211 protein-coding genes, 5 tRNA genes, 1 pseudogene and 1 riboswitch (1 of these 218 running past the window's edge) are annotated in these 230686 nt (G+C 35.7%); of the genes and pseudogenes, 89 read left to right on the top strand and 128 right to left on the bottom strand.

Going from position 1 to position 230686, the window contains the following annotated elements; genetic code table 11:
- The 22 genes from G9C87_RS04160 to atpB all read right to left on the bottom strand — a co-directional run.
- A protein-coding gene (locus G9C87_RS04160) for a nucleoside permease (protein WP_172278462.1) crosses the window boundary here: on the bottom strand, positions 1–645 show its beginning. Its footprint begins 738 nt before the window's first position; 645 of the gene's 1383 nt are visible here — the first part of the coding sequence; it begins with the start codon at positions 643–645; its stop codon lies beyond the left edge, outside the window.
- A gap of 21 nt (positions 646–666) precedes the next feature.
- Positions 667–1266 (bottom strand): bifunctional nuclease family protein, encoded by a 600-nt coding sequence (locus G9C87_RS04165; RefSeq protein ID WP_172278464.1) that lies wholly within the window; start codon positions 1264–1266, stop codon positions 667–669.
- A gap of 107 nt (positions 1267–1373) precedes the next feature.
- Positions 1374–2321 (bottom strand): electron transfer flavoprotein subunit alpha/FixB family protein, encoded by a 948-nt coding sequence (locus G9C87_RS04170; protein WP_172278466.1) that lies wholly within the window; start codon positions 2319–2321, stop codon positions 1374–1376.
- A gap of 43 nt (positions 2322–2364) precedes the next feature.
- Complete coding sequence (locus G9C87_RS04175; RefSeq protein WP_065394252.1) at positions 2365–3111, bottom strand: electron transfer flavoprotein subunit beta/FixA family protein; 747 nt, start codon at positions 3109–3111, stop codon at positions 2365–2367.
- Between the two features lie 148 nt (positions 3112–3259).
- On the bottom strand, positions 3260–3967 hold the full coding sequence (locus G9C87_RS04180; RefSeq protein WP_172278468.1) for an SDR family oxidoreductase: 708 nt from the start codon (positions 3965–3967) through the stop codon (positions 3260–3262).
- 77 nt (positions 3968–4044) lie between these two features.
- Positions 4045–5061, bottom strand: a complete 1017-nt coding sequence (locus G9C87_RS04185; RefSeq protein ID WP_172278470.1) for a T9SS type A sorting domain-containing protein — start codon at positions 5059–5061, stop codon at positions 4045–4047.
- Positions 5062–5433: 372 nt separating this feature from the next.
- Positions 5434–6357 carry a T9SS type A sorting domain-containing protein gene (locus tag G9C87_RS04190; RefSeq protein ID WP_172278472.1) on the bottom strand — a complete coding sequence of 308 codons (924 nt, stop codon included), beginning with the start codon at positions 6355–6357 and terminating at the stop codon, positions 5434–5436.
- Between the two features lie 309 nt (positions 6358–6666).
- Positions 6667–8046, bottom strand: a complete 1380-nt coding sequence (locus G9C87_RS04195) for a dipeptidase (RefSeq protein WP_172278474.1) — start codon at positions 8044–8046, stop codon at positions 6667–6669.
- 168 nt (positions 8047–8214) lie between these two features.
- Positions 8215–8490, bottom strand: coding sequence for a hypothetical protein (locus G9C87_RS04200; RefSeq protein ID WP_172278476.1), 276 nt, complete (start codon positions 8488–8490; stop codon positions 8215–8217).
- A gap of 139 nt (positions 8491–8629) precedes the next feature.
- Positions 8630–9700 carry a THUMP-like domain-containing protein gene (locus G9C87_RS04205; RefSeq protein ID WP_228456949.1) on the bottom strand — a complete coding sequence of 357 codons (1071 nt, stop codon included), beginning with the start codon at positions 9698–9700 and terminating at the stop codon, positions 8630–8632.
- A gap of 260 nt (positions 9701–9960) precedes the next feature.
- Positions 9961–10401: a DinB family protein gene (locus tag G9C87_RS04210; protein WP_172278480.1), complete on the bottom strand. Its 441-nt coding sequence runs from the start codon at positions 10399–10401 to the stop codon at positions 9961–9963.
- Positions 10398–11564 carry a methylmalonyl-CoA mutase family protein gene (locus tag G9C87_RS04215; RefSeq protein WP_172278482.1) on the bottom strand — a complete coding sequence of 389 codons (1167 nt, stop codon included), beginning with the start codon at positions 11562–11564 and terminating at the stop codon, positions 10398–10400. Before G9C87_RS04215 ends, G9C87_RS04210 begins: the two co-directional genes overlap by 4 nt.
- Positions 11565–11607: 43 nt before the next feature.
- Complete coding sequence (locus G9C87_RS04220) at positions 11608–11961, bottom strand: FtsB family cell division protein (protein WP_172278484.1); 354 nt, start codon at positions 11959–11961, stop codon at positions 11608–11610.
- A gap of 1 nt (position 11962) precedes the next feature.
- On the bottom strand, positions 11963–12577 hold the full coding sequence (gene udk, locus G9C87_RS04225; protein WP_172278486.1) for a uridine kinase: 615 nt from the start codon (positions 12575–12577) through the stop codon (positions 11963–11965).
- 129 nt (positions 12578–12706) lie between these two features.
- A complete protein-coding gene (locus G9C87_RS04230; protein ID WP_172278488.1) occupies positions 12707–13012 on the bottom strand; it encodes an ATP-dependent Clp protease adaptor ClpS in 306 nt (101 codons plus the stop codon).
- 11 nt (positions 13013–13023) lie between these two features.
- Positions 13024–14382: a hemolysin family protein gene (locus tag G9C87_RS04235; protein WP_172278490.1), complete on the bottom strand. Its 1359-nt coding sequence runs from the start codon at positions 14380–14382 to the stop codon at positions 13024–13026.
- A gap of 105 nt (positions 14383–14487) precedes the next feature.
- Positions 14488–15351, bottom strand: coding sequence for an ATP synthase F1 subunit gamma (gene atpG, locus G9C87_RS04240; protein ID WP_172278492.1), 864 nt, complete (start codon positions 15349–15351; stop codon positions 14488–14490).
- 86 nt (positions 15352–15437) lie between these two features.
- The gene (gene atpA / locus G9C87_RS04245; protein WP_172278494.1) at positions 15438–17015 is read right to left on the bottom strand and encodes a F0F1 ATP synthase subunit alpha; all 1578 of its coding nucleotides are present in this window, start codon (positions 17013–17015) and stop codon (positions 15438–15440) included.
- 18 nt (positions 17016–17033) lie between these two features.
- A complete protein-coding gene (gene atpH / locus G9C87_RS04250; RefSeq protein WP_172278496.1) occupies positions 17034–17573 on the bottom strand; it encodes an ATP synthase F1 subunit delta in 540 nt (179 codons plus the stop codon).
- A 2-nt stretch (positions 17574–17575) separates the two neighbouring features.
- Entirely contained in the window at positions 17576–18070 is a 495-nt protein-coding gene (locus G9C87_RS04255) for a F0F1 ATP synthase subunit B (RefSeq protein WP_172278498.1), read from the bottom strand.
- Positions 18071–18176: 106 nt separating this feature from the next.
- Positions 18177–18395, bottom strand: a complete 219-nt coding sequence (locus G9C87_RS04260) for an ATP synthase F0 subunit C (RefSeq protein ID WP_007844726.1) — start codon at positions 18393–18395, stop codon at positions 18177–18179.
- A gap of 47 nt (positions 18396–18442) precedes the next feature.
- On the bottom strand, positions 18443–19570 hold the full coding sequence (gene atpB, locus G9C87_RS04265) for a F0F1 ATP synthase subunit A (protein ID WP_172278500.1): 1128 nt from the start codon (positions 19568–19570) through the stop codon (positions 18443–18445).
- A gap of 460 nt (positions 19571–20030) precedes the next feature.
- On the opposite strand from atpB, the gene ffh reads away from it, so the two are divergent.
- Positions 20031–21392, top strand: a complete 1362-nt coding sequence (ffh, locus tag G9C87_RS04270; protein WP_172278502.1) for a signal recognition particle protein — start codon at positions 20031–20033, stop codon at positions 21390–21392.
- A 66-nt stretch (positions 21393–21458) separates the two neighbouring features.
- On the opposite strand, the gene G9C87_RS04275 is transcribed toward ffh, so the two are convergent.
- The 4 genes from G9C87_RS04275 to G9C87_RS04290 all read right to left on the bottom strand — a co-directional run bounded on the left by G9C87_RS04275 (position 21459) and on the right by G9C87_RS04290 (position 24852).
- Positions 21459–22094: an outer membrane protein gene (locus G9C87_RS04275; RefSeq protein ID WP_172278504.1), complete on the bottom strand. Its 636-nt coding sequence runs from the start codon at positions 22092–22094 to the stop codon at positions 21459–21461.
- A gap of 234 nt (positions 22095–22328) precedes the next feature.
- Positions 22329–22988 (bottom strand): outer membrane beta-barrel protein, encoded by a 660-nt coding sequence (locus G9C87_RS04280; RefSeq protein ID WP_172278506.1) that lies wholly within the window; start codon positions 22986–22988, stop codon positions 22329–22331.
- Between the two features lie 212 nt (positions 22989–23200).
- Positions 23201–23698, bottom strand: coding sequence for a hypothetical protein (locus G9C87_RS04285; protein ID WP_172278508.1), 498 nt, complete (start codon positions 23696–23698; stop codon positions 23201–23203).
- A 194-nt stretch (positions 23699–23892) separates the two neighbouring features.
- Complete coding sequence (locus tag G9C87_RS04290) at positions 23893–24852, bottom strand: PhoH family protein (protein ID WP_172278510.1); 960 nt, start codon at positions 24850–24852, stop codon at positions 23893–23895.
- Positions 24853–25214: 362 nt separating this feature from the next.
- Between G9C87_RS04290 and G9C87_RS04295 the strand changes: the two genes are divergently transcribed.
- The 6 genes from G9C87_RS04295 to rplI all read left to right on the top strand — a co-directional run bounded on the left by G9C87_RS04295 (position 25215) and on the right by rplI (position 30522).
- Positions 25215–26042, top strand: a complete 828-nt coding sequence (locus G9C87_RS04295; protein WP_172278512.1) for an S-adenosyl-l-methionine hydroxide adenosyltransferase family protein — start codon at positions 25215–25217, stop codon at positions 26040–26042.
- 63 nt (positions 26043–26105) lie between these two features.
- Complete coding sequence (locus G9C87_RS04300) at positions 26106–27416, top strand: dihydrolipoamide acetyltransferase family protein (protein ID WP_172278514.1); 1311 nt, start codon at positions 26106–26108, stop codon at positions 27414–27416.
- A 236-nt stretch (positions 27417–27652) separates the two neighbouring features.
- Positions 27653–29011, top strand: a complete 1359-nt coding sequence (locus G9C87_RS04305; RefSeq protein WP_172278516.1) for a chloride channel protein — start codon at positions 27653–27655, stop codon at positions 29009–29011.
- Positions 29012–29155: 144 nt separating this feature from the next.
- Positions 29156–29497 carry a 30S ribosomal protein S6 gene (rpsF, locus tag G9C87_RS04310; RefSeq protein WP_172278518.1) on the top strand — a complete coding sequence of 114 codons (342 nt, stop codon included), beginning with the start codon at positions 29156–29158 and terminating at the stop codon, positions 29495–29497.
- Positions 29498–29527: 30 nt separating this feature from the next.
- Positions 29528–29830, top strand: coding sequence for a 30S ribosomal protein S18 (rpsR, locus tag G9C87_RS04315; protein WP_007844708.1), 303 nt, complete (start codon positions 29528–29530; stop codon positions 29828–29830).
- 182 nt (positions 29831–30012) lie between these two features.
- Positions 30013–30522 (top strand): 50S ribosomal protein L9, encoded by a 510-nt coding sequence (gene rplI / locus G9C87_RS04320; RefSeq protein WP_172278520.1) that lies wholly within the window; start codon positions 30013–30015, stop codon positions 30520–30522.
- Between the two features lie 77 nt (positions 30523–30599).
- Here the strand turns inward: rplI and G9C87_RS04325 are convergent, their stop codons facing one another.
- Positions 30600–31403 carry a helix-turn-helix domain-containing protein gene (locus G9C87_RS04325; protein WP_172278522.1) on the bottom strand — a complete coding sequence of 268 codons (804 nt, stop codon included), beginning with the start codon at positions 31401–31403 and terminating at the stop codon, positions 30600–30602.
- 137 nt (positions 31404–31540) lie between these two features.
- Between G9C87_RS04325 and G9C87_RS04330 the strand changes: the two genes are divergently transcribed.
- From G9C87_RS04330 to G9C87_RS04345, 4 genes are all read left to right on the top strand, one after another.
- Positions 31541–32878: a TolC family protein gene (locus G9C87_RS04330; protein WP_228456950.1), complete on the top strand. Its 1338-nt coding sequence runs from the start codon at positions 31541–31543 to the stop codon at positions 32876–32878.
- Positions 32879–32882: 4 nt separating this feature from the next.
- Complete coding sequence (locus G9C87_RS04335; protein ID WP_172278524.1) at positions 32883–33929, top strand: HlyD family secretion protein; 1047 nt, start codon at positions 32883–32885, stop codon at positions 33927–33929.
- A gap of 109 nt (positions 33930–34038) precedes the next feature.
- The gene (locus G9C87_RS04340; protein ID WP_172278526.1) at positions 34039–35601 is read left to right on the top strand and encodes a hypothetical protein; all 1563 of its coding nucleotides are present in this window, start codon (positions 34039–34041) and stop codon (positions 35599–35601) included.
- A gap of 16 nt (positions 35602–35617) precedes the next feature.
- Positions 35618–37006: an aldehyde dehydrogenase gene (locus G9C87_RS04345; RefSeq protein ID WP_228456951.1), complete on the top strand. Its 1389-nt coding sequence runs from the start codon at positions 35618–35620 to the stop codon at positions 37004–37006.
- Between the two features lie 32 nt (positions 37007–37038).
- Here G9C87_RS04345 and G9C87_RS04350 read toward each other — a convergent pair whose 3' ends face one another.
- Entirely contained in the window at positions 37039–37611 is a 573-nt protein-coding gene (locus G9C87_RS04350; RefSeq protein WP_172278530.1) for a thioredoxin family protein, read from the bottom strand.
- Between the two features lie 79 nt (positions 37612–37690).
- Here G9C87_RS04350 and G9C87_RS04355 point away from each other — a divergent pair, with 79 nt between their 5' ends.
- Genes G9C87_RS04355 through G9C87_RS04365 form a run of 3 tightly spaced genes read left to right on the top strand, consistent with a single transcriptional unit; the run spans position 37691 to position 40172 of the window.
- Complete coding sequence (locus tag G9C87_RS04355; RefSeq protein ID WP_172278532.1) at positions 37691–38575, top strand: lysophospholipid acyltransferase family protein; 885 nt, start codon at positions 37691–37693, stop codon at positions 38573–38575.
- Between the two features lie 6 nt (positions 38576–38581).
- Positions 38582–39568, top strand: coding sequence for a glycosyltransferase family 2 protein (locus tag G9C87_RS04360; RefSeq protein WP_172278534.1), 987 nt, complete (start codon positions 38582–38584; stop codon positions 39566–39568).
- 49 nt (positions 39569–39617) lie between these two features.
- Positions 39618–40172 (top strand): 3'-5' exonuclease, encoded by a 555-nt coding sequence (locus tag G9C87_RS04365; RefSeq protein WP_172278536.1) that lies wholly within the window; start codon positions 39618–39620, stop codon positions 40170–40172.
- Positions 40173–40174: 2 nt separating this feature from the next.
- Here the strand turns inward: G9C87_RS04365 and apaG are convergent, their stop codons facing one another.
- The 7 genes from apaG to glgB form a co-directional block, all read right to left on the bottom strand.
- Positions 40175–40561, bottom strand: coding sequence for a Co2+/Mg2+ efflux protein ApaG (gene apaG, locus G9C87_RS04370; protein WP_194304229.1), 387 nt, complete (start codon positions 40559–40561; stop codon positions 40175–40177).
- Positions 40562–40644: 83 nt separating this feature from the next.
- Positions 40645–41895 carry a 2-oxoglutarate dehydrogenase complex dihydrolipoyllysine-residue succinyltransferase gene (odhB, locus tag G9C87_RS04375; protein WP_172278540.1) on the bottom strand — a complete coding sequence of 417 codons (1251 nt, stop codon included), beginning with the start codon at positions 41893–41895 and terminating at the stop codon, positions 40645–40647.
- Between the two features lie 39 nt (positions 41896–41934).
- Positions 41935–44751 carry a 2-oxoglutarate dehydrogenase E1 component gene (locus tag G9C87_RS04380; RefSeq protein WP_172278542.1) on the bottom strand — a complete coding sequence of 939 codons (2817 nt, stop codon included), beginning with the start codon at positions 44749–44751 and terminating at the stop codon, positions 41935–41937.
- A gap of 123 nt (positions 44752–44874) precedes the next feature.
- Positions 44875–45915: an SRPBCC domain-containing protein gene (locus G9C87_RS04385; RefSeq protein WP_172278544.1), complete on the bottom strand. Its 1041-nt coding sequence runs from the start codon at positions 45913–45915 to the stop codon at positions 44875–44877.
- 69 nt (positions 45916–45984) lie between these two features.
- On the bottom strand, positions 45985–47253 hold the full coding sequence (locus tag G9C87_RS04390; protein WP_172278546.1) for a glucose-1-phosphate adenylyltransferase: 1269 nt from the start codon (positions 47251–47253) through the stop codon (positions 45985–45987).
- Between the two features lie 115 nt (positions 47254–47368).
- The gene (locus G9C87_RS04395) at positions 47369–48775 is read right to left on the bottom strand and encodes a glycogen synthase (RefSeq protein WP_172278548.1); all 1407 of its coding nucleotides are present in this window, start codon (positions 48773–48775) and stop codon (positions 47369–47371) included.
- A gap of 1 nt (position 48776) precedes the next feature.
- The gene (gene glgB, locus G9C87_RS04400; RefSeq protein ID WP_172278550.1) at positions 48777–50726 is read right to left on the bottom strand and encodes a 1,4-alpha-glucan branching protein GlgB; all 1950 of its coding nucleotides are present in this window, start codon (positions 50724–50726) and stop codon (positions 48777–48779) included.
- A 215-nt stretch (positions 50727–50941) separates the two neighbouring features.
- Between glgB and G9C87_RS04405 the strand changes: the two genes are divergently transcribed.
- The 9 genes from G9C87_RS04405 (at position 50942) to G9C87_RS04445 (ending at position 60344) form a co-directional block, all read left to right on the top strand.
- Entirely contained in the window at positions 50942–52063 is a 1122-nt protein-coding gene (locus G9C87_RS04405) for an alpha/beta hydrolase-fold protein (RefSeq protein WP_172279662.1), read from the top strand.
- A 5-nt stretch (positions 52064–52068) separates the two neighbouring features.
- A complete protein-coding gene (locus G9C87_RS04410; RefSeq protein WP_172278552.1) occupies positions 52069–53484 on the top strand; it encodes a M17 family metallopeptidase in 1416 nt (471 codons plus the stop codon).
- 140 nt (positions 53485–53624) lie between these two features.
- Positions 53625–54836: an acetyl-CoA carboxylase biotin carboxylase subunit family protein gene (locus tag G9C87_RS04415; protein WP_172278554.1), complete on the top strand. Its 1212-nt coding sequence runs from the start codon at positions 53625–53627 to the stop codon at positions 54834–54836.
- Positions 54837–54870: 34 nt separating this feature from the next.
- Positions 54871–55584, top strand: a complete 714-nt coding sequence (locus G9C87_RS04420) for an alpha/beta hydrolase-fold protein (RefSeq protein WP_172278556.1) — start codon at positions 54871–54873, stop codon at positions 55582–55584.
- A 53-nt stretch (positions 55585–55637) separates the two neighbouring features.
- Positions 55638–56591, top strand: a complete 954-nt coding sequence (locus tag G9C87_RS04425; RefSeq protein ID WP_172278558.1) for a RimK family alpha-L-glutamate ligase — start codon at positions 55638–55640, stop codon at positions 56589–56591.
- A gap of 35 nt (positions 56592–56626) precedes the next feature.
- Positions 56627–57745 (top strand): carboxylate-amine ligase, encoded by a 1119-nt coding sequence (locus G9C87_RS04430; protein ID WP_172278560.1) that lies wholly within the window; start codon positions 56627–56629, stop codon positions 57743–57745.
- Positions 57746–57776: 31 nt separating this feature from the next.
- Positions 57777–58610, top strand: coding sequence for a type 1 glutamine amidotransferase (locus G9C87_RS04435; RefSeq protein WP_172278562.1), 834 nt, complete (start codon positions 57777–57779; stop codon positions 58608–58610).
- Between the two features lie 75 nt (positions 58611–58685).
- Positions 58686–59870, top strand: a complete 1185-nt coding sequence (locus G9C87_RS04440) for a hypothetical protein (protein ID WP_172278564.1) — start codon at positions 58686–58688, stop codon at positions 59868–59870.
- A gap of 24 nt (positions 59871–59894) precedes the next feature.
- A complete protein-coding gene (locus G9C87_RS04445) occupies positions 59895–60344 on the top strand; it encodes a hypothetical protein (RefSeq protein ID WP_172278565.1) in 450 nt (149 codons plus the stop codon).
- A 42-nt stretch (positions 60345–60386) separates the two neighbouring features.
- Here G9C87_RS04445 and cphA read toward each other — a convergent pair whose 3' ends face one another.
- Positions 60387–63014, bottom strand: coding sequence for a cyanophycin synthetase (cphA, locus tag G9C87_RS04450; RefSeq protein WP_172278567.1), 2628 nt, complete (start codon positions 63012–63014; stop codon positions 60387–60389).
- 199 nt (positions 63015–63213) lie between these two features.
- Between cphA and G9C87_RS04455 the strand changes: the two genes are divergently transcribed.
- The 3 genes from G9C87_RS04455 (at position 63214) to G9C87_RS04465 (ending at position 65402) form a co-directional block, all read left to right on the top strand.
- Positions 63214–64101: a cyanophycinase gene (locus G9C87_RS04455; protein WP_172279675.1), complete on the top strand. Its 888-nt coding sequence runs from the start codon at positions 63214–63216 to the stop codon at positions 64099–64101.
- Between the two features lie 124 nt (positions 64102–64225).
- Complete coding sequence (locus G9C87_RS04460) at positions 64226–65068, top strand: isoaspartyl peptidase/L-asparaginase (RefSeq protein WP_172278569.1); 843 nt, start codon at positions 64226–64228, stop codon at positions 65066–65068.
- A 97-nt stretch (positions 65069–65165) separates the two neighbouring features.
- Positions 65166–65402 (top strand): YtxH domain-containing protein, encoded by a 237-nt coding sequence (locus tag G9C87_RS04465; protein WP_172278571.1) that lies wholly within the window; start codon positions 65166–65168, stop codon positions 65400–65402.
- A gap of 49 nt (positions 65403–65451) precedes the next feature.
- On the opposite strand, the gene G9C87_RS04470 is transcribed toward G9C87_RS04465, so the two are convergent.
- Both G9C87_RS04470 and G9C87_RS04475 read right to left on the bottom strand, forming a co-directional pair.
- The gene (locus G9C87_RS04470) at positions 65452–66252 is read right to left on the bottom strand and encodes a class I SAM-dependent methyltransferase (protein WP_172278573.1); all 801 of its coding nucleotides are present in this window, start codon (positions 66250–66252) and stop codon (positions 65452–65454) included.
- A gap of 60 nt (positions 66253–66312) precedes the next feature.
- Entirely contained in the window at positions 66313–66975 is a 663-nt protein-coding gene (locus G9C87_RS04475; protein WP_172278575.1) for a GNAT family N-acetyltransferase, read from the bottom strand.
- Positions 66976–67134: 159 nt separating this feature from the next.
- On the opposite strand from G9C87_RS04475, the gene G9C87_RS04480 reads away from it, so the two are divergent.
- Positions 67135–68076: a ketopantoate reductase family protein gene (locus G9C87_RS04480; RefSeq protein WP_172278577.1), complete on the top strand. Its 942-nt coding sequence runs from the start codon at positions 67135–67137 to the stop codon at positions 68074–68076.
- Positions 68077–68129: 53 nt separating this feature from the next.
- On the opposite strand, the gene hisS is transcribed toward G9C87_RS04480, so the two are convergent.
- The 4 genes from hisS to G9C87_RS04500 form a co-directional block, all read right to left on the bottom strand.
- Positions 68130–69497 carry a histidine--tRNA ligase gene (hisS, locus tag G9C87_RS04485; protein WP_172278579.1) on the bottom strand — a complete coding sequence of 456 codons (1368 nt, stop codon included), beginning with the start codon at positions 69495–69497 and terminating at the stop codon, positions 68130–68132.
- 92 nt (positions 69498–69589) lie between these two features.
- Positions 69590–70222: an MgtC/SapB family protein gene (locus tag G9C87_RS04490; RefSeq protein ID WP_172278581.1), complete on the bottom strand. Its 633-nt coding sequence runs from the start codon at positions 70220–70222 to the stop codon at positions 69590–69592.
- A gap of 204 nt (positions 70223–70426) precedes the next feature.
- Positions 70427–70882, bottom strand: coding sequence for an HRDC domain-containing protein (locus G9C87_RS04495; RefSeq protein ID WP_228456952.1), 456 nt, complete (start codon positions 70880–70882; stop codon positions 70427–70429).
- A gap of 13 nt (positions 70883–70895) precedes the next feature.
- The gene (locus G9C87_RS04500; RefSeq protein WP_172278583.1) at positions 70896–71231 is read right to left on the bottom strand and encodes a single-stranded DNA-binding protein; all 336 of its coding nucleotides are present in this window, start codon (positions 71229–71231) and stop codon (positions 70896–70898) included.
- Between the two features lie 172 nt (positions 71232–71403).
- Between G9C87_RS04500 and G9C87_RS04505 the strand changes: the two genes are divergently transcribed.
- The 12 genes from G9C87_RS04505 to G9C87_RS04560 all read left to right on the top strand — a co-directional run bounded on the left by G9C87_RS04505 (position 71404) and on the right by G9C87_RS04560 (position 80505).
- A complete protein-coding gene (locus G9C87_RS04505; RefSeq protein WP_172278585.1) occupies positions 71404–72300 on the top strand; it encodes an arginase family protein in 897 nt (298 codons plus the stop codon).
- A gap of 10 nt (positions 72301–72310) precedes the next feature.
- The gene (locus tag G9C87_RS04510) at positions 72311–72907 is read left to right on the top strand and encodes an HPP family protein (RefSeq protein WP_172278587.1); all 597 of its coding nucleotides are present in this window, start codon (positions 72311–72313) and stop codon (positions 72905–72907) included.
- Positions 72908–72911: 4 nt separating this feature from the next.
- A complete protein-coding gene (locus G9C87_RS04515) occupies positions 72912–73256 on the top strand; it encodes a hypothetical protein (RefSeq protein ID WP_172278589.1) in 345 nt (114 codons plus the stop codon).
- A 25-nt stretch (positions 73257–73281) separates the two neighbouring features.
- The gene (locus G9C87_RS04520) at positions 73282–74187 is read left to right on the top strand and encodes a TIGR01777 family oxidoreductase (protein ID WP_172278591.1); all 906 of its coding nucleotides are present in this window, start codon (positions 73282–73284) and stop codon (positions 74185–74187) included.
- A gap of 86 nt (positions 74188–74273) precedes the next feature.
- Positions 74274–76529, top strand: a complete 2256-nt coding sequence (locus tag G9C87_RS04525; RefSeq protein WP_172278593.1) for an ATP-binding cassette domain-containing protein — start codon at positions 74274–74276, stop codon at positions 76527–76529.
- A gap of 119 nt (positions 76530–76648) precedes the next feature.
- Complete coding sequence (locus G9C87_RS04530) at positions 76649–77230, top strand: Crp/Fnr family transcriptional regulator (protein WP_172278595.1); 582 nt, start codon at positions 76649–76651, stop codon at positions 77228–77230.
- A 67-nt stretch (positions 77231–77297) separates the two neighbouring features.
- Entirely contained in the window at positions 77298–77657 is a 360-nt protein-coding gene (locus G9C87_RS04535) for a DUF4406 domain-containing protein (RefSeq protein WP_172278597.1), read from the top strand.
- On the top strand, positions 77644–78225 hold the full coding sequence (gene nudK / locus G9C87_RS04540; RefSeq protein ID WP_172278599.1) for a GDP-mannose pyrophosphatase NudK: 582 nt from the start codon (positions 77644–77646) through the stop codon (positions 78223–78225). The genes G9C87_RS04535 and nudK overlap by 14 nt, the downstream gene beginning before the upstream one ends.
- 133 nt (positions 78226–78358) lie before the next feature.
- Complete coding sequence (locus G9C87_RS04545; protein WP_172278601.1) at positions 78359–78940, top strand: hypothetical protein; 582 nt, start codon at positions 78359–78361, stop codon at positions 78938–78940.
- Positions 78941–79049: 109 nt separating this feature from the next.
- Positions 79050–79436, top strand: a complete 387-nt coding sequence (locus G9C87_RS04550) for a hypothetical protein (RefSeq protein ID WP_172278603.1) — start codon at positions 79050–79052, stop codon at positions 79434–79436.
- A 141-nt stretch (positions 79437–79577) separates the two neighbouring features.
- A complete protein-coding gene (locus tag G9C87_RS04555; RefSeq protein ID WP_172278605.1) occupies positions 79578–79958 on the top strand; it encodes a VOC family protein in 381 nt (126 codons plus the stop codon).
- 13 nt (positions 79959–79971) lie between these two features.
- The gene (locus G9C87_RS04560; protein ID WP_172278607.1) at positions 79972–80505 is read left to right on the top strand and encodes a Crp/Fnr family transcriptional regulator; all 534 of its coding nucleotides are present in this window, start codon (positions 79972–79974) and stop codon (positions 80503–80505) included.
- A gap of 13 nt (positions 80506–80518) precedes the next feature.
- Here the strand turns inward: G9C87_RS04560 and G9C87_RS04565 are convergent, their stop codons facing one another.
- A complete protein-coding gene (locus G9C87_RS04565) occupies positions 80519–80980 on the bottom strand; it encodes an Lrp/AsnC family transcriptional regulator (RefSeq protein ID WP_172278609.1) in 462 nt (153 codons plus the stop codon).
- Positions 80981–81135: 155 nt separating this feature from the next.
- Positions 81136–81322: riboswitch (cobalamin riboswitch) on the top strand.
- Positions 81323–81580: 258 nt separating this feature from the next.
- Here G9C87_RS04565 and metE point away from each other — a divergent pair.
- The 4 genes from metE (at position 81581) to G9C87_RS04580 (ending at position 86355) form a co-directional block, all read left to right on the top strand.
- Entirely contained in the window at positions 81581–83890 is a 2310-nt protein-coding gene (gene metE / locus G9C87_RS04570; RefSeq protein WP_172278611.1) for a 5-methyltetrahydropteroyltriglutamate--homocysteine S-methyltransferase, read from the top strand.
- Positions 83891–83968: 78 nt separating this feature from the next.
- Positions 83969–84094, top strand: a complete 126-nt coding sequence (locus tag G9C87_RS20840) for a hypothetical protein (RefSeq protein WP_262888801.1) — start codon at positions 83969–83971, stop codon at positions 84092–84094.
- A 615-nt stretch (positions 84095–84709) separates the two neighbouring features.
- A complete protein-coding gene (locus G9C87_RS04575) occupies positions 84710–85156 on the top strand; it encodes a KTSC domain-containing protein (protein ID WP_172278613.1) in 447 nt (148 codons plus the stop codon).
- Positions 85157–85374: 218 nt separating this feature from the next.
- Positions 85375–86355 (top strand): hypothetical protein, encoded by a 981-nt coding sequence (locus G9C87_RS04580; protein ID WP_172278615.1) that lies wholly within the window; start codon positions 85375–85377, stop codon positions 86353–86355.
- Between the two features lie 131 nt (positions 86356–86486).
- Here G9C87_RS04580 and G9C87_RS04585 read toward each other — a convergent pair whose 3' ends face one another.
- From G9C87_RS04585 to G9C87_RS04600, 4 genes are all read right to left on the bottom strand, one after another.
- Complete coding sequence (locus tag G9C87_RS04585; protein ID WP_172278617.1) at positions 86487–89672, bottom strand: efflux RND transporter permease subunit; 3186 nt, start codon at positions 89670–89672, stop codon at positions 86487–86489.
- Between the two features lie 7 nt (positions 89673–89679).
- On the bottom strand, positions 89680–90741 hold the full coding sequence (locus G9C87_RS04590; protein WP_172278619.1) for an efflux RND transporter periplasmic adaptor subunit: 1062 nt from the start codon (positions 90739–90741) through the stop codon (positions 89680–89682).
- 9 nt (positions 90742–90750) lie between these two features.
- Positions 90751–92118: a TolC family protein gene (locus tag G9C87_RS04595; RefSeq protein WP_172278621.1), complete on the bottom strand. Its 1368-nt coding sequence runs from the start codon at positions 92116–92118 to the stop codon at positions 90751–90753.
- Between the two features lie 97 nt (positions 92119–92215).
- Positions 92216–92809, bottom strand: coding sequence for a TetR/AcrR family transcriptional regulator (locus G9C87_RS04600; protein ID WP_172278623.1), 594 nt, complete (start codon positions 92807–92809; stop codon positions 92216–92218).
- Positions 92810–92990: 181 nt separating this feature from the next.
- On the opposite strand from G9C87_RS04600, the gene G9C87_RS04605 reads away from it, so the two are divergent.
- Together G9C87_RS04605 and G9C87_RS04610 are read left to right on the top strand one after the other, a co-directional pair.
- Positions 92991–96905, top strand: a complete 3915-nt coding sequence (locus tag G9C87_RS04605; protein WP_172278625.1) for a T9SS type B sorting domain-containing protein — start codon at positions 92991–92993, stop codon at positions 96903–96905.
- Positions 96906–96940: 35 nt separating this feature from the next.
- Complete coding sequence (locus G9C87_RS04610) at positions 96941–98029, top strand: tetratricopeptide repeat protein (protein WP_172278627.1); 1089 nt, start codon at positions 96941–96943, stop codon at positions 98027–98029.
- A gap of 37 nt (positions 98030–98066) precedes the next feature.
- Here G9C87_RS04610 and G9C87_RS04615 read toward each other — a convergent pair whose 3' ends face one another.
- The 7 genes from G9C87_RS04615 to recQ form a co-directional block, all read right to left on the bottom strand.
- Positions 98067–98891: a S1 RNA-binding domain-containing protein gene (locus tag G9C87_RS04615; RefSeq protein WP_172278629.1), complete on the bottom strand. Its 825-nt coding sequence runs from the start codon at positions 98889–98891 to the stop codon at positions 98067–98069.
- A gap of 188 nt (positions 98892–99079) precedes the next feature.
- A complete protein-coding gene (locus G9C87_RS04620) occupies positions 99080–99919 on the bottom strand; it encodes an arylamine N-acetyltransferase family protein (RefSeq protein WP_172278631.1) in 840 nt (279 codons plus the stop codon).
- 31 nt (positions 99920–99950) lie between these two features.
- Positions 99951–100823 (bottom strand): DUF4476 domain-containing protein, encoded by an 873-nt coding sequence (locus tag G9C87_RS04625; protein ID WP_172278633.1) that lies wholly within the window; start codon positions 100821–100823, stop codon positions 99951–99953.
- A gap of 108 nt (positions 100824–100931) precedes the next feature.
- Positions 100932–102335 (bottom strand): dihydrolipoyl dehydrogenase, encoded by a 1404-nt coding sequence (gene lpdA / locus G9C87_RS04630; RefSeq protein ID WP_172278635.1) that lies wholly within the window; start codon positions 102333–102335, stop codon positions 100932–100934.
- Positions 102336–102463: 128 nt separating this feature from the next.
- Positions 102464–102862, bottom strand: coding sequence for a cupin domain-containing protein (locus G9C87_RS04635; protein ID WP_228456953.1), 399 nt, complete (start codon positions 102860–102862; stop codon positions 102464–102466).
- Positions 102863–102910: 48 nt separating this feature from the next.
- Complete coding sequence (locus G9C87_RS04640; protein ID WP_172279681.1) at positions 102911–103996, bottom strand: glycosyltransferase; 1086 nt, start codon at positions 103994–103996, stop codon at positions 102911–102913.
- A gap of 49 nt (positions 103997–104045) precedes the next feature.
- A complete protein-coding gene (gene recQ / locus G9C87_RS04645) occupies positions 104046–106250 on the bottom strand; it encodes a DNA helicase RecQ (protein ID WP_172278637.1) in 2205 nt (734 codons plus the stop codon).
- 161 nt (positions 106251–106411) lie between these two features.
- On the opposite strand from recQ, the gene G9C87_RS04650 reads away from it, so the two are divergent.
- The 5 genes from G9C87_RS04650 (at position 106412) to G9C87_RS04670 (ending at position 113112) form a co-directional block, all read left to right on the top strand.
- On the top strand, positions 106412–107371 hold the full coding sequence (locus G9C87_RS04650) for an SIS domain-containing protein (protein WP_172278639.1): 960 nt from the start codon (positions 106412–106414) through the stop codon (positions 107369–107371).
- 115 nt (positions 107372–107486) lie between these two features.
- The gene (locus G9C87_RS04655; RefSeq protein ID WP_172278641.1) at positions 107487–108182 is read left to right on the top strand and encodes a type 1 glutamine amidotransferase domain-containing protein; all 696 of its coding nucleotides are present in this window, start codon (positions 107487–107489) and stop codon (positions 108180–108182) included.
- Between the two features lie 175 nt (positions 108183–108357).
- Positions 108358–109185 (top strand): twin-arginine translocase subunit TatC, encoded by an 828-nt coding sequence (gene tatC, locus G9C87_RS04660; RefSeq protein WP_172278643.1) that lies wholly within the window; start codon positions 108358–108360, stop codon positions 109183–109185.
- Between the two features lie 276 nt (positions 109186–109461).
- Positions 109462–111093, top strand: coding sequence for a M1 family metallopeptidase (locus tag G9C87_RS04665; protein WP_172278645.1), 1632 nt, complete (start codon positions 109462–109464; stop codon positions 111091–111093).
- 162 nt (positions 111094–111255) lie between these two features.
- Positions 111256–113112, top strand: a complete 1857-nt coding sequence (locus tag G9C87_RS04670; RefSeq protein ID WP_172278647.1) for a PDZ domain-containing protein — start codon at positions 111256–111258, stop codon at positions 113110–113112.
- Between the two features lie 61 nt (positions 113113–113173).
- Here G9C87_RS04670 and G9C87_RS04675 read toward each other — a convergent pair whose 3' ends face one another.
- The 3 genes from G9C87_RS04675 to pepE all read right to left on the bottom strand — a co-directional run bounded on the left by G9C87_RS04675 (position 113174) and on the right by pepE (position 116520).
- Entirely contained in the window at positions 113174–114343 is a 1170-nt protein-coding gene (locus tag G9C87_RS04675; protein ID WP_172278649.1) for a sensor histidine kinase, read from the bottom strand.
- Between the two features lie 7 nt (positions 114344–114350).
- Positions 114351–115724, bottom strand: coding sequence for a D-alanyl-D-alanine carboxypeptidase/D-alanyl-D-alanine-endopeptidase (dacB, locus tag G9C87_RS04680; RefSeq protein ID WP_172278651.1), 1374 nt, complete (start codon positions 115722–115724; stop codon positions 114351–114353).
- A gap of 100 nt (positions 115725–115824) precedes the next feature.
- Entirely contained in the window at positions 115825–116520 is a 696-nt protein-coding gene (gene pepE / locus G9C87_RS04685; protein WP_172278653.1) for a dipeptidase PepE, read from the bottom strand.
- A gap of 192 nt (positions 116521–116712) precedes the next feature.
- Between pepE and G9C87_RS04690 the strand changes: the two genes are divergently transcribed.
- A complete protein-coding gene (locus tag G9C87_RS04690) occupies positions 116713–117264 on the top strand; it encodes a tetratricopeptide repeat protein (protein WP_172278655.1) in 552 nt (183 codons plus the stop codon).
- Between the two features lie 45 nt (positions 117265–117309).
- Here G9C87_RS04690 and G9C87_RS04695 read toward each other — a convergent pair whose 3' ends face one another.
- A complete protein-coding gene (locus tag G9C87_RS04695) occupies positions 117310–117798 on the bottom strand; it encodes a YdeI/OmpD-associated family protein (protein ID WP_172278657.1) in 489 nt (162 codons plus the stop codon).
- 213 nt (positions 117799–118011) lie between these two features.
- On the opposite strand from G9C87_RS04695, the gene fsa reads away from it, so the two are divergent.
- Entirely contained in the window at positions 118012–118665 is a 654-nt protein-coding gene (fsa, locus tag G9C87_RS04700; protein ID WP_172278659.1) for a fructose-6-phosphate aldolase, read from the top strand.
- A 53-nt stretch (positions 118666–118718) separates the two neighbouring features.
- On the opposite strand, the gene G9C87_RS04705 is transcribed toward fsa, so the two are convergent.
- The 3 genes from G9C87_RS04705 to G9C87_RS04715 all read right to left on the bottom strand — a co-directional run bounded on the left by G9C87_RS04705 (position 118719) and on the right by G9C87_RS04715 (position 121883).
- Positions 118719–119606: a GLPGLI family protein gene (locus tag G9C87_RS04705; protein WP_172278661.1), complete on the bottom strand. Its 888-nt coding sequence runs from the start codon at positions 119604–119606 to the stop codon at positions 118719–118721.
- Between the two features lie 62 nt (positions 119607–119668).
- Positions 119669–121516, bottom strand: coding sequence for a M56 family metallopeptidase (locus tag G9C87_RS04710; RefSeq protein WP_172278663.1), 1848 nt, complete (start codon positions 121514–121516; stop codon positions 119669–119671).
- A gap of 1 nt (position 121517) precedes the next feature.
- A complete protein-coding gene (locus G9C87_RS04715) occupies positions 121518–121883 on the bottom strand; it encodes a BlaI/MecI/CopY family transcriptional regulator (protein ID WP_172278665.1) in 366 nt (121 codons plus the stop codon).
- A gap of 331 nt (positions 121884–122214) precedes the next feature.
- On the opposite strand from G9C87_RS04715, the gene G9C87_RS04720 reads away from it, so the two are divergent.
- Positions 122215–122796, top strand: a complete 582-nt coding sequence (locus G9C87_RS04720) for a hypothetical protein (RefSeq protein ID WP_172278667.1) — start codon at positions 122215–122217, stop codon at positions 122794–122796.
- A gap of 72 nt (positions 122797–122868) precedes the next feature.
- Here the strand turns inward: G9C87_RS04720 and G9C87_RS04725 are convergent.
- From G9C87_RS04725 to G9C87_RS04740, 4 genes are all read right to left on the bottom strand, one after another.
- Positions 122869–122941 (bottom strand) — tRNA-Met (locus tag G9C87_RS04725).
- A 38-nt stretch (positions 122942–122979) separates the two neighbouring features.
- Positions 122980–123052, bottom strand: a tRNA-Met gene (locus G9C87_RS04730).
- A 38-nt stretch (positions 123053–123090) separates the two neighbouring features.
- Positions 123091–123163, bottom strand: a tRNA-Met gene (locus tag G9C87_RS04735).
- A gap of 38 nt (positions 123164–123201) precedes the next feature.
- A tRNA-Met gene (locus G9C87_RS04740) sits at positions 123202–123274 on the bottom strand.
- 101 nt (positions 123275–123375) lie between these two features.
- Between G9C87_RS04740 and G9C87_RS04745 the strand changes: the two genes are divergently transcribed.
- The 5 genes from G9C87_RS04745 to G9C87_RS04765 all read left to right on the top strand — a co-directional run bounded on the left by G9C87_RS04745 (position 123376) and on the right by G9C87_RS04765 (position 126647).
- Positions 123376–123987, top strand: a complete 612-nt coding sequence (locus G9C87_RS04745; RefSeq protein WP_172278669.1) for an L-threonylcarbamoyladenylate synthase — start codon at positions 123376–123378, stop codon at positions 123985–123987.
- 163 nt (positions 123988–124150) lie between these two features.
- Positions 124151–124909, top strand: coding sequence for a peroxide stress protein YaaA (gene yaaA / locus G9C87_RS04750; protein ID WP_172278671.1), 759 nt, complete (start codon positions 124151–124153; stop codon positions 124907–124909).
- Positions 124910–125758, top strand: a complete 849-nt coding sequence (prmC, locus tag G9C87_RS04755; RefSeq protein WP_172278673.1) for a peptide chain release factor N(5)-glutamine methyltransferase — start codon at positions 124910–124912, stop codon at positions 125756–125758.
- A 56-nt stretch (positions 125759–125814) separates the two neighbouring features.
- Complete coding sequence (locus tag G9C87_RS04760; protein ID WP_172278675.1) at positions 125815–126201, top strand: 5-carboxymethyl-2-hydroxymuconate Delta-isomerase; 387 nt, start codon at positions 125815–125817, stop codon at positions 126199–126201.
- Positions 126202–126287: 86 nt separating this feature from the next.
- A complete protein-coding gene (locus G9C87_RS04765) occupies positions 126288–126647 on the top strand; it encodes a DUF4180 domain-containing protein (protein WP_172278677.1) in 360 nt (119 codons plus the stop codon).
- Here G9C87_RS04765 and G9C87_RS04770 read toward each other — a convergent pair.
- The 7 genes from G9C87_RS04770 to G9C87_RS04800 form a co-directional block, all read right to left on the bottom strand.
- Complete coding sequence (locus tag G9C87_RS04770) at positions 126598–127614, bottom strand: NAD-dependent epimerase/dehydratase family protein (RefSeq protein WP_172278679.1); 1017 nt, start codon at positions 127612–127614, stop codon at positions 126598–126600. The two genes, G9C87_RS04765 and G9C87_RS04770, sit on opposite strands and share 50 nt — an antisense overlap.
- Positions 127611–128396, bottom strand: coding sequence for an SDR family NAD(P)-dependent oxidoreductase (locus G9C87_RS04775; RefSeq protein WP_172278681.1), 786 nt, complete (start codon positions 128394–128396; stop codon positions 127611–127613). Before G9C87_RS04775 ends, G9C87_RS04770 begins: the two co-directional genes overlap by 4 nt.
- Before the next feature lie 144 nt (positions 128397–128540).
- A complete protein-coding gene (locus tag G9C87_RS04780; RefSeq protein ID WP_172278683.1) occupies positions 128541–129641 on the bottom strand; it encodes a helix-turn-helix domain-containing protein in 1101 nt (366 codons plus the stop codon).
- Positions 129642–129673: 32 nt separating this feature from the next.
- A complete protein-coding gene (locus G9C87_RS04785; protein ID WP_172278685.1) occupies positions 129674–130327 on the bottom strand; it encodes a rhomboid family intramembrane serine protease in 654 nt (217 codons plus the stop codon).
- 14 nt (positions 130328–130341) lie between these two features.
- Positions 130342–132930, bottom strand: coding sequence for a DNA gyrase/topoisomerase IV subunit A (locus tag G9C87_RS04790; protein ID WP_172278687.1), 2589 nt, complete (start codon positions 132928–132930; stop codon positions 130342–130344).
- Entirely contained in the window at positions 132930–133415 is a 486-nt protein-coding gene (locus tag G9C87_RS04795; RefSeq protein ID WP_172278689.1) for a hypothetical protein, read from the bottom strand. The genes G9C87_RS04790 and G9C87_RS04795 overlap by 1 nt, the downstream gene beginning before the upstream one ends.
- An 86-nt stretch (positions 133416–133501) precedes the next feature.
- Positions 133502–135385 carry a DNA topoisomerase IV subunit B gene (locus tag G9C87_RS04800; RefSeq protein ID WP_172278691.1) on the bottom strand — a complete coding sequence of 628 codons (1884 nt, stop codon included), beginning with the start codon at positions 135383–135385 and terminating at the stop codon, positions 133502–133504.
- Between the two features lie 219 nt (positions 135386–135604).
- On the opposite strand from G9C87_RS04800, the gene G9C87_RS04805 reads away from it, so the two are divergent.
- The 6 genes from G9C87_RS04805 (at position 135605) to G9C87_RS04830 (ending at position 143487) form a co-directional block, all read left to right on the top strand.
- Positions 135605–138460, top strand: a complete 2856-nt coding sequence (locus G9C87_RS04805) for a histidine kinase (RefSeq protein WP_172278693.1) — start codon at positions 135605–135607, stop codon at positions 138458–138460.
- On the top strand, positions 138429–139157 hold the full coding sequence (locus tag G9C87_RS04810) for a LytR/AlgR family response regulator transcription factor (protein WP_172278695.1): 729 nt from the start codon (positions 138429–138431) through the stop codon (positions 139155–139157). Before G9C87_RS04805 ends, G9C87_RS04810 begins: the two co-directional genes overlap by 32 nt.
- Before the next feature lie 276 nt (positions 139158–139433).
- Complete coding sequence (locus G9C87_RS04815; protein WP_172278697.1) at positions 139434–140663, top strand: T9SS type A sorting domain-containing protein; 1230 nt, start codon at positions 139434–139436, stop codon at positions 140661–140663.
- Between the two features lie 185 nt (positions 140664–140848).
- Entirely contained in the window at positions 140849–141562 is a 714-nt protein-coding gene (locus G9C87_RS04820; RefSeq protein WP_172278699.1) for a hypothetical protein, read from the top strand.
- A gap of 39 nt (positions 141563–141601) precedes the next feature.
- On the top strand, positions 141602–142222 hold the full coding sequence (locus G9C87_RS04825) for a YiiX/YebB-like N1pC/P60 family cysteine hydrolase (protein ID WP_172278701.1): 621 nt from the start codon (positions 141602–141604) through the stop codon (positions 142220–142222).
- Between the two features lie 116 nt (positions 142223–142338).
- Entirely contained in the window at positions 142339–143487 is a 1149-nt protein-coding gene (locus G9C87_RS04830) for a methionine aminotransferase (protein ID WP_172278703.1), read from the top strand.
- A gap of 21 nt (positions 143488–143508) precedes the next feature.
- Here G9C87_RS04830 and cls read toward each other — a convergent pair whose 3' ends face one another.
- The 3 genes from cls to G9C87_RS04845 form a co-directional block, all read right to left on the bottom strand.
- The gene (cls, locus tag G9C87_RS04835) at positions 143509–144975 is read right to left on the bottom strand and encodes a cardiolipin synthase (protein WP_172278705.1); all 1467 of its coding nucleotides are present in this window, start codon (positions 144973–144975) and stop codon (positions 143509–143511) included.
- 104 nt (positions 144976–145079) lie between these two features.
- The gene (locus tag G9C87_RS04840) at positions 145080–145844 is read right to left on the bottom strand and encodes an SDR family NAD(P)-dependent oxidoreductase (RefSeq protein WP_172278707.1); all 765 of its coding nucleotides are present in this window, start codon (positions 145842–145844) and stop codon (positions 145080–145082) included.
- 87 nt (positions 145845–145931) lie between these two features.
- On the bottom strand, positions 145932–146870 hold the full coding sequence (locus G9C87_RS04845) for a helix-turn-helix domain-containing protein (RefSeq protein ID WP_172278709.1): 939 nt from the start codon (positions 146868–146870) through the stop codon (positions 145932–145934).
- Between the two features lie 150 nt (positions 146871–147020).
- On the opposite strand from G9C87_RS04845, the gene G9C87_RS04850 reads away from it, so the two are divergent.
- The 3 genes from G9C87_RS04850 (at position 147021) to G9C87_RS04860 (ending at position 147838) form a co-directional block, all read left to right on the top strand.
- Entirely contained in the window at positions 147021–147176 is a 156-nt protein-coding gene (locus tag G9C87_RS04850; protein ID WP_172278712.1) for a bacteriocin, read from the top strand.
- A gap of 144 nt (positions 147177–147320) precedes the next feature.
- Positions 147321–147482, top strand: a complete 162-nt coding sequence (locus tag G9C87_RS04855; protein ID WP_172278714.1) for a hypothetical protein — start codon at positions 147321–147323, stop codon at positions 147480–147482.
- Between the two features lie 164 nt (positions 147483–147646).
- A complete protein-coding gene (locus G9C87_RS04860; RefSeq protein ID WP_172278716.1) occupies positions 147647–147838 on the top strand; it encodes a hypothetical protein in 192 nt (63 codons plus the stop codon).
- Positions 147839–147930: 92 nt separating this feature from the next.
- Here G9C87_RS04860 and ychF read toward each other — a convergent pair whose 3' ends face one another.
- From ychF to G9C87_RS04895, 7 genes are all read right to left on the bottom strand, one after another.
- Positions 147931–149022: a redox-regulated ATPase YchF gene (gene ychF / locus G9C87_RS04865; protein WP_172278718.1), complete on the bottom strand. Its 1092-nt coding sequence runs from the start codon at positions 149020–149022 to the stop codon at positions 147931–147933.
- Positions 149023–149134: 112 nt separating this feature from the next.
- Positions 149135–149686, bottom strand: a complete 552-nt coding sequence (locus G9C87_RS04870; RefSeq protein ID WP_172278720.1) for a ferritin — start codon at positions 149684–149686, stop codon at positions 149135–149137.
- A gap of 234 nt (positions 149687–149920) precedes the next feature.
- A complete protein-coding gene (locus tag G9C87_RS04875; protein ID WP_172278722.1) occupies positions 149921–151525 on the bottom strand; it encodes a glycoside hydrolase family 10 protein in 1605 nt (534 codons plus the stop codon).
- Between the two features lie 126 nt (positions 151526–151651).
- Positions 151652–153457, bottom strand: a complete 1806-nt coding sequence (gene typA / locus G9C87_RS04880) for a translational GTPase TypA (RefSeq protein ID WP_172278724.1) — start codon at positions 153455–153457, stop codon at positions 151652–151654.
- Positions 153458–153643: 186 nt separating this feature from the next.
- Positions 153644–153901 (bottom strand): DUF1294 domain-containing protein, encoded by a 258-nt coding sequence (locus tag G9C87_RS04885; protein ID WP_317168530.1) that lies wholly within the window; start codon positions 153899–153901, stop codon positions 153644–153646.
- Positions 153902–153994: 93 nt separating this feature from the next.
- On the bottom strand, positions 153995–154531 hold the full coding sequence (locus tag G9C87_RS04890; protein ID WP_172278727.1) for a type 1 glutamine amidotransferase domain-containing protein: 537 nt from the start codon (positions 154529–154531) through the stop codon (positions 153995–153997).
- 136 nt (positions 154532–154667) lie between these two features.
- Complete coding sequence (locus G9C87_RS04895; RefSeq protein ID WP_172278729.1) at positions 154668–155345, bottom strand: YceI family protein; 678 nt, start codon at positions 155343–155345, stop codon at positions 154668–154670.
- A gap of 223 nt (positions 155346–155568) precedes the next feature.
- On the opposite strand from G9C87_RS04895, the gene G9C87_RS04900 reads away from it, so the two are divergent.
- Positions 155569–157692, top strand: a complete 2124-nt coding sequence (locus tag G9C87_RS04900) for a Tex family protein (RefSeq protein WP_172278731.1) — start codon at positions 155569–155571, stop codon at positions 157690–157692.
- A gap of 10 nt (positions 157693–157702) precedes the next feature.
- The gene (locus G9C87_RS04905; protein ID WP_172278733.1) at positions 157703–158272 is read left to right on the top strand and encodes an RDD family protein; all 570 of its coding nucleotides are present in this window, start codon (positions 157703–157705) and stop codon (positions 158270–158272) included.
- A gap of 51 nt (positions 158273–158323) precedes the next feature.
- Here G9C87_RS04905 and G9C87_RS04910 read toward each other — a convergent pair whose 3' ends face one another.
- From G9C87_RS04910 to G9C87_RS04920, 3 genes are all read right to left on the bottom strand, one after another.
- Entirely contained in the window at positions 158324–159895 is a 1572-nt protein-coding gene (locus G9C87_RS04910; protein ID WP_172278735.1) for a M20/M25/M40 family metallo-hydrolase, read from the bottom strand.
- 166 nt (positions 159896–160061) lie between these two features.
- Positions 160062–161210 (bottom strand): hypothetical protein, encoded by a 1149-nt coding sequence (locus G9C87_RS04915; RefSeq protein WP_172278737.1) that lies wholly within the window; start codon positions 161208–161210, stop codon positions 160062–160064.
- A 203-nt stretch (positions 161211–161413) separates the two neighbouring features.
- Entirely contained in the window at positions 161414–161590 is a 177-nt protein-coding gene (locus G9C87_RS04920; RefSeq protein ID WP_089026768.1) for a histone H1, read from the bottom strand.
- 360 nt (positions 161591–161950) lie between these two features.
- Between G9C87_RS04920 and G9C87_RS04925 the strand changes: the two genes are divergently transcribed.
- From G9C87_RS04925 to G9C87_RS04950, 6 genes are all read left to right on the top strand, one after another.
- The gene (locus tag G9C87_RS04925) at positions 161951–165292 is read left to right on the top strand and encodes a DEAD/DEAH box helicase (RefSeq protein WP_172278739.1); all 3342 of its coding nucleotides are present in this window, start codon (positions 161951–161953) and stop codon (positions 165290–165292) included.
- 106 nt (positions 165293–165398) lie between these two features.
- Entirely contained in the window at positions 165399–166313 is a 915-nt protein-coding gene (locus G9C87_RS04930) for a helix-turn-helix domain-containing protein (protein WP_172278741.1), read from the top strand.
- A gap of 91 nt (positions 166314–166404) precedes the next feature.
- Positions 166405–167610, top strand: a complete 1206-nt coding sequence (locus G9C87_RS04935; protein ID WP_172278743.1) for an MFS transporter — start codon at positions 166405–166407, stop codon at positions 167608–167610.
- Positions 167611–167842: 232 nt separating this feature from the next.
- Positions 167843–168901 carry a sensor histidine kinase gene (locus tag G9C87_RS04940; protein ID WP_172278745.1) on the top strand — a complete coding sequence of 353 codons (1059 nt, stop codon included), beginning with the start codon at positions 167843–167845 and terminating at the stop codon, positions 168899–168901.
- A gap of 3 nt (positions 168902–168904) precedes the next feature.
- Positions 168905–169639, top strand: coding sequence for a LytR/AlgR family response regulator transcription factor (locus tag G9C87_RS04945; RefSeq protein WP_172278748.1), 735 nt, complete (start codon positions 168905–168907; stop codon positions 169637–169639).
- A 55-nt stretch (positions 169640–169694) separates the two neighbouring features.
- Positions 169695–170096, top strand: a complete 402-nt coding sequence (locus tag G9C87_RS04950) for a hypothetical protein (RefSeq protein WP_172278750.1) — start codon at positions 169695–169697, stop codon at positions 170094–170096.
- A gap of 321 nt (positions 170097–170417) precedes the next feature.
- Here G9C87_RS04950 and G9C87_RS04955 read toward each other — a convergent pair whose 3' ends face one another.
- Positions 170418–171968 (bottom strand): hypothetical protein, encoded by a 1551-nt coding sequence (locus G9C87_RS04955; protein WP_172278752.1) that lies wholly within the window; start codon positions 171966–171968, stop codon positions 170418–170420.
- A 738-nt stretch (positions 171969–172706) separates the two neighbouring features.
- Between G9C87_RS04955 and G9C87_RS04960 the strand changes: the two genes are divergently transcribed.
- Entirely contained in the window at positions 172707–173231 is a 525-nt protein-coding gene (locus G9C87_RS04960) for an SRPBCC family protein (protein WP_172278754.1), read from the top strand.
- 279 nt (positions 173232–173510) lie between these two features.
- On the opposite strand, the gene G9C87_RS04965 is transcribed toward G9C87_RS04960, so the two are convergent.
- From G9C87_RS04965 to gndA, 8 genes are all read right to left on the bottom strand, one after another.
- A complete protein-coding gene (locus tag G9C87_RS04965; protein WP_172278756.1) occupies positions 173511–174314 on the bottom strand; it encodes an SDR family oxidoreductase in 804 nt (267 codons plus the stop codon).
- Positions 174315–174332: 18 nt separating this feature from the next.
- Positions 174333–175994, bottom strand: a complete 1662-nt coding sequence (locus G9C87_RS04970; protein ID WP_172278758.1) for an FAD-binding dehydrogenase — start codon at positions 175992–175994, stop codon at positions 174333–174335.
- A gap of 913 nt (positions 175995–176907) precedes the next feature.
- On the bottom strand, positions 176908–177513 hold the full coding sequence (locus tag G9C87_RS04975) for a hypothetical protein (protein ID WP_172278760.1): 606 nt from the start codon (positions 177511–177513) through the stop codon (positions 176908–176910).
- Positions 177514–177524: 11 nt separating this feature from the next.
- The gene (locus G9C87_RS04980; RefSeq protein ID WP_317168531.1) at positions 177525–178658 is read right to left on the bottom strand and encodes a lactonase family protein; all 1134 of its coding nucleotides are present in this window, start codon (positions 178656–178658) and stop codon (positions 177525–177527) included.
- Positions 178659–178790: 132 nt separating this feature from the next.
- Positions 178791–180092 (bottom strand): M20 family metallopeptidase, encoded by a 1302-nt coding sequence (locus G9C87_RS04985; protein ID WP_172278762.1) that lies wholly within the window; start codon positions 180090–180092, stop codon positions 178791–178793.
- Positions 180093–180417: 325 nt separating this feature from the next.
- Positions 180418–181128: a 6-phosphogluconolactonase gene (gene pgl, locus G9C87_RS04990; protein ID WP_172278764.1), complete on the bottom strand. Its 711-nt coding sequence runs from the start codon at positions 181126–181128 to the stop codon at positions 180418–180420.
- Positions 181129–181153: 25 nt separating this feature from the next.
- On the bottom strand, positions 181154–182635 hold the full coding sequence (gene zwf, locus G9C87_RS04995) for a glucose-6-phosphate dehydrogenase (RefSeq protein ID WP_172278766.1): 1482 nt from the start codon (positions 182633–182635) through the stop codon (positions 181154–181156).
- Between the two features lie 10 nt (positions 182636–182645).
- Positions 182646–184064, bottom strand: coding sequence for an NADP-dependent phosphogluconate dehydrogenase (gndA, locus tag G9C87_RS05000; protein ID WP_172278768.1), 1419 nt, complete (start codon positions 184062–184064; stop codon positions 182646–182648).
- A 371-nt stretch (positions 184065–184435) separates the two neighbouring features.
- Between gndA and G9C87_RS05005 the strand changes: the two genes are divergently transcribed.
- Together G9C87_RS05005 and G9C87_RS05010 are read left to right on the top strand one after the other, a co-directional pair.
- The gene (locus tag G9C87_RS05005) at positions 184436–184795 is read left to right on the top strand and encodes a prevent-host-death protein (protein WP_172278770.1); all 360 of its coding nucleotides are present in this window, start codon (positions 184436–184438) and stop codon (positions 184793–184795) included.
- A 243-nt stretch (positions 184796–185038) separates the two neighbouring features.
- The gene (locus G9C87_RS05010) at positions 185039–186409 is read left to right on the top strand and encodes a T9SS type A sorting domain-containing protein (RefSeq protein ID WP_172278772.1); all 1371 of its coding nucleotides are present in this window, start codon (positions 185039–185041) and stop codon (positions 186407–186409) included.
- Positions 186410–186500: 91 nt separating this feature from the next.
- Here the strand turns inward: G9C87_RS05010 and G9C87_RS05015 are convergent, their stop codons facing one another.
- The 4 genes from G9C87_RS05015 to G9C87_RS05030 all read right to left on the bottom strand — a co-directional run bounded on the left by G9C87_RS05015 (position 186501) and on the right by G9C87_RS05030 (position 192426).
- Positions 186501–186914, bottom strand: a complete 414-nt coding sequence (locus tag G9C87_RS05015; protein WP_317168532.1) for an SDR family NAD(P)-dependent oxidoreductase — start codon at positions 186912–186914, stop codon at positions 186501–186503.
- A gap of 565 nt (positions 186915–187479) precedes the next feature.
- Positions 187480–187551: transfer RNA gene (locus G9C87_RS05020), tRNA-Arg, on the bottom strand.
- Between the two features lie 71 nt (positions 187552–187622).
- Positions 187623–189389 (bottom strand): TonB-dependent receptor, encoded by a 1767-nt coding sequence (locus G9C87_RS05025; protein ID WP_172278774.1) that lies wholly within the window; start codon positions 189387–189389, stop codon positions 187623–187625.
- 73 nt (positions 189390–189462) lie between these two features.
- Complete coding sequence (locus G9C87_RS05030; RefSeq protein WP_172278776.1) at positions 189463–192426, bottom strand: tetratricopeptide repeat protein; 2964 nt, start codon at positions 192424–192426, stop codon at positions 189463–189465.
- A 176-nt stretch (positions 192427–192602) separates the two neighbouring features.
- Here G9C87_RS05030 and G9C87_RS05035 point away from each other — a divergent pair, with 176 nt between their 5' ends.
- Together G9C87_RS05035 and G9C87_RS05040 are read left to right on the top strand one after the other, a co-directional pair.
- Positions 192603–194285: an APC family permease gene (locus G9C87_RS05035; RefSeq protein ID WP_172278778.1), complete on the top strand. Its 1683-nt coding sequence runs from the start codon at positions 192603–192605 to the stop codon at positions 194283–194285.
- A gap of 273 nt (positions 194286–194558) precedes the next feature.
- A complete protein-coding gene (locus G9C87_RS05040) occupies positions 194559–194873 on the top strand; it encodes a DUF962 domain-containing protein (protein WP_172278780.1) in 315 nt (104 codons plus the stop codon).
- 106 nt (positions 194874–194979) lie between these two features.
- On the opposite strand, the gene G9C87_RS05045 is transcribed toward G9C87_RS05040, so the two are convergent.
- Positions 194980–197001 carry a hypothetical protein gene (locus G9C87_RS05045; RefSeq protein WP_172278782.1) on the bottom strand — a complete coding sequence of 674 codons (2022 nt, stop codon included), beginning with the start codon at positions 196999–197001 and terminating at the stop codon, positions 194980–194982.
- A gap of 150 nt (positions 197002–197151) precedes the next feature.
- On the opposite strand from G9C87_RS05045, the gene G9C87_RS05050 reads away from it, so the two are divergent.
- Positions 197152–197499, top strand: a complete 348-nt coding sequence (locus G9C87_RS05050) for a DUF4377 domain-containing protein (protein ID WP_172278784.1) — start codon at positions 197152–197154, stop codon at positions 197497–197499.
- A gap of 47 nt (positions 197500–197546) precedes the next feature.
- Here the strand turns inward: G9C87_RS05050 and G9C87_RS05055 are convergent, their stop codons facing one another.
- Both G9C87_RS05055 and G9C87_RS05060 read right to left on the bottom strand, forming a co-directional pair.
- A complete protein-coding gene (locus G9C87_RS05055; protein WP_172278786.1) occupies positions 197547–198479 on the bottom strand; it encodes an SPFH domain-containing protein in 933 nt (310 codons plus the stop codon).
- 76 nt (positions 198480–198555) lie between these two features.
- On the bottom strand, positions 198556–199911 hold the full coding sequence (locus G9C87_RS05060; protein WP_172279687.1) for a deoxyguanosinetriphosphate triphosphohydrolase: 1356 nt from the start codon (positions 199909–199911) through the stop codon (positions 198556–198558).
- 70 nt (positions 199912–199981) lie between these two features.
- Between G9C87_RS05060 and G9C87_RS05065 the strand changes: the two genes are divergently transcribed.
- From G9C87_RS05065 to G9C87_RS05075, 3 genes are all read left to right on the top strand, one after another.
- Positions 199982–200716, top strand: coding sequence for a DNA-formamidopyrimidine glycosylase family protein (locus G9C87_RS05065; protein ID WP_172278788.1), 735 nt, complete (start codon positions 199982–199984; stop codon positions 200714–200716).
- 246 nt (positions 200717–200962) lie between these two features.
- Positions 200963–201673, top strand: a complete 711-nt coding sequence (locus tag G9C87_RS05070; protein ID WP_172278790.1) for a glycosyltransferase family 32 protein — start codon at positions 200963–200965, stop codon at positions 201671–201673.
- Between the two features lie 121 nt (positions 201674–201794).
- Entirely contained in the window at positions 201795–202406 is a 612-nt protein-coding gene (locus G9C87_RS05075) for a DapH/DapD/GlmU-related protein (protein ID WP_172278792.1), read from the top strand.
- A gap of 145 nt (positions 202407–202551) precedes the next feature.
- Here the strand turns inward: G9C87_RS05075 and G9C87_RS05080 are convergent, their stop codons facing one another.
- Complete coding sequence (locus tag G9C87_RS05080; protein WP_172278794.1) at positions 202552–202887, bottom strand: DMT family transporter; 336 nt, start codon at positions 202885–202887, stop codon at positions 202552–202554.
- 664 nt (positions 202888–203551) lie between these two features.
- On the opposite strand from G9C87_RS05080, the gene G9C87_RS05085 reads away from it, so the two are divergent.
- Both G9C87_RS05085 and G9C87_RS05090 read left to right on the top strand, forming a co-directional pair.
- Positions 203552–204058 (top strand): MepB family protein, encoded by a 507-nt coding sequence (locus G9C87_RS05085; protein WP_172278796.1) that lies wholly within the window; start codon positions 203552–203554, stop codon positions 204056–204058.
- A 71-nt stretch (positions 204059–204129) separates the two neighbouring features.
- Positions 204130–204852 carry an AAA family ATPase gene (locus G9C87_RS05090; protein ID WP_172278798.1) on the top strand — a complete coding sequence of 241 codons (723 nt, stop codon included), beginning with the start codon at positions 204130–204132 and terminating at the stop codon, positions 204850–204852.
- Positions 204853–205277: 425 nt separating this feature from the next.
- Here G9C87_RS05090 and gcvP read toward each other — a convergent pair whose 3' ends face one another.
- Positions 205278–208136 carry an aminomethyl-transferring glycine dehydrogenase gene (gene gcvP, locus G9C87_RS05095; RefSeq protein WP_172278800.1) on the bottom strand — a complete coding sequence of 953 codons (2859 nt, stop codon included), beginning with the start codon at positions 208134–208136 and terminating at the stop codon, positions 205278–205280.
- Between the two features lie 432 nt (positions 208137–208568).
- On the opposite strand from gcvP, the gene G9C87_RS05100 reads away from it, so the two are divergent.
- Entirely contained in the window at positions 208569–209762 is a 1194-nt protein-coding gene (locus G9C87_RS05100) for a DcaP family trimeric outer membrane transporter (protein ID WP_172278802.1), read from the top strand.
- 268 nt (positions 209763–210030) lie between these two features.
- Here the strand turns inward: G9C87_RS05100 and G9C87_RS05105 are convergent, their stop codons facing one another.
- The 24 genes and pseudogenes from G9C87_RS05105 to tpx all read right to left on the bottom strand — a co-directional run bounded on the left by G9C87_RS05105 (position 210031) and on the right by tpx (position 226729).
- Entirely contained in the window at positions 210031–210678 is a 648-nt protein-coding gene (locus G9C87_RS05105) for a J domain-containing protein (protein WP_172278804.1), read from the bottom strand.
- 302 nt (positions 210679–210980) lie between these two features.
- Positions 210981–211238 carry a hypothetical protein gene (locus G9C87_RS05110; protein WP_172278806.1) on the bottom strand — a complete coding sequence of 86 codons (258 nt, stop codon included), beginning with the start codon at positions 211236–211238 and terminating at the stop codon, positions 210981–210983.
- Positions 211239–211329: 91 nt separating this feature from the next.
- Positions 211330–211671: a hypothetical protein gene (locus G9C87_RS05115; protein WP_172278808.1), complete on the bottom strand. Its 342-nt coding sequence runs from the start codon at positions 211669–211671 to the stop codon at positions 211330–211332.
- 12 nt (positions 211672–211683) lie between these two features.
- On the bottom strand, positions 211684–212238 hold the full coding sequence (locus G9C87_RS05120; protein ID WP_228456954.1) for an RNA polymerase sigma factor: 555 nt from the start codon (positions 212236–212238) through the stop codon (positions 211684–211686).
- A 235-nt stretch (positions 212239–212473) separates the two neighbouring features.
- Complete coding sequence (locus G9C87_RS05125) at positions 212474–214477, bottom strand: alpha/beta hydrolase family protein (protein WP_172278811.1); 2004 nt, start codon at positions 214475–214477, stop codon at positions 212474–212476.
- A 157-nt stretch (positions 214478–214634) separates the two neighbouring features.
- Entirely contained in the window at positions 214635–215093 is a 459-nt protein-coding gene (locus tag G9C87_RS05130) for a hypothetical protein (RefSeq protein ID WP_172278813.1), read from the bottom strand.
- Positions 215094–215203: 110 nt separating this feature from the next.
- Positions 215204–215644 (bottom strand): SRPBCC family protein, encoded by a 441-nt coding sequence (locus G9C87_RS05135; RefSeq protein WP_172278815.1) that lies wholly within the window; start codon positions 215642–215644, stop codon positions 215204–215206.
- A gap of 35 nt (positions 215645–215679) precedes the next feature.
- Positions 215680–216108, bottom strand: a complete 429-nt coding sequence (locus G9C87_RS05140; RefSeq protein WP_172278817.1) for an SRPBCC domain-containing protein — start codon at positions 216106–216108, stop codon at positions 215680–215682.
- Between the two features lie 46 nt (positions 216109–216154).
- The gene (locus G9C87_RS05145; RefSeq protein WP_172278819.1) at positions 216155–216988 is read right to left on the bottom strand and encodes an SDR family oxidoreductase; all 834 of its coding nucleotides are present in this window, start codon (positions 216986–216988) and stop codon (positions 216155–216157) included.
- Between the two features lie 46 nt (positions 216989–217034).
- On the bottom strand, positions 217035–217892 hold the full coding sequence (locus tag G9C87_RS05150; RefSeq protein ID WP_172278820.1) for a VOC family protein: 858 nt from the start codon (positions 217890–217892) through the stop codon (positions 217035–217037).
- 216 nt (positions 217893–218108) lie between these two features.
- Entirely contained in the window at positions 218109–218354 is a 246-nt protein-coding gene (locus G9C87_RS05155) for a DNA-directed RNA polymerase subunit alpha C-terminal domain-containing protein (protein ID WP_228456955.1), read from the bottom strand.
- A gap of 32 nt (positions 218355–218386) precedes the next feature.
- On the bottom strand, positions 218387–218800 hold the full coding sequence (locus G9C87_RS05160; protein WP_172278824.1) for an SRPBCC family protein: 414 nt from the start codon (positions 218798–218800) through the stop codon (positions 218387–218389).
- Between the two features lie 78 nt (positions 218801–218878).
- Positions 218879–219310, bottom strand: coding sequence for a VOC family protein (locus tag G9C87_RS05165; protein WP_172278827.1), 432 nt, complete (start codon positions 219308–219310; stop codon positions 218879–218881).
- Between the two features lie 109 nt (positions 219311–219419).
- Entirely contained in the window at positions 219420–220196 is a 777-nt protein-coding gene (locus G9C87_RS05170; RefSeq protein ID WP_172278830.1) for an alpha/beta fold hydrolase, read from the bottom strand.
- 3 nt (positions 220197–220199) lie between these two features.
- Positions 220200–220724 (bottom strand): DinB family protein, encoded by a 525-nt coding sequence (locus G9C87_RS05175; protein WP_172278832.1) that lies wholly within the window; start codon positions 220722–220724, stop codon positions 220200–220202.
- 65 nt (positions 220725–220789) lie between these two features.
- Positions 220790–221251 carry a hypothetical protein gene (locus G9C87_RS05180; protein ID WP_172278834.1) on the bottom strand — a complete coding sequence of 154 codons (462 nt, stop codon included), beginning with the start codon at positions 221249–221251 and terminating at the stop codon, positions 220790–220792.
- Between the two features lie 23 nt (positions 221252–221274).
- On the bottom strand, positions 221275–221685 hold the full coding sequence (locus tag G9C87_RS05185) for a VOC family protein (RefSeq protein WP_172278836.1): 411 nt from the start codon (positions 221683–221685) through the stop codon (positions 221275–221277).
- Positions 221686–221762: 77 nt separating this feature from the next.
- Positions 221763–222353 (bottom strand): Crp/Fnr family transcriptional regulator, encoded by a 591-nt coding sequence (locus G9C87_RS05190; RefSeq protein ID WP_172278838.1) that lies wholly within the window; start codon positions 222351–222353, stop codon positions 221763–221765.
- Between the two features lie 142 nt (positions 222354–222495).
- The gene (locus tag G9C87_RS05195; protein ID WP_172278840.1) at positions 222496–223707 is read right to left on the bottom strand and encodes a DUF763 domain-containing protein; all 1212 of its coding nucleotides are present in this window, start codon (positions 223705–223707) and stop codon (positions 222496–222498) included.
- A gap of 261 nt (positions 223708–223968) precedes the next feature.
- A pseudogene (locus G9C87_RS21000) lies at positions 223969–224360 on the bottom strand (glyoxalase superfamily protein).
- Between the two features lie 14 nt (positions 224361–224374).
- Positions 224375–224722: a VOC family protein gene (locus G9C87_RS05205; RefSeq protein ID WP_172278843.1), complete on the bottom strand. Its 348-nt coding sequence runs from the start codon at positions 224720–224722 to the stop codon at positions 224375–224377.
- An 85-nt stretch (positions 224723–224807) separates the two neighbouring features.
- Positions 224808–225497: an alpha/beta hydrolase gene (locus G9C87_RS05210; RefSeq protein ID WP_172278845.1), complete on the bottom strand. Its 690-nt coding sequence runs from the start codon at positions 225495–225497 to the stop codon at positions 224808–224810.
- Between the two features lie 67 nt (positions 225498–225564).
- Positions 225565–226137 (bottom strand): Crp/Fnr family transcriptional regulator, encoded by a 573-nt coding sequence (locus G9C87_RS05215; protein ID WP_172278847.1) that lies wholly within the window; start codon positions 226135–226137, stop codon positions 225565–225567.
- Between the two features lie 94 nt (positions 226138–226231).
- A complete protein-coding gene (tpx, locus tag G9C87_RS05220) occupies positions 226232–226729 on the bottom strand; it encodes a thiol peroxidase (protein ID WP_172278849.1) in 498 nt (165 codons plus the stop codon).
- Positions 226730–226898: 169 nt separating this feature from the next.
- Between tpx and G9C87_RS05225 the strand changes: the two genes are divergently transcribed.
- On the top strand, positions 226899–229118 hold the full coding sequence (locus G9C87_RS05225; RefSeq protein WP_172278852.1) for an NADP-dependent isocitrate dehydrogenase: 2220 nt from the start codon (positions 226899–226901) through the stop codon (positions 229116–229118).
- A 356-nt stretch (positions 229119–229474) separates the two neighbouring features.
- On the opposite strand, the gene G9C87_RS05230 is transcribed toward G9C87_RS05225, so the two are convergent.
- Entirely contained in the window at positions 229475–229813 is a 339-nt protein-coding gene (locus tag G9C87_RS05230; protein WP_172278855.1) for a winged helix-turn-helix transcriptional regulator, read from the bottom strand.
- Positions 229814–229899: 86 nt separating this feature from the next.
- Between G9C87_RS05230 and G9C87_RS05235 the strand changes: the two genes are divergently transcribed.
- Positions 229900–230646, top strand: coding sequence for an SDR family oxidoreductase (locus G9C87_RS05235; RefSeq protein ID WP_172278858.1), 747 nt, complete (start codon positions 229900–229902; stop codon positions 230644–230646).
- Positions 230647–230686: the final 40 nt, after the last annotated feature.

The raw sequence follows: 230686 nt of genomic DNA on the forward strand, positions 1-230686 counted from the left end.
AAAGAATAATGCTGTTTTATAATTAGCAAAAAGTTTAAAGGCATTCAGTCCTAATTGCTCTGATAACGGAGCATTTTTATCAATCAGTTTTTGAGGTGGGCATTTAGGTAAAGTTAATGCATAAATTCCTAATAAAATTGCAACAACGCCTCCTATATAAAATTGTCCTTCGGTTGCTTTGTTTCCTGTAAGATTTGTTATCCACATGGCTACAATAAATCCTATTGTCCCCCAAACCCGTATAGGTGGAAAGTCTTTTACAACATCCAGATTACTATTTTTCAGTATCGTATATGAAATAGAGTTGGCAAGAGCAATAGTAGGCATGTAGAAACACATAGCAGCCAGCATGACATAAAAGAATGAATTAGGATCGCCTGTATGTGGCAAGATAAATAAGACAATTCCGTAAAGAATCTGTAAAACCGAAAAAATCCGCTCTGCATTTACCCAACGGTCTGCTATAATTCCGGTTATGGTAGGCATAAAGATAGAAGCTATCCCCATTGTTCCGAAAACAGCTCCAAACTGAGTTCCATCCCAATGTTTTGTACCGAACCAAAAATTAGCCATCGTAATCAGCCATGCACCCCAAACAAAAAACTGCAGAAAGCTGAGGATGGTAAGTCGTAATTTTAAATTCATAGTTTAATTGTAAGTATCTCTTTAGTCAATTTTCTTTTTCCTCCTTTTGATTTCTTCCTGAATCTCCAAAGCGGTGTCAAAGTCTTCTTCCTTTACAGCATCTTCCAATAATTTCTGTAATTCCTCCATAGAGAGAGATCTTAAATTATCTTCTGTCTGAACTGTTTCAGAAAATGACTGTTCCTCCTTGGAAACATCTTCCAATTCCAAAAGAATTCCTGCTTCATTTAAGACTTGTTGAGTGGTAAAAATAGGCGCGTCAAAGCGTACTGCCATAGCAACAGCGTCAGAAGTTCTGGCATCTAAAATCAGTTCTTCTTCCGTTATTTTATTTTTGAAGTTTATGTTGGAAAAGAAAACTCCATCTACAATTTGATAAATAATCACGGACACCAATTCATAATTTGCCGAAACTATAAATTTTGTAAATAAATCATGGGTAAGAGGACGTGGTGGATGAATATCTTTCTCCAGACCAAGAGAAATGGATTGTGCCTCGAAATTTCCTATAACAACAGGTAACTTTATGTGTGTTTCTTCATGTTCCAATAACAAAGCGTACGCCCCTGATTGGGTCTGGCTGTACGATATTCCTCGAATAATTAGCTGTTTATAATCCATAGCTACAAAGATAAAGTAATTTTTGAATGTAAGTTTTACTTTTTGGACAAAAATAAAAGCTCGGAAAAACCCGAACTTTCATTTTTTATATAGTATAAAACTAAATTTTATCCTTTGATTGCTTTAATTTTTTCAGTTAATGCCGGTATAATCTGGAATGCATCACCAACTACCCCATAATCTGCTGATTTGAAGAAAGGAGCTTCCGGATCACTGTTGATCACAACAATTGTTTTAGAAGAGTTTACTCCTGCTAAATGCTGGATAGCGCCGGAAATACCTACTGCAATATAAAGGTTAGGAGAAATTGCTTTACCTGTTTGCCCTACGTGCTCAGTGTGAGGTCTCCAACCAATATCGGAAACAGGCTTGGAACAAGCTGTAGCCGCACCTAAAACATTGGCAAGATCTTCAATCATTCCCCAGTTTTCAGGACCTTTTAAACCTCTTCCCGCTGAAACTACAATTTCAGCTTCTTTAAGATCCAACTTCCCTGAGCTTTGTTCATGAGAAACCACCTTAGTATCTTCATTAGCCACTGATAAGTTTTTCACCTCTTCAGAACCTGACACCGGATTCTCTTTAATTCCGAAAGCATTTTGAGAAACAGTAATAATTACTCCTGTCCCTTCAGCTTTAGCATGCATAAATCCTTTTCCTGAGAAAGCTCTTCTCTTCACCTGGAACGGAGAAATACTTTCAGGAGCTGCCAATACATTGGTAATTAAAGAAAAATTCTTCATTACAGCTAACATAGGAGCTACGGAAGAAGCATCGGTAGTATGAGGAAAAACAATTATGTTTCCATTCGCCACCTCACTCACTGCCTGAGCAAATGCTTTTGCTGAAAAGTTTTTAAGACCTTCGTCTTTAATATTGATGACATTAGATGCTCCATATTTATATAATAAATCTGAAGAATCTGTAGGGTTTACAGAAATTGCTGTAACGGTATCTCCCGCCTGATCAGCAATAGCTTTAGCATACGAAACTGCTTCAAAAGCTGCTTTTTTGTAAACTCCGTTTATATTTTCTGCGTATACGAATACTGCCATTTTTTTTGAATTAAAAGATTAAAAAATTTAATAATTAAAAGATTTAGATCACTTTAGCTTCTTCGTGAAGTAATCTTACCAGCTCATCCAGATTGTCCGGAGAAACCATTTTCACAGCAGCTCTTGGAGGAACACTATCATAAGAAACTCCCTGAACTTTCACTTCAGAAGAAGTAGGCTCAACAACCTGCAAAGGTTTTGTTCTTGCAGACATAATCCCTCTCATATTAGGAATAATTAGATCTTTTTCGTCCACCAAACCTTTCTGTCCGGCAATCACAGCAGGAAGTTTTACAGAAATCGTTTCTTTACCTCCTTCAATCTCTCTTACTGCAGTAGCTTCGCTTCCATTAACATCCAAACCAACAGATGCATTCACAAACGGCTGATTTAGCAACTGTGCTACCATTCCGGGAACAGAACCTCCATTATAATCAATAGACTCTTTTCCACAAAGGATAAGATCGTAACCTCCATTTTGAGCAACAGCAGCAATTTCTTTAGCTGTTGAATAACTATCTTTTGGATCAAGATTTACTCTAACTGCATCATTTGCCCCAATTGCCAATGCCTTTCTGATAACCGGTTCCGTTGCAGCATCTCCTACATTAATAACCGTCACTGTAGCTCCTTGGGACTCCTGAAGTTTAACTGCCTTTGTCAACGCAAATTCATCTAATGGATTGATTACCCACTGAATTCCGTTTTTGTCGAAAGCAGACTTATCTGCTGTAAAGTTAATTTTGGAAGTAGTATCCGGAACACTACTAATACAAACTAATATTTTCATGTGTACTATTTTATTTTTCTCTTTATTGCATAAAAGCCTGGTGTTGTTATGCAGAGATTTTGTTTGATTAATTTCTGTAAATATAAATAAAAAATATATTATGCATGCATAATACTTATGATTTTATTATTCAATACATTAAATGTATTTATTTTGCCGGTTTAGTCGCCCTGAACTCTATCTTACTAGGTAAAACCCTTGGATTCATTTTTAAAATATCCAACACCAGATTTCCCATATCTTCAGGCTGAATTTTCCATGCATCTTTTTCTGAAACAACATTCCCGTTGAAATTCGTCGCTACAGATCCCGGCATAATGACTGTTGTTTTAATATTATATTTTCTTAGATCTATCATTGCGGCCTGTGTAAAACCAACAACCCCAAATTTTGAGGCGTTATAACCAGTTCCGTTTTCAAAAAAATTAGCTCCTGCCAGACTTGAAATTGTAATATAATATCCTTCCGTCTTCTTTAACTCCTCAACTGAAGCTTTTAACGTATAAAAAGCGCCGGTTAAATTTGTTCCTATCATAGTATTCCATTCTTCCACAGTAAGTTCATCTACGGGCTTAAATATCCCTAATCCTGCATTCGCAATTACAAAATCTACTTTTCCAAACTTCTGTACAGTGTATTTTATAGCTTCCTCTTCACTTTCAAGACTTCTCACATCTGAAACAATCCCTAAAACCTGTCCGGAATATGGCTGCAATTCTTTTTCTGCTTTCATTACATCTTCTCTTTTACGTCCTGAAAAGGCAACTGATACTCCGTTTTCCAATAAAATCCTGGCAATTCCAAAACCTATCCCCTTGGTTCCTCCTGTTATATAGGCTACTTTATTTTCGATCATACATTTCACTTTAATTCCCTAAAATAAAAAAAACGCTTCAATTGAAGCGTTAATTCTTGCTAAGATTAATCAGTTATTTATTTTTTAATAATTTTTTTAGATATCTTCCCATCTATGGTCTCAATACTGATGATATAAGCACCTGAACCGAGATGCCTTACATCAATTTTATCTCCATCAAATTGCGCATGCATATTTCTTCCGGCAGCATTAAAAATTTCAATTTTAGTTACAGTTGACTTGGATTGTATAGCAACAAAATCAGTTGCAGGATTTGGATAAACCAAAACACTATCGTCCAACACGGAAGCTTCTTTTGTTCCTAATACTCCATTATTTGTAGCTGAAAGTGTATAATTATCAAAAGAAGTGATATGAGCAACCGTATTTCCCGCTCCAACAACAGAAACGAAATCCATTTCAAAAGGATCTACTCCGGGGGCGGCAGGAATGTAGGTAGCCGGAGGACTAGAAACAATACCGCCCGGACTTAACCATGTTACCACCCCTGTAGTTTTATTAAATGTACATTTTAATGTAATCCACGTATTTGCTGGATAGGTATATGTATTAGGCTCCAGATAAAAAAGAATATTACCCGTTACATTTGTCGTAGTATTGGTATAATATGCTATGCCTACAACTCTTTGTGAAGCATAATCATATCCTGCTCCAAGAAGCGTTTTATGGGTCGTGGTATCATAAACTAAAACAGTTCCCCTGCCTGAACCTCCTGTAGCACTTCCTGTATATAAATTAAATTCCAATTTTAAAATATCATTTCCCGGCGTTCTAGCGGCCCAGGCAGCCGGTAAACCGTCTTTCCACATATATCTTGTCCCTGTTGCAGTAGCACTTCCCGTAAGCTGCAAAGATTTATCATGAGAAGCATCGATATTTACAATCTGTGCATCTGAATTAGACCCTCCTGCAAAATCGGTACGAAATCCACCTTGCCCTAAAGTGTTTGGAGTAATAGTAGTTCCGACATTTCCTATGGTATAGGAATTAAAATTATCACCTTGTAAGGACTGAGCATTCCATGTTTGGAATAAACCAAATAAAAATACACTAATAGATAAAACTTTTTTCATAACATAATTTTTTAGTATTATAACATTAATTTTTTTAGTACAAATTCCTTTAGAATCCATATTCATTATTAAGACAACTAAAATCTGAAAAGGTTGCTCATGAAATAAAAAAATAAATCAACCTGGAAAAATCATGATGTGATACGGGTATATCCGCAGACCTCATTTTGTTGATTTTTTCGTGATGACTTATTCTGAGCCTGACCGATTTTATATTACAAAACTATCTTGGTACTAAAAGATTACAAATACTTGGAAAAGGGTAATTATTTCTACCTAGTTTTAGGTATTTTTAAAATTAATCAATGAAATATTTTGGCAATAAAAAAACGCTCCGGATTGGAGCGTTTTTTATACTAAAGTTTATTAGTTTTATTCTTTAATGATTTTTTGAACATATACTTTTCCATCACTTGCCTTAACCTTTAAGATATAAGTTCCTTTTGTAAAGCTTGATACGTTTACTTCATTAACATTTTTATTATTAGAAATTGAAGTAATCACTCTTCCATTCATGTCATAAATATCAATTCCTTCAGATTTTAAATTGTTACCAAATCTGAATTTCAAAACATCTTTAACCGGATTTGGAAAAACTTGAAAATCTTGCGAATTTGTAACTTCTGTAACTCCTAGTGTTGTTGTTGTGCCTTCAATAGAAAAAGCCAAACCATTAAGTGCTGCAGTATTTGTTAAGTCAAATAAATCCGTCCAATCAGTTGCTCCCGCTCCAAAAGCATCACTTGGATCAACTAACTTAGCTGGATTCCCATTTATTGTTCCTGCAAACCAATTAAATCGAGGACCTGCCGTATAAGCCGTTAGGTTTGTTTTTGCCGCAAATACTAACCAGTAAACAGTATTAGGTTGTAATACAAGAGGTGTTGATAGCGCAGCTGCCACATCAATATTATAAGTATAATTGGAAGTTCCAGATTTTACCAAGCCATACCCTGGAGCACCTTTAGCAATATTAATAGCTGCTATCGGAGCTACAGCCGGATTGTTAGGAATTCCTGCAGGGCTACCCGCTGAATTAGCATAAATGTATAACATTAAACCAGTTCCAACAGTAGTTTCAAGAGTTCCAGAACTCTGAAAACCAGAAATAGAAATTTTTGTTATTGTACTTTGACTGGCAAGCGTAAAGTCATCAGCAGCTGCAACAAAATTCCCATTGGCGAGCACATCGGCAACAATACCATTAGTTGTAGTTGTAGGTTGAGAGAAAATAACAGTTTGAGCGTTTAGATTCATTACTCCAAGTAATAATCCCAGAATGTAGATTTTTTTCATGATATAATTTTTTAGTTATCACCGTAAAGATATTTCATTTTATTGATTAAAAAAAATTTTATCAAATAAATAAAACAATCAAAAATAATCAATCATATAAATAACAAATAAGATAAATTAATCCACATAATAGTGAAAAATATGTATTTTTTAAAAAAAATTCAATCATTAATAAAATAAACCATAAATAACATTTTAATGTAAAAATACCTTAGTGAAAATAAAAAAAATAAGATACCTAGTGGGGTATCCTATCTTTTATTTGTTTACTATAATACGTGCAAGCACCTAGCTTCTCATACTGTTCTGTTATTTTGAATAATTTTCAAAAAAGAGCGGAATACTTTCGATTCCTTTATAGAAATTAAACAATCCATAGTGTTCATTAGGCGAGTGAATGGCATCAGAATCCAATCCAAAGCCCATCAATACAGACTTTGCACCTAATACTTTCTCAAACATTGAGGTAATAGGAATACTTCCTCCTCCTCTGTAAGGTAATACCTCTTTTCCAAATGCCGTTTCCATTGCTTGCTTAGCAGCTGCAAATTCCTTGGTATCAGTCGGTAAAACATAAGGCATCCCTCCATGATGCGGAGTTACTTTTACCCTTACTGTATCCGGAGCAATTTTTTCGAAATATCTGGTAAATTTTTCAGTGATTTCTTCCGGAGTCTGATAAGGTACCAAACGCATAGAAATCTTTGCAAAAGCCTTTGAAGGAATAACTGTTTTTGCTCCCTCTCCGGTATAGCCACCCCAAATTCCATTACAATCCAATGTTGGGCGGATTGATGTTCTTTCTAAAGTCGTATATCCTTTTTCTCCTTCTATGTTACCTAATCCGATAGCTCTTTTAAACTCCTCAGGATTATCTTTCAATTTATTCATTTCAGCTCTTTCCTGATCTGAAACAATATCTACATTATCATAAAACCCGTCAATTGTAATATGTCCATCCTCATCGATTAACTTTGCAATCATTCTTGAAAGAACGTGGATTGGATTGGGAACTGCACCTCCATACAATCCGGAGTGCAAATCTCTGTTTGGCCCCTCTACTTCTACCTCTACATAACTTAAACCTCTTAAACCCGTTGTAACAGTTGGCTGCTCATTGCTGTAAATATGAGTATCAGAAATCAGAATGCAATCACAAGCCAATTTTTCTTTATTTTCATTAACAAAATCACCAAGACTTACGGATCCTACTTCTTCTTCTCCTTCTAAAATAAATTTAACATTACAAGGAAGAGTATTGGTTTTCATCATCGCTTCAAATGCCTTTAGATGCATAAAAAACTGTCCTTTATCATCTGCAGAACCTCTGGCAAAAATAGCCCCATCCGGGTGAAGCTCTGTCTTTTCTATATATGGTTCAAAAGGAGGTTTCTTCCATAATTCTAAAGGATCAGCAGGCTGAACATCATAATGACCATATACCAGAACAGTAGGAAGATTTTTATCTAAGATCTTTTCTCCAAAAACAATTGGGTAACCAGCTGTTTGGCATACTTCCACATTATCGGCTCCCGCATTTTTTAAATGTGTTGCACATACTTCTGCACATTTCAATACGTCATCTTTATACGCGGGATCTGCAGAAATAGAAGGAATTCTCAATAACTCAAATAATTCATCCACGAAACGCTGTTTGTTTTCGTTGATGTAATTTAATGTCTCTTGCATTGTAAAAATTTGTTTTGTTAAAATTAAAGAAAATGGTCTGCAGCAGCAAGCAAAAACAAAGAATTTTCCTTTAGCCAATTATTTATTTTAGGATCGGCCAATACTACAAACCAAAAACAAAAAATGTCCTGCAACCTGGCAAGACATTTTTATATTTTCTAATAATAATTAGTGTTCAGCTTTAGCTTTTTCAGCTTCTACGGGTTTTGCTGCAGCAGTACTGTCTGTTTTTGGAGCTTCTGTTCCATGTTTTTCAGCAACAGCAGCTTCTTTATGTTCAGCTGTAGCATCATGACCATGAGTTTCTCCACCTTTTTGCACATCATCTGAATATCTTTCTGCTCCCTCTTCTAGCTTTAAAGTATTCTTATTTCCTCCAGCTTGTATTTTTTTACAGCTTACTGCTACACTTGCAATGGCTAAACATATAATTAATTTTTTCATATGTAAGATTTATTTTTTTAAAAGGTCATATGGAATCGCTCTATTTTAGTCTATTCTAAATTATCCCAACAGCTGCGATTTCATGCTTAAATTTTAGATTGCCCAAAATTAAGAAATCCTGCTCCTTTTGACAACATTTTTACACTGATTTTAAAATAATTTTACCTTTTTTGGATTGTGTAAAAATAAGATATCTTTCTCCACCATCCTTCAGGTTGTATTTCTTTTTGATTTCATCTGGTTTCAAAGGATAGTTCTTTGAAATGATATTAAATTGCTCCTTCTTTTTAATCTGCTTATTTCCAATAACTTCCATTTCCATAACTCTTCCCGGAAAGCCTTCAATTTTCTCTGTTGAAGTGTAGATATGAGTGTTGGGATGAAGTTTTTTTAGGGAAAATCGTTCAGATATAAGATCAAACGCACCTGCTTTTAAAATGGAGTTATTTGGCAAATATATAAAACGCTCTGGTTCGGAATATTCTGAATGAACAAATTCTTCATTACCCAATTGAAATACAAAGTCCGACTCTCCACTATCTAAGTTGATACAATGGCACATGACTTTTTCAGGCTCATCATGTGTTAGAAATACGACGACCTCTTTTACCTCATTCTTTAATGCGATAATATCAATTCTTGAAATATTCTTTAATACAGAGAGAAGATATTTTAAATCAATCAGTGGCGATAGTTTTACTACTACCTTATTTGAAATGGATAGTAAATGATCCTGGATTTCAAGAATATTAGGTGAAAGATCTTCTAATAGAAAAACTTTATTTTTACTACTATCTCTTCTGGCCGGATCCAAATACGTAACATCAAAAACTTCTTTATTCTGCTCAAGAAAATTTTCAAGCCTTAGATTAATAAATTTGGCTTTTTTATTTAAAACCGACCAGTTGTGTTCAACTATTTTTAAAAGTTCAGTATTTTGTTCTACTAAGACTATATCATCAAAATTTTGTGACAGATAGTAGGCATCAATTCCAAAGCCACTGGTAAGGTCAATGAATTTTTTCCCACTTATCAAAGTTGATTTATAAATCGCTGTTTTTTCAGAAGACGATTGTTCCATATTGAGTTGAGGAGGAAATATAATTTCATCACGTAATAAAAAAGGAAATTTCTTTAAAGCAACTTGTCTTCCCTTTATTTGATGAACGATTTCCTGCATGCTGACTTCATCAAATGGCGATTTTTTCAATAATAATGAATGTAAATCTGTAGTCAGATTTGCATTTATAAAATTTTGAACCTCTTTTTTTAATATTTCAACCACAGATTTCCCTGATCTACAAAGGTGTTTATGTTTAATTTCTTAATATTCTAAATTTCCATTTATTTTTCTAAATATCCTTTTAGCAATGCAATCAGTATTGAAACCAACTAAAATTTAGAGTTTTAAGCCTGTTAATTTCAAGTAGATTGATAGAGAAGAACACTACAGCTCTAAATAATATAAAATTACCTTTTATAAAAGATATAGTCTGTTAATAACGGCTCAATACCGTTTTGTTTTAATAGAGAATTAATCTGCCCTCTGTGATAAGTAGAATGATTGATCGCATGGAAAAGCATTTCAAAGACACTATTTTCAAATTTTGTCCCCTTTGAGTTCTGATATCCTATTCGGTTATCAAGATTAAAATTCTGAACAATCTGAATACTTGTTAAAAAATTCTGATGATTGATCTCTTCCAGATCTTCAAGTGGATTGACCTGCCAGACTTCGAAAGTTTCTTCTCCCAATATCCTTGCATTCCAAATTTGTTGAGCATTAATCGTATGATTGATTAATGCAATAGTTCTTTCATCTATTTTCGGCGTATGATCTTTAACCAGCTTAATTATTTTCTGATTATAATGATGTGTATATTCAAATAAATCAACTAGCTTATCGATCATAATTCAAACATTTCCGCCCAACGTACAGGCTTTATCTCTTTTTCAGAATACAATTCATCAATTGATCTTTTAGCTTCCAATTTTGGATAAAGATTCACCCCTATTAATTTGATCTTTCCTTCTTCCACCCACTTCTGCTCTTCAATAGCGTGCTGATAGATTTTTTTCTGAATAACTCCCTGTCTGATTAATTCCAGATAACCACCCCCGTCTTCTATTTCCAAAAACAGATCCCAGGATTTTTCTGCAATTTGTCGTGTGAGATCTTCAACATAATAACTCCCATTGGCAGCATCTTCAAAAACATTAATGATACTTTCGTAAGCCAACACGATCTGTTGCTTGAAAGAAATTTCCTCTGAATTATCCGTACTTCTGCTTACAAGATAATTATTGCTATAAACCGCATCAGCACCACCAATCATTGCTGCGGCAAGCTCCAATGTGGAACGGATAAGATTATTTTCACTATCCGAAACTGCTTTATTTCTTAATGAAGTTTCAACAAAAATATAAGGGATTTCGTTAAGGTTATATTCTTTTGAAAGCTGGTTAAAGATGAGTTTAAATGCTCTTATCTTTGCCATTTCAAAAAAATAATTTCCTCCTACGGCAATTTTAAAAATCAATTTATCTAAGATTTCAGCTCCAAAAACTTCAATAAGTTCTTTCGTTTTTGCTAATGCTATTCCAAGTTGCTGATAAATTGCAGCTCCTGCATTTTGATGAAGAGAAATATCTATACAAATATTTCTTCTGAAATCTTTAGCTAATAGCTCCCTGGCCAGCTGATCATTAATTATTCCATCTTTTTCATTGAATACATCAATCAGCGAAAAGTATTGATCTTCATCCTTTGGGCTGATATGTTCTGCAAGATCTTTATTATTAACGAAAATGGTTTTTCCTTCTAAATTTTCAACATTCTGATTTAAAAGAAATGCAAAAACATCATCTTCCAGACTTTCATGGTACTGGGCAACCAAATGAGTGCTTTCTTCAACTTTGGGAAGATTAACCAAAAGCTGTGGTACAGAATCATAGAAAGGTTTTACTACAATTCCTTCTAAATTTTCTTTTTTCAGAATTGTGTAGATATCTTCTGTTTTAAGTTGCTTTTTTACTAAATTTTCCCAATCAGGAAGGGTATTAATATTTGACATTAAGTGGAAAGTTATAGGATTAAGAGCTTTTATTTTATGAATTTTATTTTTTCGATATTTTAGTGCTATCCACAACAAGAATGAAGATTTCCTCATCAGGTTTTTTCATAAAATAATTTTCTCTTGCGTATTTTTCTTTTTCAGATTTATTATTCATGAGCTTTTTATAAAACGTATCATTTTTTTCATATTCCGTTTTATAATACTGCAATTGTTCCTGGTATTTACTGATCTCACCATTGAGCTCATTAATTACCAGAAATGATGTTTTATCAAAGAAAATCATCCACACTAAAAACAAACAGATAGTAATAAAATACCTGTTTACAATGTATTTCTGAAGCAGTTTAACGACTTCGGATTTCGGTTGGATGTCTTTAATTAATTTATTTGCCATTTTAGTGTTTTCTCAACGAGTTTTTTATCACAGTAGTTAAAAAATCAATCGCTACAGAATTTTGCTTCATATTAGGGATGATAAGATCAGCCTCATTTTTTGAAGGTTCAATAAATTCCTGATGCATTGGCTTTAAAGTAGTTTGATAGCGATGTAAAACTTCACTTAAATCTCTACCTCTTTCCTGGGTATCTCTTCTAATTCTTCTGATCAACCTCTCATCAGAATCTGCATGAACAAAAACTTTCAAATCAAATTCTTTCAGCAGCTCTTTATTAGTAAGAACTAAAATACCTTCCACAACCAATACATTTTTAGGTTCTACAGTCACATGGTCTCCGGTTCTGGAATGCGTAACAAAACTATAAATGGGCTGTTCAATGGGCTCATTATTTTTTAAAGCTTTGACGTGTTTTAACATCAGTTCAAAATCTATAGACTTCGGGTGATCATAATTCAAAGCTTCCCTTTCAGCCAATGTAAGATTATGGTTATTATGATAATAATTATCCTGTGACAAGATGTTCATTCCTTCGATATCAAGCTGTTGGAGTATTTTATCCACAACTGTAGTTTTGCCGGATCCAGTTCCTCCTGCAATTCCTATTACAAGCATTCTTTTTGAGTTTCTATATAGTTGGTACAAATATACTATTTTACTTGAATGCAAGTAAAGTAATCCATCTTTAAATTATATGGAAAGCACATACAAATAAAAACACCGGCAATGATACCGGTGTTTTTATTATACTATTTCGCTTGTCAGCTCTCTTGAAATCAATTTCTCATGCATAGGCTTCAGTACGTCCATAGAGCCTGTTTTTACAGTGCATTTGCCCTTATAATGAATCAGGATCGTACATTGCTCAGCCTGCTCAAATGTATGCTTACAAATTTCCACAAGGCAGTCGATCACATAATCAAAAGTATGTACATCATCATTATGTACAATCAGCTTATACACATCATCCGTTTCTTCCAACACGAGAACTTCTTCCTCGTACTGGCGTTTTGGATTTTCGTAATCCTTTATACTGTTATAAAAAATCATTTTAGAATTATTTAAACTTCCCCTAATTTATCTGCCAAATCATTGATAACATTTGGACCTTCATACACCAATTCTACCAGCTCAACGCTTTTATTATTCATTTTTAGAATTTTAAAATGGTAGTTTTCAATATCAAACTCCTGATTTTCCACAGGAATATCTTCTAATGCGTGGAGAATAAATCCTGCTAATGTATTATATTCGCTTTCTTCAGAAGGAGCCAATTTTTTAGGCAGGAATTCATTAATTTCTTCGAGAGGTTGTGTAGCCTGAACCCAATAGATGTTGTCTCCAATTTTATCAACAATTTTATCTTCGTCATCTTCCTCATCCTGAATTTCTCCCACCAGCTCCTCGAGGATATCTTCAAGTGTTATAATACCTTCGGTACCACCGAATTCATCAATAACAATTGCCAGGTGTTGCTTTTTCTGCTGGAAGATCTTAAGGAGATCGGAAATCTTTTTACTCCCCACTACAAAGAAAGCATCACGCATAAGGGTTTTTAGATCTTCATGATTCAGCTCACCTTTTCTTTTAACAAATTCTCTGATAATCTCCTTTGTATAGAGAATACCGATCACGTTATCAATAGAGTTTATATATACGGGAATTCTGGAATAACCACTATCCATAATTTTATTGATAATATCGTTGATATCTTCCTCAAAATCTATTGATGTAATATTCTGTCGGGGAACCATGATTTGCTTTGCAGAGTGATCTGTAAAATCAAACGCATTCTTAATAATCTCATAGTTTTCCTCTTCTATTTCTCCGCTATCAGCACTTTGTTTTACCAAAAGCTGAAGTTCTTCTGTAGAATGGATTTCCTGCTCAGATGCGGGATGGATCTTCATTAATCTTAAAACCCCGTTCGACATGGAATTCATCAACCAGATAAAAGGTTTGAAAATTGTATAGAAGATCCTCAATGGAACAGCAGTTGCCATCGTGGTAGCTTCTGATTTCCTGATTGCAATAGATTTGGGAATCAATTCTCCAAACACTATATGCATAATCGTAATAAGAACAAAACTGATGATTAACGATATAGAAGTAACTGAAGCAGCACTTAATTGAAAATTGATAGATATAAAGATATTCTCTACAATATGGTGTAATGCGCTTTCTCCTACCCAACCTAGGGCAAGTGAAGCTAATGTAATTCCTAATTGTGTTGCAGAAAGATATTCATCAAGATGTTTTATGATGTGCTCTGCCTGTTTAGCCATTGAGTCCCCCTCTGCGGCCTTAATTTGAATTTGCGAATAACGAACTTTAACAATTGAAAATTCAGCGGCTACGAAAAAGCCATTAAGTAATACAAGAAACAAGGCTAGCAAAAGCCTGACTATGTCCGAGTCCATTTAGAAAATTATATAAAATTTAGTTTTACAAAGATATAGAAAATAAAAATAACAAAAAAAAGCATCGATATACTCGATGCTTTAATATTTTACTAAATATTTTTCTTATGAATTTTTCAAAGCTTCTGCTCCCGAAACGATCTCAAGGATTTCGTTTGTAATAGCAGCCTGTCTCGCTTTGTTATAGAAGATTACCAAATCATTCTTTAAAGCCTGGGCATTATCTGTTGCTTTATGCATCGCAGTCATTCTAGCTCCATGCTCAGATGCCACTGAATCTAAAACAGCTTTGAAAACCTGAGTTTTAATAGATTTTGGAATCAGGTTATCCAAAATTTCATTCTTGTTAGGTTCAAAGATATAATCTGTTTCTACTTGTGGTTCAGTAGTTTCAGGCATCAGGATAGGAAGAAGTTGCTCTTTGGTTACTTCCTGAGTAGCAGCATTAATGAATTTATTATAAATTAAATAAATCTCATCAAATTTACCCTCCTTAAAGCTGTTCATAACCCCTTCTGTAAGGTTAGAAACTGCATCAAAGTTCAAATTATCAAAAACGGCACTTTCATTAGCATATACAGTACGGCTTCTTCTTACAGCATCATATGCTTTTTTACCGATTGTAAGAACTTCAATATCGTATTGAGAATTATTCTGAAACTGAATATTAAGCTCTTTTACAATAGATGAGTTAAATGCACCGGCAAGACCTCTGTTTGACGTTACAGCGATAAAAAGCACTCTTTTAACCTCTCTCTTTTGAGCATATATAGAAACCTGATCAGGATCTGAACTAGAGTTTACATTCTGAATGATTTCTTGTAGTTTCTCGGAATAAGGTCTTAACATCACGATTGCATCCTGTGCTTTTTTAAGTTTCGCAGCAGAAACCATTTTCATAGCACGTGTAATTTGCATCGTAGATGAAATTGAACTGATTCTTCCTCGTATTTCTTTTAAGTTTGCCATATTGGGTTAGTTGTTGGTTGTCGGTTGTTGGTTGCTAGTTTTAGAAATTTCTGTCAACTATCAACCAAAAACCATCAACTAATTTTTTAATTATATTTTGAAGCTAGATCGTTAGCAGCTTGCTTAAGAACGTCTGTAATTTCGTTATCAATTTTTCCAGATTTAATAGCAGCCATCGTTTCAGGATGCTTAGATCTTAAGAAAGCGATATATTCCGCCTGGAATTCTTTCACTTTTCTGATAGGAACGTTTCTTAACAAGTTCTCAGTACCTGCATAGATCATTGCTACCTGGCTGTCTACCGGAAGTGGAGAGTTAACCGGCTGCTTAAGAAGCTCCACGTTTCTTTCCCCTTTAGAGATTACAGCTAAAGTAGATGCATCTAAGTCAGAACCAAATTTAGCGAACGCTTCTAGTTCTTTATATTGAGCCTGGTCAAGTTTCAATGTACCAGACACTTTTTTCATTGATTTAATCTGAGCGTTACCCCCTACCCTTGATACGGAGATACCTACGTTAATTGCAGGACGAACCCCAGAGTTGAATAGATCAGATTCAAGGAAAATCTGTCCGTCTGTAATTGAAATTACGTTAGTAGGAATATACGCAGAAACGTCACCAGCCTGAGTTTCGATAATAGGAAGTGCAGTTAATGAACCACCCCCTTTAACCAAAGGCTTCAAAGATTCAGGTAGGTCATTCATCTGGCTTGCGATGTTATCATCAGCGATCACCTTTGCAGCTCTTTCCAATAATCTTGAGTGAAGGTAGAAAACGTCTCCAGGATAAGCTTCACGTCCCGGTGGTCTTCTCAATAGAAGAGAAAGCTCACGGTAAGCAACAGCTTGTTTAGACAAGTCATCATAAACGATAAGAGCTGGTCTACCTGTATCTCTGAAATACTCACCGATAGAAGCACCTGCCATAGCAGAATACACCTGCATCGGAACAGGGTCTGATGCATTAGCGGCAACAATTACAGTATAAGCTAAAGCTCCTTTATCAGAAAGAGTTTTAACGATCTGAGCTACTGTAGATGCTTTTTGTCCAATTGCAACATATATACAATATACAGGTTTCCCTGCATCAAAAAATTCTTTTTGGTTGATGATCGTATCAATAGCAACAGTCGTTTTACCTGTTTGTCTGTCACCAATGATAAGCTCTCTTTGTCCTCTTCCTACAGGGATCATAGAGTCGATCGCAACGATACCTGTTTGTAGAGGCTCAGTTACAGGCTGTCTGAAGATAACTCCAGGAGCTTTTCTTTCCAATGGCATTTCGTATAAATCCCCTGTAATAGGACCTTTACCATCGATAGGGTTACCAAGAGTATCTACTACTCTTCCTAGCATACCTTCCCCTACTTTAATTGAAGAAATTCTGTTTGTTCTTCTAACTGTATCACCTTCTTTTACTAATTTACTTTCTCCTAAAAGTGCAACCCCTACGTTGTCCTCTTCAAGGTTAAGTACAATACCTTCTACATCACTAGAAAATTTAACCAACTCTCCGTATTGTACGTTTTCTAACCCGTATACACGAGCAATACCATCACCGATGGTTAAAACTGTACCTACTTCCTCAACGTTAGATTGAGTGTCGAAGTTGGCCAATTGTTGTTTTAAGATCGCAGATACTTCTGCCGGATTTATTTCTGCCATTGTATGGTTGTTTTTGTCTTAATTTAATTGAAAATCTTTTTTAACCTGATTAAGTTTGCTTTTAACAGATGCATCGATCTGCTGGTCTCCTACTCTTAAAATATAACCCCCTAAAATCTTAGGATTTACATTAACCTTCAAATCAAAATTTGAAGTATTTTTTACCAGGTTTGTAGATCCTAAGATCTGATCAATATTTTCTTTTGAAAGCTCAGTAGCAGTAGTTAAAGTGATTCTCTGTACACCATTAACATCTTCTACTTTATTGATAAATTCCTGAGCGATATTCTTCAACTGGCTTTCACGACCTTGTCTGATAACCAATTTGATTAAATTCTGCGAAGAAAGTGACAAATCTTTGAAAATCTCATCAGCTACTTCTATTTTCTTTTTAGCATCAATGTAAGGTGTAAGGAAAAACTTGTTCAGATCCGCAGATACTGACATCAGCTTTACCACATCTTTCATTTCAGAAAATACAGTAGCCGTTTGCCCTGTTTCATTTGTGAAATCAAGCAAACCCTGTGCGTATCTTTTAGCTACTTTAGATGTAAGCATTATTAGTTAAGGTTAGATTTGTTTAAATAATTTTGAACCAACTCGTTCTGAGCTTCGTTGTTATCTAATTTTTGTTTTAAGATAGACTCAGCGATATTTACAGATAAAGCACCAATTTGAGTTTTAATATCTGCCATTGCAGCATTTTTCTCAGTCTCAATAGTTTGTTTAGCTGCTTCAATCATTTTATCTCCTTCAGCTTTAGCAACATCTTTAGCCTCTCCTACAATTCTATCTTTAATTTCTCTTGCTTCTTTCAGGATAGCATCTCTTTCAATTTTAGCTTCACGAATGATTCTTTCGTTATCAGCTTTAAGATCTTCCATTTCTTTTTTAGCCAATTTAGCTTGATTTAATGCGTCAACAATAGAAGTTTCTCTGTCATTTACTGCATTAACGATTGGTTTCCAAGCGAATTTTGCTAAAAGAAACAACAGGATAACAAAAGTAAGCGTCATCCAAAACAAAAGTCCAATTCCAGGTTCAATAATTCCCATATCTGTAAATTCTTTTTTTAATGTGATAATTTTATGGATATCTTTTTAAAATTCTTAGCAGCAGCCAACCGCTTCACTGCTAAGAATATTCTCTTTTGAGGATAAATTACTTGATGAAAGCACCAAAGATGATCGCGATAAGACCAGCACCTTCAATAAGACCAGCAGCAATAAGCATTGCTCCTTGAATCTTACCAGCTTGTTCTGGTTGTCTAGCGATAGCATCCATTGCATGTCCACCGATTTTACCGATACCAAGACCTACTCCTAGTACTGCTAAACCGATTCCTACGTAAATTAATCCTGCTCCAGTTGATAAATCCATAATAAATAAATTATATTAGTTAAAATTATTTTAAAAATAATGCTCTATTAGTGAGCGTGTTCTTCATGACCATGTTCGTGCTCATGTTCTGCTACAGCAATACCGATAAATAGTGCTGATAATACTGTAAATATATATGCTTGCAAGGCAGCTACCAATAATTCCAATACAGAAACAAATAATGCTAATGGTACTGATGCAAATCCTAAAAACGGAGATTTAAAAATAAAGATCAAAGATATAATAGCCAAGATCATAATGTGACCTGCAGTAACGTTAGCGAAAAGTCGCATCATTAACGCAAAAGGCTTTGTAAAGATACCAATGATTTCGATCGGAACCATAATAGGATATAATAAGATCGGTACCGGCGGCATAAAGATATGTTTCCAATAATCTTTATTAGCACTGAACAAAGTAATCAATAAGGTAATAACAGCCAATACAGCAGTGATTGCAATGTTACCAGTAAGATTAGATCCTCCAGGGAAGAAAGGAACCAATCCGAAAAGGTTATTGAACCAGATAAAGAAAAATGCTGTTAATAAATAAGGCATATATCTTTTATATTTAACTGATCCGATATTCGGGATTGCTACCTCATCTCTGATAAACACGATCACAGGCTCCATTATTTTTCCAAAACCTGTCGGAAGCTGAGATTTCTTATAGTTTCTTGCCATTCCAATGAATACTACCAGCATAAAAATCACTGATAAGAACATTGACGCTGCATTTTTAGTAATGGAAAGATCAAAGTAAACCTTATCTGATTTTTGTTTCCCACCTATTAATGCAAACAAAGTTGCTTTTTCAATTCCTTTAGTAGAAGCCACTTGTCCCTCTTCTAATGTATATCCATCATGTTCATGACCGTGAGCGATCTTGTTAGAAAGGAAAGTATGCCATCCTTCATTATCTTTAATAATTACAGGTAATGGAATTGAAACGTGATGTTCTTCCCCATTATCATCTTTGGTAGTCCATAAATGCCATTCGTTAGAATCACCAATGTGTTCCATGATCATTTTGGTCGCATTAAAGCCCTTTTCCGCTTCTGTATGCTCTACTTTTTCAGCTGCCTTCTCACCTTCAGATTCATGCTGTGCATTAGCTAAACCACTAATAAACACAAATAAAAATGCGAAAAATAATGAAGAAATTTTTCTGTTCATATCTCTTTTTTAATCGTGTGCAAATATATCGATTTTATTAAACTTTACCAATATTAAAAATTGATTTTTATCATCAAAAAAGTCAAGATTTGTTAATGAGTTTTATTATAGATAAGTATATAAGGAACGATGCGATAATAAAGCAAATTACAATAAATAGAAAATTAGCTTTTGTTTTATCAATAATAAGCAAAGAAATAACAAGCCATACAAGATCTTTTGAAAGGTTTACCACCAGAAATTTCATCCCCGCGTCTGGTCTGCCATATAAATATCTTTTAAATATTATATAAACAATACTATTAAGGACTATTATTAAAAGTACAATAATTAAACTATTCCAAATATTCATTTTGCAAAAATAAAATTATAATTTATTAAGCAAAATAAATCTCCGCAATGTATATCATATATATTATTAAAAAATCCTTATTTTTGCAGACTATAATTTATAACACATATGTTTAATAGTTTACAGGATAAATTAGACAAGGCGCTTCATAATATTTCCGGACGTGGAAAAATTACGGAAATCAATGTTGCGGAAACCGTAAAAGAAATTCGTAGAGCATTGGTAGATGCCGATGTTAATTATAAAGTAGCAAAGGATCTTACTAAAAGAGTTCAAGATAAGGCTTTGGGACAAAACGTTCTCACTTCTCTTACTCCGGGCCAATTGATGACTAAAATTGTTCACGATGAGTTGGTAGATCTAATGGGGGGATCCCAGGAAGGCATTAATCTTTCAGGTAAACCTACCATAATCCTTATTGCAGGTCTTCAGGGTTCCGGTAAAACTACATTTTCCGGAAAACTTGCCAATTATTTACATACTAAAAAGAATAAAAAACCTTTATTGGTAGCGTGTGATGTTTATCGTCCCGCTGCAATCGACCAGTTAAAAGTACTGGGCAGCCAGATAGGGGTTCCTGTTTATACAGAAGAAGGAGCTACTAATCCGTCTACCATTGCTGAAAATGCCATCAAGTTTGCAAAAGAAAAAAACCATGATGTTGTAATTGTGGATACTGCAGGACGTTTGGCTATAGATGAGCAAATGATGAATGAGATCAAATCTGTTCATTATTTCATCAAGCCTCATGAAACATTGTTCGTTGTGGACTCTATGACGGGTCAGGATGCTGTAAATACTGCAAAAGCATTCAATGATGCATTAAATTTTGACGGTGTTGTTCTTACCAAATTAGACGGTGATACAAGAGGGGGTGCTGCTTTAACGATCCGTTCTGTAGTTGAAAAACCGATTAAATTCATTTCCACAGGGGAAAAAATGGAAGCTCTAGATCTTTTCTACCCGGAAAGGATGGCGGACAGGATTTTGGGAATGGGAGACGTTGTTTCCTTAGTAGAAAGGGCTCAGGAACAATTCGATGAAGAAGAAGCTAAAAAACTTCATAAAAAAATTGCTAAAAACGAGTTTGGTTTTGACGATTTCCTAAAGCAGATCAATCAGATCAAGAAAATGGGTAATATGAAAGACCTGATGGGAATGATCCCTGGGGTGGGAAAAGCTATTAAGGATGTTGAAATCAGTGATGATGCATTTAAACACATTGAAGCAATTATCTACTCCATGACTCCGGAAGAAAGAAGAAGACCTTCTATTATCAATACGCAAAGAAAACAAAGAATTGCAAAAGGCGCAGGAAGAAAGATTGAAGATGTAAACCAATTGATGAAACAGTTTGATCAAATGGGTAAAATGATGAAGATGATGCAGGGACCTCAGGGTAAACAAATGATGCAGATGATGAGTAAAATGCCTAATATGCCTGGAATGGGCGGAATGTTTGGAAAATAGGAATCCATCAATCAATATAAAAACCGGCTCAATTGAGCCGGTTTTATTTTTTAGTCTGACTGATTATTATTTATCAGATTTCTGAGATTTTGATTTAATGAAGTAAGAAAAACCAATATTAACTCCAAAAGTTTTAACGTTAGTTTTTACATCGGTATTCATAATTGTTTCTTTATTAGAAAACTGATCATATGAAACCCCTAAATTAACCCCTAAAGATTGTGTCGCCATGTACGTTACTCCTCCTTTTACCTTCCATGCCAAACCATCTGTAGTAGTATCAGATGAAACTGAACCATCACCAAAATTTCCTTCACCTGTATTTTTAACAGACGAATATCCGATCCCTGCTCCAAGGAAAGGAACAAACTTGCTATCATTAACAAAGTAATAAGTAGCAGTTGGCATTACAGAAAAATTATTGGTTTTAGATTTGATTCCCTGATATTTTGTTGTAGCACTCATAAAACCTAAGTCAATTCCAACGGCTAACTTATCAATTACAAAATACCCCACTGAAGGAGATACAGAAAAAGTGCTCACTTTAGGCCCATCTATCGATTGTCCGCCAGCTTTAATTGTTGTATTAATGTTGTTAAATCCTAAACCAGTGTTTCCACTGATCACCCAGTCTCCTTTACTCATCTGAGCGTTCGATAATCCAAAAAGTGCAACAGCACCAGTTAGTAATAGTTTTTTCATAGTTATTAAAATTTAATTTATACAGGGTTCTATTTGTGGAAATAGAACTCATTATTAGTTATCATTTGATATAAAAAGTTACAAGCGGCAAATTTAACATAAATTTATCATTTATTTAATATTTAATTAAACAATATTATAATCTCTTTTACACCATTGTTTTCAGAAATTTAAAGCGATAAAAAAAGGTCTGAGCAAGCTCAGACCTTTTTTTATTGTAAAATAATGTACTAATTACTTAGCAAAAACATATTTAACTCCGAAAGTTACAGAAGATAAATTCAATCCGAAGTTATAGTTGTTTGTAGCATCACCATCTTTTGGCTTGTAGTTGTTGTAACCGAACTCACCGATAGTAGCTTCGATAGACCAGTTCTTGTTCAAGAAGTAATCTAAACCTGGCTTCACAGTAACACCAATTTGCGTGTATTTAGCTTCGCTAGAAGTAGAGTTTGAAACTGTAGTATTTCCTGAAGTAGATACTGAGTTATTTTCTAACTTAGTTTTTCCGAACTCCATTGGTACTGCTAATTGTCCGAAGATATATAATTTTTCAGACAAAGTCCAGTATTTTCTTACGAAAGGAGCAACAACGAAAGCTGGCTTCTTAGTGATATTCTCACTTACAGTTGTAGTGTTAAGAATAGTTGTAGTAGTAGTAGTAGCTGTAGTTTTTTCAGTTTGGTAACCAACACCTAAACCAATTGCTAAGTTTGTGTTAACAAAATATCCAACTGTAGGTAATACATTGAAGTTTTCTTTTTTAAGATTACCATTGTTAGATTCTTCTTGAGAATAACCAACAGATCCTGATAAATATGTAGTACCTTTAGCAATCTGAGCATTAGATAAACCGAAAAGTGCAATAGCACTCGCTAATAATAATTTTTTCATTTTAAAAAATTTTAATACTTTCTGAGAGCAAATTTACAGTGGGTCCCTCTAATATTAAAATTTGTTAACGTGATTAATATCATCCAAAAATACTCGCTTTTTACAGGAAAAAAATGCACTTAATATATTATATTATTTTTTTCACAAATTTTTGAATAAAAAAACTCCAATTCTGCAATTGGAGTCCTTAAAATTCGGAATTTTTAATAATTTTATCTTAAATAGAAATTATATCCGATGTTTACAGCGCCTATTGTCCAGCTTGATCTGTATCTTCCAAAATCACGTCTGTTACTAATGCTTTGGTACCCTATATACAATTCACCTTTAGACATCTGATATCCAAATTTCGGTTGTGCATAGAAACCTCCATCCATTCCGTCTTTTACAGAAATAGCATAACCAAGATCCAATCCTACAAAAACAGGAGCTCCTGAGAACTTATACTTTCCTGAAACAGCCACCGGAATAAATCCAAAATCATCAAAGTTATCCTTTCCAAAGAAATGTGAATACCCTGAAGCAACTCCCAGATCCAATCCTTTTGTAATATTCCACATATAAGATGCATCTACACCTAAAGTAAATGATGAAACATCACTGGCATCAGCAACAGGAATTCCGATATGTCCTCCTAGTTTAAAACCTTCTTGCGCATTTACTGCACTTCCTAAAAGCGCAAAAGCGCCCACTAATAATAGTTTTTTCATTTTTAAATAGTTTTGATTGATGCTGCAAAATTAACGTTTATTTTTCATTCTGCCTCCCGTTAAAACACGGATAAAAAAAACACTTACCAGGTAAGTGCTTAAAATTATTTTAAACTAGGGTGAGCGTAATTAATCTTGCTGAATAATTAAACCTATTAATTTCCATCAAATTTAAATCGGCCCTCAATGTTTGATTATTCATTTCGAAGCCTTTTCTCTTCGTCATTATAAGCCAGGATAATTTTCCTTACAACCGGATGTCTTACAACATCCTCTTCAGTTAGATGCACAAAACCAATTTCATTTACACCATGCAAAATCCGCATTGCTTCTTTTAGTCCGGATTGCTGATTTCTTGGCAAATCGATTTGGGTAGGATCCCCTGTTATAATAAATTTAGCGTTCATACCCATTCTGGTAAGGAACATTTTCATCTGGGCATGGGTTGTATTCTGTGCTTCATCAAGAATTACGAAAGCATCATCCAAGGTTCTTCCCCTCATAAAAGCCAAAGGTGCCACTTCAATAACTTTCTTCTCCATAAAACCTTCAAGTTTCTCGTGAGGAATCATATCTCTTAAAGCATCATATAAAGGCTGTAAATAAGGATCTAATTTTTCTTTAAGATCCCCTGGCAAAAATCCAAGGCTCTCCCCTGCTTCTACAGCGGGTCTGGTAAGTATAATTCTTTTAACCTCTTTATCTCTTAAAGCCCTGGCTGCTAAAGCAACACTGGTATAGGTTTTCCCTGTTCCTGCAGGTCCGATAGCAAAAACCATATCCTTTTTCTCGGTTTCTTTAACCAGTTTTTTAAGATTAGTCGTTTTAGCTTTTATAATTTTACCATTGACTCCTTTTACAATAATATCCTGATCAAAAATCAGATGTTTTTCATTCTCATCCTTAATATTGAGAATACTCTCTACATCTTTCAGTTCAATAGAATTATTTTTTGAAATAAATTTTACAATATCATCAAGTTTTTGTTTAAATATATCCAGAGCTTCCTGATTTCCTTTAGCTAAAATAGAGTGATCTCTGCCTGTAATTTTTAGTGTCGGAAAGCTTGATTTTAATAAATTGAAATATTGGTTATTAACTCCATAGAAGATTTTCACATCGATATCTTCCAAATCATATGTTAATTCAAACATGTAAGCATTTTTTTATTAGAATCTAAATTTAAAGTTTTTTTTTCATACTTATATTAATTTTGTTATCCACAATTTTCATTTAAACACCTTTATAGTACAATTAGCTAACTCTTAGTTGTATAAAATATCAATTCTCTTAAAAGGTCCCGCAATATAGATTATATAAACACTTGTAACAGGTATAATGTGGTACCTTTTTAATTCTTTTTCTTAGTATTAAAAGATATTATATTCAATGTAATAAAAGGAGGTTTAAACTCATGTAAGCTTCTTTTTTAATTATTTTTTATGAGTTATAAGCACGAAGTTTTCCTTTATTTTAAATAAATTTGCAGGACTAGTATTATTCCACAACTACAAAAATGTCAATTATTACACTCACTTCTGATTTCGGAAATTTAGATTACAGGGTTTCGGCTATGAAAGGCAAAATTCTTTCTTTAAATCCTGAGGTTAATATTATTGATATTACCCACGAAATTCAGGCATATAATCTTATCCAGACTTCATATATCATACGGAACGCGTATAAACATTTTCCAAAAGGAACTATTCATATTCTGTCTGTAGACAGTTTTTATCACAAGTCAAGAAAAAATATTCTCTATAAAGCAGATGGTTCTTATTTTCTTGCTGCAGATAATGGTTTACTTAGCCTTGTTTTTTTTGATATCAAACCTGAGGCTATTTATGAAATTACTCTGAACAACAGGTTTGATGATATCATTAATTTCACTTCAACAGATATTTTCGTTCCTGCTGCCGTACATTTAGCCAACGGTGGCCTTCCGGAAGTAATCGGACGGAAAATAAAAAGTGTAAAAGAACTTCTATTCCCGAAACCTGTCTATAATGAGACTGAAAAGATGATTATCGGGGAAGTGATGTATATTGATAATTTCGGAAACATAATCTCAAATATCAACAAAGATTTTTTTGAAGCCGCAGGAAAAGGACATGAAAATTTCACGATCAAATTTAGGAATTTAAGTCTTTCAAAAGTATTTTCCAGCCACACGGAAGTTGTTTCAGACTGGAACAGGGAAACCGAATTCCATGGGCAATCCGCAGCCATTTTTAATGACAGCCAACTATTGGAACTTACTATCTATAAAGGAAGCAAGAAAAATGGTGCAAGAAGTTTATTTGGACTGAATGTAGGCGGGAATATTTATATAGAATTTTCGTAAAATTATATATTCCGTAAAAAAACCGATTTTTTTTATATATTTGTCAAAATCTAAAAAATAAAAATGGCAGAGTACAAATTATTGCTTCCTTCCATGGGAGAAGGTGTTATGGAAGCTACAATTATCACTTGGTTATTCAATGAGGGTGATCAGGTAAAGGAAGATGATTCCGTAGTAGAAATTGCAACAGATAAGGTTGATTCAGATGTTCCGACACCAGTTTCGGGAAAAATTGTGAAAATCTTAAAGCAAAAGGATGAAGTTGCAAAAGTTGGTGAAGCCATTGCTATTTTAGAAATTGAAGGAGAAGGCGGAAATACAGCTACAGAAGAAACGATCACTGAAGCCCAGGTATCAGCTCCTGATACTGAAACTTTAAAAACGATTGAAGAACCATTAAAAACGGGAACTTCAACAGTTGAATTTTCAGGAGATCTTTATTTATCGCCTCTTGTAAAGTCTATTGCACAACAAGAAAACATTTCTGAATCTGAATTAAAATCTATTAAAGGAAGCGGTTTAGAAGGAAGAATTACCAAAGAAGATATTTTAGCATTTGTTAATAACAGAGGAAACCAGCCAAAGACAGCACCTGTTCAGCAAGTTGCCTCTACTCCACAGCCGGTTGCAACAACTCCTGTTGTAACACCTGTATCAGTTTCAGCTGGTGATGAAATCATTCCAATGGACAGAATGAGAAAAATCATTGCTGAAAATATGGTAAAAGCAAAACACATTGCACCTCACGTTACTTCTTTCATTGAAACAGACGTTACCAACGTTGTAAAATGGAGAAATAAGCATAAAGATCTGTTCGAAAAACGCGAAGGTGAAAAACTTACCTTTATGCCGATTTTCGTAAAAGCGATCGTAAAAGCAATTCAGGATTATCCAATGATCAATGTCTCTGTAAATGGAGATAATATCATCAAAAAGAAAAATATCAACATTGGTATGGCAACGGCTTTACCGGACGGAAACCTTATCGTTCCTGTCATCAAAAATGCAGATCAGCTTTCGCTATCAGGACTTGCAAAGGCGATTAATGATTTAGCTTATAGAGCCAGAAACAAGAAATTAAGACCTGAAGATACTCAAGGTGCTACTTACACTATTTCCAATGTAGGAAGCTTCGGAAACTTAATGGGAACCCCTATTATTCCTCAACCGCAGGTAGCTATCCTTGCTATTGGTGCTATTGTAAAAAAACCGGCAGTACTTGAAACTAAAGACGGTGATGTAATTGCTATCCGCCAGTTAATGTTTATGTCCCACTCTTATGACCATAGAGTTGTAGATGGTTCTTTAGGCGGAATGTTCTTAAAACATGTTCATGATTACCTTCAAAACTGGGATCTGAATACAGAAATTTAAAAATTAAAGCAGCAATAAATTTTGCTTGTTATATGATACAAACCTTCGAAATGAATTTCGGAGGTTTTTTATTATTGCATTTGTGATTAAATAATATTATTTTTAAAACAAACTTTAAATGATGAAATTGAAATACAATAACGTTAACTTCTTGCTATCGTATGGCTTAAATAATTACAACTATTATTTAGGAATAAAAACAATATTTGCTCTTCAAGGTAAAACAAGACTATAAAATGTACTCAGTTTTTATATACCTCCGCAGAAGTCTCAAAAAATCTTTTGATAATATCCGCAATGAACAACTGAAGTACAATTTACTTCAGGCAATTCCTTTCTGGATTGGTTCGGTGATTACGGGATTTTTTGCAGTGATGTATGCTAAAATATTTGCGTGGGGTGAAAGTCTTTTAAATATCATTTTCAATTGGCATTCATGGATGATCTTTATTATTGCTCCCATTGGTTTTGTTTTGTCCTGGTGGCTGGTAAAAGAATTTGCACCGAATGCCAAAGGAAGCGGAATTCCACAGGTAATGGCTGCCGTAGAGCTTGCTAATCCCAAGGAACACAAAAAGATCAGAAGCCTTTTGAGTCTTAAAATCATATTCTTTAAAATTATTTCTTCTGTCATTTTGGTAATCGGGGGTGGTGCTGTGGGACGCGAAGGACCAACCATTCAGATCGCAGGTTCTGTTTTCAGAAAGGTAAACGAATATCTTCCCGAATGGTGGCCGAAAATATCAAAAAAAAATATGATTATGACTGGTGCGGCCGCAGGTCTTGCAGCAGCTTTCAATACTCCTTTGGGGGGAATTGTATTCGCGGTGGAAGAACTATCAAAAACTCATATTAATTATTTTAAAACAGCTCTTTTTACAGCTGTTATTATTGCAGGCTTAACTGCGCAAACCCTGGCAGGATCTTATTTATATCTTGGCTATCCCAAAACGCATGATGTCTCACTGATGGTAATGTTCCCGATCATGCTTGTAGCAGGTGTTTCAGGTATTCTCGCAAGTCAGCTGTCTGTTATCATGCTTACCATGAATAAGTGGAAAAAGAAAAATCTGAAAACGGATAAATCAAATATTTTATTTCTTGTTATTTGTGCGCTTATCATTGCTTCTATTGCTTATTTTATTAACAGAGAGATCTTAGGATCCGGTAAAGAAATTATGGAAAGAGTTCTTTTCACAAAAAACAAGCATGAAGACTGGTATGTGCCCATCTTAAGAATGCTGGGACCTGCTTTATCCTTTACATCAGGAGGAGCCGGCGGCATCTTTGCTCCTGCTCTCTCCGCAGGCGCAAGTATTGGCTCCGTCATTTCAGGAGTGATTCATCTTACCCAAAACGAAACGAATGTTGTCGTTCTTGCGGGAATGGTTGCTTTTCTTACGGGAATTACAAGAGCCCCTTTTACATCGGCGATTATCGTCCTTGAAATGACTGACAGGCACTCATTAATATTCCATTTAATGCTGGCCGGAATGGTATCGTCTATTGCTTCTATTTTAGTAAGCAGACATTCACTCTATGACGTGATAAAGATGAATTTTTTAAGTGAAATAAGAAGCAAAGAAGAAGTCTAAGATTTAACAAAAATATTCATAGCTCAGACTTTCTACTATTATCTTTAGCAGTTCCCCACAAACAAATCTGCCGTATCTGTTGCATACTTAAAATACTTTCACTACTTTTGCACCTCGAAATAATTAATAAATTCATTTAACATTATGAACAATTACGAAACTGTTTTCATTTTAACTCCCGTTCTATCTGACGCACAGGTGGAGGAAGCAGTAAAAAAATTTGAAACTCTTTTAAAAGAGAAAAACTGCGAAATCGTTGCTAAAGAGAACTGGGGATTAAAAAAATTAGCTTATCCGATCCAATTAAAAAAGAACGGATTCTACACTTTAATTGAGTTTAAAGGAGAAGGTACTATCGTTGCTGATTTAGAATTAGCTTTCAAACGTGACGAAAGAGTAATCCGTTACCTTACTACAAAACTTGACAAGCATGCTATTGACTATGCTGTAACAAGAAGAACTAAAGTAAAAGTAGCTAAAGCTTAATTATTAACCCATTATTAAAAAAGACAAGACATGGCAATAGATGAAATGGCTAAACAAGCCTCAGCTGGAGGAGAATCAGAAGTAAAATTCCTTACTCCACTTGATATCAATACAAAATCTGAAAAGAAATATTGTAGATTCAAAAAATTCGGAATTAAGCATGTAGATTATAAAGATGCTGATTTCTTATTACAATTCGTAAACGAGCAGGGTAAAATTTTACCAAGAAGATACACTGGAACTTCTTTAAAATACCAAAGAAAAGTTTCTGCTGCTATCAAAAGAGCAAGACACCTTGCTTTAATGCCTTACGTAGCTGACTTATTAAAATAAGATATAAAGAAACAAGAAGAAAGAGAAAAGATGGAGATCTTTTTCTCTTTTTTTAAGTTGCTGAATAAATAAAATTAATTCTAACGATTTTTAGATTAAAGGAAAGAAATAATTTCTAAGACAACAGTCTTTTTTCTTTTTTCTTTGTTCTTTTCTCTAGAACTAAAAAACGGACAACAACAATGGAAATTATCCTAAAAAAAGACGTAGAAAACTTAGGACTTGAGTTTGATACAGTAAACGTAAAACCAGGTTATGCAAGAAACTTCTTGATTCCTCAAGGTTACGCACTTTTAGCTACTCCTAAAAACAAAGCAACTTTAGAAGCGACTTTAGAAGCTAGAAAAGAAGAAGAAGCTAAATTAATTGCTGCTGCTAACGCTGTAGTTGAGCAATTGAAAAAAACTACTATTACTATTCCTGCTAAAGTTGGATCTGGTGATAAATTATTCGGATCTATCAACAATGCTGACCTTTCTGCAGCTCTTGCAAAAGCTGGTGTTGAAGTTGAGAAGAAATACATCAAAATTCCAGGGAACACTATTAAGAGAACTGGTAAAGTAACTGCTGTTGTAAGATTACACAGAAACGTAGAGTACAACTTCGAGTTTGACGTTGTTTCTGATGCTCCTGTTGTAGCTCCAGCTCCAGCGGCTAAAAAAGAAGAAGCTAAAACTGAAGAAGAAGCTTAATAAAAAGAGAATTTATTTCTCACACCATATAAACCACTTCATTCGAAGTGGTTTTTTTATGCCCTGATATCTGTTGCCTATTCATTCCCTCTCAACTTCTGAAGATATTCTGTCGGGGGTATCCCAATTACTTTTTTAAAGATATTACTGAAGGAAGACAGACTGTTATACCCTACCATCATTGCAATCTCGTACATATTGTATTTCCCTTCAAGCATAAGTTCCAATGAACGGGTTATTCTTAAAGCTCTTAAAAAACGAACGTAATTCATGCCCAAAATCTCTTTAAATTTTCTGGACAATGTTCTTGTACTCATTCCAAATTCTTTTGCCGTAGATTCAATGGTAAGGTTCTTCTCCAGGTTGGCATGGATGTATTTGGCTACCTTTAGCAATGTTTCATCTTCCGGGAAAGGATGCTGTACAGGAAACGCTAATTTTTTATCTCTTTTTTCAGGTAAAATTCCCTTAAGTGCTTTGAGAAAATAATATTTAGAACCGTCATTTTTTGTGATTTTCCCATCCCATTCTTTTGTGTATAAAATCATTTCCCGAAGTAAATGGCTCACAGAATAAATATTGATTTCATCAAAAAAGCCATTTTCATCTCCATCTTTTTTAAAGTAAAAATTGTATAAATCCACTTTTGGGCTAGATGTAAATATATAATGGGGAATTCCGGCAGGGATCCACATAAAACATCTCGCAGGAAGGTACCAGTGCTTAAGTTCAGTAAAGATATGTACGATACCGCCTTCTGCATACACCAATTGGGCAGAACTGTGATTATGGATATCTGTTTTTACATTACCGGTAAGTACATGATATACATAAAATTCTGCGTCTTCTTCCTCTACCGCTTTAAAGTGACTATCATTCATGAGATAAAGGTACTGAGAATATTTCTATTTGGCGTAAATGAGCAAATCTTTTTCTGCTTTAACAAATCATGTCTAGACGTACTGCTCGTACCTTTGCACTATCAAAATCAATTTAGCAAAAAACCTTTAATTAATTTATGAAAATGATATTTAGCACACGCAGATATCACTGGATTGCGTTGTGCTTATTATTGATAAGCATGTCCCTACACTCACAAGTGATCGATTATCAACATCTCAGCCTTCAACAGGCATTAGAAGTAGGTCTGAAGAATAATAAAAACATTCAGATCAGCCACCTCAAACAAAGCATGTCTGAAACAAAAGAGAAAGATCTTAAAATGGAAAGATTGCCGGACATTGAATTTCATACCAGCTACACTCAGGTATCTGATCTTTTTCAGCATGAAAACGGAATTTTGGGAAAAGCAACCCGATATAATGTTATTAACGGGATGTATGATTTTACCCTTTCCGCTTCTATTCCGGTATATATGGGTGGAAGAATTAAAAATACGGAGAAGAAATCATCTGTAAACACTGAAATTTCGAAATTACTAACCCATCTGGATGAAAGATCACTGAAAATGCAAATTATTACCGCTTTTCTTCAGATTCACCATTTAAAGGAACAACAAGAACTTATTGCTGAAAAAATGAAGGAAGATTCTGTAAACATAAAACAGGTAAAAGCCTTAAAAGCAAACGGAGTGGTTACTTTTAATGAAGTACTAAGAACATCTTTGCAACTTTCTAATCACAAAATGAGCTGGACAGAACTTGATAATGACATTCAGATCGCTGAACACCAGTTAAAAACAATTTTATTCCTTCCGGACACTCAGGAAATGCATGCTGAAACAGAAGATCTTATTTCTGAAAATGCAGAAATTCCGTATATCAATGAGCTGACCGAAACAGCTTTAATTAAAAATGAATATGTTGAAATCACCAAGAAAAATCTCTCTTTAAAAGAGCTTGATCAAAAAATCGTAAAAGCCAATTATCTTCCCAAGATTACTGCCGGAGGTGAATATTTCATAAAATATCCCAATATGATGTTCTTTCCCCCTGAGCCTTATGCTTATCGTTTAGGAATGATTGGGGTAAATCTAACCTATCCTATAGAGAACTTATATAAGAATAAATATAAGATGCAGGAAGCAAAGGAAAATATAGACCTTGCCAAATTACAGATTGAAGAGAAGGAAGAAAGTTTAAAACATTCGGTTTATGAAGCGTATAAAAAATTTGAAGAAACTGAACAAAAAGTAAAAATAGCAGAGGAAGCTATTAATCAGGCAAAAGAAAACTATCGGATCGTTAAAACAAAATACGCAAATAAATTAAGCCTTATCACCGAATTGATTGATGCTGATAATACATATCTGGAAACTCAATCCAATCTTATTTCTGTGAAGATCAACCGACAATTAAAATACTATCAACTCCAATTTACTATCGGAAACTTATAAAACTATGACTAAGAAGCAATTGACTAAAAAAGAAGAAAGAATCAACAAATCGATTACTTTATTAGCCTGGATTCTCATCATAAGCGGAATTACAGGGATGATAAGTTTCTATCTTTTTTCCAGAAAGAATGTGACAACAAATGATGCGCAAATAGAACAATACATTACACCGGTTTCAAGTAAAGTTTCAGGCTTTATTAAAGACATACGGTTTAATGAAAATCAGTTTGTCCATAAAGGAGACACTTTAATTGTAATTGACAACCGGGAATTCATCAACCAGGTAAAAATGGCCGAAGCCAATCTGCATGCAAATTCAGAAAATATTGCAACCATCCAAAGTGGTGTTAATACTAAAGAAAGTGATACTAAAATCATCGATGCTAAAATAGCTTCAGCAAAAATTGATATATGGAGAACGGAACAGGATTATAAAAGATACAAAAATCTTTTGGCTGAAGATGCTGCCACCGAACAACAGTTTGAAAATGTACAGGCTTCATATGATCAGGCTAAAGCCAATCTGCTGGCATTGGAACAGCAAAAGAAAGCAATTAGAGCTGGTGCTAATGAACAAGAGACCAAAGTGGCTCCCGCAAAAAGTCAGATTCAGCAAAGCTCCGCCAATCTCAGTAATGCAAAATTATTTCTTTCGTATACAGTAGTTACTGCCCCTTATGATGGATGGGTCGGAAAAAAAACGATTCAGGAAGGACAGCTGATTAAAGAAGGACAAGCTTTGGTTCAGATCGTCAGTAAGGAAAAATGGATCATTGCCAATTATAAAGAAACCCAACTGGGGCAGATTGATCAGAAGCAGGAAGTGATTATTGAAGCGGATGCTTTTCCGGATATTGAATTTAAAGGAAAGATAGTTTCCGTATCCCCTGCATCAGGTTCTCAGTTTTCTCTGGTTAAGCCCGATAATGCAACCGGAAATTTCGTAAAAATAGAACAGCGTTTTCCAGTAAAAATTATTTTAGAGAATGGCCAGGACAATGAGAAATTACTTTCAGGAATGAATGTACTGGTCAGCGCTAAAAAACTATAGAAAGCGAAAAATTCAACATGCATGTGGTGACATAAAGGAATTTGAGACCTTATATCCATCCTTAATCCTCACTATCCGCAATTCCAAATCTACTATCTAAGTTAAAAAAATGCAACATAATTCAGTTTATTATAAATGGGTACCACAATGGCTGAAACTGCCGCTCCTTATTCTGGCGCTGTTTCCCCACCTGATGTTATTGTCTATTCTGCATTCCAATAGTGCCTTCACGGCTTCCTTTATGGATGTGGATCCAGATGATATCCAATACTTATTGATTTTGATGTACGGGACATTTGTGGTTACCCTTTTAGTTTTGCAGCGATTTATGGCCTATTTCAGCGTAAAATACTATATTTTGCTGATGTCCTCTATTTCAGTAATTATACTGTATGTATTATCAGTCACCAATGATTATCATATTGTTCTTGTCATCCGTTTTCTTGAAGGGATATTCGGATTATTGGAAGGCGCTATTTTTTTACCCCTTATTATAGCGGAATTGAAGACCGTTCATGCTAAAGTAATTGCTTATCTTTTCATGTACACCATAATGCTTACCGGAGGAACAGTTACCACCTCATTATTAAAATCAAGCATTCAGGATTACGATTTTCAGCATATGATTCTGATGATCGCTTATTTCCACATTTTTGTATTGATTATCGGAATTGCGTTATTCAACAAAAACAGATTCTTTCCCAAAAAGCCACTATATCAGCTTGACATTACCAGCTGGTTTTTATTGTGGACCTGCTTGCAGGCGGGAGCTTATGCTATTATCTATGGAAAACGCCTTATGTGGTTTGAGTCCCATATCATTATTTTATGCTTATTCATATTTTTAATATCCGGAGGATTATTTATTTTAAAACAGAGAAATTCAAAACGCCCAATTTTCCATTTTGAAGTTTTCCATTCTAAAAATGTTATTGCGGGTATGGTTCTTTTTTTTGTTTTTTATCTGATCCGTTCGGCTTTGAATAATGTATACAGTATCATGGCTACCGTATGGAAATGGCCCTGGGATTATATTGTAGATGTTCAGTATTGGAATGTGGCGGGAACGCTTATTGGCGTTTTATTATCCGGGATCTGTTTAATGAAAGGTATTTCCTCCAGAATGGTCTTCTTTACCGGGTTTTTATTACTCGCCATTGATTGTGCCTGGTTCACATATACTTTTTATCCCGATACAACACTTTCTACCATTTGTCCTCCGTTATTTTTACAGGGAATAGCACAGGGGCTTTTATTCACCCCTCTTGTTTTCTTTTTAATAGCAGGGCTTCCGGAAGATTATGTAGCAAATGGTACGGCAATGGGAACCACTACCCGATTCTGGACGACTGCTATAGGATATGCTTTAATGCAGAATTTAATGCTCTTTCTTACCTTAAAACATTCTGATGCCTTAAGCTATAACATGACAGATACCAATCCTATTTTTTATTCGCAGTGGACACAGATTTTCGGAGCAAATATCTCTAAGCTACCGGTGAATGAATCTTTATCATTGACAGCCGGAGCCTTTAAAGCAAAAATTACATCACAGGCTATTTTACTTTCCAATATGGAAATATTTACCGGCTTATTCTGGCTGGCATTTATTACGGCACTTTTACTGCTTTTATATCATCCCGCTAAAATTGCGATCAGAAATATTATGTAATTTTTAGGCAAAAAATTTGCATTGCTTTCCCAAATTTGAAAGCATGGACATTCAGGAAATCTCATCAGCTCAGAAAGCATTTTTCAAAACACATAAAACAAAAAGTATAAAGTTCAGGAAAATGTACCTTGAAAAGCTTAAAGAAATCATCACACAGAATGAGGAGCTCTTATATAAAGCAATAGAGAAAGATTTTGGAAAATCAAGATTTGATACATTTACTACAGAGTTATCTTTTGTTCTAAAGGATATTGATTATTATATAAAAAATCTGAAAACGCTTTCAAAACCCCAAAAGGTTTCAACCAACCTTGCTAATCAGATCGGGAAAAGTCTCATTTATCCTGAACCTTTAGGATGTATTCTTGTAATTGGTGCATGGAATTACCCTTATCAACTATCCCTTTCTCCACTTGTTGCCGCCTTAGCAGCAGGAAACTGCTGTATCCTTAAACCAAGTGAAATTGCCGAAAATACAATGGAAGCAATGGCTAAAATTATCAATGAAAACTTTCCTTCTGAATATGTTTATGTCTATAAAGGTGGAATCAATGAAACGACAGATCTTTTGAAACTCAGGTTTGATAAAATATTTTTTACAGGGAGCACCAAAGTAGGAAAGATTGTTTATAAAGCTGCTGCGGAAAACCTGACGCCAGTAACCTTAGAATTGGGAGGAAAATCACCCGCCATCATTACTAAAGAAGCAAATCTTGAAGTTTCAGCCAAAAGAATCGTTTGGGGTAAGTTTTTAAACGCAGGACAAACTTGTGTTGCTCCGGATTACCTTGTTGTAGAAGAATCCGTGAAAGAGCAGTTTCTGGAAATGCTCCGGAAATACATTAAAGAATTTAAATATGAACCCGGATCAGAACAATACACAAGAATCATTAACCAAAGAAATTTTCAAAGGCTTATTCAATTGATCCAAAAGGATAAGGTATATTTCGGAGGTAATTATAGTGAAGAAAAACTTTATATAGAACCAACCATCCTAACGGATATTGAATGGAAAGATCCTGTCATGGAAGAAGAAATCTTTGGTCCGATTCTGCCCGTGATTTCATTCACCCACTATAACCAAATGATCAATACGATTACAGAATTAGAGAAACCTCTCGCTGCTTATCTCTTTACGAATAACCCAGAAGAAAAAGAAATTTTTAAGCAAAAGATCTCTTTTGGCGGAGGATGTATCAATGATGTGGTAATGCATTTAAGTAACGACCATCTGCCGTTTGGGGGAGTAGGCAATTCAGGAATTGGCCATTATCATGGTAAATATGGGTTTGAAACTTTTTCACACCAGAAATCGATCCTTGAAAGGGTAACATGGGGCAAACCCAATATAAAATATCCGCCATATTCTGATAAAAAACTAAAATGGATTAAGAAACTTTTATAAAACAAAAAACCGGGAAAATTCCCGGTTTTTATTTATGATTTAGGTATCCATTCATTAAAAAATGCTTTTACTTTTTCAAGATTATATCCTTTATCCTGTTCAAGAACATCACTTTGCTGAACATGAATCATTTTACCATTTTTATCCAGAACAATAAACACAGGATATCCGAATTTATCTCCCGGATTACCATATTGGGCAAAAACTTTTTCATTTTTGTTATCCGGAGAGAAATTAAGATGATAGTATAAATAATTTTTATCAACAATATTCTTTAATTCAGGTGTGGTTTGTACAAATTGATTAAAGCGTAAACACCAGATACACCAATTTCCACCGGCCTGGATCATAATATTTTTATTTTCTTTTTTTGCCTGGGCAATCAGTTTATTAATATCTTTCTGAGCATCCGCTTTCGGATCATATGGCTTCGGTAACTTAGCCTTCTCCTCAGCGGCTTTTCTTTTGGCATCCAGTTCTGCATGATCAGTCTTTACAATTAATGCCTTATCTCTTGAATCCTTAACATCCTCAGTCCTCTTTGTTTCCTGTGAAAAAACAAAAGTACCTGCGATCAGGAAAGCTGCTATTGATAATTTTTTCATAATATAAAAGTAAAAAAATAATACTTATTGCAAGCAAAAATAGAACCATATTTTTATTATCACTAAATTTGCATGTTTTATGAATTTCCTGATCAAGATACTATACCTGATTTCTAAGCTCCCGTTGAAAATATTATATATTTTTTCGGATATCATTTTCTTTTTAAACTACTACATTGTAGGTTATAGAAAAAATGTAATCACCCAGAATCTAACCAGGTCTTTTCCCCTGAAATCAAAAAAAGAGATCGCAGAGATAAGAAAAAAATTCTATCGTAACTTTTCAGACTACCTGGTAGAAACTGTAAAATCCTTTAGTATTTCACAAACAGAGGCCAGGGTAAGGATGCAGCACATCAATCAGGATGTATTTCATGAAGTCCAAAAGGAAGGTAAAAATGTTATTTTATTGGCCGGACATGTTTTTAACTGGGAATGGATCAATGCATTGGCCACTATCGTTCCCCAGAAAAACTGCCATCCTGTATACCGCAAAGTAAACAGTGAATTCTGGGAAAACCAGATGAAAAAGGTCCGGAATAAATTTGGAAATAAGGCGTTGGAAGCCAATGAAGTTATCCTCAATATTTTCAGGAGTAAAAATGATGGTGACTCCATTTATATGTTCGTTGCCGATCAAACACCTCATGTTTCTCATGTCAACTACGGATTGGAATTCCTGGACCAGAGAACCCCAGTATTTATAGGATATGATAAGTTGGCTACAAGAATGGACCTGGCTTTCATTTACTGTGAAATGAAAAAAGTAAAACGTGGTTTTTATCAGGTAAACTACCATAGAATTTATCCGGACAGTGAAAAGTTTGTTGAGCACGAGGTAGTAAAAAAGTTTCATAAATTACTGGAAAACACCCTTCATAAACGTCCCGACAACTACCTTTGGTCACACAGGAAGTGGAAATATCAGGACTCTATTAAACACTTTGATTCAGAAAAAGAATAATACAGGATGTCTAAAAAATTAGCAGTTGTTATTTTAAACTGGAATGGCCAGGACTGGCTGGAAAAGTTTCTTCCTGGCGTTGTCCGCTTCTCGGCTGATGCGGATATATATGTTATTGACAATCTTTCTACAGATAACTCCATCGATTATCTAAAATCACAGTTTCCGACCGTAAAGATTATTTACAATGACAGAAATTATGGCTTTGCGGGCGGATATAATGTCGGATTGAAAAATATCAGGGCTGACTATTACTGCCTTCTTAATTCTGATGTAGAAGTAACGGAAAACTGGATTACCCCTGTCCTTGACCTCTTTGAAAGAGATCCTGAAATTGTAGTTATACAACCCAAGGTTTTATCCTATCAGAACAAAAAATATTTTGAATTTGCAGGTGCTGCCGGGGGATTAATAGATAATTTAGGATATCCATATTGCAGAGGAAGGGTTTTTGATGATGTAGAAGAAGACAAAGGACAGTACAATGATGAAGCAGAAATATTTTGGGCATCGGGATGTTGTTTCTTTATCCGTTCAAAGGATTTTCAGGAACAAAATGGATTTGACGAAAGATTCTTTGCCCATCAGGAAGAAATCGATTTATGCTGGAGGCTGATCAACACGGGAAAAAAAATATACTATACAGGGAAATCTACTGTTTATCATGTAGGAGGAGGAACTTTAAATAAACAAAGTCCGCAGAAGACTTATTTGAATATCAGAAATAACCTTTCCATGATGCTTAAGAACCTTCCTTTCCCAAAACTGATCTGGCTTATTTTTTTCAGACTTTGCTTAGACAGTATAGCGGGTATTTATTTTGGATTAAAAAATGGGTTTCCTCATCTTTGGGCTGTTGTAAGAGCACATTTTGGCTTTTATGCACAGGTTCCCGGAACCTGGAAACTCCGTCAGAAAAATCAAAAGAATATTTTCTATCAAAGCAAATGGCTTATATTCAAACACTTTATTGGAGGTAAAAAGTCTTCATAAACTTTGGCTATCCAATTATAATTCATAACTTATCATATTATCAATAAAAATGGATTTTTGTGCAATAGATTTTGAAACGGCAACCAACGACAGAAGCTCTGCTTGTGAACTTGGAGTCTGTATTGTTCAGGATTCCAAGATTGTTGAAACCAAAACCTGGCTTATTAAACCACCCAGTTTTCCTTATTTTAGCCGATTTAATGTTGCGGTTCACGGTATAGAACCAGAAGATGTAAAGGATGCTCCTACTTTTGATGAAATCTGGTATGAAGTGGAAGAAATGATGTATGGAACGCTTATGATTGCTCATAATGCAGGCTTTGATGCAGGGGTCTTAAGAGGGTGCCTTAAACATTATGGTATATTCACACCAAAACTGAATTATTTATGCAGTATTCAGCTGGCAAAAAAGTCCTGGAATTATCTCCCTAGGTATGGATTAAAACATCTGTCAGAATATCATCAGATCAGCCTTAATCACCATAGGGCTGGAGATGATGCCGAAGCTTGTGCTAAAATCTCTTTATTGGCCTTTGAAAAGTTATTTCTAAGTACAAATGAAGAAATTTATGATTACCTGCGGCCTAAAATCAAACAACTCTGATTCTAATTGCTCAATACTTCTGAAAGCAGGTTGAATTTAGGAATGTCTATTTCAAAACTTTCCTGAGTTTCCATGTTTTTAACCAGGTATTTTCCGCTCATATTCCCTACTCCTGAACGAAGCATTACGTTAGAGAAATAACCGAAATTTTCACCTGTTGAGATCTCCGGAGTCAATCCGATTACCCCATCTCCGATGATCTCGGTATATCCGAAACCTACATCGAAGATTAACCATTTTCTTTTCAGAATCTTAATGGGAAAACCACCGTCGTTTTCTATGGTTATATTATACTTAAAAACATAACGGTTTTCTGAGGGGTAACTGTTTTTACTATCATATTCAGGTATGACTGAAACTTTGATATTAGAAGTTATTTTTGAAAACATCACTTAACATTTGTTTAAATAAATACAAAAATCTCGCCTTTTTTGAGGCGAGATCGTAACTTATATTATAATTTTCTTAAAATTTATAATTCCAGAGCTTTTCTTTCATCACCGCCCATTAAAATCTCAACAGGATTATCGATACCTTCTTTTACAGCTACTAGGAACCCTACGGATTCTTTTCCATCAATAATTCTGTGGTCATAAGACATTGCAACGTACATCATAGGACGGATAACTACCTGCCCGTCTACTGCTACAGGTCTTTGAATAATGTTGTGCATTCCCAGAATTGCAGATTGTGGAGGATTGATAATCGGAGTAGACATCATAGATCCGAAAGTACCACCATTTGTAATTGTGAATGTACCACCAGTCATTTCATCAACACTGATTTTACCGTCTCTTACTTTAGTAGCTAAATCTTTGATGTTTGCTTCAATACTTCTGAAGGTCATGTCTTCAGCATTTCTCAATACAGGAACCATTAATCCTTTAGGACCTGAAACCGCGATTGAAATATCACAGAAATCATAGTTGATTTTGAAATCTCCATCGATAGATGCATTTACATCAGGATACATTTGCAAAGCTCTTGTAACAGCTTTTGTAAAGAAAGACATGAAACCTAGTCCAACGCCGTGTTTTTGGGCAAACTCTTCTTTATATTGTTTTCTGATTCTGAAGATCTCAGACATGTCAACCTCGTTGAAAGTAGTTAACATTGCCGTTTCATTCTTTACAGAAACCAGTCTTGAAGCGATTTTTCTTCTTAGAACTGAAAGCTTAGTAGTCGTTGTTGCTCTTGAACCGTTAGTAGAAGATACACTTCCCATAGCAGGAACAGCAGCTAATTCAGCATCAGTTTTAGTAACTCTTCCATCTCTTCCGGATCCGGTAACTTGCCCTGCATCTATTCCTTTTTCATCAAGAATTTTTTTAGCAGCAGGAGACGGAGTTCCCGTTGCATATGTCTGTGTAGCAGCCGCAGGTTGTGCAACCGGTTTTGGTGCTTCCTGAACAGGTGCTGGTTTTGGAGCTTCTTCTTTCTTAGGAGCTTCAGCAGCAGGAGCAGCTGCCCCTTCTGGTTTAGGAGCATCTACATCAATTAAGCAAACTACCTGACCTACTTGTACAACTTCACCTTCTTCTGCTTTTAAAGTAATTACACCACTTTGCTCAGCTGGAAGTTCAAGAGTTGCTTTGTCTGAGTCTACCTCAGCGATTGGTTGATCTTTTTCTACATAATCACCATCTTTCACAAGCCAAGTCGCGATTTCAACTTCTGTTATTGATTCGCCCGGTGAAGGAACTTTCATTTCTAAAACTGACATATCGTATTTTTTATTTTTTTATTAATTATTATTTATTGATTAAGCTGTTACAGGTCTTTTTGCAGGCGCATCGTTTGTGTTGAAAACCCTGTTGATTACTGCATTCTGATTTTTCTCAAACATCTTGTGACTACCAGGAGCCGGAGCACCACTTGGTACCGGAGCTATTACCTGAATACCTGTATCTCTGAAGTTTCTAAGGATATAAGACCATGCCCCCATATTTTCAGGTTCTTCCTGAGCCCAGATCAATTCTTTTCTATTATCATATTTGCTTAAAATCTGCTCAATAGCATCTGTTTGTAATGGATACAATTGTTCAAATCTAACCAGAGCAATATCTTCATTGTTAAGTTCCTCTTTCTTCGCCAATAATTCAAAATAGAATTTACCTGAACAAAGGACAACTTTTTCTACTTTTTTAGGATCTGCAGTAGCATCATCCAAAATAGGCTGGAAAGTTCCGTTCGCAAAATCTTCTAATGGAGAAACAACTTTAGGATGTCTTAGTAATGATTTAGGACTCATTACAACCAACGGTTTTCTGTAAGACCATTTCAATTGTCTTCTCAACAAGTGGAAATAGTTAGCTGGGGAAGTGATATTGGCTACCACCATATTTTCGTTCGCACAAAGTGTCAAGAATCTCTCCAATCTTGCAGAAGAGTGTTCTGCTCCCTGTCCTTCGGAACCATGTGGCAATAACATTACCAATCCGTTCTGAATCTTCCATTTCTCTTCAGCAGCAGCCAGATATTGATCAACAATAATCTGAGCACCATTTACGAAATCCCCAAACTGAGCTTCCCAGATTGTAAGCGTGTTTGGAGAAGCCATAGCATATCCATAATCAAAACCTAAAACTCCGTATTCTGAAAGGTGAGAGTTATAAACATCAAATCTGCTTTCAGAAATATGTCTTAATGGAATATACTCTTCTTCCGTATCTTCTGTTTTTACTACGGCATGTCTGTGGGAGAAAGTTCCTCTTTCCACATCTTCCCCTGAAATTCTGATGTTGTGTCCTTCAGCAAGTAATGTAGCATATGCTAACCATTCTCCTAAAGCCCAATCTAAAGAATCTCCCTCAATTGCTTTTACACGGTTTTCAAAAAGTCTTGTAATCTTATTGATAAATTTCTTATCAGCAGGAAGTGTAGACATTTTAATAGCCAGTTCCTTAAGCTTAGCTAAATCATATTTTGTATCTACAGGAGACTGCATTGCTCCTCTTTTTGCAATAGGATAGTTTGTCCAGTCATCAGACATGAAAACATCCATTGCATTTTTCTCAATCTCCTTAGATGCATCGAAATCTTTATCCAAAAGTTCTTTGAAATCAGTTTCCATTTTCTTCAGGATATCATTAGAAACAATACTGTCCTGAATTAATTTATCCTTATAAATTTCTCTTGGGTTCGGATGCTTGGAAATCAGTTTATATAAATTGGGTTGAGTAAATCTTGGTTCATCCCCTTCGTTATGACCATATTTTCTATATCCCAGTAAATCGATGTATACATCTTTTCCGAACTTCGCTCTGAAATCAGCTGCAAAGTGGATTGCATGAACTACTGCTTCCGCGTCATCAGCATTTACGTGCATTACCGGAGACTCAGTTACTTTTGCAATATCCGTACAATAAGTGGATGATCTTGCATCTGCATAGTTGGTTGTAAATGAAACCTGGTTATTCACAACAATATGCACCGTACCTCCTGTTTTGTATCCTTCCAAGGTCATCATCTGCGCTACTTCATAAACAATTCCTTGTCCTGCAATAGCTCCATCCCCATGGATAACGATCGGTAAAATTTTAGAATAATCCCCTTTGTATTTATCATCTACTTTAGCACGGCAGATCCCTTCTACCAAAGCTGCTACTGTTTCCAGGTGAGATGGGTTCGGAGTAAGATTGATAGAAACTTCTTCACCTGAAGCTGTTTTGATCTTTTTAGAAGATCCTAAGTGATATTTAACGTCACCCGAGAATACATCTTCTTCAAATTCTTTTCCTTCAAATTCAGAGAAGATCTGTTTGTAAGATTTACCAAAAATATTGGATAGTACATTTAATCTTCCTCTGTGAGCCATACCAAGCACCACCTCATCTACACCAAGCTGAGAAGATCTTGAAATCAACTGATCCAAAGCAGGAATCAATGTTTCTCCTCCTTCCAGTGAGAATCTTTTCTGACCAACAAATTTCGTGTGAAGATAATTTTCAAAAGCTACAGCCTGATTCAACTTCAATAAGATCTCAGTTTTTTCATTGGCTGAAAGACTTGGATGGTTTTCATTTACCTGCAACCATTTTTTGATAAAATCCTTCTCTTCAACATTGTTGATATAAGTATATTCAACACCGATAGAGTCACAATAAATGTTTTCCAGGTGCTTAATGATATCCTGCAATGTTGCAGGCTCTTTCATCCCTGTTTCAACAGCACAGTTAAATTTCGTATTTAAATCCTCCTTGCTCAGACCGAAGTTCTCGATATCCAGAGTAGGTGTATAGTGTCTTCTTTCTCTTACCGGATTTGTTTTTGTAAACAAATGCCCTCTTGTTCTGTAAGCCTCAATAAGGTTTACTACCTTAAATTCTTTCTTGATGTGCTCAGGAACTTCTCCGTTTGATACCGCCTGAGATATTTGCTGTACTGCAGGAGCAGTAGTAGCTGGAGCTTGAATGTATTGGATGTTATCTTCATCACCGTAGTTCTCCAAAGCAAAATCAAAGCCTTGAAAGAAGGCTTTCCATGATGGCTCTAAAGAATCCGGGAATTTTAAGTACTGTTGGTATAAATCCTCAATTAACTGAGAATGAGCTGCGTTTAGGAATGAAAATCTGTCCATTATTACAGTTTATCTATTATTAAAATTTGTTTGTATAATTAATCCTCAAATTTAATAAAAAAAACCGACTTGGGACAGCCTCAGATTACTAAAAAAAACATAAAATATATAATTTCCAATAATTTACTTAAAGACAGATAGGGAAAGCTTCATGTTCACGTCCTGATCATCCATCGGGCGCTCCATAAAAACCTGACGAATATCACCAAAACGCATCTCATCTTTCTTTGCTTTTTGAATCAATTGCTGAATTGCTTTTACTCTTCCGGCATAAGGTCCTTTGTAATACATCACATAATTCTGCGTAGGGTTTACAGATCTGAAACTAAAGTTATTATCTGTAACTCCTATCTTTTTTGACAATGGTATCCCCAGGAAATAGGAAACCTCCTTATCTTTATAATTATCGGCGTCAGTGATCAGGATGGGAAACCCAAATTCATCCTCTTTTTTCCCAAGATCCATGCTTACATAATTGTAAACTTTATTGTAGTTCATAACGATGTTTTTGTACAAAGCATCTTTCTTGTTGGAGGTGCTTACATTAATTCCCAGCAATAACTTTTCCTCTTCATTTTCTACCATTAAGCTATCGTATTTTATTGCAGCCATCTGGTTATCTTTTTCCACCTTATTTCCGAGAACGTTCTTAAGGTTGGCCATACTTTTATCGATATTTTCTGTAAAACGGTCCTCCGTCCAGAAATTCTCCACTCTCCTCAGCACAGAAAGTTTAGGGGTATGAACATACCATGTGATCTTTGTTTTTTCTGCAGATAATGCTTTGAATTTAACATCGACAAGCGTTGGGTTCTCATTTTTATCTTCAAAAAGCTGATATTTAAGGGTTTGATTAGGGTTTTCATACCGGATAAACATCTCTCCGTCTCTATCATTTTTTGGATCAACGTAACTTATAGCGCTTCCCATTCCCTCGTAGGGAGTATAATAATCAATATCAATAGTTTGGGAATTTGTAAAGAAATTATTCCAACGGGTAAAATTCTGCAAATTATTGAATTGGTGAAAGACTTTATCCAAAGGATAATCTATCTCTTTTTCAATTTTAAAATCTTTACTTTCATCCACAAAATAATACATGGAAGCAGCATAAGCCCCTACCAGTAAAACAACAATTACACTTATTATTTTAAAAAAACGCATCGTACAAAAGTAAAACAAATAAAAAAAGTGACCAATATATTGATCACTCTAGTTTTAAGTTTATGAAAATTATCCAATATGAGTTCCCGGAGGCAGCACAGCTCCTTTTTTCACCACAACAATACCATCCTGCACGGAATGGGTTCCAAAGTCGCCATCTTGTAAGTGCTTCCCTCCGATAATTCTTACATTATCACCGATATAGCAGTTTTTGTCCAGAATCGCTTTTTCGATGTAACAGTACTTCCCTATTCCCATGTTAGGACGGCCATTTCGGTCATTCATGACAATTTCAGTAGTATTCTGATAGAAATCCGATCCCATTACATAAGAATTTACGATCGTACTTCCTTTATCGATACGGGTCCTGTTCCCGATCACTGAATTTTCAATTTTGTCCGCCATAATAATACATCCATCTCCAAAAACAGCTTTACTAACGTAAGATCCATTAATTTTGGATGGAGGTAGCATTCTGGCTCTCGTATAAATCGGTGACGAAGAAAATAAATTAAACTGTGGAAAATCCTGACAAAGATCAATATTAGCCTCGTAAAAAGACTCAATTGTTCCAATATCAGTCCAGTATCCTTCATACTGATAACTTAATGTAGCATATTTTCCTATTGAATTAGGAATAATATCTTTCCCGAAATCATCCCCCGCACCTTCATCAAACATCTTTTTAAGAATACTCTTTGTGAAAATATAAATCCCCATAGATGCAAGGAATTCTTTCCCTTCATGTTTGTTATGATCAGAAACTTCAGACTTCCAATCTCCTAAAATATCCATCCCTGGTTTTTCAACAAATGAAGTAATATTTCCTTCATCATCGGATTTCAAAATACCAAACCCTGTTGCATCCTTGGCATTTACAGGAATAGTCGCAATAGTTACATCCCCTCCTTTTTTAATATGATAATCCAGCATTTCCCTGAAGTCCATCTGATAAAGCTGATCCCCAGAAAGGATAAGAATATAATCATAATCATATTTTTCAAGGTGTTTCATCGACTGACGAACCGCATCTGCAGTACCCTGGTACCAGTTCTCATTTTCAACATTCTGTTCGGCAGCTAAAATATCTACAAATCCTTTACTGAAGATATCAAAATGATATGAATTTTTAATATGAGAATTTAAAGAAGCAGAATTAAACTGGGTTAAAACCAAGATCTTATTCAGTCCCGAGTTTAAACAATTGGAAATAGGAATATCTACCAGTCTGTATTTTCCGGCAATTGGAACGGCTGGTTTTGACCTTGAATAAGTTAACGGAAAAAGTCTTGTTCCTCTACCTCCTCCCAAAACAATGGAAATAACGTTGCGATTCATAAATATCTTGCGTTTAATTTAGTTTAGATTACTTTTTTATTCACTTTATGTATTTCTACAATACTTCTTTTCCTCATTATGTCACTACAGAAAACAAAACAGGTTATACTTCGTTTTATTTATTGTATAACGCAATATACTTCTCCGCAGACTTCTCCCAGGCGAAATCAAATTGCATATTGGCAGTGATAAGGTCCTCCATCACACCTTTTTGATAATATATATGCATCCCTCTGTTCATCGCGTGAATTACATCATCAACTCCCGGATAGGAAAAATTTAATCCCGCCCCTCCTGTAGATATATCCTGCACAGTATCTTTCAATCCACCGGTGTATCTTACAATGGGAACCGTCCCGTATCTCATGGAATACATCTGATTCAATCCGCATGGTTCCACCCTTGAAGGCATCAGCAAAAAGTCTGCTGAAGCATATATTTTATGGGACAGATATTCTTTATACCCCAGATCAAGAGCAAAATTACTGTACAAATGTTCATATTCTTTTAACTTATCTTCTATATATCTGTTACCGGAGCCCAGAATGATGACATTTAAAGCACCATAGCTCTGTCTTATACTCCTCCATACAACATCGGGCAGCAGATCGGCTCCTTTTTCTGTTGCAAACCTTCCAATAAATGCAAACAAAGGAAGTTCCGGCTTCAGACCATACTCTTTGCAAAGTTTGGCTTTACTCTTTTTCTTCTGTTCTACGGCATCTTCGATACTAAAGTTATAATCCAGCATAGGATCAGTCTCAGGATTCCATACTTCAGTATCAATACCATTGATGATTCCGTATGCTTTTCCGAATTCTTCGCGAACCAGGCTTTCAAGTCCGCGGAAACTTATAAAAAGCTCTTCCAGATAGCCTTCCGAAACCGTGGTGAATGCATGTGCACATTTGATCATACACGCCAGAGGATTAATCAATCCGTTCCAGTCTAAAAGTCCCCATCTGTAGTTATCAAACACAGGCATATATTGTGCCATATTCCAGCTCATCATCCCTTGGTATTCACCATTGTGAATTGTCCCAATCGTTTTAACCCCCTTAAGAAATTTGAATTCAGGACAATATTCAATCATAAAAGGAACCAGGCCCGTGTGATAATCATGACAATGCAAAACATCAGGACGGATTTCCATGGCACTCAGCCAATGCAAGACACCATGCTGAAACGCTAAAAACTGGAAACTTTCATCCTGGTAACCGTAAGGATTATCCCTGTCTAAAAGCCCTGGAATTTTCACCAGGTATAACTCAAAGCCTAAAACATTAGTTTTTTCTTTCATTACCTGAACCTGAAGCATATTGGGCCCCTGATGAATAAAACCATCAAAAACAATATCAAATTCATGATCGTAAATAAAAGATTTATTATACCAAGGCATTACAACCTTTGCATCCACTCCTTTTATTTTATTCTGATATTTTGGCAAAGCTCCTACAACATCTGCTAAACCGCCTACTTTTGCTATCGGATAACACTCCGTACTAAGATGATAAACAATCATTTTACTTTTTATGTAATTTAATTCTATGTAATTTATACTTTTTATCTTTTTTCTGCTTTAAAATCAATCCGGCGAGTGGCGGCAGTTTTAAAGTTATGGATTGGGGCCTGTTCATCCAATCCCCTTTCTCTTCTCTTATAATAACAGGCTCTACACCACCGCCACTGTATATTTCATCATCAGAATTGAAAATAACTTCCCAATGTGTTCCTTCGTTCACTCCTATTGTATACTCAACGATACGGGGTGTAAGATTAAGAACGATCATGCAAACATCATCCTTCCGTTTCCCCTTTCTTAAATATACAAAGACAGAATTATCCTTATCATCGGCTTCCACCCATTCAAATCCTTTGGGATTAAACTGGTTTTCATATAAAGCAGATTCTGATCTGTACGCATGATTGAGATCTTTGACTAATGTCTGCAATCCTTTATGAACAGGATACTGTAACAAATGCCAATCCAGGCTTTGCTTAAAATTCCATTCAGCAGTCTGACCGAATTCATCTCCCATAAAAAGCAGTTTTGCTCCCGGATGCGTATACATGTATACATAAAGTGCCCGAAGATTGGCAAACTTTTGCCATTCATCTCCCGGCATTTTATAAATAAGACTTGCTTTCCCATGTACAACTTCATCGTGAGATAAAGGCATCATATAATTTTCGTTATACATATACATGGACGCAAAGGTTATTTTGTGATGGTTGTTTTTTCTGAGGATGGGATCAAGTTTAAAATAATCCAGTGTATCATGCATCCAACCCATCATCCATTTCATTCCAAACCCCACACCACCATCATGCACCGGCTTGGTAAGCATTGGAAAATCTGAACTTTCTTCAGCAATCGTAATAATTGCATTTCCGAATTCTTTATATACTGCTGTATTAAATTCCTGAAGAAATATTTTTGCTTCAAGATTTACATTCCCGCCATACTGATTTGGCTCCCACTCTCCTTCATTTCTGGAATAATCCAGATGGAGCATGGAAGTTACGGCATCTACCCGCAATCCATCCGCATGATATCTTTCCAGCCAAAACATGGCGTTGGAGATCAAAAAAGATTTTACTTCATTTCTTCCGTAGTTGAAAATGTAAGATTTCCAGTCCGGATGAAATCCTTTTCTCGGGTCTTCATGCTCATATAAAAAAGACCCATCGAAACGATGGAGTCCATTCGCATCTCCCGGGAAATGAGAAGGAACCCAGTCCAGTATTACGCCTATATCATTCTTATGAAGTTCATCAATCAGGAACATTAAATCCTGAGGGGATCCGAATCTTGAAGTTGCGGCATAGAAACCTGTGATCTGATATCCCCAACTGGGATCATAAGGAAACTCCATGACGGGCATAAATTCTACGTGTGTGAATCCCATTTCTATGATGTAAGGCACCAGCTTTTTGGCTATATCACGATAATTTAAAAACTTATCAGGATGGTCTTCTTCCCTTACCCATGAACCTAATTGCATTTCATATACAGAAATCGGAGCTTCCAACCGGTTCTTTTTCCATCTGCTGTCCATCCATTCCTGGTCTTTCCATTCATACCACGTAGTAGAAATCAGAGATGCTGCCTGTAAATTTTGCTCCCAACTTAATGCATAAGGATCACTTTTTTCCAAAAGATCACCATAAGCCGTTTCTATAGCATATTTATATAAAGTTCCCCATTTAAGATCAGCAATAAAGCCTTCCCAGATCCCCGATCCATCCCACCGGGGATATAAAATATGCTCTTTATGATTCCAGTTATTAAAATTCCCAATCACAGAAACCTTTTTCGCATTGGGTGCCCAGACAGAAAAATAAACTCCTGAAACCCCGTCTTTTTCTACGGAATGTGCCCCAAACTTATCGTAAAGCTTGTAATGCTTACCTTCTTTGAAAAGATAAACATCATGATCCGTAAAAAGTGTATAGGTTTTAACAGAGTTCATTAGTGTTTAATTTTATATGCTTTGAAACTACGAAAAATACAGATAGAAACAATTAATTATAGTTCAAATAATTGTTATAAAAGTTCTTTCATCCACCTTCCTATCAAATATATAAAATTTAATAGTCTTCTGATTGTTTTTTACCAGAAATTTTCAACGTTTATATATCTAAAGTTTTTTTATAAATTTAGCCTTAACTTTTTATAAAACGCATGATGAAGTTTAAGCTTTACACTGATGAAAGTGATGACAGAACTGTTTATATAACAGGAAATTTTAATAACTGGAACCCTAAAGATGATCAATACAAGCTTACTTCCATAGATGCTAACAACTATAGCATTGAAATTAGCGATGAATTTTTGCCCTCAGCAATAGAATATAAATTCACAAAAGGAGGCTGGGAAAATGTAGAGCTTGACCAGTATGGAAATATTACTCCCAACAGAAAAGTAAACAAATCGACAGGAGAAGCCTCTGACATGGTAAAGAAATGGAGGCTTAACTGGGGACCTTTTAAAGATGAATTTTTTCCCATTATTGAAATCATCTCAGAAGAATTTTACATTCCACAACTCGACAGATACCGAAAAGTATGGGCATTACTTCCCTACGATTATTATATTTCCAACAAAAGCTATCCTGTACTCTATCTTCAGGACGCACAGAACCTCTTCAACGAAGGAAGTGAATACGGCAATTGGGAAATAGATAAAAAACTCTCTATTCTTGCAGAATACGGACGTGGGGATGTAATCATCATCGCGATTGAACACGGAAGTCAGGAAAGGATAAAGGAATATATATTCGACAATGATCATGTTGCTCACGGTTCCGAAGGCAAGAAATACATACGCTTCATCACAGATACGCTGAAACCTTTCGTCGATGAAAATTACCGGACCAAAAAAGACAGGGAAAATACAGGTATCGGCGGGAGTTCATTAGGTGCCCTTATTAGTATTTACAGTGGATTTCTATACCCTGAAGTATATTCAAAATTACTGATTTTCTCTCCTTCGCTTTGGGTAGAGCCTAACAATAATTTTCCAATGATGAACTTCCGTATTCCCTTCAAGACTAAAATCTATTTATACGGAGGAGGAAAGGAAGGATCTAAAATGGTAAAAAGAATCCGCATATTTGAAGAATATTTAAAAAAATGGGAACAAAAAAATCTTTTTGATTTCGAATTTAAAACCAGTATCAATCCCGAAGGTACACACAGTGAATTCTATTGGTCGCAGGAGTTTCCGAGGGCCATCGAATGGCTATTTTATGACAATACAGAAAATCCTGTAGAAGTAGCACCACAACAACAATCAATCAAACCGTAAAAATTATGAAACTAATCAATAAAAAAAATAAAAATTACATTCAGGTTTTTCAATTATTTACAGAAGAAGAATGGATCAAAAAAAATAAAAGCTTTAACAAAAATATTTCCACCTTTTTTACAGGAAAAAAGAATGAAGTTTTCATTAGCACTAGTGAAGATAGCATTACTTATTTTATCGGATTAGGAAAATCGTCTGTTCAGAGTTTTGAGATCCAGCAGGTGGCAGTAAAATTTTCACAAACACAAAAAAATAATTTAAGAGCTGTCCCTACTCTGTTGATGAGCGATTTCATCAGCCAAAAACAATTTGAAGAATTTATCAAAGGACTGTTATTAGGAACATACAAATACCCATTTGATAAAAGCCATCCTTTCTGGAGCCCTGAATTTGAAATTCACTTTGAAAATATAAGCCAGAAAAAACTGGATAATATCAGCCAAAAAGCATTAGCGTTGTCCAATGGTCAGACAGCCTGCCAGGAATGGTTAAATAAACCTGCAAACCTTAAGACCCCACCCGTTTTATGCTCATACCTTAAGGATCTGGCAAAAAAACATCAGCTTAAATACACTGTATTCAACAGAAAAAAATGTGAGGAATTAGGTCTTGGAGCGTATCTCTCAGTTAATCAGGGAAGCGCTTATGATGCTGCATTCACCATATTAGAATATCGGACAACCGTAAAAAAAGCAAAGACCATTGGATTAATTGGAAAGTGTGTGGTTTTTGATACCGGAGGCATTTCATTAAAAGATCATCAGAACATGCATTATATGAAATCCGATATGGGCGGAGCAACTGCTGTTATAGGATCTTTAATTTATGCTTCAGAGATGCAGCTTCCTGTAAACCTTGTTGTAATTTTACCTATTACCGATAATGCTATTTCTGAAAAAGCTTTTCTGCCAAGTGATGTCATCACAGCTTACAACGGAAAAACTATAGAAGTTCTGAATACTGATGCAGAAGGCAGAATGATATTAGCCGATGCTCTTTCTTATCTGGCTAAAAACTACAAAACAGATCTTCTTATTGATCTGGCAACCCTTACAGGAAGTTCAGTAAGAATGTTTGGAGATACCTGTGGTGCTTTGTTCTCAAACAATGAAGAAGTGAAAAATCTGTTATTGCAAACAGGTGACAGAACCAATCAAAGGCTGTGGAATCTTCCCTTGTGGGATGTATGGAAAGAAGACATACAATCTGATGTAGCAGATCTTAAAAACATTTCCTTGAAGCCGATTGGTGATTGTATTGTAGCGGCCAAATTTCTGGAACAATTTATAGAAAATCATCCGAAGTGGGCTCACCTGGATATTGCGGGAGTCGCTTTCGGGAGTGTTGGTTATGCCAAAGAAAAAGCCGCAACAGGTTTTGGAGTGCAATTGCTGACGGATTTAATCGAAAATTATCATTAAAAATTAGTTTATTACAAAATTTCTCTGTATAATTGATTTAGGATTTTCAAAATCTCAGCAATGGCTAATTTTTAATATTAATTAGTTAATAAAAAATTGCTTTTATTTTTGATAATTCATTAAATTTTTAAAAACACTGTATGGAGGAGAAAACTATAGTATGTATTTCGTGCTATTACAAGGGCTATGATTTCATGGACGAAATGAAGATGCTCGGTAATAAAATAATCCTGATTACATCCGAAAATATCAGAGAAAAGAACTGGCCGTGGCATGCGATCGATGAGGTTTTTTATATGCCCGAATTAAAGCCGTCCGTATGGAACCTTGAACATCTTATTCAGGGATTCTCCCATCTTATGCAGACCCGAAAAATTGATGCTGTCGTTGCTCTCGATGATTATGACGTTGAAAAAGCAGCACTGATCAGGGAGACTTTCCGTATCCCAGGGATGGGACAAACTACCCACCGCTATTTCAGGGATAAACTGGCAATGAGACAAAAAGCCAAAGATTCGGGTATCAACGTGCCGGAATTTACAGCAGTCTTTAACAATGATGAGGTTAATACTTTTATTGAAAACGTTCCTGCTCCGTGGGTGTTAAAGCCCCGTTCCGAAGCTTCTGCATCGGGGATAAAGAAAATCACTTCTAAGGAACAGCTTTGGGAAGCCTTAAATGAGTTGGGAGAAGAACGCCATCTTTTTTTACTGGAAAGCTTTAAACCCGGAGATGTTTTCCATGTAGACAGCCTTACTTTTGATAAAGAAGTGGTGTTTACATCAGCATCTCAATATCTGGCCCCGCCGATGCAGGTTTCCCATGAAGGAGGTGTTTTCAGAACCAAAACTTTAAGCAGGCAATCTGATGAATTCAAAGCTCTTGAAGAAATTAATGCAAAACTCCTCTCAAATTTTGGATTACTGAATGGAGCCACCCATACTGAATTTATAAGGAGTAAAGAAGACGGAACATGGTATTTTCTGGAAACCTCTTCACGTGTAGGGGGTGCACATATTCCTGATCTTGTTGAAGCTTCCAGCGATATCAATATCTGGCGCGAATGGGCAAAGATTGAAGACGCACTCCTGAGATCAAAAAAATATGAAGTAGCCAAACCCGTGGAGTACCATTCCGGATTGATCATTGCCTTAATTAAGGATCAAAAGCCTGATTACGGTCCGTTCGAATGTGAAGAAATCGTTAAGTACCTTCCTATAGATTATCATGTCGGGATAGTATATAAATCCGGAAACGCTGACATTATACAGGAAAGACTCGACTTCGCAGCAGAGAAGATCAATACCGGATTACTGAATATTTTACCTCCGAAAGGTAAACCCACAAGTTAGTTCGGTCTGTATTCAAATTATAATTATTCCAAGCATGCCACATATAGAACATACTGATTATTATTCAAATATATTGGGAATAAGCATTAAGGTAGAAGTAACAGGACATTACGGCTATCCTATTATCATGTTCCCTACTTCGCAGGGATTGTATACCCAGAATCATGATTTCCACCTCAACGGAAGCATCAACTGGTTTGTAGAGCAGGGCAAAGTAAAGCTGTATAACCTTCAGACTATTGACAGCTGGAGTTTTTATGATGATGATATATCGCCGCAGCAAAGAATAAAAAATTATGAAAGATATGTTCAGTTTCTTATTCAGGAATTTGTCCCTTATATTCAGAAATTACATAAAACACACCGGGTTGCTATAGCCGGTGCCAGTTTCGGAGGATACCATGCTGCAAATTTTGCATTCCGGTTTCCTGATGTCATCTCACATTTATTCTGTCTTTCCGGGGCATTTACGATCCGGAATTTCATGGACGGATATTCTGATGATCTTGTATATTATAATTGCCCCAGAGAGTTCGTCAAAAATGATGAGGCCTGGAAATATAAACATATGCATATTGTCTTAAGTACTTCTGATCAGGACATTTGTAAGGATAAAAACCTTGAAATGGCAGCAATCCTCCAATCAAAAGGAATAGATTACTGGTATGATGAAAGAAAATGGATCAATCACGACTGGCCGTTGTGGAGAATGGTATTTCCGACGTTCATCAGCGCATTTTTTTCCTGAAAAACCAGGTTCTGACAATCATTTATTAGTATAAAACAATAAAAATAACAATTATGAAAAAAAAGGTGGGAATTCTATTTGGTATGGAGGATACATTTCCCTGGGCATTTATCGATAAAGTAAATGAGCTGGGAAATGGCGAGATTATAGCAGAACCTGTCCATATTGATAAACTTGAACAAGGGGCTGATTATGGTTATGCTGTTATTATAGACAGGATTTCCCATGATGTTCCCTTCTACAGGGCATACCTCAAAAATGCTGCACTGAATGGGACCTATATTATCAATAATCCGTTCTGGTGGAGTGCTGATGAAAAATTTTTCAATAATGCACTGATGACAAAACTGGGAATTCCTCTTCCCAAAACGGTATTATTACCTTCTCACGAAAGGCCAACCAATACTACGGAAACATCATTCAGAAACTTAAAATTCCCTCATGACTGGGAATATATATTCGATTATGTAGGTTTTCCTGCTTATATGAAACCTCACGACGGAGGAGGCTGGAGAAATGTGTATAGAATTGAAAATCCGGAAGATTTATGGAATAAACTGGGTGAAACAGAACAACTCGTGATGATGGTTCAGGAAGAGATTATTTTTGATGATTACTACAGGGTATATTGCCTGGGTAGGAAATACGTTCATATCATGCCTTATGAGCCTCGAAATGAGCCTCATTTAAGATATGCAACCAATCATCAGACTGATGGTGAAGAACTGGAAAAACTATTGAAGACCATTCACGATTATACCATAACAATGAATGAGGCCTTAGGATATGATTTCAACACCGTGGAATTTGCAGTACGGGATGGAATTCCTTATGCTATTGATTTTTGTAATCCTGCGCCTGATGCCGACAGAAATTCTGTAGGAGAAGAAAATTTTGCATGGATTGTGGAACACGCTGCTCTGTTTGCGATTGAAAAAGCCAAAGAATATGTTCCAGGAAAGCCTAATATTTCCTGGGGAAATTTTGTAAAAGACTCCATACGATAGATCAGTGAAAGAGAAAATAAAAAAACACTAAAAGGATGCACCAGTTTACTATAGGAATCGAAGAAGAGTATCAGATAATTGATGTTGAAAGCAGGGATCTTATTTCTCATGTTTCTAAAATTATTGAAGGTGGTAAAGCTGTTTTAAGTGAAAATTTAAAACACGAAATGCATGAGTCCATGATTGAAATGGAAACAGGGATCTGCCAGAATATTCAGGATGCAAGAACTGAGCTCACGAATTTAAGAAGGCATCTCATCAATATTGCACATGAACAGGGGCTCAGGGTATCAGGAGGAGGAACCCATCCTTTCTCCCATTGGTCGGACAATTCCATTACCCAGGGTGAACGTTATGTAAAAATTGTAGATGATATGGGAGATGTAGCCCGGGAAAATCTTATTTTCGGTCTTCATGTTCACATTGGTATTCCCAATCGTGAAGAGGGAGTAAGAATTCAAAACGTAATGCGATATTTTCTTCCCCATGTTTACGCTCTATCAACCAATTCTCCATTTTGGATCGGAAGAAATACAGGTTTTAAATCATACAGACAAGAGATCTTTGTCAAATTCCCAAGAACAGGGATACCAAGCTATTTCAACTCATTGGCTGAATTTGACAGCTATGTAGACCTTCTGGTGAAAACAGGAACGATTGATAACGCCAAAAAAATATGGTGGGATCTTCGGGTACATCCATTCTACCCTACTATTGAATTCAGAATCTGTGATATGCCGTTAAGGATTGATGAAACGGTTTGTCTGGCTGCCATTATGCAGAGCTTAGTAGCCAAAATTTATAAACTTCACAAGCAAAATTTAAGTTTCAGAAGCTATAGAAGGCTTTTATTAAACGAAAATAAATGGCGCGCTTCAAAGAGTGGTATAGAAGCACATCTTATCGACTTTGGTAAAGAGGAATCGGTGCCATATCCGGATCTCCTGAAAGAACTGCTGGAATTTATAGATGATGTAGTTGATGAGTTAGGATGCAGGAAAGAAGTAGAATACGCATGGAAAATACTGGAAAACGGAACCGGTGCAGACAGGCAGCTTCAGATTTTCAGGGAAACAGGAGACCTTACTAAAGTGGTAGATTATATGATCTCCGAAACAGAATACGGCATTACCCACGGCGAAATCATTTCATGATATTTTTGGTAACTTTGCAAAAATATGATGTATGAAAGATATTAGAATTGCTCTGTTGGACATGAACAACAATCATGTTAACCAAGGATTTAGAAATATTAAAGAAATTTCTGAAGCCTTCAGGCAAAATTCTGAAGAAAATGTAAGCATTGAGGTATTTGATGTACGCTACAAAGATGAAATTCCGGATATCAGAGATTTTGATATTTTTATTTCATCTGGAGGGCCGGGAAATCCTCATAAAGAAGGTTTGGACTGGGAAATAAAGTACGCTGATTTTTTAGATGCCGTATATAACCATAATAAAGAAAAGGAGGATAAGAAATATTTGTTTCTCATATGCCATTCGTTTCAGATAGGAAGTATTCACTGGAATCTGGGAAATGTATGTCCAAGAAAATCTTACTCTTTTGGAGTAATGCCTATCCACAAGACAGAGGAAGGAGAAAGTGAATTCTTATTTAAAAATCTTTCGAATCCTTTTTATGGTGTAGATTCGCGGGCATTTCAGTTTATAGAACCGGACCATGATCGTTTTGAGGAATTAGGAATGAAGATCGTTGCAATAGAAAAATTCCGACCTCACATAGACCTTGAACGGGCTGTTATGGCAGTTCGCTTCTCAGAAGAGATATTTGGAACACAGTTTCATCCCGAAGCAGATCCGGCGAGCATGCTTGAAAATCTAAAAGATGAAAAGAACAGAGCTGCGATGATAGAAAATTTCGGAAGAGAGAAATATCTTGAAACACTTGACCGCATTGATGATGAAGACAAAATTGTTTTGACTAGAGCCCAGATCCTTCCGGCATTTTTACAGTTTGCGAAAAAAAATATTCTGAAAAGAACAGGTGTAATTGCTTGAAATAAAAAGTAAATAAACGCAATCCCATAAATCGAGCAAAATTGCTCGATTTTTTAAAATCACAAAGAAAAAAATATGATCCCAAAATACAGAAAGCAATTTAATAAAGATTTTTCGCAGGAAAAATACAATCAAGTTAAAGATATTCTTACGCAAAAAAGCGGTATTGAGCCTGCATTCAGAATTTCAGAAAGTCCGTTTTTTCTTACTAAAGAATTTGAAACCAAACTCATTGACGCCAGTGAAAGCATTATCGATCAGATAAAGGCTTTACCTAAAGAAATTCTTCAGAAAGCTATCCCGGAGAATTGTAAAGTTCCCAATGATACAGATCAGCCTCACTTCTTCACCATTGACTTTGGTGTTTGTAAAAATGAAAATGGAGAGATTGAGCCACAATTGATAGAACTACAGGCCTTTCCATCGTTATATGCTTTTCAGAAAACTTTTGAAAATACTTTTTGTGAAGTTTATCCCTTTCTTTCAGAAATTAAGAATCCCATGTCTGCTGACCAGTTCACTCATTATTTGAAAGAGTTAATTATCGGAAATGAAAATCCGGAAAATGTAATTCTTCTGGAAATTTTTCCCGACAAACAAAAGACGGCAATAGATTTTGCGCTGACTGAAAAATTACTCGGTATAAAAACAGTTTGCCTTACTAAAGTAAAAAAAGAAGGAAGAAAACTATACTATGAGGATAATGGCAGACAAATTCAGATAAAAAGGATTTATAATCGTGTTATTTTTGATGAATTGGACAGAATTCCGGGTCTTACTCTTGAATTCGATTTTCGAGAAGAGGCAGATGTTAAATGGATCACCCATCCCAATTGGTTTTTTAAAATTTCAAAATACCTTTTACCTTTATTACGACATCAGTTTGTTCCTAAAAGCTACTTCCTCCATGAGTTTCCCGAGCATGAGAATCTTGAAAATTATGTTTTAAAACCTTTATTTTCATTTGCAGGTAGTGGTGTAGAACTCAATCCTACCTTTGAAATAACAGATTCTATTACAGATAAGGAAAATTATATATTACAACGGAAAGTACAATACGAACCTGTTTTTGAAGATATCAATGGTGAATTTTCAAAAGCAGAGATCCGTTTATTGTATATTTGGCGGGAAAATGATGAACGTCCTATCTTACTTGAGAATCTGGGCAGAATGACCAAAGCTGCCATGGTGAATGTAGATTTTAATAAAAAAGATGCCATCTGGATCGGTAGTTCTAATGTATTCTTTGGAGAAATGTAAAAATAATTAAAATAATATCTGTTTATGGAACAAAATTCCGCTTTTGAAGAGTTTGATAATACCACTAAAAGGCGCGACCTATTACCGGTATGGATCAAGATCTTTACCTGGTTTTTCTTAATTGGAGGGTCTGTAGCATCCCTGATACTAATTGCAGGATTTTTCCTGACAAATGTATCATTATCAATTTACGGAATCAAAGCCAATCATCCTTATACTATTCCTGGTCTCATCGTTTGTATTCTTTTAATTTTTAAGGCCATTGTAGCTTATGGACTTTGGTTTGAAGAAAAATGGGGTCCAAAAACAGCAATTATTGATGCTATTATAGGTATTATAGTTTGCATTGTCATGATGGTAGTTATTCCTTTCGTTAATTCAAACATCAGCTTCACCATTAGACTAGAATTAATCCCTCTCTATTTTTATCTGATGAAAATGAGGGAGATTGAGAAGAGATGGACAAGCTTATAAAAGAAAAACCTCCAAATGGAGGTTTTTTCATTATATTCTTAATCAGATTTTATCGTCTTCCAGCAATTCTTTAGCCTGATACTCCTGGACAAGATCAATCGCATTTGAAATCACATCGCTCAGGGCAGTAATAAATGTTCCTTCTTCAGCCATTCCGATAGCATGTTTCAATGCCTCAATTTCTTTTGGAATAATCTCATAACTTACATCTCTTCCGGCTTCATTAATTCCGTCTATAATCAGACCGTTAATTTCCTCTTCTTTCCTTCCCCGAAGATGTTTTTCATTTCTTATGATAATGTAATCAAACATTCTCCCCGCAATCTTGCCGCATAACCGTATGTCTTCATCTCTCCGGTCTCCTACCCCTGAAATAATTCCAATTTTTTTGGTTGACTCTACATTTTTAAGATAATCTTCAATCGCCTCGTAGCCATTCGGATTATGGGCAAAGTCTATTAATACCTTAAAATTTTTAAACTTAAATATATTCAATCTTCCCGGTGTAAGCTGTGCACTTGGAATAAATGTTCTAAGTGAATTTGAAATATCCTCAATACCAAAACCGTACAGGTAGCAGGCTAAACTTGCTGCCAGAACATTTGCGATCATGAATTTTGCCTTACCTTCCATTGTAATAGGAAAATCTTTAGCCCTTCCAATGCGGATCTTCCAGTCTCCTTTTTTAATGGTTACAAAGCCTTCTTCATACACACAGGTAATTTTTCCTTCTTTCGCGAACTTCTTAATATACGAATTATTCTCGTCCAAGCTGAAAATTGCTACATTGCTGTCCAGATCATTTACAATTCGCATTGAATATTCATCATCGGCATTCATTACACTCCAGCCACTTTTCTTTACACTATCCAATACTACTCTCTTTACTCTGGTAAGATCTTTTAGATTATGAATATCATTCATCCCCAAGTGATCTTCTTTAATATTGGTTAAAACGCCAATATCACACTGTGAAAAACCTAACCCTGAACGCAGAATTCCTCCTCTGGCAGTTTCTAATACCGCAAATTCTACAGTCGGATCTTTTAAAACAAATTCAGCGGAAAGCGGACCTGTGGTATCTCCTTTTGTAAGCATGGTATTCTGAATATAGATTCCATCTGAAGTTGTAAATCCAACTCTGTATCCGTTATTTTTAACAATATGGGAGATCAGTCTCGTCGTGGTTGTTTTACCATTAGTCCCCGTTACAGCTATAATAGGAATTGTAAAAGGTTTTCCCTGTGGATACAGCATATCTACAACAGGAGCAGCCACATTCCTCGGAAGACCTTCACTTGGAGCAAGATGCATTCTGAATCCAGGAGCTGCATTTACTTCAATAATGGCCCCACCACTTTCTTTGAGTGGCTGAGTCAGATTTTCAGCCATGATATCGATACCACAAACATCAAGACCGATGATTTTAGAAATCCTTTCGGCCATGGTAATATTTTCAGGATGTACCATATCCGTTACGTCAATTGAGGTACCTCCCGTAGAAAGATTGGCAGTAGATTTCAGGAAAACGACTTCTCCTTTCTGAGGAACCGTCTCCAGTGTATACTGAAGCTTTTCAAGAAGCTCCATCGTATCCTTATCAATTTGTATTTCCGTTAAAACATTTTCGTGACCATAACCTCTCCTCGGATCTTTGTTTTCCTTTTCAATCAGTTTTCCTATATCATGTTCTCCGTCACCTACCACGTGGGCAGGTACCCGTCTGGCTGCTGCAACCATTTTATTATTAATGACCAGAACCCTGAAATCATATCCTGTAATATATTTTTCAACGATCGTTTTTTTAGAATAGTTCTGGGCATGTTGCAGACCAATTTTAGCACTTTCCCAATCATTTACATTGATAGAAGACCCTTTTCCATGATTACCGTCCAATGGTTTAAGAACAATCGGATATCCTATTTTTTTAATAACCTTTTCCAAGCCTTCTTCATCCGTCACTAGGTCACCTATGGGAACCGGAATTGCCGCATCATGAAGCATCTTTTTAGTAAGCTCCTTGTTACATGCAATATCTACCGCAATTGAACTTGTTTTACCGGTAATCGTTGCCTGGAATCTTTGCTGGTTAACTCCGTATCCCAATTGTACCAGAGAATTGGTTCCTAATCTGATCCATGGAATTTTTCTGGAAACGGCTTCTTCTACGATACTCCCTGTAGAAGGACCTAAACGAACACGTTCCCTGATTTCCTTTAATTTATGAACGCATTCACTGATATCGTATTCTTTTCCTTCGATCAGGGCTTCAGCAATTTTTACGGCTTCTTCAGCAGCATAAATTCCTGCATTTTCTTCAATATAATCAAATACTACATTGTAAACTCCGGGAGTTTTTGTTTCACGGGTTCTTCCAAATCCGGTGTCCATTCCTGCCAAAGTCTGGATTTCGAGAGCGATGTGTTCAATAACATGTCCCATCCAGGTTCCCGTTTCTACCCTATGAAAAAAGCCTCCTCTTACGCCCTCCGAACAGCGATGGGTAATCAAGGAAGGTATCAATTTTTCTATACGCTCTCTGAACCCTTCAATCTTATTGGTAGGAAAATTCTCCATCTCTTCGAGGTCCAACCGCATCTGTATCAGCTTCTTCCTTCTGATGCTCCAAATATTTGGACCACGTAAGGCCTGTATCTTCTCAATTTTCATAGTCAATTTGCATTTTTCTTGATTAATAATAACATCTTCTAAAATCAAAGATAATGTAAAACCATAAACAAAACCATAGACCATTTAAAGATTTCCCAAAAAAATTAAATATTATTAACAATCTTAAAATCCTCAAAATCAATTTATGTATAATTGATATTTCCTCGAGTACTAATAATTTTTTAAATTTGCATACATGATGAAACCTGTTGGAAAATTAATTGTTATCGGAGGTGCTGTAAATAAAGGAAGTTTTGCAGAAACCGATTATGATCAGAACATAGAAAAAAACCTTAATTTTTTTGAAAGAGGTATTTTAAGAAAGATCATTAATGAGTCTAAGCTCAAAGAAAATTCTGTAATAGAAATCGTTACTACAGCTTCACAGATCCCTCAGATTGTAGGAACGGAATATAAGAAAGCATTTGAATTTCTGGGCGCAAAAAATGTCAACATTCTGGATATCCATAACCGGGAAGAAGCCAATTCTGATGCTATGGTAGCAAGAGCCAATGCAGCGGACGTGGTGATGTTTACCGGTGGAGACCAATTGCGGCTTACATCTATCCTTGGTGGGACAAGATTCCATGATACCATTCTTTTAAAATACCAGGAGCAGGATTTCATCTATTCCGGAACTTCTGCCGGAGCTGCTGCGGCTTCAGAAAACATGATCTATCAGGGTAGCAGCTCGGAAGCATTATTAAAAGGAGAAATAAAAACCACTCAGGGTTTAGGACTTATTGATAATGTAATCATTGATACCCACTTTGTACAAAGAGGACGTATCGGAAGACTTTTCCAGGCAGTTGTTAATAATCCAAGAACATTAGGAATCGGATTGGGAGAAGATACAGGTCTTTTTATACATAATGATGTAATGACTGCTGTAGGTTCGGGTCTTGTGATTATCGTGGATGGACGTTTTATCAAAGATACCAATCTTACCAATATCAATTTAGGCGAACCTATATCAATTGACAACCTTACCGTGCATGTCATGTCGATGAACGATCATTATGACCTTACCACAAGAACATTAACGATTGAGAATTCACAATTCAATCCTATCCCACAGGACAAATAATTTGATCCCGAAAAATTGAGAGTGAAGAATTGAAAGTTTTTAGTGTATATGAACTAAAAACCTTATAATTTATAGTCAATATAATCGTAAGTTTACCACCTTCAACTTTCATTTAAATAAAAATATGAAAATAATCATCCACGGTGGTTTCTTTTCCGAAAGTGACCAAAGCCATGAAGTAAAAGTTGCCAAACAAAATTCATTAAAAAATATTGCACAAAAAGCATTTGATTATCTGCAATCCAATTCAGCTTTTGATACCGTAGCGTATGCAGTATCTCTTCTTGAAGATGATGCCCTGTTCAATGCAGGAATAGGTTCCCAAATCCAAAGTGATGGTATCATTCGGATGAGTGCAGCGATCATGGATGGAGAAACACAGAAATTAAGTGGTGTTATTAATATTCAGGATGTTAAAAATCCCGTATTTGTAGCAAAGGATTTAATGAAGGAGGAAGATCGTGTTTTAGGAGGTAGTGGTGCAAAAAAATATGCTTCAGAACATGGTTTTGAAGATTTCTCTACAGAAATTCCCCAAAGAAGAAAAGAATACGAAGCAAAAATCAATAACGGAGGAAAAGGAACTGTAGGCTGTGTAGCCATAGACAAGGATGGAAAACTTGCTGTTGCGACTTCAACTGGTGGAAAAGGATTTGAAATTCCCGGAAGAATTTCTGATTCAGCTACTGTTGCCGGAAATTACGCCAATTCATTTTGTGCCGTAAGCTGCACTGGTGTAGGTGAAGATATTGTAAGCAATGCTACAGCAACAAAAATTGTGACCCGGGTAACTGATGGAATGAAATTGAAAGATGCATTTCATAAAACCTTCGAGGAATTAAAAACTATTGATGGCTTTGCAGGTGCGATTGCTATTGATAAAGATGGAAGTATCTATCATCAGGACTCTTATCCTACGATGGTTTTTGCAAGTTTTGATGGTGAAAATTTTGAAATATTCAATTAATTTAACATTTTTTTATTACTGCTTTCATTTTTTTGGCACGCAATTTACATGATACTAAACAACAAATTTTTAATATTAATTTAAAAAAATAGAAATCATGGGAAATAAGACAAACGGATTATTAGCTTTATTAGGTTTAGGTGCTTTAGCATATTGGAAGTACAAAAAATCCACACCAGAAGAACAACAAGCTGTAAAGGACAAAATCAACAACGTTAAGGACAATGTAAACAAGTGGGGAAATGATCTTAAGAACAAAGCAAATGATGTAGCATCCCAGGTTCAGGACAAAGTTGATGAGGCTAAAACAAAAGCTCAGGACTCTTTAAGTTAAAACAAGTTTTTTTAACATTCATATACAGAAAAGTCATCGTAATACTTATTTACGATGACTTTTTTTGTGCTTCCAATGCAAATACCAAAGGTATATGATTTCCAAATTGCGGTATTCTCCATTTACCTTTCTCAGATTCTACAATGTGTTTAAAACAAGGATAGGGAGACCAGTCAAATTCCTGAAAGTCATTTATGGTCATGTTATTTTTAATTAGATTCTGGATAACCTCTGCCAATGGATGATTCCACATCACATATTCCTGAGTAATATCGGCTGATGGATCTGCATACGTTCCGTTATATGTTTCAATGATCGGTTTTTCATTGAAATAATTATAAGCAACCCTATTAAAGTCATCATCAAACATCCAGACAACAGGATGAAATTCTGCCATGATAAACTTCCCATCCGGTTTTAAAAAGTGAGCAATAACCTGCGCCCACTGATCCAGGTCGGGAAGCCATCCTATGGTTCCATAGCTTGTAAATACAATATCGAACTTTTCATTTAAAACATTGGGAAGATCGTAAACATCAGAGCAAATAAATTCAGTATCGGTTCCACACTTCTTCGTCAAATCTCTTGCAGTGGCAATAGCTTTGTCAGATAGATCAATTCCGGTAACCACAGCTCCCAGCCTTGATAATGATATTGAATCCTGTCCAAAATGGCATTGCAAATGCAGGATCTTTTTTCCTTCAATATTTCCTAAAAGTTCGAGTTCTATGGAATTGAGTGAATTTCTTCCATTTAAAAACTCATCAACAAAATAAAAATCCGATTTAAGATGGGGTTCCACCTTAGCATTCCAGGAGTTTCTGTTAATTTCTAAATAATTCTTTTCCATGATTGAACATATAAGTGCTATGATGTGTATTGTAAACAATATTAATTATAATTCCCCGAATCAGTCATCCAGAGAGTCATCGGATGGAATCACAATAGAAGTGTAAGGACTGTAAATCTCCCACCCTAAAGTTTCATATAATGATTTACCCTCTGTAGTGGCCACCAGAAAATTATTCCGGGCGCCTTTTGACAGTGCTATTTTTTCAAGTTCTTTCATTAGTAAAGAAGCAAGTCCTTTTCTTCTGTGTTTCTCATCTGTAATGATCTGATCATACACAGCCATATCATCAACAATAGCAACTCTTCCTATCGCTCCCTGCTCATTTCCATTTTTGGTCATTACCCTTACAACATACGTAGAATTATACACGTCATGATGAATCGTGTAGTCATCTGGGAAACCACGCTTTAAAGCAACCATGGGATGAAAACATGACATCATATACTGGTCACCCTGAATTTTCCATTTTGAGGGGATTTTATCCTTAAAAGTTTCAAAAGTTGAGGAAACTTTCAGATATACCCATGGTTCATCAATTATCTTCGACAGCTGAATAAAATCATCATTAGGTTCAGAAAACAGATATCGCTTTTTCTGCATAGGAGTATTTACATCAACAGTAAAACCGGATTTATATGGAACTGGTAAAGGTAATTCTCTTGATAACGACCATCCTTTCAACCACTTTTCTAATATTTCGGCTGAAGCTTTATTTTTCATGATAAGGCTATTAAAAATGTTGACATAAATATAATAATTGATTGATCTTATCTCACAATAAATATAGATTATATACATCTCAAAATATTAAAATAAATCACCATCTTTAACATAGTGTATTATTAAAGGCCAGGTTTTAAACAGATAAAAAATAATTTCATGAATAAAAAACATATTGTAATCATAGGTTTAGGAGGTGTAGGTGGCTATTTTGGCTTTAAAATAAGCCAGAATAATGAAACTTTCCACCAATATATCATATCATTTGTTGCAAGAGGTGAAACCTATAAAAAAGTGAAAGCGGAAGGCTTGACCTTAATTTCCACTGAACACCGATATAGTAAAACATGGGCTAATTCAGTTTATGAAAATATCGGGGAAATTGTAAAACCTGATCTTGTATTGATTTGTGTAAAAGAATACGACCTGGAAAGAGTTTGTCAAGAACTGAAAGAAGTCATTACTGAAAATACCATTTTATTACCTATGATGAATGGTGCTGATATTTATGACAGAATAAGAAAAATAATTCCTGCTCATGTTATATTGCCTTCATGTGTTTATGTGGCTTCTCATATAAAAGAAAAAGGAGTTGTAGAACATAAAGGGAAAACTGGAAAGTTGATTATTGGCAGGGATCCACAAAATTTTTCCCAAAACATAGATTGGGTAATCAATGTTCTCAAAGAAAGCAGGATCGATTTTGATTTTAAAGATGATGCCTTAACTGATATCTGGACCAAATTTACTTTTATAGCAAGTTTCGGACTGGTAACAGCTAAATACAATTCCTCTATTGGTACCGTTTGTACAGATCCTGCACAAAAAAATGAGGCAGAAGAAATAATGAAGGAAATAAAAGCAATTGCAGATAAAAAGGGGATTTTACTTGAAGATAATATCATTGAGAATACTTTTGAAAAAGCATCAGCATTTCCTCATGAAACTCCTACTTCCCTTCAATTGGATATTAATTCCGGAAAAAAAGAAAGTGAACTGGAATTATTTGCAGGAGCAATTATCAAATACGGAAATGAAAACGGAATCAAGGTACCTTTTACTCAAAAAATATATGATGAAATAAAGGCTAAGATAAAATAAAAAAAGAGTCTTCTTATCGATATAAGAAGACTCTTTTTATTTATTAATCTAGACTATCCCAAAAACTCTTCCAAAGAAACTGTTTTTTGCTCTCCGGCTTCAAGGTTTTTAAAAGTCACTGTTCTGTTTTTAATCTCTTCTTCACCCAGGAATACCAGCTTTTTAATTCCCTTTTTTTCTGCATAAGTGAATTGCTTATTAATTTTTGCACTTTCAGGATAAAGCTCGGCAGAAATCCCCTTTGCTCTGAGTTGAATAATCAGCTTTAAAGCTTCAAGTGTTTCTTCCCCTCCGAAATTAGCAAACAAATATTCTACTTTCGACGAAGCCTCTTCCGGGAAAAGACCTAGCTCTTCCATAACCAGATAAATCCTGTCTAATCCGAAAGAGATACCGATACCCGGAATATTTTTAACCCCGAATACAGCCGTAAGATTATCATATCTTCCACCACCACCGATAGAACCCATTTGAGCTTCATCGGCTTTCACTTCAAAGATAGCTCCTGTATAATAATCTAATCCTCTTGCTAAAGTAATATCGAAAACAAGGTTCTGCAAGTCTACGCCAAGACTTAAAGATTGCATAAGAACAAACTCCAGTTCCTCTACTCCTTTCAATCCTATTTCATTTCCTACAAATTTTTCCTTCAGCTGAAGAAGGTTTTCCAAAGCATCATCCGATTGAGAGAATAAGAAATCCAGTTTATCGATAGATTCCGGGGAAATTCCTTTTTCAAGCAATTCCTTGATTACACCGTCTTTTCCAATCTTATCCAATTTATCAAGGGCCACTGTAAAATCAATAAGTTTATCTGTAATTCCTGCATATTCTGCCAATCCTGAAAGGATTTTCCTGTTGTTGACATGAATCGTTACCGAAACTTTCAAGTCTGAGAAAGATTTCAGATACAGCTGAATCAGCTCTACTTCCTGTAAAAGACTTTCACTGCCTACTACATCGGCATCACACTGGTAAAACTCCCTGAACCTTCCTTTTTGAGGGCGGTCAGCTCTCCAAACCGGTTGAATCTGATATCGTTTGTATGGAAATGTTAATTGCCCGTGATTCATTGCTACGAATCTCGCAAAAGGTACGGTAAGATCATAGCGAAGAGCTTTGTCCGTAAGACTTTCTGAACTGAAAGGCTTATCCAATGCTTTTTGAAAATCGGTAAGCATCTGTGTCTTTTTATCTTCTTTAGCTTCATTGATGCTCGAGTTCAGGATCTTAAAAATTAACCGATCTCCCTCTTCTCCATATTTCCCTGTTAATGTCGAAAGATTTTCAAAACTTGGTGTCTCCAAAGGCTGGAATCCAAATAATTGAAAGTTATTCTGTAAAATATTAATGATATATTTTCTTCTTGAAACTTCCTGTGCGGTAAAATCTCTCGTTCCTTTTGCTAAGCTTGGCTTCATTCTATAATAGGTAAATGATAAATAATAATTGATAAGTCTTGCAAAAATAAGGAATTGAAAGGACTTTTTAAATTCCGGAAGATTTTAATTATTTAAAATTTGAACTCATCGATTCCCTCATCATTAAACAGTATTTTTGTACAAGCCTCATGATTTTTCAAAGCTCCCTGTACACGCCATATGATCGTATATTTCTCTCCGATCCTCATCTGTTTACCCCTGCTCGATTTTAGTCCGTATTCTTTGAAAAGGGCTTCATATTTATCCACCACTTCATCATTATAAGAAAGGGTAATCTGATAAGTATAGCGGGTTGTAATCCTATCGATAACGTTCTGTATGTATTTGAAAAGGACCAAAAGTAAAACTACAGATAGGGAACCGATAAGAGCTTCCTTATAATATTCCGCACCTATCGTCATACCCAGTGCCGCACAAATCCAAATAGTCACAGCTGTTGTAAGTCCGGATACCCTGTTTTCCTCCTTAAAAATAACTCCCGCCCCTACAAAGCCGATTCCTGTAATAATATTAGCTGCAATCCGATCCGGACTTCCCTCGACACCAAGACTCAAAGATAGCATGGTAAACATACACGAACCCAATGTCACTAATATCATTGTCCTAAGTCCTGCAGATTTTAACTGGTACTCTCTTTCGATCCCGATGATTCCTCCAATTACAATCGAAAATACTATAGGGAGTATATCGTTTATACTAATCATTTATCTTTTTTTTGCTTATGTCAAATTATTATTTTTTTGTTTTATTTACAAATGTCTTATTAAAAAATATTATCACTTTTCAGTGCGTATGCCCATTATTTACCGGTAGGTTTCATAACATACAATAGGTATGGAAAAAGCTGAAGGAATACAGGTCCCCCAGCTTTTCATTGTTTCACAATTTGTGTTTGATCAATTAATAAATCAGATACTTTCCAGAATTTCTATAATCTCTTCACCATAGTTTTCTATTTTATGTTTTCCGAAACCTTTGATGTCTAATAATTCTGCTTTTTTTGCCGGTTTATATTTTGCTACGGATAACAGCTCTTTATTACTGGCTATAAAATAAATTGGGAGATTTTGCTCTCTTGCTTTTTCCGATCTCCATAATTTCAGGGCATCGAGAATTTTTTCTTCATCCCTATTCAGCATTTCATTTTCTGCCGAATATTTTACACTTTTGGATTCTTTTACAGCAGATACTCCTGCTTTCAGTTCTTCGAAGTATAAGACAACTGACCAGTAAAGCTCGTCGTGTACAAAAGCGGTTTCCGTTTTAATAATTTCATGATTTCCGAGAAAATCGTCTAATGCCTGCTGATCTGTATACAGATACTCTTCGGGCAGCCTTATTTTAAAAACTTTTACTCTCATCATCTGTGTTTTTGTATTATTTATTACCCCCTAACAGCAGGATTTCATCAACCCTTATTTCTGTAATATACCTTTTTACACCATCTTTATCATCGTAAGATCTGTAGGTAAGCTTTCCTTCAATAGCAATTTCTTTTCCTTTGGGAACATACTTCTGAAGGATCTCCGCAACTTTTCCAAAGGCAATCAGATTATGCCATTGTGTTTCTTCTACTTTTTCACCTTTTGCATTGGTGTAGTGATCACTCGTTGCTAAAGACACGCTTGCTTTTACATTTCCACTGTCGAAGTTGATCATTTCTACTTCTTTTCCTGTGTAACCGATTAATGTTACTTTGTTTCTTAGTGACATAACTATAAATTTTAAAGATTAATATTATCAGATAAGAGACGTTCACTGCTTTCTCAAATCTCTGTTGCAAAGATTGCCATCCCAGCCCATTAAAGTCGGTTATAAACTATTTAAATTCATTTGTAGTCGTTTGTAAACGGATAATCCGTACCTTTGATTAAATATTCATGGTATGAAAAAAGAGATCAACATCTTTGAATTTCCTTTTAATTTAGGCCTTACTAAAAAAGAACATGAAACAGAGCCCGGAGTAAGAAAACTTCCGGATTGGCTTCGAAAACTTAATTTTCATGCTAAGCTCCATCCTAAGAATATTTTGAGACTTAATGGTCCTGACTATGCAATGGATTTTGATGAAGAAACCCAGGTAAAAAATCCAGATCGAATCATTGAATATGCCCAAAAGCAATCTGACCTGATCCTGAAAAACTATGATAAAAACACCCTCAATGTAATCATTGGCGGTGACTGCAGTATTTTAATAGGAACTGCAATCGCCCTTAAAAAGCTGGGAAATTTTGGTTTATTTTATCTTGACGGACATACTGACTATATTCCACCTGAACTTTCATCAAGTGGTGGCGTAGCCGGAATGGATCTGGCTATCGTTTCAGGAATGGGACATCAAAAACTAACCAATATTCGTGGCCTGAGGCCCTATTTTATTGAAGAAAACATCTTCTGTGTAGGAAATGCAGAAACAGACGATGAAGACTATGTAAACCAGGTTATTAATTCAGGCGTTAATTATTATGATCTGGAAAGTCTACGTAAAAATGGTTTCAGCAAAACTGCTGAAGATTTTTTAAAAATGGTTCAACAGAAAGGTTTGGATGGTTTTTTCATTCATTTCGATGTTGATGTATTGAATGATCAGATTATGCCGGCTGTTGACAGCAGAACAGAAGATGGAATCGACTATAATAACCTCCGGGAAATTATGACCCCATTGATTGAGAATGACCAATGTTTTGGAATAGAAATTACTATATTAGACCCTGACTACGATAAGCAAGGCGTCTACACAAAGGCATTTGTTGAAAATTTAACCCAGATAATAAAAAAATAAAGAAGAATTCATGAAGCAGAAAATAAAAAGAACACTAAGGGTTTCGAAATATGTAATTTATAAAGAAACGCTCGTCGATTACAAAGAACATTTCTGGTCTTTTTTAGGTGCATTTTTTGGAATCGGAATCATTGCATTCATCCAGTCGCACTATCTTTTGGAACAGGAGAACATTTTTCTGATCGGCTCGTTCGGGGCATCCAGCGTTTTAATCTATGGAGCCATTCAAAGTCCGTTGGCACAACCCCGGAATCTTGTAGGAGGTCACGTTCTTTCAGCATTGGTGGGTGTAACGATTTATAAAATAGTTCCCGACGTGCTATGGCTGTCAGCTCCGTTGGCTGTTGCGTTTTCAATCGTTCTGATGCAGTATACGAAAACCCTGCATCCACCTGGTGGAGCTACAGCATTGATCGCCGTTACCTCATCAGGAAAAATTCCGGAACTGGGATATTGGTATGCATTATCTCCTGTTCTATCAGGGTGTATCATCCTGCTTCTTGTTGCTTTATTTTTCAATAATATTACCTCCAACAGAAGTTATCCTAACCATACAAGATTTCTGCGGTTATTAAAGAAAAAGCATCAACACAAAATGAAAAAATAATATTATGAATTGTCTAGAATGTGGCGAAAAGATCATCGGAAGATCAGACAAAAAATTCTGCAATGACGCCTGCCGCAACGCCTATAACAATAAGCAGAATAAAGACTCCAATAACCTGATGCGGAACATTAATAATAAACTCCGCAAAAACTACCGTATTCTTACGGAAATAAACGTGGAAGGTAAAACAAAAATTTCACGTTCAAAGCTGGATGGCTTAGGTTTTGATTTCGATTACATCACTAACATTAAAGTTTATAAAAACGGTTCGGAATATAAATTCATTTACGATTACGGTTATAAACTTTTGGAAGATGATTTTGTATTGATTGTAAAAAATCAAACCTAAGAATACACCACCAAAATTAATATCTATGAAAGAAGTTGTTTTAATTACCGGAGCTAATGGAATGGTTGCCCGAGAGCTATCAAAAAAGATAGATTCGGAATATACGGTCCGGTTGCTGACCCGGAAAAAGACCACAGACAATGAATACGAATGGGATATTAGTAATAGGACAATTGATGATTCGGCATTTGAAAATATCAGTCATATCATTCATCTTGCTGGAGCCAATATTTCTGAAAAAAGATGGTCGGATGACAGAAAAAAAGAGATTATTTCCAGCCGGATTGATTCTGCAAAACTTATTCTTGATACTTTAAAAAAGAAAAACATCAAGTTAAAATCTTTTATATCAGCTTCCGCCACGGGAATTTATGGAGCTTATACTTCACAGAAAATTTTCTCAGAGGAAGATGAAAAAGCCGATGATTTCCTTGGAAAGGTAGTTATGCTTTGGGAGCAAGCTGCTGATGAATTTCTTAGTCAGAATGTTGCAGAAAGAGTTGTTAGAGTAAGAACATCCATCGTACTATCTGAAAAAGACGGAGCCTTAAAAAAAATGGCAACTCCCGTGCGGCTGGGAATCGGTTCACCCATTGGAACCGGAAAACAATATATGCCGTGGATTCATCTGAAAGATATCATCGGTATATATGAATTTGCTCTAAAAAATCCTCAGCTAAAAGGAGCTTATAATGCTGCATCACCACAACATACAACCAACGAACAGTTTACGGAAAAAATTGCAGAGGTTTTACACAAACCTTTGTTTATGCCTAATGTTCCTGCATTTGTACTGAAGATCATTTTTGGAGAGCTTTCTGTTGCTTTACTGGAAGGCTCAAGGGTTGATTCCCAAAAAATTCAGAATGCAGGCTATCGGTTTCAGTTTCCTGATCTGAGAGATTCGCTGGAAGATTTACTGAAGAAATAAGATCCACGGTCTTTTCTCAGAGGATACATGAAGAGAAAGTATCTGTTAATATTGAAGTATCTGATTTCATATCTAAATACCACATTATGAAAGACATCATTGTTACCAAAGCCAGACAGAATAATCTTAAAAATATCTCCTTAAAAATACCTAAGAACAAAATCACAGTCTTCACTGGAGTATCGGGATCAGGAAAATCATCCCTTGTTTTTGAAACGATCGGGGCTGAAGCTCAGAGGCAGATCAATGAAACCCAAAATAGCTTCATCAGAAACCGCCTGCAACATTTTGGTGTTCCGAATGTAGATAAAATTGAAAATCTGAATGTTCCATTTATCATCAATCAAAAGAGATTAGGAGGTAACGCCCGTTCTACAGTGGGAACCGCAACCGATATTTATGCTTCTTTACGATTACTTTTTTCAAGAATCGGTGAGCCTTTTGTGGGATATTCCAATGTATTTTCATTTAATAATCCCCAGGGAATGTGTCCTGAATGCGAAGGTCTTGGATTTGTACAAACGGTAAATACTGAAACTCTCTTTGATAAAAATAAATCCCTAAACGAAGGTGCTATACGGTTTCCTACTTTTCAACCCGGTGGCTGGCGGCTGACCCGATATATTCATTCCGGATATTTTGACAATGATAAAAAATTAAAGGACTATACAAAAAATGAATGGGAATTATTACTGAATGCTGAAGAGCACACTCCTAAACATCCTTCAAAAGAATGGGGGAAAACGGTTAAGTATAAAGGAGTAATTCCAAGGATTGAAAACTCATTTTTAAAAAAGGACTCAAAAGAGAATATCACCAGAAAAGAAACGCTGAAAAAAGTAATCATTACTAAAGACTGCCCGGTCTGCAAAGGAAAAAGATTGAATCCAAAAGTTTTGTCCTGTAAAATTGCTGATAAAAACATTGCCGATTGTACAGCACTATCAGTGGATGAACTTCTGGTATTCATCCAGTCCATCCCCTCCAAAACCTACTCTTCCATCCTATTGGAGCTGGAAAAAAAACTTCAAAATCTCATCGATATAGGATTGCAGTATCTCACGCTGGACCGGCAGACAGATACTCTGTCCGGAGGTGAATCTCAACGGGTAAAAATGGTAAAACAGTTAGGAAACAGTCTTGTAGATCTGTTGTATATTTTTGATGAGCCCAGTATTGGTCTTCATCCTAAAGATATTGATCATATTGTAGACATTATAAAGAAAATCAGAGATAAAGGAAATACAGTATTGATCGTAGAACATGATCCTGATCTTATTAAAATAGCAGACCTTGTCGTAGATATGGGACCTGCATCCGGAAAAAATGGAGGCGAGATTATGTATCAGGGAACTTTTAAGAATCTAAAAACGGCTAAAAGCAAAACCGGAATCTATTTCAGCAAAATTCCAGATTATAATAAAAATCCCCGATCAGCAAAAGGATTTATTGAAATAAAAAACGGAAGTATGTTTAATGTTCAAAATATTGACATAAAAATCCCGAAAGGAGTTATGACGGTTGTAACGGGAGTTGCAGGTTCCGGTAAAAGCACGCTGATCAATAAAATACTTCCTCTTTTTTATCCGGAATTAACCGTCATTGATCAATCTGTTTTTACGGCCAGCAGCCGTTCCAACCTGCTTACTTATCTCAATCTTTCCAATACGGTCCGAAAGCTTTTTGCAGAATCAAACAATGTTTCGGATAAGCTTTTCAGCCGGAACGGAGAGGGCGCCTGTCCCAATTGTAAAGGTCTGGGAATAGAAAAAGTGGACCTCGCATTTATGGATGATATCGAGCAACCTTGCGAAGTTTGTCAGGGATCAGGATACAAGCCCGAAGTTCTTCAATATCATTATCACAAAAAAAATATTGCTGAGGTGATGGATATGACCGTTTTAGAAGCGCTAAGTTTTTTTCCCAAACAAGGATTCGGACATGAGCTTACCCTGCTGATCAAACTTGGTTTAGATTACCTTACTTTAGGCCAGCGGCTCGACAGCTTTTCCGGCGGTGAAAGGCAGCGTCTAAAATTAACAAAAGAATTAAACCATACTGCCAGGGTTATAGTTCTGGATGAACCCAGCACCGGACTTCACCCTATCGACAATGAAAAGTTGCTTTTATTTTTTGAGGAGCTTGTGAATAAAGATAACACCCTTATCGTCATTGAACATAATCTGGATATTATTGCTCAGGCAGACTGGATTATTGACATTGGTCCCGGAGCCGGAAAGTTGGGTGGTAAAATTATGTTCGAAGGGACTGTAGAACATCTTTTATCCGCTTCCCAGTCCCAAACGTCTAAATATCTGAAAAAACATCTCCATGGAAAATAGTAAGATATGATCTATATCGATCAAAATCTCTCAATTTAAAGGCATTTTACAGGATTTGTTGGAAAATAAATATTAATTTAGCCCGTACATTACAGAGAAATTAAAGGTATCTGATAACCATGAATAACAGCTTAATCTTAAGGAATATATCCCGACATATATCGCTCAGCGATGATGAAGCCAATTATTTCTATTCTTTGTTACGCGAAAGGAAAGTCAGAAAAAAAGAATGTATCCTGAAACAGCAGGAACCCTGTAAAGAAATCAGCTTTGTTCATTCGGGCCAGCTGCGTGCTTTTTATCTGGATGCGACAGGTAAAGAATCCACAATTATGTTTGCCCTTCCTGATTGGTGGATCACTGATATGTATTGTTTCGTTAATGAAAAACCCGCTATGCTGAATATTGAAGCACTTGAGGATAGTATTATTTTTCAATTGAAAAAAGGAGACCTGGATAAATTATATTCCACGGTTCCGAAATTTGAAATATTCTTTAGAATTATGATGCAGAATGCTTATACCAGGGAACAGCTCAGGATTATTGAGAATCTCTCCCTGTCTTCAGAGGAACGTTATAATGCCTTTATCCGGAAATATCCTGTGGCGGCAGAACGTATTACCCAAAAGCAAATCGCTTCTTATCTTGGGATCACGCCCGAATTTCTAAGTACCATAAAAACCAATAAAAATAAAAAATGAATACTCTTAAACTATCTTATTTTTTTTACATGGTTTCTTTCTTTATTTTACTTAAAAATAAAAGATAATGCTAATATTAATTGCCGGACCTTACCGAAGTGGTACCCACGATGATCCAAAACTCATCAAACAAAATCTGAATAAACTAGAATCAGCAGCATTGCCTATTTTCAGGAAAGGTCATATCCCGATGATCGGTGAATGGGTGGCATTACCACTGATACACCTTGCCGGTTCAACAAAGATGGGTGATGAAGCCTGGCAGGAAATACAATATCCGATTGCCCACAGAATTCTGGAAAAATGTGATGCTGTATTACGGATAGAAGGAGCATCCAAAGGAGCTGATGAGGATGTAAGAATTGCTCAAGAAAGAGGACTGAAAATTTATTATCATATAGAAGATATTCCCTATGCAGAACAATAAAGTGAAAATCATAAAGACTGAAATCTTATCAGATAACTGGTACACCCTTAAAAAGGTTACCTATGAAAAGACAAAAAACGACGGATCAGTAGAAATCCAAAGCAGAGAAGCTTATGACAGAGGAAATGGTGCCACGATCCTGCTTTACAATAAAAATACAAATACGGTTATTCTGACAAAGCAATTCCGATTACCTACGTTTATTAATGGAAATTCAACAGGAATGCTTATAGAAGCCTGTGCAGGTTTACTGGATGATGACAATCCTGAAGATTGTATCAGAAGAGAAACCGAAGAAGAAACAGGCTACCAGATTTCTCGGGTAGAAAAAGTTTTTGAATCTTATATGTCTCCGGGGTCAGTAACTGAAATTCTTCATTTTTTCATTGCGGAATATTCTAAAGAAATGAAAATAGCAGATGGTGGTGGCCTTGAAGAAGAAGGTGAAGATATTGAAGTGCTGGAGTTATCTTTCGGTGAAGTATTGCAAATGATCGATAACGGGGAGATTAAAGATGCAAAAACAATCATGCTCCTTCAATATCTTCGTGTAAAAAATATTTTGTAGCATCATCTTTGCTGCTAAAAAACTAATATCATAAAAACTGAATTTAAAATAAAATAAGTATTTTTCATTCCTGGTTTCTTAGCCTTAGAATTTCCCGAAAAGGATGTGAGAAGTACACTTAAAATTTAAAAATATGAAACGGAAATTTTCATTAATTATCTTATTATCATTATCATTAGCTGCCTTTGGTCAAAAAAAGGAAAGTGTAAGCATTAAGGAAAAAGCACTTACCGAGCAGTTCAAAAATGATTATAAAAAGAAGACTTATAACAAATTTGAAGGAAAGATCGTTGTAAAAGATAATCAGATACAATTTGATGATAAAACCATTTTCTATGATAAATCGGATAAACTAACAAGTTTAATTTTACGGGAAGGACTTATCTATCCGCAACTCCTGACCGATTATCAAATGGAAAAATTCATAGAGGAAAGTACCGACAAAACCCAGAAAAGATTTCTGCGTCTTCAGAAAAATCCCCGTGCCGGTTTCGATGTCAATAATGTAAAATTAAGCAATACCACAGAACTAACGTTCCTCGAATCCAGCCCGAAGGCCAAAAGATTCAGAGTGACCTGCAAGGATAGTAAACTGGGCAATTTAATTCAATATCTTTTTGAACTGACGAATAAAAATGCAGATAAAGAAACTTCTATGGAAGAGTTTGTTAAAAATTCAACTTTGACCTACCTGCAGCAGCAGAGGCTAGATTAAACATCAATTAATACTAATCAATGAAACAGGGTTCTTTTTAATTATCATTTCATTTTTATTAAATTGTAGTGATAAACCTAATTCAAAATAAAGCAAAAATAGTAATGTAATGAGTGAGGCTGAATTAATTAAGAATGTTAAATTGGCAATAAACCCCAAATTTCAGGATTGGGTACTTTTTAAAAATGGCACATATATTATTTTTGATAATGCTGACACTATAAAAAGCGTAAAAGATGAAGCAATAAACCAAATGAAAGAATTTGGGCCTGTATTTACAGGTGGGCCGGCAGGAGATTTTGGGACTATCCACCTAAATAAAACTGAGGGTTGGATCGTTTCAGGTCACGGATATGGAATGTATACTTATGTAAGCCCTTCTGAAATTGAGAATAAGAACCCAAATGATATTGAAATAGGTGTTTTTGGTCGGAATAAAAGGGATTTAGACGGAAAAAAGCCTGAGATAATCTATATAAATAGTACTAGAAAATAGCACTGGATGATATATAAATATCAACATCCCAGATAATATTTTCACTGCTTTTCTTACCATTTTTTCCGTCTATAATTGTGCATTACAACCGATGATCAGAGAAATCTTACCTTCTGATCTTTTTACATTAAAAACAATACCATGGAAATTCAAAACATTGATCATATCGTTCTAACGGTAGCTGATATCGAAAAAACCATCTCTTTTTATACAGACATCCTGGGATTTGAAGCGGTCTCATTCGGAGATAACCGGAAAGCACTTGCTTTTGGAAACCAAAAAATCAACCTGCATCAGAAAGGCAATGAATTTGAGCCAAAGGCACTACATGCTACTCCCGGTTCTGCAGATCTGTGCTTTATTGCCACAACAGATGTACATGATGTTTTAAAAGAACTTAAAGAAAAAAACATCGAAATCATCGAGGGTATTGTTATCAGAACCGGAGCAATTGGCAAAATAAGGTCCGTCTACTTTCGGGATCCTGATCAGAACCTGATTGAAGTGAGTAATTATATTTAAAATCTTCTTGAGCATGTCCCCAGATAAAAACGCCTTGGCTAAAATCCTTAGTAATTTTGAACAGGAAGAATTGCCTAGCAAAACCTTGCTAACGGAAGAAGGTAAGATGGCGCGTAAATTTTACTATCTCAAAAAAGGAGTTGCCAGAGGTTGGCTTAATAATGACGGTAAGGAAATTACATTTCAGTTTTTGTTTGAAGGAAACTTTATTTCGTCGTGGGAAAGTCTGTTTTATAATTCTCCAAGTATTTATAATATCGAAACGATAGAACCCTGTACTGTATATAGCACTTCTATTGAGGATTTCAGACAAATAATTGAAAATAATCCGGACAGCAAGGAACTGTATTACAGCTATCTACAGGAACGCTTACTTAAATATCAGAAGCTCTTTATTTCCCGTATAAAAGATTCTGCAGAGGAAAGATATAATGAGCTTATAAAGCAATCCCCAGAGATTTTCCGCCGGGTTCCTCAGTATTATATTGCATCTTATCTTGGTATCACTTCTGTATCATTAAGCAGGATCAGAGGAAAAAAAATCTAATAAGAGATGTACTCTATATAGTAACTCCATGGTTATTCTTCACTTCTGCCATTACAAAAGTACTGTGTGTGCTACCTATCGAGTCGACGGAACCTAATTTATTAAATACAAAATCCTGGTAGTGTTTCATATCGCGTACCTGAACTTTGAGAAGGAAATCAAAATCGCCCGAAATATTATAGCATTCCGCAACTTCGTCTATCAGTGTAATTTCCTGTACAAACTCATTTCCCACAGACCTGTCGTGGATCTTTAATTTAACCTGACAGAAAACTGTAAAACCACGATTCAGTTTCTCAGCTTCCAGGACAGCCGCATAATGTTTGATATAACCCTCCTGCTCCAACCTTTTAACACGCTCAAAAACAGGAGATGGAGAAAGGTTAATTTCCTTTGCCAATTCTTTAACGGTCAATTTTGCATTTTTTTGAAGGATTCTTAACAATTGAAGGTCTTTATCGTCTAGTCTTTCCACAGGATAATATTCTTTTTTCGATTTATATTTTCAAATTTACAGAATAAATAACTTACAAATTCAATTAAAAACAAAACAATATCCTTATTTTTTGCATTTAAGCCAATTAAACATCTTAAATTAATACCTTTACACCCTATTTTGTTCTTTAACATACTTCATCAAACGGAAAAGGTTTTACTTAAGGTAGATTAATAGGGAATCGTGTGAAAATCACGAGCTGTCGCGCAACTGTAAGTAACACAACAGAGGTTTTTGTCCCTGAATATCCACTGCCACAAGCGGGAAGGATGACAAAAACTGTTACAAGTCAGGAGACCTGCCTGTTCCGAATTGACAATGCTTTCGCGGTCTGAAGCTTTTGGTCATACAGATGATACTTTTGAACGTATTGGATTGGGTTTTAAACTCAGAATTTATTTGAGTTTAAACGTAATGTTTTTTATGAAAATTAATTTCAGGCTACCCAACAATCTATCCCTCAATGGGAAAATTACGTCTACATTGTATCTTCTCTATTGCTAAAAACTATTTCCCGATTGCGTTATGAAGCATTATAAGAACTTTTAAAACCAAAATTTAATTAAAAGTTTAAAGAAAATGCAAACACACATCCTTGGCTATCCGCGAATCGGTAGCAACAGAGAACTTAAAAAAGCCTGCGAACTATATTGGGCAGGTAAAACATCGTTACAGGAACTTTTAGAGGCAGGAAAAAAAATCAGAAAGCAAAACTGGGAACTACAACAAGAAGCAGGAATTGATCTGATTCCATCCAATGACTTTTCTTTTTATGATCAGGTATTGGACATGACATTATCTGTTGGAGCTATTCCTTCCCGTTATCAGGATATTACACCAAATGAGCTAGATCTTTACTTTGCTATGGCCAGAGGTTATCAGAAAGAAGGACACGATATTACAGCCATGGAAATGACAAAATGGTTTGATACCAATTATCATTATATCGTTCCAGAATTCCAAAAAGATCAGCAATTCAAATTATTGTCCCATAAAATCGTCAATGAGTTTATTGAAGCGAAGGAAGCAGGAATTCATACAAAGCCTGTTATACTTGGATTGGTAACCTATTTATTATTAGGAAAAGAAAAAGAAGAAGGTTTTGATAAATTGGATTTAGCACAAAATCTTCTTCCGGTTTACGTCGAGATCTTAAAAGAGCTTGAAAAAAACGGAGCAGAATGGATCCAGCTGGATGAGCCGTTTTTAGCACTAGACCTTGATCAGAAAGCAAAAGAAGTTTACCAGAACATTTATGCTGAAATTGCCAAACAGTTTCCGAACCTTAAATTCATTGTGACCACCTATTTTGATGGGTTAAAAGATAACCTTTCATTGGCCACTACTCTACCTGTTGATGCATTACACATTGATCTGGTAAGAGCCCCGGAACAATTGGATGAGGTCATCAATGCAATTCCTGAAACATTAATCCTCTCATTAGGAGTCGTAGACGGAAGAAATATCTGGAAAAACGATTTCAATCAGTCTCTGGTTTTCATCAAAAAAGCTATTGCTGCATTAGGTTCTGAAAGAGTTTTCATTGCACCGTCATGTTCATTACTTCATTCTCCTTTCGATCTTGACCTGGAGAAAAATGAAAATATACTATCTCCGGAGATCAAACAATGGATGGCTTTTGCCAGGCAAAAAGTTTATGAAATTGTTACCTTAAAAAAATTAGCTTCAGAAAACCCGGATTACAACACTTTACAGGAATTAGCTGAAAATAAAAAAGCTATTGAAAACCGAAAAGTTTCAACACTAATTCACAATCAGGATGTGAAAAACCGTGTTGCTGTAACTACAGAAAGTGACGCACAGAGAAACAGTCCTTTTAATGTGAGAAAAGAAGCACAGCAGAACGCATTGGAGCTTCCTTTATTTCCGACAACAACAATTGGGTCCTTTCCTCAAACCAAAGAAGTAAGAAGCTGGAGAGCTCAATTCAAGAAAGGAGACCTGACTGCCCAGAAATATGATCAGCTGCTTAAAGAAGAAACACAGAGAACCATCCAATGGCAAGAGGAAATCGGAATTGATGTATTGGTACATGGAGAATTTGAACGAAACGATATGGTCGAGTATTTTGGGGAACAGCTCGCAGGATTTGCATTTACTCAAAACGGATGGGTTCAAAGCTACGGAAGCCGCTGTGTAAAACCACCGGTTATTTATGGAGACGTTCACAGGCCTCAGCCAATGACGGTTTACTGGTCGCAATATGCCCAGTCATTAACTCAAAAATGGGTAAAAGGAATGTTGACCGGCCCCGTAACGATTCTTCAATGGTCATTTGTACGTGATGATCAGCCTCGTTCTACCACCTGTAAGCAGATTGCTCTGGCAATCCGTGATGAAGTAAACGATCTTGAAAAAGCAGGAATCAGAATTATCCAGATCGATGAACCAGCTATCAGAGAAGGTCTTCCTTTGCGTAAGGCAGAATGGCAAAATTACCTTCAATGGGCTGTAGAAGCTTTCAGAATCTCCGCAAGCGGTGTCGAGGATGCTACACAGATCCACACGCATATGTGTTATTCCGAGTTTAATGACATTATCCACAATATCGCCGATATGGATGCCGATGTCATCACGATAGAATGCTCAAGAAGCCAAATGGAGTTATTAAATGCTTTCGCAGACTTTAAATATCCAAACGAGATCGGCCCTGGAGTATATGACATTCACTCTCCAAGAGTTCCATCAAAAGAGGAAATGGTCACATTGCTGAAAAAAGCACAAGCCGTAATCCCTGCAGAACAGCTTTGGGTAAATCCAGATTGCGGATTGAAAACCCGTCATTGGGAGGAAACAGAAAAAGCTTTGATCGCTATGGTAGCAGCTTCGAAAGAAGTGGCTGCTACTTATTCGACTGAGAAAGTTTAATAGAACTGATTATTATTTTTCTTATATTGCAAGGCAGAGGCGTAAGCTTCTGCTTTTTTGTTTAATAAAAATAAATCAATGACTACAGAAGAATTCGTAAGAAATTTTTATCACGAAAAACAAAATATTATGTATTCAAGTTTTGATATACAATCTGAATTCAAAAGCTATGTTTCAACAAAGATTGAAGAATTAAATCTTTAATACAATACCTTAATGAGATGGATTTTGTTCATGCCTTTTATGGTATATCAATTTTTTAAAAAGCGAAATAAAACCAGTACAGAAGCATATATAAATTCTATTATAATATTTACAATTTATATTTTTGCCTATTGTTTGGTTCTAATTCCCCAATTTTTAATATTTATATTTAAAATTTCTAGCACTGTTTCAAATGAATCAGAATTGGACTTTAATTCAAAGATTATAATATATATATTATCAATATCATTTATAATTTTATTTTTTATATTAATAAGGAAAAAGAGATTGGATAATCTAAAATTCAATATTCTAGAATACAAAATAGCCAATACTCTTACTGGTCTTATAGTATGGCTTCCTTGGTCTATTTTATTATTTGCCATTATAAAAACTTGCATCCCTGATAGTAAATGAGTCATTTCCGAAATGAGATAAAGAAATGACATCCAAATAAATTAATAATGAATAAGTTATGATTTTCTGGAATTAATTACTTAATTTTGCACCCCGAAAAAAGGATTATACTATGGAATCTAAAATAGCATTGTATGCATTCATACTTATGGATATAACAATTACATAGAATCCTTAGAATCAATAAAATATTTAGATATGAAAAGAGTTGGTGAACATAGAAAGCTTCTTGGGGTTGATAAAACAGTAACGTTACAGGAATTAAAAACCATTTACAGGAATACGATGAAAGATTCTCATCCTGATAAATTTATCAATGATGAAGCCGGAAAACTGGAAGCGGAAGAAAAAAGCAAATCTGTAATTGAAGCCTACCACTTTTTGGTGAGCATTAACCCGGAAACACAGGAAAAGTATAAGGAGGAATATGTAGAAACAACTACAAAATCTAATATTCACGATTTCTATTTTGAGAAACAGGTTCTGAAGATCCAGCATTTAAACGGAATGATGTATGAATACCTGGGAGTTCCAAGAAACACCTATATCAAAATGGTAAATGCTGACTCACCGAGCCGTTTTGCAAGAAGACATATTTACGGAAACTTCATCTACAGAAAATCAGGTGAGGCCATGGCAGATTAATTTTTTGTATAAAATAAAAGCGAAGGCTTTCAGTTTATTCTGGAAGCCTTTATTTTTTTTAGATTTTTATTTTATTATATCAAATTTAATTATGATTTCGTTATTTTAGAAATTAGAAATAATTATTACTCACAGTTCTTATGAAAGTCACTTCTATTCTATCTTTCGTTTTATTCATATCATTAATTTCTTGTCAATATAATCAGCAACAGAGAAATGTGATTCAGCAAATAACATCATCTAGTGAAAACATATTTAAAGATCAATTTAGAAATAACTTATTAAAACAATTTTCAAGAACAGATATCATCAATTTATCATCCCACGAAAATCCGAAAGTGGCTTTTTATTTCTTTAAAATTCTTTTGGTAAAGTATCCTCAGGAATGTTTTAAGGTTCTTATGAAAAATCTTGATAACAAAAAAACATTGGTGATCAGTACAAGTTATGACACTATGAATGAGATGACAGTCCCTGAGGCTATGATGTTTGAAGAAAGTAAGAAAAGTATCTTCACAAAAGAGCAGAAGAAGGAATTATTTGAATCTATTCTTACCCATATTGAAACCCGGAGCTATCTTGAAGGTTATGTTTTCATCTATCTTCTTGAACATCAAAATCATCCTGATCCTAAATACTATCCCTACGTTAAAAAATTATTAACTAGGAATGCTTCTGATTTTTATTTTGACAATATGGCTCTGCTAGATTATTTTGCCAATTACAAAAAACCACAGGATAGTCTAATCATTAAGGATTTTTTAAAGAAAAATATTTTTGAGAAAGGAGCAATTCATATGAATATTTCTGTAGAATATATTAAAAATCATCCAAAACCTTCTTATTTTCCCATCCTGGAAGAATTCTATGATAAAAGGGTAAAAGGAAAAGTATATCGTGCTGATGATATCTTTTTTGAATTCGAAGATCTCACAAAGGCTACTATTCAATACAAAACAGAAAGAGCTAAAGAACTGATAAAAAAGATTACTTATGATACAAAGTATAAATCATCCGGTAATTTCTTAGCTTCTAATGAACAGATTTATATTTTATTAAAAGACAATGACAAATCAAATTACTTTGCTGAAATCACAAATGATCTGAAACATAAAGTAAACAAAGTAAAAATGGATACCATCATCAATTGGAATAATCGCTGGAACTACCCACCGTATAACTCTTCTAAGGCAAAATAAAGTTGTCTTTCAAAATAGTATTGATGTATCCTACAATTGTTCGAAACAATTTAACAATATCACTTATTTTATAAAAACAAAAAAAGCGTATCATTTCTGATACGCTTTTTCGGTTAATTAAGGTTGTTATTTTAATCTAAATGTTTAGGAGTAAATCCGTCATCACTTAGTTCTCTGTGCTCGTAATCAGCCTTCATTTCAGCCTCATAGTCTGTTTTCTCATGCTGACCCATTCTTCTTAGAATTGAATCAAACAGAGAGTATACTACTGGTACGATGATCAAGGTAAGGAATAAAGACGATGTTAAACCACCGATAACTACCCAAGCCAGACCTTTATTAAATTCGGCTCCTGCTCCACTTGCCAATGCAATTGGCAACATCCCGAAGATCATCGCGATGGTTGTCATAAGAATAGGACGAAGACGAGCATGGTTAGCCTGAATCAAGGCATCGTGTGTATTTGATCCTGCTGCTTTTCTAGCATTGGTAAAGTCAACAATCAGGATCGCATTCTTCGCCACAAGACCAATCAACATGATCATCCCTAACATCGTAAAGATGTTCAGTGAATTTGCTGTTAAGGCAAGGATAACCATAACTCCGATCATCGCAAGCGGAATCGAGAACAATACCACAAACGGATAAACAAAACTGTCATATAAGGAAACCATTACCAGGTAAACCAATACGATAGCCGCCAATAAGGCAATACCTAAAGTACCGAAACCTTCCTGCTGGTTTTCCATATCACCACTCCAGATGTAATCCACTCCGATAGGTTTTTTATCGCTCTTCATGAACTGGTCTGCCCATTCATTCGCAACATCCCCCACCGGTCTACCTACCGCCTTTGCTCTTACTTTTACGGAAGGAGATTTATCTCTACGCTCAAGTAAGCTTGGTCCTGAACCCATTTTCACTTCTGCAAACTGACTCAAACGAACCTTTTCTCCTCTAGGATTTGTGAACATCAGGTTCTTAACATCATCAATAGACTGTCTGTTCGCATCACCGAAACGGATATTGATATCATATTCATATTCTCCGGCTCTGTATTTCCCATCTGTGTTTCCGTTGAATGCTGTCTGCATTGTTTGTCCTACACTCTGAAGATTCAAGCCTAAAGAAGCCATTTTATCTCTGTCTATATTTACCTGAACTTCAGGGTTACCGGTATCTGTTGATAGTTCAGCATCTACTGCCCCGGGAACTTTTTTCAACAGTTCCAGAATTCTTGTTGCCTCTTTTACTGCTGTAGCATTATCAGGAGCTGTTACAACCATTTCGATCGGTGCATTTTCAGCACCCAGGATACCAATTGGAGCCGTTTTAAACTCAACTCCTGTAAATTTCTCTTCTAATGCTCTTTTTACTTTAGCTGCTTTGATGTTCGTACTTTCAGCACGCTCAGATTTATCAGTAAGGTTTACCTGAACTTCAGACTGATAAGTCGTTGCCTGAGCTCCACCAAAACCTGTTGACTGCTGACCAACAGTGGTAATCAGATCCACAACATCTTTATCATTTCTTAAAAACTTCTCTACATCTAAAGTTAACTGGTTGGTCTTTTCAACGGTCGCATCTTTTGATAATTCCATTTGAACTAAGAACTGACCACGGTCGATTGGAGGGAAAAATTCACCACCAATGAAACCAAATGCTACCAACATGAACGAAGAGATCAGAATAATAAAGGTGATCACTACCGTTGATATCCTTCTTAACGTTGACTTCAGACACCACTCAAGAATGCCTGTGATCCAGTGTGTGAATTTATCAATCAGTCCTTCAAACCAAAGAATGAATTTTTCAAACCAGTTTTTACCTGTTAAGTGCTCCAGCTTACCAAATCTTGATGATAACCAAGGGATAATGGTAAATGATGCCAACAATGATAATAAGGTTGCAATAACAACCGTGACGCAAAATTGTCCAAGGATGTTTGCTACAAGACCTGAACTCATTGCAATCGGAAGGAATACCACCACGATTACCAATGTAATTGCAGCAACCGTAAATCCAATTTCAGACGCTCCATCATACGCAGCCCTGATCTTACTTTTACCCATCTCCATGTGACGGTAAATGTTTTCCAATACCACGATCGCATCATCCACAAGGATACCAACCACCAGGGATAGTCCTAATAAACTCATCAGGTTCAGTGTATACCCCATCAGGTTCATTCCAATGAAGGCTGCAATTAACGAAGCCGGAATAGAAACCATTACGATAAAGGCATTTCTGATACTGTGAAGGAATAATAACATCACAATAGCTACAAGGACGATTGCCAGGAACAAGTCAAAAATAACGTGGTTGGCAGATTCAAGAGTAAAATCCGTAGTATCATTTACTACCTTCACTTTTATCCCCTGAACTTTATACGCTTCTTCTACTTTTGCTATGGTTTTCTGAACACTTTCAGATACAGCAACCGCATTCGCATCAGACTGTTTCTTAACCTGCATTAAGATCGTCGGAAACTGGTTAAATCTCGCCACTTTCTCAACATCTTTCTGAGAGTCGAAAACAGTAGCAATATCGGATAAACGAACCTGAGCTCCATCTTTATTGGAAACAACAAGGTTGTTCATTTCCTGGATCGATTTATATTTTCCCGATAATCTGATCGTAGATTTTGTCGTTCTCGATTTCAAACTTCCCGTAGGGAAATCCAGGTTGGATGAAAGGATAGCCTGCTGAACATCTCCGATGGAAAGTCCATAACCCTGCAATTTTTTCTCATCAAGATTCACCTGAATCTCTCTTTCCTGTCCACCTACAAGATCAACCTGTGCTACTCCGTTTACACGGGAGAAAATAGGCTCTATTTTTTTATCTAAAAGGTCATAAAGTTCTTTGTTATTCAATTTATTCGAAGAAACACTCATCGTAATAATAGGTAAATCATCCAATGAGAATTTATTCAGTGAAGGCGGATCTACATCATCCGGAAGATCTTTAAGAACTGCATTTACTTTACGCTGAGCATCATTCAAAGCATAATCCACATCCGCACCATCGTTCAGCTGAACCATGATCACGGATAAACTTTCATATGAAGAAGACTCTACTTTTTTTACATTTTCCAAAGAACCTACGGCATCTTCAATTTTCCGGGTTACGGAAGTTTCCACCTCTGCAGGCGAAGCTCCCGGATAGGTCGTAGAAATTGTTACCATATTGGTTTCAAACTTCGGAATCAATTCGTATCCCATGAGTGTATAACTCAGGATACCCCCCAGTGTCAGAATTGTAAATAATACAATTACCAACGAGGGTCTTTTGATCGATATTTCTGCTAACTTCATAAGTCTACTACTTTACAATATTGATTTTTGACCCATTATCCAAGTTGATCTGTCCGCTGGTAATTACCTGTTGACCTTCAGTAAGACCTGTAAGAATCTGTACTTTATCTCCGTACACTTTCCCGATCGTTACTTTGATCAATTTGGCAGTTCCATTTTGAACGATAAACAACTGGCCAGAGCTCACCCCGTTTACAAATGCTTCCGCAGGAACAGTAAGCATGTTCTGAGTTTCAGCTCCGTTGTTTGTTTTGAATACTGCAGTTGCATACATACCGGCTTTCAGGTTTCCTTTGTTCGGAACTTCAATTTCTACCGGGAAATTTAAAGAAGCATCACTTTTAGGAGCAATAAATGTAATTCTTCCACTGAAAGAATCTTCAGGTAGAACATTTACGCTAATTGGAACTACCTGACCTAACTGGATTTTCCCAACCTGGCTTTCATCCACCAGAACGGAAAGTTTTAAGGTATTGATATTAACGATCTCAAACATGGAAGTTCCCACTGAAACTACAGTTCCAGGCTCCACCATTTTTTTATTAATTGTACCACTGATCCCTGCCCGGATGCTGGTATCATTTACTCTTACACCCTGAGCTTTTACAGCAGCCTGCATATTTTTAAGCTGTAATCTTGAATTATCAAGCTGTTGCTTGGTAACTCCTCCTGTTTTATAAGCATTTTCATAACGCTGATTGTCGATAATTGCGTTTTGTAAGTTATTCTGAGCCTGTGATACATCTACCTCAATAGCATCTCTTTTAATAGTTGCTAAAGTCTGACCTGCAGAAACTCTTGAACCTTCTTTTACTAGAACACTTACAATACGTCCTGCAATTTCAGAAGACTGATTCATTTCCTGCTTTGGAAGAAACGTTCCATTCGCTGAGTAATCCGTATCGATATTTTCTCTCTTTACGGTTACCACATTAACGTTGATCTTATCAACCTGCTTGGCAACTTCTTTTACTTCCTGTGTCTGTTTTTCTTTGTTTCCCGCAATCTTATAAGCTGCTAAACCAATAAGTACAGCCGCTACGATGATATATATTAAAGTTTTTTTCATTTTAGTTTATTATTGGTTTTCTAATGTATTTAATTCTCCTTTAGCTTTGATCAGTTTTATCTCAGCCTGCTTATAATCCAGCAATGCATTCGCATAATTCTGTTTTGCCTGAGTAAGAGCATTTTCAGAATCCAGAACTTCTGTAAGTGTTGCTAAACCATACTGATAATTGGATTGTGTGTTGCTTTGAACCCTTTCTGCCAGTCCTACATTATTCTTCATGCTTTCGATATTGATGATCGCATTTTCCATATTGGAAATAGCATTTTTATAATCCAGGTTTAGGCTAAGCTTAGTTTTCTCAATATCCTGATCCAGATCCTGAATATCGATTTCGGCCTGTTGAATCTGAGCCTTGGTTTGGCCACCCATAAAAATCGGAACTTTAATGGCTAGACCTATGGAAGCAAAATCACTCCAGTTGGTTCCCTGAGAAGATCCTGTGAAATAAGGAAATTTATTTCCTAATCCCTGCCATCCGTAATTGGCTGTTAATCCCACGGTAGGATAAAGATAAGCTTCTGTTGCTTTTTTACTAAACTGTAATAACTCTCTTTGTTTATTTAGTACTTTTAATTCAGATCTTTGTTCCAGGCTCACATTGGTTGCTAAAAGCTGCGGATTGGGTTCAATTGTTTTTTCTTCAAGCTCAATCGGTGTTTCAATAGGAACTCCCATATAAAACTTCAATGAATTTTTAGCCACTTCCACCCCGTTGATCAGCTGTTGCCTGTTCGATCCTATATTATTAAGCTGAACGTTGGTACGGTCCAGGTCTATAGATTTAGCAAGGCCATTATCAACTAAGCTTTTGATCACATTTCTTACCCTTTCCGTATTAGCATAACTGGCTTCAATCGTCTTAAGATTTTCTTCCTGAACAAAAACCTGATAATAAGCTGTCGCTACATTTTCAATGATTTGTTCATTGGTCAGCTGTGAATTAAGAATATAAAACTCACGGGTAGATTTAGCAGCTTTTAAACCGATGAATACTCTCTGGTCAAAAATATTCTGGTTAAGCGTTACAGAGTTTACAGACTGCCATTTTGTTCCGAATGTCACCGGAATCATCTGTCCCGGCATTCCTAAAATCTCACCAGGAAGAACAGACTTCTGTAAAATAGGATTAAAAGTATTGCTGATATTAGCACTGATCTGCGGTAAAGCACCGGCTCTGGCTTCATCAATTTTATATTCAGCTTTTTTTACCTGTAAAGCAGCTTTCTTAGCTTCTGCCTTATTTTTCAGGGCCTGCTGAATGGCTTCTTTTAAAGAAACCTGTTGCTGAGCATGTACCGATGAGTAACCGAAAATCATAAATGCTGCAGCTATCCCTATTTTTAGCTTTTGTGCAGTTATACGTTTTCTTTTCATAATTTTATTACTTCGTTTATTTTTTTAATAGATGTTCTTCTTCAAATACTTTATTCCTAAAGGACGGATCATATTTAAAAATACTTTAAGCTTTTAACTAATTTTTAAATAAAATATTCAGTATGATCTCTTTTCTCTCTGATATGATCTTATCAAATTCTTTATCACTGATCATTAGATTCTCCATCAAAAGAGGACGTATTGCGCTGGGAAATACCAATAAAGAAACCATATTCAGAATAAATTGGATAGGTTTCATTCTCTCTATATTTCCTGCTTCCATTTCCGTTTCAATGTCTTCATACATCTTTTTCAAATCATCTTCCTCTATATCCTTCTGATGACAATTCCCTTTATTGATCTGTGAAACAATATAAGTTTCCAGATAAGGATATTGAAGGCTTGTTGATAAGCTGCCTTCTATAAACTGGCTTATTTTCTCTTTAAAAGGCAGATCGGAATTCTGTATAATTTTAGATTTCTCTTGTTCTACTTTTTGCGCTTCATTAAATACAATCTGCATCAGATTATCTCTGGAACGGAAATAGTAATTAATAAGCGTTCTATTCACTCCGGCTTCATCTGCAATCTCTTGCGTAGTAGCATCAAACTTCCCTTTCACAAAGAATAGGTGCTTCGCAGTTTCTTTGATCAATTCTTGTGTTTGGTCTTTTTTTGCTTGATTTGACATTTTTGTTAAACAAATTTGTGCAAATGTAGATCAAATTTTTTTTTTGACAAAATTGTTAAACAAAATAATTAAATGAATCTCATGATTTACATCATGTTTTAAAACAAACACTTACAGATGAATGATTATTAATCCCGATAAAGTGAGGCGTTTTTATATATTTGCCGGAAATTAATAATAGATGCGGAAAATTTTATTTCTTTTATCAGTGTTCACTTATGGACTCACATTTTCTCAAACCAAAGCTATACAGGATAATCAGTATTTTTTTTACGAAAACAAAGGCCAGATTGTTGATCAGGATGGAAAAGAAAATACTGATGTAAAATATTTGTACAATTCAGCAGGGCTGAATGTTCAACTTCGATCTAATGGGTTTTCTTATGATGTATACGAAACGAAAAAGACATCCAATCCTAATTCCCAAAAATTTAAAAAAGATAAATCTTTAAACGCTAAAACGTATTATGAGGATGAATTCCTTTACGAACATTTATTTCATAGAGTTGATATTGAATTACTAAATTCAAATAAAAGTGTTGCAATTATTGCGGAGGGAAAATCTTATGATTTTGACAATTATTACAACATTCCCAATAATTCTAAAGGAATAACCAATGTACACAGGTTCCAAAAAATAGTATACAAGAATATTTATTCAAATATTGATTTGGTATTTTTTAAACCAAAAGACACTATGAAGCCCATTGAGTACAATTTTATTATCAATCCAGGCGGAAAAATTTCAGATATAAAAATGAAATTTAGTGGGGCTCCAACCTCAATTAAAGATGGTAAGCTTACCTTGGATATGCGTTTTGGAAAAATGCAGGAAAATATTCCCAACAGTTGGATTAAAAACAAGAATATAAATGTAAGTATTCCCGTTTCTTTTAATGATATTGGTAATCAAACTTTTAGCTTTAATACTCCAATTGACATTTCCACTAAAACTATTATCATTGATCCGGTTCCAACAAGAATCTGGGGAAGCCATGCGGGTGGAACAGGTGATGATTATGGTAGAATAAAAACTGATAGTCAAAATAAGGGTTACTTATTTGGTACCACCAGTAGCTATACTAATTTTGCTACTTCAGGTACCTATCAACAGAATCTTGCCGGTGGACTTGACTCTTTTTTAATGAAGTTGACGCCAAGCGGACAAAGACTTTGGGGAACATATTATGGTTTTGGAATGACTGATGTTTTCATGGATGTTGATTTTGACGAAGATTTTAGTATTTATGCCGGGGGAACTATTCAAAGAGGACCATACAATGAAAATATTGTTTTAGTAAAATTTGACAATAATGGCGCTCTTGTCTTTCAAAAAGAATTTGTTTCCAGCAGACAAGACAAGCTTAATTCCGTTTCTTATAATCAAAATAAGATATATATCGGAGGAGATGCTTTCAGTTCTGATTTCCCAACTGTGAATGCAATGCAACCAACAAAATCTACACCTCTTGGATATACAGATGGAATTTTAGCCTCTTTAAATTCAACAACAGGTAATGTAGATTGGGCAACTTATTTTGGGCAAAGTGATGGTTCAACTTCTATTTTCCATATTTTTTCTTCAAACAATGATCTTGAAATAATTGGAGCTACACAATCTTCAAATATCCCCATGATTAATGCCTTTCAATCTATAAAAGGTGGAGAATCAGACGGAATCTATATTAAATTATCGAAACAAGGAAACACCATTCTTCGATCAAGCTATTATGGAAACGCAGGATCTGAACTTGTGTTAAAAGCAAGAATTGTAAATAATATTTTAATTCTTCCGGGAAAATATACTACAACTGCTTTTCCTCAGGGGCAGCCAGGAATTTGGCGGGTTAACCTTGCGAATAATACCGTTACAAAAAACTACTTTAATTTTCATGGAGATCCTCAATTATTAGCATATCCTGACACTTCGGGAAATGTTTTCTTCACAGGTTTACATTTCAATGGCCTTCCGGATATATCGACTCCCGGTGCCTATATGGGAATGCCGGCACAATATAATTCTACATTTTTAATTAAATATAACCAAAATGATGTAAAGGAATGGGGTACTTATTATACAGGAAATGGTGCGACACAACAAGGAGAGGTAACAAAAGATAATGATGATGCGATTTATTTAACAGGAATGTCAGGTGGAAATACATCAGGTATCGCAACCCCTGGAACATTTCAGCAATTACCTGGTGGTGGAAACGATATTTTTATTGCTAAATTTAAGGATTGTACATCAGCCACTACAGTAACCTCAAACTCTCCTGTTTGTATCAATTCTTCCATCCAATTACATGCAACCGGGGGAACAACATATAGCTGGACCGGACCTAATGGATTTAGTTCTGCCCAACAAAATCCTACTATTCCGAATGCCACAGCCGCTAATGCAGGGACATATATCTGTCAGGTATCAGGGTCAGGCGGTTGTGACGGAAGCTTCACTGTAAATGTAATCGTAGGAGATACTGTTGCACCGGTTCCAAATATTGCCAATATGCCGGATGTCACAGGAGATTGCCATACTGTAATTTCAACTTTCCCAACAGCAACTGATAATTGCGCAGGAATTATTACAGCAACCACAACAGATCCGCTTTCTTATTCTGTTCCGGGAACTTATATAATCCACTGGACATATAATGATGGTCATGGAAATACGGCAACACAAAACCAAAATGTAATTATAACCTCTCCGGCTCTCCCTGCAACACAAAATTTACAACAAACATTTTGCGCTACTAATCAGCCAAAAGTTTCAGATATTCAGATCAGTGGTCAGAATATAAAATGGTATGATGCATCAGGAAACCTTTTACCTTTAAATACAGGGCTTGTAAGCGGGCAAACCTATTATGCTTCACAAACCATTAACAACTGTGAAAGCAACAAAATAGCAATTCAGGTGACAGTTAATTCCACTCCTAAGCCAGCAGCAAATGCTACTCAGGATTTTTGTGCCTCTGCCAATCCTACGTTAGCTAATCTGGCTGTTACGGGAACATCACTCGTGTTTTACAATGCGGGCGGGAATATTTTACCTCTCAGTACACCACTGGTACATGGACAAACGTATTTTGTTACTCAAACATTGAACGGATGCGAATCTGAAAAGCAGTCCATAGCTGTTACATTGTCCATCAATAATGTTCCTGCTCAGGATGTCACAGATGCTTTATGCAATACTTCTACCGGAACAACAATGGCTATTAATCTTCATTCGTATGAAGGAAATATTATTCCTAACCCGCAAAACTACACCTTTACTTATACCGATAGTGCAGGAAATACGATTCCAAATCCTTCAGCTTATATGATGAGCATTGGCTCAAGTGTTATTCATGTAAAAGTATCTACCCCCGATGGATGTTTTATAGTGATACGATTAAGCTTAACATTAAATCCAAAGCCTAAAATAAGTCTTCCAGAAAACATTGATTTTTGCAAGGGAAAAACATTAACACTCGATGCAGGAAGCGGATTTGCTTCTTATCTATGGAATACAGGAGCTACAACACAGACTATTGTAGTATCCGTTCCCGGAAACTATTCTGTGAAAGTAACCAACAGTTTCGGATGTGAAAGCATTGCAAATACGCAGGTTAGCTATTCTGTTTTAGCTGAGATCGTTTCTGTAACAATTGCTAATAGTTCTGCAACTGTTTTACTTTCAGCTAGTGGAAACTATGAATATTCACTGGATAATGTGACATGGCAGGATTCCAATGTCTTTAATAATTTAAGCATGGGAGAATATACTGTTTATGTAAGAACAAAATCAGGTTGCATCATTGGCCAGAAAAACTTTTCTATATTCAATATTCCTAATGCAATTACTCCTAATGGTGACGGGATCAACGATAAATGGAAGATAAGAGGCCTTGAAAATTATACAGGAACTGAAGTCGGCATCTATGATAGAAGAGGTATTCCGGTATTCAAAGATATCATCAGTAAAAAACCTTTTGAATGGGACGGAAAATACAATTCATTACCATTGCCTACAGGAAGCTATTGGTACATTATAAAGGTTTCAGATGGGCGATTATACAATGGATGGTTGCTGATTAAAAATAGAGAATAAGATAAATATTTAAAATTAATTTAACAAAGCGAATAATGAGAACAATTTTTGTGCTTTTACTAATCCTTTTATTTTCCAGCTGTAATGCACAGTTCGACAAAAACAATTTAATAAATGATTGGTATTTATATAAATTAGAAACGAAAGATGGTAGTAAACCATTTCTTTTAAAAAACATTTCAGAAAAGAATTACAATATAATTATAAATAAAAATGATTATCTTCTTGTTAATAATCAAACATTATTTAGCTCTTTTAGAGATTCGAGATTTAAAACCAATTACAATCTAATTCAAAATAGGTTAGTTACATCTAGTGAGTCTTCTTTAACAATAGAGAAATTAGGAAAAGATAGTTTAATTTTATCTCAAAATATTAAGGGTTTTGAAGCAAAAGATCTCCTTAGATATTTCTATGTACGAAAAGATATTGTCCTTCAAAATGAAATTAAAAAAAATTTAAATAAAGACACCTTAATAGCTAATAACATATTAAGCCCTACATTTAAAAACCCACTAAGTACAAGGCAACTTAAAGACCTGACTATCACTAAACCCTTTTCAGTAAAGGATAGGCCAATTAATTACAAATTTAATGGTTATATCTTTATCAATGTTCAAACTAAAACTGTTACAATTAAATTAATCTCCTTTGATAACGAGTTATTAGATCAAATAAATAAGAAAAGTAAAGATTTAATTAAGTTTAATAATTGGGATGTTGCCTCTTTGAATAATTTTAAAATAATTAAAATACCTTTTGCTTTTGAAAGTTATTATAAACTAAGTAAAGAAATTGAGAGCTATGGAGAAATATACAGCTTTTATTCCATCGACTTTAATTCAAATAATGAAGAGAATATCTCTTATCAGCAAACTCAAAAATCTAGTTCATTATTTAATCAAGCTTTACTTGAATATCAAAACAAAAATTATATAAAATCAATAGAGTTATTTGATCAAGCATATAAATATAATCCTAAAAAACTAGATGCTTATTATAATTCTGCCGCTATCAATTTTGGAATAGGTAAAAAAGAAGAAGCCTGCAAAATTTGGGAATATCTAAAAAATGAGGGACAAAAAATTGCAGAAAGTGAATACAATTTGAAATGTAAAAATTAAAATATAAAACGAGCAGAAAATTCTGCTCGTTTTATATTTATAATAATCTGATCTTATCCTCCATAATATCGATGATCTTATCTTTATAAAGACCTCCGATTGCTTTCTTGAAGTTCTTTTTACTCATCTGGATTTCATCTTTGATCTCCTCTGGAGTAGATTTATCAGATAGATAAAGAAGACCATAGTTCTCCTCTAATTTGGTAAGGATTTTTTGCTTAAATGCATCAATATTTTCAAAACCTTCAGGCTGTAAGGAAACGTCAATCTTACCGTCTTCACGAATGGCTTTAATGTAGCCTTTTTCTTCAGATAACGGATATAGCTTTTTGAAAACATCAGAAGCATAGATCAATCCTATGTATTTTTTATTGATGACAACATTCCAACCCAGTTCACTTTCATTCATCATGATCAGATCTACTTTATCCCCTTTCTGGAAGGGCAGATTTTCATATTGAGGATTCCTTTTAAACTTTGTTGTTCCCGTGATCAGTTCCAGATCCTCATCTACATAAAGATATACCAGATATCTCTTGCCTTCAATAATTTTGGATTTTTGTTGCTTATAAGGAATGAATAAATCTTTAATAATTCCCCAATCCATAAAAGCACCACTAGGTAAACTCTGAACACTGGTCATTACTGCATACTCTCCTACTTCAGCCAATGGAATTTCAGTCGTGGCTTTTAATTTACCATCATCCTGATACACAAAAACTTCAATTTCATCCTCAATTTCCTTATCTTCCTGAGCGAAAACCTTTGGTAAAAAAGCCTTTTCACCCGATTCATCGATCAGGATCCATCCTGAATTATTTTTTTCTGAAATTTTTAAAGTTTGAGTTCTTCCGAGTTGCATTGATGATAAAATTAGTCTGCAAAGGTACGGAAATATAAAATGACTCCTTCAGAAATAATTCCGTCAACTTCTATTTCCCTGAATTTCCTGATTTAATTTTATTAATCCGAATACCCAATACCAGTTTATAAAGAGGTCTGTTTTAAAAGAGAACTTAGCTACAAAGTTGATTATTCAGCAATCAGTTATTAAGTTGTCTGAAAACGAATCCGGATTTCGTTCAGCTTGTTATACATTGTGTTTAATAATTGATCCGAAAGCTTGTCAAGATTAAAATGTTTGGCCAGGATAAACCTTAATTGATCAGGCTTAGTAATTTCAAGACTTTCTTTTCTTCCATCATTTCCGCGTATAGTGAATGCATGATTAAAAAGGGAATATCTGGATTTTTCATCTACACTGGAAATCATAAGAGATTGAACAAATACAGAATCAGGTCCAGTGGCCACAAACCAATTTGCCATTTCCAGGTCAGGCTGCTCCACTTCTTCAAGTGAAAATTTATAGATCGGAAGCCATTCTTCCTTCAAAACTTCCAACTGATAAAAAATGTCATTGTTAACCAATCGAAACACTCCATTTGGAGTTTCCTGTTCTATATTTGCCTGAAGTAATATGGGTGAAGTAAGCGTCATTGAACCGAACCCCACGTCCACAAGGTATTTCAGACCCTTAATTTCTGTAGTGAGCATCATGTGTGATCTTGCCGTTGCTTTACCATTGGCACTATTCCACAGGACTCTGGCCAGATGCATTTTAATAGTAAACCCTAAGTTCGTCAGGATATTTTTAAACAGTATATTTTGTTCATAACAGTATCCACCTCTTTGAAGTGTAACCAGTTTATGGAAAATGGCACCTATGTCTAAAGAAGGAACGATGCCCGTGAAAGAATCAATATTTTCAAATACAATATGTTTAGGATGCAACTGATGTAATTTCTGCAAGCCTTTCAGCTCGCCGTTATCTTCATGGTTCCAGTACGTTCCCAACCGTTTTAAATACAATTCCAATTCTGATCTTTCCATAATTTAAATTTAAAATTTGTCTAGATGCTTATTATGAGTTTGCTATATATTCCATTAATTCCCGCTTACTGCTTTCGAAATCAAAAGCATCATACACCATGAAATACCTGTTCTTATCTGCGCATTTTCGGTACATGGATTTCGCCAGGGCCAATTTATTCTTATCAAAACTCAACGACTTTACAAGATCCCTTATCTGCTGTGAAGTAAAAAAGGAAGTACGCATCTGCTGATTAATCAATGCTATTTTACCGTCATCAAATTTCTCATTATTCTGAAGCATTTCAAAAAATTGGCTGAATGTGCGGGCATCCATAGTATTGCCCGGTTGATTCCAGTTTCCGGATTGATTACCATAAGGATTATTCCATATATCATTCCAGTCGTTGAAGCCATAAGATCCGTACTGAATCGGGTAAGAATCCAATAAATATAAACCTTCATTGGTAAAAAAATCGAGTACCATTCTGTTGTTATTCCTTAACATCAGAGTCGATCTGTAAATTAAAAATCCATTATCATAAATTGATATGGGCATTCTCCCGGATTGCAAATCAAAGAAACGGTATTTTCCCGAATTGTTTGAAATGGATTGATCACCAAGTTCAACAGTGAAGTATCCCAGTTCAGGAATCCTCAGAAAAACTTCTGCATATCCATAATTTTGGTTCCAATGATAATTGGGATTTTTAAAACCATTATTTTGATTACCGTTTCGAAAGCCGGAATTGCTTTTAGTAGTATTATTTTTAGTAGTATTATTTTGTTGATTTCCTTTGGCCGCTGAAGATTTCATTTCAGTCACAGAAGCTTCATTTTTTAACAGTTCTCCTGCTTTTCCAGCTTCCTGAGCAAAAGAATAAATTCCGGTAAACATCGCTAAACCAATAAATATATTTTTCATTATTTTACTTTTATATCAGCATCTCTATTTTTATGCCAAAAAAAAGAGAAACCAAGTTTTGGTTTCTCTTTTTATATCAATTTTGAAGTTTTTAATCTTCAGTAAATACTACATATGAATTGGTCTCTTCCCTGTAGCATCCAATGCCGCTTCTTTAACAGCTTCAGCATATGTTGGGTGAGCGTGAGAACTTCTTGCAATATCTTCTGCACTTGCACGGAATTCCATAGCAATTACACCTTCAGCAATTAAATCTGCGGCTCTTGCTCCGATGATATGCATTCCTAAAACCTCATCTGTCTTCTCATCAGCAATGATTTTTACCAATCCGTCAATATCACCACTTGCACGGCTTCTTCCTAATGCTCTCATTGGGAATGAACCTACTTTAATAGCAACACCTTCTTCTTTTAATTGCTCTTCAGTTTTACCAACTCCGGCAACTTCAGGCCATGTATATACTACACCAGGAATAAGATTGTAGTTGATGTGTGGCTTTTGACCTGCTAAAGTTTCAGCAACAAATACGCCTTCTTCTTCAGCTTTATGTGCTAACATAGCTCCTTTAACCACATCTCCGATCGCATAAATATTGGCAACATTGGTCTGTAAATGATCATTTACCTTTACTCTGCCTCTTTCATCAAGTTCTACTCCAGCCTTCTCAAGACCTAAACCATCTGTATAAGGCTTTCTACCCACAGAAACCAAACAATAGTCTCCTTCAACAGTAATTTCCTCTCCTTTTTTATCTTTAGCTGTAATTTTTACAGAGTCTCCACTTCTCTCAACAGCAGAAACAGCAGTAGAAAGCATGAATTTCATTCCCTGCTTCTTAAGAACTTTCAGTAATTCCTTACTTAATGCTCCATCCATTCCAGGAATGATCTTATCCATAAATTCAACAACAGTAACCTGAGATCCTAATCTTAAATATACTGAACCTAGCTCAAGACCGATTACACCACCTCCGATAACTACCAAATGCTTAGGAATTTCTTTAAGATTCAAAGCTTCAGTAGAAGTAATTACTCTTTCCTTGTCAAGCGTAATAAAAGGCAATGAAGACGGCTTGGAACCTGTTGCAATGATTGTATATTTGGAATCGATAGTTTCTGAAGAACCATCTTTCTTGCTGATTTTAATCTGAGTAGCTGATTCAAAACTTCCAACACCTTCAAAAACAGTAATTTTGTTTTTGCTCATCAGATAGTTGATCCCATCTGTATTTTGCTTTACCACTTCATTTTTACGCTCGATAATTCTTGCAATATCTACTTGAGGATCATTGATAATGATTCCGTGGCCTGCAAAATTATGTTTTGCGTTTTCGAAATGCTCGGAACTATCTAAAAGTGCTTTAGAAGGAATACATCCAACGTTAAGACAAGTTCCGCCTAAAGTTGAATATTTTTCAATAATTGCTGTTTTGAAGCCTAATTGCGCAGCACGAATTGCAGCAACATAACCACCAGGACCAGAACCTATTACGGTAACATCGAATTGACTCATGTTATTTTATGAATTTGTTTATTATTATCTATCTTAAGTCTTACAAATTTAATGATAAATTACCAAGCACCAAAGTGAGTTTTATCAATTTTAGAATTGATAACAGGACATCCTACCTTTTACAGGAGTTATTTCAATAGTTTGATATTTTCTTCATTTCCTTCTTTTAAATAAATAGCTGAAAAAATGAGTGGTTTTTCAGCTGATGCATTATCAAAATGAAGAATTTTAACGTTTTTTGGTTCATAAAAAGCATCCCCCTCATGGAGTATTATTTTTTGCTGTCCTTCTATCTGAAAAACAGCATCTCCTGATTTTATTATTCCCAATACCGGACAAGGATGCAGATGCTCCGGTGCCGCTACGCCTGCAGCTATTGTGACCTCCTGAATTTCCGCAGTTTTAACTTTCTGATCAAGACCTGTTTTTAGCAACTCTTTTCTGGAAAGCTGGGTGTTCTGAGCCAGAAGATTTACAGAATTCACCATTAAAATAGCTATTGCAAACGATTTAATTATTTTCTCCATGATAACCTTTGGTTTAATAATTAGTAATTAGCCTATTAACAATTTTTGTTATGAACTACGAACTACATCCAACAGAAGTTTTTCGTATTTATCGAGAATAATATTCTTGGAGAACCTTGATTTAATAGAACTTTTAATGGCTTCTTTATCATAGGTCTGATGCAGGATACTCATGATCTTTTGGGAAAAATCTTCATGATTATTGATATCCGAAATCTCACCGTTTACCTGATGTTGGATGATTTCATTAATACCTCCGGGACAGTTGTTGGCAAGAGCGTAAGTTCCACAAGCCCCGGCTTCCAATAATACATTAGGAAATCCCTCATATCTTGAAGAAAGAATGAAAAGGTCCGCGTATTTTAAGTATTGATAAGGATTCTCCTGTCTTCCATGGAAAAATACATGTTTTAATCCCAGAAAATCTTTCATCTGATGCAGGATTTCTTTGTCTTTTCCATCCCCCAGAATATGGAGCAGAATATTTTCATTTTTTAAACGGGAAAAAACTTTCAGTAAGTTATCGAATCCTTTTCTTGAAGATAAATTTCCAATGGCTACAACATTTTTGTAATTGTACGCAAAGCATTCCGGCTTTTGGGAAACGGCAAGTTTCTGATTGATAAAATCAAAATCCACCGGATTATTGATCTTCACAATCTTATCCGATTTTATATTGAAATTCTTCATCAGATCCCTCATCATGTCATCACTTTGTGCGATGATCCGTTGATAGTTATTATAAAAATTATAAAAGAATTTAATTTCTTTCCGCGTCACATGCTCACTTACCACATTTGTTTCTCTGGCAATGAACTTCGTCCTTGGAAAAAGCTTTATAAACAATGATAAATAAGCATTTACCTCACCAAATCCTGAAAATACAATATCAGGTTTCCTTTTATAGATCTCCGATAAAATAGGCTTTAATGAATGTCTGATTCTTTCTGTATTGATATCAATAATTTCAACATCTTTTTCAAGAAAGCTAAGATAACCTCCTTGTTTCCGTAAAAGCAAAATCTTAGGTTCAAAACGATCCCGTGAAAGATGATTTGCAATTGTGGTAATAATTCTTTCTGCACCTCCGGTTTCCAAATCCGGCAGAATAAAAATAACAGAAATCTTTTTCATCATTGTAAAAGAACCTTACCCATGATCGGATAAGGTTCATATTTTTAATTTAATTAGCTACGTCACTAATGAATTTTATCCTTAACATTCTGACCTCTTCATCAGAAAGCTCATCTCCGAATTCATCCAGCAATACTTTCATGCTATCGCTTTCAGAATCATTCATGAATTCCATGAAGCCATCTACAATATCTTCATCGAAATTATCTTCAATATAGTAATCAATATTCAGCTTCGTTCCCTGGTATACAATACTTTCCATTTCTTTCAACAATTCATTCATTGTTAAATTTTTGGCTCTTGCAATATCCTCAAGATCGATCTTCTTATCGGTACTCTGAATAATAAATACTTTGTGGCTCGATTTATTCGCTACCTGCTTCAGTACCATATCCTGAGTACGTTCAATATTATGGTCTTCAACATAGGTTTTTATGTAGTCGGCAAATTCCTTTCCATACTTTTTGGCTTTTCCTTCCCCTACTCCATAAATCTTGGCAATTTCTTCCACTGTGATCGGATACTGAACCGTCATGTCTTCCAAACTAGGATCCATGAATACCGTATAAGGAGGAATTCCGTATTTTTTAGCTACTTTTTTCCTCAGTTCCTTTAAAAGACCAAATAAATTCTGGTCCAGTCCTCCTCCGGATTGCATCTGCACTTGATCACTTTCCGCTTTTGACTGTGTAAGGTCAAATTCGCGGTCTTCTGCTATCATAAACACGTGATCTAAATTATGGTCCAGAACCTGTAGGCCTTTATCCGTAATCTTTAAAACACCGTACGTTTCAATATCTTTTTGTAGAAAATTCTGAACAGTAGCCTGTCTTAAGATCGTTTTCCAATAGTTATCTTTCTGATCTTTCCCGAAACCGAAATATGAACTTTGTTCAAGCTTGTACGATTTGGTGACAGCACTTTCTTTTCCCGAGATCACCGAGATCAGGTCTTTGGATTTAAACTTTTCTCCAGTTTCCCTGATCAGTTCCAGAACTTTCTTCAGATCTTTTGTAGCATCCTTTAATTTTGGAGGGTTTGATGCATTATCACACATTTTAGCTCCTTCTCCATTAACAGGATCAAAAGCTTCACCAAAGTAATACAAAATATACTGTCTCCGGCTCATGGATGTTTCAGCATAACCTACCACTTCATTTAAAAGTTGTAATCCGATTTCCCTTTCTGAAACCGGCTTTTGAGCAAGGAACTTTTCAAGCTTTTCGATATCTTTCGGATCATAAAAGGCTAAGCAGTGTCCTTCTCCACCGTCTCTTCCTGCGCGTCCCGTTTCCTGGTAATAACTCTCTAATGACTTCGGAAAATCGTAATGGATTACAAACCGCACATCCGGTTTATCAATTCCCATCCCAAAAGCGATGGTTGCAACAATAACATCAGCATCCTCCATGAGGAATTTATCCTGATTAGCCACCCTTACCTTCTGGTCAAGACCTGCGTGATATGGTAATGCATTAATTCCATTCACTTGTAAAAGCTGCGCAAATTCCTCTACTTTCCTCCTGCTTAAACAATATATAATTCCTGATTTTCCCTTATGCTGATTAATAAATTTTACGATTTCAAGATCTACATTGACTTTCGGGCGTACTTCGTAGTATAAATTAGCACGGTTGAAGCTTTCCTTAAATACCAATGCATTCGTCATTCCCAATGTTTTCTGGATATCATCCTGAACCTTAGGAGTTGCCGTGGCTGTAAGTGCAATAACGGGAACGTCGGCAATTTTATCGATAATCAATTTCAGATTTCTGTATTCCGGTCTGAAATCGTGTCCCCACTCTGAAATACAGTGAGCCTCGTCAATAGCAAAGAATGAAATTTTAACTTCCTTAAGGAAATCCAGATAATCTTCTTTAATTAATGATTCAGGAGCAACATAAAGTAATTTTGTCTTCCCGCTTTTAATGTCATCAAAGACCTGCTTGGTCTGGGTTTTATTTAATGATGAATTTAAAACATGTGCTACTCCATCATCAGATGAAAGACCATTTACGGCATCTACCTGATTCTTCATTAATGCGATTAAGGGAGAAACTACAATCGCCGTCCCTTCAGAAATGAGTGCCGGAAGTTGGTAACATAATGACTTACCTCCCCCTGTCGGCATCAAAACAAATATATCCTTCCCTTGTAACAGATTTTCTATAATTTGTTCTTGTTGACCTTTAAAAGTAGAAAACCCGAAATACTTTTTCAATTCGCCTGATAAATTGGCTTTTTTTGCGCTCATCTAATTTTCTATTGCTAAATTTGCATCTAATCCAAAGTTATAAAATTTTTGCTTATAATAAAAGCGAACGAATTTATAAAAAATAAAATTTATATTAAATATTCTTTTTAAAGTATAAATTTATATCGGGAGAATTTTGTATACAAATTGTAAAGGTAAAAATGGAAAGAGCAAATATCATTTCAATAGCAAAAACAACATTAGAAATAGAGATTTCAGAACTTGAAAAATTAAAAAGCAGAATAGACAATGAATTTGTAAAAGCAGTAGAGGTTATTCATTCAGCAAAAGGAAAATTAATTGTTGTTGGAATAGGAAAATCTGCTCATGTGGGAAATAAAATTGTTGCCACACTCAATTCCACCGGAACTCCTTCCCAGTTCCTTCACGCTTCGGAAGCCATTCATGGAGATCTTGGAGTTATCCAGAAACAGGATGTGGTTTTATGCATTTCCAATTCCGGAAATTCACCTGAAATTGCCAATCTTGTTCCATTCTTAAAAGATTATTCTTCAGCATTAATAGGAATGACAGGAAACAGAAAAAGCAAACTGGCAGAATTTTCTGAAATCATTTTAGATACCCATGTGGACCTTGAGGCCTGTCCCAATAAACTAGCTCCGACCAGTTCTACTACCATACAGATGGCACTGGGAGATGCCTTGGCAATCTGCCTGATGGAACTCAACGACTTTAAAGAAAACGATTTCGCAAAATTCCACCCCGGAGGAAGCTTAGGAAAAAACTTAACCGCAAGGGTTGAACAATTCCTTTCATCACAAAAACCACAGGTAAGCGAAAATGCACCTGTACGGGATGTAATTATCTCAATCAGCGCATCGAGTCATGGAATTACTGTGGTTACAAAAGAAGATGAAATCATCGGTGTGATTACGGATGGTGACCTGAGAAGGATGCTGTTAAAAGATGAAGACGTATCTAAGGTTCTGGCCAAAGATATCATGTCTGCCCATCCTAAAACCATTGAAAAAAATGTTCTCGCAAAAGATGCGATGAAAGTTTTAAAAGAAAACAATATCGGCCAGCTTATTGTAACCGAAAATGGTAAATACTTTGGAATTATAGACCTTCACAAATTGTTGGACGAAGGAATTATCTAAAAAATAACATCTTATAAAAATAAAGTTCCGGCTTGCTTCGCAAGCCGGAACTTTATTTTTACCCTTGCCAACTTTTTTTAAAATCCATATCTTGTAAGAACAAATACAAAAAAACATGAAGAAAAGAGCATTAATCGTAGTCACAAGTGTGGAAAAATACCCTGAAATGGATCGTGCAACCGGTTTATGGCTAGGTGAGGCAGTTCATTTTTATGAAAAATTATCCCAAAAAGGATATGAAATCGATTTTGTAAGCCCCCGAGGTGGTTACACTCCTCTTGATCCTGTTTCCCTCCAAATGTTTGTACAACCGGTGGACTGGAAATATTATGCAGATCAATCCTTCAGGGAAAAGTTGGCAAATACTTTAGAGCCTAAGGATATTCATGCAGAAGATTATGAAGTTATTTACTATTCCGGAGGACATGGTGTTGTATGGGATTTTCCTGACAATAAGGAGTTACAGGATATTTCAAGAAAGATCTATGAAAACGGAGGAGTTGTTTCTTCTGTTTGTCATGGTGCTGTAGGTTTATTTAACATCCGGCTTTCAGATGGTGAATTACTGATTAAGGGGAAAACACTTACCGGTTTTTCAAATTCGGAGGAGGTAGCAGCTGAGTTAGCTGACCATATGCCTTATCTGACAGAAGATGTTTTAAAAAGCAAAGGTGCCAACTATGTAAAAGCCGATAAAGATTTTATTTCTTTCGCCGTTGCTGACGGAAGACTGGTTACAGGCCAAAATCCTCAATCAGGAGGAGCGGTTGGTGAAAAAGTGCTGGAAATATTGGAAAAACAAGAAAAGTAGAAATCTAAAAACTGATCCCGGTAAAAATTTACCGGGATCAGTGATTATATAAAAAGGACAGCAAAATCATAATCAATAATTACAATTACTCATTATAATTTCATAGTTTTGCATGCTTATATATTATAAAGTTTTTACTTTGTAAGACCTTAATATTCTAGATAGATTCTATATAATGGAAGAAAAAAAGGAAATGTCCTTTCTTGGGCACATTGGAGAATTAAGAGGGCATCTGATTCGCTCAATTATTGCTATTATTATTGCCGCTTTTATCATTGGCTTTAATATCAATTGGATTATGGACCATATTTTTTTCGGTCCTACCAGAAATGACTTTCCCACTTTTAAAATTGTTAATCACTTTTCGAGGATGATCCTCGGAGAAGACAGCATACATCTTCCAAAAGAATTTCCTGTTCGTGTACAAAGGCTTTATCAGCAGTTCAATGTCATGATGGCGGTTTCTATTTTCGGGGGGATTGTTCTGGCATTTCCCTATATAGTCTGGGAGCTTTGGCGTTTCGTCAGTCCTGCATTACATCCGAAAGAAAGAAAAAATTCGATCTTCATTATCAATGCGGTGTGGATATTGTTTATGTCAGGGGTTTTATCAGGGTACTTTCTGATTCTTCCTTTTGCCGTCAACTTTGGGGTGATTTTCAAAATTTCCGATATTATCGTTCCTCTTTATGATCTGAGTGATTATACCACGTTATTCTTACAGGTTGTATTAGGTATGGGAGTGGTTTTTCTATTTCCTATCCTTATTTATTTCCTTACGACGATCGGAATTCTGAGCCCGAAATTCATGAAAACATACCGAAGACATGCTATTGTGCTCATCATGGTTGTTGCAGCTATTATTACTCCTGCTGATGTTTTAAGTATGATTATGGCAGCCCTGCCATTATTGTTGTTGTATGAATTCAGTATTGTCATGTGTTCTTATACCTATAAAAAGGTTCAGAAACATGAAGGAAACCTGCCTGTCGTTCAGAAGTAGTGTCAGCAAAAAACGAAGACCGAAAGCGTCTTCTTACCATATTCCCGCAGATTAATCTGCGGGATTTTTTTATGGATATAACCACTCGATTTATTTTTTTTCAGGAGCTTAATCCTGCTTTCCGTTACAATCTTTTTTACAAAAAGGATTGTAACGGAAAGCAGGGCTATTATTTTGCCCGTTGTCACCGATATTAGTTTTAAGAACTATTTTATGCTTTCACAATTTATCTTCAATTAATTTTCTATTTTTGATAGATTAATAATTTGATATCAGATGAAAAAACTTTCATATTCACTTTTACTTGCATCAGGACTTGCTTTTGGACAATTCTTCGAAAAACCGGAAACATTTACAAAGCAGGACACTTTAAAAGGTTCTAACACTAAATTCCGAAACTTTTGGGATGTAAAAAGATATGATCTTTCCGTAGAACCGGATTTTGATCAGAAAAGCATTAAAGGAACCAACAAGATCAGTTTTGAAATCATCAAAGATGTCACCAACCCTACTTTCCAGATCGATCTTCAAAAACCTATGAAAGCCGATAAAGTAGAGGCTAGTTTTCCGATTGCCGACACCAAACAGGATGGGGATTTCATTTTCATCACCACAAATAAAAACTTCAAAAAAGGCGAAAAATACACCATTGATATCACCTATTCAGGAAATCCTGTGATTGCCAAAAAAGCACCCTGGGATGGCGGCTGGGTTTTTACCAAGGATGAAAAAGGAAATCCTTGGATGAGCGTCGCTGATGAAGGCATAGGGGTTTCTATATGGCTTCCTACAAAGGATATATGGAGTGACGAGCCGGATAATGGCATTACTATGAAAATCATTGCTCCCAAAGGTCTTGTTGGGGTTGGAAACGGACGTTTAATCGATAAAAAAGCGGACGGAGATAAAACCATATATACTTGGGAAGTTAAAAACCCGATCAACGGCTATTCCATTATTCCTAATATTGGAAAATACGTCAATTTTAAAGATACTTTTAACGGGGAAAAAGGGAAATTGGATCTGGATTATTGGGTATTGGACTATAATCTAGAAAAAGCAAAAAAGCAATTCCAGCAGGTAAAACCAATGCTATCCGCCTTTGAGTACTGGTTTGGTCCGTATCCTTTTTATGAGGATTCTTATAAACTTGTGGACTCTCCGTATCTGGGGATGGAACATCAGAGTAGCGTAGCTTATGGTAATCAATATATGAACGGATATCTGGGACGGGATCTGTCCGGTACGGGAGTAGGATTGAAATGGGATTTTATCATTATCCATGAAAGCGGACATGAATGGTTTGCCAATAATATCACCGCAAAAGATCAGGCTGACATGTGGATCCATGAAAGTTTTACCAATTATTCAGAAGTTCTTTTTACAGAAAAATACCTGGATAAAAAATCAGCAGATATATATGCTATCGGAATACGCAATATCATAAGCAATGACATCCCGATTATCGGTAAATACGGAGTTCGAAATGAAGGAAGCGGTGACATGTACCCTAAAGGTGCCAGCATGATCCACACGATCAGACAGGTTATCAACAATGATGATAAGTTCAGACAGATCTTAAGAGGTCTTAATAAGGAATTCTACCACCAGACGGTAACTACTCAGCAAATTGAAAACTACATCAATTCGAAATCAGGCATTGACTTTTCCAGTGTATTCAACCAGTACTTGAGAACTATTAAAGTTCCGACACTGGAATACTCTCAAAAAGGAGAAGCATTGAAGTTCAGATACACCAATGTTGTTAAGAACTTCAAGCTTCCTATCAGAATTGACGGAGAGCAAACTATAAATCCAACGGAGGAATGGCAAACGGTAAAATTGAAAAAAGGTACTCCTGTTGAGTTTAATAAAAATTATTACGTGAATTATAAGAAGGTACAATAAGCGACAAGGCTGATAGAGTAAATCGCTAATTTGCAAATTCGCTTTTTCGCCCTTCTGCATTTCAGCGCTTTCTTTATTTTAAGAAAAGTTTAATACCACAATGGAATCTTATTTGTAACAAAATCATTTTTAGAACAACTACTTAACTATAAATTCTAATCAATGAAAAAAATAGCACTAAGCTTAGGTATATTAGCCACTGTTCTGGCCAATGCCCAGTCTATTAAAACCAATATTGACCTGGTGAATGTAAAAGACGATAAGGTGGCGGTAACAATGGAATTTCCTAAAATGAAATCCGGCAATGTAAAATTCCATTTTCCTAAAACAGTTCCCGGAACTTATTCCGTGGATGATTACGGAAGATTTATAGAAGGTATCAAATTCTTCGATAACAAAGGAAGAGAGCTGGCCTACACTAAAGTGGATGACAATTCCTATGCACTTAAAAATGCTCAGTTTTTATCAAAGGTAACTTATCTGGTCAATGACAGTTTTGATGATGAATTGAATACTGAAAAACACAAAGCGGTATTTTCTCCGTCTGGAACTGATATTGAAGCTGGAAAAGTATATTTAATCAATACCCATGGGTTTATAGGATATATAGATGATATGCAGGATGTTCCTTACCAGTTGGTCATTCAGAAGCCCGCTGATTTCTATGGAACCACTGCCCTCGTAGATCAGGATAAATCAGAAGCTACAGACACTTTTACGTTGGCTAACTATGCAAAAGTGACAGATTCTCCGTTAATGTACACCAAACCGGACTATATTACTTTTAATGCAGGCGGTATGGATCTGGTTTTAGGCGTTTATTCTCCGACAGGAAAGTATAAAGCAGCTGACTTTAAAACCAACCTTGAAAAAATGGTCGTTGCCCAAAAGAAATTCCTGGGTGATATGAATACCAATAAAAAGTATGCGATCATGCTTTACCTTTCAGGTGGAGAAGGACCCCAGATTAAAGGTTTCGGGGCATTGGAACACCATGAGTCTACAAGTGTTGTATTACCGGAGGTCATGCCTAAAGAAGCTATCGATCAAACCATTACCGATGTTGTTTCACACGAATTCTTCCATACGGTAAACCCACTGAAAACTCACTCTGAAGAAATTCATTACTTCAATTATGCAGATCCTAAAATGTCTCAACATCTATGGATGTATGAGGGAGGAACAGAGTATTTCGCAAATTTATTCCAAATCCAGGAAGGATTGATCAACAAGGATGAATTCCTGAAGAGAATAGGTGAAAAAATCACCAATTCTAAGAACTATGACGACACAATGCCGTTTACCGTAATGAGTAAAAATGTTCTTGTAGAGCCTTACAAGGATCAGTACAGAAATGTTTACGAAAAGGGAGCCTTACTGGCGATGTGTATGGATATTGAGCTTAGAAAGTTATCCAACGGTGAGATGGGGTATCGTGATATGATCAGAAAATTATCACAGAGATTTGGTGAAAACAAACCGTTTAAGGACGACAAACTGATCGATGAACTGGTAACTGTTACCGGCTACCCGCAAGTTAAAGATTTTTACAACAAATATATTGCAGGAAATCAGCCAACACCTTATGCTGACTATTTAAACCAGGTAGGTGTGGAAATAACAAAACAGGAAACTCCACCAATCTTCTGGTTTATTAAAGACCCAAACCAAACAGGATTTAACGAGAAAAACAATACTTTCATTTTTGATGAAAACTCTCCTTTATCTCCTTTTGCGAAGAGCATTGGTTTTAAAATTACGGATGAGATCTATGCAATAGACGGAAAAACTATTGATGTGAAAAATATACAGGCATTTATCAATTATACCAAAACCATCAAAGAAGGACAACCCGTGACAGTAACAGTTCTTAGAAAAAATGGAGATAAGACTGATAAAATAGAGCTGAAAGGAAAAGCAATCCTTGATAAGTTAACTATGGAAACGCTTAAATACAAAGCCAATCCTACACCGGCAGAACAAAAACTGCAGGATCAGTGGTTAACAGGAAAGAAATAATAAACAATACTTAATGAAAAAGCGGGGAACAATCCCCGCTTTTTTTATTTTTACACACTTTCTATCCTTTCTTAATTGTTATCCTAAAAGTAGTCCCCTTGCCCAATTCTGTCTGTGAAATCTTTATGTCACCGTTATGGTATTCCTGCACTACCCTTTTTGCAAGCGACAATCCTAATCCCCAACCCCGCTTCTTTGTTGAATAGCCCGGTTTAAACGCATTTCTTGCCTGCTGCTTTGTCATCCCGCTACCCGTATCTTTCACTTCTACCAGGATATTTTTATTTCTTTCAAATACGGACATTTGCAAAGATCCTTCCCCTTTCATAGCATCTACGGCATTTTTCACCAGATTTTCAATAACCCAGCTCATCAGGATCTTATTATGCGGAACCAGAATAGTATATGTCGGTAGCTGCAGGGTAAAACTTATCTTACTTGAAATCCTGGATTTTAAATATTCATAATTCTCCTGAATCATCTGATTAAAATTCATATCATTAAGCTCCGGCACAGATCCGATTTTTGAAAATCGTTCAGAAATGGTTCTCAGTCTCTCAATATCCTTTTCTATCTCTTCAATTCCTTCAGAATCCGGATTTTCCAGTTTCATAATCTCCATCCATCCTATCATGGATGAAAGCGGAGTTCCGATCTGGTGTGCGGTTTCCTTCGCCAGACCTGCCCATACATACCCTTCATCCGTTTTTTTAATCGTCCTCAGAAACCAGAATGAAAATAACAGGTAGGATAGGATAAATAGCCCTAAGAAATAAGGATAGTACCGCAAATTGTTAAGCAATGAAGAGTTATCATAAAATACAAACTGCTTATCACCGTTTGCCACTTCAATCTCAAATGGAGCATAATTATTTTCCATTTTTGAGATTAGCTTTTTTAGTTCTCCGGGATTTTCAAGAATTTCTTTGGCAATATTTCTTGAACTCCCTTCAAATATAAAAGGTTCTTTATTTTCATTCGTCAAAATTGATGGAATCTGATCATTCTCCGTTAATATCGCAAACAAAAGGTCCTGGGTCTCAGAACTTTTCTGCTTATTGTCCTGAAGAATCTTTATCGCAGTAGCGAAAACCTTAATTCTTTCAGCCTCTTTTTCCCTTAAATTTTTAATTAGAATATTAGATGAAACAATCAAAGCAATAACAATCACGGTAAGTAACGTAAATACAAACCAGTTATTGATTCTCGATAAAAACGGACGATTCTTCATACCTTTTTTATTTTAAAATATTCAGAATTTTCTGTAATTCCGTATTTCCGCTTCCCTGATAATTATTGATGATAATGGAGAATACATATTTTTTTCCATCCTTTGCCGTTTGATATCCCGCAAAAGATTTTGTATCCCTCATAGTTCCGCTTTTCATTTTCATCCCGTTTTCCTGCGTTGGGAATCCGTCATAATAGGCATCAAACCATGGTTGCTTTTTAGCATACAAAAGAGCCTGTACCTCCGCTTTTGCCGATACATAGTTCTGAGGAGAAAGCCCGCTACCGTCTGCAAAATTGATCATATTCGGATTAATCCCGTTGGATTTCCAGAACTCTTTAAGATAGGCAACTCCGCTTTTAAAGCTTGAATTTCCCTTTTTCTCTTTCCCCAGCGTCTTAATAAGAGTTTCTCCATATAGATTAATACTCTTCCTTAGAAACCAGTATATAATCTTATCTAACGTCGGTGATTGATACGTAAGAAATATATTTTTCTTAGGAACTTCAAATATCTGTTTCCCCTCAATTTCGAGTTGGGAATTCGTAATAACCTTCCCTGAAAAGCTAATTCCGGCTTCCTTAAGCCACTGTTTTACTTCTACTCCCAATTGTAAAGGAGGATTTGGAGTTGATCCTGAAACAGTAACCGTTTTACCGGCAGGTAAAGTTCCGTTAATCAATGCCACATCCGAGTGTGGTGCCGTGAAAATAAGGCTCTGATCCGAACTTCCACCGGCTTTCAGGTCATTTAACCATTGAACTCCTTCCAGCGGATAGGAAAAGCTTTTAAAAGTAGTGCCATTGATGTTGATATCAAACTGGTTCTCTCTCCAGTTGATCCCCCAAACTCCGGCGCCGTAATAATTCCCCAGATCGTCCCAGGGCCAGCCTCCGGGAATCGTCTGATGGTCAAAATATGAATCATCGATCACCAGGTCTCCATTAACGTTTGCAATTCCCTGCGTTTTGATTGCTTCGATAAGCTTTTTCTTAAAATTTTCAGGTTTGTATGCTTCGTATCTCCAGCTTCCCAGAGTAGGATCACCATTAGAGCTGATCAACAGGTTTCCGTTAAGAACATCTTTTGAAATCGTACCCGAATAACCGGCTGTTGTTTTAAAAGTATAATTTTTCCCTAAGGTTTCCAATGCTGCCCCAGCCGTAAATATTTTCTGCGTGGAAGCAGTCGAAAGTCCTTTATTTCCCTGATAATCGTAAATCAAACGCCCGTTTTCATCGGTTACATAAAACGATAAACTGGATGCTACTCCTCCTGAAGAATTCATAAGATCCTTTGTAGCATCGTCTAATTTTTGAGCGATATCCTGAGCAAAAACTATTTGTGTAGATAATATAAGAACACCAAGTGTTTTTTTCATTGCATCATTGTTATGGTGATTGATTATTTCGCAACTTATGTTGACTATATCATTGCTGAATAGTCCATTCTTTATTCAAATATAAAAAAAGATAGTGGGATCAGATTAATGAGCTTCCTGCCTCAATTTCATAGGGTGCCTTTCCCTTCTCAAAAATCCTTGTCAGTTCGCTTCCTTCAACCGTTATATTTCCACCAATTCTCCTGATCCAGTTTCCTTCACGCAACCCGATTACCTTTAAGTCATTTTGGGTTAGAAATTCAAGAATTCTGGTTTCCCGGGTTTCGCCGTTATGTTTTAATTCCGGATTTGGATCCAGATAGTGAGGGTTCAGATTAAAAGGGACTAAGCCCATACAATCAAAACTTGGAGGATAAACGATAGGCATATCATTCGTTGTTTTCATATTTTGTCCTCCGATATTGCTTCCCGCGCTGCATCCTAAATAAGGCTTACCTTGTTCTATATTATTCTTTAAAACCGACATCAGATTTTCCTCATGTAAAGTTTTAACCAATAAAAATGTATTTCCACCTCCTGTAAAATATCCTTTCGCATTATATAAAGCAGCGGCTTTATCGTCAAATTCATGAAGGCCTTTTACTTTAATACCTATTGTTTCAAAAAAAGAACGGGCTTTTGCCGTATAATCGTCATGGGATATCCCTCCAGGCCTTGCATAAGGAACAAAGATGATTTCATCAACACCCTTATATAATTGTATTAATTCTTCTCTTAAATATTCCAGGTATTCACCACCGAAAATGGTTGATGTCGAAGCTAATATGATATTCATACAATGAAATTATTGTGGTTATAAAACTAGTTGAAGTACAAAGATAACTGAAACCACAACGAATCAAAAATTAAGCTAAAAAAAATAGCCGTATCCGTTAATATTTTCTAAAAAAACTTAAAGCCTCTAAAATTTAGCCATTTATGGAATTATTATTGAATTTCAAAATGTAGAATTATAAAATATAAGATTATGAAAATCGTTAAAATTAATATCAAAAATCTATTTTTAGGTTTATTATTTGTAGGAGGAATGAGTTTGGTTAATGCACAGGTAGATAGTACCAAAACAACAGCCAATACAGCTGCAACAACTCAAGCTGGAGACACCAGTATTGAGGGTCTTAAAAAACAAATTGAAGCCAATCCAAAGGATACAGAATCGTTAGCTAAATTAGCTGCAGCTTACCAGGATGCTTCAGATTGGACCAATGCAGTGGCAACCTGGAAAAAGATATCTGTTTTATTACCCGATTGGGCTCCGGCATATTACAGCCAGGCTTACGCATATCAGGCTGCTAAAGATGATGCCAATGCTAAAATTGCTTATGAAAAGTATATAGCAACTGTAAAACCTGAGGAAGTAGAGCAAAACAAGAAAAACCTTGCGTATGCTTATTTCTATCTGGCCTTTTCAGAACAGCAAAGCGACCGTAATAAAGCAAAAGAACATATAGCTAAGTCGTTACAGTATGACCCTACCAATCAGGATGCTTTAAAACTTAGCAAAACCTTAAATTCATAAAAAATAAAATCCGGAAAATTTTCCGGATTTTATTTTTTATGAATTTTATTTGATCATTTTACCGAAGAAATCGGTTTCTCCTTTCAGGTGTCTTATAATTTTATCAATGTTTCTTTCAATGCTTGCCTCGGTTTTAAGGTTATTGATATAACGAACCAATTCCAGCTTTCTTGAAGGAATTAAACTTTCAAAATTACGCAGGGTAACAGGATCTTCCCTGATCGCCTGGTCAAGTTTAGGATGAATAACAATACTCCTGTCCGAGCTATCATATTCTATTGAAACTTCTATTATCTCACCAATTCTTTTGGGAGAATTCTTTAACATAACAAGATTTACATACAATCTCCATTCTCCGAGATACTTCATTAAATTCTGCTTATATTCCACACCATTCACTGTTCCTTTCACAGGAATAGGACTCTTTTCTCTTCCTGAAACTTCAAAAATTGTTTTTAATATTTCTTCAGGAATGAAAACAAAAGGATTAATTCCTATAATTTCAAGCCGTGCTGTAAACAGATTATTTTCCATATATGACAAATTTAGAAAATAGTTTAATAGGATAAAATAGTAGACAATCAATAGATATCCGACAGACCACTTATGTTTTCTAACCTCTAACCTCTAACCTCTAACCTCTAACCTCCAATATCTACCTTCCAGTCCCAAACCAACAAAACAGCAACTAAGTTTTCCACTCGCAAAGTATTCCTTATCTTTGCAGGAATAAATCTATGTAACAAAATGAAATTTTTTATTGACACTGCTAATTTAGAGCAAATTAAGGAAGCTAAAGATCTTGGAATTTTAGATGGTGTAACCACTAACCCTTCATTAATGGCTAAAGAAGGTATCCAGGGAGCTGAAGCAATCAAGAACCACTACAAAACAATCTGTGAAATTGTAGATGGTGATATTTCTGCAGAAGTACTTTCTACAACATATGAGGAAATGATCAAAGAAGGAGATGAATTGGCAGCAATCCATCCAAACATTGTGGTAAAAATTCCGATGATTAAAGATGGTATTAAAGCATTAAAATATTTTTCGGACAAAGGAATCAAGACGAACTGTACATTGATTTTCTCTCCGGGACAGGCTCTTTTAGCAGCAAAAGCAGGAGCAACTTATGTTTCTCCATTCCTGGGAAGACTAGATGATATTTCTACGGACGGGCTTAACCTTATCCAGGAGATTCGTTTGATTTTTGACAACTATATGTACGAAACTGAGATTTTGGCAGCATCTATCCGTCATTCTATGCACATTATCGATTGTGCTAAAATCGGTGCTGACGTGATCACTTCGCCACTGGCTCCGATCTTAAGCCTGTTAAAGCACCCGCTTACAGACAGTGGATTAGCTCAGTTTATTGCAGATTCTCAGAAATTGGCTTAACAACTTAACCATATTGCATAAAAAATCCCGAAATGAATTCGGGATTTTTTATTTTATTTATAAAGATCAGGCTCTATTTTATTATTGTTATTTTTCATTTCTTCTCTCGCCCTTTTCTCTATATTCCTGTACATTTCATTCATATCAATGTCTTTCCCATCCTTATTTTTCATTCTTACGACAGCTCCGGCCGGAAGTGTGCTCATTGTTTGCTTCATGTCCTTTGTGGGATCTGCCTGATAATCTTTCCAGGCTTTTTTAAACTGTTTTTTTGTTACTTCGATATCTTTGCCCCCTAAACCGATCATAGTTACTCCCGGCATTTGTATGTCTTCGTCCTGGCTTATGTTTGTCTTTTTATTTCCAATCAAAGTCATTATATGCGAACCTGTTTTGTCTTCAAGCTTCACAATTAAACCGGGCAATCCATAGAATTTATAAGGTCCGTCCTGAAAAGGGATATCGGTACTAAACCAGGCAGTCCATTCTCTGCCTCCATAGGTTGTTGTTGCTTTTTGGGTGTTATACTCTCCTATTTTTTGTTTTTCAGAAAGAATCTTCCATTCAGGTTTTTGATCTTCTGCTATTTTATAGATTGTGTTCCCTATTTTTTCTGAAAGTACAACCTTATAGTCGGGGTATGTTTTGGTAACGCTTGTAGCAATCACACCCGGTTTCATATTTTTTTTGATATTAATACTTTCTCCAAAACCGCCTTTCATTTGCTTTGCGATATCCGCTTTTGTTGTAGAGTCAGAGACAAATTTTTCACGGCTGTAATATTTTGAGCCATTTTTATCAATATCCAGGAGCATTACATCACTTTTTATATCCGCTCTGTTGGTGGAATCCGAGATATATTTATAATCATAATAAAACCTGTTTGCCTGGGCATGAGTAAGTATACTCAAAAGTAAAAAAAGTAAAATATTATTTTTCATAGGTTATTGAGACATAAAAAAGCTTTGCCAATTCTGGATTGACAAAGCCAATTGGAACTTTATTATTTTGTCTGAATTCTTATCTCTCCTGAAGGATCTCCGTCTTTTGTGCGCTTATTCACATTCATACTTTTAATATCCTTTGGATTAATAGCATCAAATTCTTTTCTGGTGACCTCTACTCCGTTAATGTATAATTTCATGTTACCGTAATTATTAGCGGATCCGTTTACTCTTGGAACTGTAAAAGTATTCACATCTTTAAAATTAGAGTTCAGCCTCACTGTCACCGGATTATCCGAATCGCTAAAACTGGATGTATACACATAAACTCTTCTATTGTTGCCATCCAATGCTCTTCTTTCTGCATCCAGCTTCATTCTTTCTGCATCAAGTTTAGCTCTTTTTTCGTTAAGCCTGGCACGCTTTCTATCGAGTTTCGCTCGTTTCGCAGCCGTTTCCATAGCTCCTTTTGCATTCTCAGAAGCCTTGGCAAGTTCTGCTGCATCCCATTTCATATCCTTAATTTCACTGAACTTTAATGCTTTCATTCGAGGAGCTGTCGGAGGAACCGGAGGCGTTGGCATATCCTGGAAATCGAAATTAATTTCAGGTATTTCAGGAATCTCAACGTTCATATTCTTGAGCTCTTTCACTTTATTCTTCCATTCATCGGATTTGAAAAAGTCATTAATTCTTTTAATTTCATTTCCATTAATGGTATAAGCCATTCTGAAATCATCGGAACTTGTAATTTTTCCCATTTCAGCTGACAGATCATTAAGCTCATCTACATTCTTCTGGAACTCTTTACTTTCCGGCTTAAGGCTTTTCAGAGCCATACTTTTTTCCTGGATTTTCTTTCCAAGATCTTTTAATTTCTCTGTTTCTTTTTTTCTTAACAGCTTTTGTTGTGAATCATCAATTTTACCAATCTTGGCAGGAATGGTGTCTTTTGTGATGGAAGTTACATTCTGAATTTTGGCTTCAGGCTGTTCTTCCATTCTGGATACTGCCTCCCGGATCGCTATGTTGGTTTCTTTGATTTCTTTATTCTTCGCATTTACCATATAGGCAAAAGCCACTGTAAATAAAACCGGTAATGCAAAAATCCTTCGCGCATACCCGAATTTGGTTTTGGGTTTTTGTAACATTTTTAGACGTTTTTTTAGATTTGAACTTAAAAACGGACTGGTTGCAGGTAACTGTGTTCCGGAAAAGTGACTTGCTAAAAGCATCTGCGCAAATGCTTTTGTGTCCGATTGTTTGACGGCTTTTTTATCAGCCAGGTATTCATGGATAAGACCGAGTTCTTTTTTCATCATATAAAAGAACGGATTGAACCAGAAGACTGAGGTAATCACTTCGATAAAAATTTTATCAAAGGAATGCTTCTGTTCAATATGTACCATCTCATGCTTTAAGATCTGTTTCCCAATATCAGAATTCAACTGTATTGAATTCTTCCAGAATAGATTTTTAAAGTATGAAAACGGTGCTTCAGTAAGGTTTGTATGGTAAAAATTTATACCATCAAAACTCTCTTTTTGAAATTTCTTTTTAAGCTGTTGGATCCTGATGATCCCATAGATAAGCCTTCCTAAAAAATAGAAAGAAACCAGTCCCAAAGCTGAAAAAATAATTCTAAAATAAATGTGGTCATTGCTTATGTTTTTATGTGAATTAAAATTCTGTAATTTATTGAGCAACAAATACACCTCATTATTCACTTCTATAGTAAAATCATCAACCCTCATAAGAGGTAATAACAATGAAAGTAATATAGCCGATAACAGATAGAATCTGTTATAATGATGAAATGTCTTGTCCTTTAAAGACAACTGATAATACAAAAATGTTACACCAGAACATACAATTACTTTCCCAAAGTATAGAAGTAGAGTTTCCATATCAGTTTTTCTTTTTGAGTTCGTTGAGCAGCATTTCAAGATCTTCTACCGTCATTTCATTTTTTTCTACCAAAAAAGAGACTGCACTTTTATAAGATCCTTTGAAATAATTTTTCACAAGACTTTTCATCGTCTTCCCCGAATACTGTTCCTTTGTGATCAGTGCAAAATATTCATGCTGTCTGCCATAAACATTATAATCAACAAATTCCTTATCCTTTAATACTTTTAGAATAGTTGAAACAGTATTTGTGTGAGGTTTGGGTTCAGGAAACAAATCAAGAATATCCTTGAGGAATCCTTTTTCTATTTTCCATAAATACTGCATTACCTGTTCTTCTGCTTTTGTTAAAGTCTGAATTATCATATCCTGTTCATTTATTTTGAATGATATATCATCGCTAAATTCTATATCACTATTAAATTAGTTATACAAATGTAGAAATAAATTACATTCAAACAACTATTTTTTTAGTGATAAACAGAATAAGCACATAACTAATTGATATTCAATATAATATTTTTTATTAAAATATGTTAAATTTATAAGTAGTAATCAAATTCCACTGAATTATCAATAGAAAATTCTTTAATTACAATATAAATTCTTAAAACTTGTTAATTTTTATTAAATAAAATTAAAATGAATATGTTTAAACTGGGAAAATATATTTATTTTAGTGCTTTAAAAATTTCTCATGAAAAGATATAATTTACTGATTGTACTATTACTACTTATTTTTAACATTACTAATGCTCAAAAGAAAGGTTCGCCTGCTGCAGATTTCAGCGCTTTAAAGGAAGCAAAAACTAAAATTGAAAATACAGTTCCTGCGGTTATCGGACATTTACAAGCGATCGCTACCAAAGAAGGAGACAATAATATTCTTACCAACGGAAAAGCAGCACTGGGAAAAGAATATGGTATTTTAGAATCTGAATGGTACTTATACAGAGGAAATATGAACAACTGCATTTTAAATAATTCTTCAAAGAAAGCTAAAAAGTGCATGGAATACCACACCCAATACCTGAGAAATACGCTTATCAATTATAAAAACTATATTACTTACCTCACAAAAAAGAATGGATATCTTGGAGTGGAAGGTGATACTAAAATTGATTTTAATCCTAGTGAAATCACTACAAAATTAAATGACGCTTATTTTAACGGTGGTGATGCCTCCAACAGAATGAAAGGAAATCAAAAGAAAGAATTTCTGGGTCAGACAATGGCAGATGATCTTAAATTAAAACCTTATGCTGAACTAGCACAATAATATAATCCCGCTTTATGCGGGATTTTTTAACATAAAAAAAGAGAATCACAAAGTGATTCTCTTTTGCTTTAGTAGCGGGAACCGGACTCGAACCGATGACCTTCGGGTTATGAGCCCGACGAGCTACCTACTGCTCCATCCCGCGGTATATTTTTAGAGTGTTTACCGAAAACACTTGCTTAGTAGCGGGAACCGGACTCGAACCGATGACCTTCGGGTTATGAGCCCGACGAGCTACCTACTGCTCCATCCCGCGGTGTATCTTTAGAGTGCTTACCGAAAGCACTTGCTTAGTAGCGGGAACCGGACTCGAACCGATGACCTTCGGGTTATGAGCCCGACGAGCTACCTACTGCTCCATCCCGCGGTGTATTTTTAGAGTGTTTACCGAAAACACTTGCTTAGTAGCGGGAACCGGACTCGAACCGATGACCTTCGGGTTATGAGCCCGACGAGCTACCTACTGCTCCATCCCGCGATATTGGATTGCAAATGTACGACTTTTTTTTAAAATTCCTAATTTTTCTTTTAAATAAGGGAGTTTTATAAAAACTATACATTTATTTGTATCTTTGTTTTATGGCAAAAATATTAAAAATTTACCCTGACAATCCTCAGGAAAATCTTATTAATGAGGTGGTTAAAACCTTGAATAATGGTGGATTAATTATTTATCCTTCTGACACTATTTATGCATTGGGTTGTAATATTTTTGACATCAAAGCCATGGAAAAACTGGCTCAGATCAAAAAAATGAAGCTGGAAAAAGCTCAGTTTTCAATTATTTGTAACGACCTCAGTCACCTTTCGGATTTTACAAGACCCATTGATACTTCCGTATTTCGATTTTTAAAAAGCCACCTTCCCGGACCTTTTACATTTATTCTGGATGCCAACAAAAGTGTTCCTCTGGCTTATAAAGGACATAAAACAATAGGTATCCGTGTTCCAGACCACTCCATTCCTCAGCTGATTGTTGAAAAATTGGGACATCCGATTGCTTCTACCTCTATCAGGGATGAAGATGAAGTGATCGAATACTCTACCGATCCGGAACTCATCGCTGAAAAATATGATCATCTGGTCGATATTGTTATAGATTCAGGATACGGAGACAATGTAGCTTCTACTATTGTAGATCTTACTTCCGGAGAACCTGAAGTAATCAGACAGGGAAAAGGAATTATATAACTTTTCTAAATAGAAAATAGAAATTAGAAATTAGAGGTTAGAGGTTAGGAAGAAACTAAAAATGGGATATATTTCCGGATTTCCCCAATAACGATTATTATCCAACATTAAATATATATTGTTTATTATATACCTCTCATTGAGGTTCTTATTATATTATTTTATGAAAATCATTACATCACCGGCTAAATTAATGAACGTAGAAAACTCAACTGACCTGTTGAGATCCACTACCCCGAAATTCATTGAAGAGGCAGAATTTATACAATCATTTTTAAAACATAAATCACCTAAGTATCTTTCCGAACTCATGGAGATCTCTCCTAAGCTGGCAGATGAAAACTGGGAAAGAAATCAAAACTGGAAAGCAAATCCAAAGCCTAAAGAATCTGCACCGGCTATGTTTGCGTTCACCGGAGAAGTATACAGAGGGCTGGATGCCAAAACCCTGGATAAAAGTGCCGTGGATTATCTGCAGAAAAATTACAGAATGCTTTCAGGTCTTTATGGCTTGTTAAAACCTTCTGATAAAGTCATGTTGTACCGACTTGAAATGGGCCGTCATTTTGAATTTGATCAATATAAAAATCTATATGAGTTCTGGAGAGAGAAAATTACAGATCAGCTGAACTCAGAAATGAAGAAAAATGAGATTCTGCTTCAACTGGCAAGTAATGAATATGGAAAAGTAATTGACCGGAAAAAACTGAACCATAAAGTAATTGATTTCGATTTTTATGAATTAAAGGACGGAAAATTAAAAACGATTGTTGTGTATACCAAACACGCCAGAGGTCTTGTTGTAAGATTCTGTGCTGAAACCAATGCCCAAACGCTGGACGATGTTAAAGCCTTTAATTATGAAGGTTATATGATCGACGAAGAAAAATCTACAGATACCAAATTGGTTTTTACAAGATAAATGACAATTTCAGAATTTAAAATCCATTTCAAAAAAGAGCTGAGTGATCTGTATACAGCATCTGAAAGTGCTTTCCTGTTTTCTGTTTTTGTTGAAAAATTAATCGGATTGGATCAATTCCAGCAAAGACGGTTTTCTCATCAGGAGTTGCTATCTGATGATGAAAAAGAGCTTCAGAAAATAACCGCAGAGCTAAAAACCGGTAAACCTTACCAACATATCCTAGGTGAAACGGAATTTTATGGGATGACATTTTTTGTGAACGAAAATGTTTTAATACCACGCCCCGAAACAGAAGAACTGCTTGAGATAGCCATTGATACAATCCAAAGTTCGTTTTCTGAACAGAAAGATCTTAAGATTCTTGATATTGGTACAGGAAGCGGAGTTATTCCTTTGGTTCTTAAAAAACATTTTCCGGATGCCGATGTTTCATCTATAGACTTTTCAGAAGCAGCTTTAGAAACAGCAAGAAGAAATGCTGTTTTTCATAGGCTGGATGTTCGTTTTATGTATGGTAACTATCTGAATTTTAAGCTTACTGAAAACTATGATGTCATTATTTCCAATCCTCCTTACATCGGGATTGAAGAAGAAGTTGAAATTGAAGACTCTGTGAAAGGATTTGAACCACAAATGGCACTCTTCTCTCCTACTTCTGATGCTTTGATCTTCTACAGGAAAATCGCTGAAGATTCGAAAAAAAACCTGAACGGAAACGGATTGTTATTTTTAGAAATTAATCAAAAATTAGGATCCGAAACCCTGGAGCTTTATTCTTTCTTTTCGGAGGCTCATCTTGTAAAAGATTTGTCTGGAAATGACAGGTTTATAACGGGAAAAAGATAGGATTCCGGTATTTTCGATTTTAAGTTCTGTATCTTTAGCTCAAATTTCAAATAACCATGCCACATTTTATCATAGATTGCTCAGAAAATATTTTAGATCAGAAATCTCCCGGTGAAATAATGAATGCAGTTTACGAGACTGCAGAAAACTCCGGACTTTTTGCAAAAGGAGACATCAAAGTGAGATTAACGCCTTTTAAATATTATAAGATGGATGATGGAAAGGAAAGCTTTATCCATATTTTCGGAAATATTATGGCAGGAAGAACAATAGAACAAAAGGCCAGCTTATCCAGACAAATAATAGAACGGCTGAATCTGATGTTTCCGGATATACCTATTCTGTCTATTAATATACAGGAGTTTGAAGCAGCAACTTATTGCAATAAATCTTTAATCAACCCTGAAAATACGAATAAGGACAGACACTTTCCTGGTCACTGATATTTTTTAAACGAAACAATATTTAGCATAATACTTGTTTTCCTTTACATCAATAAGCAAATTTTTACGTCAAAAATTAAATAATCATGGAATTTAAAACTCACCAGGTCAATGGTATCAAAGTAGCGGAAGTGATTTCCGATAACGCGATTATACAATCGGCTCAGGACGGTATCGATCTATTAGGTAACGCCTACTATCAGGGGTTTGATAAGGTGATTATCTATGAGAAAAATATAACCCCGGAATTCTTTGACCTCAAGACTAAAATTGCCGGCGATATTCTCCAGAAGTTCTCCAATTACAGAATGGGATTAGCCATTATAGGAGATTTTAGTCAATATGAAAGTAAAAGTATGAAAGATTTTATTTTTGAAAGCAATAAAACCAGGCATATTAATTTTGTTGAAACGTTGAAAGAGGCTTTGGAGAAGTTTTCAAAGTAGTATATTCTTTATTCTGAAAAAAATCTATCGCATCGGCAATTGCTTTATCTACGGACTGGTATTCCAGGTTTAATTGTTCTATTGACTTGCAGTTGGTATAATAATTATCTATTCTCAAAGCTTTCATGTTGGGTGAGCTTAGATTCGTCTTTACATTCAGTGATCTTAGTAAATCCCCTGCTATTCCCAAAAGTATCAGGATGAAATCCGGAAGTGGAAGCAATAAAGGGTTTTGGCAGGTAATCAGATTTACTTTTTTAAAGAAGTCTTTATATTTTAAATTCTCATGCCCTAAAAGATACCGCTCTCCGTTTTTTCCCCTTTCGATGGCATTAACAATCCCAAAGGCAACGTCTTCCACATGAACAAAATTCTTTCCTCCGGATGGGTAAAAAACCAGATTTTTCTTCCATACCCAATAAATAATTTTCCCCGAACTGGGCTTCCAGTCATAAGGCCCGATCATAAACGTCGGATTTAGAATAACAACTTCAGTGGTTTTGTTGTTTCGGAAAAGAAAACCCTCAGCTTCTGATTTACTTCGGGCATAATAAGATTTTGTGAAGGGATATTTTTGACCGGAGCTTTCATGACCTAATTCGTCAAGATTCCCATATCCCATCGTGTTCGCAGTACTTACAAATAAGAACTTTCTAACCCCGGCTTCAACTGACTGTGAAAACAAATGAACCACGGCATCATAATTTGTTTTTCTGTATTCCCCATAGGAAAGCAGATCCTGCCCAGTTTCAGCAGCAATATGAATGACGAAATCCACCAGTTTAAGATGCGAGGAAACATCAGAAAACAAACTTCCCTCAACTAACCGGAGGTTTTCATCTTCCTGACCATAATAGCGACTTTTCTGCCGCACCAAAGCAATAACAAAATAACCATCTCTTAATAATTTTTTAACAACATGAGTTCCTAAAAGCCCGGTACTACCGGTAACAAAAACTTTTTTCATGCTTCTATTTCTTTTTTTATTGCATTCGTCATCAAAGGTAATTTAATCCAGATGGGCAATATCTTCATTACCAGCCAACTTATAGGATTAACCATGATGACAGAATCTCTTTTGAATAGCTGGTTGACACATCGTGCAGCCACCTTATTAGGATCAAGCAAAGTCAGCTTTCCTAAAAAACCCTGTTTTTCAATTCTTTCGCAGACATCTTTATTGGTTTTCATCGCTCCCGGATTCACGACACTCACAAAAACATTGGTATCTTTTAGTTCCTCATGTAATCCCCTGGAAAAGGAATGGATAAATGTTTTGGAGGCGGGATAAACCGTTTTAAAACCAATCGGTGAAAATGCAGCCATGCTGGAAACATTTAAAATATAAGCTTTGGGTTGTTTCAAAAGATTAGGCAACAGCTGATGGGTCATTAAAGAAGTAGCCATAACATTGACCTGTAATATCGTATTGATATAATCAGGCGTAGCATCCACAAATTTTCGGGTTCCTCCCAGACCGGCATTATTAATTAAAATATGGATATTAAAAGACCTGTTCAGTTCCTCTGTTATCTGCATTACATTTTCATTTACAGAAAGATCAATTTCATAATAATGGGTTTTTACATCATAGATTTCTGCTATTTTTTCACTTAAATAAGCCACATTCTGACCAGGCAGACTGATAAGAATAACATTGATCTTCTTTTTAGCCAGATGCTCGACAAACGCCTTGCCTAATCCCTGACTTGCTCCCGTTACAACAGCAAATGATTCTTTAGTATCCATGATAAAAATTATGGTACAAATGTATCTTTATGAAGATCCTTTTCTGTTCCATCTTATATGACTGAACACATTTAAGCACAAATCATAAACAACTTAAAATCAATATAATAAAAGTAAAAAAGGTTAAAATTTATAAACCTGAACTTATTTTTTAAACTCAGAAGGGGTCTGATCAGTGAATTTTTTGAAGGTGGTATTAAACGAGGTCTTGGAATTAAATCCGGATTCGAAAGCAATCCCTAAAATGGAAAGCTTATTGGCGTCATTATTTTTCAGCAACTTTTTAGCATGCTCTATTCTATATTCATTAATGAACTGAAAAAAGTTTTTTTGAAAGCCGGTATTGATCACATACGATAAATGATGAGTAGAAACAGACAAGTGTTCTGCAAGCTTAATTAAATTCAGCTCACTATCCAGGTAAAGCTTTTCTTTTTCCATTACATTTTCAAGCTTTGTTTTAAGCCGGGATAATTCTTCATCAGAAATGAGCTTTCGTTTGATTTCCTCATTTTCTGCTTCATCATTAATGGATATGAGCTCATCCCGTTGTTTTTCCTCAACAGGATAAATTTCTTTTTGCTTCAGCGAGTAATACGCTACAAAATAAACCACTAAAAGAAAAGCTATATTGATGAAAGCATTTAATGATGTAGAATCATAGAAAAGATTGTAGATAACATATACGATATTGATAATCAAAAGAATGAGAATAATATACTCCAGCCAATTAAGATTGATCCCTTCCGTATTAGCAGAGAATTGCTGAATTCTCTTTTGATGTTTCCGTATGGTAAAATAAGAAAGCCCTGTATAAAATACCGCCTGGAATAATATCAATCCTATAAATGTAAACTCAAAAAAAGATTGGTTTTCAAAGTTTCCGTAACGTTGTAACAACAAATTGATCAGAAAAATAACAGGTAAAAAAGCATATTTTACGTCCGACCTCTTAAACTTAAATGAAGGATTTGTAAAAAATAAAACACTGAAATAAAACATAATGGGTGTAAAAAACTGAACGAACTGAACAAAAAGAATGGAATGAATTTCTATCGGAGAAACTTTGATCAGTGACCAAATTTCATCCAGCCAGTACGTAGACCACAAAAAAAGAAACAAACCAAACCATAGGTTGGCTTTTCGATTAACTTTAAGAGGATTGGCCAGTTTTAACAAAGAAAGCAAAACCAATGAACCATAGATAAGTATGACGATAAAACGATTCAACTCTATTGTATTCATTGGTTTTGATATTTTATTTAAAGATAGGTTTTTTATCCTATTCTTTTCCTGACAAAAATTTCATAGCTTAAGTACAGGAGCGGAATCGCCATAATTCCAATATACAAACCGTTATCCATTGCTCTTTCAGGTTGATTGATCACCGCATATAGCAAACCGAAAAAAGCTCCGCCAAGATGCGCTGCATGACCTATATTATCATGTTGTCTGGGATTAAGCATCATATAGACGGAATAGCTGAAATAAAGAAGCCCGAAAATATAGCCCGGAATTCCGATAGGAATAAAGAATATATATATTTTAAGATCAGGAATAAGTGCAATCCCGGCAAATAATATCCCTGAAACTCCTCCACTCGCTCCAATAGCAGAATACCACGGCTGCTTCTGATAGATAAACAGGGAAAACATGTTTCCGAGCAGTATAGAACCAAAGTATACAATTATGAAACCCAAATTTCCAAAACCTTCCATTACGATAGGCCCAAAGAAATAAAGGGTCATCATATTAAACAGAAGATGCATTAAATCTGCATGAAGGAAACCTGCAGAAAGGAGACGGATGTACTCTTTCCTGTTTTGGATAGCTCCTACATTAAATTTATACTTTTCGAAAATACCATGATTATTAAAAGCAATAAAGCTGATAATACTGGTAGCTATAATAACTAATAATAAGATATTCATGATTAATTTAAAATTTAATTTTCGTCACTATCAGTATCTCCTTCAAAAAGATCACCGATAACCCCACCGTCTTCATCAATACCTTCAGTATGTTCAGGCTCTTCATATACTTCCGGTTCCTCTTCTTCAATCTCCGGAACCGTAATATTTATCGCTTTTACCTTGAATTTGGTAAATTGATTTCCGATTGCTTTTATACCTTTCACCATAATAAAATCATCAATATTTATGGTTTCTGGATCACGTTCTTTTCCTTTATCTTTTGAAAAAATGATTTCTGCAGTAGATCCGTTGGCTACTATCACATTCTCAATAAAGGATTTGCTATGCTCCGAAGGCATGAAATTCTGAGGATTGGTATTATTTTCGAGAAGGAATCTTTTAATAAAATACATCTCTTTTTCCCCGTCATAATAAATACAGGTTACAGGCTGCTGCGGCCGCCATTTTTCAAGGATCAGGTAATCATCGTCAAAACGGTTTCCAAGGTCAAAACTTACCAGCTTTGCCTCTCCATTGGAATTAATCGTCAGGATTTTATCATCTCCTTTAAAATTCCCTAACAAAGTACCCCTGCCATCAGCATTTAATCTTCGTACCGTATCATCAAACCAGATTCTTCTTGGAGCCAGGGTTGAAATACCTTCTTCCTTAAGATCTACTTTTTTCACGGAGTATTTAGTCACCAGGTTTCCTTTGGAATCACGGCCTTTAATTGCCAATTCAGAAAAATCGATATCCATCTTATTTTTTCTGATTCTTGGATTCGGTTTCAAGAGAACAGTAACCGTTTCAGCTTCTCCATTCGGATTAGCGGAAAAATAAAGCACTTCGGAGCCTTTTTTATCAGATGCCAGAGGATAATCTGTATTTCTTGTCACCGCCGTCACGGAGAAACGTTTCATATAATACGGACCTTCTTTACCTTCACGGTAGATCATATTATACACTGTTCTCTTGTCGTTTTTCTTCCAGACAGCCACATGCAGGAGATCTTTTCCGATAAAGGTTTTTGCCTCTACTTTGACGATCTTCATACTTCCGTCTTTTCTAAAAGTTATAATATCATCGATATCGGAGCAATCGAACAGGTATTCATCTTTTCTCAATGAGGTTCCTATAAATCCTTCTTCACGGTTTACATAGAATTTTTCGTTAGCCACGGCTACTTTTGTAGCATCAATGGTATCGAAAATTCTTAATTCGGTTCTTCTCTGCTTTTCTTTACCGTACTTCTTCTGAATATTTAAATAATACTCGATAGCATAAGCGATAAGATTAGCAAGATTATGTTTAACCTGCTCTATCTTACCTTCAAGAGCTGCAATATTTTCTTTAAATTTATCTAAGTCGAACCTGGAAATCCTCTTGATTCTGATCTCTGTCAGCTTCAGAATATCTTCCTCAGTAACGGCTCTCAAAAGATGCTTGGTATGTGGTTTTAATCCTGCATCAATAGTTTTGATTACCTCTTCCCACGTCTTTACTTCTTCAATATCGTGATAGATTCTGTTTTCGATGAAAATCCTTTCCAATGAAGAAAAATGCCAGCTTTCCTGAAGTTCGTGAAGTTCAATCTCCAGTTCTTTTTTCAGCAATGAAACGGTATGATCCGTATTCATTCTCAGGATTTCAGAAACACTCAGGAACATTGGTTTATCTCCCACAATTACACACGCATTCGGAGAAATTGTTACCTGACAATCTGTGAAGGCATATAACGCATCAATTGTTTTATCCGGTGATACGTCATTATGGAGATGGATCAGAATTTCTACGGTGTCGGACGTATTGTCTTCAATTTTTTTAATCTTGATCTTACCTTTTTCATTAGCCTTTAGGATAGAATCTATCAGATCACTGGTTGTTTTGGAAAAGGGAAGTTCAGAGATAACCAAAGTATGTTTATCGGTCTGTGTAATTTTGGCTCTTGCACGTACTTTACCACCTCTTTGTCCGTCGTTGTATTCAGAAACGTCCAGATACCCTGCTGTAAGGAAATCTGGGAAAAGTTCAAACTTTTTTCCTTTAAGGTGAGCTACTGAAGCATTGATCAGTTCATTAAAGTTATGAGGAAGTATCTTCGTGGATAATCCTACACCAATCCCTTCTACCCCCTGCGTTAAAAGTAAAGGGAACTTTACGGGAAGATCTATAGGCTCGTTATTTCGTCCATCGTAAGATTTTGCCCACTCCGTTGTCTTAGGATTGAAAACTACTTCCAGTGCAAAAGGGGTTAATCTGGCTTCAATATACCTTGCTGCTGCAGCCGAATCTCCGGTAAAGACATTCCCCCAGTTTCCCTGAGTGTCAATCAGAAGCTCTTTCTGCCCGATCTGTACCATGGCATCAGTAATAGAAGCGTCCCCGTGGGGGTGATATTTCATTGTATTTCCTACAATGTTCGCTACCTTATTGTACCGCCCGTCCTCCAGCTCACGCATGGAATGCATAATTCTTCGCTGAACGGGTTTTAATCCATCGTAGACCGATGGAATCGCTCTATCTAAAATCACGTAAGAAGCATAGTCCAGAAACCAGTCTTTATAAAGTCCGGAAACTTTCTTCAGGCTTTCGCCTTCATGTGAATTTTCTTCTGTCATTATTCGTTTTTAACGTTTTTCTCGTTATTCGCTTTTACTACTTTATTTAAAGAGAATTTCAAATCATTTACTTCTTTTGTCGTCAGGTAAGAAATTTCGTATTTCAACATGGTTGAACCACTATTCTTACTTGAAATTGTAATATATAATCTTTTTACAAAGAGTAAATTGACGATCTCGTATTTTATTAATTTGTATTTTGGAAATTCATCACTTAAAGGTTTATCTAAAAATGGAATGATGTTCCTGTTTTTGAAATTGAGAGCCTCTCCATCACTATCATACTCAAATATTTGTCTTCCGGTAAGATGGAAAGCTAATAACATAATTACCGGTACAATAATCAGCAGATAGCTTTCTGATCCTAAAATATTAAATTTATATTCTTCTAAAAAGAAGGACACAATTCCGGCTATTAAAAACATTATTAAGAGGGTATTAATAAAGTTGTAGCCCGGTGCTTTATTACGGTTACTTAATCTCATTGTTATTTGTGTTTAAGTTTAAAGGTTATGTCATTTAAGTTTTTTAAAGATTAATTATTACAGGAAAGTTTTTTGGAGGGATCTATTTAACTTTCTACTTCGCTTATTAGTTCTCTGCTATCAATATCCCCGTCTTCTACAACAAGATTTTCAAGAATGAAAACCTGCCTGTCCGGTGTATTTTTACCCATATAAAACTCTAAAAGCTGTTCTATGGTCTGATCTTTTCCGACAACTACAGGCTCCAGGCGGATATCTTTACCTATAAAATGTTTAAACTCATCGGGAGAAATCTCTCCAAGCCCTTTAAATCGTGTAATCTCAGGGTTTTTTCCTAATTCATTCAAAGCCTTTACCCTTTCCATTTCCGTATAACAATACCGGGTTTCTTTTTTATTTCTCACCCTGAATAAAGGAGTCTGAAGGATATAAAGATGTCCGTTCTTGATCAGGTCCGGGAAAAACTGAAGGAAGAATGTAATCATTAAAAGACGGATGTGCATTCCATCGACATCCGCATCAGTTGCAATAATAACCTGATTGTATCGCAGATCTTCAAGACTTTCCTCAATATTTAAAGCGGCCTGCAATAAATTGAATTCTTCATTTTCATACACTACTTTCTTGGTCAGTCCGTAGCAGTTCAATGGTTTCCCTTTCAGTGAGAATACAGCCTGCGTTTCTACGTCTCTTGATTTCGTGATGGATCCCGATGCGGAATCTCCCTCGGTAATAAAGATCTGTGTATCCCCTTTTCTTTCTGCCTTCTGATCATTATAATGTTGACGGCAATCACGCAGTTTTTTATTATGAAGCGATACTTTTTTCGCCCGCTCTCTTGCCAGTTTCTGAATTCCCGAAAGTTCCTTTCGTTCTCTTTCGGAAATTAAAATTTTCCGTTGAATGGCTTCTGCAATCTCAGGGTTTCTGTGCAGGAAATTATCCAGTTTACTTTTTAAGAAATCAATGATAAAGGTTCTTACAGTGGGACCATTAGGGCCCATATCATTAGATCCTAATTTTGTTTTGGTCTGGGATTCAAAAACAGGTTCTTCTACATTAATTGAAATCGCAGCAATGATTGATTTTCTGATATCCGAAGCATCAAAGTTTTTGTTGAAAAACTCACGGATTGTTTTCACATATGCTTCACGGAAAGCATTAAGGTGGGTACCTCCCTGCGTTGTATTCTGCCCGTTCACAAAAGAAAAATAGGTTTCAGTCTGTGATTTATCCGAATGCGTAATAGCTACTTCAATATCATTATCCATCAGGTGTACGATCGGATATAGAATTTCGCTTTCCAGTTCTTCTTCTAGCAGATCTTTAAGTCCATTTTCTGAATAATAGGTTTCCCCGTTAAAAATGATTTTCAGTCCCGGATTCAGATATGCATAATTCCGGAGCATTCTTTCGATATACTCTTTTCTGTATTTGAAATGAAGAAAGATTTCTCCATCGGGTATAAACGAAATTTCAGTACCGTTCCTGTCAGAAGTATCCTTTTCCTCATGGTTTTCCGAGATGATTCCACGTGAAAATTCCGCAACCTTCATTCTTCCGTCGCGGAAAGATCTTACTCTGAAATAATCAGAAAGCGCATTAACCGCTTTTGTACCAACACCATTCAATCCTACGGACTTTTTAAAGGCCTTACTGTCGTATTTACCTCCGGTATTCATTTTGGAAACGGCATCCACCACTTTTCCAAGCGGAATACCCCGGCCAAAATCACGAATCGTTACCTTTCCGTCATCTACTTTTATTTCAATTCTCTTACCCGATTTCATCCTGAACTCATCGATAGAGTTGTCCAGAATTTCTTTAAGTAAAATGTAAATACCATCATCGGCGGAAGAACCATCTCCAAGCTTTCCGATGTACATACCGGGACGCAAACGAATATGTTCCTGCCAATCGAGGGTTCTGATATTATCTTCTGAATAGATTGGATTTATTTCTTGTGACATAAGTTATTTCAGCAAACACACAAAAGTACGAAAATGCTTAAAATTATCCGAATTTTTCTAATTCATTTTTTTCAATATTATGTAATATGTTTTGCATTATTATCAAGCAAATTTTATATTTACATCATTATTCAAGATCAAGTGAAAAACCTACGTGATTTTCTTCTATTTTTAGTAATACTATTTTTTCCATTTCTTTCATTTTCTCAAATCCCGGGATTGGTAAATTATAGTGAGGAAGACGGGTTGAATAGCTCCTACACCTATTCTATGAGTCAGGATGACAAAGGACTTATCTGGATTGGTAGCGATAATGGACTTTTCAGGTTTGATGGTAAGGAATTTAAACAATACAATAAAAAAAGCGGGCTTAAAAACATTGATATCCTTGGATGCAACCCTTTATCTAATGGTGAGATTTTCATCGTAACCTACCTGAGTGATTTCGCCTATCTGAAAAATGGCAAAATCATCAATCCGGATGATAACAAAGAGCTTAGGAAACTTCAATTCCGTGACACCTCCCATACTTACAGCAGTGGAGATTCAGTTTTTATATATACAGCCAACAGTCCAAAAGATATCTATATATACAGACGTGGAAAAGTAACAACAATTCCTCTTTCCTTACATGCAGGTTTTCCCTTAGTGGGTCGTAATCCTTATATATTCAGTATGGATGTGTCCAACCACCTGCTTTACCTTACAGATGATACCCAAAAAGTTATAGCATATGATATCCTCACAAGAAAGAAAATACTATGCAATATTTCATTACCAAAAAGTGCCATCTACAGAAAGGGGGACTTCTTAGTTGCTTACCGTGGAAATACTATTGATATCTTCAAACGAAAAAACAAATTTGAATTCATTAAAACGCAGTCGTTTTCTGTTGGAGAACCGATCCATCAGCTTGTTATTGACCGTAACGACAGATTGTGGGTATGTTTAGATAAAGGAGGAGTTCTTTATTACAAAAATACTTTACGGGATGGGAACCTATCCCGGCCCATGAAGATCATGAATGATTTTGTCATGAATCATATCCTCGTAGACAAGGATAAAAACATCTGGTTTTCCACCAGAAACAATGGTATTTATTTTATTACAGATAAGTTTTTCAACAATTATATCCATCTTCCTGTAAAGAATAATTCTTCCTACATTACAGCTATCGGAAAAAGTGGTAAAAACATTATCATGGGGTACAATGAGGCAAAATTCGGCATTTTAAAATCGAATACCATCATTGATGTATCTCTTGAAAAAAATCGGAAAATTGAAACAAAGGCCCTGTTTTCAAAAGGGAATAGTGTTATACTGGGGCTTAGTTTAAGAACGTACCAATACAATACCGATAATAAAAAAATTACAACCATTGGTGATTATAGCTTAAAAAATATAATCCCTTATAATGACAGTTCAATACTCCTCTGTACTTCGCAGGGTCTTACACTTTATAATTTCATTACCGGGGCCAAATCTGACCTGTTTAATGAAAGAGCCTATACAGCCCTACGCTATGATAAAGACAGTGTCTTTGTTGGAAGTTTTAAGGATGTGTATAAAATGAATGTAAAAACAAATAAAAGACAACTATTTATTGAGGGATATTATTTCAAAGATATCAAAAAACTTAAGCCTGATGTATATGTAGGCTCAACCAATCTCAATGGAGTCCTGATTTTTAATAACAAAAAGATCCTCAAAAGAATCACTGAAAAAGATGGTCTGTCCACAGACCAGATAAAAAAAATCGAAGTTGAAAATGAAAACGTTTTCTGGGCGAGTACCAATTCCGGTTTGAGCAGGATAGAAATAAAAGGGAAAAAACTGGCCATCGATAATTTCACACAAACCGATGGGCTTCCCTCTAACGTAGTCGCCGGATGCGTTATAAAAGACGACACCATTTATGCCGGAACGTCAAAAGGTCTGGGTATTTTACCTATTCACAACTTGTTAACCCAGCAGAAGTTTATCAATAAAAAAGTAGTCATTAATTCTGTAACCGTAGGGGATAAAGAGATATTTGATCTCAATCAGGAGATTAAAGGGCAAGCACCTGACAACACAATAACCTTTGACCTCAGCTTTCCGGATTATATCTCTCAGGGTATGATCAAATTCAAATATAAAGTCGAAGGTCTGACCGATGAATGGCAAATAAGCAATTCATCTAAAATCATGTTTAATTCAATTCCGCCGGGGAAATATACTTTTAAAGTTTTCGGGCTCGGTTATAATGGAAAACGATCCTATACATTTTCGTCCATAGCATTTGAAATTAAACCCAAATTCTGGCAAACCTGGTGGTTTAAATTCTTCATCATTATAATAGGATGCTCACTTATTTTTGTGGTGGTTACTATTTACTTTCAGAGAAAAAGAAACAAAAAACTCGAAACGCTTTATTATGAAAAGAAGATTGCCGAACTTGAGTTACAGGCCATCAAGGCACAAATAAATCCACATTTCATTTATAACTGTCTCAATTCTATTCAGTTTTTGCTCTACAAAAAAGATTATGCGGAAACTGAAAACTATTTAAACATATTTGCTCAGATGATACGAAAAACGTTACACTATTCTGAAAAGACATTTATGCAGATCAAAGAGGAAATTGAATACCTTTCTCTATATCTGAATATGGAAAAATTACGTTTAAAGGATCAGTTCGACTACACCATAACACGTTCAAAAAATACAGATGAAAACTGGATGATCCCATCATTACTGATACAGCCGTTTGTAGAAAATGCCATAAAACATGGTGTTTCCGGTTTAAAGGATCGAAAAGGAAATATCAGGATTACATTTGATTATACCGATTCACTTCTTTGTATTACTATTGAGGATAATGGCGTGGGAATAGAAAAAAGACCGGAATCTGCAAAAGCCAATTCTTTCGGAGTGAAATTATCTCAAAAAAGGATTGAAACATTCAGGCAGCTTTTTGAGACTGATATAACGTTGGAGCTGAATAATCTTTCCGAAAAGGACGGAAAACAAGGTACACAAATTAAACTATATATGACCCCCTATGAAAACCAAAATACAAGCCTGCATCATTGATGATGAACAAGACGGAAGAGATTATATTTCTCTCCTGCTGAAGAATGAGTTTCCGGATATACAGATTTCGTTTCAGGCCTCAAGCGTAGAAGAAGCCTATGTTAATCTTCTGAAAAACGCTCCGGATATCTTATTTTTAGATATCCAGCTAAAAGACGGTACCGCATTCGATTTGCTTTCAAAGTTCAGAGAGATCAACTCGCAGATCATATTTATTACCGCCTTTGAACATTTTGCTATCCAGGCCATAAAAAATGGAGCAACGGATTACCTTCTGAAACCTATCAAAAAGATGGATTTTATTATCGCTGTAAATAAGGCTCTGGAAATCAACAAAAAGAACAGAACTTCTACACCGGCTGTTCACCAGAATAAAATAAGCCTACCTACTATGCAGGGATTCAAGCTTACAAATATCGCAGATATTGTTCGTTGCGAAGCGGATTCCAGCTACACTACATTTTATATGAGTGATAAAACAAAGGTTATTGTATCGAAAACACTGCATGAATTTGAAGATTTTCTTTCCGATTATAATTTTTTCAGAATACATCATAAACACCTCATCAATCTGAGCCACTTAAAAGAGTACATCAAAGGAAAAGGAGGACAGGTGATTATGACTGACAACTCTGTTCTGGATGTTTCCGTCCGTAAGAAAAATGATTTCTTAAATAAAATTGAACAATTGGAATAAATCTTAATCCGATTGTTCAAAAAGCAAAATCCCTCCATCCAACATAATATTTTGGATGGAGGGATTTTTTATATGTATGTAAAAATATCGTTTGAATCCAGACGCTAAATCACAATTAAGAGAAATTATATAACACTTATTAGTGAAGCAGGAACACTTATTAAATCACAATACCCTGGCATCAGATATCGTAATACATTTATGACAAGTTCATAAACAAATTACTAATAACTAAAGTTTTTTCTGGTTTTTGATTGATAAAACCAGTAGCACATTATGATAAGAATATATTTTTTAACGATTTATTTGTTCCTTGGATGCCTTCTGATGAATGCACAAGCTCCTTGTTCTGATTTTAACGGCACCAGTAACCCTTTAGGAAACTGGCAGCTGGATCCCGTAAACAACGCTGTCAACTACAACCTTGGCAGCCCCAATACATTGGACGGTTCACAATATCTTATACTAGATGATCTTTCCGGTGGATCCTGGTTCATCAATCCTGTAGACTATAAAAACATAGGACAAAGATTTTTGGGACAATGTCTGTATTTCGATTTTTATCTTGAAAAAGACGGAGGTTTTAATGCCCCACTCCATCCTACTATTTACATTCTTTCAGGAAATCAGGCGATTACGTTTGTTGCCAATGCTACAGTAACCCCTAATAGCGGATGGGTCCGGGTACGTGCTCCATTAGCTTTAGCTACGAGCTCAGCTTTTCCAAGTAATTCAGAAGGTACATGGAGCATGCCGGGAGGTACATGGACTGACTTCAATAATGTATTGAACAATTCAACAGCAGTAATGATATCGCCAGACATTACTTCAAGCCCAAGCGAGAGAGTATACTTCGACAATATTTGCATCAAATCATGTGACGGATGTACAGCAGACTTTAAACTTGAAACATCATTCAGTACACAAGGTAATAACACAGGAACTGTGAATTTAACTCTTACCAATCCAATTCTTGTTTCAACACCCAATAATCCGGGCAGTAGCTACACTGTAAACTGGGGTGACGGAACAACATCTCCTTATGTTTTTTCCACTTTAACCCATACTTATGCCACTCCTGGTACATATACGATATGTGTTACTGAAAAGCAAGGAAAACTATTGGTATGTACAAGATGCTTCACTTTCTGTTATTCCAAATCAACAGTCCCTTCCAGAGAGGCTAATATTGGCAATACAGCCCCTCAGATTGATATCAAAGCTATTGGCAAGGCAGAGTTAACAACGATGGATAATGAGTACAGACTGGTTCCTAACCCCGCTAAAAACTATGTGGATATTCAAACAAATCAATCCTCAAGAGGACCTGTTTCCATAAGAGTTCTTGATACATCGGGAAAAACAGTGCTGGAAAAATCAGAAAACCTTGAAAGCGGCCGCCAGAATATAAAACTAAATACTGAGCATCTTGTTCAGGGGAATTATATTGTTGAAATTAAATCAGCCAATAAAATAAATTCTCAAAAATTGATTATTTCAAAATAAAATCCAAAGTTTTAAAAAGAGCTGTTCATATCCTAGCAGCTCTTTATTCATTTTCATGTTGGTTACAGTTAACCTCCGATTAACAACACTTATTAAAAAAACACCAACACTTACAAATTCACAGTATCGGGATGTTTACTATCATGATACTTTTAGTCTACCAAAAAAAACAAAAACTTTAACCTATGAAAACAAAAACGCTTCTGGTCCTTGCCGGACTGGCAACTACACAATGTATGTTTAATTCTTGTGGTGAAGACAACATCAACAATCAAGAAGAATCTTCTAAAACTTCCAACACAATCAATAACCTGAATGGTCCAGTATCGACTCAAAATTATTTCGCAAACCCAGAGCCTTTTAGCGGTGCCGTTAATTTTGCAATTTCCACGGTTGGTACTCAAGGGGCATCTTTCACTTTAACTCAAAGTCTTTTGAATCAGTTTTACGATAAGGCTCAAATTCCTGTTAATGAAAGAGCTACTTTAAGTCAAGTAAATCAAATCATTGATAAGACCATTAATGCTTATCAGGTGTCTTTTGATCAAACCGTTCAGCAGTTGCCAATATCAACGGTAGCAAAATCCTTAATGATATTAATAAATACTCATTCTATTTCTAATTTAACAAGTGATGTAAAATTCAACACCCTTTCCAACAATGAAAAAATAATTATTAATAACTTTAATAATCTACAACGTAATATCGAATTAGGGTTAATATTAACACCTTCTACAACATCAAAAGAAATGGGGCCTGGAGCTCAACTTGGAGCTAAAATAGGATTTGCAGTTGGTGTAGGAATAGGCTTTGTTACCTTAAATCCTGGAGCATTATGGGGAGGCATATGTGCTGGATCTATGATTGGCGGAGCTATAGGATCTCTTTGGGATAAATAGATCATGGCATTCAAAAATTTCAAATATGATATTACTATTATGAGCATTTTACTCATAATAGTAATCTTTTCTTTCTATAGTTATAAAACAACTGCTTTAAACAATAAGATTAAAAATCTAGAATTAAACGAAAATTCTATTTACCTTATACAAAGAGGCACAACAGGCAAACTGGGAAATGTAGCCAAAGACTTTAATATTAAAAATAAATATGCTTCTCATTTAGGTATTGGATATATTAAAAACAATGCTCTTCTTATTTATCATGTTTACGTAAACAAAAATGATAAGGGAAATAGCTTGTATGTTGAAACAATTGATAATTTTATTCAACCTGAAGATTTAAATTATCTTTCCATCTGGCAGCTAAAAAACATTGATCCTCAAAAATTCAATGCTATAAAAAGTACACTTGTTCAGTCCGAAAAACAGAATATTAATTTTGATTTTAATTTTGACAAGGGCAGCAAAGCTTATTATTGCTCGGAATATATTGTTGATGAACTAAAAAAAAACGGAATCGAAATTATGTCCTACCATAAAAAAGGTGTAACAGGAATGATGAGCCAGGTTTTAAAAAAAGATACCCTCACCTACTTTCCTGTAGACGGCTTTGAAGGAAGCAATAAAGCAACCCAAGTATTTGAATGGATAAAATAATTTAAATATGCTCAAATAATAAAGAACAAGGTTATCAAATTGGGTAACCTTTTCTTATATCCATACTTCTGTATTGGAAAAAATAAATTAAATTCGAAGTATATAAAATACAGTCAATGATACAGCTTCCTCTTTCCAAGCTTTCCAATGTTGGAACCACTATTTTCAGTCAGATGACTCAATTGGCAAATGAAAATCAAGCCATCAATTTGTCTCAGGGATTTCCGGATTTTATGCCGGATCCAGAATTACTGAATTACGTGGATAATTTCATTAAAAAAGGGTTTAATCAATATGCTCCCATGGGAGGGATGATTGGATTAAAGGAAGAAATTGCCAGGAAAATTGAAAACAGCCATCAGGCCATTTATCATCCCGACTCAGAAATTACAGTAACGGCAGGGGGAACACAGGCTATTTTTACAGCCATAGCCACGTTCATCAAGAGAGACGATGAAGTGATTATTTTTGAACCGGCTTATGATTGTTATGAGCCGACCGTAGAACTTTTTGGAGGAGTTATCCGGCGTTTTGAAATGAAGGCCCCGGATTATGTGATCGATTGGAATGCTGTAAAAGGAATGGTTAATGAAAAAACCAAAATGATCATTCTTAATAATCCTAATAATCCTTCGGGAAGGATCTTAAAGGAAAGCGATATTCAGGAGCTTATTCATATCGTAAAAGATACACCGATTCTCATTTTAAGTGATGAAGTGTATGAAAATATTGTTTTCGACGGAAAACAGCATTTAAGTATCTGCAAATATCCAGAACTAAGGGAAAGAAGCCTTCTGATAGCTTCATTTGGAAAGCTTTTTCATGTTACAGGCTGGAAAGTGGGTTATTGTGCAGCTCCAAAAATACTGACCGACGAATTCAGAAAAGTTCATCAGTTCAATGTGTTTAGCGTGAACACACCCATTCAGCTGGCGCTAGCCGAATATATGAAAGATGATGAACATTACAACCACCTGAATGAATTTTTCCAGAAAAAAAGGGATTTTCTACGGCAAGGGCTTTCGACTACTTCATTCGAATTACTTGATTGTGAAGGAACATATTTTCAGGCTTTAAAGTATGATAAGATATCGGATAAAAATGATTTTGACTTTGCCAGCGAATTGACAGTGACCCATAAAGTAGCCAGTGTTCCCTTCTCTTCTTTCTACAAAAACAAGGTGAACGAAAACGTGATCAGGCTATGCTTTGCAAAGAAAGAGGAAACGTTAGAAAGGGCAATTGAAAATCTATCTAAAATATAGCACATCGGTAAAGGTACCTGATCAGATGAGTGGAGAAAGCAAGCGGGCTAAATGTTCAAAGAAAATCTTTAGCTTAGGTCTTTTTCTCCATTCATTAAGATGAATTTCAGAGCAATCATTCATATCATGAAGAAATACCTGCTCAATCTCCCGGTTTATTTCCTTATCAAATACAAGAGTATTCACCTCAAAATTCAGCTCCTGACTCCTCACATCCATATTTGCAGTACCTACTGATGAAAAAAGATCATCTATGATCATCGTTTTAGCATGTATAAACCCTTTTTTATAAAAAAAGATTCTCACATTACTTTCCAGTAATTCCTCATAATAGGAATAAGCAGCTGCATTTACCACAACAGAATCTCCGGATTCAGGAACCATAAGCCGTACGTCAAGTCCGGCAATAGCAGCTTGTTTGATGGCATTGAGAACTGTTTCTACGGGAATAAAATAGGGGGTAACAATATATACTTTTTCTTTGGCCGAAAGAATAGCAGAAACTGTACTCAGCATGATGGAAGGCTTGGTATCCGGTCCACTGGCGGCTACCTGAATAATTGTGCTTCCTTCTTCATCATCCTTATAATTGAAATAGTCTTCAGACAAAGGAGGAATTTTTTCGGTTGCAAATATCCAATTGCTCAGGAATAAAAACTGGAAATAAAAAGCTCCGTTTCCCTGGATATATAAATGAATATCGCGCCAATATTGTGTAGGGTTAGGATTGATATATTTATCAGAAACATTTATTCCACCTGTAAAAACTTTTGTTCCGTCAACAATAATAATTTTTCTGTGATCTCTGTAGTTGACCCTGTTGGCGAGAACCCTGAAAGTAATTTTGTTGACAGGAGAAACTTCTACTCCGGCTTCTCTTAATCTTGCAAGCAGTTTCTTTCCGATTTTACCACTTCCCATATCGTCATAAAGAAAACGGATAATAACACCTTCCCTAGATTTTCTCACCAGTAAATCCGCAAGTCTATTGCCTATTTCATCATTTTCGTAAATATAATATTCAAGGTGAATATGGTGTTGTGCCTTTTCAAGAATCTCAAAAACTTTTAGAAATTTCTCCTCTCCGTTGATCAATACTTCTACCTTGTTTTTACGGGTCAGGGGTGAGTGTCCGCCATGATAAAGAAAATTAACGGTCGTTATAAAATCCTCCAGCTCTTTTTCTCTGATACCAAGAGTTTCATAATGCGTTTCTTTGATATATTTTTTAATCCTGTTATAGATTTCCTCGTTTCTTTCAATCTTGAATGTATAGAACTTATTCTTCCTGTAATTAACACCAAAAACAAAGTAAATCACGATCCCTATTATGGGTAAAAAGACGATCAGTAGCAGATAAGCCAACGTTTTGCTGGTGTTTCTGGTATCCATGATAATTCTCACCGCAAGAAAAAAGATCCCTGCAAGATAGAGTATTTCAATCGCAGGTAAAATGTAAGGAAACTGGCTTAAAAATTCTTTAATCATAACCGGTAAGATCGTTCATCATACAATTATTATTCTACATTAAAGATAGCAAAAAGCAGTAGATTCCTACTGCTTTTATTCATTATTATATCCTTGATATTATCTTACAATGCCATTCCTCCCGACACTTCGATTCTCTGACCGCTGATCCATCCTGCATCTTCCGTACACAAAAAAGCGACTACTCCACCTACATCTTCCGGAAGTCCAGCCCTTCCTAAAGCTGTGATGTTTGAAACCAAAGCATTAACCTCTTTATTATCACGTGTTCTTCCACCTCCAAAATCGGTTTCTATAGCTCCGGGCGCCACGACATTAGCTTTAATCTTTCTTGCACCTAATTCTTTCGCCATATATTTTGTAAGCATTTCAACCCCTGCTTTCATAGATCCGTATACTGACGATCCCGGAAGCGCTACTCTTGCCAAACCGGATGAAATATTGATAATTCCACCTCCATCATTCATAAAAGGCAAGAACTTCTGACTAAGGAAAAATACTCCTTTGAAATGGATATCTATAATATCATCCAATTGCTCTTCTGTAGTTTCAGTAATCGGAGAATATAAAGCAGTTCCGGCATTATTAATTAAATAATCAATGTTCGGACTTGCGGTGTGCTCCTGTAGATGATCTGTTACATTTTTTATAAAGGCATCAAAACTTTTCACATCTCGTGTATCCAATTGGAAAGCAGCAGCATTTCTACCCAATGCCTTGATCTCATTGACTACAGCATCAGCTTCTTCTTTACTGCTTTTATAAGTAATGATAACATCGAGACCTTTTTCAGCTATTCTCAAGGCTGAGTTTTTTCCTATTCCACGGCTTCCACCGGTTATTAAGGCAATTTTTGTTTTTGAATTCATTTTTTCGTTGTTTTTAATGGGACAAAGTTCTGGTATTTGGAGACACAGATGTTTGCTTCAATCAATCTGAAATTTGCAAAATTCAAATCAGGAACGAAACTGTAATGGATTGTATGAGGTTTTTCTCTTAAAGAAATTTGAAAAATGAGCAATTTCCTCAAAACCCAACGCATACGATATTTCAGAAACATTCCAGGTGGTTTGCTTCAATAGTATTTTAGCCTCCTGGATAAGCCTGTCAGCTATAAATTCCGTCGTAGTCTTTCCTGTATTTTCTTTAAGTTTTTTGTTTAAATAATTAACGTGCACAGACAGGCGGTCTGCGTAATCTTTTGCTGTTTTAAGCTGGAGTCTCTGATCGTAGGATTCAATGGGAAACTGTCGTTCCAATAACTCTATAAACAAAGAAACAACTCGTAAAGAAGCATCATTGGAGGTCGACAATTTTGTAGCCGGCTGTAACTTTTGTCCGTAATGAATCAATTCGAGTACATAATTGCGGATCAGGTCATATTTAAAAATATAATCAGACTCAATTTCAGTTTTTATTTTCCTGAAAAGTACCTCAATTTCATCTGCTAACGCAGCATCGATTTCAAATACGGGGAATGCTCCCGGTTGAAATATAGGCAAGTCTTCAAGCGTATTATGAGATTTATCCTTAATGAAGAAATCTTCGGTGAATACACAGAAGCTACCCGATTGATTAGGATCTTCAGGAACCCAGTGATAAGGAACCTTAGGCGTTGCAAATAATAGCGCATTCTCTTTTATGGGAATAACCTTATCTGCATATTCTGCTCTATTTCGTCCCCGGATCAGGCTTATCTTATAATATTTTCTTCTGTTATATGGCATTTCAGAAGTTGTCTTTACCTTTTCAATGGTCTGAGCAATATCAAATACATTAAAATGACCAATATCTTTATGCAAACCCTTTGGAAAAATACTTTCAATATCCTTCCCCAGCTTTGCAGTCATTTCCCTATAAAAATCTTCCAGAGAAGCATGCCCTATTTTTTCCATAATTGAGTATTTGTAAAATTCAAATATATAAAGTTACACAAATATTGAATTCCAATCATTTATTGTTAATGCAAATATTTTTCATAATATAGTGACATACAATAAATATTTTTCATAACTTAGTTTAAACTAATTTATTAAAATCATAATATGAAAAATCTGAATCTCCAAAAAGGAAAAAAATTAAACAAAAAAGAGTTAAGAACAATTACCGGTGGACTACAAATGTGTGTGGATCCGGATACCAATCAATGCATCGCTTACGGGCGTCAGTGTGCAGAATTTCAATGCAGATACATTCCTTAAATTGATATTTTTTACGAAGCCACTCTTCCAAAGAGTGGTTTTTTGTATCATCCGGTCACAGTATTTAAATATCTTACCTGACCAATCATTCAAAATAAGGAAATATCATGATCGCAAATTATTATTAAAACTAACAATATCATTATGAAAAACCAAAATCTACAAAACGGAACAAGGTTAAATAAAAAAGAGTTGAGAACAATTACAGGAGGCCTTATGCAGTGCCGTGATCCGAAAACCAATGGTTGCAGAATCATTTCAATGGGATGTGCAGAACCTGAATGCCGTCCGGAATTGATTCCATAATATCAGCTGTAAACTTTTTCACATAAAACCATTCTGCACAAGGGTGGTTTTACTTTAGCTAATCACTGTAAAATAACAATTTAGACTATTATACAATTTACACTTCTACTTTGTACTTATTCTAGAGATCGTTAGTTTTCACTAAACAATTAAAAATCAACCGCATGAAAAACAAAAACTTTATAAAGGCGAAAAAATTGACAAAAAGAGAATTAAGAACAATCATCGGAGGAATGCTAGACTGTAAACAACCTATCGCATGTCCTACTTATCCCTGCGACCCTCCGCTTCCGGACTATCCTAACGGTTGTACAACCATTTCTCCAAGCTGTGCACAAAAAGAATGTCGCTTGTAAAAGCAATTGACATAAAATTTTTATAAAAAAAACGCTCCCAAATTCATGGAAGCGTTTTTTAATTACTATAACTTTAATATTTCTTTTATACTTTATACATTGAATCTGAAGTGCATAATATCACCATCCTGAACAATATATTCTTTTCCTTCCACAGATAGTTTTCCAGCCTCTTTTACTTTTGATTCCGAACCATATTGTACGTAGTCGTTATATTTGATTACTTCTGCACGGATAAATCCTTTTTCAAAATCAGTATGGATAACTCCGGCTGCCTGAGGAGCAGTCCATCCCTGTCCGATAGTCCATGCTCTTACTTCTTTTACACCCGCAGTAAAATACGTCTGAAGCTTGAGAAGATCATATGCTTTTCTGATTAATCTGTTAACTCCGGGTTCTTCTAATCCCAGCTCTTCAAGAAAAATTTCTCTTTCTTCGAAAGTTTCAAGCTCATTGATATCAGCTTCAATCTGAGCAGCCAAAACCACAATTTCAGATCCTTCTTTTTGAGCCATTTCATCAATTTTGGACACCCATTCGTTTCCATTCTTAATAGAATTCTCATCTACATTACAAACGTAAAGTACAGGTTTTTTTGTTAATAGCTGAATATCGTCAATAATTGGTTTTGTAAGATCATTTACAGGAAACTCTCTTGCATTTCTTCCATCTTCAAGAAACTTCTGAAGGCTTTGCAGCGTTTCATAAGTAAGAATGTCTTCTTTTTTTCCTGATTTGATAAATTTCTTAGCTTTATCAACTGCTTTTCCTACTGTTTCAAGGTCTTTCAGCTGAAGTTCAATATCAATAATTTCTTTATCTCTCAAAGGGTCTACGGAACCTTCTACGTGAATGATGTTTCCATTATCAAAACATCTTAAAACATGGATAATTGCTTCACATTCGCGGATATTTGCAAGAAACTGGTTTCCTAAACCTTCTCCTTTGCTGGCTCCTTTTACTAAACCTGCAATATCTACAATCTCCACAACAGCCGGTAAAACTCTTTCTGGATTTACTAATTTTTCCAACTCGAATAATCTTTGATCCGGTACTGATACCGTACCCAGGTTAGGTTCGATAGTACAGAAAGGATAATTGGCAGATTGAGCTTTTGCATTGCTCAAACAGTTAAACAGAGTTGATTTACCAACGTTCGGCAATCCTACGATTCCACATTTCATAATGAAACTATTTTATTTTTAAAGGTCTGCAAAGATAGTGATTTTAACACGAGTTTCATAATAAAAAAATCTGCCGGGAATCCGGCAGATTTTTTTTCCATTTTATTTCACCTTAAGGATTTGCACCTGTAGCGTTCTGAGCTAAGGGAGCATCATCGGGTGTTTTTTCTAATGTCTTATCTAATGTAAACAGAGATTCGTCCGTTGCACGATCTCCACCAGCAATTTTTAATTTATCAATCAGGTTCTGAGCTAAAGTTTCCTCTTCAATCTGCTCCTGAACGAACCATTGCATAAAATTCCAGGTTGCCCAATCCTTTTCCTGAAGGGCAAGATCAACAATTTTATATATCGATGTGGTATTGTCTACCTCGTGATTAAAAATGCCGTCAAAGCAAGCAGTCAGAGATTCAGGATCACTTGGAGGTGCAGGAATGGCATCAACTTTAGGTTTTCCGCCTCTGTTTAGTACATATTCCATAAATTTGATAGAATGGTTTCTCTCTTCCTGCGCATGCCTGTATAGAAAGTTAGCAATACCCTGGTATCCTTTATCATCAGCCCATATTCCATAAGAAAGGAAAGTGTGTGCTGCATGAATTTCTTTATTCATCTGATCGCTCAAGGCTTTTTCCACCGCAGGTGAAAGTCTGTTCGTATTCATAATATTTTATTTTTAGTGATTATGAATATAATCCTGCAAAAATGGTTCCGATAAAGTTCTTATTCTTTTAAAAAAACACTAAAATAACAACATAAAATACTAACAAACAATATTTTAAGCTAATAATTTATAGTTATTCTAAAATAAAAGCAGCTCTTGTAGAGCTGCTTTTATTGTATCGGCACCAACAACATATTATTTATTCTTTTGCTTTATGGTGTTGGAAGCCTTTTATTATTTTATTTTTTTCGCCATGTAATCACTTTCATTTCCCAGCCGGTCAATTGCTTTAATGGCAATTGCATTTAAAGTTTTTCCATACTTATATTTAGGAATATCTTTTGACAGTGTGTCTAAAGTCAGAATTTCAATTTCCCAAACGCCATTATATTGCTTAAATAATGCCCACTGAAATACATCTTTCAGATTTTTATTACTCCAGCTTGCCTGGGCAAAACTTCCGTTATCGGCCACAAACAATGTTGGGGTTGCGAGAGGAGCAGCTTTAATCCATGGACTTTTAGGCACCAAAGCTTTTTCTTTATAGGGCCCGTTTCTCAGGGTGCTTAACATCGAAGGATTTCTCGTAAGCCCTGCAATGCTCCAATGGATTTCACCGGCATCACCTTTCAGAATCTGTCTGGAAAGTTCTATCTGGTTTTTAATCTCGGAAGGACGATCAGAAGTCCTGATTTCCACTGTATTTAATCCCGGCCATAGGTGGCGTTTCATTGTATTTTCAGATTCCCACCAATTCAGCAAAGCTTCAAAACCCTGCCCTTTAGAATCAATAGGCCAGTACAGTTGGGGAGAAAAATAGTCTACCCATCCTTTATTTAACCATAATTTAGCATCAGCATACAATTCGTCATATTGGGAAGATCCTGTAATTCCTGCAGGATAACCCGGTTTCCAGATCCCGAACGGGCTGATTCCGAATTTTACATAATTTTTTTCCGCATGAACTTCTTTGTAAATCCTTTCAACAAATTTATTGACATTATCTCTTCTCCAATCTGCCCGGGATAAAGTTCCTCCACTGCTTACATATGCATTCCAAGTAGCGTTATCAGGGAAATCACCTCCTTTATTATAAGTTGCATAAGGATAAAAATAGTCATCAAAATGCACCGCATCTATATCATATCTCTGCACGATATCCTTTACCACATTAGAAACATGTCCCTGTGTTTTAGGATTCGCAGGATCAAACCAATACATCCCGTTTTTTAGTCTTACCACAATGTCAGAAAGCTTATTGGCCATAGAAAGGCTGTTCACAGCTCCTCCGTTTGTATGATGGGCACGGTAAGGATTAAGCCAGACATGAAGCTCCAGACCTCTTTTGTGGGACTCTTCAATCCAGAACTGCAACGGATCATAATTGGGATAAGGGGATCTCCCGGTCTCTCCTGTCAGAAAATAAGACCAAGGTTCAATAGAACTGGTGTATAATGCATCCGCAGAGGGACGTACCTGAAATATTACAGCATTAAAATTGTTATCTTTCAGCATATCCAGCATACTGATGGCTTCGGCCTTTTGCTGATCAATAGATAAATCGTTTCTTGAAGGCCAGTTGATATTCGCAACACTGGCAATCCATGCACCCCTGAATTCCCTGTTAATAGCCGGAAGATTAACTTTAAAAACCTCATCGGCTGGTGGTACAGGAACTGGTTTAGTATTAGCCACAGGAGGCTTTGAAATATTTTTAACGGGATTGGCTGTATTTGGATTTCTGGTTGGTTTTACCGTATTATTCTGAACGGTACGGGAACTTCCACAAGATGCCAGTACCCCCAGCAATATGATCAATTTTAAATTACTAACTTTCATAGGGTGCAAAACTACATTAAATTATTTTTTTAGTTTTTTAAAAATATTATAATAAATTGAATTAATTCAACTTTTATATATAAAAAAAGCCTCGAAAATCGAGGCTTTCACTTATATTGAATTTCATTATGCTTTCGCAGATCTTTCCAGTCTTTTTCTTTCTTCTTCAGAAAGTACTTTCTTTCTCATTCTGATGAAGTTTGGAGTTACCTCGATTGCTTCATCACCCTGGATATATTCCATACATTCTTCTAATGAGAATAAGATTTTCGGAGCAACACCAGTATCTTTATCTTTTCCAGAAGCTCTCATGTTGTTCAACTGTTTTGCTTCTACGATGTTTACAACTAAATCTCCTGGTTTGTTTTGTTCACCAATGATCATACCTGCATAGATTTCCTCACCCGGATCAACAAAGAACTTACCTCTATCCTGAAGTTTAGCAATAGAATATTCAGTAGCCGGACCTTGAGTTTTGCTGATCAATACACCATTGTTTCTTCCAGGAATAGCACCTTTAAATGGCTTATATTCTGTAAAACGGTGTGCCATAATAGCTTCACCAGCTGTAGCAGTTAACATTTGAGAACGCAATCCTATCAAACCTCTTGAAGGAATCTCAAATTCCATATGTTGCATTTCTCCTTTAGTTTCCATAATGTGAAGATCCCCTTTTCTTTGAGTTGCCAAATCGATAACTCTTGAAGCATATTCTTCAGGAACATCAACAACCAATGATTCATAAGGCTCACATTTTTCACCGTCAATTTCTCTTAAGATAACTTGTGGCTGACCGATTGTCATTTCATAACCTTCTCTTCTCATTGTTTCGATCAAAACTGACAAGTGAAGAATACCTCTACCGAAAACAAGGAATGTATTGGCATCATCAGTCTGCTGAACTCTTAATGCTAAGTTTTTCTCCAATTCTTTCGTTAATCTTTCTTTCAGGTGATTTGAAGTAACATATTTACCGTCTTTTCCGAAGAAAGGTGAATTGTTAATAGAGAACGTCATGTTCAAAGTAGGCTCATCAATTGCAGTTCTTGGTAATGGTTCAGGATTTTCCATATCCACAAAAGAATCACCAATCTGGAAAGAGTCGAAACCTACTACAGCACAGATATCTCCAGCTTGTACTTCAGTTACTTTTTTCTTTCCTAAACCTTCAAAAACGTATAATTCTTTTACTTTTCCTTTTACAATTTTACCATCAGCCTGAGCAAGACCAATCCACTGAGATTCTTTAATCTCACCTCTTGTTACTTTTCCGATTGCAATTCTTCCCAGGAAAGAAGAATAATCAAGAGAAGTAATTTGCATTTGAAGATTACCTTCAGATACTTTTGGAGCAGGAACATATTGTAAGATACCATCTAATAATGGTAAAATATCTTCCGTTTGCTCTAGTGAAGTATTGAACCAACCTTGTTTTGAAGATCCATAGAAGGTTGGGAAATCCAATTGCTCTTCAGTAGCTTCCAGGTTGAAGAATAAATCAAATACCTGATCATGTACTTCATCCGGACGACAGTTTGGTTTGTCTACTTTATTGATAACCACTAGTGGTCTTAACCCTAATTCCAATGCTTTTTGCAATACGAATCTTGTTTGTGGCATAGGCCCTTCGAAAGCATCAACTAACAAAATTACACCATCTGCCATTTTAAGAACTCTCTCTACTTCACCACCAAAATCGGCGTGACCAGGAGTATCGATTACGTTAATTTTAACGTCTTTATAAGTAACAGAAATATTTTTAGATAAAATGGTAATCCCTCTTTCTCTTTCAAGATCGTTATTATCCATTATTAATTCTCCACTTTCCTGATTTTCTCTGAAAATGTTTGTAGCATGAATAATCTTGTCAACCAAAGTCGTCTTCCCGTGGTCAACGTGTGCGATAATCGCAATATTTCTAATGTTTTGCATGAATGATTTTTACGGGTGCAAAAATAGTGTTTTTTAATTAATTAATCAGTATGATTATACATTATTTAACAAATTCATAATGAGAAAGTTAAAATAAATCACATGGCAATGGGCTCCCTGGCTCCTTATTCCAAAGCACACATATACCTGACCATCCAGCTGTTAGGCGTTAATTACATCATACCTTCATCTGTATTTTCTAAAAAAATAAACCAATACCATCTGAATAACAAGAACCGCACAAAATCTTAATAAAAAAGATTTTTTCGAAATTTTATGTCTAAAGATAAAAATTCCGAATATTCCTCCTACACTGCCGCCAAACAGGGCCAATGCCAAAAGTGTGTTTTCAGAAATCCTTCTTTGATGCATTTTAGCCTTTCGTTTATCGATTCCGAATATAAAAAAGCACACGAGATTAATAGCCAATAAATAATACATCATATCCTGCAAATGTACGATCCTTGTAAAAAATAAGGCATAGTAATTAAAATTTAACCACTATGCCTCATCTTATATTTGATCAGAAATTATAAATTAACCGTGCTTTCCTTCTCTTATTTCCTCAACCATCTTAGCATTAAATGCTGGCAAATCTTTCGGTGTTCTGCTTGTTACAAGACCATTATCCACTACAACTTCTTTATCTTCCCACAAAGCTCCTGCATTTTTTAGATCTTCGCTTATCGAATTCACAGAGGTCATATTTTTTCCGTCTACAACTTTTGCGTTGATCAGGATTTGTGGCCCGTGGCAAATCGCCGCAACGGGTTTTTTCTGCTGAAAAAAATCTTGTACAAAATGGAGTGCTTTGTCATTAGTTCTTAACTGATCGGGATTGATCACCCCTCCAGGTAATACCAGTGCATCATAATCAGAAGCATTTGCTTCATTAAGATTTTTGTCCACAGTGTATTCTTTACCCCAGTCTTTTTCGGCCCATGCTTTTATGGTTCCGGAATCGGGGCTTACAATATGCGCAGTCCAACCTTGTTGTTCCAAAAATTCTTTTGGTGATTGTAACTCACTTTCTTCAAAACCATGGGTTGCCAGAATTGCAATTTTTTTCGACATAATATTAAAATTTTTGGTGTTATTAATTAAGAAGAAGAAAAAATGATGCCGAGCCCGTGTTATCAATTACTAAAAAAAGTTAAACATAAAAAAAGAGCTGCTTAATAGCAGCTCCCTATTTAATATATCTAACAAATTATTTTTTTGCTTTCACATTAACGCCGATCTCAATGTCTTTACTAATCATCCATTCAGCAGGGTCTGCTTCGGAAGTTCCGAATTTAATTCCCCAATCAGCTCTGTTTACAGTAAATTTAGCATCTATAGAAGCGGAATTAGCTGTTGCTTCTACTTTGGCTGGGAAAGTTACATTCATTGTTTTTCCCAATAGCGTAAGATTACCGCTTATTGTTTTATTTGCACCTGCCACAGCATCTTTAGGAGCTTCTTTGAGATCCGCTACACTTGTAATTTTAAAATCTGAAACCGGATTCTTCTCTACATTAAAGAAGTCAGGAGTTTTTAAATGCGTTACCAGATCTTCTGGCTTCTTGTCCTTTTCAGTTACTGAAGCAGGATCCACTTTAATAGAAGTCATGTCGATAACAAAATTTCCTGCAGAAACCTGATTTCCTTCAACACTAAGGTCACCTGATTTTACATTAAGAGTTCCCCAACGTGGAGCAAAACCTCCTTTATGGTAAGCTTTCCAGTTAACAACAGAAGCTACTGTATCTACGGCAAGCACTTCTCCTTTGCTCTCAGCAACAGCCTGTTCCTGGCCAGCAGCCGAAGCCTCCGCTGATTTCTCTTTAGTACATGATGCCATAAGCAATCCTACTCCTACTAACGCGATAACACTAATTTTTTTCATATTTTATTTTTTTAAAAAGTTTTTGAACTGATCAGGATCGATTCCTTAATTCTGAAATTCAAAAGTAGAAAAACCTTATTACTTATTCTCTTATCATACATCAAGAAATTAAGTTTCTATTTTCAGATATCCATCATAAAGTCCTAAAACCATACAAATATGTAAGGTGTAAGATATTTCACTCACCATATAAATTGCCTATTTTAGCAGTCTAAAATTTAGAATGAATACAACCGGCTATATACAACAAGCGCTTAATATACCTGAAAAAAGCATTACGAATACCTTACAATTATTGTCAGAAGACTGTACTATTCCTTTCATCTCACGATATCGAAAAGATACGACCGGAAATCTGGATGAATTGCAGATTGAACAAATTTCAAAACTCAGCAAGCAGTTTGATGAAATCATTAAAAGAAAGGAATCGATCCTCAAATCCATTGAGGAGCAAAACTCTTTAACGTCTGAACTTCAGCAAAGAATCCAGGATAGTTTCGACATACAGGAACTTGAAGATCTTTATCTTCCGTATAAAAAACGAAAAAAAACGAAAGCCGATGCTGCGAAGGAAAAGGGACTTGAACCTCTGGCTAAAATCATTATGAGCCAGAAATCCCATGATCTGGATTCTGTAGTTTCCCGGTATATGAACGATTTAGTTTCTTCTCCGGAGGAAGCTTTGCAGGGAGCACGGGATATCATGGCTGAATGGATCAATGAAAATATGTATGTCCGCAAAAATCTCCGTCGTTTATTTCAACGCAAAGCAGTTATATCTTCTAAAGTTGTTAAAGCCAAAAAGGAAGAGGAAGGTGCACAAAAATTTTCTCAGTATTTTGAATGGGAAGAAAGCCTTGGCAGAACACCCTCCCATCGACTTTTGGCTATGCTACGAGCAGAATCTGAAGGTTTTGTAAAAGTAAATATAGGAATTGATAAAGAAGAGGCAATCGATTTTATTGAAAATGCCATCATTAAATCTAAAAATGAAAGTAGTGAACAAATTGCCCTGGCGATAAAAGACAGCTATAAAAGGTTACTGGAACCCGCCATTTCCAATGAAACGCTACAGGAAGCAAAAGAAAAGGCAGATAAAAAAGCGATCGAGATTTTTTCTGAAAATTTAACCCAGCTATTATTAGCTCCTCCTTTAGGAGAAAAAAGAATATTAGCAATAGACCCCGGATACAAAAGCGGGTGTAAAGTGGTATGCCTTGATGAAAAAGGAGACCTTCTGCACAACGAAACCATTTATCCGCATGCACCTCAGAATGAATCGGGAATGGCAATGAAAAAGATACGCTCGATGGTTAACGCCTATAATATTGAAGCTATTTCAATAGGAAACGGAACAGCAAGCCGTGAAACAGAGTTCTTTATTAAAAAAATTGCATTTGACAAACCGTTGCAGGTTTTTGTTGTTTCAGAAGCCGGAGCATCTGTTTATTCTGCAAGTAAGATTGCCAGAGAAGAGTTCCCCAGCTATGATGTGACAGTACGTGGTGCTGTTTCCATTGGCAGAAGGCTTGCAGACCCATTAGCTGAACTCGTTAAAATTGATGCTAAGTCCATTGGTGTTGGACAATATCAGCATGATGTAGACCAGACTCAATTGAAAAACGAACTGGATTCTACGGTTATGAAATGTGTAAACTCCGTAGGGATCAATCTGAACACAGCCAGCAAATCACTTTTAAGCTATGTTTCCGGAATTGGTGAGAAAATGGCAGAAAATATTGTCAATTACCGCGCGGAAAACGGAGCTTTTGAAGACAGGAAACAATTGAAAAAAGTTCCCAGATTAGGAGAAAAAGCTTTTCAGCAGGCAGCGGCATTTATAAGAATAAGCAACGGAAAAAATGCATTGGATAATTCAGCGGTGCATCCGGAAGCATACGGTATCGTTGAAAAAATGGCCAAAGACCTGGGAATAAAGCTGAATGAACTTATAGCTAACAAAGAGAAAATTGCATTAATCCAGCCGGAAAAATATATTAGCGAAGAAATTGGTATCCTTGGGATCCGGGACATTTTAAAAGAGCTTGAAAAACCGGGATTGGATCCCAGAAAGGCAGCCAAAATTTTTGAATTTGACCCCAATGTGAAAAGTGTAAAAGACCTGAAAATAGGAATGATCCTTCCGGGAATCGTTAATAATATTACAGCCTTTGGATGTTTTGTTGACCTGGGGATTAAGGAAAGTGGATTAGTCCATATTTCTCAGCTCAAGGACGGTTTTGTTTCAGATGTGAATGAGGTAGTGAAACTGCATCAGCATGTTCAGGTAAAAGTAACAGAAGTAGACGAGGTAAGAAAGAGAATTCAGCTGAGCATGATCTTATAAAGGATTTAATTTGAAAATCTCGGAAATTAAAGAAAGAAAAGTCATTCATCGGCCGACTCGTTATTTTGACGAGTCCGGTCAAAGAATTTATCATGCATACGAGTATCATTTACCTTATAATCCAGGTTATAAAGGAAACGAGACCGAAAGACTTTTTGCCAAGTGGATAGATATGCTTCCTTTTGGTTTAATTTTCTACTTTCTCCTTCATAAAGTAATTGTTATCAGCATTCTGCTTTCCATACCCTGTGTTATCATTGCAGGAACCATAACGGAATGGTCTTGGGGAACAACTTTAGGCAAGAAAATATTTAAAATTAAAGTCCTGGATGATTACGGAAACTATCCCGGATTTTTAAAATCATTCCAAAGAAATCTTTTATGCCTTGCTAACTTTTCCCCTGTCTTCTCCGAACACACGACCAGAACAATTGCCATGGGAAGGCGAACCGGAACGCGGATGAATTTCAGCATGCATATGAACAACACGATCTGTAAGACCTATATTGTAAAAGAAAGCAAAATTCCGGAAATCAGGGATCTCCTGAAATATCAGGGTGATCAGAACCTTTTATTGTAAAAGCTTTTTTTAAATAAAAAACCGCCCCAGTGTTGTGGCGGTTTCATTTGTTTATTTATAATCCTTTGAATCTCTTCTCGGCTGCTTTGCTTCAGGCCATTTTACAACCTCCCCTTTTTCATCTTGCGGCATTACCCTTCTCTCTCTGCTGGTAAACTCAGGATCTTCAGATGCCATATAAGCTAAGGTAGCTGTTAAAATCACATTATTTTTAAGTTCATCAAAAACGATCTTATCATATGTATCTTTCGTTGTATGCCAGGTATATCCAAAATATCCCCAGTTCAATGAACTTAATGAGAATCCCGGTACACCCGCTGCCACAAACGATGCATGATCAGATCCACCTCCTCCCGGCATTCCCGGAAAATCGGTTTTAATATTATCACGTACATTTTTAGGAACTGCATTCAGCCATTTCCCGATATAATCATATGATTTCAGAAATCCCTGTCCTCCGATATTTACTACTCGGCCAGTTCCATTATCCTGGTTGAAAACAGCCTGAGTTCCTTTCATAATTTCCGGATTATCAGCAACAAATCCTCTCGATCCGTTCAATCCCTGCTCCTCGCTTCCCCAAAGTCCGATTACAATCGTCCTTTTATTATTAGGGTAGTATTTTTTAAGAATCCTCATGGTCTCAAGCATGGTAAGTGTGCCGGTTCCATTATCCGTAGCACCCTGCGCTCCATCCCATGAATCCAGGTGTGCAGAAAGAATAACATATTCATTGGGTTTTTCCTTTCCTTTGATCATTCCTATCGTGTTGAAGCTTTTAGCTTCAGGAAGTATTTTTGACTGGGCCTCAAGCTTTATTTTGGGTTTAGCCCCCTTTTCTGCCATTCTGTACAACATGCCATAATCTTCCACATCAATATCAATCATGGGAATTTTAGATGTTTTCGCTCCGAATATTCTGTTTGCTCCCATAATTCCTGTCCAGTTGGAAATCGCAATCCCTGCTGCTCCCGCTTTTTCCAGAGCTTCCGGAAGTGTATTATTGTCATATCCTATATTCTTTACATAATCACGGAAATCTTTGGAAGCTTGTTCTTTTTCCGCCTTTAGCTTTTCATATAATTCCGGAGTAGCGAATTCTTTGATCTGATCATCAGAACGTCCGATTTTCTGATACTGCGCGATCAATACCATTTTACCTTTTACAGAAGGCAACCACTGATCAAATTCGGCCTTGGAAGATACCTTTGGAAGTACTATAACCTCAGCTTCAATTGCCTTCTTAGTTGCAGGGCTCCATGCAAGTTGTGTGGCAGATAATGATTTCACACGGGGATATACCATATCTACATGGGTAATTCCTCTCTGCCACCCTTTCCAGGTTCCAAATTGCTGAAGGTTTGCATCTACTCCCCATGAGCGAAGTGTTTTAGCTGTCCATTCATTGGCGGCAAGCATTTCCGGAGTTCCTACCAAACGGGGTCCGATACCATCAAGCAGCTCATAGGCCATATTTTCGAGTTGAGAATTATTATTGGCTTCATTCACAAAACTTTCCACAATAGGATTAAGCTTTTCCTGAGATTTTGCGGGAGCCTGTGCCCAAGAAAACTGCGTTGCCAGAACAACTGCCGGCATTGCAAAAAACGTATTTATCTTCATAGCATTATTGATTGGAATAAAGATATAGATTTCAGCGAAAATTGAAAAGAAAAGGAGAACTAAATAAAAGAATAAAAGCCTTTATAGGAAAATAATTAAGAAATTAAATGGATAACAATTAAAAAAACAGCTTAAAACAACAGTTTAATTTTTTTTTCAAAATTTGTTACTTTTCATTAATAAAAGCCTGCTCCTCAGCAGAAAGTATGATAGCATCTTCTTTCTCCTCTTTTACCGGAACATTTTCCCAGATGTTTTTACTGAAGTCTACTCTGTACGAAAGTCCCTCCTTATTTGACTTTTCAAAAGTATTGTAAATAATTTCTCTGCTGAATTTTCTTTCATGCTTCTTTCCCTGGTAAAAAGCAGAGTATTTTTCACCTTTAAGTCTTACCAAGGCGGGCAGATACATTCCGTCTCTTTTATAAAAATCAAAAGTAAGCGAAGCATCCCCTAATTGGTAATCATACTCTATTCCTCCTGCCATTTTTCTTCTGATTGGCGGATAATTTGTCTGTAGATAATTGACTTCAAAATAAGTAATCACTTTATCAGCCTTGTTATACTTAAGCTCTCCTATGAGCTCAATACCCGTACCGGATTTAACCTTAAAAGTCATCAGCTGCTCATCCCCTTCTTCAGAGATTATTTTCCCTGAATATTTTGAGTTAATACTATTAATATGATTAAGTGTACGGTTCAGTTCGAAGCTAAGAAAGTAATTTCCCATATACTCATGAGAAAATTCATTACTCCCCGGCGAAAAAATACTGTCTGACTTTAAATTTTTCAGGTATTTTACATTATTCAGCTGCATCTGGAGAATCTTGTCATAATTTTTACGAATTCCGTCATTATAATTGTAATGGTTACTTTTGCTCCATAATTTAGCTTCCGTAATAACTAAAAAGCAAAGTTCATCATTATCTGATCTTTTTTCTTTGAATACCACATTATACAAGGAAGGCTCATTATAATATCTTTTTTCATAATTCTTTCTTATATCATTAAAAAGTTTTTTTATATCTATACTTACCATTTTTACCTCTTCAATATTTTTGAATGAAGGTTTCAATTTGATAAAAGAATTAAAACCAGATACTTTTCTTTTCTGATATCCGAAAGCTGATACTTCAAAGTTTCCTGCGTTCTGCCCAAGTGGAGCATAGCCGTCTTCATTGGTGTAAACAACCTGATTATTAAGAACAATCCTCGCATGAAATATGGCTTTCCCGTTTTCTGAATCTATGACTTTTACTTTTTGCGCGGAAAAAAGACCAAAAAAAAGAATCAAATATAAATAAGAATGCTTCATATGACGGGTGATTAATGTAAAACAACTAACTACACAAATATACCCACAAAGGGAAATAAGACAATACCTTAATGAAATTTAGTACTATTTAGCTTCTATTTTCAAAATTCTCTAAAACAAAGAGATTGAATATCTGAAAGCAGGATCCATAGAAAAATCCCGGCACAAAAAAAGCCAGCTTAAAAAGCTGGCTTTTAGGAAATTTATTTTTTTGATTCCTCAACAGAAACTTTTCTGAAATCTTTGAACAATTTGCTAAGTTCTAAAGCTGATTTACGAGCTCTTGTTCCAGCTGCCTTGTTTCCTTTTTCAGCTTGTTGGTTTGCTTCAGTTGCGAATGCTTCAAATTCCGCGTTGATTTTTTCAATTAGTTCTTTCATTTATTTTAAAATTTAGGGTGCAAATATAGGTTTTATGGTGATTCCAGCCTAACTGTGATGAAAAAAGTTTACAAAAATTTGAAAAAAAATAATCCTTTATAATGTCCAATATAAATTCAAATTTTAGAAGGCGGGTGAAATTTTTAATTTAAAGCTAAATTTTTTCCAATATCCTTTTTAAATTAAGGCTTTATCACATAAAAAATTCAAGGACCATACATCATTAATACTGTATAAAATTGCAAAGCATTTTTCAATAGGAAAAGAAGCGGAATCTCAATTTTATAATAAGAGTACACAGTTCTTTTTATCTGTTTTTATGTACCTTCGTTTTTTATAAATTATCTGCCTGTCCCAACCATGGAGCTGCCAAAAGAATATATATTACGGAATACCCATATCAGCACGCTTTCAGTTTATGAACTTTTAAAGCATACTTCAACGGCAAAATTCATGGAAGAAAAAAACTTCCATGATATTGAACCTGTTGCCCTGGAGATTAATTCGGGGGTTTTTACGAAATCTGTTTCGACAATAGGATTTCCTAATATTTCCGTAAGCCAGATAGGTTCTTCAATTGTAACGGCATGCTCTTGTGAGCAATACGGAGAAAAACTTTGTGAGCATCAGGCAGAGATTATTTATTGTATTCTTGAACAGAAAAATTACAGAATATTCTACGATGCCAATCTAAGACAAAGGACATTGGTTTCACATGCTAAAAGTTTCGGGTTGGAAAATGAACCTGACCTTGACACTTATTTCCAGTTGGAATTACAGAACGGAAAACTCAACATTCGATCCAGGATAAAGGAACTTCTGCAGATAGATGAACCAGGCTTTAAACAAAATCTGCTTCCTACGAGGCAATCTGTTTTAAAGGAACTTGCTATGCAAGAGACTGAGAGAAAAAGAATATTGGTTATTGGCAAGCACCGGTATTATAATCATCTCAATTTTTCATTAATGGAAGCTGATACTACCCAAAGCGGTAAGATCAAAAATCCGTTGACCCCTATTCATCCTATGCAACTCGTCTGGAAAGCGGATCAACCTGCTGAGATCAAATTCTATACGGCAATCGCTTCTTTTCAGAATAAATTTAATGAAGAAGCGGACGCAACGGAAACGGAAGCCCTGAAGTTAATTATCCGGAATCCACAGGGACTTGATACTTATTACCACGATCATACTATTTCAGAAGCCATTTCTTCCAAATCCCTGATTCCCGTAAAGCTCAATCTGCTGAAAGCCGAAATTCTGCTTACAGTTTTTAAAAAAGAGCCTTTTTATGAGATTACGGGAGAATTACTATTTAATGATATTTCTCTTTCTTTCAAAAATGTAATAATCCGCCATGATTGTTTTATCTATCATCAGAATACATTGAATCTCATTGACAATCCTGATCTTCTTAGGGTGATCAGATTTTTTAAGTCCAATAATGAGATTCTGCTGATTCATGCATCAAAGTATGAAAACTTTTTACATACTGTTTTATCTCCATTAGAGACTCATGTCCAAATCAATTACAGCTACATTCGTACTGCCAGTCCGGTACAGCTTCAGGAAAAGGATTTCCAAATGGAAAAGATCATTTATCTTCACCAGGAAGGCAAGTATATCTCCATCACACCCGTAATGAAATACGGATCCGTAGAGGTGGCAGTATACTCACGGAAGCAATTATATGATACGGATCAGAATGGAAATCTGTTTAAAATTGAACGCAATTACGAAGCTGAAACAGCACTTACATCCATTGTCATGATACAGCATGAGGATTTTCAGGACCAACTGGAGGGACATGAATATTTCTACTTGTACAAAGATAAATTTCTGGATGCCGATTGGTTTTTAAGAACTTTTGAAACATGGAGAAATGAAGGGATAACCATCCTTGGATTTAATGAACTCAAAAATAACAAACTGAACCCTCACTCTGCGAAAATCAACATCCAGGTGACAAGTGGTATCGACTGGTTCAATGCTAAACTAAGTGTGCGTTTCGGAGGTAAAGAAGCTTCTTTGAAACAGGTACACCGGGCGCTTCGTAATAAAACAAAGTTTATACAACTGGATGATGGCACCCAGGGAATTTTACCTGATGAATGGATAAAGAAGATCGACAGGTATTTTCAGATTGGTGATATGGACGGAGAGTTGCTTAAAATTCCAAAAGTTAGCTATTCGGAGGTTTCGGATTGGTTTGAAAAAGAGGTTTTATCAAAAGAGGTACAGACTGAAATTCATTCTTACTCCAAGCAATTCTCTGTGCTGAAAAAAGCACCTGAAATTCCCGTTCCTGCAGGATTGAGAACTACCCTACGAGATTATCAGAAAGAAGGCCTCAATTGGCTGGGGTTACTCGACCATTATAATTTCGGCGGCTGTCTTGCCGATGATATGGGATTAGGAAAAACTATACAGATCCTCGCATTTATTCTATATCGAAAAGAGAAATATCATTCCGGAACCCACCTGATCATCGTTCCTACTTCCCTGTTGTTCAACTGGCAGGAAGAGATTGAAAAATTTGCTCCTTCTCTTAAGGTATTGATGCATTATGGTCCGGACAGGGAAAAATCAACAAACCGTTTCCAGGATTATGACATTATATTGACAAGTTATGGAATGCTCCTTTCGGACATCCGTTTTCTTAAAACATTTCATTTTGATTATATTTTCCTTGATGAATCACAAACAATTAAAAACCCCAATTCAGAAAAATATAAAGCTGCACGTCTCTTACAAGCCAGAAACAGAATTGTTATTACAGGAACGCCTGTTGAGAACAACACCTTTGATCTGTATGGTCAGCTTTCATTCGCCTCACCCGGATTATTGGGGAGCAAACAATATTTTAAAGATACGTATGCCATTCCCATCGATAAGTTTGAATACAGCAAACGTACTATTGAACTTCAACAAAAAATAAATCCTTTTATTTTAAGAAGAACAAAAAAGCAGGTTGCCAAAGAACTTCCCGAAAAAACAGAAATGGTAATCTACTGTGAAATGGATGCAGAGCAACGTAAAATCTATGACCTTTATGAGCGTGAATTACGCGATTTCATATCCGCTTCCACGGATGATGAAACACTAAAAAACAGCATGCATGTTTTGACAGGTCTTACTAAACTCCGTCAGATATGCAATTCTCCTGTATTACTTAAAGAAGGCTACTCAGGCGATCACGCTGTAAAGATCCAATTATTAACGGAACAGATTGAAAATAAATCAAAAGAACACAAAATCCTTGTATTTTCACAATTTGTAGGAATGCTGGACCTCATCAAAAAAGAACTTGAAAATAAAGATATTCCCTTCGAGTATCTTACAGGACAGACCAGGGACAGAGGTACCAAAGTTCATAGATTTCAGACCGATGACAATGTGAGGGTATTCCTCATCAGCTTGAAAGCTGGTGGTGTAGGACTCAACCTTACAGAAGCTGATTATGTATATCTGGTAGACCCATGGTGGAATCCGGCTGCCGAAAACCAGGCTATTGACAGGAGTTACAGAATAGGGCAGACAAAACATGTAGTAGCCGTCCGTATGGTTTGCACCCATACGATTGAAGAAAAAATACTGAATCTCCAGAAAAAGAAAAGTAAACTGGCCCAAGGACTGATAAAAACAGAAGAATCAAAATTACAAGGCTTCAGTAAAGCAGATTTGCTGGAAATTTTAGAATAGTCTGAAGGCATTTTCTTCAACCTCCTTTCTAATTTTACACAATACACATCGCCTGCAATATCTGTCATCAGGTTTTCGTATCTTTGATTTTTATAATTTTTAAGTTATGAGCGATCGGCTGGAAACCATTGAGGACTATTACAGAAATATCAGAGAGAACCAATTAAAAATGTTTGATTCTCACGATTTTGAATTGGGGAAATCACACTTTAATATCTCTATGCGAAGATATTGCAGCTTCAAAAGCCCGTACAATCGTCGTGATTATTACAAAATAAGCTTCATCATCGGTAAAGGAACTTTTAAATATGGACAACAGGAATTGTATGTAGACCGTCCTGCTTTGTTTTTTCCCTCTCCAAATATTCCTTATTCATGGGAATGCGATGGGGATCTGCAGGAAGGCTACTTCTGCCTTTTCAATCAGGAATTCTTTAACGGAAGTTCGGAATTCAAGCTATTTAAGAAAACATCATTATTTAAGGAATGGAGCATGCCTATTGTATTTTTGACAGAAGAACAGACTCAGTTGACAACGGTATATTTTGAACAAATGTACAAACTCAATAATTCAAATTATCCGTTTCGCTGCGGAAGTATTAAAAGTCATCTGGCGTCTGTCCTTCATCTTGCACTTGAAAACCGCGTAGAAGACGTTGATCCTGATGAACTTCCGGCAAATGTACGCCTGTACCGTCTTTTTGACGAATTGCTCAACAAACAGTTCCCTTTAGATTCTCCTGCCTATCCGCTTGCCCTTAAAACCGCATCAGATTTCGCCGAACGACTTAATGTACACGTCAATCATTTAAATTCTTCTGTAAAATCCGTAACCCAGCTTACTACCACACATATCATTAAGGAAAGGATGTTTGAGGAATCTAAAAACCTTTTAAAATACACCAACTGGGATATTGCGGAAATCGGTTACACTTTGGGATTCGATCAACCCTCTCATTTTAATAATTTCTTCAAAAAATATTCAAATACCTCACCGCTCAAATTCAAGCACGCGATTTAATTCTTTGAATTTTGTAATTTTTTCTTTGTCTTTTAAAATTGATATCAAAAATTCCCGGCTTATTTTTGTATCATTAAAAAAGAGATGAATTATGTTGAGAGAAGCATCTGAACAAAGGATCAGATTGATCACCATTATGGCTTTTATATCCATTCCATTATCGGGGTTTGTTACAGATATATATCTGCCCTCCTTCCCTTCAATGGCTAAAGGAATGCATGTTTCCGAAAAAGACATACAGATTACCCTTACCTCCTATTTGCTGAGCTACGGAATTTCCCAATTATTCGTGGGAGGAATTTTGGATAGCATCGGCCGGTATCGTCCCAAGTTAATCGCATTGTTTTTATTGGTAATTACAAGTATTCTAATCACCATGACCAATAGCATTTTACTGATTTGCCTTCTCCGTATCCTTCAGGGGATAGCCGTATCAGTGCTGGTGGTCGCTACACGGGCAATTTTTGTTGATATTTATGATGCGGAAAAAGTAAAACATTATCTCAGTTATTTTACAATTGTTTGGTCCTTAGGTCCGATTCTCGCTCCTTTTCTTGGTGGATATCTGGAAAAATTATTCAACTGGCATGCTAATTTTTACTTTCTGGCTTTTTATGCCGGAGTCATACTGCTATTTGAATGGTTTTTCAGTGGAGAAAGTCTTCCACAAAAAAAGAAACTCAATTTTTCCGAAAACATCAGCTTGTATAAAATGATGCTCCGGAACCGTATTTTTATGCTGGGCATTATTATTTTAGGATTAAGCTACTCGATTGTTATGCTATTCAATATCACGGGTCCCTTTATTATCGAAAATACTTTCCATTTTACCCCTGTTGTTATCGGATACTGTACACTAATCCTGGGGTTCTCGTGGATGATCGGTGGGTTTATCGGTAAAAAAAGAGTATCATTAGGCTTTAAAGCAAGAATACTGCAACCTATCATATTACAATTAACTCTCATTACGGGACTCATTATTATAAGTTATTTTTCTGAAAGTTTATATATCATGATCCCTTTTGCATTTTTTATTCATATTTGTTCAGGGATTCTATTTACTTCATTCTTCACAACAAGTATGCTTTATTTCCCTAAGAATGCAGGGACTGCCGGTGGACTGATGGGAGGACTGGTGTATATTATTACTTCGGTTACAAGTTTCATTATCTCCGTAAGCGGAACTGTTAGTTTACAGAAAGATCTTTCCTGGCGGTATCTAATTATTGCGATAATCCTTCTGGGTATTATTCTTACCATGAACCACACTTTACACAAAGAAAAAGCAGAGAATTGATCTCTGCTTTTTTATTTTCATACCTGCTGATTATAAAATGACCCGAATCAAATTGTTGATGCCGGGAATACAATTGTTGATGGATAATGTTTTATGCTAAAGAGTATATGAGTTAATATTGCACTGTCAAAATAAAATTATTGTAATTTCATAGAGAATACAGAAACTTATATTCCTTATTTCTCTATTTAATTAAAATGTAATTATAAAAAGCTCAAAATAAAGTATATTCATGATAACGTTCGCCAAAAAACAATGGAAGCAGATAATGATCATTCTGATGATCTATACGACGTGGAGTGTGGCGGCATTTCTATTTCTCATCCGATTACAGGGATTGGAGACCACCCTGAAACAATTCGGAACAGGAAGTCAGCTTTATATTAATTTTATTCATACTGTTGTAAAGGGAACTATTGTATACTATATTCTTATTTATCAATTGCTGATCCCTCTAATAAAAACCAGAAACTGGAAGAAAGCAATTTTACAAGGGCTTTTATTCTTTACCATACTGACCATTTATGAATACATATGGAATTTCCAGATTCAAAACCCCAAACCCACAGATCCAAGTTACGTTTCACCCAACGTATTCTTTCTCACTGCTGCATTACTTGATCTTGTTATCATTTTGATAGCCGTCTTTTTTGCCACGATAATAACTTCCAATGAAATACGTAAGCGTAAAGAAGAGCTGGAGAAGGAAAAATTAAAAGCCGAACTTGCTGCCATAAAATATCAGATCAATCCTCATTTTATTTTCAATTCGCTAAGTTTTATTTATACAAAAACCCTTAAAACAAGCCCGGAGGCAGCCCATGCGGTACATCTTCTTTCAGAGATTATGAGCTATGCTCTGGATGATTGGGATGAACTTGGAACAGTGCCTCTTGCATTGGAAATTGATCATATGAAAAAAGTTATAGAAATGAACCAGATCCGGTTCAATCATATGCTAAAAGTAAAGTATCATCAACATATTGAAACCGATGAAGCTTACATATCTTCTGTCCCGACTCTGGCATTGGTTACTTTGGTGGAAAACGCTTTTAAGCATGGGGAATTGAATGATGAAAAAAACCAGGTAACCATTGAGCTGGAAGCCACAAAAAATAAGATCTATTTCCTTGTCAGCAATAAAAAGAAGAAAGGCCCCAAAGAACCCTCAAAAGGAATAGGATTAAGCAATGTGAAGCAACGTTTACAACTCATGTACGGTGATAATCATTCCTTTGCTGTTAAAGAAGATGAAAACTATTATTTAAATGAAATAACCATAAATCTTTAAACCATGATTAACTGTATTGTCGTAGATGATGAAGCCCACGCAATAGAATTGCTCACATTGCATATTGAGCAAACACCATTTCTGAAACTTGCAGGTTCTGCTATGAATCCTGCAGAAGCTTTACAAATTTTGAATACCACGGAAGTGGATCTCATTTTTCTCGATATTCAAATGCCGGGTATGTCAGGAGTTGAATTTCTACCATTACTAAATGACAGGTATAAAGTCATCCTCACTACCGCTTTCAGAGAGTATGCTTTAGACGGATTCGACCATAATGTTGTAGATTATCTGCTTAAACCAATTTTCTTTCCACGGTTTTTAAAGGCAGTACAACGGGCGCAGGAAATTATTTCTTTATCTACAAAAGATGCAGAAGACGATTTTATCATGGTTAAGACAGAATATAAAGGAAAACTAATAAAAATTAAAACTCAGGATATTGTATACATAGAAGGAAAAGGAAAATATGTATGCTTTCACACCAAAGACGGGGAACAGATCCTGGCATTGTTAAATATCGGTGGACTTGAAAATAAATTACCTGGTGATTATTTTCTCAGAATACATAAATCATTCATCATTGCAGTCCCTTTTATTATGATGATCCATGGAAATTTAGTCCAACTCGAATTTACTAAAAACCAGATTCCAATAGGACAGACTTACCGCGAATCTTTTATGAATCAAATGCTAGGTAAAGTAATCACCAATAAAAAAGAAGAAGGCCCGGAATAGGATTACAGACAATAAACCGATATATACACAAACAATCAATTTATAAATCAAAAAAATGAGAAAATCATTATTAATCCAATCCGTTGGAGTTTTAGCCCTTTCAGCGGCAACATCATGTGCACCTTCCTATTTTGGGAAAACATATGCTGCCACCCAAAACGTAGATGTTTATTTTGATGCTGCTGATGTAAAAAGAGAACATGAAACAATGGGGACAACAGAAATCAATCAAGGCTTCAGTTCCATGGATGCTATGCAGCAAAAAGCGATTGAATTAGGCAAGTCACGAGGTGCAGACGGTGTTATTATGAAGCTGACAGAAGAGGTTACGGGAAGTTCAAAAAGTGATTTTGGAAACATGAAGAAAGGAAGCAAAAATAATACTTATACCGGTGGTTCGGTAACCACTAACATGAAAGTAAAAAAGATACAGGCTACTTTCATTAAGTATAAATAAGCCAAATGTCCTTTATTCTTATCAGGCTGCTCCTCTGGCTTCTTTCGCAGGCTTTATTCTAAAGATTAGCTGCTTTTCATTTATTTTTTAATCGTTTCAACATTATTTAACAGTTTCCAACAAAACTGCAGGAAAAGTAATGTCCGAAAATTAATAAACGTCCCCCAGACAGAAATGAAAAGTACGTGAAGCCAGTAGAGCCAGCCGTCTATATGATAAAGATGTCCTTATCCTTTAATAGTCGTTTTCATTATAAACAATTCAGATTGTTTTCATCCGAAGTCACTCGTGGCTTCGGATTTTGATAAAAAGACCTGTTCCTTAATTAATAGATGATAATACCATATACAGCTCGTTTTGGTTTTTTAGTTCCATCTTTTTATTGATCCTGTACCTTCTTGCTTCAGCTGCCCTGATCGTAGAATTGGTGTATTGTGATATTTCCTTAATCCCAAAATTCATCTTAAGAAGTGTACAGAAATTGATATCGGATATATTCAGATCAGGGTACTTGCTTTTTAGGGTAGGATAAAAATTAGGATATATTTTCTGGAATTCGATATAGAATGCATTGATATCTTCTTTAGCCAAGAGTATCAGCTCTTTTGTAATCTCTGATTTTGCATTCGGGATGTTATCTTTTACAACCGTTTTTTCAGATTTGTCAAGAACAATGGTATTTTCCTCTACTTCATCCGGTATATGATTCTGAACAGAATCCTCATCATTCTTTTTATTTTTTTGTTTGTTTTTATAATAAATAAATCCAATAAGAACTGCTACGAGAAAAATTCCCACTCCTATGGCAATGCTTGTTGTTTTTGATGAAACCTCCTGTACATTTTCAGAAACCTTTACATTTATTTTATTAATAAAGTTCACATCCCCTGATTTTTTCTTGACAAGATCAACGCTATCTATAATCCGTTTATATTTTTTTGAAAAAAAAGTAGATTGTTCAAAATCTTTCAATTCTTCATAGCATTCAGCCATCATGGCATACACCTCATATTGTTCATACCGGTTATGATCTTTTTGAGAATCCATAACGGCTTTTGAAAAGTAACTGATAGCTGCAGGATAATTGCCTGACTCTTTTTCAATGATCCCTTTATTTATTAAATTCAGGATGATAAACCTATCATCAGGAAAGGAAAGAAGAAGCTGATCAGTAATAGCAATATACTTTCTGGCCTCCTCTACCTTTTTAAAGCGTGCCAGAGAGCCAATCAGAGACTCAAGCGTACAGATTGTTGTAGCCTTCTTTAGCTTACTGTCATTACCTATTGTCAGGCATTGCGAATAAGCCTGTTTTTTAAGTCTGATAACCTCATTTTTGGAACTTTCGTTAAAATTCTCACTGATTCTCAATAGTTCAGCCTTTGCCAATGTAATGTGTATATCATTTACAAGCTTGTCATTCTTTATATTAACGAGCCTGTTATACTCTTTACATTTATTTAAAATTTGTTCTGCTGCACTTAAATGATCCAGTTGTAAAAGTACTTTGTGGTAGGATAACAAAATGCGACACATTACATTGTAATCATTTTGCTTTGTTGCCAGATCTACACCTTCATTAATTTTAGCCAAAGCGGCATCAAAATCACCATTAATCTGATAGAGTCTGGCTTCTTCAAGTATCGAATGAATCTGCCCTGGATAAAATTTCTTCTCACGGGATAAATAATAAAGAACTGTAGCATTTTTAAGCGTGAGTCCTGGATTAGTATCTCCTGTTATATAGTTTTTTTCCAACAACCGGCTTACACTATCTATTTCTTTACTGCTATTCTGCGCCCCGGTATTACTACAAAAAATAAAAAAAACAATAAAGAATAGGGATGTTTTTAATATTTTATTTTTAAGCATGTTTTTCCAATTAATTAAACAAATATATACAAATTGGTAGTTATTTTATATGACCTCTGTGTTGTCTTTCCGTCTAATTTATGCCTGTATATTTTGTGTATTTCTATGTTTTTCAATTCAACCAATATGCACTTCATGACTACAACCAATCATATTAAAAAATGCACTTACACAAATATACGTAAATTAACACATCTCTTCACAATAGGCGCTTTGAGGTTTGTTTATACGTTTTTTCCTCATAGTTTTGTGACAGGAAATTATTTAAATCAGAAAGCACAATAAAACAACAAAAGATCAACTTCAATAGAAATCACCTAAAAAAAAATTAATACAATCTCACAATTCAACTAAAAAAAACACAAATGAAAAAAAATTGCAGGTTAAAAGACTAAGAAACACATTTTAATTAATGTTCATCAAAAAAATTTCAAGAAGCTATATAGTTTTTCTAATAATAAGCAAAAAACACAAATGATGAGAAAAAGTAATAATAAGTCAGTTTTTTATAATTGATTATTCTTTGAAACTTCAAGATAATCATTAATTAGTGTTAATAGTTTTAAACTGTTTTTTATCCGGGGCCAATTGGTCCCGGATTTTTTAATCACTGTTTAAATAATACTGTACAACTTTTCCCCTAAATCAAAAGCAAAACCTATATTATTTCGTTTTCTTACAATAAACGCGAACAACAAATCGGTAGCTTCGTTTATCAAAATATTCAAAAACAACATTATGAAAAAGTTTCTCTTTAGTGTTTTAGCTTTATTAACAGCGCTGCTCCTGATCATTGGCATATTAGAACTTACCAGTTCTTATAAAGTTTCAGAAGATATCAACCGAAATGCTCCTGTTCAGACCCAACAACATATCGCTATCCATGCTTCTCCGGAAAAGATATATCAGATCATGAGTGATGTTAATCATTGGTCTGCCTGGAATAAAGACATCCAGGATCCGATAATGACGGTACCTTTTCAAAAAGGCAACAGTTTCGATTGGAAAAGTGGAGGTCTTACAATCAGATCCACTCTACACACTGCAATTCCTTATCGCAAAATCGGGTGGTCAGGTCCGGCATTCGGTGCTTTTGCAATTCACAACTGGACATTTGTTCCGAATGGTGTAAACACGACCGTTGTTGTAGATGAAAGTATGGAAGGCTGGCTTGTTACCATGATGCATAAAAAATTCCAGAGCCATCTGGAACATTCCTTACAGGAATGGTTAAGAAATCTAAAAATACAAGCCGAAAAATAGTTTTTTTTAATAAAAAAAGCCATAATTATTCTACAGATAACGAATAATTAACAAAAATAATGACATTTAATTTTAAAATCTTTATATCTTTATAGTCTAATAACCTGTGTTATTATAATCTCAACAGTTTATATACCTCTCGCTTACCCGGGAGGTTTTATAAAACTGACTACTTCCACTCTGGATTACTACAAAGAATTTATCTCACCTGTTATGAAACAGGATATATAGTCTACCTCATATACATTCTTGATCCATTGGAATTGCCTGTACGATTTTTTAAACTACTTTCGCTTTTCTGGTAATCCTGGCCAGCCATGCAGGGAAAAATCTTTTAAGAAAAACACCCAGAACTTCCTTGCCTCCTATCGCTTTCTGGTATTTTTTCTTTTCAATCGCACGAAGCATTTTTCGTGCAAATACAGGAGCAGGCATACCATTTTGAGTTGCTTCATCCATGGTTCCTTGTGAAGATCCGTCTCCGGTTACAGCATTCATTGAAATATTGGTTTGTATAAATCCCGGACAAATAATGGTGATAAGAATGTTTTCTTTATACAGTTCTGCCCGAAGTGCATCAAAAAATCCATGCAAAGCATGTTTTGCTCCCGCATAACCGCTTCGCATCGGAGCTCCGAAAATACCCATAAGGCTTGAAACGACAGCAATCTGACCACCTCCGTTCCTGATCATATAAGGAATTGTTGCCTTGGTAAGGGCCACCGTTCCAATATAATCTATATCGATCAGACGTTTATCTACTTCAATATCAGTTTCCATAGCCAGAGATCGCTGAGACAAGCCCGCATTATTAATAAGAAGATCAATACTTCCGAATTTACCTGCTGCTTCTCCTGCAACAGTAGCCATATTTTTATAATGATACAGGTCCAAGGGTAATACCGCGTACCGATTACTGGTCAGCTTTGCTTTTTGCGCAATCGCTTCCAGCTGTTCTTCTTTCCTTGATGAAAGAATGATTTTTGCGGTAGTATTTGCTGCAAGCTCCATTACCAATGCCTCTCCTATTCCGGAAGAGGCCCCTGTAATCCAAACTGTTTTACCATCAAAATAGGTGCTCATGATATTGTTCTTTATCTTTTATTTCAGCCCGGCAATATATTTTCCGGCTTTCATTCCTGAAAACAGACATCCGCCCAAAAAGGTTCCTTCCAAGGCTCGATAGCCATGCATTCCTCCTCCTCCGAAACCTGCAGCCTCCCCAGCCGCATAAAGTCCTTCTATTATTGTATCATCTTCTCTTAAAACCTGTCCATCCAGATTGGTCTTAATTCCTCCTAATGTTTTTCTTGTCAGAATATTAAGCCTTACCGCAATTAATGGTCCGTTCCGGGGATCCAGTATTTTATGTGGTGTTGCTACTCTTCCCAATTTATCCCCCAGATATTTCCTGGTACTTCTTATATAATTCACCTGAGTATCTTTTGAAAACTGGTTATCCAATTCTCTGTCCCTGGCTTCGATCTGAGATTTTACCTTTTTATAATCCAAAAGGTGATTTCCGGAAAGTTCATTCATCCTTTTAATCAGATCCTGAAGATTATCCGATACAATAAAATCTTTTCCATGTTCTTTAAAAGCTTCCACAGGACCTGGTGCTTTTTTTCCAAAGATTCTTTTAAAAAAAAGACCATAATCCTTATTTGTAATGTCAGGGTTTTGCTCGGAGCCAGAAAGAGCAAACTCTTTTTTAATGATTTTTTGTGTTAAAATAAACCACGAATAAGAAAACCCGGTATCCTGTATGTATTTCAGGGTTCCCAATGTATCAAATCCAGGTAAAAACGGTGCCGGAAGCCTGTTTCCATTCGCATCAAACCATAGGGATGAAGGTCCCGGTAATATCCTGATGCCATGATCCGGCCAAATAGGATTCCAGTTTTGAAGACCTTCCGTATAGTGCCACATTCGATCCCTGTTGATAATATCAGCTCCGGCATTTTCAGTAATCCCGATCATTTTCCCATCCACATAAGCGGGAACTCCACATACCATTTTTTCAGGGGCTTTACCTAGTCGTTGCGGCCAGTTTTTACGAACAAGTTCATGATTAGCTCCTATTCCTCCGGAAGCAATAATAACATGGGGCGCACTGTATTTGAACTGTGAAACAACAATTCTGTTGGTTGCCTCACCTCTTTCCTTATTGTCATTTTCAAGAATATCTCCTTCAATGCCTGTGACCTTACCATTTTCTGTAATAAGGTTGGTAACACGATGCCTGAACTTCATATTAAGAAGTCCCTTTGCTTGTGCTTCGTAAGCCTTTTCTACAAAAGGTTTTACAACTCCCGTTCCGGTTCCCCAGCTTACATGAAAACGGGGGACGGAGTTGCCATGCCCATCTGCGGAGCCATCTCCTCTCTCTGCCCATCCCACCATGAACATCAGCTTAATTCCCATTTTAGAAATATAATCGTACTTTTCATTAGCTGCGAAATTCAGATATGCTTCCGCCCATTGTTTCGGCCAGTAATCTTCTTTACGGTCAAAACCTGCTGTCCCCATCCAGTCCTGTTTCGCCAGTTCATAAGAATCTTTAATTCCTACTCTTCGCTGCTGAGGAGAATTAATCAGAAAAAGACCGCCAAAGGACCAGAATGCCTGCCCTCCGATATTCTGTTCTGTCTCCTGGTCGATCAATAATACCTTTTTCCCGGCGTTCGTTATTTCCATGGCAGCAGTAAGTCCTGCCAACCCGAAACCTACGATAATTGCATCTGGTTGAAATTCAATATCCATTGGTTGTAAGTGTAACAAATTCTATTAACTAAGATAATAGATTTTAAGATTATAAAAGGCCAATTAATTTAGCCTTCATTAACTTTATTCTACTTTTATTATGTTTTGAATATTATATTACAAAACAATCCAGCTATATAGGCAGTTTGGGTTTAAAAGTAAAAAATATAATGAAAGAAAAGCGGTCAATATTTTTTTATGATACTTAATTGAATATGATTTAAATCCCTTATTATTCAAAAATATCTCATAAAACAACAGAAGATTTTAAAAATTATACGCCATAAAACCACTTTAAACACGGGTTTTTCTTTATTTTATTTATTTTTTACAAAATATTATTACATCTCTTCCGTTTACTATTCACGTGACTCATGTTTGAGTTTCATGGTTATTAGTTTTTATCCTCAACTTTATGTTGAGGATTTTTTTATTATATTTGAACTTCTTGTGATTTAATCACATTTGTGTTTTTTTTAGGCCTTCTCCGGAAGGCTTTTTTATTGTCTATCGCCCTACTGTTTCCCATTTCGGACTACTTATAATAAATAATAAGAGGCTGTCATTCAAGACAACCTCTTGTATTGGTTATTAGTAAATACCCCCGACAATCTAAATTTTAGCAAATTCGTTCAGTTTACTTACTGGTTAAGTTTCGGCTAAATTACAAAAATTCATTAATTAGTGACAAATTATTATCTTTAATCTACCATTAATAAATAGTTATGTAAATAATTTAATTCACTATAATATGAAATAAAAAGCATAATATTTACATTTTCTCATTAAAAATATTGGTTAAGCTTTTCCTCTCCAATATCCAAGAGAAATACTTACGAATTCATTTTTTGAAGGATATGTCTCTTATCAGAATGATTACACTGAATAACCGGTATGAAATATGGATTACTCATTATTTACTAATGATAATAACTGGTTTTCTAAAAGGACTTTTATCTTTTAAATATTGCTTTTCTTCTTCTGTCAGGCCACTCGTTGCCAGTCCAATACTACCCGATATTTGTTCATTTTGATGATAATGCGCAAATTCAATACTGTCAATTTTTACTAATTTATCTATTCCCACATTAGTCATGTCTATCAGGTGGCTTTGATTTATTTCACCATTGATAATTTGTCCTATTAGAAAAAAGGGCCTATTGGTAATTTCTAAAACAAAATCAAGTTTAAACTGAGCTGTTACTACATAATCCCATCTATATTTGCAATACCTGCATTGCTTTGCTTTTGGTGTACGCGCAAGTTTTCCGCATTTTGGACAATTGTTAAAAAATACTTTTTCAGGGTATTCAGATATAATCCTGGTTGCTACATTTAATCTAATCTTTTCATGATCATATTCTGAAGACTCATCTGATTTTAGTTCTCCCAAATCTCCCGTTTGAATATCGGAAAAAGACATGAATGAATACATGCGATAAGTTAAGATTAACTTTTCATGATCAGTCATTAATTCGCTGAAATACGCTATGATATATCTGGCTGTTTCTTTGTCCATAAAGTAAATTATTAGGAACGAGAGTGGTATTTTTTTATCTTCACACAAGATATCCCTTTTATTTTTAGCTTCCTTCCTACTTTCTGCAGCAATCCCGTTTGCTGATTGCGTCTGAACACAAAAGCATTCCCACTGGCAGCATTCGTCACAATTAAAAATTTCCCTTCTTCATCTATTTCAAATACCCTGGCCTGTTTACCAAAAGTGGGCTGATATCCTACAGTTTTCAAAATGCCATTTTCAAGTATTGAAAAAATAGCAATATTATTTTCATTACCTCTGTTTGAGGCATACAGAAACTTTCCGTCGGGAGAAATATGAACATCAGAACTTTCGAAATTATCTTTTACTTCATTTTTATGGGTACTGATTCTCTGGATATGTTCCAATCTTCCGTTTTCATAGGAATACACATCAATCGCTCCGCCTAATTCTTCGATACAATACGCAAATTTACCATTAGGGTGAAAGGTGAAATGCCTGGGTCCCGTTCCCGCCATAGTAGGAATAAAAGCAGGCTCAGCATCATCCATTGGCTGAACCGCATCATTTTTAAATTGATAAATCCTGATCTTATCCGCACCCAGATCAGGAGCAAATACATAATCAAAGTCCGGTGAAAAAACGGTTGAATGAATATGAGAACGGTCCTGTCTTTCAGGATTGACACTTCCTTCTGAAAACTGGAACCGTTGGACCATCGGATAGATCTTTCCATTATCTGAAATTGGATATACAGAAATACTTCCTTCCGTATAATTCCCATTCAACAACCATTTACCATTTTTGTGAACAGTTACATAAACCGGATTTTCACCACCACTCTTTTGGCTATTGATAAAATTGAGTGTTTTTTTGGCAGGATCAAATTCAAAACTGCTTACACTGCCGGCATTGGGTGTTTTACTTTCCGTACAGGCAAAAATGTATTTTCCGTTGGGCGACAGGGTGACATAGGATGGATTTAGGATATTCTTTGTTTTGACTACTTTTGATAATTTCCCGGTATCTGTATTCAGCTGATATACATAGATTCCATCAGCTGCTTTGTCACGGTTAAAAGATCCAAAAAAAACATAGGTGCTTTGAGAATACATATTAATCCATCCTGAAACAGCAATGGCTATACTTATAATTTTTTTCAATTTACTTTTGCTATGCTAATGGGTTTAATAAAACTATACGATGCTTGATTCAAAACTACATCTTTTTTTATTTAAAATTTTAAAGTTCCTTTTTCAAAAGGAATTATTTTACAAAAAGTTTCGTGAAAGAACTTAGTTTTTATAAAGTCGTTCAATAATCAGTGATGAAAAATACTTCACCCCTGTTCTTATGCTTTCTTCATCCACTTGAAAATTTGGAGAATGATTCATAGCAATCATTTCTTTTTCAAAGTTGGAACCTCCAAGGAGAAAATATACACCCGGTATTTTTTGTTGAAAATAGGCAAAGTCATCATTAAAAAAAGGAACCTGTCCATAATCAGGAGAAATTGCATTGATACCGTAAATATCACGAATGGTTTTTATTGCAGTGCCGGTTAGTTTTTCATCATTGATGACCGTAGGATTTTCTTGTATAAATGAAACTGAAATAAGCTGACTTTTATAAATATCCTCCACCAATCTTTTAACTTCAGGAATTATTTCCGGAACACGTGATGCATTGGTCTCATACAGATAAGCTTCGAGAAAGAAGTGATCATTTCTAGAATAGAAACTCAACTTATCGTCCAGGATGCGATAATCTTTAAAAATAGTATTAGGGTTTATCAATCCTATATCCGGATCTATTATATGCTGAATTTCCCATGGCTTACTTCCTGCGTTCATGCGGGACAAAGAGGTATGGATTTTCCCGGTTAAACTTTTTATCTCCTCTTTTGATAATTCTTTTTTTAATTCAATTCGTATTCTTTTCTGATAAGCAAATACTTCATTCGGCTTCACTATTATTTCTCCTACCGGGAGAGCGGTTACGTGCAGACCATATATTTCATCAGGAGCTATTTTGGAAAATAAATTAGTATTCATTATTCCTTTAGCTCCCATAAAGGTTTCTTCTTCCGGTTGGAATACAAAGTAAACGGTTCCTTTTAAATGTTTTTTATTTTTAGCAAGAATTTCAGCGATTCCCAGTCCGATCGCCATATGAACATCATGACCACAGCTATGTTGAATACCTTTTGTTTCTGATTTGAAAGGCTGCGGATCCGGAAAATCATTTGAAAGTGCATCCATATCTGATCTCCAGGCTATTTTCTTTCCTTCACGTTCACCCCTTAAGATTCCTACTACTCCATACCCATATATATCCGTTTCTACCTCAAGTCCTAAGGCAATCAAATACTGTTTTAGCATCTTCTGAGTCCGAATTTCATGACCTGCCAATTCCGGATTTCTATGAAAATCTCTTCTGATCTCAACAAGTTTATTAAAAATTTTATCGGTTTCGAGCTGAATAGATTGATGGGAAAAAAACTCTTTTTTAGAGTTGGATATTACTGGCTTTTTCAGTTTTTGTGCAGAAACAACAGATACACTAAGGTAAATTAAGCTTAACAGAAGTTTTTTCATGGAAATATTTATTCTAGTTTTCTGGGATTACTCATTTATTAAATATAGACAATTATTATACTTTTCTCATTACATCTAATGTTGTTTAGCATTGCTGTAATTTTAAGAACTTGAACCTGCAACAACCAATTTAATTTTACCATCAGAAAAATGAAGATTATTATATGAATCAAAAAAACGGACAAATCACAAAATGTGATTTGTCCGTCCAAGTACTTAGGTATCAATTCCCGACTTACTTTTATAAAGCATTGCATAAAATTACATTGATCAGTGAGGCCAACTTCTATATCCCGATTGACCTATTTTGAAAATAGCTCAGATTTTAACCTCCTGCTTTTTCATCTGTGAAAAACTGAAAACCTTCTTTTTTCTCAATAAGCTGCATCGGATATAATTTGGGATTATATTCTCCATTGAGTATCTCATTCAGTGCATGTCTTTTAGACTCCCCAAATGCAACAACCAGTATGTTATCTGCATTATTGATCAATGATGCCGTTAAAGTAATTCTGAACATTTCCTGAGGTTTCAGATAGTAAGCGGATACCCACTTTTCTTTTTCATCCAAAACATTTTCTCCCGGAAATAAAGAAGCCGTATGTCCGTCATCTCCCATTCCTAAAAGAATGAAGTCGAAAATACCGTCCGGCCCAAGAACTTTTCGGATCTGTTGTTCATAGTCTTTAGCATACTCTTCAGGTGCTATACCTTCCTTATACATTGGAAAAACCTGATCTTTGTTAACCGGAACCTTATTGAGTAAGGCTTCAAAAGTCATTTTAGCATTGCTTTTGTCATCATCTAAAGGAACCCATCGTTCATCAACCCAAAAGAAATACACTTTATTCCACTCGATCTTTTCTGCATATCCGGGAGTTGCCAGCAAGTTGAAAATAGCCTTAGGAGAAGAGCCTCCGCTTAGCGCGACAACAAATTTATCGTTTTTCTCTATTGATTTTTTTGAAAGATCTACAAAGGTATCTGCTGCTTTTTTATACAGCTTATCCAGATCTTCAAATATCGTAATATTCATTTTTTTCTTTTTAAATTAATACTTGTTACACCCAGCTATGCCCCTGTCTTTCAACCAATGAAATACTGTCATCCGGTCCCCAGCTCCCCGCTTTATAATTAGGGAAAGAGGCATCTTTATTATTTTCCCACGCTTCCTGTATAGTAGTAACTACATCCCAGGCTTCTTCTACCTGATCGGAACGCATAAATAAGGTAAGGTCCCCGATAAGCGCATCCAATAATAAAGTTTCGTAGGCTTCCGGGGTATCTTCCTGACAGACAAAGTTATCAAAGATCATTTCTACCGGTTTTAGGACCAGCGAAAGCCCTGGTTTTTTGGTCATAAACTGAAGTCTGATATCCATCAGCGGCTGAATATTGATGATGAGCCTGTTTGCTGATAAAAGATGGGGACTATCCGAGAATGTGGAATGTGGCAAAGGTTTAAACTGGATCGTAATATAAGAATGCTTTTCTTTCATTTTTTTCCCGGTACGGACATAAAAAGGAACATTCTGCCACCTTTCATTATCAAGGTAGAATTTTACAGCCGCAAAAGTCTCTGTGTTGGAATCCTTAGCAATCCCATCTTCCTGGCGGTATCCCTTTATTTCTACACCGTCTATAATATTCTTTCCGTATTGGCCCCTCACCGCATAATGATCGACCTGGTCAGGAGAAATTCTACGGATTGCTTTCAGAACATCTACTTTCCGGTCCCTAATCTCCCCGGATTCCAGGGATGCAGGTGGTTCCATAGCAACCATACAGAGGATTTGCAATAAATGGTTCTGAACCATATCCCGTAATGCTCCGGTTTGCTCATAGAAAGCTCCCCGCGTCTCTACCCCCACTTCTTCGGCAACAGTGATCTGCACAGATTCTATATATTTATGATCCCATAAAGGTTCAAAAATAGAATTTCCAAATCTGAATGCCAATATATTCTGAACGGTTTCTTTTCCTAAATAATGATCGATACGATAGATCTGTTCTTCTTCAAATGTCTGTGCAAGAAGACTATTGAGCTCTATTGCCGATTGTTTATTATAGCCAAAAGGTTTTTCGATAATGATTCGGTCTTTTTTAGCATCACCGGCTAAAGCTGTATTTTTAATATGGTTTGAAATGGTAGCTATGAAATTAGGTCCGATTGATAAGTAAAACAATCTGTTGGCCCGTACACCATACACTTTATCAAAAGCCTCCAGCTTCTCATACAACGACAGGTATGAACTTTCTTCATCCAGCTGATGCTGAAAGTAGGTAATATGTGCCTGAAAGCCTGCCCAGTCCTCAGAAGTCACTTTTTTTCTGGAAAAACGCTCCAGATTTTCTTTAATATAGCTCCTGAAATATTCATCAGTATTGTCTGCTCTTCCTAGTGCAACAATGTTAAAGCCTTTTGGCATTCTGCCATCGATATACAAGTTATAAAAAGCCGGAAAAAGTTTTCTTTTTGCCAGGTCTCCTGTAGCACCAAAAATTATAATGGTTGTTGGCTGCAAGATTTTATTTTCATTCATTTTTCCGAATTTATTGATTTAGACTTTGCCAAGAAGTATGAAAAATTCCTTCTCTGTCGGTTCGCTGATAGGTATGTGCTCCAAAATAATCACGCTGAGCCTGGATAAGATTTACAGGAAGAGATGCTGTGGTATAGGCATCAAAATAACCTAAAGCAGTCTGCAGCCCTAAGCTTGGAATTCCATTAGAGGCAGCATAAGCCGCTGTTTTTCTTAATGAGCTTATTTTTTCTTTAACTATAACTGAAATATCCTGATCAAGTAAGATATTGGATAAATGAGGGTCTTGGGTGTACGCCAGATAAAATTTCTCTAACAGCACGGAACGAATAATGCAACCTCCTCTCCAGATTTTTACAACATCTTTTAACGGAATTTCAAAACCATATTCCTCAGATGCTTTAACCAGTAAAGCCAGTCCCTGCGCATAACTGATCAGGGTAGCCAGATAAAGTGCATCTCCTACTTCTTTAATAAATGCTTTAGTATCTTCCGGATTTGTTATTTCGCGGTCTGAATACAGTTTAGAAGCGCGAACCCTCTCTTCTTTATATGCTGATAATATTCTTGAAGTAACAGCAATATCAATCGTCGGAATGGAAACTCCGATTTCCATGGCTTGCTCAGAAGTCCATTTTCCTGTTCCTTTTGCCCCTGCTTTATCTAAAATCTGATCCAACAGGTATCCATCGGTTAAAGAATCTTTTTGCTGAAAAATATCCCGGGTGATTTCTATTAAAAATGAGTTCATCTCGCCGCTATTCCACTCTTTAAAAACCTGATATAGCTCATCATTGTTAAGATTAGCTCCTCTTTTTAGCAGGTCATAGGCCTCACTGATCAGTTGCATAATGGCATATTCAATCCCATTATGAACCATTTTCACATAATTTCCTGCTGATCCTTTCCCCATATATGCGGTACAGGCTTCATTATCCACTTTTGCAGAAATGGCCTCCAACATAGGCTGAAGAAGACGAAATGCTTCCAAATCTCCTCCTGGCATTATACTCGGTCCAAATCGTGCACCTTTTTCACCGCCGGAAACCCCCATGCCCATAAAATGCAGATTTTTTGAGGCCAAATCGGCAATACGTCTGTTGGTATCTTCAAAATAAGAATTTCCTGCATCAATAACGATATCGCCTTTACTTAAAAGCGGAGTCAGGCTTTCAAGAACTGCATCTACAGGCTTACCCGCCGGCACCATAAGAATAATTTTCCTCGGACTTTCCAATGCGGAAACAAAATCTTCCAGAGAACTTATCCCTTTTATTTTCATTTCTGAAGTGGCTTCAGCCTCTAATTCTTTTACTTTCGCTTCATCAAGGTCAAATCCTGCGATTGAAAAACCGTTATCAGCAATATTGTAAAGAAGATTTCTCCCCATTACACCAAGGCCGACCATCCCATAACTATATCCTTCCATTGTATTGGTATTTATTATACAAAGAATAAATTTACGCAAAGCCTATGAGGAAAAAAATAAAAGAATAGAAAAATTCCCTGACTTTTTTCATCTTCCTCATTTATAAGAAGATAGTTTAAAACAAGTTTTTACGGATAATCTTCCGATTTTTAAAAAGGAAAAAAATTCACCTTTATTCGAAATTTTACAGATATACGATCCCTACTATTGAATAACAGTCTATTTATTTCAGTATAAAGTGAATAAATATAAAATTATTTCGGATTTCTCCTCTCCTGCTTGACTAGGACCTGATAATTATGAAAATAATCTATTGAAAAATGAATGCTATTTTGTGTAATTAAATCATATATTTGCCAAAATTTAAATTCATGAACTACAAACTTGCGCTTAATACGCAGGAGCCTAACTCTAACATTGTTTTTAATACAATTATGTTTGATTCTTTTAAGATCAATATAGTTGAGAGGTATGCTGGATCAATGAATGCTCGGCCGAAATTGTGTGAAGTTTTATTCAAGGTGAGAACTTTGGATGATGATATCATCCAGAAAAGAGATGGGAATATGAGGGTAAAAATCAAGGGAGATACTTTTGATGATTATCAGAAGTTATCTCAGAAACTAAATTCTTATGAATATAAAAATAAACTGATCAACAGAAAAGATGCTGAACAGGATTACGTTCACTTTATCCTTAGTCTGGTAATTGCAAATTACGATCTCAACTAATTTTTTGTATTCTTACAATAATTTTTATTGCATATTATTCTAAATCTGTAAGAGTTATTCCTATGTTTACACCTGTCGGATTTATTAGGCTCAGGCAATACTGAATTGTCGGACAACTATTCCTTTACGTATTCATCAAGGGAAAAGCCAGCCTTATATACTGTGGAATTATGAAGACTTGCTATTTCATTTTAATTTTCTATACCGCTTTTTATGTATATTTAAAGCAAACTTTTAACTAAAATGAAACAACAATTATTCTTTAGACAGATTATCTTTCTTTATTTATTCTCCCTTTCTATTTTTTTATTCGGTCAAAATAATACCTGGCAGCCCCTGGGTCCCGATGACTCCAGCCAACCTTCGTTCGGAACTTCTGACGTTACCAGCCTTACGATGACACCAAATGGTACCCTATATTTTGGATACAGAGATTATGTGAACAATAGTAAAGCCACTGTAAAGAAGTTTAATGGTACCAATTGGGAAACCGTAGGAACAGAAGGATTTTCGGACGGCATTACATCTCAGATAGATCTCACTACAGCCCCGGATGGCACTCCGTATATTGCCTATCAGGATTATGCGAATGGGAGTAAATTGACGGTAAAAAAATTCAATGGTACCAGCTGGGAAACAGTAGGAATACAAGGATTTACGAGCAATGGTCCCATTTTTATCAGTTTAGTTATTGCCCCTGATGGAACACCTTATGTAGGATACTCAGATAATAATAACAATAAAAAAGCTACTGTAATGAAGTTTAACGGAACGATTTGGGAAACAGTGGGAACATTAGGTTTTTCAGCTGGAGATGCCCAATATGTCAATCTTGCTGTAGCACAGAATGGAACACTTTATGCAGGGTACAGAGACATTGTTAGCGGAGGCAGAGCAACCGTGAAAAAATTTAATGGTACCAGTTGGGAGACGGTAGGAACATCCGGATTCTCGGTAGATCTCAGTGCCATGTATGTAAGTCTTGTAATCGCACCTAATGGTACTCCTTATATTGGCTATTCAGATTTCAATGACAGTGAAAAAACAACTGTTATGAAATTTAACGGTACCAGTTGGGAAACAGTAGGTCCGGCACAATTTTCCGCAGGCACAGCCATTTTTACCAACCTTGCCATAGCATCGGATGGCATTCCTTACATAGCTTATGCAGACGGTACTAACAATATGAGAACTACCGTTAAAAAATTCGATAACAACAATTGGGTAACTATAGGTACACCGGGGTTCTCAGCAGGAGGGGTTAACTATAATGTTGATCTTGTTATTAGCCCGGACAATAAAAAAATAATTGCAGGATACAGTTTATCGGCATCTAATGGCGTTTTTGCCAGGTATTACGATGCAGGAGAACTGAGTATCAAAGAAACCGCAATTCTAAATTCCGGCATATATCCAAATCCTGTAAAAGGCGAGCTTAATATAAAAACAGAGAAAAAGATCAAATTATGTACTTTATTTGATATGGCAGGGAGGATCATTCTAACCACCTCATCCCAAAAGATCAATGTCTCAGTACTGACAAAAGGAATCTATATGCTGAATATCCAATTTGCAGACGGCACTTCCTTATCGCAAAAAGTGATGAAAGAATAAAACCAATGTTATTTAAATATAAAAAAGGCCTCTTAAGAGGCCTTTTGTTATGATTACAAACGTCAACTTTTAAACATTATTAGCAAAAATTTTATCCCAACCCACTATTGATCACCTGCTTTGCGTCTTCCTCTTCTGCAGGCAGATAATTAATTGCTACATCCGCTCCTTCTCTTGCATAAGCAATAGCTGCAGCCCGACCAATGCCTGAATCACCGCCTGTGATCAGTGCTTTTCGTCCTTCTAATCTTCCAGAACCTACGTAGCTCTTCTCTCCATGATCGGGTACCGGTGTCATTTTGTTTGCCAATCCGGGAAAAGGTTGCGATTGCTTATTAAAAGGCGGCTTGGGATATTTGTTCCGGGGATCCGTAAGCTCCTTCGCATTCGTTTTTCTTGTAGTAGTGCTTTGTGACTGCGCTAAAGCACCGGGAGCAACGGCTGCCACTGCAACAGTTGCAGCTATTTTTCCGATAGCATCTCTCCTTGTTATTTTACTTTCCATATCAATATGATTTATTTGGTGTTTAAAGAATTTATGATTTGAAAATAAGCAGCAGGACACGCCAATATTAAGTGCGAATTATTGAACATGTTACTGATTGCTCAATTGCCATATACTCTATTATATTCAGTGATAAAAGATTGTAATTGATTCGGTTTAATAATTATAATCTTATTACAATTATTTAGTGAGTATAAGTGTAAAGGTAATAGACTGCTCAACAAAAGTTTATGACACAGATCATAATTCAATTATTGTTCGAAGGAATGATGATTAATTGTTATTAAAATATCCCTTATGATAGACTGTCCAAAGAATACCATATAACCACAAAAAACTAAAATATGATGGAAAAAAATTATAACATAAGATTTTGTTGGCTGCAAGTTGAGCAGAGCCATTATTGAGTATTATGCAAACTTTATCTACCGTATTTGTAGCACTTCCAGAATGTTTATATTAAATAGACTAAAATATCAAACACAACAGATTAAACATAAGAGTTGATAAAGAGATTTTACATTTATAAAAAAAAGACAACTATCAAATAGTTGCCTTTTTTTTGTGACCGCAGAAGGATTCGAACCCTCACTGTCGGAGCCGAAATCCGAAGTTCTATCCATTAAACTATGCAGCCGATCCGTAATAGATTGAAGTAACAAGATCAGAAGGAATTAAACCTTCTTACTCCTATTCTTTAAAGTATTACTAGAAAGTAATCTTTACACCACCCAAAATCTGGGCTCCCAATACTTTATATCCTTTGTAGGTTTGGTAGTTTGAGTTCAGAAGATTATTTCCGGTTGCAAAAATACTGAAATTTTTGTGAAATTTATACTCTGCGGAAAGATTTAAATCTGCATAACCACCAACTTTATCATTAGTGTTCTCTGTAGACTGATACATCATAGCAGGATTTGCCACTCCCTCGATAGAGTAAGAGTTTGTCGTTCTGTCACTTGCAAAAATTCCCTTGAACCCTAGCAATAACTTTTTATCAAGCATTGAATATTTTGCACCAATGCTGGCATTAAATAAAGGAACGTTATAAATATTATCGTAATTCTTCAAATTATACTTTGTGAATCTCAATTCAGCATCTAAAACAAGATTTGCCAGAGGAAAATACTGAATGCTTCCTTTGATATCACTTACATTACCGTCATCGTAAATAGCAGAGAATGTATTCGCAAAATTATATGCAGAACGGTTTAATGTAAAATCATTATTGAAAAGATCATTAGCCTTAAAGAAAAGGATATCTCTCATTTTTCCAAAACCAGCTGAGAAATCATACTTGATTGTTTCATCAATATCCCCTCTTAAACCTGCATAAAAATGATATTTGGTTTCTGTAGGCTTCAACATCTGATCGGAAAGGATAAATGGATTTTGCTGCAGAAGGTCACTGTAAGTGTTTAGTTTTAAACCTCCGTCTACCCCTCCATAGAATTTGAATTCTTTTGAAGCTGCCACCTGGAATTCAGCTTTTGGAAACCAGTAGCTTTTATTGTTTTTTACCTGCTCCATAATGGCACTTGAATTTTTACCATTCAGAAATGCAAATGAAGAACCCACCATTAAATAAGACTCTCCCTTAGTGAAAGTAACTTTCGGATCTAAAGTAGCGTTGAAATAATTGGATGAATTTTTATCCCTGATTTCGAAATCGGTTTTTACGGTTTCTAATCCTACTCCCAAATCAGCATTCATGAGAATGTCATTTTTAGACAATTCTACACCATGTTTTGATAAATTCACCAAAACGGATGCCTGGTTTTCCTGAGCGTCAAAATGATCCTTTAAAAAAGAGGATTTAACCCTTACATCATTTAAGATCTCATTTGAATAGAAATCATAGTATCCGTTCACTTTAAATTGGTTTACCCTCTGCGTCAGATCCACATCTGCTGCAGGTTCCAGAGCATAGATTCCGTAATACCTGTTGTTATCCAATCCATATTGGGCGTTCAAATTGAATTTTCCTTTTTCTCCATAGGAGTTTAAGAAAGTCCCGATAGTGGCAGAACTCTGTTTGGAATCCCATGCATATTCTCTTTTCAGTCCCAATGTTGACAGAAAATGCACATCAGCCCCTACTTCAAACTTATTATCAAGGGTTTTAGAGATATTGGCATCTCCTAATATCTTTCCGAAATTCCCCATCCCAAATTGCAGGTAATTATTTTGAGCAGATCCTTCAAATTTTGGCGTTACATCCTGACCCTGAATTGTGGAAGTTTTAAAGTCTGAAACAGCAGGAACATCTGTAATCCTGTATTGTACAGGATTCTGAGATTTCTCTTCAGGCGGATAGTTCTTAATAGTTTCTATTGAAGTTTTTTTCTTTTCGATCTTTTTAACTTCCGGTTCTCTTTTTTTATTAAGAATCAGCCTTTCTTCCTTGATCTGGGAAAACGCAATCTGCGAAACCCCTAAAAATAATATGGATAATATTTGAATTTTCTTGTTCATTATTGCTTTGTATTTATGTATCTACGGCATATATTAATGAAATAATACCCGTCGATACGACCGTACATTTTCTTTATTTTTTGATCTGTTTTTTCACTTCCTTAGCTTCATTAACAATTTCCGGGAAGTCCTTGTAGTTCGCAATGATCTGATCACAAGTATAACTTGCCTGGTAATTATCTTTTAAACCAATATAGTTTTTCGCCATCAGCACCAATGCTTTAGCTCCCCAATACTCCTCAGAAGAATAGTTATTAGCCAGCTTGAAGATGGTTTCGTTGGAAGATTTGAATGCTTTTCCTTTGTTCTGGTAAAATGCTTTTGCATATAATGCTTCTGCTGCCACCTCAGTATTGGAGGATTTTTCAAGAGAAGCGTAAGCTGCCTGGGCATCTTTATCTTTCGAAGAGTTCATGAGGCTTCTTGCCTTGATTACTTTTGCCGTTTCAATAACAGCAGCAGAGTTTTTAGTATTAGCAATAACATCATTGGCCAGCTTTTCAGCCTGAGAGAAGTTTTTCTCCTCAGCATACATCTTCATTAATTCCACATTCGCGTAGTTTTTAATATTGATATCCGAAGAGTTTTTAATATTCTCTAAATATTTTTTAGCTTCTGCACTGTTCCCCTGCGACACATAAATCTGGGCTAAACGGGTTTGTGCATCATCCTGGTAATCATTCTGAACATTAGCAACTTCCTGAAGTACCAATAACGCTTTTGTTGTATTATTCGTTTGATAATAACTTTCTCCCAGTTCATATTTAGCCTGGAAAAGTCCTTCTCCCGTAGGATTTTGTGTAAGGTATTTCTCATAATAAGAAATGGCATTCTTATAGTCTTTTTTCGAGAAATATTGTTTTCCTGTAGAAAGATTGATCTCATCGATCTCCGAGGCATCTACATTAACCCCAATATTTTTTGCAAAACTTTCGTATCCTGCAACATCTCCATTTTTAGTAAATACAGGTTTAGCCGCCTGAACAATTTTCTGGGCGTATGCGGTATTCTTATACTGTTCTCCCAGCGATTTCAGCTCAGCAATCGCTTTATCGTTCTGGTTCTGATCAATATAATTTTGTGCCCTGTAAATAGATGCGTTAGCAACAAGATCTTTATCTGAAGAGGTTTTAATTACTTTTGCAAAATAATCATTAGAGTTTGTAAAGTCGTCCTGTGCCGCATATGCTGTTCCGATCTCATATTGAGAATCATCGTAATAGTCGGATTGCGGATATTTGGACAGAAGGGATTTTAGCGTATTAATTTTAGCCTGCGTATCCCCTTTAAATCCTAAAGCCATCCCCTTCTGGTATAAGGTATAGTCCGTAGAATCCTCATTTTTATCATAGATAGCGATTGCATCATTCAACTCATTATTTGCATAATGGATATCTGCCAAACGAAGTTCCGCATCATTTTTAAATTCCGGTTTAGGGTTGGTAAGGTATTGTTTAAAGTAGGTTTGGGCCTGATCAAATTTTTTGGATTTGAAATAAGCATATCCAAGATCATAAGGCAGCTGTTGCTTCTCTGGAAAGGTAGCGGTCAGTAATTTTTCATAACGTACAATTGCTGATGGATAATTTCCTTTCTGATAGTAAGTCTGAGCCAGCCAGTAAAGTGCCCTGCTGTTGAATTCTTTATTGATATTGAACGCAAGGCTTCTTAAGAAATATTTTTCTGCCTCATCATAATTTCCTTTGTTGAACTCCTCTGTTCCCAACAGGTAAGAAACCTCCTGATCTACTTTATCAATTTCCGGAGATGAGCTTTGCAACCTGTCGATTGCATTTAATGTTTCCTTGTAATTCCCTGAATATAAATAGGATTTCACCAGCAAAGACCTCATCTCTGAAGCATTATCTGCATTCTGGTTTTCATTGATATAACTCTGGATAACTCCTGAAGGACTTTCAAAAGGGTTTCCGATATCGTAGCTTAATTTTGCGTATTGCTCATGCGCCAGCTTCTTTACTTTTGCATCATAATTCATCTGGTAAGACGATCGGAATGCAGACAATGCTTCCTGTTTTTTATCTACTGCCAGATAAGCATTCCCTAACTGGTAATAAGCATTTTGAGCCAATGCAGAGTTGCTGTTCAGCAATTGATTGTAATAAGAAACCGCTTCATCATATTTCTTCAGCTGAGCAGCTACAAATCCCATTTCATACAAATCGTTCTCAGAAGGACTTTGCTGAACACTCAGGTAATCCTTGAGGTGCGGATATGCGGCAGCATAATCATTCTTCATGAAATAACTTTCCCCAATGATTTTATGAACTTCTGCTTTATAGGAATCAGAAATATTCTCATTCAATAAAAGATTTCCTTCAGAAATTGCTTTATCATAGTCCTTGTCATTGTAGTACATCTGAACGTAATAAGGACGAACCAGCTTTGAATATTTAGGCTGATCTTTTACAGAATCAAAATACTGGAATGCTTTATCATTCTGCCTGTTTGAGTAATACAAATGTCCCAGCATATAAGCAATATCCCCTTTTTGAGATTCATCAGCCGATTTATAGGCTTCTTCAAGCGCATCTATTGCTCCTTTAAAATCTCCGGTAATGAATTTTGCATATCCTAATTTCAGAATATACTGGGTATTTTCTTCTTTTGAAAGCTGATACTGATTCACATTTTTCAAAGTCTCCAGCGCTTTATCAAAATCTTTTTTAGCCAGATAATAATCCGCCAGAGGCAAATTAGCCTGAGCAAAATATGCTGAATGCGGATATTCTTTGATAAAGGCCGTTAAACCTTCTTCAGCATGATTTTTCTGAAGAATAACTCCGATCACATTATCAAAAAACTGGGCTGCTTCTTTCCTGGATCTCGACAGATTTTGATTGTAAAAATATTGTCGGGCGTATTCGTATTGAGAAGCGTTGTATATTTTGGTTTGGTAAAGATTTTCAGCTAGATTGAATCTGTAATTTTCTTTCTGTGTAAAGTATTGAGACTGTTGAGCATCGGAGATTCCGAAATAGATCACAGCAGCCGCTAAAAGTATTTTTTTTGATTTCATTCTTTATGGAATAAAAAAATTAGTCTATTATATCAACGAAAGTATTGAAAACTTATTGCTTAGGCAAATCCCGGCCGGGAGTTTATGGAAAAATATAGAAAATTTAGCTATTTTTTAACATACTTTTATAATTATCATTACATTTGTTTTTTTTCAACTTCAAATATAAATATTGAATGAATCAACTTTTCAGGAGGAAAAACTATTCAGAAACAGATACATCTACCAGTCTTTTAAGAGTTTTAGGTGTTTGGGACATCGTTTTTTTTGGTATTGCAGCCATTATTGGAGCAGGGAGTTTTAGCAGTTTGGGCGAAGCTGTTTTCAGAGGGGGCCCCGGAGTTATTCTTTTATATTTAATTTGTGGTTTTGCTTGTGGCTTTACAGCGCTTTGTTACGCTGAATTTGCCAGCAGAATTCCTACAGCAGGTTCTGCTTACACATATGCTTACGCAAGTTTCGGAGAATTAATTGCATGGATCATTGGTTGGGCATTGATCATGGAGTACTCTTTCGGAAATATCTACGTGGCTTTTTCATGGTCCGATTATTTTACAAGTTTCCTGGGACGTCTGGGTATGCATATTCCCGATTATCTTACCTGCAGCTATACGGAAGCCCAAAAAGCATTTCTCAACGGTTCAGAAAATAAGGAGTTACTCAACGCCTGGAAATCTGCCCCATTAATAGGAAGCTTAAAGTTCATCGTTGATGTTCCTGCCCTTGTGATCAATGGTCTTATAACATGGCTCTGCTATGTGGGAGTAAAGGAAAGTAAAAATTTCAATAATTCATTGGTTATTTTAAAGCTGGCAGTAATTGTTTTAGTAATCCTTGTAGGGTTTTCTTATATCAATACCGATAACTGGACTCCGATAAGCCCTGAAACACAAACTCCATCCTTTATGCCAAATGGCTTTGCAGGAGTTATGAGTGCTGTTTCCGGAGTTTTCTTTGCCTACATTGGTTTTGATGCCTTAAGTGTTCTGTCTGAGGAAACGAAAGATCCTCAAAAAACTTTACCGAAAGGAATGATCATTTCCCTGGTTCTTTGTACAGTGATCTACATTGCCTTAACATTAGTCCTGACGGGAATGGTAGATTATAGAAAATTTGATGGTATCGGCGATCCTCTTTCGTTCATTTTTGAAAAATCAAATGCCAATGTAGCGTGGATGGAACTCGTCGTTTCCTTTGTTGCGATCGTTGCCATTACTACCGTATTACTCGTTTTCCAGATGGGACAACCAAGAATCTGGTATGCGATGAGCCGCGACGGATTGATGCCTGAAAAATTCAAAACAGTACATCCGAAATACAAAACACCATCATTTGCAACGATTGTTACAGGTATTGCCGTAGGAGTTCCTATCCTCTTTACGGACAAGACATTCATTCTTGATTTTACCAGTATAGGGACCATTTTTGCATTCGTTCTTGTTTGTGCAGGAGTTTTAATGCTTCCGGCAAAGGAAAAGATCAAGGGCAGATTTCACCTTCCTTATATTAACGGGAAAATTATATTCCCCGTAATATTTATCGGTGGATTAGTAGGTTTTTATATGTGGCAGCCACAGTTCTTCCACAACCTCATGGATTGGAATGATCCTAAAGAAGGTGAATTCAGGGCTTCAATCTTTGTGTTCATTATTATTAATCTGATCCTTTGTTTCTTTACTTTTGTTAAAAATTTCTCCTTAATTCCTTTGATAGGGTTAAGCTCATGTCTTTACCTTCTTACTGGAATGAGCCATGAAAACTGGTTCTGGTTCGGATTATGGTTCGCTATAGGTTTAGTGATCTATTTTTGCTACGGATATAAAAACAGTAAGCTGGGAAAGGAATCTTCCAGAGACTAATTACAAATAAGCGAAAAGGCTCAATGGCTAAATCGCAAAAAATACTAAAAGGCAAAGTTGCGATTCCGCAGTTTTGCCTTTTATTTTACTCTTAATGCCAGTGATTGATCAGACCTGAAGTCTATTCAGCATTCCTGTATTTTCAATTGTGAAATTTTAAAATTAAATCACGTTCAGGGCAGTTTCACCATTCATAAATCAGCGATTTGATTTCTCACCAAAATTGGCGAACTTATTGCTTTAGATTTTTGGAAACTTAAAAACCATTATACCATGTCTGAAAGAATAAAAACATACAAAGAATTTTATCAGTTTTATCTTACCGAGCACAGTAAAACCGGAACCCGTATTTTTCATTTTCTGGGAACCCTTCTGGTATTTTTAGTTATTGCTTACGTTATCAGTTCAGGAAAGGAAAGGTTCTTATGGTACATTCCTATTTTTGGATATGGTTTTGCCTGGTTCAGTCACGCATTGATTGAAAGAAATAAACCGGCAACTTTCAAATATCCCATATGGTCATTAATTTCAGATTTCCGCTTATTTTTCGAACTTCTGATCGGGAAACAAAAGTTTATCACAAAATAGTCACATTTCATGCACTATCTCAAACGTATAATAAATAATCAGCCCGGGTTTTGCTTCGCAAAACCCGGGCTGATTCAAACTTTTAGTTTTAAACCATTACCCCTTTCTACTTAAACCTCTTTTTAAAACTAAACTTCAGCTGGTTCATCAGTCCCGGTTCGATAATATCAATTCCAAGTCCGAAATTGCTATCAGCAACTGTGTGATGTGCAGCCCTGAATGTTTCAAATTCTTCTTGCGGGATTTCAAGATTGACCAAAGGTTTATAGTCGATGAAAACAGTTGCTCCGTTTTTGGTGATCTTCTTACGGCTTGTATAGTCAAAATATGGGTTATTGATTGTACTTTCCTGAACCGTATATTTTTCCTCCGTATCTATTTTCTGATCCGTATACAGATTGATCTCATATTTTTCCGTATCAAAATTGTGCCAGAAAGGCAAATCTTTATGGAGGAAATCCCTGGCACTGGCTTTGATTACATTCCGGTCAAAATACATTAAAAACCGGTTGTTTTGCGGATCTACATAATAAGGATTTTCAACAGTTGCCTGATATTCGATCTTGAATTCGTTCAGCTTTTTGTCATCACTTATAATTTCTATTGAAGCGTCCTTAAAAATGTTCCTTACATCCATTCCGTTTCTGTCATTGGAATAATTCAGGCTGTAAAACAGGAAATTATTCCAGCTGTCTATCACCTCTCTTTTATTGGTATTTTTAAAATACCTTCTCATAGCGTTAGCCCTGTTGCCTTTGTATACCGTTGTTAGTTTTAATTTCCCGGTCTTATTTTCTGCATTGAACTCTACTTTTTCATCTATACAATAGTATGGATAGCGGAATGGTTTTCTCTGCTGTAATTCCTGATCTCGCTTCACTTCCAGATAGTGCATAAAATAAATAAAGCCCCTGTTTTCAATCATCCCGAACTCATCACGGATTGTAGCATCTATGAAATATTCCTCTCCTTTATAATTGATTTTCACAACCACATGATTGAATGAAAGCAACGAAGGCAAATAATATTTGATATAATAATCCGTATGATAATTAACCAAAACAATGGATGAATCGACTCCAATATAATCCAAAACAACTTTCAGCAAAACACATTTCGCCTTACAGTCCCCTTGTTTATTCTCGTAAGTTACTGACGGTTCCTGAGGCTTGTGACCATTCATTTCATCAGCATTGAATATATAATAGATATTATTCTGAACGTATTCAATGGCAAACTGGAGTTTCTCGTCCTGATTGCTAATTGCATCCAGTTTTTCGACAAGTTTTGGAGCAAAATCTTTTAATGAGGACTTATTATAGATATCTTCATATATAGGAGCAATATAATTGGAAAGATCTTTCCAGTTGCTTTCTGTTGCAAAATCAATGAAAGGAAAAATCTCACGGCTGGCATCTACAGGATTGATGTAATTTTCTTCCTGGATCACAAAACGCTCCCCTTTCTTCAGATGATGAGTTTCAGGTTTTAAAACATTTCCCTGCTCATCTCTGAAAAATACTTTTTTATAGGCAACCGGCTCTTCACGTTCATTAACAAAAGTGAACTGATAACTTCCGTAAGCCCAATAATTATCAGGGCTCACCCATACGTATTTAGAAAATTCCTTCCTTAAAAAATCCCGATCTGTAAAAGCCTTTACCCTGGAATCTTCAAGGATCAGAATATCATAAAGCCTCAGATCTTTTATTGTAATATTAATCTTCTTATTACTGCTTAAGATACCTCCGCTGCTTTGATTTTCACTATCCAGAACCTTAATTTTTGTATCTGGTATTTTATCGATCAAAACGCCTTCTCGTAATACACTGATTCTATGAATATGGTAAACTTCATTTTCTTCGACCACTACATCCATTACTGAAGCCCTCTCCAGATTGGAAGGTTCATTAAGGGTGTAAGCCATGCATACATACTCATTGCTTTCCGAATTGCTCGTGTAATAGATCTTGTCCAGAAAATAGCAATAATCCCGCCCTTCATTAATTTGTTTATTAGAGAAATCCGATTCTCTTATCTTTTCAATAAGCTGTTGATCGTGTACACTTCCCGCCCACGACTCAGGTTTTTGAATTTTGTAATTTTCAATGTGAATTTGATTATCCATATTATTATTTGCTATTTAAAATATTTTGGTTAAAATAATTAACAGAGCGGAAATTAAATAATAAATACATAAAAAGCAAGAGTAGAACTACGACTGTTGCATACATTCTTTCGGCACAATAATTGCCAGTAAGTTTTAAAATTTAGATTTATGAAAAATATGATGACGATTGTAAGAGGAGCGCTTCCTGTATTAGCTTTGGCTGTATTAACACAATGTACAACTTCTGCAAAAGTTTCCAACGGAAATGAAAAGACTTTTATTGTTGGGCCCCAGACTGCTGATTGTACGGGAGTGGCACCTATGAAATGTCTTCAGGTAAAAGAAAATGCTTCAGAAAGCTGGACGAATTTTTATAGCAATATTGAAGGATTTACCTATGAACCGGGTTACGAATATGTTTTGAAGGTAAAGACTGAAAAAATAGAGAACCCTCCTGCAGACGGATCTTCTATAAAATACACACTGATCCAACAAGTTTCCAAAACTAAAAAATAAAAAATGCCTCCTTAAAGGGAGGCATTTTTGTATAGTTGACTTATATTCTAATGTTCATGATCTTTTGGAGGTTGCGGGTATTTTCCCTTGGTTGCCTCTCCCACTGTATTAGCTGTAGTCATAGCAACAACAAGATCATTCAGCATTCCACTCGCTGCTGTAGGAGAATTAGGTAACAATACAAGATTACTTCTGCTGCTAGCCCCCACAGAATGGAGTGTATCATAATGCTGCGTCACTACAATCAGAGCAGATGCTTCATGGGAATTGATATCCACATTGTTCAGCATTCTTACAGATTCCTCAAGACCTTTTGCTATTTCTCTCCTTTGATCAGCAATCCCCTGACCCTGTAATTTTTTTGATTCCGCTTCTGCTTTTGCAACAGCTACAATCCTGATTCTTTGTGCTTCGGACTCATATTCGGCAGCTGTTTTTTCTCTTTCAGCCGCGTTGATCCTGTTCATAGCATGTTTTACCTGTTCATCCGGATCAATATCCGTTACAAGAGCTTTGATAATATCATATCCGTAGCTTTGCATTGCTTCCTGGAGCTCTGCTTTTACAGCAATTGCAATATCATCTTTCTTTAAGAAAACATCATCCAGCTTTAACTTCGGAACCTCAGCGCGTACCACATCAAAAACGTATGAGGTGATCTGGTCGTGAGGACTTTCCAAACGGTAAAATGCGTCGGCAACCTGTGTCCTGATCACCTGAAACTGAACGGAAATTTTCATTTTCACGAAAACATTATCCAAAGTCTTGGTATCTATCATAACGTCCAGTTGCTGAATTCTAAGATTCATTCTTTTAGAAATCCTGTCTAAATATGGTATTTTAAGCTGCAAACCCGCATGGCGCACAGAATGGAATTTTCCTAAACGTTCTACAATAGCTGCAGTTTCCTGTTTTACCGTAAAAAAAGAAGCAAAGAGGGTTACAAGCCCTATAAAAACAATAATGCCTAAATATGTCATAGTTTAATAATTTTAATTGATAGGTCGTATAAGATACGGTTTTGTTATATTTTTTTAACAAAAAAATCAATTATAATTACATGGTCATGCCGATGTCGATTCCTTTGATCTTTCGGTAGAGATCAGTGGCATAATTATCGGTCATTCCCGAAACAAAATCGATCACTCCCAATACCTTCTGGTATTCTGTTCCACTATCATATAAAAACTGGTTAGGAAGAAGTTTTAAAGCCATTTTATCATATGATTTTCTTTCTTCTTTTGATTTTAAAACGGAAGGAATGAAATGATCCAACAATTCGTACATAACATTATACCCTGCGTTTTCAATTTCTACAACAGCTTTATGGTTGTATATCTTTTCGATCGAGAAGCTTTCGATATCCTGCAATGTTTTATTATTGGATTTATAAATATCCAGCAATGCTTTATCCAGGTTCCCACGGAGAATATCTTCAAAGTTCTCTTTATAGGTTTCAATTGATTTATTGATCAGGGCATTAATAACTTTTGCCCGCAGATAAGAGATCCTTTCATTGTCATTCGAAATAGAAGCCAACTTCTGTTCTACTCTTCTGACATCCTGATTCTCAGATTTAATCAGTTCAAAGAATAGGTTTTCACAATCCGAGGTAGAGACAATCCCCAGACGATGGGCATCCTCCATATCAATAATGTTATAGCAAATATCATCTGCAGCTTCCACAAGCCATACAAAAGGGTGTCTTTTAAAAATATGCGGCTCGTTGCTTTCGCAGATCAGGTTTGTTTTTTCTGCGATTTCCAAAAAAGTTTCCTTTTCATTCTGGAAAAAACCGAATTTTTTCCGATGGATGATTCCTTTTTGTCTTGCAATTGCCTCACAAGGGTACTTGGCAATACTTGCCAGGGTAGTTAGAGTAAGCTGAACTCCTCCTTCATCCTTGCCTTGCTGCTGATGAGCCAAAACCCTGATCGCATTGGCATTTCCCTCAAAATTCACCAGATCCGCCCATTCTTTTTCAGAAAATTTTGGTTTCAGATCTTTTTCATTTCTTTCAAAGTAGCTGGCAATAGCATCTTCTCCGGAATGTCCGAATGCCGGATTTCCCACATCATGACATAAACATGCTGCTGCTATTACATTACCTAAATTGTGCAGATAAAAATTCTTAGACTCTTCTGAAAGATCATGACTGAAACTTTCAGAAATAAACTCTCCTATGATACTCCCCAAACTTCTTCCAACTGATGAAACTTCTAATGAGTGGGTGAGACGGTTATGAACAAAGACACTTCCCGGAAGTGGAAATACCTGTGTTTTATTTTGTAATCTCCTAAAGGCTGCCGAAAAGATAATTCTATCAAAATCCCTCTGAAAATCTGTTCTGGACGCTATAGTATGTGGATTATTTCCCGTACGTTGATTGGTGAAAATCTGATTTAAATTCATCATTTTTCAAAATTACTTCAAATTTTACTTTTACGGAATACTATTTGAATTTTTATAGAAAATTAAAGCTATGCCAGAAGGTCCGTCTATACTCATTATGAAAGAGAATCTCCAGGGATTTACAGGAAAAAAAGTTACCAAAGCCTGGGGAAATGCTCAATTTGAAAAAGAGCCACTTGTAGGAAAAACTCTTCTTGAAATAAGAACTTTCGGAAAGCAAACCTATCTTGTTTTTGATACAGTAAGTGTGCGTATTCATTTGTTGATGTTCGGTTCTTATGAAATTAACGAACAAACAAAGCCGGACAAAAGCTTACGTTTAGCGTTAGCCTTCAAAACGGGAAGCATGTATTTTTATACCTGTTCTGTAAAAATGGTGGATTCAGAATTCCTGTCCACCATAGATTGGGAAGCCGATGTTATGAGTGACCAATGGGATCCTAAGAAAGCAGAAAAGAAACTAAAAGCGAATCCACAAATGATGGTTTGTGATGCTTTGATGAATCAGGATATTTTTTCAGGAGTCGGGAATATTATCAAAAACGAAGTTCTTTTCAGAATCGGAGTTCAGCCTGAAAGCCTTATCGGAAACCTTCCTCCCAGAAAACGTAAAGAACTTATTCATGAAGCCCGGAATTACAGTTTCGAATTTTTACAATGGAAAAAGGAATTCGTGCTGAAAAAGCAATGGCTGGTTCACACCAAAAGCACCTGTCCGAAGTGTGGACGTAAACTTATAAAAAAGCAAACTGGTCTAGGTAAGAGGCGTAGCTTCTATTGCGAAAAAGATCAAAAACTGTATTAACCCCAAAACTTTAATTTCGAAACTACAACAAAACCGACATTCTGTCTTCAAATAAAAGCCTTTTCCATTTGCGAAGTCCTAAAATAAATAATTAAAATTTTAGTGCATCTCATTTAACTTAGTGGGTAAATCATTATCCAACTCCCAACACAGCAAATTTTTTCACATTAAATATTGAATTGCCGCCAAAATAATGGTGGTCAGGTGAACTATTGTGCATTATCAAAACTTGTTAATTATTTAATTATGTCCATTCCAAAACAGATTTTTCAAACATTCAAGTCTAAAAAATTACCTTTAATTACTCAATGGCACATTTGGCGAATGAAGAGAAAAAATCCGGAATACCAATATCATTTCTATGATGATAACGATATCCAAAAATTCATCACGGAGGAATTTCCTCCCCAGTATATTGAAAATTACAATAAGCTAACCATTGGCGCGGCAAAAGCTGATTTTTTCAGATATGCTGTTTTATATAAAAAAGGAGGAATCTATCTTGATGTAGACAGTGCCATCACAAGACCTTTAAGGGATCTCATTAAAGATGATGATGATGCTGTAATAAGCAGAGAAAGACATGATGGCTTGTTTGTTCAATGGGCACTGATATTCAATAAAAATCACCCTTTCCTAAAAAAGACTCTGGACCTTATGCTGGACAATATCGAAACCCACCGATATCCCCACAATATCCATGCTACTACTGGCCCAACGGTTTATAGCGAAGCAATCAGCCAGAGTTTGAAAGAAAATTCAAATATCTCCTATAGATTATTTCCTGGAATTGAGTTCAGAGGTTATCTACAATTCAAATATAAGCTGGGAAAATTCTTCCTGTATGAAAAAAAAGCAGAACACTGGAAGCTAAAACAAACAACCCAGGATATCATTAAACAAAATCAGGTAACATTGCTTCTTGTCATCCATACTTTGATGGAATTTATCATTTAATTATTAACGGCATTCTATTTCACAAAAAATTAGTGATCATTTCATTGGAAATATTTTAAAATCACAAACATAAATTTTAATTTTGTGATCCGCCAATAACGGTTAAATACAAGAGTTTCCTATGATTAATATCAACGATTTTATTGATGAGTTTTTTGATTTCACCGCCAACACCCATCTTTTTCCCTGGGAAGTTATCAACCATCTGGATGATCTTCTGGCAGAAAAATTCAATCAACTGACTGATGAATATGAAATTTCGGGTAATATTGCTATTCACAAAACGGCTACAATAGAGCAAAATGTTATTTTCAAAGACAGGATCATCATCGGAGAAAACTCTTTTGTTGGAGCCAATGCATATCTCAGAGGTCCTGTTTTTGTAGGAAAAAATTCCAAAATCGGTCCCGGATGTGAAATCAAACAAAGCATCATATATAATGATACTGCCATTGCTCATTTTAATTATATAGGAAACAGCATTATCGGAAACCGGATTAATTTTGAAGCAGGTTCCATCTGTGCAAATCATTATAATGAAAGAAAAGATAAAGAGATTTCGGTTCTTTTTAATAATGAGATCATCAGAACCCAGACTTATAAGTTGGGCTCTCTCGTAGGTGATGATTCACGGATCGGAGCGAATGCCGTATTATCTCCTGGAACTATATTACCTAAAGAGAGTATTGTCAGAAGGCTGGAATTTATCGAACAGGTAAAGGCTGATCAGTAAAAATTAATTCTTTTCTTCTTAGTCTTTCTTTCACTACCCAAATCATTGCAAATAAAAGAAACTTTATAATCTGCAAAAGCGAAATTACATAACCCTATGTAAATGGTTTATTGAAATACCTATGACTTAACAGTAACCCATTCTGCTAGTGTGCCCCCATTTTAGAAAAAAGGTTAATCACAATTACTCCTATTACGATCAAGGCAATACCAATAATAGCAGGCAAATCAGGAACTTGCTTAAATGCTACCATTCCAATGATGGTAATGCATATAATTCCAACACCTGACCAGATCGCATACGTAATTCCTATCGGGACATGACGAAGTGTAAGACTCAGAAAATAAAAAGCCGCCGAATACCCTGCAATAGTAACAATGGAGGGTATAAGCTTCGAAAACTCCTCGGATTTCTTTAAAAACGTTGTGGCAATAATTTCAAAAACAATGGCAAGGATAAGAAAGAGATAACTGCGTCCCATTAAAAAATCTTTTAGTCACAAAAATAGCAAAAGTGACAGTCTTAATTCAGTTCAATTTTTGTCCATTATTAAATCTTCGTAATGATCTATTTTCTATACAGTTTGAAAAATAAATTTTATTAATATTTAATTTTTAATTTATCACTTTAAAGTGGCTTATCTCTTTTTCGATTTTCCGATAATATGCACTGCATTCCTTTTATCAATCTTTAAATACAGAACGGAAATCTTTTATCAAATTAATAATTTTTACGAATAACATAATAATAATACACATATTTTTTCAAAAATATATTAAATTAATGTAAACAAATAATCACAAAAACAACACCAAGCTAACACCTAAATACCTGATAAACATCACAATTATTCTATTTGGCATGTCATTTGAAAGCTGTAATATTGCAATTAGAAAATTAGCAAAGAAAGTATAATTAAAATTTTAAAAAAACAAAAATGGTAACCTACGCTTTTATCGCAACATGTATAGTAGTATTCGCTTCTTATTTTACAACAGTTAGAAGAGAAAGAAATTAATAAAAGAGTTATACTGCATTCAGTTTTACACTATTTATTAATTGTATTGTTTATGTTTGCCATCTGATTCTGTCAGATCGCCGCTCTTTTACTCAGTAAGAGTAAAAGAGCCCCAAACATAAACCCAATGATTCAAGAACTTACCTTTATAGAGAAATCAGTTTTCACTCAACTGAATCTAACAATTTCACATTTACACCCCGATTTAGAAAGCGAAGAATACCTAGGGTATAACTTCCGACTTAATCAATATCATATCAAATTCAGAAAGGCTAAGATAACTCCGATAAAAAGAGGCCAGTTTGTTACGCTGTGGAAAAGAAATCAACAGACCCAACAAACCGGACCTTTTACCATTTCCGATCCTTTTGATTTTTACATGATTTACACAGAACTCCAAGACAAGGCCGGTTTTTTCTTTTTTCCAAAACAAATTCTTGCAAGACAACATATAATAACATCCTCCGCCAAAGAAGGAAAACGCGGATTCAGAATATATCCGAACTGGGACATCCCGGTCAACAAACAGGCTGCAAAAACAAAAAGCTGGCAGGAAAAATTTTTCATTGACTTCTCAGAAACTGACCATATGGAAAGAATTCGGGAAATTTTATCTGTTTCACATCGCGCTTAATACACTTTGAAATATTTATCTTTGCACTTCAGTATATTTTGGTAAAACCCATCTTTAAATTATTCAAAGGCATGAATCTGTACAACCTTATTATTCAAGACAAAGAAGAAGTTACCCTTAATGATGTATTTCTTGAAACCTCCAATAGGGAACAGTTTGTACAACTGATTAAAGAACATACATACATCAAAGAACTCCAGGAATATGGACTTCCTGTTAATAATAAAATTTTACTGCAGGGAAGTTCAGGGTGCGGAAAGACAATGACAGCAAAAGCTATTGCTAATGCATTGGGTAAAAATATCATTGTGCTCAATCTCAGTAACATTGTATCCTCCAGGATAGGAGAAACTTCGCAGAACATAAAAATGATCTTTGATAAAGCAGGGCGCGAAAGATCGGTTCTTTTTCTGGATGAACTTGATCAGATCGGAAAAGCCAGAGGTAGTGATGATAAGGATGTAGGGGAAATGAGAAGACTTGTTAATACCCTACTCCAGCTTATTGATTATTACCCGGAAAATTCTTTATTGCTTTGTGCAACCAACCATCCGGAAATTATTGACACCGCATTATTACGACGTTTCCAATTGAAAATCAATTACGAAATGCCTTCCAAAGAATTTTTAGATCAGTTTTATGACAGCCTCTTAGCACGGTTTCCAGAGGATATTAAGGATATTAAGCGCCAATACAACATTTCCTTTGCCGAAGCTAAAGATTATGCATTTACTATTGTTAAAGGAAACCTTATTAAAAAGCTGGAAGCACAGAGAGAATCCGCCAAAATATAAAGACTCATCATATCAGTTTTTTATCGCCTCTATTTTTTTGATATCTGTAAAACCACTGTACAGCTATAGTTTTGAATTATATATTATTCAAAACATATAACTCTATAATAATTCACATACATTCGGCATATTTATTGATGATAATCCACTAATAACCAAACATATATACACATGATAAAAAAACTACCCTCTATTTGCTTATTAATAGCAGCATTATTCCTATTTTCCTGTGAAAAAGGTAATAATAGTTACCACGGCAATGAAAGCCAAAATGCAATTGAAATAACCTCAATTATCACATTTAGCATTATGGCGATAGCGCTTCTGATAGCGTATACATCAACAAGAAGGAAACATTAGAAAATGTAAACAAAAACCCACTCAAAAGATGAGTGGGTTTTATATTTATTGGTTAGAACTTTCTATTACATATAAGCTTCAATAGGCTCACAAGTACAAACCAGATTTCTATCTCCATAAGCTTCATCCACCCTTGAAACAGAAGCAAAGAACTTATGATCTCTTACCCAGTCAAGAGGATAAGCTGCTTTCTCTCTGCTATATGGTTTATCCCATGAATCAGAGATAACAAGCTGCTCTGTGTGAGGAGCGTTTTTCAACACGTTATTAGCCGGATCAGCTTCTCCGTTGGCAATCTCATCGATTTCTTTTTTGATAGCAATTAAAGCTTCTGCAAAACGGTCAATTTCAGATTTACTTTCAGATTCAGTAGGCTCAATCATCAATGTTCCTGCAACAGGGAAAGATACGGTAGGAGCATGGAAACCATAATCCATTAATCTTTTAGCTACATCAGCCACCTCAATTCCCAAAGTTTTAAACTGACGGAAATCTACGATACATTCGTGAGCTACTTTTCCATTTTTGTTTGAATATAAAATAGGGAAATGCTCTGCTAAAATCTCTTTCAGATAGTTAGCATTCAGAATAGCATGCTCAGTAGCTTTTTTCAATCCTGAAGCTCCAAGCATCTTAATGTATGCATAAGAAATATTAAGGATCAATCCTGAACCGTAAGGAGCTGCAGAGATTCCTTCAATAGCTTCTTTAGTTCCCACTTTAATGTTGGCATTGGTAGGCAAGAAAGGCACCAAATGTTTTGCAACACAGATTGGTCCTACTCCAGGTCCTCCACCTCCATGTGGAATAGCAAAAGTTTTGTGAAGATTCAAGTGGCATACATCCGCTCCGATGTTTCCAGGACTTGTATATCCTACCTGAGCGTTCATATTGGCACCATCCATATATACTTGTCCGCCATGCTGGTGGATAAGATTGGTAATTTCAATAATGTTGGCATCAAAGAATCCGTATGTAGACGGATATGTAATCATTACACATGACAGGTTTTCAGAATGCTGTTCTGTTTTAGCTTTTAAATCATCGAAATCAATCTCCCCGCTTTCAAGGTTTTTAACCACTACGATCTTCATTCCCGCCATTGCCGCAGAGGCCGGATTTGTTCCGTGTGCAGACTGAGGGATCAATACTACATTTCTATGACCTTCTCCTCTGGAAATATGATATTCTCTGATGACCATCAATCCTGCATATTCTCCCTGCGCACCAGAATTTGGCTGAAGTGAAGTTCCTGCAAAACCGGTAATTTTAGCCAGATCTTTTTCTAATTCACGGATCATTTCCTGATACCCTCCTGCCTGATCTACCGGTACAAATGGGTGAATACTTCCCCAGTTATCCCACGAAAGCGGAAGCATTTCAGTTGCAGCATTCAGTTTCATTGTACAAGAACCCAGTGAAATCATTGAATGTGTTAATGATAAATCTTTTCTTTCCAGACGTTTGATGTAACGCATCAACTCTGTTTCTGTATGATATTTATTGAATACTTCTTCCGTAAGAATCTCATCTTTTCTCAAATTCTCTTCAGGAATACTGTATCCTTCTTTTATTTCAAGTTTGAACGTCTGCTTATCTTTGAATTGCGCGAAAGAAGCCATCAGAACATTTAGTTTTTCCAATGTTGTACTTTCATTGATAGCAATACTTACAACTCCTTCTGTGAAATAGTTCAGATTAAGCTTATGATCAAGCATCATTCTTGACAATCTTCCTTTTTCATCTTCACTCATCTCAATTTTTACCGTATCAAAGATAGGCTCCTCAACAGTCTGATATCCTAAAGCTTTTAAACCTCCTTTCAGAGCATTGGCTTTAAAATGAATCTGGTCAGCAATATAATTCAATCCTTTAGGACCATGATATACGGCATACATTCCAGCCATTACTGCTAAAAGTACCTGAGCTGTACAGATATTGGAAGTTGCTCTTTCTCTTTTAATATGTTGTTCTCTCGTCTGTAAAGCCATTCTTAAGGCACGCTTTCCATACATATCCTGAGAAACTCCGATGATTCTTCCCGGAATATCTCTTTTATAATCTTCTCTACAAGAGAAGAATGCTGCGTGAGGTCCTCCGTAGCCTAATGGAATACCAAATCTCTGAGTAGTCCCTACGGCACAGTCAGCTCCCATTGAAGCCGGTGATTTCAACTTAACCAAAGCCATTGGATCACAAGCCACAGCAACCTGAAGGTCTAATTTCTTGTATTCTACAATGTCCTCTGTATAATCCAGAACAATCCCGTTTTTACCAGGATATTGCAATAGAACTCCATAATAGGATCCATCTAACTGGTGGGTTTTATGGTCACCTTCTACGATTTCTATACCAAGTCCTTCTGCCTTTGTCTTTAAAACGGAAACCGTTTGAGGCAAAACAAGATCAGAAACAAAAAACTTATTTGCATCGACTTTTTTCTGGTCCTTTGTTCTGTTATTAAAGAACATATGCATTGCTTCTGCAGCAGCAGTAGATTCATCCAGCAATGAAGCATTTGCCAAAGCAAAACCTGTAAGATCACACACAACAGTCTGGAAATTCAAAAGAGCTTCCAATCTCCCCTGAGCGATTTCCGCCTGGTAAGGTGTGTAAGCTGTATACCAGCTTGGGTTTTCAAAAATATTTCTTTGAATAGCCGATGGTAAAAGCGTATTGTGATATCCAAAACCGATATAACTTGTATAATCAGTATTTTTTGAGGCCAATTCTTTTGAATGAATAAGCATCTGATATTCTGAAAGCGGTTCGGAAATATCAAGGTCTTTTTCTAAACGGATAGAAGAAGGGATGGTTTGAGAAATTAACTCTTCGATACTTGAAACGCCGACTCTTTCTAACATCGCCTGCTTATCGGCTTCATTAATAGAAATGTGACGGCTCACAAACTGTTCTGTATTCATTTTTTTTATTAGATTTTGTTTGTAAAAAAGATGGGTAAAATTACAATTTTTTAAGGGATTCTACAATAGTCAAAAATTACTGACAGATATTGATAATTACTATTATTCCATAAACGTGTGTTTAAAAAAACAAGGGCACGAATACAAAAAATACAAGAAAAATTTCACGCCATTTTTTCTAATTTTTATTTCATAATTCTAATAAAATACGGAATACTTAATGGGTAAAACTCCTTTTCATAGAATATTTATACTTTTCATTTTTACAAGGACTAAAATTTTCAACAAATACCCACAGAAAATAATTTTGTAGTTTCATCCGAAAATTTAGAAATACAAGTCCGACAAGAAGGTAAGCCTACACCAATCAATATCATTCAGCTCCTATGAATACATAAACTACACAATTTAAAAAATCAAAAACACAACACAATGACGAAAAAAAAACACAAAAGGCTGATGGTCTCATTTATCTTTATATCCCTATTCAACGTAAAAGGCCAGGTAAAAATAATAACCCGGCAGTCAGGAGGATCATCTCCTGAAAATTCCGGTGATACATGGTCTGCCTATGTTAAAGGCTTTATTCAAACCGATGCCATGCTCGATTTTCAGGAAATGGGATTTAAAGACGGATTCATAGCTCCTTCTATAGCAATACCCCAAAACAATTCGGTAAACAGTAACTTCAGCATTAAACAATCGCAAATAGGCTTTGGAATAAAACAGATGGATGAAAATGGAAATTCGGATCTGTCGGCTTACACAGAAATCGATTTCCTGGGTCCCAACGGAGCTACTGCCCCAAGGTTTCGCCAGGGCTATATCAAATGGAAGAAATTATTGATCGGACAAACCTGGAGTAACTTCAGTGATTTTGATATTTTCCCCAATATTTTTGATTTTGTAGGGCCTAACGGAACCATGTTCATCAGAACGGTTCAGATCCGCTATTCAACACCTTTATCGAAAAAAGAAAGTCTTTCCCTTTCTCTGGAAGATCCTGATGCGGCGAGCATATTTCTTCCTAATAACGCTCCGAACTGGAAGAAGAAATCTATCCTTCCCATCTTCACAGCTGTATACAGATATGGCAATACAAGGGACTACTGTAAGCTGGGAACAATGGTTTCACCCATAAGCTATGAAATAAAAAATGATGAACAAAAGCACACGGATGCCAATACAATTCTCGGATACAGCGGAATGGTTTCTGCCCGGCTTTATAGTGGGACATTAAGTAATTTCAGATTCCAGTCTTCATACGGAAAAGGATATTCCAGCTATAATGTAGTTTTAAACGGTGAAAAATATGATGCGATCCCTGATATGGCCAACAACAGGCTGGTGGCTTTGAATTTATTCAATATTGTAGGCATCTATGAACATTGGTGGAATCCAAAACTGAGTTCGGTCATTTATTACAGCTTCTCTCAATTGGGAAGGAAGGATTTTGTTCCGGATACGATGATCCATAATTTTCAGAATTCAGGAATTAACCTGGCCTTTCAACCGCGTAAGAAACTAAGAATGGGTATCGAAGGAACTTACGGAATGCTGAAAAACTTTGGCCGGCAAAAAGCAAATATATTCCGGATCCAGCTTTCATCTTCTCTATCTTTTTAAAAAACACTGTTAAAAAGGGGTAATCATAAAGATTTCAACAAACTGATTTTCAGTGATGAAATTATTTATGAAAATTTATTAATTATATTTATTCTAAATTAATATATTTGCAATATGAATATGATTACCCCTTTTAAAGTACCGCCCTTAAGCCCTGTATATTCTTTTAATAATGAAGATATGTATTGCGAAAAAAAATCCTGTTGCAAGAAATTCAAAAAAGGAAAAAGATGTAAAAAGTGTCCGGGAAGGAAAAAAATGGCTTAATCTAGCTAAAACTTTTTATCAGAAAATAAACGGCTAAAACCAAAAGTATAACCGCCGCAATAATCTGAATAACTTTCGGCTGTCCCTTAGGATTCACGGCTGTCCGTGGCTGACTCTTAAACAGATCTTCGGCACCACTTCTAAATTTCTCCGTGTTACTTTCAAACACTTCCGTAATCGTAATTCCCTGCACCACCGTTTTGTGTAATAATGAATTGGTTGCGTGCAGCAAAAGCTGGAATTTACCATCTTTAAATTCCGTAATCTTAAATGTCCTTTCCCCATAAGCCTTTTCCAGTCCAAACGGAAGAACCTTTACCACATCAGCATTACTTGTCTGCCAGTTGATAATGATCTCTTCTCCTTTTTTAGCATGAATTTTATTAGAGGTAAACGTTTTAATCGCCGGTGGAACATTATACCTGAAACTCTTCTGATGACTCTCCAAATTCTGATCATAAGCCCGTCTTCTTGAAGAATCGCTGAGCGTTTCGTAGGCTTCCTGAATTTCACGGAACCGGTCTGCAAAAAAATCATCGTTTTCATTCTTATCCGGATGATATTTTAATGATAATTTTCTATAAGCCTTTTTGATGTCTTCTTCTGAAGCATCCTGAGAAATACCGAGAAAATAGTAGTAATCTTTCATGTAGAACTCTACAAAAGTAAGAATTTATTTTTCTAAATGCCCTTAAACATATACGATTTTTGTCATTGTAAACTAAGGGATTATTTCTTTATCCTCACTTTCAAGATACTCTGGGCACGTCTCAAAGCTCAGGTTGGTTTAAAAGATGATGGAAAATAAAAGACTTCTGTTATCTTCCAATCTGCAGAGACGAAATCTCCTGCTTTGCCAATCCGTATATTCAAAATTTCATTAAAAAATTACGGCGCGGGAAGCTTTGCTTCCCGCGCCGTAATTAAACAATTTCAATTGAGTAATGATGATTAAGCTTTCGCTGCTTCATGTCTTCTGTGGCATCTGGATTTAAATTCTTTTTTGAATTTTCCTTTTAATTCCTCATACTGCTCATTATTCATTTCTCTGATTTTATCTGCAAGCCCGAAAGGTGATCTTTCTTTGATTCCGTATTCATCAAAAATACCTCTGATAAATCTTTTTCTTTCTGCCATTTTTTTGACTGCTAATGCTACGCCTACTACAGCTAATGCTCCAAGAGCACCTTTTAATACTGAATTTTTCATTTTTTCAAAATTTTAAATTTTACTACTTCTTGTTTTTTATAGAGACGAATGAATTTTAATTTTACTTTACTACTTCTTTAAAAATTTCAAACTATTCGTTATTTCTGTTATGTCTGTTAAAGAATCCGTTTTCGCATTTGCTTCTCCAGACTTCTTTAAATTTTTCACGTTCTTCGGGAGACAAATGTTGCATTCTTTCTCTCATCTTTCTTTCTTTAAAGTCCCGCATTCCTTTTCCGAAATGGAAACCTCCGAAAAGAATTTTACTTAATATCAGTATCCCCATCGCCTGCCAGTAGCTAATTGATTTTACTCCTAAAATTTCAGGCAAAAGGCAGTTCCAAAGCGACATTACAATCCATGTAACGGCTAAGAGAATTAATGGTGGACATAGAATTAAAAAAATCCAGCCTTTTTTGTGTTTATGATTCATAATATCTTCTTTCTAACTATTTAAATCTTCGTATAATTTTCTTAATCTGTTTCTTAAATGCTTTACTGCATAGTTCTTTCTGCTGATGATGGTTTTTATATTTTCCCCTTGTTCATCCGCGATTTGCTGGAGGGTCTTGTCATTCAGCTCGTTTTCCGTATATACCAATCTTTGTTTCTCCGGAAGCTCTTCTAAAGCTTCGAATAATTTCTTCCAGATTTCATCCTGAAACATTTTCACTTCCGGACCGGCACTTTCATCCATCAATAGAATATCCTTGATGGAGAAGTCGCCATCTTCATCTTCGTATACAAAATCTTCAAGATTCTCGGTTTTCTTTTTACGGTAACGGTCGGTAATTTTATTGGCAGTCACCCTGTACAGCCATCCACCAACGTTTACAATCTCAGACAGATTGGTAATACTGCTGAACTGATACCAGACTTCCTGCAGAATATCTTCTGCATCTTCTGTATTTTTCACTTTCGGACGAATGAAAGACATCAGTTTTCCTCCGTAGCTCGAAACGGTTTGTGAGATGATACTTTCTTTCTCTTTCTGTGGCATTGTTATTTTTTCGACAACCTCCATACTCACATGACGATCATCTGTTTTGTTTTACTTTAATAAATTTAAAATATTTTTTATCAAATATTCACTTTTCTTTTGCTAATCATATTTTGACTCATAGATCTTAATAAGCATGGTCCATTTTACACTTCTATACTTTTTATCCTGAAAAAAGAAAAGGACGGAGCTAAAATATACTCCGTCCTCTTATAAAAGTTTATCTATGTTGTAATTATTTATTAAAATTCTCAGCAAAAAATCCCAGCATATACTTGTATAGTTCCAATCTGTTGGGTTCTTTTCCAAAGCCATGTCCTTCATCATATTTTACCAGGTAAGGAATTTCATATCCTTTTGCACGAAGTGCTTTCACGATCTGATCGGATTCATTGATATTTACTCTTGGATCATTCGCTCCCTGAACTACAAAAAGAGGCTTTTTAATTTTATCAATCTGAAAAACGGGAGATACTTCTTTTGCAATTTTTGCTTCCTCCGGATTGTCCAGATCATACCATATCTGTTTTACCATTTCTTTATAAGGCTTCCAATACTCCGGAAATGAGTCAAAGAATGTAAAGATGTTTGAAACCCCAACATAATCCACTCCGCAGGTATACAGATCGGGTGTTTTTATCAATCCCATCAAAGTAGCGTATCCTCCGTGGCTTCCTCCGTAGATGGCTATTTTATCTTTATCTGCCCATCCCTGCTCTATGACATATTTTACTCCATCTTCTACATCATCCATTGCTTTTCTGCCGATTTGCTTATAGCCTGCTTTCTGAAATCCTTTTCCATAACCACCCGAAATCCTGAAATTAACCTGTAAAGTAGCATACCCGCGGCTCGCGAAAAGCTGTGTTTCAGGATTGAAGCCCCATTCATCACGGATTCCCTGCGGACCTCCATGAGGATTCACAATTAAAGGAACCTTTTTTCCTTCTATGGCAGCTTTCGGCAGTGTTATATATCCGTGAATCGTCAGTCCATCTCTGCTTTTAAACTGTATAGGACGCATTTCAGCCATATCTTCCTGCTTCAGCTGAGGCATAAGATCATAAAGAAGGGTTGTCTTTTTCGTTTTTGGATCATATTCATAATAGGTCCCGTACAATTTATCACTGCTCACAATAACCAAAAGTTTGTTATCATTATCATCTGAGGAAACGACATAAAACTGTTTATCTCCAAATTCTGATGTCAATTGAGCATGAACATCTTTATAAAATGCACTCACGGGAATCGTTTCATTTTTATCTCCGGTATAGCTGATGTAATCCAGCTCATAATTCCTGTTCTTACCTGCAATGCTTATTGAGCTTACATCAAAAACAGGGTTAGAATAAACTTCTTTTATTACGGAATTTTTTTTCAGGTCATACAATACGATTTTTGCCTTATCACTATCCAGGTTAGAAACAACATAAGCATCATCTTTATTTTCTGAATGGTCATTAAATCCAATAATAGTAAAAGTATCGGACCAGTCGGTTTTCTTGATCAGATTAAACTTGCCGGTCTGTGTGTCCTTATAATAAGTATGGGTAGTCAAACCGTTAACCAGAATTGTATAGCCTCTTAAATTACCTTCTTTATCAAAGATATAATCATCTATAGGGTTCTTAGGATCTTTATTTTCATACAGCTGAACCATATCTCCTGTCACGAAATTAATCTTATAAGGTTCAAAGATCTGTTTGTTGTTTTTATTCATGGTAACTACCACGAAATCCGTATCTTTTATTAATTTAACCATACCTAGTGTTACTCCTTCAAAAGGGGTAAGGTCTTTCAGATTACCTCCATCAAGATCTGCAGCATACAAATGAATATTTTCATTTCCTCCTTTATCCTGGGTAAAGAACAGTCGGTTTTTATTCAGCCATCCATAGCTCTTGATCAGATCTTCCTTCTCCTCAATAGCTTTCGTAACTTTTCCTGTTTTTAAGTTCTTTACATAAACATGATTCTTGCTATCCTTGTCTTTTTCTTTATAGGATAGAAAATTGCCATTGGGAGAAATTTTAAATTGTGACGCTTTTGGCCTTGCAAAATAATCCTCTACTTTGTACTTAAATGTTCCTTTATCATAGGAGATAAGCTTATCAAGGTTCGCTTTGGCAGTTGGCAGGGTGGCATCACCCGGTAATTTGGCAGTTGTGTTTTGTGCATTGATCATAATTGTAGACATCGCAACCTGAACGGTTATTATAATTTTGGTTTTCAGTTTCATGACTTGGATTGATTTGAATTAAAAACATTAGCAAAAAAAGATGCTCTATAAATTAGACGTTTATATAACGCAAATGTTACATTTTTTCTCTCTTTTATGTGAAAAAAATAACGAAGACTGACTTATCTCCGTTATTTTTTGTAATTACACTATATTTTTAATTTAAATAAATTCCAAAATACCATGTCCAGGCAATCAGTATGATCTGCATGGGAAGCCTTTTTTTGTATAAATAAGACATTCCCGGCCCCGTATAATCACCTTTGAAAAGATTAACTTTTTTTCTTGAGGAATTAATATTGGCAATAAAAACCAATACATAAAATATAATCAGCAAAATTGCCGTAGTTTCTCGTAACGCTGGTATCATCAAACCGATGCCGGCAGCAATTTCAATAATTCCCGTAGCGTATACCCAAAACATTTTAGCAGGTATAAAATCAGGAATCATCATTGCCATTCCCTTTTGGAATTTGAAATGAGCAAAGCCGGTAAACAGGATAAAAACAGCCATTCCCAGATTTCCGGAAAAAAGAAAGTTCCATTGTCCCTGAAGCAGCTTTGTCCCGACCAAAGCTATAATAAACGTAACGAAAAGAATAGATAATAGTTTCATTTTTTTAAGGTACTACAGATTCAAAATTTATTTCTGTATAGTTACATAAAAATAAAACAAAAATCCTCTATATTCATCCTACCTGTTTGGGGAAACTATTTAATTCATAATTAATTTTTCTCTGCAAGATTTTTTACAACTTCCAGTCCTTTTGTAAAACCCATATTTAAATGGTCTTTCCAGCTTTTCTCAACCTGGACTTCCGCATGGAGTTTGGTTTTTCCATCAAAATCAATAAGGATGTATTTTTCAAAGGAGCCACTCCATTCTTTTACTTCCTTACTCTCTGTATCTTCCACTCCATCTTTCACCATGCCCAGATGTTTAAATATAACCTCATGCGGCTCATTAAGACTATCAATGGTAGATACCATTCCCTCATTATTAGGATCCAGGAAATACGTTTTTCCACCGACTTTCCAGTCAGATTTCATGTGAGATCCCGGACTGAAAAACTGAGTCCATTCAGTGTAGGTTTCTTTTCCCCATAAAATATCCCAGACCTTTTGTAAGGGAGCATTAATAACGATTTCGTATGATAAAGTTTCCATATTATATTTTTAGGTGATTTTAGTAGATCATAAAATTACAGCTGATTCTGGGAAAGATTTTTTATAATCTCCAGGGCTTTAGGAAATTTCTCTTCAAAAAACCCTTTAAATTCTTCAGGAGTCTGAATTTCACATTTTAAAGATGTTCCTTCATCGGTCTCTTTCAGGAAATAGGACTCTGTTGCCTCCCCCCATTCCTGAGGAGCTTCAACTCCGGCAACAATTTCTCCAAGGTGAAGAAACCGTATTTCTTTATTAGGTACATTTTTTTCCACCTTACTAAACATTCCATTATTATTGGGATCAAGAAACTTTACAATGCTTCCTTCTTCAAGATTTCCCTGATAAAATGATCCCTCAGCAAAAACTGCTGTCCATTGTCTGTAGGTTATTTCACCCCAAAGTACACTCCATATTTTTTCAGGAGTAGCATTGATTTGTATTTCATACGATAATTTTTCCATGTTATATATAATATTTAAGTGATTATTCTAAAATTGGCAGCATTCATTAACCTCCTACAAAATCCCCTCCGTTGATATGAATGATTTCTCCGGTAATAAAACTTGAATCTTCAGAAGCCAGAAAAACATAAGCCGGTGCAACTTCAGAAGGCTGTCCAGCCCTTTTCAGGGGATTATCTTTACCGAATGTAGAAAGGTCATCAAACGTTTCTTTTACCAGCGGTGTCCAGATGGGTCCCGGAGCAACTCCATTAACCAAAATTTTCCGGTCTGCAAGATTGGTTGCCAATGACCTTACAAATGTTGCAATAGCTCCTTTTGTTGCAGAATAATCAATCAGGTGATCACTTCCACGGTAAGCAGTGACGGACGTCGTACAAATAATTCTTGCTCCGCTTTCCATGACTGTTAGAAAATCCCTCGTCAAAGCAATCATTGAAATAATATTTACATTAAAGGTCTCAAGGATCTGCTGGTCGGATATTTTCTCAATATCATCTTTAGGAAATTGTATTCCGGCATTATTGACGAGAATATCAAGGGTCTTCCACTCCTTTTTTACCTTTTCAAGACATTTAGTTCTGAAAGTTTTTTTGGAAACATCGCCCTTGAGTAAAATACATGACCGTCCCTCTTTTTCTACCAGCTTTAAAGTTTCGCGGGCATCTTTATCACTTTCTTTGTAAATAATGATTACATCCGCTCCTTCTCTTGCAAAATGCACCGCTACCGCTTGTCCTATTCCGCTATCTCCACCCGAAATCACGGCTTTCTTATTCAGAAGTTTTTTACTTCCCAAATAGTTTTCACGAATGATCTCGGGAAACATGCCCTCTTTGGGTACTTTAGATTTGGATTGTGATTTGTTCTGTGTTTTCATATGCCGATCTTTTATAAACAGCATCAAACAACAAGCCGAAAACACTTTATGATTTATAAGCCGCTTCTAAATCTTCTATAATAATTTTCTGCATTCGCATCATGGCCTGCACTACTTTTTGAGCTTTACCCTGATCGGAATCATTCATTAATTCGATCAGTCTTTTGGGTACAATTTGCCAGCTGACACCATATTTATCTTTTAACCATCCACACATACTTTCTCTTCCACCTCCTGAAATCAAGGTTTTCCATAAATGATCAGTCTCCTGTTGATCGTCGGTCATAATCACCATAGAAATCCCTTCATTGAAATCAAATTTATGATCATAAGAAGAGTCCATACAGTACAAGCTGTATCCATCTATTTTAAAGCTGGCATGTTGTACGTTTTCGGGATTTTCATTGGATTCACCTCCATCTTTATATTTCATGACATTTACAATGTTTGAATTGGGAAAAGTATGGGTATAAAATTCCATTGCTTCCATTGCTTTACCATTATTATCATGCATGAACATTAATGTCGGCACCACCTTCTGATCACCATCCTTTTCGCCGAAAAGCAATTGCCAGTTCACCCCATAACGGTCACTCAACCATCCGAATTTTTTACTCCATGGATAAGAATCCAGTGCCATTAAAGCAGAACCACCGTCAATAAGATGATCCCAATATCTTTGTACTTCATCTTCTGTTTCGCAGATTACCATGAAAGAGATGGAAGGATTTTTTTCAAATTGAGGGCCACCATTAAGCAGCATCAACTTTTGCCCGAATAATTCTACATTCATTACAACTGGTGTATCTGCTGTAATTCGTCCATTAAATACTTTGCTGTAAAATTCTGCAGCCTCTTTAGCCTCTCCGTCGCACCAAAGGCACGGAAAAATATCGTTATTCATAATTAATTTTTTTAGGGTGATTGATATTGTTTTATTTTATAATAACGGATATACTGTTGTCTTATCGAACTAAAACCAATCTTATTTCGATATCATTTTTAACGGCCAACTGCATATCGATGACGTTATAATCTAATGAAAATATACCTTTATAAAAAAGATCATTCCTTATTCAGATTGAAAATATGAACCTCATGCGAAAGAACTGACAAGCTATTATTCTTTAAACTCTTTAAAGTAAATCTGACGCTCGTGCATATAAATCTTAAGCTTTTTTAAAGTGTTCTTTCCAAACCCATGAAGCTGCAGGATTTCCTCCTCAGAATAATCTGATAATTTTTCCAGGGAATCAATTTTCTCTTTTTCTAAGGCACGTCTTGCAGGCATGGAAAGAACGCCTTGCAGAAAAGTTCCGGGAACAACATGATTAACAGCACAAATGGAACTTAAACATTTTGCCATTATGACTAAATTGATCATGATTGTTAAGAAATTTAATGATTTTCAACATATTTATGGAAATTATCGAGGATCGCATACCAGCCATCCCTTTGCATTTCCACAGAATTTTGTTTTTCAGGATCAAAAATTTCGGTAACCTTTGTTGTATTTGCATCAATACTGTCAAAGATCACTTCCACATTTCTGCCATCTTCCAAATGGTACTTGATCCTCTGATTCGGTATAACCACATCATAAGTACCTTCAAAATCGAATCCGAAACTTTTATCTTTGGCTTCCATTCTGTTTTTGAACTTGCCTCCTACTCTCAGATCATTTTCAGAACTTGGGCATTGCCAGCTTTCATGAGCAAAGTTCCATTTTGTAATATGGTTGGGAGTATTAAAATAATCCCAAACTTTTTCAACTGGAGCTAAAATGGTAATGTCTATTTTAATGGGTTCCATAGTTATATTTTTGTGATTGTTGTAAAAACAGGGCAACCAACTTACAGCTGCCCTTAGATAATGAAGTTAAATATAGGATTATTTTGCCGATTCATCATTATAGTTCACCATCCAATGAACACCATATTTATCCTGGAAACTTCCAAAATAATCTCCCCAAAACTGGTCTTCTATAGGCATTTCTATATTTCCACCTTCAGACAAACCTTTAAAAAGACGGTCTGCCTCTTCCCTTGATTCAGGAAATATGGAAACATAATTGTTGTTTCCTACGGTAAGTGTTTGTCCGAATCCGGGAACAATATCTGATGCCATTAAAAGGTCGTCACCGATAGGTAACGCAATATGCATTACTCTGTTTTTTTCTTCATCAGAAAGGTTTTCCGTTCCCGGAGCATTGCCCATCTTATGAACTTCTCCTCTGAACTCTCCCCCGAAAACTGATTTATAAAAATTGAAAGCTTCTTCTGCTGTACCGTTAAAATTAAGGTACGGATTTAATTTTGCCATGATGTTTGGTTTTTAAAGTTATAATTATGTTTATATTGTAAAAGAGATCATTACTAACAGATGAAGCAACCGTTTTGTCAGAATGATTGACTTCAATTGATGTTAAAGTTTAATGATTTAAAAATTTGACTACTTCGTTCACAGTCAAATCGATGAGCTTACTATCGGTTTTACCCTCAAAATCAGTCATCATATAAGAACCGTGAGTGGCAGGAAGGATCATAAGCTGAGAATCAGGAACCAACCTCCACATTTTGACAACATGTTCAGGTCTTATTACATCGCGGTCTCCCGAGATAAAAAGAGTCGGCGATTCAATAGATTTCAAAACTTTCTCATCCCAGTCTTCAAAAGACTGCATTCTCTTGCTATCCTTCTGAAACATATTTTCCAACTTTGAGAAGTCAGGATTTAATTCCAGAAAATTGATCTTTAAAGGTTCCGGCATTGAGTCTAAAGTGACTTCGGACATGGAATCGAAAAAGCCCTCTATCATTCCGCTTCTTTTAAAAAACGCAGAAGCTACGATGAGTTTATCCACCAAACCGGGATGATGATGAGCGATTTGCATTACTGTACTTCCTCCGTTACTAAAACCCCAGAATGAAGCTTTTCCTATTTTCAGTTCTTTTAGCAGTTGAGCTACATCATGAGCGTCCTGCTCAAATGTTTCAGGAATATCCCGGTGTTCACTCATCCCGTGATTTTGGAGATCAATTCCTATTAACTGAAACTGAGATTCAAGCCTGGAAATAATTTCCTTGTAGTCAAATAAAATTGAAGAACCCCCGCCATGGATTAAAACCAAAGGTTTTCCTTCTCCATATACTTCATAATACATCTGAATTCCATTGACTTTTTTATAGCCTTTCTCTTTAAGATCCATGGGTTAGTATTTTAAATTTTCATCGGTAGTATAACTCATTCCCGGGTATCCTAAAATCTTCCTCATCAATCCCATTTGTCCGCACAGATAATCTTCCCGGCCTATACACATTCCCGTAAAATTGAGTTTTGTTTCTGAGTAAAAAGAAATATTCATCCCTATTTCAAAAATCTCATCCAATTGTTCATCTGTTGCCTCTAATAGTTTTTGATAAACCTTTGGTGAAATATGGTGAAAGCTTTCTTTTAATTGAGCAATGCTAGGATAGCTGAAATTTTCATCCAATGCTTTTCCCTGAAAGAAAAGGTCTGTGTATGGATCTTCTTCCTGAAGACCTAAAACTGATCCCAGTCCATAGCGCATATTAAGAAAATTACCTGCCATCCAGACAATGTGATTCGTTTTACCGTCAATTCTTTTCATTGCATCTTCCTCTGAAATGCCCTCTAAAACATTTAAAAAGCTTTGTGAGTGCATCCTGTAGGCAGGAATCACAATTTCTAATTTTTTTGATTTTGGTGTATCCATAACGATATGGTTTTAATTTTTAATCTTTAAAGGTCTGCTGTAAAACATGTTTTTAAAGCATATTATTACTTGATAGCTCCCGGCTTTCCGAGAATTCTCCGAAGATAACCGAACTGGCCACTGTGATAAATCTCATGAAGACATAATGTAGCTATATCGTTAACCTGATCGGGGTTGATTCTTTCTAGGTGGCTGATTTTTTGTATCAGCCGGTCCTGGGTTTCATCCAGATAGGATTTTAATGTTTCAAAATCCGCAAATTCATCTTTTCTTTGTAAAGGAATCTCTCCCCTGTTATAGCAAGAATATTTCTCTTCATCCCATACTGATTCTCCTCCCAGAACATTAATAAATGCATTTCGTATATAGATTAAATGTCCTAAAATCCAGTTCATACAGTTGGCATCACCATTGGGAAAAACCATCGCTTCTTCGTTGCTGATGCCATCGATATTCATCAGAATCACTTTATAGTTACTAAGAACCTGTAGATTGATGATTTCAATGTCGTTTGATTTCAATTCCATAATAGGTATTTTTGGGAATTAAACTATTCCGTTGGTAATTTGGACATATCTGCAAACATTACTTCCCACTGATGCCCGTTCAGATCGGCAAAAGCACATTGATACATCCATCCATGGTCCTGAGGCTCACTGTATTTGGATCCTCCATTGGCAAGCGCTGTCTGAACCATTTGATCTACTTCTTCCCTGCTGTTAACACCTATAGCAAGAAGTACCTGAGTGGTATCGCCTTTTGCAACAGGTCTGTCTGTAAAGGTTTTTAGAAACTCTTCCATTAAGAACATGACATAAATATTGTCTTCTTTCATGATCACACAAACAGCTTTTTCATCTGAAAACTGCTCGTTGATTTCAAAACCAAGCTTCGTCCAGAATGCTCTTGTATCTTCAACGCTTTTTACCGGAAGATTTACGTAAATTTGATTGACTTTCATTTTTTGTAATTTTAGTGTTAAACTTTTAACCAAAATTACCAAGTCGATATCAGAATCATCTTGCCTTATGGCAAGATTTAATTTTTCTTTGGATGGGAAACTAATTCTTTACGGATTCTGCTTAAAGAAGTGTCTGTTACTCCAAGATAAGTAGCAATCTGCTTTAAAGGAGCATACTGAATCACCTGGCATTTCTCTTCCAGGAGATTAAGATATCTTCTGGTAGCAGATAAGGTAAACATTTCTACAGAACGCTGCTTATAAGCAAAGAGCTGCTGGGACATCCACGATCTCCCCCATTCCCTCAGGTTGGGAATTTTATGAAACAGGTTCTGAAAAGTATCATAATCCAGTTTCCAGCATTCACAATCGGTAATGCAGATGATATTCTCCTGAGAGGGAATTCGTTGGAAAAGAGATAATACTTCTATGATAATTTCATTCTCCGTAAAAAAATGAGTGGTTACTTCATTCCCGTTAAAGTCATTAACAAAGGATCTTGCAAGCCCTTTATCTAAAATATAATATTCATTAGCCATTTTTCCTTCTTCAAGAATAAAATCTCCTTTCTGAAAACTTATTTTTTCATGCGCCTGAAAGATCTCATCGAGCTCTTCGTGCATAAAAAAAGGGAAATCATATGAAATTTCTAAGGACTTACTGCTCATAAGATGAATATTTTTTAGATTCTAAAATTAAAATTTTTATCGGAACTGAATCAAAAAAGTTGTTGAAAATGTAAATAGCCCGAAATCAAATCACTTTCTACTTACATTGTAAATAATCTCACCTGATATGGTGATTGCCTGCTCAAAACAAAGAAAGCTGAATATCATTAGGTTTGATTGGCTTTTTAGCATCTCCGAAAACAGTTTTCCCTCCAAATCTCCAGGAATTCTGTCTTTCTTCTTCTATAACCTGCTGAATATCAAAATCTGGTGTAAAATCTTTTTCCGTTGTTGCTATTACCTGATGCAGCTTATTTAATGTCTTAAGTTTATCTGAATTTCCCAGCTTAGATTTTTCAATACCTTTTCGAAGGATATCAATGCTCTGGTCATATACCTTCGTAGGAACAGGAAACGGATGTCCGTCTTTTCCGCCATGTGCAAAAGAAAATCTGGCCGGATCCGAAAATCTTGACGGTGCCCCATGAATCACCTCACTTACCAAAGCCAAAGATTGCATCGTCCTTGGTCCCACCCCTTCCAGCATTAAAAGATCTTCAAAATTTTGAGGCTGTTGTTCACGGGTAACATATAAAAGAGCCCCCAATCTTTTTAAATCTACGTCAGAAGCGCGGACATCGTGATGATCAGGGAGAATCAGACGGGAAAAATCGTTCATGATCTCTGCGGAATCGGTATGAGAGATCTCGAGAATTCCTTTTCTGTTTTCTGAAGCCTGCGCATCGGTAAGATTAAGAATTTTTCCTCTATGAACACCATTTATTCCCGTATGCGGTTCTTCAATAAATGATTTTATATTTTCCGAATGCCAATGATAGCGCCTTGCCGTTCCATCAGATTCATGCATTCCCTGCTGAACAACACTCCAGCTTCCATTGTCTGCCAGGATAAAATTATGCAGGTATAACTGATACCCATCATGAATTGCTGTATTATCCACTTTCGCAGAGAGCTTGCTGGCCTTTACCAGCTCAGTACCGTTCAGGCCTTTTTTATCAGCAATCTGAAGAAGTTCCGAAGGAGTCTCTCTCGAAAATTTCCCTTTTCCCCCACAGATATAAAGCCCCAGTGATTGTGAATTCGGATTAATAGAGCGTTTTAAAACTCCCATTACAGAGGTTGTAATACCTGATGAATGCCAGTCCATTCCCATAACGGCTCCAAAACTCTGAAACCAAAACGGATCGGCCAGTCTTCTCAAAACCTCATCCTTGCCATAATCCATCAAAATCACTTCAATGATGGACAATCCAAGAGTAGACATACGCTCATACAGCCATGGCGGTACTTTGCCATAGTGTAAAGGGAGATCTGCTGTTCCTGAACGTTTCATTTAAGGTGTAAAGTTAGAGGTTATTTAATAAGGTTTTAATGATTTGAATCATTATTTTTTTTTACATGATACTAATGTTTAGGACGAGTTTAATAAATAAGATTTGGCTAAACCAATGTACAGTTTTGTTTAAAACGGACTGAATCCCGCTTTTACTAATATTAAAAAATATTACTCCCTTACGCTTCGTCTTGAATGACAAACAATAATACGCGTAACCTATCCAAATCTTTAAATCCTTTCACACTTACCATTACTTTATCAAATAAACTCCACTTCCTTATGTTTCTCTGCATCAAATTTCTCATTGAAAATTATTTTATTTCCGAAAGGATCATTAACTGTGAAAGCTACTGCATCATAAAATGTTTTTTCCAACCCCGGCCTGTTGTATTTGTATTTCTTATCAATCAGTTCTTTATGATAGCGTGCCACATCTTCACCCCAGATAAAAACACTGCTTCCAGGACTTGCATCTCCGTGATGTTCACTTAAATGAAAGATGATGTTCTCCTTCTTTACTTCTAGATAAACAGGGGTATTTTCTTCGAAACGATGTTCCCAATTTCAAAACCAAGCCAATCAATGTAAAATTCTATGGTTTTATTATAATCAAAAATTCTGAGGACCGGTATTACTTGTTCTGCTCTCATGTTTGATAATTAAATTATTCGTGTGAAAGGATATTAATTAATTTTCCAAAGGGATCTCTGACAAAAAATCTACGAACACCCCATTCCTCATCTGTAAGGTCATAGGTTATCTCAAAGCCTGAATCTTTCATCTTTTTATAGATAGCCTCTACGTCATCAACTTCAATAGACAAATCAGGAACCGGCGTGTCATTTCCTCCCTGCAATGCAAAACTGATCTGAACCCTTGATTCCTCATTGCTTCCGAATGTTTTGATCCATCCGTGATTCATTATTATTTCCAGACCTAAAATACCATGATAGAAATGATCTGCCATGGACAAGTCTTCTGCCTTAATGTTAGCTACAATTCTTTTTACCATATTTTTGAAGTTCTTATCAATAAAAAAGCCTTGTGAAGATACACAGAATCATCACAAGGCGTATAGCTATTTTTACTAAATTGTCTTACAAGGTCGCTGCAGCTTCTAAGATCAATTGTGTTACTTCATTGGGATGGGACGCTAAGGAGGCATGCCCAGCATCTAAAGAAATAATTTTCTTAGGATTCATTCGCTCTGCCATTTCCTTTTCTGTTTCAGCAGGGATCATGCGATCTTTTGATGAAATCTGATACCAGCTCGGCTTTGTTTTCCATGCCGGTTCACCTGCAGTATCACCAAAACATTGGCTATGAATCGGTTTTTGGGATAATGACATGACCAATGCCTTTTCATCATCAAGATCCTGGCAAAATGCCGATTGGAATTCATCATATTTGATCCAAAGAAAGCCCTTGCTGTCCGGGTAAATGCTTGCTCCTCCAGGAGACTCTCTTCTTCCTAAAAGCGAGCCCAGACTATCACCGGCATCCGGTGCAAAGGCGGCAATATATACTAAACCTACAACCTTATCGTGATTTCCGGCTCCTGAAATGACAGCCCCTCCATATGAGTGACCAACCAAGAGAACTTTCCCATCCTGTGCATCTATCAAATCCTTAGTCTTGTCAATGTCATCTTGAAGAGTTGTGAGAGGGTTTTGAACACTTCTTACCTTATATCCTGCTTTCGTAAGTGCAGGGATAACATACTGCCAGTGGGAACCGTCTCCCCACGCTCCGTGTACCAAAATAATGGTTAAATCTTTTTGATCCATAATTGCTATTTTTAAGTTTGACACTAGTAAAACTACGTTCTTAAAAACCAATACACGTTAACTTAAGTTAATTAATAATCCGGGATCTTATACGACTTAATGACTGTTCCGTTATTCCAAGATAACTTGCGATATGCTTCTGGGCTATTTTCTGAACAAGCATAGGGTTTCTTTTTAAAAGATTCAGGTATCTGTTTTCAGGAGAATAGCATAGTAAATCATCAATTCTCTTTTTTGCATCAAGATAGATCTTTTCGCTCATCATCCTTCCGAACTTTTGCCAGTAAGCTTCCTTCTTATATAGATTTTGAAGATCATCTTTACTTAAAAGTAAGATCTCACAATGTTCTATAGCCTGAATATTCATATTGGAGACCGTATCGCAAAGTATACTTTCATAGTCCGTAAAAAATTCATTTTCAAAATAGAAACCGAAGTTGATCTCACGGCCCTGATCATTGATGTAAAAGCTTCTTATCGTTCCGCTTTTAATAAAGCCCAGGTATTTGCATTTTTCTCCTTGTTTAAGAAAAAAATCAGACTTTAAAAGATATGTATCTTTAAGGAGGGAAAAGAACTCCCCGAAATGTTCTTGGTCAACCTGGAATAGTGTACCATACTTAGTGTAGTTATTGGACATAATTTATTTTTCATTTGTTATTTGTGTATTTTGAATTTAAAAAAGCCTTGTAAAAATAAATCCCACAAGGCTCTTTAAAGAAATAAATTCTTAATTATTTTAATGCTTCAAGAGCAGCATTGTAATTAGGTTCGCTTCCAATTTCAGGAACCTGCTCCGTATACACTACTTTATTATTTTCGTCAGTAACGATCACTGCCCGGCTTAAAAGACCTTTCATAGGAGAATCTGTAATAGTTACCTCATAATCATCACCGAAGCTGCTTCTGAAATCAGATAGTGTTTCTACATTATTCAGACCTTCAGCTGCACAAAATCTGCCTAAGGCAAATGGAAGATCTTTGGAAACATTAATTACTACTGTATTATTTAAATTTGAAGCTTCTTCATTGAATTTTCTGGCAGAAGCCGCACATATTCCTGTATCAATACTAGGAAAAATATTAAATATTTTTTTCTTTCCTTCAAAGTCTGACAGGGTTTTAATATTCAATCCTGAATCCACTAATGCGAAATCCTTAATGGTATTTCCAACAGCTGGTAAATTACCTAATGTATGAACTGCGTTTCCTTTTAACGTTATATTGGACATAATTTATTTTTTACGGTTTTTCAAATTTAGTTAAAAATGCCATTTTTTTCGTTCAAATAAAGGTTAAATAATTCTTAAAGTATAAAAACTTATATAGGATTAATCCAAAAAAATTAAATTTTAACTAAATTTGTGGGAGTTAAAAAATCAAATAATAAATAACAGTATAATGTCAGAAAAATCAAAAATCTACTACACATTAACGGATGAAGCTCCAATGCTGGCTACACACTCGTTTTTACCTATCGTAAAGGCATTTACAAAATCAGCAAATATTGAAATCGCCGTTCCGGATATTTCTTTGGCAGGAAGGATCCTTGCCAACTTCCCGGAGTTCTTAAAAGAAGATCAAAGAATTGGTGATGCTTTGGCTGAATTGGGCCAGATTGCAACAACACCGGATGCTAATATTATCAAATTACCGAATATTTCCGCTTCTGTACCTCAGCTTGATGGAGCTATTGCAGAACTACAATCCAAAGGCTTTGCGGTTCCAAACTATCCTTCTGAGCCTAAAAATGATGAGGAAAAGGCGATTAAAACAAAATATGCAAAAGTTTTAGGAAGTGCCGTAAACCCTGTGTTAAGAGAAGGGAATTCTGACAGACGTGCACCAAAAGCTGTTAAAAACTACGCAAAAGCGAACCCTCACCGAATGGGAGACTGGGCTTCTGACAGTAAAACTGATGTTGCCCATATGAATAACGGAGATTTCTATGGTACTGAAACTTCAACAACTCTTGAAAATGCTACACAATACAAAATTGTTTTCAAAGGAAATGATGGTTCTGAAAAAGTCCTGAAAGATTTTGCAAGCCTTGAAGCAGGAGAAGTTATTGATTCTTCAGTGATGAACCTGAACGCTTTGAAATCTTTTGTACAGGAAGCGATTGAGGAGGCTAAAAACAGAAATGTTCTTCTTTCTGCTCACCTGAAAGCAACTATGATGAAAATCTCTGATCCGATTATTTTTGGGGCTATTGTAGAAACTTTCTTCAAAGATGTATTTACAAAATATGCAGATACTTTCAAATCTTTAGATATCAACCCTAACAACGGTCTTGCTGATCTCTTTGAGAAAATCAAAGGAAATGCTCAGGAAGCTGAAATTAAAGCAGCTATCGAAACCGCTTTGGCAAATGGACCAAGAGTAGCAATGGTAAATTCGGATAAAGGAATTACCAACTTCCATGTTCCTTCAGATATCATCGTTGATGCATCTATGGCTGCATTAGTAAGAGGCGGAGGTAAAATGTGGAATAAAGAAGGTAAGGAAGAAGATACAGTAGCGATCATTCCGGACCGTTCTTATGCCGGTTTTTATCAGGCAGTAATCGATGATATGAAAGCTCATGGTAAGCTGGACCCTACAACTATGGGCTCTGTTCCGAATGTAGGTTTAATGGCTCAGAAAGCAGAGGAATACGGTTCTCATGACAAAACATTCCAGGCTACTGCTAACGGAACAATTGAAGTTAAGGATGAAGCAGGAAACGTTCTTCTTTCTCAGAAAGTAGAAGAAAATGATATCTTCAGAATGTGTCAGACTAAGGATGCTCCGATCCAGGACTGGGTAAAACTGGCAGTAAACAGATCAAGACTATCCGATACACCGGCTATTTTCTGGTTGGATAAAGGAAGAGCTCACGACAGAGAAATCATCAAAAAAGTAGAAAAATATCTAAAAGATCATGATACTGCAGGATTAGATATCAGAATCCTTGACGTAAAAGATGCCATGACTGAAACTCTTAAAAGAGCAAGAGAAGGTAAAGACACCATTTCGGTTTCAGGAAATGTATTGAGAGATTATCTAACAGACCTTTTCCCAATCCTTGAATTAGGAACTTCAGCAAAAATGCTTTCTATCGTTCCATTAATGAATGGAGGAGGTCTATTTGAAACAGGTGCCGGAGGTTCTGCTCCTAAGCATGTTGAACAGTTTCTTGAAGAAGGTTATTTAAGATGGGATTCTTTAGGAGAATTCTTGGCACTTCAGGCTTCTTTGGAACATTTGGCACAAACTCAGGGGAATACAAAATCTCAGGTGTTGGCTGATGCACTGGATGAAGCTAATGCTAAATTCCTGGCAACCGATAAATCTCCTGCAAGAAAGGTAGGACAGATCGATAACAGAGGTTCTCACTTCTACCTTGCTATGTATTGGGCAGAAGCCTTAGCTAATCAGACCAACGATGCTGAAATTGCTCAGAAGTTCAAGTCTGTTGCTGCAAGCATGCAAGAGAATGAAGCAGTGATCAACCAGGAATTAATTGCAGCTCAGGGTAAACCTCAAAATATTGACGGATATTACAAAACTGATACCTACAAGACCTATGCAGCTATGAGACCAAGTACTGTTTTAAATGAAATTATTGATGGAATTTAATCTTCATTGACTATAAATGAAAGCTCCTTTTCTAAGGAGCTTTTTTTTATTGAAATAAGTGCGATATCTTATCTTTGTATGATATAAAAATTTTGGTTTAGTTTTGACGAAAACCATAGGAAGAATGTCTTGTATTGAAAACGCTAAAGCCCATTTCTACTGCTAGGAATTATAAACAAAATGCACTATGTTTACCAATTCTTTCATTTTGAATTCTTTAATCTTTAAATAAAACTGCTGAGATTCTTCACTTACGCTTTGTTCTGAATAACAAAGACAATCCCTCAATCGCTCCCAATCTTTTAAATCTTTTAATGTTTAAATTTTTCAATCTTTTAATCTTTTAATCTCATACGCTAAACATCCCTGTCTACGATTACCTTCCGGTGCTCCCTCCCCCAGTTGATCATTTCCGTTATGATCTTCCCGAAAGTACGACAATACTCCGTGGGTACATATTCTATTAAAACCGGAGTATCGGGATATACATTTCTGGTCACCAGTTTATTCATCTCCATATCTTTTAACTCTTTTGAAAGCATTCTTGTTGTAATACCTGGAATACTGCGTTCAATCTCACGGAAACGCCTGTTACCATTGCAAATTGAATTGATAACCGGAATACGCCATTTACCACCTATAAAGTATAAGGTATCCTGCAACGCTCTGAGTTCTTCGGTCTGATCTCTTTCCATTTTAAAATATTTATTTTGATATACTCTGTGATACTGATTACAAAAGTATATCATTTTCACTATAACTTTGTCAAAAATTTTAAGAAATGAATAAATTTAACAACAAACTGGCAGTAGTGACCGGTGGAAATAGCGGGATCGGATATGCCACAGCAAAGGAATTAATAGCTGAAGGAGCAAAAGTAATTATTACCGGCAGAAGGAAAGACGCCATTGAAAAAGCAGCTGAAGAACTGGGGGCAATTCCGTTCGTTGCAGATCAGGGAAAACTGGAAGATATTGATCTGTTGAAAAAAGAGATTGAAGAAAAACACGGAAAAGTTGACATTTTATTTATCAATGCAGGAATTACGGGTACATTGACCTCTATTGAAAATATGGATGCCGATAATTTTGATAATGTAATGAATATCAACTTCAGAGGAGCTTATTTCACGCTGAGTAAGTTCACTCCTATTTTACATGATGGTGCTTCTGTGGTATTCTTATCATCAAATGTTGCAACAACCTATAAACCTAACAGTTCCGTTTACCAGGCAAGTAAGGCAGCCCTCAATTCTATTGCGAAAACAGCTGCCTCTGAATTAGCACCAAGAAAGATCAGGGTCAATATGGTAAGTCCGGGTCCTACAAAAACTGAAATTATGACCAAAGCCGGTCTCGATGACGAAACACTAAAAGGCATAAATGAGTGGCTCATCGATGCTATCCCATTAAAGAAAATGGGAACTGCTGAAGATGTTGCAAAACTTGTTGTTTATTTATCCGATTCGCATGTGGCAAGTTTTATGACAGGTACTGAAATTATTATTGACGGAGGAATGATTTTATAGTTAAACACTCTCCATATCACATACCGGAAGAACTTCCGGT

The organism is Chryseobacterium sp. LAM-KRS1 (assembly GCF_013184525.1).
GTDB classification, from domain to species: Bacteria; Bacteroidota; Bacteroidia; order Flavobacteriales; family Weeksellaceae; genus Chryseobacterium; species Chryseobacterium proteolyticum.

Coding starts and splice junctions, on each gene's coding strand:
- G9C87_RS04165 (WP_172278464.1), bottom strand. CDS start 1,266: ATGGATTATAAACAGCTAATTATTCGAGGAATATCGTACAGCCAGACC.
- G9C87_RS04170 (WP_172278466.1), bottom strand. CDS start 2,321: ATGGCAGTATTCGTATACGCAGAAAATATAAACGGAGTTTACAAAAAA.
- G9C87_RS04175 (WP_065394252.1), bottom strand. CDS start 3,111: ATGAAAATATTAGTTTGTATTAGTAGTGTTCCGGATACTACTTCCAAA.
- G9C87_RS04180 (WP_172278468.1), bottom strand. CDS start 3,967: ATGATCGAAAATAAAGTAGCCTATATAACAGGAGGAACCAAGGGGATA.
- G9C87_RS04185 (WP_172278470.1), bottom strand. CDS start 5,061: ATGAAAAAAGTTTTATCTATTAGTGTATTTTTATTTGGTTTATTCCAA.
- G9C87_RS04190 (WP_172278472.1), bottom strand. CDS start 6,357: ATGAAAAAAATCTACATTCTGGGATTATTACTTGGAGTAATGAATCTA.
- G9C87_RS04195 (WP_172278474.1), bottom strand. CDS start 8,046: ATGCAAGAGACATTAAATTACATCAACGAAAACAAACAGCGTTTCGTG.
- G9C87_RS04200 (WP_172278476.1), bottom strand. CDS start 8,490: ATGAAAAAATTAATTATATGTTTAGCCATTGCAAGTGTAGCAGTAAGC.
- G9C87_RS04210 (WP_172278480.1), bottom strand. CDS start 10,401: ATGATCGATAAGCTAGTTGATTTATTTGAATATACACATCATTATAAT.
- G9C87_RS04215 (WP_172278482.1), bottom strand. CDS start 11,564: ATGTCAAATATTAATACCCTTCCTGATTGGGAAAATTTAGTAAAAAAG.
- G9C87_RS04220 (WP_172278484.1), bottom strand. CDS start 11,961: ATGGCAAATAAATTAATTAAAGACATCCAACCGAAATCCGAAGTCGTT.
- udk (WP_172278486.1), bottom strand. CDS start 12,577: ATGCTTGTAATAGGAATTGCAGGAGGAACTGGATCCGGCAAAACTACA.
- G9C87_RS04230 (WP_172278488.1), bottom strand. CDS start 13,012: ATGATTTTTTATAACAGTATAAAGGATTACGAAAATCCAAAACGCCAG.
- G9C87_RS04235 (WP_172278490.1), bottom strand. CDS start 14,382: ATGGACTCGGACATAGTCAGGCTTTTGCTAGCCTTGTTTCTTGTATTA.
- atpG (WP_172278492.1), bottom strand. CDS start 15,351: ATGGCAAACTTAAAAGAAATACGAGGAAGAATCAGTTCAATTTCATCT.
- atpA (WP_172278494.1), bottom strand. CDS start 17,015: ATGGCAGAAATAAATCCGGCAGAAGTATCTGCGATCTTAAAACAACAA.
- atpH (WP_172278496.1), bottom strand. CDS start 17,573: ATGCTTACATCTAAAGTAGCTAAAAGATACGCACAGGGTTTGCTTGAT.
- G9C87_RS04255 (WP_172278498.1), bottom strand. CDS start 18,070: ATGGGAATTATTGAACCTGGAATTGGACTTTTGTTTTGGATGACGCTT.
- G9C87_RS04260 (WP_007844726.1), bottom strand. CDS start 18,395: ATGGATTTATCAACTGGAGCAGGATTAATTTACGTAGGAATCGGTTTA.
- atpB (WP_172278500.1), bottom strand. CDS start 19,570: ATGAACAGAAAAATTTCTTCATTATTTTTCGCATTTTTATTTGTGTTT.
- ffh (WP_172278502.1), top strand. CDS start 20,031: ATGTTTAATAGTTTACAGGATAAATTAGACAAGGCGCTTCATAATATT.
- G9C87_RS04275 (WP_172278504.1), bottom strand. CDS start 22,094: ATGAAAAAACTATTACTAACTGGTGCTGTTGCACTTTTTGGATTATCG.
- G9C87_RS04280 (WP_172278506.1), bottom strand. CDS start 22,988: ATGAAAAAATTATTATTAGCGAGTGCTATTGCACTTTTCGGTTTATCT.
- G9C87_RS04285 (WP_172278508.1), bottom strand. CDS start 23,698: ATGAAAAAACTATTATTAGTGGGCGCTTTTGCGCTTTTAGGAAGTGCA.
- G9C87_RS04290 (WP_172278510.1), bottom strand. CDS start 24,852: ATGTTTGAATTAACATATGATTTGGAAGATATCGATGTGAAAATCTTC.
- G9C87_RS04295 (WP_172278512.1), top strand. CDS start 25,215: ATGTCAATTATTACACTCACTTCTGATTTCGGAAATTTAGATTACAGG.
- G9C87_RS04300 (WP_172278514.1), top strand. CDS start 26,106: ATGGCAGAGTACAAATTATTGCTTCCTTCCATGGGAGAAGGTGTTATG.
- G9C87_RS04305 (WP_172278516.1), top strand. CDS start 27,653: ATGTACTCAGTTTTTATATACCTCCGCAGAAGTCTCAAAAAATCTTTT.
- rpsF (WP_172278518.1), top strand. CDS start 29,156: ATGAACAATTACGAAACTGTTTTCATTTTAACTCCCGTTCTATCTGAC.
- rpsR (WP_007844708.1), top strand. CDS start 29,528: ATGGCAATAGATGAAATGGCTAAACAAGCCTCAGCTGGAGGAGAATCA.
- rplI (WP_172278520.1), top strand. CDS start 30,013: ATGGAAATTATCCTAAAAAAAGACGTAGAAAACTTAGGACTTGAGTTT.
- G9C87_RS04325 (WP_172278522.1), bottom strand. CDS start 31,403: ATGAATGATAGTCACTTTAAAGCGGTAGAGGAAGAAGACGCAGAATTT.
- G9C87_RS04330 (WP_228456950.1), top strand. CDS start 31,541: ATGAAAATGATATTTAGCACACGCAGATATCACTGGATTGCGTTGTGC.
- G9C87_RS04335 (WP_172278524.1), top strand. CDS start 32,883: ATGACTAAGAAGCAATTGACTAAAAAAGAAGAAAGAATCAACAAATCG.
- G9C87_RS04340 (WP_172278526.1), top strand. CDS start 34,039: ATGCAACATAATTCAGTTTATTATAAATGGGTACCACAATGGCTGAAA.
- G9C87_RS04350 (WP_172278530.1), bottom strand. CDS start 37,611: ATGAAAAAATTATCAATAGCAGCTTTCCTGATCGCAGGTACTTTTGTT.
- G9C87_RS04355 (WP_172278532.1), top strand. CDS start 37,691: ATGAATTTCCTGATCAAGATACTATACCTGATTTCTAAGCTCCCGTTG.
- G9C87_RS04360 (WP_172278534.1), top strand. CDS start 38,582: ATGTCTAAAAAATTAGCAGTTGTTATTTTAAACTGGAATGGCCAGGAC.
- G9C87_RS04365 (WP_172278536.1), top strand. CDS start 39,618: ATGGATTTTTGTGCAATAGATTTTGAAACGGCAACCAACGACAGAAGC.
- apaG (WP_194304229.1), bottom strand. CDS start 40,561: ATGTTTTCAAAAATAACTTCTAATATCAAAGTTTCAGTCATACCTGAA.
- odhB (WP_172278540.1), bottom strand. CDS start 41,895: ATGTCAGTTTTAGAAATGAAAGTTCCTTCACCGGGCGAATCAATAACA.
- G9C87_RS04380 (WP_172278542.1), bottom strand. CDS start 44,751: ATGGACAGATTTTCATTCCTAAACGCAGCTCATTCTCAGTTAATTGAG.
- G9C87_RS04385 (WP_172278544.1), bottom strand. CDS start 45,915: ATGCGTTTTTTTAAAATAATAAGTGTAATTGTTGTTTTACTGGTAGGG.
- G9C87_RS04390 (WP_172278546.1), bottom strand. CDS start 47,253: ATGAATCGCAACGTTATTTCCATTGTTTTGGGAGGAGGTAGAGGAACA.
- G9C87_RS04395 (WP_172278548.1), bottom strand. CDS start 48,775: ATGATTGTTTATCATCTTAGTACGGAGTGTTATCCGATAGCAAAAGTA.
- glgB (WP_172278550.1), bottom strand. CDS start 50,726: ATGAACTCTGTTAAAACCTATACACTTTTTACGGATCATGATGTTTAT.
- G9C87_RS04405 (WP_172279662.1), top strand. CDS start 50,942: ATGAAGTTTAAGCTTTACACTGATGAAAGTGATGACAGAACTGTTTAT.
- G9C87_RS04410 (WP_172278552.1), top strand. CDS start 52,069: ATGAAACTAATCAATAAAAAAAATAAAAATTACATTCAGGTTTTTCAA.
- G9C87_RS04415 (WP_172278554.1), top strand. CDS start 53,625: ATGGAGGAGAAAACTATAGTATGTATTTCGTGCTATTACAAGGGCTAT.
- G9C87_RS04420 (WP_172278556.1), top strand. CDS start 54,871: ATGCCACATATAGAACATACTGATTATTATTCAAATATATTGGGAATA.
- G9C87_RS04425 (WP_172278558.1), top strand. CDS start 55,638: ATGAAAAAAAAGGTGGGAATTCTATTTGGTATGGAGGATACATTTCCC.
- G9C87_RS04430 (WP_172278560.1), top strand. CDS start 56,627: ATGCACCAGTTTACTATAGGAATCGAAGAAGAGTATCAGATAATTGAT.
- G9C87_RS04435 (WP_172278562.1), top strand. CDS start 57,777: ATGAAAGATATTAGAATTGCTCTGTTGGACATGAACAACAATCATGTT.
- G9C87_RS04440 (WP_172278564.1), top strand. CDS start 58,686: ATGATCCCAAAATACAGAAAGCAATTTAATAAAGATTTTTCGCAGGAA.
- G9C87_RS04445 (WP_172278565.1), top strand. CDS start 59,895: ATGGAACAAAATTCCGCTTTTGAAGAGTTTGATAATACCACTAAAAGG.
- cphA (WP_172278567.1), bottom strand. CDS start 63,014: ATGAAAATTGAGAAGATACAGGCCTTACGTGGTCCAAATATTTGGAGC.
- G9C87_RS04455 (WP_172279675.1), top strand. CDS start 63,214: ATGAAACCTGTTGGAAAATTAATTGTTATCGGAGGTGCTGTAAATAAA.
- G9C87_RS04460 (WP_172278569.1), top strand. CDS start 64,226: ATGAAAATAATCATCCACGGTGGTTTCTTTTCCGAAAGTGACCAAAGC.
- G9C87_RS04465 (WP_172278571.1), top strand. CDS start 65,166: ATGGGAAATAAGACAAACGGATTATTAGCTTTATTAGGTTTAGGTGCT.
- G9C87_RS04470 (WP_172278573.1), bottom strand. CDS start 66,252: ATGGAAAAGAATTATTTAGAAATTAACAGAAACTCCTGGAATGCTAAG.
- G9C87_RS04475 (WP_172278575.1), bottom strand. CDS start 66,975: ATGAAAAATAAAGCTTCAGCCGAAATATTAGAAAAGTGGTTGAAAGGA.
- G9C87_RS04480 (WP_172278577.1), top strand. CDS start 67,135: ATGAATAAAAAACATATTGTAATCATAGGTTTAGGAGGTGTAGGTGGC.
- hisS (WP_172278579.1), bottom strand. CDS start 69,497: ATGAAGCCAAGCTTAGCAAAAGGAACGAGAGATTTTACCGCACAGGAA.
- G9C87_RS04490 (WP_172278581.1), bottom strand. CDS start 70,222: ATGATTAGTATAAACGATATACTCCCTATAGTATTTTCGATTGTAATT.
- G9C87_RS04495 (WP_228456952.1), bottom strand. CDS start 70,882: ATGATGAGAGTAAAAGTTTTTAAAATAAGGCTGCCCGAAGAGTATCTG.
- G9C87_RS04500 (WP_172278583.1), bottom strand. CDS start 71,231: ATGTCACTAAGAAACAAAGTAACATTAATCGGTTACACAGGAAAAGAA.
- G9C87_RS04505 (WP_172278585.1), top strand. CDS start 71,404: ATGAAAAAAGAGATCAACATCTTTGAATTTCCTTTTAATTTAGGCCTT.
- G9C87_RS04510 (WP_172278587.1), top strand. CDS start 72,311: ATGAAGCAGAAAATAAAAAGAACACTAAGGGTTTCGAAATATGTAATT.
- G9C87_RS04515 (WP_172278589.1), top strand. CDS start 72,912: ATGAATTGTCTAGAATGTGGCGAAAAGATCATCGGAAGATCAGACAAA.
- G9C87_RS04520 (WP_172278591.1), top strand. CDS start 73,282: ATGAAAGAAGTTGTTTTAATTACCGGAGCTAATGGAATGGTTGCCCGA.
- G9C87_RS04525 (WP_172278593.1), top strand. CDS start 74,274: ATGAAAGACATCATTGTTACCAAAGCCAGACAGAATAATCTTAAAAAT.
- G9C87_RS04530 (WP_172278595.1), top strand. CDS start 76,649: ATGAATAACAGCTTAATCTTAAGGAATATATCCCGACATATATCGCTC.
- G9C87_RS04535 (WP_172278597.1), top strand. CDS start 77,298: ATGCTAATATTAATTGCCGGACCTTACCGAAGTGGTACCCACGATGAT.
- nudK (WP_172278599.1), top strand. CDS start 77,644: ATGCAGAACAATAAAGTGAAAATCATAAAGACTGAAATCTTATCAGAT.
- G9C87_RS04545 (WP_172278601.1), top strand. CDS start 78,359: ATGAAACGGAAATTTTCATTAATTATCTTATTATCATTATCATTAGCT.
- G9C87_RS04550 (WP_172278603.1), top strand. CDS start 79,050: ATGAGTGAGGCTGAATTAATTAAGAATGTTAAATTGGCAATAAACCCC.
- G9C87_RS04555 (WP_172278605.1), top strand. CDS start 79,578: ATGGAAATTCAAAACATTGATCATATCGTTCTAACGGTAGCTGATATC.
- G9C87_RS04560 (WP_172278607.1), top strand. CDS start 79,972: ATGTCCCCAGATAAAAACGCCTTGGCTAAAATCCTTAGTAATTTTGAA.
- metE (WP_172278611.1), top strand. CDS start 81,581: ATGCAAACACACATCCTTGGCTATCCGCGAATCGGTAGCAACAGAGAA.
- G9C87_RS20840 (WP_262888801.1), top strand. CDS start 83,969: ATGACTACAGAAGAATTCGTAAGAAATTTTTATCACGAAAAACAAAAT.
- G9C87_RS04575 (WP_172278613.1), top strand. CDS start 84,710: ATGAAAAGAGTTGGTGAACATAGAAAGCTTCTTGGGGTTGATAAAACA.
- G9C87_RS04585 (WP_172278617.1), bottom strand. CDS start 89,672: ATGAAGTTAGCAGAAATATCGATCAAAAGACCCTCGTTGGTAATTGTA.
- G9C87_RS04590 (WP_172278619.1), bottom strand. CDS start 90,741: ATGAAAAAAACTTTAATATATATCATCGTAGCGGCTGTACTTATTGGT.
- G9C87_RS04595 (WP_172278621.1), bottom strand. CDS start 92,118: ATGAAAAGAAAACGTATAACTGCACAAAAGCTAAAAATAGGGATAGCT.
- G9C87_RS04600 (WP_172278623.1), bottom strand. CDS start 92,809: ATGTCAAATCAAGCAAAAAAAGACCAAACACAAGAATTGATCAAAGAA.
- G9C87_RS04605 (WP_172278625.1), top strand. CDS start 92,991: ATGCGGAAAATTTTATTTCTTTTATCAGTGTTCACTTATGGACTCACA.
- G9C87_RS04610 (WP_172278627.1), top strand. CDS start 96,941: ATGAGAACAATTTTTGTGCTTTTACTAATCCTTTTATTTTCCAGCTGT.
- G9C87_RS04615 (WP_172278629.1), bottom strand. CDS start 98,891: ATGCAACTCGGAAGAACTCAAACTTTAAAAATTTCAGAAAAAAATAAT.
- G9C87_RS04620 (WP_172278631.1), bottom strand. CDS start 99,919: ATGGAAAGATCAGAATTGGAATTGTATTTAAAACGGTTGGGAACGTAC.
- G9C87_RS04625 (WP_172278633.1), bottom strand. CDS start 100,823: ATGAAAAATATATTTATTGGTTTAGCGATGTTTACCGGAATTTATTCT.
- lpdA (WP_172278635.1), bottom strand. CDS start 102,335: ATGAGTCAATTCGATGTTACCGTAATAGGTTCTGGTCCTGGTGGTTAT.
- G9C87_RS04635 (WP_228456953.1), bottom strand. CDS start 102,862: ATGGAGAAAATAATTAAATCGTTTGCAATAGCTATTTTAATGGTGAAT.
- G9C87_RS04640 (WP_172279681.1), bottom strand. CDS start 103,996: ATGAAAAAGATTTCTGTTATTTTTATTCTGCCGGATTTGGAAACCGGA.
- recQ (WP_172278637.1), bottom strand. CDS start 106,250: ATGAGCGCAAAAAAAGCCAATTTATCAGGCGAATTGAAAAAGTATTTC.
- G9C87_RS04650 (WP_172278639.1), top strand. CDS start 106,412: ATGGAAAGAGCAAATATCATTTCAATAGCAAAAACAACATTAGAAATA.
- G9C87_RS04655 (WP_172278641.1), top strand. CDS start 107,487: ATGAAGAAAAGAGCATTAATCGTAGTCACAAGTGTGGAAAAATACCCT.
- tatC (WP_172278643.1), top strand. CDS start 108,358: ATGGAAGAAAAAAAGGAAATGTCCTTTCTTGGGCACATTGGAGAATTA.
- G9C87_RS04665 (WP_172278645.1), top strand. CDS start 109,462: ATGAAAAAACTTTCATATTCACTTTTACTTGCATCAGGACTTGCTTTT.
- G9C87_RS04670 (WP_172278647.1), top strand. CDS start 111,256: ATGAAAAAAATAGCACTAAGCTTAGGTATATTAGCCACTGTTCTGGCC.
- G9C87_RS04675 (WP_172278649.1), bottom strand. CDS start 114,343: ATGAAGAATCGTCCGTTTTTATCGAGAATCAATAACTGGTTTGTATTT.
- dacB (WP_172278651.1), bottom strand. CDS start 115,724: ATGAAAAAAACACTTGGTGTTCTTATATTATCTACACAAATAGTTTTT.
- pepE (WP_172278653.1), bottom strand. CDS start 116,520: ATGAATATCATATTAGCTTCGACATCAACCATTTTCGGTGGTGAATAC.
- G9C87_RS04690 (WP_172278655.1), top strand. CDS start 116,713: ATGAAAATCGTTAAAATTAATATCAAAAATCTATTTTTAGGTTTATTA.
- G9C87_RS04695 (WP_172278657.1), bottom strand. CDS start 117,798: ATGGAAAATAATCTGTTTACAGCACGGCTTGAAATTATAGGAATTAAT.
- fsa (WP_172278659.1), top strand. CDS start 118,012: ATGAAATTTTTTATTGACACTGCTAATTTAGAGCAAATTAAGGAAGCT.
- G9C87_RS04705 (WP_172278661.1), bottom strand. CDS start 119,606: ATGAAAAATAATATTTTACTTTTTTTACTTTTGAGTATACTTACTCAT.
- G9C87_RS04710 (WP_172278663.1), bottom strand. CDS start 121,516: ATGGAAACTCTACTTCTATACTTTGGGAAAGTAATTGTATGTTCTGGT.
- G9C87_RS04715 (WP_172278665.1), bottom strand. CDS start 121,883: ATGATAATTCAGACTTTAACAAAAGCAGAAGAACAGGTAATGCAGTAT.
- G9C87_RS04720 (WP_172278667.1), top strand. CDS start 122,215: ATGAAAAGATATAATTTACTGATTGTACTATTACTACTTATTTTTAAC.
- G9C87_RS04745 (WP_172278669.1), top strand. CDS start 123,376: ATGGCAAAAATATTAAAAATTTACCCTGACAATCCTCAGGAAAATCTT.
- yaaA (WP_172278671.1), top strand. CDS start 124,151: ATGAAAATCATTACATCACCGGCTAAATTAATGAACGTAGAAAACTCA.
- prmC (WP_172278673.1), top strand. CDS start 124,910: ATGACAATTTCAGAATTTAAAATCCATTTCAAAAAAGAGCTGAGTGAT.
- G9C87_RS04760 (WP_172278675.1), top strand. CDS start 125,815: ATGCCACATTTTATCATAGATTGCTCAGAAAATATTTTAGATCAGAAA.
- G9C87_RS04765 (WP_172278677.1), top strand. CDS start 126,288: ATGGAATTTAAAACTCACCAGGTCAATGGTATCAAAGTAGCGGAAGTG.
- G9C87_RS04770 (WP_172278679.1), bottom strand. CDS start 127,614: ATGAAAAAAGTTTTTGTTACCGGTAGTACCGGGCTTTTAGGAACTCAT.
- G9C87_RS04775 (WP_172278681.1), bottom strand. CDS start 128,396: ATGGATACTAAAGAATCATTTGCTGTTGTAACGGGAGCAAGTCAGGGA.
- G9C87_RS04780 (WP_172278683.1), bottom strand. CDS start 129,641: ATGAATACAATAGAGTTGAATCGTTTTATCGTCATACTTATCTATGGT.
- G9C87_RS04785 (WP_172278685.1), bottom strand. CDS start 130,327: ATGAATATCTTATTATTAGTTATTATAGCTACCAGTATTATCAGCTTT.
- G9C87_RS04790 (WP_172278687.1), bottom strand. CDS start 132,930: ATGACAGAAGAAAATTCACATGAAGGCGAAAGCCTGAAGAAAGTTTCC.
- G9C87_RS04795 (WP_172278689.1), bottom strand. CDS start 133,415: ATGAGATTAAGTAACCGTAATAAAGCACCGGGCTACAACTTTATTAAT.
- G9C87_RS04800 (WP_172278691.1), bottom strand. CDS start 135,385: ATGTCACAAGAAATAAATCCAATCTATTCAGAAGATAATATCAGAACC.
- G9C87_RS04810 (WP_172278695.1), top strand. CDS start 138,429: ATGAAAACCAAAATACAAGCCTGCATCATTGATGATGAACAAGACGGA.
- G9C87_RS04815 (WP_172278697.1), top strand. CDS start 139,434: ATGATAAGAATATATTTTTTAACGATTTATTTGTTCCTTGGATGCCTT.
- G9C87_RS04820 (WP_172278699.1), top strand. CDS start 140,849: ATGAAAACAAAAACGCTTCTGGTCCTTGCCGGACTGGCAACTACACAA.
- G9C87_RS04825 (WP_172278701.1), top strand. CDS start 141,602: ATGAGCATTTTACTCATAATAGTAATCTTTTCTTTCTATAGTTATAAA.
- G9C87_RS04830 (WP_172278703.1), top strand. CDS start 142,339: ATGATACAGCTTCCTCTTTCCAAGCTTTCCAATGTTGGAACCACTATT.
- cls (WP_172278705.1), bottom strand. CDS start 144,975: ATGATTAAAGAATTTTTAAGCCAGTTTCCTTACATTTTACCTGCGATT.
- G9C87_RS04840 (WP_172278707.1), bottom strand. CDS start 145,844: ATGAATTCAAAAACAAAAATTGCCTTAATAACCGGTGGAAGCCGTGGA.
- G9C87_RS04845 (WP_172278709.1), bottom strand. CDS start 146,870: ATGGAAAAAATAGGGCATGCTTCTCTGGAAGATTTTTATAGGGAAATG.
- G9C87_RS04850 (WP_172278712.1), top strand. CDS start 147,021: ATGAAAAATCTGAATCTCCAAAAAGGAAAAAAATTAAACAAAAAAGAG.
- G9C87_RS04855 (WP_172278714.1), top strand. CDS start 147,321: ATGAAAAACCAAAATCTACAAAACGGAACAAGGTTAAATAAAAAAGAG.
- G9C87_RS04860 (WP_172278716.1), top strand. CDS start 147,647: ATGAAAAACAAAAACTTTATAAAGGCGAAAAAATTGACAAAAAGAGAA.
- ychF (WP_172278718.1), bottom strand. CDS start 149,022: ATGAAATGTGGAATCGTAGGATTGCCGAACGTTGGTAAATCAACTCTG.
- G9C87_RS04870 (WP_172278720.1), bottom strand. CDS start 149,686: ATGAATACGAACAGACTTTCACCTGCGGTGGAAAAAGCCTTGAGCGAT.
- G9C87_RS04875 (WP_172278722.1), bottom strand. CDS start 151,525: ATGAAAGTTAGTAATTTAAAATTGATCATATTGCTGGGGGTACTGGCA.
- typA (WP_172278724.1), bottom strand. CDS start 153,457: ATGCAAAACATTAGAAATATTGCGATTATCGCACACGTTGACCACGGG.
- G9C87_RS04885 (WP_317168530.1), bottom strand. CDS start 153,901: ATGATGTATTATTTATTGGCTATTAATCTCGTGTGCTTTTTTATATTC.
- G9C87_RS04890 (WP_172278727.1), bottom strand. CDS start 154,531: ATGTCGAAAAAAATTGCAATTCTGGCAACCCATGGTTTTGAAGAAAGT.
- G9C87_RS04895 (WP_172278729.1), bottom strand. CDS start 155,345: ATGAAAAAAATTAGTGTTATCGCGTTAGTAGGAGTAGGATTGCTTATG.
- G9C87_RS04900 (WP_172278731.1), top strand. CDS start 155,569: ATGAATACAACCGGCTATATACAACAAGCGCTTAATATACCTGAAAAA.
- G9C87_RS04910 (WP_172278735.1), bottom strand. CDS start 159,895: ATGAAGATAAATACGTTTTTTGCAATGCCGGCAGTTGTTCTGGCAACG.
- G9C87_RS04915 (WP_172278737.1), bottom strand. CDS start 161,210: ATGAAGCATTCTTATTTATATTTGATTCTTTTTTTTGGTCTTTTTTCC.
- G9C87_RS04920 (WP_089026768.1), bottom strand. CDS start 161,590: ATGAAAGAACTAATTGAAAAAATCAACGCGGAATTTGAAGCATTCGCA.
- G9C87_RS04925 (WP_172278739.1), top strand. CDS start 161,951: ATGGAGCTGCCAAAAGAATATATATTACGGAATACCCATATCAGCACG.
- G9C87_RS04930 (WP_172278741.1), top strand. CDS start 165,399: ATGAGCGATCGGCTGGAAACCATTGAGGACTATTACAGAAATATCAGA.
- G9C87_RS04935 (WP_172278743.1), top strand. CDS start 166,405: ATGTTGAGAGAAGCATCTGAACAAAGGATCAGATTGATCACCATTATG.
- G9C87_RS04940 (WP_172278745.1), top strand. CDS start 167,843: ATGATAACGTTCGCCAAAAAACAATGGAAGCAGATAATGATCATTCTG.
- G9C87_RS04945 (WP_172278748.1), top strand. CDS start 168,905: ATGATTAACTGTATTGTCGTAGATGATGAAGCCCACGCAATAGAATTG.
- G9C87_RS04950 (WP_172278750.1), top strand. CDS start 169,695: ATGAGAAAATCATTATTAATCCAATCCGTTGGAGTTTTAGCCCTTTCA.
- G9C87_RS04955 (WP_172278752.1), bottom strand. CDS start 171,968: ATGCTTAAAAATAAAATATTAAAAACATCCCTATTCTTTATTGTTTTT.
- G9C87_RS04960 (WP_172278754.1), top strand. CDS start 172,707: ATGAAAAAGTTTCTCTTTAGTGTTTTAGCTTTATTAACAGCGCTGCTC.
- G9C87_RS04965 (WP_172278756.1), bottom strand. CDS start 174,314: ATGAGCACCTATTTTGATGGTAAAACAGTTTGGATTACAGGGGCCTCT.
- G9C87_RS04970 (WP_172278758.1), bottom strand. CDS start 175,994: ATGGATATTGAATTTCAACCAGATGCAATTATCGTAGGTTTCGGGTTG.
- G9C87_RS04975 (WP_172278760.1), bottom strand. CDS start 177,513: ATGGACAAAGAAACAGCCAGATATATCATAGCGTATTTCAGCGAATTA.
- G9C87_RS04985 (WP_172278762.1), bottom strand. CDS start 180,092: ATGAAAAAACTTCTGTTAAGCTTAATTTACCTTAGTGTATCTGTTGTT.
- pgl (WP_172278764.1), bottom strand. CDS start 181,128: ATGAATATTACGATATTTGAAGATCTGGATAAGCTGTATAAAAAAGCA.
- zwf (WP_172278766.1), bottom strand. CDS start 182,635: ATGAATGAAAATAAAATCTTGCAGCCAACAACCATTATAATTTTTGGT.
- gndA (WP_172278768.1), bottom strand. CDS start 184,064: ATGGAAGGATATAGTTATGGGATGGTCGGCCTTGGTGTAATGGGGAGA.
- G9C87_RS05005 (WP_172278770.1), top strand. CDS start 184,436: ATGAACTACAAACTTGCGCTTAATACGCAGGAGCCTAACTCTAACATT.
- G9C87_RS05010 (WP_172278772.1), top strand. CDS start 185,039: ATGAAACAACAATTATTCTTTAGACAGATTATCTTTCTTTATTTATTC.
- G9C87_RS05015 (WP_317168532.1), bottom strand. CDS start 186,914: ATGGAAAGTAAAATAACAAGGAGAGATGCTATCGGAAAAATAGCTGCA.
- G9C87_RS05025 (WP_172278774.1), bottom strand. CDS start 189,389: ATGAACAAGAAAATTCAAATATTATCCATATTATTTTTAGGGGTTTCG.
- G9C87_RS05030 (WP_172278776.1), bottom strand. CDS start 192,426: ATGAAATCAAAAAAAATACTTTTAGCGGCTGCTGTGATCTATTTCGGA.
- G9C87_RS05035 (WP_172278778.1), top strand. CDS start 192,603: ATGAATCAACTTTTCAGGAGGAAAAACTATTCAGAAACAGATACATCT.
- G9C87_RS05040 (WP_172278780.1), top strand. CDS start 194,559: ATGTCTGAAAGAATAAAAACATACAAAGAATTTTATCAGTTTTATCTT.
- G9C87_RS05045 (WP_172278782.1), bottom strand. CDS start 197,001: ATGGATAATCAAATTCACATTGAAAATTACAAAATTCAAAAACCTGAG.
- G9C87_RS05050 (WP_172278784.1), top strand. CDS start 197,152: ATGAAAAATATGATGACGATTGTAAGAGGAGCGCTTCCTGTATTAGCT.
- G9C87_RS05055 (WP_172278786.1), bottom strand. CDS start 198,479: ATGACATATTTAGGCATTATTGTTTTTATAGGGCTTGTAACCCTCTTT.
- G9C87_RS05060 (WP_172279687.1), bottom strand. CDS start 199,911: ATGAATTTAAATCAGATTTTCACCAATCAACGTACGGGAAATAATCCA.
- G9C87_RS05065 (WP_172278788.1), top strand. CDS start 199,982: ATGCCAGAAGGTCCGTCTATACTCATTATGAAAGAGAATCTCCAGGGA.
- G9C87_RS05070 (WP_172278790.1), top strand. CDS start 200,963: ATGTCCATTCCAAAACAGATTTTTCAAACATTCAAGTCTAAAAAATTA.
- G9C87_RS05075 (WP_172278792.1), top strand. CDS start 201,795: ATGATTAATATCAACGATTTTATTGATGAGTTTTTTGATTTCACCGCC.
- G9C87_RS05080 (WP_172278794.1), bottom strand. CDS start 202,887: ATGGGACGCAGTTATCTCTTTCTTATCCTTGCCATTGTTTTTGAAATT.
- G9C87_RS05085 (WP_172278796.1), top strand. CDS start 203,552: ATGATTCAAGAACTTACCTTTATAGAGAAATCAGTTTTCACTCAACTG.
- G9C87_RS05090 (WP_172278798.1), top strand. CDS start 204,130: ATGAATCTGTACAACCTTATTATTCAAGACAAAGAAGAAGTTACCCTT.
- gcvP (WP_172278800.1), bottom strand. CDS start 208,136: ATGAATACAGAACAGTTTGTGAGCCGTCACATTTCTATTAATGAAGCC.
- G9C87_RS05100 (WP_172278802.1), top strand. CDS start 208,569: ATGACGAAAAAAAAACACAAAAGGCTGATGGTCTCATTTATCTTTATA.
- G9C87_RS05105 (WP_172278804.1), bottom strand. CDS start 210,678: ATGAAAGATTACTACTATTTTCTCGGTATTTCTCAGGATGCTTCAGAA.
- G9C87_RS05110 (WP_172278806.1), bottom strand. CDS start 211,238: ATGAAAAATTCAGTATTAAAAGGTGCTCTTGGAGCATTAGCTGTAGTA.
- G9C87_RS05115 (WP_172278808.1), bottom strand. CDS start 211,671: ATGAATCATAAACACAAAAAAGGCTGGATTTTTTTAATTCTATGTCCA.
- G9C87_RS05120 (WP_228456954.1), bottom strand. CDS start 212,238: ATGCCACAGAAAGAGAAAGAAAGTATCATCTCACAAACCGTTTCGAGC.
- G9C87_RS05125 (WP_172278811.1), bottom strand. CDS start 214,477: ATGAAACTGAAAACCAAAATTATAATAACCGTTCAGGTTGCGATGTCT.
- G9C87_RS05130 (WP_172278813.1), bottom strand. CDS start 215,093: ATGAAACTATTATCTATTCTTTTCGTTACGTTTATTATAGCTTTGGTC.
- G9C87_RS05135 (WP_172278815.1), bottom strand. CDS start 215,644: ATGGAAACTTTATCATACGAAATCGTTATTAATGCTCCCTTACAAAAG.
- G9C87_RS05140 (WP_172278817.1), bottom strand. CDS start 216,108: ATGGAAAAATTATCGTATGAAATACAAATCAATGCTACTCCTGAAAAA.
- G9C87_RS05145 (WP_172278819.1), bottom strand. CDS start 216,988: ATGAAAACACAGAACAAATCACAATCCAAATCTAAAGTACCCAAAGAG.
- G9C87_RS05150 (WP_172278820.1), bottom strand. CDS start 217,892: ATGAATAACGATATTTTTCCGTGCCTTTGGTGCGACGGAGAGGCTAAA.
- G9C87_RS05155 (WP_228456955.1), bottom strand. CDS start 218,354: ATGGCAAAATGTTTAAGTTCCATTTGTGCTGTTAATCATGTTGTTCCC.
- G9C87_RS05160 (WP_172278824.1), bottom strand. CDS start 218,800: ATGGAACCCATTAAAATAGACATTACCATTTTAGCTCCAGTTGAAAAA.
- G9C87_RS05165 (WP_172278827.1), bottom strand. CDS start 219,310: ATGGCAAAATTAAATCCGTACCTTAATTTTAACGGTACAGCAGAAGAA.
- G9C87_RS05170 (WP_172278830.1), bottom strand. CDS start 220,196: ATGGATCTTAAAGAGAAAGGCTATAAAAAAGTCAATGGAATTCAGATG.
- G9C87_RS05175 (WP_172278832.1), bottom strand. CDS start 220,724: ATGGATACACCAAAATCAAAAAAATTAGAAATTGTGATTCCTGCCTAC.
- G9C87_RS05180 (WP_172278834.1), bottom strand. CDS start 221,251: ATGGAATTGAAATCAAACGACATTGAAATCATCAATCTACAGGTTCTT.
- G9C87_RS05185 (WP_172278836.1), bottom strand. CDS start 221,685: ATGAAAGTCAATCAAATTTACGTAAATCTTCCGGTAAAAAGCGTTGAA.
- G9C87_RS05190 (WP_172278838.1), bottom strand. CDS start 222,353: ATGAGCAGTAAGTCCTTAGAAATTTCATATGATTTCCCTTTTTTTATG.
- G9C87_RS05195 (WP_172278840.1), bottom strand. CDS start 223,707: ATGAAACGTTCAGGAACAGCAGATCTCCCTTTACACTATGGCAAAGTA.
- G9C87_RS05205 (WP_172278843.1), bottom strand. CDS start 224,722: ATGGTAAAAAGAATTGTAGCTAACATTAAGGCAGAAGACTTGTCCATG.
- G9C87_RS05210 (WP_172278845.1), bottom strand. CDS start 225,497: ATGGATCAAAAAGATTTAACCATTATTTTGGTACACGGAGCGTGGGGA.
- G9C87_RS05215 (WP_172278847.1), bottom strand. CDS start 226,137: ATGTCCAATAACTACACTAAGTATGGTACACTATTCCAGGTTGACCAA.
- tpx (WP_172278849.1), bottom strand. CDS start 226,729: ATGTCCAATATAACGTTAAAAGGAAACGCAGTTCATACATTAGGTAAT.
- G9C87_RS05225 (WP_172278852.1), top strand. CDS start 226,899: ATGTCAGAAAAATCAAAAATCTACTACACATTAACGGATGAAGCTCCA.
- G9C87_RS05230 (WP_172278855.1), bottom strand. CDS start 229,813: ATGGAAAGAGATCAGACCGAAGAACTCAGAGCGTTGCAGGATACCTTA.
- G9C87_RS05235 (WP_172278858.1), top strand. CDS start 229,900: ATGAATAAATTTAACAACAAACTGGCAGTAGTGACCGGTGGAAATAGC.